The sequence below is a fragment of the Mesorhizobium sp. LNHC221B00 genome, assembly GCF_000502935.1.
GTDB lineage: Bacteria > Pseudomonadota > Alphaproteobacteria > Rhizobiales > Rhizobiaceae > Mesorhizobium > Mesorhizobium opportunistum.
The window spans coordinates 112,759-329,874 of the sequence record NZ_AYWR01000004.1 but is presented as its reverse complement, the minus strand read 5'-3'; the positions used below and the strand labels follow the sequence as shown (position 1 = coordinate 329,874).

Below are 217,116 nucleotides of genomic sequence, written 5' to 3'. Positions count from 1 at the left end.
GGCTCCCGCGGCCGCCACGCCGCCCGCGGCTGCCGCTCCGGCGACGCAAGCCGCGGTGCCGGTTGGCCAAAAGGCGATCTTCTATGAGGAGCGCACCAGCACCGCGCAGGGTTCGGCCGAGCCCGGCAGCATCGTCTGGTCGCTGGTCCAGGAATCGCCCGGCGGCGACCTGCCGCCCGAGCCGGCGATCCGCGCCGAAGCGACCATCCCCGGCAAGGACATCCAGCTGCGCATGACCATCCGCCGCAACACCGACCAGACGCTGCCGGCCAGCCATATCATCGAGATGATCTTCCTGACGCCCGACGGCTTCGAAGGCGGCGGCGTCGACAACATCCTGCGCGTCGCCATGAAAAGCTCCGAACAGGATGCCGGCAGCCCGCTGATCGGCATTCCGGCCAAGATCGCCGACGGCTTCTTCCTTGTCGCGCTCAACGACACCAAGGCCGACGAGGACGCCAACATGACGTTGCTGCGCGGCCAGGACTGGATCGACGTGCCGGTCGTCTACAAGACCGGACGGCGGGCGCTGCTGACCATGGAAAAAGGCATACCCGGCGAGAAGGTGTTCGACGAGGCGATCAAGGCCTGGCAGGCCAAGACGGCGGGTTGAGGGGGCGGCCTAACGATCGCCTTCGTTCAGAAACCCTGGAACAGCATGTCGAGCGCGGCGACGATGTCGTCGTGATGCTTCGTCAGGTTCAGCCGACTTTCACTCAATTCAGTAGCTGGAACGGTGGCAATCAGGTGTGTCGCCATTACCAGCTTCCGGCCGCTGATCTCAAAAATAGGATGAAGCTTTCGCATCGGGGGTGGCACCATTGCAACCGGCAGCAGCGGCACGACTACCCGCGTCTTGAAATTGTCGAGCAGGTCGGATTGAACGTCGAGCAGATAATTGCCCTCGACGCGACTGGCAAAGACGTCGTAACGCGCCATCAGAACTGCCGATATTCTTCCAGCGGAATACCGTTCTTTTCGACATAGTCGTTCCACGCCTCCATTGTGGCGCGGTTCTCAAGTTTCCACAGCCGCGTTTTTTCCGCAGCTACCGCCTCCGCGATGCCCACTTCCGCAGCGCGCGAGACATTGACGTCAAGCCCTTTGGCTTCTCTCATGAGGTTCGAATCGATCGACAGGTTTGCTGGCTGACGGATCGCATTCAAGGCAATCTTTCGCATGGCGACCTCCGCAACATGCGCATAATATATGCGCATACCCGCATCATGGCAAGCAACACCAATCGCGGTTAGCGAGACCTAGCCTTCCATTTCCTCGCGCAGCATCTCCAGTTCCAGCCACTCTTCTTCCAGTGCGGCCAGCGTAGCGCGTTCCTTGTCGAGGGCGGCGATGGTCTTTTGGAACGAGGCTGGATCGCGCTCGTAATAGGCCGGATCGGCGATGTTGTTTTCAAGCCGCGAGATCGAGGCGGTCACCGCCTCGATTTTCTTGGGGAGCGATTCCAGTGCGAATTTCTGCTTGAACGACAGCTTCTTCGCCGGCCCCTTCGGTGCCACGGGCTCGCTCTTGCCCGGTGCCGGCATATCGCCGACCTCCGCCTTGGCGCGCGCCTTGCGGTCGTCGAGCCTCGTGCCGCCGCGTTGGGCCAGCATGTCGGAATAGCCGCCGGCATATTCGACCCAGCGGCGGCCGCCGTCCGGCGCGATGATGCTGGTGACGGTGCGGTCGAGGAAATCGCGGTCGTGGCTGACCAGGATGACGGTTCCGGCGAAACCGGCGACCAGTTCCTGCAGGAGTTCCAGCGTCTCCATGTCGAGATCGTTGGTCGGCTCGTCGAGCACCAGGAGGTTCGCCGGCCGCGCCAGCACGCGCGCCAGGATCAGCCGCGCCCGCTCGCCACCGGACAGTTCGCGCACCGGCGTGCGCGCCTGTTCGGGCTTGAACAGGAAATCCTTCATGTAGGAGACGACATGGCGCTGCTCGCCATTGATGACGAGGTTTTCGCCGCGCCCATCGGTGAGGTATTGCGCCAGGGTTTCCTGCGGGTCGACCGCTTCGCGCTTCTGGTCGAGCGTGGCGATTTCGAGATTGGTGCCGAGCCGGACCGAGCCTGCATCCGGCGTCAGTTCGCCGGTCAGCATCTTCAAAAGCGTCGTCTTGCCGGCGCCGTTCGGCCCGACGAGGCCGACGCGGTCGCCGCGCTGGATGCGGGTCGAGAACCCCTTGACGACGGTGAGATCGCCAAAACTCTTCTCGATGTTCTTGGCTTCGATCACCAGCTTGCCGGATTCGGCGGCGTCGCTGGCCACCATGGTCGCCGAACCCTCGGCGCCGCGATGGCCGCGAAAATTCTTGCGCATGGTCTGCAACTCGCCGAGGCGGCGCATGTTGCGCTTGCGCCGCGCCGTTACGCCATAGCGCAGCCAGTGCTCCTCGCGCACGATCTGGCGGCCGAGCTTGTGCTGCTCGCGCTCTTCCTCTTCCAGCACCTGATCGCGCCATTCCTCGAAATGGCCAAAACCCTTGTCGAGCCTGCGGGTCTGGCCGCGGTCGAGCCAGATGGTGGCGCGCGAGACGCGTTCGAGGAAACGGCGGTCGTGCGAGATGACGACGAGTGCCGACGAGGTGCGGACAAGCTCTTCTTCCAGCCACTCGATGACCGACAGATCGAGATGGTTGGTCGGCTCATCAAGCAGCAGGATGTCCGGTTCCGGCGCCATGACGCGGGCAAGGGCGGCGCGCCTGGCCTCGCCGCCGGACAGATCGTTCGGCCGCTCCTCGCCCGTCAGGCCGAGATGCTCCATCAGATAGCTGGCGCGGTAGGGATCATCGGCGGGGCCGAGGCCTGCCTCGACATAGGCGCGGACCGTCGCGAAGCCTTCCATGTCGGGCATCTGCGGCAGATAGCGCACCGTCGCCGACGGTTGGCGGAACACCTCGCCGTCCTGCGGTTCGATCAGGCCGGCGGCGATCTTGAGCAGCGTCGACTTGCCCGAGCCGTTGCGGCCGACCAGCGCGATCTTGTCGCCGGCCGAAGCGGTCAAGGCGGCGCCATCGAGCAGCGGCGTGCCGCCGAAGGTCAGTTTAATCCCGTCGAGATTGAGAAGAGGCGGGGCCATGTCAGCTTTCGGGCAAGGGATAGGGATGAGCGAGCAGCAGCGCGCGGCCATGGCCGAGCGCGATTTCGAGGCCCCCCCTGACCTCGTTGGAGATGGTCAGCGATGAACCGAAGGCCACCTCGACATGGTTCAGCGGCCATTTGGCGCCGGTGACGGTCAGGCCGGCGAGGTCTGAAAAGCCGAGGATCGAAAACAGCGTGCCGTCGGCATAGTCGAAGCCCGCCTTTCCCAACAGCAAGGGCACGCCTTCCTGGGCGCCGCTGGTCAGCACCACTCCGGTGCCGGTCTCGGCCAGCCGCAGGGCGAGCGACAGATGCAGGAAAGCATGGTCGGCCCGTTTGCCGCCGAAAGCGCCTGCCAGCACCAGCCGGGTCGCGCCGCGCGCGAGCGCGGCGGCGATCGCCAGTTCGCCATCGGTCTTGTCCTTCTCCGGCGGAAAGGTCTGGCGGGGCACGGCGGCCAGATCGTCAGGCAGATTGGCCGGCACCGAATCGAAATCACCCACCCAGAGTTCCGGGACAAGGCCGAGCAGCCGCGCATGGCCGATGCCGGCGTCGGCGGCGATCACGCGGCAGCCTTCGATCTGGCGGTCGAGCCGCGGCGTGCGGATGAGATCGCCGCCAAGCAGGATGGTGAATGTGCTCATATCGTGTGGCCCTTACCAGCCCGACACGCGAAACGGAAGGCGGCAAACTCCCACTTGCGCGGTTCATTGGCCCGGCCTATGTGTCGAAACGCTCTAACGGGGTGCCGGACGCGATCTTCGCGGACCGGCTGAGAGGCAGTCTCGCCAACCCGCTGAACCTGATCCGGTTTGTACCGGCGGAGGGATTAGACGTTTCGGACAGTCCGACGCCTCAATTCCTTTCAACTCGAACGAAGGAGGCGCCGATGCGCACGCTTTTATACTCTCTTGTCTCGGCAGCGGTTCTGGCGCTGTCCGGGCCGGCCTTGGCCAAGGACAAGCTCACCGTCTACACCTATGAAAGCTTCACCGCCGACTGGGGTCCAGGCCCCGTGGTGAAGAAGGAATTCGAGGCCGAATGCGGCTGCGATGTCGAGTTCGTCTCGGTCGCCGACGGCGTGGCGCTGCTCAACCGCGTCAAGCTCGAAGGGGCCTCGACCAAGGCCGATATCGTGCTCGGCCTCGACACCAATCTCACCGCCGACGCCAAGGCGACAGGCCTGTTCGCGCCGCATGGCGCGGTCAGCGACGTCAATGTGCCGGGCGGCTGGAGCGACGATACTTTCGTCCCCTTCGACTATGGCTACTTCGCCGTCGTCTATGACACGCAGAAGCTGAAGACACCGCCCAAAAGCCTTAAGGATCTGGTCGAAGGCAGTGCGGACGACAAGATCGTCATCCAGGATCCGCGCACCTCGACGCCGGGTCTCGGCCTGCTTTTGTGGGTGAAGTCGGTCTATGGCGACAAGGCACCGGAGGCCTGGGCCAAGCTCAAGGCGAAGGTGCTGACGGTGACGCCGGGCTGGAGCGAGGCCTACGGCCTGTTCACCAAGGGCGAGGCGCCGATGGTGCTGTCCTACACCACGTCGCCGGCCTATCACATGATCGCCGAGAAGACCGAGCGCTACCAGGCGGCGTCCTTCGAGGAGGGCGAATACCTGCAGATCGAGGTTGCCGGCATCACCACCACGGGCGCCAAGAACCCGCTGGCGGCAAAGTTCATGGCCTTCATGACCAGCCCGAAGTTCCAGGACGCTATCCCCGAGACCAACTGGATGTTCCCCGCCGGCAAGACCGACAAGCCGCTCAACCCGGCCTTCGACAAACTGGTCAAGCCGACCAAGACCTTGCTGTTCAGCCCGCAGGAGGTCGCCGCCAACCGCAAGGCCTGGGTGGACGAATGGCTTTCGGTGATGAGCAAGTAGGGTTCAAGTCTCGTCGGATGTTTGCGCCAAGCCGCCCCCCTCTGGCCTGCCGGCCATCTCCCCCTCAAGGGGGGAGATTGGCAGTTTTGGCGCCTAGCCAAGTCCAGCAGCATTGGAGAATAGCGAAAGCCTCCGCGTGCGCAATCTCCCCCCTTGAGGGGGAGATGTCCGGCAGGACAGAGGGGGGTGGGCTCGGCCTTCGCCAGGTATTTCCTTCGATCGATACCCACCACAGTGTTGGGTAGCGCGAAATGCATACGCGCCACCCCACCGACCCCCGCGTCAGCGCCGGCATCATCGCGCTTTCCGCGATCGCGCTGCTGATCGGTGGCGCGTTTACCGGGTTGCTCGTCGAAGGCGCTGACGATTTCTCCGGCGCTTGGGCGGCCTTCGATCCCTATCTGCTGCGCGTCGTGCGCTTCACGCTCTGGCAGGCCGCCCTTTCGACACTTCTGTCGGTCATGCCGGCGCTGTTCGTGGCGCGTGCGCTGTCGCGGCACCCGCTCTTCCCGGGCCGCGCCTTCATGCTGCAGCTCTTCGCCGTGCCGCTGGCGTTGCCGGCCATCGTCGCGGCGCTCGGGATCCTGGCGCTTTACGGCCGCGCCGGTTATTTCGCCGGCCTGTTCGGCGCGGTCGGCGGCCAGGGCTGGCCAGGCATTTACGGCCTGTCCGGCATCCTCGTCGCCCATGTCTTCTTCAACCTGCCGCTCAGCACGCGGCTGTTCCTCGAGGCACTGCAGACCATTCCTGCCGACCAGTGGCGGCTGGCGAGCCAGCTTGGCATGGGCGCGGGGCCGGCGTTCCGGCTGATCGAATGGCCGACGCTGCGCGCCGCCTTGCCCGGCGTCGCCGGGCTCGTCTTCATGCTCTGCATTACCTCCTTCACCATCGTGCTGACGCTCGGCGGCGGACCAAGCGCGACGACGCTGGAAGTCGGCATCTATCAGGCGCTGCGCTTCGATTTCGATCCCGCGCGGGCGGTCGCGCTGACGCTGCTGCAGATCGCCTTGACCTTCATCGTGGTGCTGACGCTGACGCGGCTTGGCACCAATATCGTCGGCGACACCAACCTGCCGGTCGCACCGCGCCGTTATCTCTCCGTCAACCGGACCGAGACCTGGCTGAACGCGGCGCTCATCGTGCTGGCGCTGCTGTTCGTTGCCGGACCGATGGCGGCCACGGTGATCGCCGGGCTTGGCGCCGATCTCGGCCGGCTCGCCGGCGAGGCCGCAGTCCGGCAGGCGACGCTGACGAGTGCGGTGCTGGCCTTCCTATCGGCGCTGCTTTCGGTGATGCTGTCGCTGGCCTTGACCATGGCGCGCCGGGCGCTGGCGCTGAACCGCCGCTCTGGGCCAAGGACGCTGCTCGAACACGCCACCGATACCGGCGCGGGGTTCGTCCTGGTCGTGCCGCCGATCGTCATCGGCGCCGGCTGGTTCCTGCTGCTGCGCCATGCCGGCGATGTCTTCGCCATCGCCCCGATCATGGTCGTCACCGTCAATGCGGTGATGGCGATGCCTTTCGCGTTGCGCGCCGTCCGTCCCGCCTATGATGCGGGCAGCGAGCGTCACGAACGGCTCTGCGCGCAGCTCGGCATGGCTGGCTGGGCCAGGCTGCGGCTGGTCGACTGGCCGTCGCTGCGGCGGCCGCTCGCCACCGCCTTCGCCTTCGCCATGGCGCTGTCGCTTGGCGATCTCGGTGTCATCGCGCTGTTCGGCAGTGATTCCGTGCAGACATTGCCCTACCTTCTGCTGGCGCGCATGGGCAGCTACCGCACCGCGGACGCCGCCGGCCTGGCACTGTTGCTCGGCCTGGTTTGCCTGGCGCTGGTCCTGGCAGCGGACCGGCTGGGAAAAGGAATGGCCCGCGATGTCTGACGGGGCGATTGGCAGGAAAGACGGGGCGATTGGCAGGAAAGACGGGGCGATTGGCAGGAAAGGTGTTCCGGTGCGGCTGGATAAGGTTTCGTTCAGCTATGGCGAGGCGCCGCTTGCCTTCGATGTCGCGTTCGCGGCGGCGGAAATCACCGCCATTATGGGGCCGAGCGGCTCGGGCAAATCGACGCTGCTCAACCTGGTCGCCGGGTTCGAGACGCCACGCTCCGGCCGTGTGCTGATCGGTGGGGCCGATGTCGGCGGAGCGCCTCCGGCGGCGCGGCCGGTGTCGATGGTGTTCCAGGAAAACAACCTTTTCGCTCATCTCAGCGTCGAGCAGAATGTCGGGCTCGGCCGCTCGCCGTCGCTGCGGCTGACCGAGGCCGACCGCGCGGCGATTGCCGACGCGCTTGCGCGCACCGGCCTTGCCGGCAAGGAACAACGCTTACCGCGCGAACTCTCTGGCGGTGAGCGCCAGCGCGTCGCCCTGGCCCGCGTGCTGGTGCGCGATCGTCCGGTGCTGCTGCTCGACGAACCCTTCGCCTCGCTCGGGCCCGCTTTGCGCGACGACATGCTCGATCTGGTTGCCCACGTCCATGCCGACCATGGCATGACGGTGCTGTTCGTCACGCACCAGCCGCAGGATGCCTGCCGGATCGGCCAGAATGTAGTGTTTCTGGACAATGGCGCCGTCGCGGCCACCGGCTCCGCCGCCGATTTCTTTGCCGGGGCTGGTCCCGAGGCGTTCCGGCGCTATATCGGTGCCGGTGCTGGGGATGCCGTATCACGAGATATTGCCCGGAAGCGGACATAATTTACGGTCAAACCGGCTTCGGGCGAAGTGGCGCTTGCTTGCCATGGCAGACGTAGTGTGGCTAGGTCCGCCCTATTGGTCCGGCACAGGCCGTGATTTGCCTACAGCATCCGCCGCACGCCCCCGAGGGACGTGTGACGGATGCTGTAGTAGTTTGTTTGCGCATGACAATTCCGAAGATCGCCCCCGATTTTCGCGGTCATGCGCCGGGACCCGAAAGGAAGCCGTTCTGGCGATCGGCGTTGACAGACCAAGATGGAACCCGCTGGCGCGCTTTCTGGCGCTGGCCGGTTTTGCCGTGGCGCTCGCAAGCTGCCAGATGTTCACACCTCCGGCAGTCCAGGAATCCGGCTTCCAGCCGTCCGACAGGCCGATCACGGTCGACAATGTCGGCGCCAACAACAAACTCGCCGAACTGGCCAAGGCGCAGCATCCGCGCATCCTGGCGACCTATGGCGGGGAATATTCCGATCCCAAGCTCGAGCGCATGGTCGCCAAGGTGGTCGGCAGCCTGACCGTGGTGTCGGCCAATCCGACCCAGACCTACCGCATCACCATCTTGAATTCGCCCAACGTCAACGCCTTCGCGCTGCCGGGCGGTTATCTCTACATCACGCGCGGCCTGCTGGCGCTGGCAAACGATTCGTCCGAACTCGCCGCGGTCATCGCGCACGAGATGGGCCACGTCACCGCCAACCACGGCCTGCAACGCCAGCAGCTGGAGGCCGAGGAAGGCCTGGCGACCAAGGTCGTCTCGGACGTGCTCGGCGACAGCCCGACCGCCAAGGCAGCACTGATCCGCGGCAAGCTCAGGCTGGCGCAGTTCTCGCGCAACCAGGAACTGGAAGCGGACGCCATCGGCATCAAGTCGATTGGCGAAGCCGGCTATGATCCATACGCCGCCGGCCGGTTCCTGCAGTCGATGTCGGCCTATACCGATTTCCGCTCGATCAGCGGCGCCACCGATGCCAGCCTCGACTTCCTGGCGACACACCCCAACACGCCGCAGCGCATCGACCTGGCGCAGCGCCATGCCCGCCAGTTCGGCGCGCCCGGCGTCGGCACGCGCGACCGCGATTCCTTCCTCGCCGGCATAGACGGCCTGCTCTACGGAGATACGCCGGAGGAAGGCTATGTGCGCGGCGAGACCTTCCTGCATCCGGGCCTCGGTGTGTCATTCACGGTGCCGGATGGCTTCATCATCGACAATTCCGCGGCAGCGGTGACGGCGACCGGGCCGGGTGACATAGCCATCCGCTTCGACGGCGTTTCGATCGACAAGAACCGCGCCTTGACCGACTACATCCGCAGCGGCTGGGTCGCCGGTCTCGACGACAGCACCGTCAAGCAGGAAACGATCAACGGCAACGAGGCGGCGACCGCGCATGCCGGCGCCGAAGGCTGGCAGTTCGACATCGCGGTGATCCGCGCCGGCGGCCAGGTCTACCGGCTGCTGACCGCGGCCCCCTCGGCCAGCACCTCGCTCGACACGGTGGCACGCTCGGTCAGCGGGTCGTTCCGTATACTGAGCCCTGCTGAAAAAGCGGCCCTGAAGCCGCTGCACATCCGCGTGCTCACCGTGCAGCCGGGACAGACCATGGGCTCGCTCGCCGCGCAGATGGTGGGCGTCGACCGCAAGCTCGACCTGTTCCGCGTGCTCAATGCGCTGTCGCCGGGTGCCGCTGTTTCGGCCGGTGACAAGGTCAAGATCGTTACCGACAAGTAAGAGCCGGCTTCGCGATCAGGCGGCTGTCGCCAGGAACTCCGGATTCTGCTTCACCAGCGCGACCTTGAGCTTTTCCATGGCGCGGGCCTCGATCTGCCGTACGCGTTCCTTGGAAATGCCGAGCGTTTCGCCGAGTGCCTCAAGCGTCGCACCCTCGTCGCTGAGCCGGCGTTCCTCGATGATGCGCAGTTCGCGGGCGTTGAGGGCGGCGAGAGCCGCTTTCAGCCAGACGGAGCGGCGCGCGACATCGATGCGGTCGCTGACGACCTCATCGGGCAGCGGATCGTCCGAGACCAGGAAATCCATCCGCTCGGTGGCGCCCGCATCGTCGGCCAGCGGCACGTTGAGCGAGGAATCCGGAGCCGACAGCCGCGAATCCATCATCGCCACATCGGCTTCGGAAACACCAAGCGCAACCGACACTTCGCGATACAGGGTTTCGTTGGAGAGCGGCTCGGCGCCGTTTGCCAAGCGGGCACGCAAGCGCCTGAGATTGAAGAACAGAGCCTTTTGCGCGGAACTCGTGCCGCCGCGCACGATCGACCAATTGCGCAGGATGTAGTCCTGCATCGAGGCTCGGATCCACCATGTCGCATAGGTCGAGAACCGCACCTCGCGTTCGGGCTCGAAGCGCGCGGCGGCCTCGAGCAGGCCGACATGGCCTTCCTGGATCAGGTCGCCAAGCGGCAGGCCGTAATGGCGGAATTTGGAAGCCATGGAAATGACCAGCCGCATATGGGCGACGGTGATGCTGTGCAAAGCGTTCTGGTCGTTGTCTTCTTTCCAGAGCAGGGCCAGCCGATGCTCCTCGTCACGCTCCAGGTAGGGGGCCTTCATGGCCGCGCGGACCATGGTCCGTCCTGCCGTGTCTTCCATCATGAGGCACTCCCTGGCTCAGGCGATGCGAATAACGAACTGGCAGGGCGTCGGGTTGAAATCGCGGCGTCGTGCCCTAGAACAGCCAAAACTGCCATGCGCGAGAAAAGTTCCGCCCGCGCGGGCAGGCGAGCGGTATCATCCGGGCGATTTCGCAGCGGTTGCCTGGACCATCAGGATGCTGCGAATAAGTCTCCTTCGGAGAATGCGGTTTCAGAAATCCATCATTTTTGAAATCTCGTTCCTTATTTTTTCGACCTGCATCTGTCATTTTCCAGCCCTCACAACATGCCGGGTTGCCGGCCAAGGACGGGATCACAGAAAAATGAAATGGCTCAAGTCGCTCATCATCGCCGGAACGCTGCAAGCCCTGGCTGTCGCATCGGGCCATGCCGGCGCCAATCTCGACCAGATCAAGCAGGCCGGGGTCATCAAGGTGGGCACGGAAGGCACTTACGCACCCTTCACCTATCATGACGCTTCCGGCGCGCTGGTCGGCTTCGATGTCGAAATCGCCAAGGCGATCGGCGACAAGCTCGGGGTGAAGGTCGAGTTCCTCGAGGGCAAGTGGGACGGGCTGATCGCCGGCCTCGACGTCAACCGTTACGATGCCGTCATCAACGAAGTCGGCATCACCGACGCCCGCAAGGCCAAGTATGATTTCTCCGACCCCTACATCGCGTCCAAGGCGGTGCTGATCGTGCGCGGCGACAACACCGACATCAAGACCTTCGCCGATCTCAAGGGCAAGAAGTCGGCGCAGTCACTGACCTCGAATTTCGGCAAGCTGGCCGAGACGAACGGCGCCGAGCTGGTCGGCACCGATGGCTTCGACCAGTCGATCCAGCTGCTTTTGACCGGCCGTGCCGACGCCACCATCAACGACAGCCTGTCGTTCCTCGACTTCAAAAAGCACAAGCCCGACGCCAATGTGAAGATCGCCGCGCAAGAGGAAAACGCCGACTATTCCGGCGTCATCGTGCGCAAGGGCGATCCCGAGCTGGTCGCCGCGATCAACAAGGCGCTGGCCGACATCAAGGCGGACGGCACCTATCAGAAGATCGCCGACACCTATTTCGGCCAGGACGTTTCGAAGTAAGTTTTCCTGGGATGGGCCGGTTGCCGGCCCGTGCGATGCATCCAGCGGCGAGCCGTCTTTGACGGTTTGCCGCTTTTGTCGTGATATGGCTGACGTCTAGCATTCTGGAGGGTCTTTCGTGCCGCACTGGCTGCAACTGATGCTGGAGTCGCTGCCTTCGCTGCTGTGGGCCGCGCTGATCTTCACCGTGCCGTTGACGCTGCTGTCCTTCGTGCTTGGCCTGACGGTCGGCTTGGGCGCGGCGCTCGGCCGGCTGTTCGGACCCAAGCCGCTGGTCGCGCTCGTCCGCTTCTATGTCTGGATCTTTCGCGGCACGCCGCTCCTGGTGCAGCTGTTCCTGATCTTCTACGGCCTGCCGTCGGTCGGCATATTGCTTGATGCCTTCACCGCGGCGCTGATCGGCTTCACGCTCAACATCGGCGCCTACACGTCGGAGATCATCCGCGCCGCCATCGGCTCGGTGCCGAAAGGCCAGTGGGAAGCCGCCTATTCGATCGGCATGACCTGGAGCCAGGCGATGCGGCGCACCATCCTGCCGCAAGCCGGCCGGGTCGCGGTGCCGCCGCTGTCCAATACCTTCATCTCGCTGGTCAAGGACACCTCGCTGGCAGCCGCCATCACCGTGCCGGAGATGTTCCAGGCGGCGCAGCGCATCGTCGCCACCACCTACGAGCCGCTGATCCTCTATGTCGAGGCGGCAATCCTATATCTGGCGATGAGCTCGGTGCTGTCGGCCCTGCAGACGCGGCTGGAGGAACGGCTCAACCGCTATGGCGGCTTCCTGGAGGCACGCTCATGATCGGCCTCACCGACATCGAAAAGCGCTTCGGCGACAATCTGGTGCTGAAGGGTGTGACCGTCGCCATCGACGAAGGCAGCGTCACCGCACTTGTCGGCCCTTCGGGTGGGGGAAAAAGCACGCTGTTGCGCTGCATCAACCTTCTGGAGATCCCGACATCGGGCACGGTGCGCATCGGCGACGAAACGCTGGAATTCCGCCCGGGCATCAAGGTGGCGACCGCCGATATCAGGCGCCTGCGCCTGCAGACCGGCATGGTGTTCCAGAATTTCCAGCTGTTTCCGCACCGCACCGCGATCGAGAATGTCATGGAAGGCCTGGTGACGGTGCTGAAATGGTCGCCGCAGAGGGCGCGCGAGCGGGCGCTGGCGCTGCTGGAGAAGGTCGGCATGGTGCACAAGGCCGATGCGTGGCCGGCGACGCTGTCGGGCGGCCAGCAGCAGCGCGTGGCCATTGCCCGGGCACTGGCGCCGTCGCCGAAAGTGCTGCTCTGCGATGAGCCGACCTCGGCGCTCGATCCGGAATTGGCACAGGAGGTGGTCGACGTGCTTGGCAAGCTCGCCAGCGAGGGCACGACCATGGTGATGGCGACGCATGACCTGCGCCTCGCCTCCAAGATCGCCCAGGAAGTGGTCTTCCTCGATGCCGGAATTATCGTCGAGAAGGGGCCGTCTGCAGTGCTGTTCGGCAATCCGGAGCGCGAACGGACCAAGCGGTTCATCGCGACGCTGAAGCAGGAGGCGGAGAACGAGGCTAAGGGGTGAGTCTTCTACTTCCCCCCTTGTGGGAGGTCGGACCGAAGGTCCGGAGGGTAGGCGCTGCCCCCCACCCCGCTGCTTTGCAGCGACCCTCCCCACAAGGGGGGGTAAGCAAAAACCCGGCGCGAGGCCGGGTTTTTCAGAACTCGAAGATTCAAAGGCTCAGGCAGCTTCTTCCTGCTCGGCTTCCTCGTTGTCGGCCTTGGCGCCGCGCTTAGGGCCCTTGTTGAGATTGACCTCGATCAGGCGCACGGCTTCGGTTTCCGACATGCGGTTGACGGCCGCGATCTCGCGGGCCATGCGGTCGAGCGCCGCCTCATAGAGCTGGCGTTCGGAATAGGACTGCTCCGGCTGATTGTCGGCACGGTAGAGGTCGCGCACGACTTCGGAGATCGAGATCAAGTCGCCCGAATTGATCTTGGCATCATATTCCTGGGCGCGACGCGACCACATGGTGCGCTTGACGCGGGCGCGGCCCTGAACGACCTTCAGCGCGCGCTCGACATAATCCTCTTCCGAGAGCTTGCGCATGCCGATGGAGGTCGCCTTGGCGACCGGCACCTTCAGGCGCATCTTGTCCTTCTGGAAGTCGATGACGAACAGTTCCAGCTTGTGACCGGCCACTTCCTGCTCATCGATCGACACGATCTGGCCGACGCCGTGCGCCGGATAGACAATGTACTCACCGGTCTTGAAACCATGACGCGCGCCGGTGGACTTCTTCTGCGGGGTGATCGTAGCCATTACGCCGTGAACTCCTTGTTGTGGTGCCGGCGTCCTGCCGGCCCGAACTCGTGCGATCGGGGGACCCGATCCTTAGCCGCACAACAGATGAACCCATCGGAAAAGCCGGACCGGCAAACCGCACAGATTGCGACCGCCTGGCCCAGATCGCTCTGGTCCGGAATGGGATTTTCACCTTTCAGTGATTTGGGGCGTCTGCGCCATAAATCGACGTGTGTCACCGGCATGTTTGGCTGATGTAACACAAAAAGTCGGAAGAATCAAGGTTTTGCTGCGTAAGCGAAGGCCACAGGTCCATGCCGCCTGTCAAGACGATCAATGCGGCATGGCTCTTACCTTGGGTAATACCGGCCTTCGCGGCCGGCTTGTCAATCGCCTTCGCCGGGCTCGGCGGAGAAGTATTTCTCGAATTTGCCAGCCTCGCCGTCGAAGGTTTTAGCGTCGGCCGGCGGCTCCTTCTTGGCGGTGATGTTAGGCCATTTCTCGGCGTATTCGGTGTTGATCTGCAGCCATTTGTCGAGGCCCGACTCGGTGTCGGGCTTGATCGCGTCGGCGGGGCATTCCGGCTCGCAGACGCCGCAATCGATGCACTCGTCGGGATGAATGACGAGCATGTTCTCGCCTTCGTAGAAACAGTCGACCGGACAGACCTCGATGCAATCCATGTATTTGCATTTGATGCAGTTGTCGGTCACGACATAGGTCATCGGTCGGCTCCGGGACGTCCCAGCTCTATTGGGCCAGTTTTGTTGGGCTTTTTCCGTGAGGTAACGCCTTTGTCCGTCGCTTGCAAGGGCAGCCATGCCCAGCGGCATCGGCGTTTCCGGAATGAAATTCCAGCACGCCGGGCGCAGAAGGGCATTTGGTCTCCTGTTTGCCGGGTCCGGTTTCCGTCTGGCGTCTGTCGCCGTGCCAAAACGATAGCAGGCGCGCTTGGTCACAACCTCTTGGGCGACAAGCCTCAATCTTCGCCGAGCAAGCGGTCGGTCTGGCGGCGCTCCCGTTTGGTCGGGCGGCCGCTGCCGGCCTCGCGCAGCGCCGGGATGGCATCGGGCACGCTGTCGGCCTTCGGCGTGGGCGGCGGCGACATGTCCTCGTAGAGGGTACGGGCCTCTTCGGCCGGGCCGCGCCGCACACCGGCGCCGAGCACCTTCCAGACGAAAATGCGCCGGTCGAGCGTGATGGTCAGCACGTCGCCCGGCTTGACCAGATCCGAGGCCTGCGCTGCTTTGTCGCGATTGATACGCACGCGGCCGGCGACCACCAGCTTCGCCGCCAGCGAGCGCGATTTCACGGCCCGCGAGAAGAAGAGCCATTTGTCAATGCGCTGGCGGCCTTCAGCAACCATCGAAGCGCTATCTCTTGGTCTAGGGGCCTACTTCTTCAGCTGGTCGCGCAAGGCGGCGAGCTTGGCGAAGGGTGAGTCCGGATCGAAGCGGACCGGGCGTTCCTCGCGCGGCTTTGGTTGGAAGACGGGTTTCGCGCTTCCCTGATCGGGGCGACCGCCCTTGCCTTCGGGCCTGCCGCCCTTCCAGTCGGGCCGGCCGTCGCGGCGTTCTGGACGCTCGCCTTGCGGGCGGCCGTCGCGGCGCTGTTCACCTTCGCCCTGCGGCTTGGGCTTGAACTTCGAGCGGTCGAAGCGCGGTTTGCCGGCGCCGTCGCGGCGGCCTTCATGGGCCGGGCGCTCGCCTGGCGTGCCTGTCGGCTGGGCGCCGACGGCATCGGCCGGTGCATTGCCTCGGCCGCGCGCCTGGCCGTTGCGCTGGCGATTGTTGCGGCCCTCCTGATGACGGGGGCGCTGGTCGAAACGGCCTTGACGCCACAACAGGATCGGCTTGGGTGCCTCGGCTTCGGCGGGCTCGCTGGCCTCACCCTCCCCCTCGTGGGGAGGGTCGGCGCGCAGCGCCGGGGTGGGGGGAGCGCCAGTACCGTCAGCACCGCCTGCAAGGGATTCATCAGCTCTAAATGCGTCGTCGGCGCCATCACCCCCACCCGCGTCGCTTCGCGCCGCGACCTCCCCCATCGAGGGGGAGGTGAGGGCGTCGGCGCTTTCGGTGACAGCGACGTCAGCGATGGCTTCCGCTATTGCAGGAACCTCTTCCGTAACTTCGGCGGGAGCTTCGGTTGGCTCTTCCGCGACAGGTTCTGCGGCTGTTTGCGCAATGGCTTCGGCCGGAGCTTCGACCGCCGCCGGCTTAGAATCTTCGACCGCGGCTTCGGCGGCTGCATTTGTTGCGGCGGCTTCGGCTGCCTTGGCCTGTTCGGCGCGTGCGGCCTCTTCCGCCGCGAGCTTGGCGGCTGCCGCTTCGCGCGCGGCATTGTCCTGCGCCTCCAGCCGTGCCTTGACCTCGGCCGCCGGCTTGGGCTCGGCGCGGTAGCCGAGGCCCTTCAGGATCTCTTCCATGTCGTCGGCGGTCGCGCCGAGGATCGACATCATCGGCGGCGTCACCATGAAGGATTGGCCGTCATAGGCGCCGTCCGGCCGCTGGCCAAGGCCGGGCTTCCAGTTGGTCGCCGGACGGATCAGGTCCGCCAGCCNCCAGCCGCTCCAGAATATCGATGCGCACGGCGCGGCGGCCAAGATTGCGGTAGCCGGCAAGCTTGTAGAAGGCCTTGTCGAAGGCCGGATCGATGACCACCGAGGTGCGGCCCGATGCCAGCGCGTGGACCACGTCGCCAAAGCCGGGCTTGTCCTTGCCGTCGTTCTTCAGCGCCCACAGCAAGGTCACCAGTCCGGCCGGTGCCGGCTTGATCAGCGCCGGCACGAAGACATGGTAGGCGCCGAAGCGCACGCCAAGCCGGCGCAATGCCGCACGGCCTTCCTGGTCGAGCGACTTCATCTCCTCGGCGATGTCGCGGCGGTTGATGAGGCCGAAGTTCTCGACGAGCTGGAAGGCGATGCCACGGCCGATGCCGGAAATCTGGTCGGCATTCTTCAGATCGACCAGTGGCTTCAGCAGCGTTTCGATCTGGAAATTGACGAACCGTTCGGCACGCGCGGCGACCTTGTCGCGCGCCGGGCCGGTCAACTGTTCGTCGGCCAGCAGCACCAGGCGCGGCTTCAGCGCGTCCTCGCCTGAAACCAGCGTGCCGATCGGTGCGCCTATCCAGCGCAGCGTGCCGTCCGAACCAAGCGCAAGGTCGCCGTTGGCGCAGGCGCCGAAGCGTTCGGCGCGCGCCTCGAATTCGGCGGCCAGCGCCTTTTGCGCGGCGGTGCGCACGGCTTTGGCGTCTTCGCCACCGGCCGTCTGGTCGGCGGTGAAGCGGAACCCTTGCAGCTCGCCGACATGATGGCCTTCGACAAGGACGGTTCCGGTAGGACTGATTTCGGCTTCAGGCATGGTATTTTCTCTAAGGCGCCGCATGAGGACGGAAGTCCTGCGGTCTACGAAGCGTTTCGTCAACCGCTCATGCAGCGCATCCGACAATCTGTCTTCGATTTCGCGCGTCTTTTCCTGCCAGTGTGCCTGATCGGCCAGCCAGCCGGGCCGGTTCGACACGAATGTCCAGGTGCGGATCTGGGCAATGCGGTGCGACAGCGTGTCGATGTCGCCCTCGGTGGTGTCGGCGCGGCGTACCTGCTCGGCCATGTAATTCTCGTCGACATGGCCATGCCGGGCGAGGTCCATGTAGATCGAGGCGATGAGGTCGGCATGCTGGGCCGGCGCGATCTTGCGGTAGTCGGGGAGCGCGCAGGCCTCCCACAGCAGCGCCACGCGCCTGGCATCGGTGGCCAGCGCGCGGATGTCGCCGTCGCGCGACAGATATTCGAGCGCCTGTGCGTCGACCGCCGGCAGCGCGCGCGTCAGGCCCTCGACCGGGGCGTTGGTCTCGATCGAGCGCTTCAGCGCGTCGAGGCTGGCGAAGTCGAAACGTGCGGTGCGCCACTGCAGCACCTTCACCGGATCGAATTCATGGCCCTCGATCTTCTTGACCAGTTCTTCGTCGAGCGGATCGACCTGGCCGGTGACGCCAAAGGTGCCGTCGCGCAGATGCCGGCCGGCGCGGCCGGCGATCTGGCCAAGCTCGGCCGCCGTCAAATTGCGGTACTGGTAGCCGTCGAACTTTCGGTTCTGGGCAAAGGCGACATGGTCGAGATCGAGGTTGAGACCCATGCCGATAGCATCGGTGGCGACGAGATAGTCGACATCGCCGGACTGGAACAGCGCCACCTGAGCGTTGCGGGTGCGCGGCGACAGCGCGCCGAGCACGACGGCGGCGCCACCTTGCTGGCGGCGGATCAACTCGGCGATGGCATAGACCTCATCGGCGGAGAAGGCGACGATCGCGGTGCGACGCGGCAGCCGGGTCAGCTTCTTGGAGCCGGCATAGGCGAGATGCGACAGCCGCGGCCGGGTCACCACCGAGACGCCCTTCAGCAGCCGCTGCAGGATGCCATGCATGGTGGCCGCGCCAAGCAGCAACGTCTCCTGGCGGCCGCGCAGATGCAGGATACGATCGGTGAAGATGTGGCCGAGATCGGAAGAGCACACGTCTGNTATGGCGACGAAGGCGGCATCGGTCTCGCGCGGCATGGCCTCGACGGTGCAGACCGAATATTTAGCGCCTTTCGGCTGGATCCTCTCCTCGCCGGTGATCAGCGCCACCTTGTGGGCTCCGACCTTTTCGCAGACGCGGGTGTAGACCTCCCGCGCCAGCAGCCGAAGCGGCAGGCCGATGATGCCGGTCTCATGCGCCACCATGCGCTCGATGGCGAGATGGGTCTTGCCGGTGTTGGTCGGCCCAAGCACGGCGGTCACGTCGCGGCCCGACAGGATCAGCGGCTTGGTGTGTTTCGGCTGGATGTTCATCGGCTCGGAAATAGGGCTTTCTGGCCTCTCATTGTCGGGAGCGTGCCCTGGACGGCGCGTATGACAGGCGACACATAGGGATTTCGGGCGCGAAGCGAAAGCGGAATGTTCCACCGTCGGCTCGAAGGCGCCTTTGTCAAGCTCCCGATCGGTTGCGGATTAAGAGTTGGAACGAGTCTGGAACGAATCGGCGACGAATCGCTGACTCCGTCAGATTCAGCTTTTGTTCACGGCTACATATGGATTTTGTGACGATGAGTCTCACCACATGCTGAATCGTTGAACTGGCCCGTTTTATGCTAGGTGGCCTCCGTCGTTAATCTTTGCCGGCAAATGAGGAGAGCGGCTCGATCCGCCCCACTCAAGGTTATGGGATTGTTAATCTTTCTGAATTGATCGTTAAAGCATTGCGGATGATTTCGGGCCGTTAATGTTAACTTCCGCTCAAAGCCGGAACGAATCGGCGACAAAACAGCGCCGACGGTACTTTCCCCTTTTGTTCTCCCAATATCTTGTGTTGTGAACAGCTTATCCACCGAGAATCCACAGGCCTGGCGACGGGTTTTGCACAGATGCCGCTGCCGCCATTAACCTTTGCGTGCCGGATTGGATCATCGTGCTGGAACGAGGCATTTTGCTGCGACAGCATATCAACGAAAAACGGACCGGTTTCCCGGTCCGCCCGGGTTTTCGTTGTCCCAGCTTGTCTCGCTGAAACCATCGCCTCAGGTGAAATACTGACCGCCATTCGCGGTGAGGGTCGAACCAGTGATGAAGCCGGCATCCTGCGAAGCCAGGAAAACGACACAGCGCGCGATCTCTTCCGGTTCGCCGAGGCGGCCGACGGGGATCTGCGGGATGATGCGCTCGTTGAGCACCTTCTCGTCGATCGCCTTGACCATCTCGGTGGCGATGTAGCCGGGGCAGATGACGTTGACGGTGATGCCCGCGCGAGCCCCCTCCTGAGCGAGGGCCTTGCTGAAACCGATGTCACCGGCCTTGGCTGCCGAATAGTTGACCTGGCCGGCCTGGCCCTTCTGGCCATTGATCGAGGAGATGGTGATGACGCGGCCGAACTTGCGGTCGCGCATGCCGCTCCACAGCGGGTGCGTCATGTTGAAAACACCGGACAGATTGGTGTCGATGACCTCTTTCCACTGCTCGCGCGTCAATTTGTGGAACATGGCGTCGCGGGTGATGCCGGCATTGTTGACCAGCACCGAGACCGGGCCGAGATCGGCCTCGACCTGTCTGATGCCGACGGCACAGGCATCATAGTCGGCGACCGACCATTTGTAGACCGGAATGCCGGTCTCGGCCTTGAACTTCGCCGCCGCCTCGTCGTTGCCGGCGTAGTTCGCGGCAACCGAATAGCCGGCGTTTTTCAATGCGATCGAAATCGCGGCGCCGATGCCGCGCGATCCACCCGTGACGATTGCAACCTTGGTCATGCGCTCCCTCCCTTTGGTCGGGAGAGCGAATAGGGAGTAGCGAATAGCGAGTAGGGATCAAATGTCCCGTCGCGCTGACGCCATTCTTCCCTATTGGCTGCTCCCTATTCGCTAGTCACTTCTCTTTGTTAGAGCGCTTCCACGCACATGGCGACGCCCATGCCGCCGCCGATGCACAGGGTGGCCAGGCCCTTCTTGGCGCCACGGCGGCGCATCTCGAAGACCAGCGTGTTGAAGACGCGGGCGCCGGATGCACCGATCGGGTGGCCGATGGCGATGGCGCCGCCATTGACGTTGACGATCGAAGGATCCCAGCCCATGTCCTTGTTCACGGCGCAGGCCTGCGCGGCAAACGCCTCGTTGGCCTCGACGAGGTCGAGATCGCCGACCGACCAGCCGGCCTTTTCCAAGGCCTTGCGCGAGGCGGGAATGGGTCCAGTGCCCATGATCGCCGGATCGACGCCGGCCGTTGCCCAGGATGCGATGCGCGCCAGCGGAGTGATGCCGCGCCTGGCGGCTTCCGCCTCGCTCATCAGCAGCGCGCCAGCGGCTCCGTCATTGATGCCGGACGCGTTGGCGGCGGTCACCGTGCCGTCCTTGTCGAAGGCCGGCCTCAGCTTGGTCATGGCATCGAGCGTCGCGCCGTGGCGGATATACTCATCCTGGTCGACAATGGTGTCGCCCTTCTTGCCCTTGATGGTGAAAGCGACGATCTCGTCCTTGAACTTGCCGGCCTTCTGGGCGGCCTCGGCCTTGTTCTGCGAGGCGAGCGCGAAATGGTCCTGGTCTTCACGCGTGATCTGGAACTGGCGGGCGACGTTTTCGGCGGTGTTGCCCATGTGATAGCCGTTGAAGGCATCCCATAGCCCGTCCTTGATCATGGTGTCGATCATCTTGTAGTCGCCCATCTTGACGCCGGCGCGCAGGTGCTGGGCGTGCGGCGACATCGACATCGATTCCTGGCCGCCGGCAACGATCACCTTGGCGTCGCCGGTGGCGATCTGCTGCATGCCGAGCGCGATGGCGCGCAGGCCCGAGCCGCAAACCTGGTTGAGGCTCCAGGCTGTGGTTTCCTTCGGCAGGCCGGCCATGATCGAAGCCTGGCGGGCCGGGTTCTGGCCCTGAGCCGCAGTCAGCACCTGACCGAGGATGACCTCGTCGACCTCGGCCGCTTCGACACCGGCGCGGGCCAGCAATTCCCTGACGACAACAGCGCCTAGCTCATGCGCCGGAGTGGCGGCAAAGGCGCCGTTGAAGGAGCCGACCGCGGTACGCGCGGCGCTGGCAATGACTATGGAAGCGGACATTTTCTTCTCCAGACTTCATGAGTTTGTTCTGCCGTTGAGGACTTTTCTTGCCCTTTCCCAATCCCAAGTCAAACCGGAAATGGGCATGGCGCCCATGCGCCGCAAGCAGGCCGCGCATCGGCGTGACGGCAGGGCGGGCGCTGCTGCGCAAAATATTTTGCCTGCTATGCAGCAATATATGATCCCGCACTGCACAAACTGCTTGGAATTATGAGGCTTTTGCGCATATCCTTAAAAAGGGCGCAATCGTTACCGGCCGCTTACTCAGGCGCGCCGGTGTCCGGGGAGGATGCAGATGGCCGCAAAAGACGATCCGATTGTTATCAAGAAATACGCCAATCGCCGCCTCTACAATACGGGGACGAGCACCTATGTGACGCTCGAGGATCTGGCCGAGATGGTCAAGAAGGGCGAGGAGTTCACCGTCCAGGACGCCAAGACCGGCGATGACATCACGCATCCGGTGCTGACCCAGATCATCTTCGAACTGGAGAACAAGGACGGGCAGAACATGCTGCCGATCCCGTTCCTGCGCCAGCTGATCGCCTTTTATGGCGACCAGATGCAGATGATCGTGCCGAGCTTCCTCGAACAGTCGATGATCGCCTTTTCCAAGGAGCAGGAGCGCTTCCGCGAGCAGATGAAAGGCGCCATCGGCAAGTCGCCGCTCGACGTGATGAAGATGGCGACCCCGATCAAGGCGCTGGAAGAACAGACGCGCCGCAACATGGAAATGTTCCAGAACGCGATGCGGCTGTTCACACCATTCCCGCCCGCGGGCTCGGCGCCTGCCGCGGCTCCCGCCGAGCCGGCCAGGAAGGAAGCGCCGGAGAAGCCCGACGACCTGCAGCAGCTCAAGGACCAGATCGCTGCCATGCAGCGCAAGCTCGACACGATGTCGTGAGCGCTGTCATTCACGCAATCTACGGCAGCAATCCCTCATAGCGGCCGCGCGGCCTGATGATGCTGCCGCTCACGATCTGTTCGACCACGTGCGCGGCCCAGCCGACGCTGCGTCCGAGTGCGAACAAATGGAATGGCGCATCGCGGGGCAAGCCAAGACTGCGCGTCAGCACGGCCAGGGCGAAATCGATATTCGCTGAAGCGCCGGTCGCGGCCATGGCGGCGGTTTCCAGCGATCGCAAGGTCTCGTCGGTGTCGTCGATGGCCGCCAATAGTGCCGTGGCGCGAGGATCGCCCTCGGGATAAAGCGGATGGCCGAAGCCCGGCAGCGGCAGGTCGTGGCCGAGCCAGCGCCGGATCGTGGCATCGGCGCCGTGCCGTGCCGCATCGTCGGCAAGTTGCATCACCGCTTCGCTGGCGCCACCGTGCCGGGGGCCGGAAAGCGTTGCCAGGCCCGCCAGCAGGCAAGCGGCAGGCGAGGCTCCGGTCGAGGCCGCGACGCGGGCGGCGAAGGTCGATGCGTTGAGTTCGTGGTCGGCGAGCAGCACAAGGGCGCGCCGGATTGCTTCCGCACCGCCATCATCCACCGACCAGCCCCGGGCCAATCGCCGATGCAACGGGTCGGATCCCGGCGAGGCACCAATGGCGCCGGCCAGCACGCCGATCGCGCGCGCGGCATCGGCGCAGAGCGAGGCGGCGCTGCGTCCAAGCGAGGGCCGCCCCTGGCCGGCAAGCGTGGCAAGGTGCGCGAAGGCCGGGACCCGGCCAAGCTGGCCGGAGGCATCCGACGCCTGCGCTTCGAAACTCACCGGTTCTGGCCGGGCCCAAAGCAGGGCGGCAGTTTCCTCCAGCNCTCCAGCGTGGCATGTTCGCAGAGCGCAACGGCGTCCCGACCCCGATAGACGAGCCTACCATGCCAAACGGTCGAGATCGCCGTTGCGATCGACGGCTCGCCCCAGGCGATGGCGCTTTCGGCGATGGCCGAGGGGCTGCGTCCGCGCGCCCTTCGCGTCGCCAGCGCCGCCACATCGTCGGCGCGGTACTGGCTGCGGCGCGGATCGGCACGGTCGGGCCGCATGCCGATGCGCCCGCGGCTGACATAGGCGTAGAGCGTCTGCGGCCGCACCTTGAGCCGTTCCAGCGCCTCTTCCCGTGACAACCATTCGGACATGTGAGCCTGACATTGATTCTGTTGATCAAGATTGATGCCTGTGTCGCCCACCCTTATCTCCCATGCGCAAAAGCTTCAAGGAGACAGCTATGGCGAATGGGCTCGATGACGTGGTGGCGGCCGAAACAATCCTGTCGGACGTGGATGGCCTGGGCGGCCGCCTGACGATCCGCGGCCATTCCTTGCCGGAATTGGCGGGACGATGGACCTATCCGCAGGTCGTCCGCCTGCTGCTGGACGGTTTCTTCGACGACCTGCCCGGCGATGCCGAACTGGCGGCGAGCTTGGGCGAGGCACGCGTCGAGGTGTTCGATCGGCTCCAGCCTTCGCTGGTGCTGCTGGCGCCGCTCGACGTCTACAGTGCCATGCGCGCCGGCATGGCGCTGCTGCCGGACGGCGAGACACTGAAGGATGCCTTGCGGCTGATCGCGGCGCCCGCGGTGCTGACGCCAGCCCTGTTGCGCCTGCAGCGCGGCGAGCAGCCGGTTGCGCCGGACGGCAAGGCCGACCATGCCGCCGACATGTTGAGGATGCTCAGGGGTTCCGTCCCGCCACCGGCATTGGCAAAGGCGCTGGATACCTATCTGGTGACGGTCTGCGACCACGGCCTCAATGCCTCCACCTTTGCCACCCGCGTCGTTGCCTCGACACTGGCCGGGCTGACCTCATCGGTGCTTGCCGGCCTCGGCGCGCTCAAGGGCCCGCTGCATGGCGGCGCGCCCGGCCCGGTGATCGAGATGCTCGATGCCATCCAGGCGCATGGCGCCGCGGCCGGCTGGCTGCGCGACGAGATCGCACATGGAAGGCGGATCATGGGGTTCGGCCATCGCATCTACCGTGTGCGCGATCCGCGTGCCGACGTGCTGAAGGGCGTCGTGCGGCAGATTGGCGGCGAGGGCGAGACCGGCCGCCGGCTGGCCTTCGCAGAAAAGGTCGAGCAAACGGCACTCGATGTGCTTCGGCTCGCCAAGCCGCAACGCTCGCTGCAGACCAATGTCGAGTTCTACACGGCGCTCGTGCTGGAGGCCGCGGGCTTTCCGCCAAAAGCCTTCAGCAATGTCTTCGCCGCTGGGCGCGTCGCCGGCTGGATCGCCCATGCGCGTGAGCAGCAAACGACCGGCCGGCTGATCAGGCCGCAATCGCGCTATGTAGGGCCGGTGCCGAACCTCGTCGCCTAAGCCTCCTGTCTGTTTTAAAAGACGCCTCTTCTTCGCTTTGCAGCGGAGAGGCTTCTGCGCATGACCGAAATTTCATGTGATCACGCGACCGTGTTCGTGTTCTTGCCTTGGTCCGCCCTTATATGCTGCACTGCAACATAGACCTGCCGTGACCCTGCCGCTCCGATTCCCGGATCGGATGGGTCGGGCACCGAGGTGACAGGAACGCCATGACGAAGAACGGCAAGGCGGAGGAAAAGAAGAAGATCAACATCGCCCTTCAGGGAGGCGGCTCGCATGGCGCGTTTTCCTGGGGCGTGCTCGACCAGCTGCTGGAGGACGGACGGCTGGAGATTTCGGCGGTGTCCGGCACCAGCGCCGGGGCCATGAACGCGGTGGCACTGGCAGATGGATTTGTGCGCGGCGGGGTCGACGGCGCGCGACAAAAGCTCGATGATTTCTGGCATGCGGTGGCGGCAAAGGGCCGGTTCAGTCCGGTGCAGCGCATGCCATGGGACGTCGCTTGGGGCAATTGGTCGATCGAGAACTCGCCGGGCTATGTCTTCTTCGACACCATGTCGCGGGTGTTCTCGCCCTATGTCGCCAACCCGCTTGGCCTCAATCCGCTGCGCGACGTGGTTCAGCAGGAGATCGATTTCAAGAATGTCCACGCCTGCAAATCGATGGAACTGTTCATCTCCGCCACCAATGTCGAGACCGGACAACTGCGGGTGTTCTCCGATGGCGAGATCGATCTCGACACGGTGATGGCCTCGGCCTGCCTGCCGCAACTGTTCCGCGCCGTCGAGATCAAGGGGGTGCCCTATTGGGACGGCGGCTATGGCGGCAACCCGGCGCTCTATCCGTTCTTCAAGACGGCGGCGACCGAGGATGTGCTCCTGGTGCAGATCAATCCGGTGGTGCGGGAGGGAACGCCCAGGAGCGCCAACGAGATCCAGAACCGCATCGACGAGATCACCTTCAACGCCGGGCTGCTGCGCGAATTCCGCTCGATCGCCTTCGTCAAGGAACTGATCGCCGCCGGCCGCCTGCCGCATGGCGAATACCGCGACATCCGCATGCATCGCATCGATGCCGACGAGGCGTTCAAGGATCTGTCGGCGTCATCGAAGGTCAATGCCGAATGGGCATTCCTGACCTATCTGCGCGATCTCGGCCGCACCGCCGCCAGCGACTGGCTGGAGGAAAATTACGACGCCGTCGGCAAACGGGCGACACTCGATCTTTCCGGCGAACTCGATGACGGTTTCAAGCCCGTGCGGGGTCCCGCACCCGGCCGGCGGGTGAAGGAATTCCTGGCGGCGCGCAAGAACCCGGAGGCGGAGCGCCGTCGGGCCTGAGCCCGTCGTTTCCGAAGAGCGATAGCCGATCTGCATTAGCGAGGGATTTCGGTATCCATGAATGTCGGGCAGGCCGACAACCAGTGCGTGTGAATAGCGCATCATCATGCTGACGCCTGCTGCCACCGACCTTCCGGCAATGCCGTGCGCTGTCGCGCGATATTGCCGGAAACCGGCGAGCGGAACGGTTGGCACCGTCGTTGCGCGTCGCATGGACAATGACCGGCGTTGCCGCACCCAAAGGGCATTCGGGGATGCGTCATGAATGGCAGATCCGGCGCCCCTCCGGTGTTGGACGCACAGGCGCTTTCGACGCCAAGCTCGATGCCGACGGACTGGTTTTTGGCAATCTAGACCGGAATGACAGTCCCGGCCATTTCATTATTAATTCCAATGCATTGCTTAGATTTTCCGGTCTCGGGTGTCAGTTGCCTGCCGACAGCCGAAATGATTTGTTCATTCATGAAAATCAGCGTCCGGATCAACGATCCGGCGCGCGACGGCAGCTATGTTTTCGAGAACGCCACGCTGCCCGTCGGCAATGCCAAGCCAGTCGTCCCGGCTGGTCGTGAGGGCAGATCGTGAGCCGGCAGCAGGCGCTCCTCAGGGGCTGGCCAGGACGTCACGGACCGTTTCGCGGCTGCCACACTCTGTCCGGTTCCGCAATGCCGTTGCAACTTTCCGACTATATTGCGGTGCAACTTTGATGTAAAAGCCCGCTCGCCGATCACGGCAATTTGAACACGGTCAGGCGCGCACCCATATCGGCGACGCGCCCGCGTCATGAGGGCGCGGTGCTGGCCGAACCCGCAGTGGAAAAAACGACGATGCCGAGAATCAGGTTTCACAAGCTTGCAGCCATTGTTGTGCTTATTGGTTTCGCGGCCTGGATGGCGACAGGCGAATTCTCGTCGGTGGGCAGCGCCGCTGTTGACCACCAAAAGGCGGGCGAGCCCGCCAAGGGGCAGGACGCTGGCAAACCGAAGGCTGAAGCCGAGCCGAAGGCGCCGTTGCGCACCGTCGCGGTGGTGACGCCGCCGCGCAAGACCTATGCGCGCGCCATCCGCGTTTCCGGGCTGACCGAGGCCGACAAGCGCGCGGTGCTGGCAACCCGCGTCGCCGGCGTCATCGACAAGCTGCCGGTCAAGCAAGGCGATCACGTCAAGACCGGCGACCTGGTGCTGATGCTGGCCGCCGAAGAAAAGATCTCGATGGTCGACAACGCCAAGCAACTCGTTGTTCAGCGTAAGGCCGAGCTCGATGCGGCGGAGCGGCTCGCCAAGACCGGCAATCTGCCCAAGCTGCAGCTCGACACCGCTCGCTCCAATCTGACCCAGGCACAATCGCAGCTGGATACCGCGCAGGCCGAACTGGACCGTAACGAAGTCAAGGCGCCGTTCGACGGCGTCATCGACCGGGTGCCGGTGGAACTTGGCAGTTCCGTCATGCAGGGCGGCGAGGTGGCGACCATCCTCAAGCTCGATCCGGTGATTGCCCGCGGTGAGATCAGCGAGCGCGACCTGGGCTATCTGAAGCTCGGCGACAAGGCCAATGTGCGGCTGGTCAGCGGTCAGACCGTGGAAGGCACCGTGCGCTATATCAGCCGCGACGCGTCGTCGGCGACCCGCACCTTCCGCGTCGAGGTGGCGATCCCCAATGCCGACGGCTCCGTGCCGGCCGGCATGACGGCGGAAATCCAGCTCAGCGCGCTGCCCACCGACGCGGTGCTTTTGCCGCGTTCGGTGGTGACGCTCGGCGACAAGGGCGATCTGGGCATCCGCGCCGTCGGCAAGGACAACAAGGTGGCGTTCTTCCCGATCGACCTGGTTGACGACACGCCGACCGGTCTCGTGCTCGGCGGTATCCCGGCCGATGCGCGCATCATCGTCGCCGGCCAGGAATTGGTGAAGGAAGGCGACGAGGTCAAGCCGGTCGAGGCCGACCAGGCGACCATCAACAAATTGATCGGCGAAGCCACCGCCGGGACGCAGTAGCGTAAGGAGCGCCGGCGCCGGACCTTGCCCGGCGACGTTAGTCCGTTCGCCACTCCCGAAGCAACAGCAGGCAGATGTCATGGATATCGTCAGACTCGCAATCAACAATGCCCGCCTGACCATTTCGGTCCTGGTCTTCCTGCTGATTGCAGGCTGGGTCGCCTATCAGTCGACGCCGAAGGAAGCGGAACCCGACGTTCCGATTCCGATGATGTATGTCAGCCTGATCTATCAAGGCATTTCGCCTGAAGATTCCGAGCGCCTTCTGCTGCGGCCGATGGAAAGCAAGCTGAAAAGCCTGAAGGGGCTCAAGGAAATGCGCTCGGCCGCCTTCCAGGGCGGCGGCTACGTGCTGGTCGAGTTCCAGCCGCAGACCAACCTTGCGACGGCGCTGCAGGATACGCGCTCCAAGGTGCAGGACGGCAAGGCCGACCTGCCGCAGGCAGCCGAGGAGCCCGTCGTCACCGAGGTCAATATTTCCGAATTTCCGGTGCTCGTCGTGACCCTGTCGGGCGATCTGCCCGAACGTGTCCTGACCGCCGCTGCGCGCGAATTGCGTGACCGTATCGAGGAAGTGCCCGGCGTTCTCGAAGGGTCGCTGCAGGGCTCGCGCGACGATCTCGTCGAAGTCGTCATCGATCCGATGAAACTGTCTTCCTATGGCTTGCAGCTCGACCAGCTGATCGGCGCCGTCGGCGCTTCCAACAGCCTGGTCGCCGCCGGCAACATCGAAGGCTCCGAAGGCAAATACGCGGTCAAGGTGCCATCGCTGATCGAGACGCCCGAGGATGTTGCGGCCTTGCCGGTGGTCGCCGGTCCCAATGCCGTGGTGCAGGCCAAGGATATCGCGACGATCCGCTCGACCTTCGCCGATGCAGAGACGATCACCCGCCTCAACGGCAAGCCGGCCATCGCCATCGAAGTCAAGAAGCGCATCGGCGCCAATCTGATCGACACGCTCACCAAGGTGAGGGAGGTGTCCGACGGCTTCGTCAAGACGATGCCCGAGGGCATGCACGTCACCTACACGCAGGACAAGTCGGTCTTCGTCAACCAGTTGCTTGGCGACCTGCAGAACCATGTGATGATCGCGGTGATCCTGGTGTTCATCGTCATCCTCTATGCGCTGTCCGGCCGTGCCTCGCTGCTCATCGGCCTGGCCATCCCGTCGTCCTTCCTGATCGGCATCCTGTTGCTGGCCATGATGGGTTACACGATCAACATGATCGTGCTGTTCAGCCTCATCCTGGCCGTCGGCATGCTGGTCGACGATGCCATCATCGTCACCGAATTCGCCGAACGGCGCATGAGCGAGGGCATGCCGAAGCAGGATGCATTCGCGCTGGCCGCCAAGCGCATGGCCGGTCCGGTCATCGCGGCGACGATGACGCGCATTGCCGCCTTCTCGCCGCTCCTGTTCTGGCCCGGCATCATCGGCGATTTCATGAAGTACATGCCGATCACGCTGATCGTCACGCTGTCGGCGTCGATGCTCTACGCGCTGGTCTTCGCGCCGACGCTGGGCGCGATCTTCGCCAAGGCGCCGCAGCATCACGAGGATGACAATCGCGACGGCTGGTACATGGCCGTCGTCAAGCAAGCGGTGCGCTTCCCCATCACCGTGATGGTGCTCACCGTCGTCCTGCTGGCCGGCATCTTCGTCGGCTATTCGAAATACGGCGCAGGCGTCGAGTTCTTCCCGAGCGTCGAGCCCGACTACGGCCTGCTCTATGTGCACGCCCGTGGCAACCTTTCGCTGGCCGAAATGGACACCGCGACGAAGATCGCGGAAAATCGGATGCTTGGCTGGCCCGGGATCAAATCCGTCTACACCCGCGTCGGCAAGACGCAGGGCGGCGGCCAGGATGTGCCCGAAGACGTGGTCGGCGTCATCCAGTATGAATTCATCGACTGGCGCGAGCGCAAATCGGCGAACCAGATCCTGAACGATCTGCGCGGCGTAATGGCCGGCATTCCGGGCGTCGACGTCGAGGTTCGCGTGCCCGAGGCCGGACCGCCGACTGGCAAGCCGATCCAGATCAGGCTGTCGGCCGTCGATCCCAAGGGGCTCGACGACAAGGCCCGGGCCGTTGCGGCGCGCGTGGCCAAAGTGCCCGGCGTCATCGATATTTCCGATGGCCTGCCGCCACCCGGTGTGGACTGGGCGCTCGAGGTCGACCGCGCCAAGGCGGCGCAATACGGCATCAGTCCGACCGCTGTCGGCACAGTCGTTCAGTTGGTGACCAACGGGCTGAAACTCTCGGAATACCGGCCGGCCGGCGCTGATGATGCCGTCGATATCAGACTGCGCCTGCCCGAAGACCGGCGCACACTGTCGACGCTCGACGAACTTCGTGTGCAGACCTCGCAAGGCTCGGTGCCGATCTCGAACTTCGTCATCCGCAAGCCCGAGCCGACGGTCGGTATCCTCAACCGCATCGACGGCGCGCGTACGGTGGTGGTGCAGGCCAACGTTGCCGCCGGCCAACAGGTCGCGGCTGTCCAGCAGGAGGTCACCAAGGCGGTCGCCGACATGGATCTCGGCAGCGGCATCCGCTGGAAGCTGGCCGGCTCGAATGAGGACAGCGCCGAAGCCAGCGCCTTCCTCAGCAAGGCCTTCGGCGCCGCGATCTTCCTGATCTTCCTGGTGCTCTTGGCGCAGTTCAACAAGTTCACCAGCGTCTGGCTGGTGCTGTCCTGCGTGGTCATGGCGACGATCGGCGTGTTCCTCGGGCTGCTGATAACGGGCGAGACGTTCGGCATCGTCATGTCGGGCATCGGCGTCATCGCTCTGGCCGGCGTGGTGGTGAACAACAACATCGTGCTGATCGACACCTATGACCGGCTGCGCGAAGAGGGCTGGGACAAGATGGAGGCCGTGCTGCAGACCTGCCGCGAGCGCGCGCGCCCGGTGGTGCTGACGGCGGTGTCGGCCATTCTCGGCGTGCTGCCAATCGCCTTTGGTCTTGGCCTGGAAATCTTCCACCACGAGACGACGATCAACGCGCCGTCGACGCAATGGTGGATTTCGCTGTCCTCGGCGATCGTCTTCGGCCTGTCCTTCGCCACGGTGCTGACGCTGGTGGTGACACCCTCGATGCTGATGGTGTTCACCCGCGCCAAGGTCAAGCCCGGCGCCCGGCGCAGCTTGTTCAGCCGGCTGTTCCGGCGCGGCAAGGGCGAGATCTCGTCGGATGCGCCAAAACCGGATGCCGGTTCGGAACCAGCGATCGCCTTCCCGAAAGCCGCCGAATAGGCACGACTTCCCGATTTGAGTGCAAAAGGCCGTCCGGAACAACCGGGCGGCCTTTTGCATTGTCCCTCAGCCTGATGGGTTCAAATGCGGGGAAGTCTCATGCCGATCACCACCATCGTCATTATCATCCTGGTCCTTGTCCTCATCGGCGCGGTGCCGGCATGGCCGCATTCACGCTCCTGGGGTTATGGGCCGTCGGGCATTCTTGGCGTGGTGCTGGTGGTGGTTTTGATACTTGTCCTGATGGGCCGGATCTGAGCTGACGCGCAGCCGTTGGCGGTGCGTTCAGGCGGTCTTGGCCAAAGTTCCGGCCGTCGCGATGCCGATGTCCTCCAGAGCCTCGGCGACAGCTTGGTCAAGCGCCGTATGCGGGATCTCGCCGATGATGCCTTCCAACCGCGTCGAGGCCAACCGGTGCGGCTCGAAGCGCAGATAGGACATCGAGACGATCTCACGCCACATCGCCACGAACGGGCTGCCGGCGCGCAGCACCCACCAAGGCATCGAGGTCATCTTGAGCGGGTGGCCAACAGCCTTCGAGGCCGCCGCCTTGATCTCCAGGTCGGTGACCGCGTGGCCGGGAAAGTTCAGCGCCTCGTAGGAGCCGAGCTTGTCGAGATTCTTGACCAGCGCGACGAAGCCCACGGCGAAGTCAGGCAGATAGGCCCATTCATGCACCAGATCGGCCGGGCCGGGCGCGGTGTAGATGCCCTTGGCGATCTTGGCGGCGACGATCAGGTCGAACCACGAGCCGCTGCCAGTGCCACCGAAGAAGTCGCCGGCCCGCAGAACAATGGTGCGCACGCGGCCGGCGTCGGCCTCGCTGCGAAAAAGCGCCTCCATGGCGCAGCGGATGCGGCCTTTTTCCGTCGTCGGGTGGAAGGGCGTGTCCTCGGTGATCACCGCCGGCATCGGCGAGCCGTAGTTGTAGACGGTGCCGGGGAAGAGATGCAGCGCGCCGTTGGCATGGCAGGCGCCCATGACGTTCTCGGCCATCGGCAGGCACTTGCCCCAGTCGGTGTAGATCGGGTTGAGGCCGTTGAAGATGATGTCGACACCTTGCGTGGCGCGGATGAGGGCCTCGCGGTCAAGCGCGTCGCCGGCAATTGCGGTCGCACCCTTGAGTTCGACCGGCAGCTTGCCGGTGCGGGTGACGGCGCGGACGTCGAAGCCGGCATCAATGAATGCCTTGGCGACGACGCGGCCGAGCCGACCATTGGCGCCGAGAATTGCGATCTTGGTCATTTGAGTTACTCCTGGTTGGTTTGTTGCGGTCGGTATCGTTGTTTGCAGGCCGAATATGATTGCCGCACGGATGAATTGAAATTGACCATGAACGCAGTTCTGTTATTCATTCTTGAATGGTTGATATCGACTGGAACCTGATCAAGAGCTTCGTCACGGTGGCGGAAACCGGCAGCCTGTCGGCCGCGGCGAGAAAGCTGTCGGCAAGCCAGCCGACGCTTGGCCGCCACATCTCGGAATTGGAACAGGCGCTCGGCGTCACGCTGTTCCGGCGCGGGCGAAGCGGCTATGCGCTGACGGAAGCGGGGGCCACGCTGTTCGAGCGTGGCAAGACGGTGAGCGAGCAGGCAAGTGCCTTCTCACGGCTGGCGCTGGGCTCGGTCGAGGCCATCGAAGGCACGGTGCGCATTGCCGCCAGCGAGGTGGTGGCTGCCTATGTGCTGCCGGAGATGATGGGGCGGCTGGGCATCGAGGAGCCCGGCATCGAGGTCGAGATCGTTGCCTCGAACCAGGTCGAGAACCTGCTGCGCCGGGATGCCGACATCGCCATCCGCATGGTCAAGCCGGCGCAGAACGAACTGGTGGCGCGCAAGGTCTGCGATATCAAGCTCTGCGCCTGTGCGGCCATTTCCTATCTCGACAGGCGCGGTCGCCCCCTGGCGCCAGCCGACCTCGTCAATCACGCTCTGATAGGCTTCGACCGCAGCGACGAGATGATCCGAGGCTTTGTGCAGTTTGGCATCCCCGTCACCCGGAACAGTTTCCGCTTCAGGGCCGACAACCAGATGGTCCTGTGGGAGGCTGTGCGGGCAGGAAACGGCATCGGCCTCGGCCAGGAGCCGCTGGCCGAGCGTGACCCGCTGGTGGAGAAGGTGCTGCCCGGCCTGCCACTGCCAGCCTTGCCGGTCTGGCTGGCCATGCATCGCGACGTGCGCAGCAGCGTGCGCCTCCGCCGCGTGGCGAATTTCCTCCAGGAGGAACTGAAATGCTATTCGGCCGGCGCGGCCGCGAATTCGGCGCGGTGAGCAAGGCCCGCCATCAACAGCACGACAATCAGCAGACCAGACATGGCAATGAAGATCGGGCCGAAGCTGGAATGTTCGGCGACGAAGCCGATCGCCGATGGCGCCACGAGGATGCCGGAGTAGCCCATGGTGGTGACGACACTCATGCCGGTGCCCGACGACATGCCTTCCTGGTTGCCGCCGGCCGAAAAGATGATCGGCACCATGTTGGCGATGCCGAAGCCACAAAGGGCAAAGGCCGCGATGGCGAGCCAGGGTGAGGGCGACAGGCCGGCAACCAGCATGCCGGCGGCGGCGACAACTGCGGAGCCACGCAGGGTCGTCACGGCACCGAAACGGTTCCGCACGCCGTCGCCGAAGAAGCGCATGATGGCCATGACGCCGGAAAAGGCGGCATAGGCGAGGCCGGCAATGGCAAGGTCGGCACCGAGTTCCTGCCTGAGGTAAAGTGCTGCCCAGTCGAGCACCGCGCCCTCGGAGACCATCGTCAGCAACGCCATCAGCCCGACCAGATAGACCAGCGGGTTCGCCGGCAGGGCGAACTTGTGATGCTCGGCCGCCTGCGGCTTGCCCTCGGCAATGAGATGGCCGATCGCCAACGCGATCACCACGAAAGCGAGCGCGGTTACCACCCCGGCATGGGCGAGATGGCCATAGTTCTGGATGGCGAAGCCGCCAAGGGCGCCACCGGCGAAACCGCCGAGGCTCCAGAACCCATGCGAGGAAGACATGATCGCACGCGACAATTTTCGCTCCACCACCACGGCATTGGCGTTCATGGCGACATCCATGCCGCCGATCGAGCCGCCGAAGATGAACATGGCGATCGCCGCCAGCGGCACGTTGGGCGCCAGCGCCACGACCAGCAAGCCAAGGCTGCCGCAAAGACCGAACCAGCGCAGCACGGTGCGCGAACCATGTTTCGAGATCAGGTGGCCGCACCAGGTCATGGCCGTGACCGCGCCGGCGCCAAACAGCAGGATCAAAAGGCCGAGCGTGAACTTTGAGATATCCAGCCGGGTCAGGAACACCGGGATCTGCGGCGCCCAACTGCCGGTTAGAAAGCCGTTGGCCAGAAAAATGGCCGCGACGGCCCACCGTCCGCGAATGGCAGTCTGCATGGCGGTTGACGCAATCATACGGCGAATCCGGTCGAGAATTGGACTTTGCGCGGGAAATTAGATCGATTCAATTTGCAGTCAAGCGTCGGTTGCCTGGAAGTGTTTGGACCAAAGACGCAAATAAGGCCGGTATCGTTCGTAGCGGACTTATCCGCGTTGGAGATTAGCGAAAACGCTTCTCTCTTCGTCATCCACGGTCGGAGCAAGGAGCGAAGCGACCCGGCGCAGACCCGAGGATCCATGCCGCGACTTCTGAGCGATGCTACGGTGCAGAACTCGCTCCGGCTGGGCGCGGCGATCATTCTGAACCGCTGTGCTTTTTGGCGACCGTCACGGCATGGATCCTAGGGTCTGCGCCGCGTCGCTTCGCTCCTTGCTTCGCCCTAGGATGACGAAGGCGCGTAGCATTATCGATGAAGAACGTGGATTGCTCTAATGATCCGTGGGCCGCCTTGCCTCGAATTCGGCCTTCTTGGCTTCGGAAGCTTCGGTCTGGTGAAGCGCCTGCCATTGCGCATAGGGCATGCCGTAGACGATCTCGCGCGACTGGTCCTTGTCGAGATCGACGCCTTCGGCGTTTGCCGCCTCGCGATACCAGTTCGACAGGCAGTTGCGGCAGAAGCCGGCGAGGTTCATCAGGTCGATGTTCTGCACGTCGCTGCGTTCCCTGAGATGCTCGACCAGCCGGCGAAAGGCGGCGGCTTCGAAGTCGCGTTTCTGCTCATCGCTGAGTTTGGTCATCGAAACCTCCGTCATAACGGCCCGGTGCGCGAGCCGAACATCTTTACCGCATGTATATCGGGACGGCGGTCGATGGCGTCAACGATCGGCGCCAGGCGTTCGGCCCAGGCGATGGCGCCCTTCTGATCCGATATCAGATCCTGGCGGATTTCGATCAGCGCATGGGCATATCCGTTGACGATGGCATGCTTGAACATGGTGTCGCCGCGCAGCGCGCCGTCATAGGGTTCATTGTCGCCAACCACGAGACCCTCGTCCTCGGCCAGCATGTCGATCAGCGGCCGCGCCACCCGGTCGTCCCGATCCCAGAGGATCCCGACATGCCACGGACGTTGCCTGCCCTGCATGACCGGCGTGAAGGAATGCACGGAGAAAATGAAAGGTGCCTGACCGGACGCTTGCGCAACCGAAGCGATCATGGCGCCGACCGCGTCGTGATAGGGCCGGTAGAAGCGGTCGAGCCGCCTTTCACGCTCCTCAGGCGCGAGCGGATAGTTTCCGGGCACCACCGTGCCGTCGTAGAGCTGGCGGATGAGCGTCGGGTCGTCCTCACCGCGATTGGGATCGATCAGCAGCCGCGAGAAATTGGCGAGCACCGCCGGGACGTCGAGCAAGGCGGCGAGTTCGCGCGTCACCGCTTCGACACCGATATCGTAGGCGATGTGGCGGTCGAACTCCGCCGGGGGCAGGCCGAGGCTGCCATACTCGTCGGGCAGGTCGCGGCGGGCATGATCGGCCAAGAGCACGATGCCTCGCTTGCGATCGCCCTCGACAATGTCGAAAGGCGCGAAAACTGTGGATCGGGTCATTGGCGGGAAATGGTCTGTTCGCTGGCTTCCGGGGAGGGTGCTATCGTCATTCCACGAAGGCGACGCTTGCGCAATGCCGTTGTTTGGCCAAGGTTTCCCGGGAAATCTGGCGGAGGTCGGCGAATTGTGCGCCGGAGCCTTTCTAAATCGATTGGAATTGAACAAAACGGTGCGTTGACATGCGCCCGGACTTTTCCGAAAAGGGGCGCAGAGAGATGCTGATGTGGTTCTTGAGGGGTTTTGGAATGGGTTCCGCCGGCAGGCAGCGCATGCGCTCTGTCTTTGCCATGCCGCTCCTGACCCTGACCGTCGGCATGTCGGCAATGGTCATGGCCTCGCCGGCGCGTGCCGATTTCCGTGTCTGCAACGCCACGCAGAACCTGATCGGAGTTGGCATCGGCTATCGCGCCAAGGCCGGCTGGATCACCGAAGGCTGGTGGCACATCGAAGGATCGAGCTGCAAGACGTTGATCGAAGGGCCGCTGTCATCAAGGTTTTACTATCTTTATGCAGAAGACGCCGAGCGCGGTGGACGCTGGGACGGCCCGATCAACATGTGCGTGGCTGAAAAAGAGTTCAAGATCGCCGGCGTAAACGACTGCGTCGCCCGGGGCTTCCAGCGCGCCGGATTCCAGGAATATGACACGGGCGAACAGGCAAGCTGGATGGTCCAGCTGACCGATGAGCCCGCAACGGGAGGCGCTCCAGCCGCCCCGGGAACAAATAGTCAATGAGACGCAGCCGCAAGGTCAAGATCCTAGCCACCATCGGTCCGGCCTCCTCCTCCGAGGAGATGCTGAAGAAGCTGTTCGAAGCCGGTGCGGATGTCTTCCGCATCAACATGAGCCATACCGATCACGAACTGATGCGCACGCTGGTCGGCCGCATCCGGGCCGTCGAGGAACAGGTCGGCCGGCCGATCGGCATCCTCGCCGACCTGCAAGGGCCGAAGCTGCGCGTCGGCAAGTTCGCCAATGGCAAGGAAGTGCTGACGCTGGGCCAGACCTTCACGCTCGACGACAATCCAGAGCCGGGTACGTCGGCCAGGGTCTATCTGCCGCATCCGGAAATCCTGAGCTCGGTTGAACCAGGCCACCGCCTTCTGATCGACGACGGCAAGCTCGAACTGAAGGCGGTGAAGAGCAACGGCAAGTCGATCGTCTGCACCGTCGTTGCCGGTACCACGATTTCCGACAAGAAGGGCGTCAGCCTGCCCGATACCGACCTGCCGGTCGGCGCGCTGACCGAAAAGGACCGCAAGGATCTCGACGCGGTGCTCGCCACGGGCGTCGACTGGGTCGCGCTGTCCTTCGTGCAGAGGCCCGAGGATCTGGCCGAGGCGCGCAAGATCGCACGCGGCCGGGCGCTGATCATGGCCAAGATCGAAAAGCCGCAAGCCGTTGCCCGGCTGGCCGAGATCATCGAATTGTCCGACGCGCTGATGGTCGCCCGTGGCGATCTCGGCGTCGAGATGCCGCTCGAGGCCGTGCCCGGTATCCAGAAGCAGATCACGCGCGCCGCGCGCCGCGCCGGCAAGCCGGTGGTGGTGGCCACGCAGATGCTGGAATCGATGATCACCGCGCCTGTGCCGACCCGCGCCGAGGTGTCCGACGTCTCGATCGCCGTGTTCGAGGGCGCCGACGCCATCATGCTGTCGGCCGAATCGGCGGCTGGTGCCTATCCCGTCGAAGCGGTGGCAATGATGAACCGCATCGCCGCCAAGGTCGAAACCGATCCGACCTATGCCGGTATCATCAACGCGCAGCGCTCCGAGCCCGAAGCGACCGGCGCCGACGCCATTTCGCTGGCCGCCCGCGAAATCGCCGAAACGCTGAAACTGTCGGCGATCATCACCTACACCGCATCCGGCACCACCGGCCTGCGCGCTGCCCGCGAACGGCCACAGGTACCGATCATCGCGTTGTCGCCGATTCTCAACACGGCCAGGCGGCTGTCGCTGTTGTGGGGCACGCATTGCGTCGTCTCGCCCGATGCCACCGACCTCGACGACATGGTCAACCGTGCCTGCCGCATCGCGCTCGAAGAGGAATTCGGCAAGCCTGGCGACCGCGTCATCATCACGGCCGGCGTGCCGCTGAGGACGCCCGGATCGACCAACATGCTGCGCATCGCCTATGTCGGATCGGAAACTGCCGGCCGGTAAAGCGGGGCTTCAGCCTGTCGCAATTCTGAGTGCTCGTGCCGCGGCTTCAGCGTGATCCCTGCGCTGAAGAAACCGGTGTGCGCGAGGAATAGGGTCGTGCAGGTACTGATCCGGGCCCAGTATCTTTCGCCGGTTGAGTTCGGCCGTGTCGAGCAGATCGAAATCGACCTTCTCGATCGTGCAATGCCATCCCGCACTGTGCGAGGCCCATCCTTTGCTGTGGTGTACCAGGAGCCGCTCACGGCTGGAGTAGCCGTGGTAGTCGAAAGCGACGATGCCGTTCGTCACATACATATGGTTTCCCGAAAAACCTTCGCCTGGAATGATCCGCTCTGCGTAAAATCCCCCTAGAGGGGGATGCTTGAGGAAGGTGCCGGCGAGAATGGCGCATGCGCCATGACCGAAGAAGATGCGATCCGGCAGTGCCCATCGCTTTTCGGGGTTTCTCTTTATGCCGTGCTTCAGGACGTACATGCCGCTCGGGTCCTGATGGCGCCTTGCGATGACCATTTTCGGGAGACGCGCATCAGGTCGGTGCCAGCTCAGCTTCAGGTTCATTGATGTCGGCGCACTTGCCGGCACCGTATGTATCGCCTGCAATCCGTGCTTCCACCACCTTGGCCATAGCCTCCAGATCGACGGTCTTGCCGGCAACCTTCTCGATGGCGCCGACCACGAGGTCGGAGGCGATCCAGTCGGGCTTGTGGCCGAGATTGCGCACCCAGATCAGTTCAGCGCCCGATATGTCACGCGCCAGGCCGACGGAATGGATATGCGCATAGACGACCTTGTCGCGGTCGCCGGAGATGATCACGGTCGGCGCCGTGATGTCATTGTAGCGCGGTGCCGCGCCGAGCGCATAGCGATAGAGCCCGGCGACGTCGGTGGCGTTGGCGCGAAAGGCCGCCGGCCGCAGCACCAGCGGGATCGAGGCCATGCCGGGATAATTGTCCGGCACCTTGTTGGGCGAGAACACGCAGGTGGTGGCATCGGCCATCTGCAGCGTTCCGGCGGGATAGGCCAGCGTTTCGGAGAACAGCCGGCCGATCACCGGGAGGGTGGTCAGATCGTAGTACCAGGCAGTCGCGCCGCCCGGCCAGGGATGGGTCGCGGGCGCGAGGAAGACGAGGCCGAGCGTCTTGTCGGCGTGTTCGCGGCCAAAGGCGGTGGTTATGGCTCCGCCGAAGGAATGGCCGACGATGATCGCCTTGCGGATGCCGAGATGATCCATGAGTGCGGCCAGCGTTCTTGCCTGAGCCGACGGATCTTCATTGTTGCCGGGTCCGCGCCCCGACCAGCCGTGCCCCGGCCGATCGAAGAACAGCATTTCGGCGCGTCCTTCGAGCGGTGGCCGCAGCGGCAGCATCTGATCCCGGAGATTGGCGCTGGCACCATGCATGAAGACGATCGGCGGCAGGTCCGCATTGGCGGGCGCCGGGACGTGGATATAGTGGATGCGCGCGCCGTTGATGTCGGCGAATTCACCGATCGGCGGATTGCGACGCTCGATCAGCCATGAACCGACGCGGGTGACGCCGACGAAGCCAAAGACAAGCGCCATCAGGAAGGCGAGTGCGGCGGAGATCAGGTTCATGGGGAGATATACGGGAGTGGGAAGGGATAAGTTCTGGAACAGGGAATAGGCAGTAGGCAGTAGGCAGTAGGCAGTAGGCAGTAGGCTGCGTTTCACAGTGCAATCTGCAACCCTACTGCCTTACTCCCTATTCCCTACTGCCTCAAATGCCTTCTCCGGCAAGCTCTTCCGAAAGCGTCGCGACCTGGTCCTGGGCGCTGCGCATCATCGGGTAGATGACCAGCACCTTCTGCCAGGCCTCGAGCGCTGACTGCTTGTGGCCGGTCAGCGCCATGATCTGCGCCAGACCGGACAGCGCGCCGAAATGGCGCGGCTCGAGCTGCAGCGCGCGATCGATGTCGGACATCGACTTGCCGTAGTTCTTCATCATGAAATGCACCGTGGCGCGCCGGTTCCAGCCTTCGGCGTAGCTCGGCTGCAAGGTCACCACCTGATCGAGGAAATCGAGCGCGACGTCGAACTTCTGGTTCTCGATCGCCTTTTGCGACCACTGCATCATCAGGTCGATCGAGGCGCTGCCTGACTGGGACCATTCGTTCCAGATGTTGCCGGCGATGCGTTCGGCCGCCTTTTCGTTGCGCTCGCGCTTCAGGTCGGTGAACAGCTTGTCGAGCCGGTCCTGCTTCGTCATCGGCGCGGCCGGTGCATTCGGGGCTGCCGGCGGAGCCGCCTCGTCATCCGCCAAGGCCGGCAGGGCGCCCGAAACGAGCAAAGCTGTCAAGAATGCAAAAAGAATCCGCATCGCCCGATCCTAGTCCCGGGCGGCGGAACATCAAAGTGATTTTAGCGTGAGAGGCCGGCAGGCCGACAAGCATCAATTGGCGGAGGCAAAGCCTCCGGCCGAAAACTCAGCCCTGGCGCGCCTTGTAGCGGGGGGCGGTCTTGTTGATGATGTAGACGCGGCCTTTGCGGCGAACCAGCTGGTTGTCGCGGTGACGCGCCTTCAACGCCTTGAGCGAATTCTTGATCTTCATGGTCTTGCCTGTCGGTGTGGACCCGGTCCCGGGTCGAAATTTTAAGGCGCGCCAGAAGACGCGCCTTTGAACTGTGGGTGGCTCATAAACGAGGAGGCTTGTCCGTGTCAACCGCAAGCGTGCTCCACTCCGCCTTATCATCAAATATACGCCATATCGGCCTTGCGGCATTGCATGGTCGTGGCCCGGCTGGAATGATCCGCCAGCCGTGACGTGATTTGGGGGATGACCATGCGCCGAATTTTCCTGTCCGCCTGCCTTGTCCTGCTGGCCGAAACCTCGATTGTCCGGGCGCAGGAATGCGACCGCTCGGACGACAGTCAGCAAATGATGAACATCTGTGCCGGCGAGGATTACCAGGCCGCCGACGCTAGGCTCAATGCGGCCTACCAGGACCTGATCAGCTCGGACGATGCCGACGGCAAGAGATTGCTGCAGGCGGCACAGCGTGCCTGGATCGCCTTCCGCGACGCCGAGTGCGCGCATTCCACGGCCGCCAGCGCAGGCGGTTCCATTCACGCGATGGCGGTTTCGCAATGCCTCACCAGGCTGACCGATGATCGCACTAGGCAACTCGCCGCCGCGGCCAATTGCGAGGAAGGCGATGTCAGTTGCGCCAGCCCCGATGAGGACAGCGACGAGGTGCAATAGGCCCGTTTCGAAGTTAAGTACGGCGGCCGATGCGGGTGAAATGGCCCATCTTGCGACCGAGCCGCGCCTCGGCCTTGCCGTAGAGATGCAGCATCAGGTCGGGCTCGGCGAGCAGTTCGGGGACACGCAGCACGTCATCGCCGATCAGGTTCTCCATCACGCAATCGGAATGACGCCTCGGGTCTCCCGGCGGCAGGCCGGCGACGGCGCGGATGTGCTGCTCGAACTGCGAGACGGTGCAGGCGGCTTCGGTCCAATGGCCGGAATTGTGGACGCGCGGGGCGATCTCGTTGGCCAGCAGCGAGCCATCGGCCAGCACGAAGAACTCGACGCCGATGACGCCGACATAGTCGAGCGCCGACAGGATCTTTGCCGCCGCCGCTCGTGCCGCCTGCGCTGTTTCAGGCCTGATGGCGGCCGGCAAGGTCGAGGTGTGGAGGATGCCGTTGCGGTGGACGTTTTCGGCCGGATCGTACGCGGCGACCGCGCCGTCCAGGCCACGCGCCGCGATCACCGATATCTCGCGTTCGAACGGCACGAAGCTTTCCAGGATCAGCGGGACATTGCCCATCGCCTCGCAGGTGCCGGCAAAACCGCCGGTTTCCATGTTGCGGAAGACGCGCTGGCCCTTGCCGTCATAGCCCATGCGCCGCGTCTTCAGGATGCCGCTGCCGCCGAATGCTTTCAGCGCCGCTGTCAGTCCGTCGTCAGTGTCGACGGGGCGGAAATCGGCTGTGGCAATGCCGATGCCGTTGAGGAACGTCTTCTCGCCCACCCGATCCTGCGCCACTTCGAGGGCGCGTGGCGGCGGGTAGACCGGCACCTTGGCGGCGAGCGCGCCTGCGGCGGCAACCGGAACGTTCTCGAACTCGTAGGTGACGACGGCACTTGCCGCTGCCAGTTCGGCAAGGGCCGCCGGGTCGTCATAGGCGGCCGTTATCTGCTGGTTGGCGACTTGCGCGGCCGGACAATCCGCTTGCGGCTCCAGCACGATGGTGCGGTAGCCGAGGCGGGCGGCTGACATCGCCAGCATGCGGCCGAGCTGGCCGCCGCCAATGATGCCGATGGTCGATCCGGCGGGCAGGCTCACGGCGTGTCCGTCGGCTCGGTCGCGAGCTTGGCGGTCTGCGAGGCGCGCCAGGCATCGAGCCGCTGGGCGAGCTTGTCGTCGTTCAGCGCCAGCACGGCAGCGGCCAGCAGGGCGGCGTTGGCCGCACCAGCCTTGCCGATGGCCAGCGTCCCGACCGGAATGCCGGCGGGCATCTGGACGATGGAGAGCAGCGAATCCTGTCCAGACAGCGCCTTCGATTCCACCGGCACGCCGAATACCGGCAGCGGCGTCATCGCCGCCGTCATGCCCGGCAGATGAGCGGCCCCCCCGGCGCCGGCGATGATCACTTTGTAGCCGGCAGCCTTGGCGCCCTTGGCGAATTCGTAGAGCCGGTCGGGCGTGCGATGCGCGGAGATGATCAGCCGCGTGTGCGGAACGCCCAGCGCGTCCAGCGTTTCGGCGGCTTGGCGCATGGTCGCCCAGTCGGACTGGCTCCCCATGATGATGGCGACGTCGGCGCGTTGATCGTTCAAGCTAATGCTCCCAGCGACAAAGGCGCGCCTTAGCGGAATTCGGGCGCCACGGCAAGGATACGCAGCCGAAGTGGCCGCGTATTGACTCACACCGCAGCCTTGCGGAAGCGGGCGACGAAGTCGTCAAGCTCCGGCCGCTCCATGTCGGAGATCGCCCAGTAGGAGAAGGCGCCATCGCTCCAGTGGACCATCGAGAAGCCGCCCGACGAAAGGTCGTCCGGCTGGGCGGTCTTGCCGCCTTGCTGCGGCTCGGCGACCAGTGTGATCAGGTGCTCGCGGTGCCGGTAGACCAGTGCCGGCACCGGCCGGCCCGATATCACCTCGACCCGGCCGCCGATCAGCGCAAAGCCGTCCTGGGCAAGATCGGGCGCCGGCGGCGAGACGCCGATCCGGGCATCGAGCCAGGGCTTGACCGTATGGCGGTCGGACGAGACGATGTCGATCGGGCTTGCGGCCAACAGGCTGCGGCGATGGCCGCTGGCGACCGCGGCGGCAAAGCCATCTTCCGCGCCACTGAACATCACCCATTGCGTCGCCCCGCTGGCCAGCACCGCGCTGATCATGATCGACGCGGCCATGGCGCGCCAATCGAACGAGCCGAAGCGGTGCGCCCTTGGTGATGGCCGCGCCTGGGAAGGCCGTGTCCCGGCTTCCCGGCGCTGGCCGCCACCGGCACCTGCGATCAATCCCGGCAGCGCCGACGGCACGTCCCGTTGCGGCTCCGTCGCCCCGGCCTGCTCCTGTTGTTCGGTGCCGGCCATGCCGATCGCCGCGATGCGGGCTCGAAAGGCATTGCTGACATCGGGGCGCGGCAAGCGGCTCACCGCTCCCCGCAAGGCCATGATACGGGCATGCTCGGCGGCAAGCCGCGGGTCGGCGGCGATGCGCCGCTCCACGGCAAGTGCGGCGGCCGCATCGAGCTCACCATCGGCAAGGGCATGAATCATCAGTCTGATACCTTCGGGATCATTGGGCAGTCCGTCGTCGTGTGTCATGACGCTCTCCCCAGTTCAGACGCCAGCAGGCCGCGAGCACGGGCCAGCCTGGACATCACCGTACCGATCGGCACGGCAAGCATAGCCGCTATCTCGCGATAGCTCAGGCCATTGATGTCGCGCAGCACCAGCGTTTCGCGAAACGGCTGCGGCAAGGCGGCGATCGCCGCCTCGAGTGCCTCTGTATCGGCCCTGGCGATCAGGCTTGCCTCCGGGCCATCCTCGTCCGGCAGGCTGGTGCCGTGCGCGGCGGCCATGTCGTCGAGATCGCCGAGGTCGCCGACGGCCGTCATGCCGCGCGGCCGGTTGCGCGCCATCCAGGTGTAGGAGGTGTTGCGCACGATGGTCAGCAGCCAGGCGCGGGAATTGCCGCCGGCATAGCCTGCGATCCCGGCATGCGCCTTGATGCAGGCGTCCTGCACGACGTCCTCGGCATCGGCGGCATTGCCGGTCAGCCAGCGGGCAAGTGCCAGCGCGTCGCCGAGATGCGGCAGAACCACCTCTTTGAAGCGTTCCGCCAGCGCCCTCTCGCTCAAAGCAGCACCATGATCCGATACTCCGGACAAGACCGGGCGTGCCGCCTCAGGACGCGACAGCGAGTTTGCCTTGCTCGCAGGGGTAAAACCCCTGGGAACAGGCAAGGTCGCCTGCCTTGCTGGAAGTGAATTCATCTGCGTCACCGGTGTCAAGAACCACAGAGGAGGGATCGATGGCGATCATGCGCTCCAGCACATGGCGACGGCTGACGCCGCGACCATGTTCGCCGGGCTCGCGATGATAGGGCATGCCGACCTCCTCAACGCCAGCAGTGGCGTATGACAAGGAGACTTGTTGCGGCTGGGGTTTATTCCCGCAGCGCGCAAATCAGGCTGTTCACAGTCGCGTGATCAGCCTGATTTAGCCAGTCGATGCTGGTTCCGCGTTCAATCCGGCCAGCGCAAGACGCCCGACGAATCCTTGCGGGCGGCTTTCATCGCATCGGCAGGCCGGTCCTTCGCGGTTAGTACAGCGCGCAGCCGTTCGGCGACGATCTCGGCCTCGCCGGGGTGAAGGTTGCAGGGGTCGAGGAAGAAATGGCCGCGCTCGACCTCGTGGTTGCGCACGATGATCGGCGGCGATCCTGCCGCGAGCGCCGAGGCGAGGCCGGCGGCACTGAACCGGCTCTCCGGCGAGACGAAGATCTGCAGCCGGTCGAGCGGATTGGCGGTCGGATCGGGGATGATGTTGGCAAAGATGCCCGGCAGTCCCTGCAAAGCGTCCAACCAGAGGTTGAGCGCAGCCTCCTCGCGACGGCGGATGCCGGCGTGGTCGCGCTTCTCCCAGGCTTCCAGCGCCGCCATGGTGCCGGCGATGCTCTCCTTGCCGACCTTCATGGCGCGCGCGACGCCTCGGTTCTGCAGATAGGCGGAGCGTACCAGATCCTTGCGTCCGGTGACGATGCCGCTGGTCGGGCCTGAGAGGAATTTGTGGCCGCTGTAGATAACGATGTCGGCGCCGCGCGCGAGGAAGCCGCGCAGGTCATATTCGGACGCGGCATCGACAATCACCGGCACGCCCTTGGCGTGGCAGATCTCGCAGAACTCCTCCAGCGACAGCATGCCGTATTGAACCGTGTGGTGGGCGACGACGTAGAGGCCGGCGGCCGTGCGCTCGTTGACCGCTTCGCGCACGTGATAGTCCTGCGTGACGCTGACGGTGCCGGCGGGGATCACTTTGGCGCCGGCGACGCGGACCGACTGGTCGATCGGCGCGCCGTAATTGACGATGTGGCCAAGCTGGATGACGACCTCCGACTTGAGGTCGCCCGTGTCGTCAGGCAGGCGCTCGATGGCGAGAAGGCTGGTTCCGGTCATCGCCCCGGCGATCGCCATGGTGATGCCGCTGGCGCAGCAGGCGGTGATGAAGCCGGCCTCGCCGCCGGTGAGGCGCGCGACCACCGTGCTCGCGGCGCGCTGCAGATCGTCCATCTCCACCCATTGCGAGGCCATTTCGGCCATGGCGCTGATCGCTTCGGGAACGATGATCGATGCGCCCAGCGCGGTCATTGTGCCGGAGACATTGATGATCGGCCGCAATCCCAGCCTTTCGCGGATCGTGGTGTTGGAGCCGGTGTCGGAATAGGTTTTCATGTCAGCAGGTCCCGTGAGTGACAAATCAGGCTGCGGCGATCTCGACGACCGCCTCGATTTCGACAGTGATGTTTCCAGGCAGCGAGCCGACGCCGATCGCCGAGCGCGCATGGCCGCCGATCTTGTCGAAGACATCGGCGAACAGGTCCGAGCAGCCGTTGACCACCTTCGGATGGTCGCTGAAGGTCGGCGTCGCATTGACGAAGCCGAGCAGCTTGACGACGCGCACGATGCGGCCGAGATCGCCGGCGGCGGCATGCATGACGGCGAGCAGATTGAGCCCGGTGAGGCGGGCATGCTCATACGCCTGCTCGACCGTGACGTCCTCGCCGACCTTGCCGGTGCAAAGCGTGCCGTCGGCGCGCAGCGGTCCCTGGCCGGAGAGGAAGATCAGCCGGCCGCTCTCTGCATGGGTGACGAAGTTGGCGATGGGCGTCGGCGGCTCGGGCAGCTTCAGGCCGAGTTCGGCGAGCCGGATGTAAGGCGTCATGGAAGAAGGCTCCCTTGGATGGCTTCAGCCATCCGATATTCAAAAAATGGGCGGTGTCGGCCGTCCGATGTCAGAAATGCGAGGCGCGGAAGCGCGCCAGGAAGGTGCGGAGACGCTCATTGGCTGTGTCCGCCGCGAGGATTTCCTTGGGCGGACCAACAGCGCCGACGCCACCATCGGCCATGAAGACGATGCGGCTCGATGCGTCGCGGGCAAAGGCCATTTCATGCGTCACCATCAACATGGTCATGCCGTCCTCGGCGAGGCTGCGCACCACGGCCAGCACCTCGCCGACCAGTTCGGGGTCGAGCGCGGAGGTGATCTCGTCAAGCAGCAGGATTTTGGGCTCCATGGCCACGGCGCGCGCGATGCCGACGCGCTGCTGCTGGCCGCCGGAGAGTTCGGCCGGCAGGCTGTCGGCCTTGTGGGCCAAACCAACGCGGCCGAGCCAGTGTTCGGCCGCCTGGCGCGCCTCGGCCTCGCTCTTTCCCCGCACCTTGGTGAGCCCGAGCATGATGTTGCCGGCCGCTGTCAAATGCGGAAACAGGTTGAAGCTCTGGAATACCATGCCGGTCTCGGCGCGCATACTGGCCAAGTCGCGCTCGCTGCGGCGCTGGCGCGTTGCGGCCTCGCGGTAGCCGACCTCCTTGCCGTCGATGCGGATCGAGCCGCTGTCGTAGCTCTCCAGGAAATTGACGCAGCGCAGCAGCGTGGTCTTGCCGCTGCCGGAGGGGCCGATGACGGTGACCACCTCGCCACGCTTGACCTCAAGGCTGACGGAACGCAGCACCTCGACGGCGCCGAAGGCCTTGGAGACATCGCGCACGTCGAGCAGCGCGGGACTGACAGTTGAGGCTTCGGACATCGTGCTATTCCCGGATGAAGGAGAAGCGCCGCTCGAGCCGCCGGCTGGCGAGCGAGAGCGCGTAGTTGACCGCGAAGTAGATGAGCGCGCCCAGTATATAGAGCGGCATCGCCTCATAGGTGCGGCCGATGACCTGGTTGATGGCCTGCATCAGATCGGTGATGCCGAGCAGCGACACGAGCGCGCTGCCCTTGACCGCATCGGTGACGCCGTTGATCCACGGCGGCAGGAAGCGCCGGAAAGCCTGCGGGAAGATGACGTAGGCCAGTCGCTGGCGGAAGGTCAGCCCGATCGCCATCGCCGCTTCGGACTGGTCCTTCGGGATGGAGCCGACGGCGCCGCGCACATATTCGACCACTTGCGCCGTCTTGAACAAGGTGAGCGCGAACACGGCGGCCCAGAACGATGGCAGATGAAGCCCGATCGCCGGCAGGCCGTAATAGACGAAGAACATCAGCACCAGGATCGGGATGCCGCGGATGGTGTCCGAGAAGATGCGCACCGCCCAGCGCAACGGAGTGGGGCCATAGACCAGGCCGACCCCCAACAGGACACCGGCGAGGAGCGACAGGACGACGACCAGCAGTGACACCCACAAGGTCACGGCGAAGCCTTCGGCGAGGAACGGCAAGGCGTAGAAGATCTGGCCAAGCATGTCAGCGCGCCGCCCTGAACCGGCGCTCGACGAGCCTGAGCGCGAAAAGCAGGGCATAGCCGGTGACCAGATACATGGCCGTGGTGACCAGATAGACCTCGACGATGCGGAAGGTGTTGAAGTTGATCCACTGGGCGCCGTAGGTGAGCTCCGGCACCGAGATGACCGAGGCGATCGAGGTGTCCTTGAACAGCGATATGAAGGTGTTGGACAGCGCCGGCAGCGTGATGCGCAGCATGGTCGGCAGGCGCACATGCAGTAGCCTCTGCCACGGTGTCAGCCCGATCGCCTTGCCTGCATCGAGCTGGCCGCGCGGGACGGCTTCGAGGCCCGAGCGAAACACCTCGACCAGATAGGCGCCGCTATAGACCGACAGCGTCAGGACGAACGATGTCGGCGCGCTGTAGGCGAGGTCGACCACGGTCGGCAAGCCGTAGAAGACGAGATAGACCAGCAGGATCAGCGGTACATTGCGGATGAATTCGACGTAGGCGGCGATCACCGCCCGCACCACGCGTCCGGCCGAGACATACCAGACCGCGAGCACCAGCCCGATGACGACGCCGATGGCGATCGAGATGACGGCAAGCTCGAGGCTGAGCAGCAGTCCGCCCCACAGCTTGTCAAAATGCCGCCAGATCAGGTTGAAATTGAGGGCATAGCCCATGCGTCCGCCTCGGTGTGAAGGGCGTCGGAAGAAAAGCGGAAGGGCGAATGCCGCCCCTCCGCCTGCTGGGTCAGATGACCGGGAAGCCCGGGTGGCGCGCCGGCGGCTCCTGGCCGAAATAGTCCTTGAAGGCAGCGTCGTAGAGCGCTGATTCATGGCCGAACATGGCGATGGTGAAGGTCTGGTCGACGAAGGTCAGCCAATCGAGATCGCCTTGCCGCAGGGCCGCGCCATAGAGCATCGAGTACCAGCTTTTGCCGGCATCGAAATATTTGTCGGGATTGCNCCTTGCCGCAGGGCCGCGCCATAGAGCATCGAGTACCAGCTTTTGCCGGCATCGAAATATTTGTCGGGATTGCGCGAGGCGAGCCAGCGCACGGTGGAGAGATCGACCGCGGCCGCATCGACACGCTTGGACTCCAAGGCTTGCAGCACGTTGGCCTGGGTATCGATCTGCATCACTTGCGCCTGCGGCAAGGCATAATGGACCGAAGGTTCCGCATCGACGTTCTGCAGGATCGAGATGCGCGTCGCCGAACCGCCGGCAAGCAATTTGTCGAAGGTCTTGTTCTCGGCGTTGGGAAGCGTCAGCAAGGCGACGCCTTCGACGTAATACGGCCTGGTGAAGTTGATCAGCTGCGAGCGCTGCGCCGTCATCGTCATGAACTGGATGGTGATGTCGACCTTGTTGGTGGTGACGTTGGGAATGCGCTGCGCCGGATCCTGCATGACGAACTCGACCTTGGTCGGATCGTCGAAAAGGCCCTTGGCCAGGATGCGCCCCATGGTGATATCCATGCCGACCAGTTCGCCGGCATCGTTCTCGAAATGCCAGGGCGCGTTGGTGCTGCCGGTGCCGACGATGAGCTTGCCGCGGTCGAGCACGGTGCGCAGCAAGCTGTCGGACGCTGCCTGGGCGGCGGCCTTCTGGGCATCGACGGTTGCCAAAACGCCGGCCGTCGCCAGTCCCGCCATTCCCAATTTCAGAAAATCACGTCTTCCGGATGTGTCGTTCACGGCGACCTCCTTTCGTGTTGTGTTCCCCTATGCACAGGCAAGACACGTCATTGTTTTCACAGCGATTGTCTCTTACAAGAGACGTATGTATCCTGTACAAGACAGATACTAACATCAGGAACCGACAATGCAAGATGGCAATGCCCTGGCTGTTTCAGCCGGCGAGAAGATTTCCGGCTCTCGGGAAAAGGGTCTCAACCGGGTGCTCGAAATCCTGGAGTTTCTTCATACGACGCAGCGCGCCATCGGCATCGGCGACCTTGCCAAGGGGGTGAACGCACCGCGCTCGACGATCTACACGCTGGTGCGATCGCTGGTCGACGCCGGCCTGCTGGAAATGGAAGGCGACGGCAACCGCGTCTATTTCGGCAAGAAGCTCTACCTCTACGGGATGGATTATGTGCGCGGTAACGACCTGATGCGGCGCGGGCGCCAGGAGGTCGACAATCTGTCGCGCGAGACCGGCGAGACCTCGGAACTGTGCATGTTGCAAAGTGGCCGCTACACCATCGTCCATGCGAGCCCGGGTACCAGGCCGTTCCGCATCAGTTCGGCCACCGGCCTGCAGATACCGCTGCCGTGGACCGCTTCGGGGCGGCTGCTGCTGGCGGGGCTGGACAGGGCCGCGATCGAAGCCATGGTATCGGACGACGATCTCGTGCTGCCCGACGGGCGCAAGCTCAAGCTCGACGATTTCGTCGCCGACATCGCCAAGGCGCGGGTCACCGGCTACTGCGTCACTTCGGGGCTGGTCGATGCCTATACGAAATGCCTTGCCGTGCCGGTCTTTTCAGCGCCGGGCAAGGTCGAGGCGACGATGTGCCTGGTGGTTCCCATCGATACCACCGATGAGCGGACCGCCAGCCTCATCGGCCTGCTGCGCGAGCGCGCCGCCAGGCTATCGATCGCCGGATAGGCGAAGCATGATGGAGGACGCCTGGTGCCCGCGGCTCAAGCGATGATGTCGGGGATGATCTTGTCTTCCAACGCCATCAGCCGATCCTTGAGAACCAGTTTCTTCTTCTTCATGCGCTGGATTTGCAGCGGATCGCAACCCATGGCGATCATCGCGTTGATCGCCGCGTCGAAATCGGCGTGTTCCTGCTTCAGCCGGGAAAATTCGAGGCGAATATCGGCCTGTTCCTGATCGGACATTCTCTACCGTCTGCACGTCTGCGGCGCCCAAAAACTGGGCCTGATTGGGCGGGGGCGGCAATTTCTGCCACCGGCGCGCAGGCCATATCACATTTCACATTGTCGTGGAATGCTACCACGCAGCATTCGACATCCCAGCCGGAAGGTGGCACAGTGTCATTGTGCCGTCACAGAAGCGACCTGCGGTGGACGTGCCTTTGACGGCTGCAATCGAGGAAACCATGAAAGGGAGAACCAATCATGTCTCTTGCATCCCATCTTGATGAGTTGCAGCGGAAACACGGCGACATCGAACGCGAGATCGATGACGCGATGAACCACCCGTCGGTGGACGACCTCGAAATCGTGAATCTCAAGCGACGCAAGCTGGCACTCAAGGACGAGATTGAAAAACTGAGGGCGACCACGCATTGACGCTCACCTGATATAGCCGCTCGCCATTTGCGGTTTTCCTTGCCGGCGGCAAGCGCCGCCGGTGTGAGTTTTGATTTTCACCGCTCCACCATGAGCCGCAGCTAATATCTCTACCGGTCTCACTTTTTGACCCCGGGTCGTGGACCGTTTCAGGTCCCCGGCGGGGATCAATCGCTGCCAGTGGCGACCTGTCGCCATTGACAAGCCATCTTTGCTCATCCACCTCATGCCCGAACTTCAGCGTATCGGCCCCGGGGAGCGTTCGTGCGTCCAAGTGGACGCACGGGCCTTCAGAGACAAAAGGCTGCCGGCATGACCGGATATTTTTCCTTTCCCTTCCCTCGCCGCACCTCGGTCGGCGTCGATGTCGGCGGCGTGGTCGTCGGCGGCGGCGCGCCGGTCGTCGTGCAGTCGATGACCAACACCGATACCGCCGACATCGACCAGACGGTCGCGCAGGTCGCGGCGCTGCACCGCGCCGGCTCCGAGATCGTGCGCATCACCGTCGACCGCGACGAGAGCGCGGCCGCCGTGCCGCGTATTCACGAGCGCTTGCTGCGGCTTGGCATCAACGTGCCGCTGGTCGGCGACTTCCACTATATCGGCCACAAGCTTCTGACCGACCATCCGGCCTGCGCCGAGGCGCTGGCCAAATACCGCATCAATCCCGGCAATGTCGGCTTCAAGGACAAGAAGGACCGGCAGTTCGCGGCGATCGTCGAAATGGCGATCAGGTACGACAAGCCGGTACGCATCGGGGTGAACTGGGGCTCGCTCGATCAGGAGCTTTTGACCCAGCTGATGGACGACAACCAGGACAAGGGTTTCCCGCTGACCGCGCAGGAAGTCACTCGCGAGGCGATCGTGCAGTCGGCGATCCTGTCGGCCGAGATGGCCGAAGAGATCGGCCTTGGTCGGGAGAAGATCATCCTGTCGGCCAAGGTCAGCGGCGTGCAGGACCTGATCGCGGTCTATACCGAACTTGCCACCCGCTCCAACCACGCGCTGCATCTCGGCCTGACCGAAGCCGGCATGGGTTCGAAAGGCATCGTCGCCTCGTCCGCCGCGATGGGCATCCTCTTGCAGCAAGGCATCGGCGATACCATCCGCATCTCGCTGACGCCGGAGCCGAATGGCGACCGCACGCGTGAGGTGCAGGTGTCGCAGGAGCTGCTGCAGACCATGGGTTTCCGGCAGTTCGTGCCGATCGTCGCCGCTTGCCCCGGCTGCGGCCGCACCACCTCCACCGTGTTCCAGGAACTCGCCCAGAACATCCAGGCGGACCTGCGCAAGAACATGCCGGTGTGGCGTGAAAAATACCCCGGTGTCGAGAACCTCAAGGTCGCGGTGATGGGCTGCATCGTCAACGGCCCGGGTGAATCCAAGCATGCCGATATCGGCATTTCGCTGCCCGGCACCGGTGAGACGCCGACGGCTCCCGTCTTCGTCGACGGCAAGAAGGCGGCGACATTGCGAGGGCCGTCGATCGCATCGGATTTCGAGAAAATGGTCGCCGACTATATCGAGCAGAGGTTCGGTCGCGGCGGCAAGGCCGCGGCAGAGTAGGGCAAATGCAGCGTTTCCTCTGGGTGGCGCTGATTTCCCTGTGCGGGCTGGCCTGGTCGACGATGGTTCAGGCGGACCCGCCGCAATCGGCCAAGCAAAGGCTGATCGACAAGGTCTGCAACCTGATCCAGGCCCATGCCGACCAGAACGGGCTGCCCCGGGATTTCTTCGCCCGGCTGATCTGGAAGGAAAGCCGGTTCGATCCCAACGCGGTCAGCCCCGTCGGCGCCGAAGGCATCGCCCAGTTCATGCCGGGCACCGCCAAGATGCGCGGGCTCGCCAATTCCTTCGACATCAACCAGGCGATCCCGGCGTCGGCGAAATACCTGGCCGAAATGAAAGTCAGCTACGGCAATCTCGGCCTGGCGGCGGCCGCCTACAATGCCGGCGAAAGCCGGGTGTCGCGCTGGCTGGGTTCGGGCGGTTTCCTGCCGATGGAGACCGAGAGCTATGTCTTCGACGTCATGGGCGAGCCGGTCGACAAGTTCACCGACCGTGCCTATGCCGGTAAGGTCGAACCCCTCGACGCAAAGAGGGATTTTGCCGCCGCCTGCCGCAAGCTGCCGGTGATCATGTCGAGGACCGTCGCGATGGCTTCGATCAACGTCAAGCCGTGGGGCGTCCAGGTGGCGGGCAATTTCCGCCGCAGCGCGGCGATCGGCCAATGGCTGCGGGTGAGAGGCCGTTTCCCGGCCCTGCTCAGCGGCCATGACCCGGTGGTGAGCCGTGTGCGTACGCCGATCGGCCGGCGCGGCATCTATGCCGTCAGGATCGGGGTGAATGACCGCGCCGACGCCAATCTCATCTGCCAAAAACTGCAGAGCGTCGGCGGAGCCTGCGTGGTGGTGCGCAACCGATAGCCGACCCGTCGCATCCAGCAACAATTTCGACTATCGGCGGCGATCGATTGCCGGGCTTGCCCTGCCTCAAACACGACAAGAGCGGCCATATGTTCGACGCCTATATTATCTGCGGCACGCCGAGAACCGGGAGCACTTTGCTGTGCAAGCTGCTGGCCTCCACCGGGGCATCAGGCGATCCTCACTCCTTCTACCGGCGGCAGGATGTGACGGAGTGGGCGCAGGAGTGGAAACTGCCAGCCCGCGAGACGATGGACGAGCTCGAATTCAGTGTTGCCTATCTCAATGCGGCAATCGCTGCAGGGAAGGGCGGGACAGGCATCTTTGGCCTACGCCTGATGCGCGAAAACCTGGATGAGCTTTCAGGGATCCTCGACCGGATTTTTCCTGGGCTTGCGTCGGACACAGCGCGCTTCGAAATGGCCTTTGGTCGTATCCTCTACATACATCTGTCGCGCGAGGACAAGCTGGCGCAGGCTGTCTCGCTGGTGAAGGCGCAGCAGACCGGCCTTTGGCATGTCGCGCCCGACGGAACCGAGATCGAGAGGGTCGGAATTCCCGGGCAACCTCGGTATGATTTCCAGCGGATCAAGGGCGAGCTCACCGAGCTTGAAGCGTATGACGCGGCCTGGAACACATGGTTCGCAAAACACGGCGTCACCCCGTTGCGGGTAGGCTATGAGCGCCTTTCCGCCGATCCGGCCGCGGCGTTGCTAGCCATCTGCGAAGCCCTGGGCGTTCAAGCGCCTGACGCCGAGGCGGTGCGGCCGGGCGTCGCAAAGCTCTCCGACGAGACGAGCCTGGACTGGATGCACCGCTTTCATGTGGACGCAGCTGTCTGAGGTGTCGATGGAGGGTGCTCAGGCCGTCTTGGCCACCACCGTCTCGCTCAGCCATGTGCCGATCTTGGCGCCGAGGCGATCGGGTGAAACCGGCTTGGGCAGATAGTCGTCCATGCCGGCCTCGATGCATTTGTCCCGGTCGCCCTTCAGCGCATGCGCGGTGACGCCGATGATCGGGATGTGGCCGCCCGAAGAGGTCTCGATCGCCCGGATGGCGAGGGTCGCTTCATAGCCGTTCATCTCGGGCATCGAGACGTCCATCAGGATCAGCCTGGGTCGCAGCGACCGGTACATCTCGACCGCCGTGCGGCCATTGCCGGCGATGCGGTAGCTGAGGCCCAGGCCGTTGAGGATCTGGCCGAACACAAGCTGGTTCACGTCATTATCCTCGGCAATGAGGATGTCGATCGGCCCGTTCGGCGTGGCGGTGGATTCCGGCGCCGGGACCACGGGCAAGGCGGGGCCACGGATGACGGTGAAGGGGAGCGGTGCCGCCTGGGGCTGAGGCTGGACAGGCTCGCGCGTGAATTGCGCCTTGCCGACCTGGGAGCGGGCCTTCTGGATGACCGAGATGACGGTGCCGAGCAGAACCGCGGAGCGCGCCGGCTTGGTCAGATGCGCGGCAATGCCGAAGTCGATGATCATCTTGCCGAAATCGACCTGGTCGACCGAGGTCAGGATGACGATAGGGATGGCCGACAGCCGGCTGTCGGCGGCAATGGCCCGCGCGACGTCGGCACCGTTCATGCCGGGCATCTGGTAGTCGAGGATGATGCAGTCGACGGCGGCACCCAGCTGGTAGGCGCGGTCGAGGAAGGCCAGTCCCACCGCGCCGCTTTCGGCGGCGGCGCAGTCGAAGCTCCAGCTCCTCAGCTGTTCGAGCAGGATCTCGCGGTTGACCGGATTGTCGTCGATGACCAGCACGCGGGCGCCGGTGACGTCCACCGGCACGATCTCGTCGCGCGAGCCGTATTCGACCGCTTCGCCGAAATACATCACCATCACGNGGTTGACCGGATTGTCGTCGATGACCAGCACGCGGGCGCCGGTGACGTCCACCGGCACGATCTCGTCGCGCGCCTGGGCAGTGTGAAGGGGCAGCGGCACTGCGAACCAGAACACCGAGCCGCGGCCGATCTGCTCTCGACGCCGATCTTTCCGGCCATCAGGTCGACGAGACGGGCGGCGATGGCAAGTCCAAGCCCGGTGCCTTCGTGGCGGCGGGTCGACGATCCGTCGACCTGGGCGAACTTCTCGAACACGTTCTGCAGCTTCTCGGCCGGGATGCCGATGCCGGTGTCCTCGACACGCAGCTTGAGCTGGACGACGCCGTTGACGGTCTCGCCGCCGACATCGATCAGCACATGGCCCTTCTCGGTGAACTTCACCGCATTGCCGACCAGGTTGGTGACGATCTGCCGGAACCGGCCGGCGTCGCCGACGACATAGGCCGGCAGGCGCGGGTCGACACGCACGATCAGCTCGAGGTTCTTTTCGGCGACGCGCGCCGATACCAGCGTCGCCACGTCCTCGACCGCTTCGGAAAGGCGGAAGGGTGCGGGGTCCAGCGTCAGCTGGCCGGCATTGATCTTGGAAAAATCGAGAATGTCGTTGATGATGGTGAGCAGCGCGTTGCCCGATTTGACGATCACGTCGGTGAAGGTCTTCTGGCGAGCGGTCAGTTCGGTTTTGGCCAGGAGTTCGGCCATGCCGAGCACGCCGTTCATCGGCGTGCGGATCTCGTGGCTCATATTGGCCAGGAATTCTGACTTGGCACGGTCGGCGGCCTCGGCCTTGAACAGGGATTCGGCCGATTGGGCAAAGGCGCGGCGGATCGCCTGTTCCATCGGCCGGAAGATCCAGAAGGCGACGACGGCCAGGACCGCGAACAAAAGGCCGCTCGCCCAGAGCAGCAGCCGGTCGCTGGCGATATCGGCCAGGTGACGCTCTTCATCCATGGCGGTGCGGACGCGGACCAGCATGGGTTGGACGAACAGATCGTTCTGGTTGCGGATTTCGCGGGAGCTCCATTCGTCGGTCTTTTGCGCCACCGACATCAGGTTGAAGTTGCGCACCATGTCGCGCGGCGACCAGAACAGGTCGCCGTTGACGGAGGCCGCTTCGAGCTCGTTGAGGGTCCCTGCGGACAGGCGCGACCGGATCGCGGCGAGCTGCGCGCTCAGCGTTTCGATCTCGCCGGTCAGGCGCTCCGAATGGCCACGCGCCGCGGTGGTCAGGGCATCGCGCGTTTCTGCCCGCCAGGCGGAGCTGGTTGTCTCGGAGAAGCTGGTTGCGTTGCGCAGGTCGCGGGTGAAGATCACGAGATTGGCGCTCAGCGCATCGACCTCATGGCGGAAGGAATTGACGCGATTGAGCGCGAAAATGATGATGGCCGAAGCCAGCGCGAAGGCCAACAATCCTGAAAGATAACGAATCCGGACCAATCGGATGAAGGAAGAATATTCCGGCATGCGCAACCCCAACACATACGCATTATTTTAGTGGTCGGGATTACGCTTCATTTACATTAAGATTTCGTTCGCGCGGACCGGCGAGTTGCTCGACAACGGAGTAGCGAGATCAGATCGATGCCGTGATGCCGCCATCGACATAGAGGATATGGCCGTTGACAAAGGACGAGGCATCGGAGGCGAGGAAGACACAAGCCCCGACCAGCTCCTCGACCTTGCCCCAGCGGCCGGCCGGCGTGCGCTTTTCAAGCCATTCGGTGAATGCCGGGTCGGCGACCAGTGCGGCATTCAGCGGCGTGTCGAAATAGCCGGGCGCGATGGCGTTGCATTGCAGGCCGAACCTGGCCCAGTCCGTCGCCATGCCTTTGGTCAAATTGCCGACCGCGCCTTTGGTCGCCGTGTAGGGCGCGATGCCGGGGCGGGCAAGCGCCGTCTGGACGCTGGCGATGTTGATGATCTTGCCGCGCCCACGACGGATCATGTGCCGGGCGACGGCCTGGCCGACATGGAAGACGCTGGCGACATTGGTCTGCAGCAGGCGTTCGAACGCGTCGGCGGGAAAGTCCTCGAGCGGCGTGCGGAATTGCATGCCGGCATTGTTCACCAATATGTCGATCGGCCCGCCGGACAGCTCGAAACTGTCGATCGCGGAGCGGACCGCGTCATGGTCGGTGGCGTCGAAGGCGAGCGTTTCCGCCCCGCCGATCTGCGCTGCCGCGGCGTCGAGCTTTTCCGCGTCACGGCCGTTGAGGATCACCGCGGCGCCGGCTTGGCGCAGCCCTTTGGCCAAAGCGAACCCGATGCCTTGCGAGGAGCCGGTTACCAGCGCCCGGCGCCCGGCGAGATCGAACAGATTGGATGACATCTACGCTGATCTCCGTTGGTTCTCGCCATGCGGTCCCGATATCGGCGCCCGCCGTCAGTTGTTCCGCGTCGCGACGAATGTGGCGGCTGCCTTCAGCAACGCCGCCTGTTCGCCATAGGGTTCGAGCAACGTGTGCGCCTGCTCGACAAGCCCGTGCAACTGGCTTCGCGCCCAGTTCGTCCCGTGCAGCGCCACCAGCGTTGCCTTGCCGGCGGCGGCGTCCTTGCCGGTGGCCTTGCCCATCTGGCTGGCGTCGGCCGTCAGGTCGAGCAGGTCGTCGGCAAGCTGGAAGGCAAGGCCGACGGCCGAGCCGNCCGAGCCGTATTCGGCCAGCCGCTCGCGGTCTTCGGCCGGAGCGCCGGCGATGATGGCGCCCGCCTCGCAGGCGAAGCGGATCAGCGCGCCGGTCTTCATCGCCTGCAGCCGGATGATGCCGGCTTCGTCCGGCGACGTGCGCTCGGCCTCGAGGTCGAGCGTCTGGCCGCCGACCATGCCGCCGGCTCCCGCGGCGCGGGCGAGCGCCAGCACAAGGGCAGCCCGCCGCTCGGCCGGCAGCACGGTCGCCTCGCCGGCAATGATGTCGAAGGCCAGCGTCAGCAAGGCATCGCCGGCCAGGATCGCGGTCGCCTCGTCGAAGGCCTTGTGCACTGTCGGCTGGCCACGGCGCAGATCGTCGTCGTCCATCGCCGGCAGGTCGTCATGGATCAGCGAATAGCAGTGCACGCATTCAAGTGCCGCTGCGACGCGCAGCGCCGCCTCGCCATCGGCTGAAAAAAGCGCCGCGCTTTCCATCACCAGGAAAGGACGCAGGCGCTTGCCGCCGTTCAGCACGCCATGGCGCATCGCCGCCATCAGACGGCCGGGCCGCGCGATCTCACCTGTAAGCGGACGGTCGTCGAGCAGCCGCCGCAGCAGTACCTCGACGGCGGCTGCCCGCCTGATGAGCGCCATTTCGAACGCCATTTCGTCGTCATTCGTCATGGCCGGGAGCGGTAGCCGACACTCAGACGTTGCGCAAGAAGGCAAGCGCCATTATGCCGGGGGCAGGGAGAAGCACGGGTTGGGCGGCTTGGCGGAACCGATCGTCGATCATGAAACCGAAAAGCTGGACATGGCGCCGAGATCGCGCGGCGTGAACCGCCGCAGTCTCAGACGCTGGGTCCGGCGTGGCATCGTCGTGGCCGCCGTACTGGCGCTCATCCCGGTGGTATTCACCTTTCTTTACCTGCCACCCTTCGTGCATCCGGTGTCGACGCTGATGCTGAAGGATCTGACGACATTCTCCGGCTATGACCGGCGCTGGGTATCGATCGACGATGTCGCGCCGGTGCTGGCCCATTCGGTCATCATGTCGGAGGACGGACAGTTCTGCTTCCACCGCGGCGTCGATCTCGGCGAACTCAGGGGCGTCGTCGACGACGCGCTGGCCGGCGAGGCGACGCGCGGTGCCTCGACCATCACCATGCAGACGGTGAAGAACCTTTTCCTGTGGTCGCGGCCGCTGGGCTCGGTGCGCAAGGTCGTCGAACTGCCGCTGGCCGTCTACTTCGACGCGGTGATGTCGAAACGGCGCATCATGGAGATCTATCTCAACATCGCCGAATGGGGACCGGGCATCTATGGCATCGAGGCCGCGGCGCAGCACCATTTCGGCGTTTCGGCAAAACAGCTGTCCAGACGGCAGGCGGCACTTCTGGCCGTCACACTGCCAAACCCGATCGCCCGCAACCCGGCGAAACCCGGGCCGGGTCTGAGAAGGCTTGCCAATCTGATCGAACGCAGGGCCGGCCGTTCCGGCGCCTATGTCGGTTGTCTCCGGTAGGCTTGCTCAAAAAAATTCACGGCAGCGCTGGCCAAAACAGCATCAGGCGTGTATAGGCACCCGACTTTCTCAGATTTAGGCCCCGACATGGCCCTTTCACGAGGGCGGGCGGGGCTTTTGACCATGTAGTGGAGCATATCCATGGCCGTTCCGAAACGCAAAACCTCTCCGTCCAAGCGCGGCATGCGCCGCTCGGCCGACGCCCTCAAGGCCCCGACCTATGTCGAGGACAAGAATTCCGGCGAAATGCGCCGCCCGCACCACATCGACCTGAAGACCGGCATGTATCGCGGTCGCCAGGTGCTGACCCCCAAGGAAAGCTGAGACCAGCTTTTCCCACGGTTTTGGTTGCAAAAAAAGACCGGCCAGTGGCCGGTCTTTTTGCGTTTGGAGGGCGTCCGGGCCGGCATGGCCTATGCCAAAGGCAAGGCGGTCGGTGGCGATATTCACCGGAGTGACCTTGCTGTACTGGGGTTTGAACGCTTTCGTCGCCGCCATTTCATGTGGCTGAAACACCCGGGACCCGGCCGCTCGAGCCGCGGATGATGGCGAAGGCGAGGCAACAGAGGAGACCCCATGTCCAAGCTGACCGTCACGCCGCGCACCGTCTTCCAGACATTCCTGGACTTTCCGCTGGTCGAGGATCTCGACCGTTTGAGTGCCGATGTCGCCATCATCGGCATGCCTTACGGCGCGCCCTATACGATCGACGAGACCATCAACGACCAGACCAATGCGCCGACCGCGGTGCGGCGTGCCTCGCAACGTATCAGCCTTGGGCTCGATCGCTATGATTTCGACATTGGCGGCACCCTGTTCGACGGGCAGGACGTCAAGGTGGTCGATGCCGGCGACGTGCCGGGCGAAGCGTCCGATTCCACCGGGCATTACGCCAGAGCCGAGGCGGCGATCCGCAAGATACGTGCCGCCGGCGCGCTGCCGATCACCATCGGCGGCGACCACGGCATTCCGATCCCGATCTTCCGGGCGCTCGATGGGGAGGGGCCGATCACGCTGGTGCAGATCGATGCCCATCTCGACTGGCGCGACAATGTCAACGGCGTCAAGGAAGGGTACTCCAGCCCGATCCGACGGGCATCCGAAATGGCGCATATCGAGGCGATCTTCCAGCTCGGCATTCGCGGCCAGGGCAGCGCCCGCATGGAAGAAGTCGAAGCGGCACGCGCCTACGGCTCCAACATCATCACCGCTGGCCAGTGGCAGGAAATCGGCACGGCGGCCCTGCTCGAGCGCATTCCCGATGGCGGCCGTTACTACCTCACGATCGACGCCGACGGTCTCGATCCGGCCGTGATGCCGGCGGTGGAGGGACCGTCGCCCGGCGGCGTCACCTATCGCCAGACGATCGACCTGATCAAGGGGCTGTTCGCCAAGGGCGAAGTGGTCGGCGTCGACATCGTCGAGATCGCGCCGGCACGCGATATCAACGAGATCACGTCGATGACGGCAGGCAACATCATCCTCAATGTCATCGGTGCCGCCGTTCGCGCCGGTCAATTCAAGCGCCAGAACTGAAAATCAAGCGCTAGAACTGAAACCCTGTCAGCCGGGCAACGGCTGACAGGGTTGTTGCACCCGGTCTTCGACCGTGTTTGCGGCTTTGCACGAAAAATCTTGACGGCGTGCCTGCGGCGCATTCTACAGAAGATGCCCCCATATGGAGACGCCAGATGTTCGGTGCCGTCCCGCTCTTGATCGTGCCTTTCATTCTCTACAATCTTGGACTGCTCGGAATTTTCGGCGGCGGTGACGATCCGTGGGCGAGCGAGGTGTTCTCGTTCCGCATGATGTCGGGCGGGGTGTTCTCGATGACGCTCGGCGACCTGATGATATTGATCGGGCTGATCTTCCTGTTCCTCGAAATGGTGAAGTCGGCGCGCACCACCAGCGCCTCGATCATGGATCATCTCCTGTCGACGCTGGTCTTCGTCGCGTTCCTGGTCGAGTTCCTGCTGGTGAAGGGCGCGGCGCACTCCATCTTCTTCACGCTGATGATCATCGCGCTGTTCGATGTGCTGGCCGGATTCGCGGTGTCGATGCGGTCGGCCAGCCGGGACATCAACGTCAACTAGAACCGATGCCTCAGCCGGGATCGGCGGCAAAGCCGGCGGCCTCGATGCCGGCGATGGCCGCGGCCTCGTCGTTGTCCGACGTATCGCCGGAAATGCCGACGGCACCAATGACGGCACCGGCCTTGTCGCGGATCAGCACGCCGCCGACCACCGGCAGAACGCGTCCGCCCGACACGTCGGAGATGCCGGCGACGAGATGCGGGCGCTCCTTGGCGAAGGCCTCGACCTTGCGCGAACCCATGCCGATGGCCAGCGCGCCATAGGCCTTGCCGGCCGACATTTGCGGGCGCAGGAACGAGGCGCCGTCCTGGCGCTGGAAGGCGACCAGATGTCCGCCGGCATCNCGGCCGACATTTGCGGGCGCAGGAACGAGGCGCCGTCCTGGCGCTGGAAGGCGACCAGATGTCCGCCGGCATCGAGCACCGAGACGCCAAGCGGCTTGAGCTTGAGATCAGCGCCCTTGGCGAAGGCCGCGGCGATGATGTCATTGGCTTCTTCCAGCGGCAGTGCGGTCATTGCAGTCTCCTGTTTGAAATGAGTCAATCTTCGACCGCCAGCCGGATGAAGCAATCCCGCTTTCGGTTGAAATTGCTTCTCGTGAAGCAGTGTGATGGACGGCCGTGGAGCGAGATGGACCCGATATGCGATCGACAATCGTTCGGTTCAGAACCAGGTCGAAGCTGCTGGCGGCGCCGTGCGTTACTTTTTCTTGGCGCGGGCGGGCTTCTTGGCGGGCACTGCCGGCGCGTTGGCAAGGTCTTCGGCTTCCTTGGCGAGCCGCAGCGCGCGCAGCTTGTCGGTCTTGGCCTTGCGGGCGTCGCTCTCGGCCACATATTCCGCCATCGCCTTCTGGCGGACGGTCGCTGCTTCTTCCTGCTTCTTGAAGCGCAGATCGGCGCGCGCGCGGGCCGTATCCCTGGAGTTCTCAACCAACAGCCTGTCCAATCCCGTAAAGTGCGTTTTCCGCCTCTTGTAGCAGAGGCGGCCTCTCAACGGGGAAAATAGTTGGTCACGCGGCCGGGCTCGCGGCGCGCGCCTTGCTGGCGACGACGGCCTCATAGGCCGCTTGCAGGGTCGCCCGCACGGATGGGCCGGCCGTCGGGGCGGCCGGTTCGCCGAGGTGCTCATGGCGCAACTCGTCCATGAATTTTTCCCACATCGGCGGTCCGCCCTTTTCCAGAAGCTCGGCGCGGATCGACAATTCCTCGCTGGTCGGCAGCCAGACGCGACCCCAGGCGCCGAGATGGGCAAGGATCGGCACCAGCGTGATGGCCATCTCGGTCAGGCTGTAGATCGCCTTCTGCTTGTGCGAGGGGTCGTCGGCCTTGGTCAGCATGCCCAATTCCATCAGCCGCTTCAGCCGGTCGGCGAGGATGTTGGAGGCGATGCCTTCCATCGATCCGTTGAGCAGTTCGCGAAAATGGCGCCTGCCGCCGAAAATCATGTCGCGGAGGATGACCAGGCTCCAGCGGTCGCCGAACACTTCCAGCGACAGGTTGATCGGACAGCCGGACCGGCGATCAAGGCTCATTCGATTCTCTCCACAAAACCAGTTGCATTATCGTATCAGTTTTATTATGGTGCAACCGATTGCAAAATGCAATCGGATTGGGAGGCCATACCATGACGACGATCAATCACCCGGAGATCATATCCGAAGCTTTCGGTGATCCTGAAAGTCCCCCGCTGCTGCTGATCATGGGCGCGATGGCCTCGATGCTCTGGTGGCCGGAGGCGCTTTGCCGGAAACTCGCCGATGCCGGCCTCTACGTGATCCGCTACGACAATCGCGATACCGGCCGCTCGACCAAATATCCGCCCGGCGAGCTGCCCTACACATTCGACGACATGGCCGATGATGCGATCGGTGTCCTCGACAGCCATGGCATCGGCAAGGCGCATATCGCCGGCATGTCGATGGGTGGGATGATCGCGCAACGCGTGGCGCTCAAGCATCCCTCCCGTGTCGCGTCGCTGATCGTGATCAGCAGCTCGCCGATGGGCATGGACACCTCGCATCTGCCGCATATGATCGATGCTTACGCCGAGCATTCGGCCGAGGGCGCTGGTGTCGACTGGTCGGATCGCGGCCAGGTGATCGAATTCATGGTACGGGATATCAGGGCGATCGCCAGCACGGCGCATCCCTTCGACGAGGCCGGAATGAGAGACTTTATCGAACGGGATTATGACCGTTCCGGTGGTTTCCTGAGCGCCACCAACCACTTCCTGCTGAAGGGGAGCGACGAATGGAACGGCCGCCTGCACGAGATGACGGCGCCGTTGCTGGTCATCCACGGCACGACCGATCCGATCTTTCCGGTCGAGCATGGCGAGGCACTGGCGAAGGCGGTCGCCGGCGCGAAACTCCTGCGCGTCGAAGGCGGCGGACACGAGATGCATCCGCAAGACTGGCCGGCGATTGCCGCCGCCATTGTCGCGCATATCCGATCCAATTGAGACGTCCCGGGCGAGCCTTGACGGACAAGGCTTGCCGCAATAGTTAAGTAAACGCTTCAGTGTTCAAAGCGCAGGCATCCGGCCTCCGATAAACCAGAAACGGACGAGAAAAGAATGTCCCTGACCCTTCACTTCCATCCTCTGGCCTCCTTCTGCTGGAAGCCGCTGATCGCGCTTTACGAGAACCGCACGCCATTCACGCCAGTCATCGTCAATCTCGGCGATGCCGGTTCCCGCGGCGCCTTCCTGAAGATTTCGCCGACCGGCAAGATGCCGGCGCTGCGTGACGATGCGCGCGACCGCAGTTTGCTGGAATCGACCATCGTCGTCGAATATCTGGCCGCGCACTATCCGGGCCCGGTCGAACTCGTTCCCGCCGATATCGACCAGGCGCTGGCGGTCCGCCAAGCCGATCGCTTCTATGATTTCTATGTGCAGGAGCCGATGCAGAAGATCGTCGGCGACCGGTTGCGGCCGCAGGACAAGACCGATCCATTCGGCGTCGAGCAGGCACGCGACCAGCTGCGCAATTCCTACGCCATCGTCGAGCAGGAGATGCAGTCGAAGGTCTGGGCGATGGGCGATGCCTTCACCATGGCCGATTGCGCGGCCTCTCCGGCGCTCTTCTATGCCAACAAGGTGGAACCGTTCGGCGACAAATACCCGGCCGTGAAAGGCTATCACGACCGCTTGCTGCAGCGCCCCGCCTTCAGCAGGGTGATCGAGGAGGCGCAGCCCTACTTCAAGCTCTTCCCCTACAATAACGGCTGACCGCGATGCTGCACGATGCCGCCCAGCTCGACCTGATGTTCCAGGCGCTCGCCGATCCGGCGCGGCGGCAGATGGTCGACCGGCTGTCGCGCGGCCCTGCCTCGGTCAGCCAGCTGGCCGAGCCGCTGGCGATGTCGCTGTCGGCCGTCGTCCAGCACCTGAACCTCCTGGAGGCAAGCGGGCTGGTGCGCACGCGCAAGGTTGGGCGGGTGCGGACCTGCCAGATCGAGCCGAAAGCCTTGAGAGCGGCCGAACACTGGATCAACGAGCGACGTCTGTCCTGGGAGCGCCGGCTGGATCGGCTCGGCGACTTTCTCGCCGAAAGTTGAAACGAAGCAGGAGACGATCATGCCCGGCAAAACAGATCGGACCACCGCTGCGACGTTTTCATTCCACAGAATCAATCCAGCTGACCAACAAGGACGCATTCCATGACCGAACGATCCGTTGTCCACTCCACCTTCGTCATCGAGCGACTCTATCCGGCGCCGCCGTCGAAAGTCTTCTTCGCGCTCAGCAACCCGGACGCCAAGCGGCGCTGGTTCACCGATCCCGACAACCCGATGCCCGGCCGTTTTGAATTGGACTTTCGCGTCGGCGGCAAGGAGGTCAATGCCGGCGGGCCGAAGGACGGGCCGATCCACGTCTACACCGCCACCTATCAGGACATCGTGCCGGACCAGCGCATCGTCTACAGCTATGACATGCTGTTCGGCGCAACCCGCATCTCGGTATCGTTGGCCACGATCGAACTTCGCGCCGAAGGCAAGGGCACGCGGCTGGTGTTGACCGAGCAGGGTGCTTTCCTCGACGGTCACGACACGTCGGACACACGTGAGCACGGGACCGGGGTGTTGCTCGATTTGCTCGGCGTTTTTTTAAGCTCCGGCAACTGAAGGACGAGAAGCCGGCAAGCACATCAAAAAATCAGGCTTCCCAAAATTGATCGAGCCAGATGTTGAGCCTCAGGAAGCCGGCGTTGCTTACTGTATAGACACGCCGCGTGCCTTCGGCCTTGGCATGGACCAGACCGGCGTCGAGCAAAACTTTCAGATGCTGTGAGACGGCCGGGCGTGAAACCGGCAGCCCGGCTGCCAACTCGTTGACGGTCTTCGGGCCGCGTCGAAGTTCTTCCAGAAGGTGGCGCCGATTAGGGTCGGCGATCGCCATGAAGGCGTCGGAAAACATCATCGCTTATTTGTGGGGCAAAGTCTTTCGAATCTCAACTGCTTGCTTCTGCTTTTCTTCTTGGGTCAAGACGCAGTGCTTCCGGCGTCACGGAGCGGTCGGCCGGCTGGGTCTTGAACGCGTCACGGCCTTCGATCGGCACCGGGGCGCGGCGGCTGATGCGCAGCAGCGTGTAGCCGCCCAGGCAGAGATGCGCGAAGGCGGTTGCCAGGAACAGGCCCTCCGGACGCATCCAGCCCATCAGGGCCGCAGCCAGCAACGGCCCGATCATGGTGCCGAAGCCGTAGAGCAGCAGCAGCCCGCCCGATACCTTGACGAAATCCTCCGACCGGGCGTGGTCGTTGGCATGCGCGACGGCGATCGAATAGAGCGTATAGGCGAAGGCGCCGTAGGCTGCGGTGAAGACGATGACGAAGACACCGGAGCGCGGTTCGAACACGAAGATCATGAGCGCGACGAGCGCCGCGCCGAAGGCGGCACCCGCCAGCACGAAACGACGGTCGGTCTTGTCGGACAGGCGTCCGGCGGGAAGCTGCATGGCGGCGCCGGCAACGACCACGAGGCTCATCATCAAGGCGATTTCCGCCGTGGAGATGCCGATGCGAGCGCCATAGACGGCACCGAGCGTGCCCCAGGCACCATTGGCGATGCCGATCAATAGACAGGCGATCGCGGAGACCGGCGAGTTGGCGTAAAGCCCTTTGACGTCGAGCTTGACGTCCTGCAGCGGCTTGGGGTGCGACGCCGTCGACACCGCGGTCGGGATCAACGACAGGCAGAACAGGATGCCGGTGATCATGAACAGCGACGCCGACTTCACGTCGCCGCCGGCGACGATCATCTGTCCGCCCATGATCGAGGCATAGGTGACCATCATGTAGAGGCCGAAGACGGTGCCGCGGTTCTCGTTGGTGGCTTTCTCGTTCAGCCAGCTCTCGATGACCATGAAGGCGCCGGCCATGGTGAAGCCGGTGAAGGCGCGCAGCAGGATCCAGACATATTCGTCGATGATGAGACCGGTGAGCAGCGCCACGATGGCACCGGAGGCGGCAAAGGCGCCGAAGGCGCGCACATGTCCGGCACGGCGCACGATGCGCGGCGCGAAGAAGCAGCCGGTGACGAAGCCGCCCGCCCAGGCCGTGCCCATCAAGCCGAGCGATGCGGTCGAGAAGCCCTGCACCTGGCCGCGCAGCGGCAGCAGCAGCCCGTGCAGCCCCGATGCCGCCAGCAGGAAGGCGGTGCCGCGAAGCAGGGAAAGGATCGGTCTGTAGGATGCGAGCATTTTTTGATCCGGCTGGACTCTGGAACGGGTGACAGGGTCTGAAGACAGTCGCATTCGGGCTTTTCGGCGGCGGCCCGTGCCACTGACGGATTATCCGCGGCGGAACAGTGCCTCGGCCGCCGACTTGGTGCTGTCCTTGGTTTTGAGTTCCGCCTCCAGCCTGGCGATCTCGTCGCGCAGGATGCCTATCCGCTCCGACAGTTCACCGACGGACAGCAGCGCCAGATCCTGCCCGATTTCGTGCGGGCGCGCCTTCTTCTTGGGTTCGTCGTCGAAGATCGCCATCGTTGCTCCTCCTCCGCCACACCAGATTGGCCATTTGCCTGATTTGGCAATGAGCATACATAGGGCGGGGGTGTCGATGCAAACAGCCGGTAAGAATGCGGCGAGGAAAGACGGGAAACTTCATGGCGAGCGGACAGAAAATTCCGGCAAGGATGACGGCGATCGCAATTTCGGAGCCGGGTGGCCCACGGGTGCTGAAGCCGGAAATGCGCGATGTGCCGCAGCCCGGTCCCGGCGAGATCCTGATCAAGGTGCATGCCGCCGGCGTCAACCGGCCCGACGTGCAGCAGCGCAAGGGCGCCTATCCGCCGCCGCCCGGCGCATCGGACCTGCCGGGCCTGGAGGCGTCGGGTGAAGTCGCCGCCCTTGGCGACGAGATATCGCGCTGGCGCATCGGCGACCGGGTTTGCGCGCTCACCCCTGGCGGCGGCTATGCCGAATACGTCAAAGTCCATGCTGGCAGTGTGCTGCCGCTGCCGGCCGGCTTCACCCACACCGAAGCGGCGGCGGTGCCGGAGAATTACTTCACCGTCTGGCACAATGTGTTCGAACGCGGCGGCCTAAAGAAGGGCGAGACACTGCTTGTGCATGGCGGCTCGTCCGGCATCGGCACCACGGCGATCCAGCTTGCCTCGGCCTTCGGCGCCTATGTCGTCACCACTGCCGGCAGCAAGGAGAAGTGCGACGCCTGCCTGAAGCTCGGTGCCGACCGGGCGATCAATTATCGCGAGGAGGATTTCGTCACGGCGGTCAAGGAGGCGACGGATGGCAAGGGCGCCAATGTCATCCTCGACATGGTCGGCGGCGACTATGTCCAGCGAAACTACGAGGCCGCGGCCGTCGAGGGCCGCATCGTCCAGATCGCCGTGCAGGCCGGTGCTGTCGCCAGCGCCGATTTTTCGAAAATCATGGTCAAGCGGCTGACCCATACGGGTTCGACGCTGAGGCCGCGTACCGTCGAATTCAAGGCGGCGATCGCGGCAGCGCTCGAAGCGCAGGTGTGGCCCCTGCTTGGCACACGCAAGATTGCTCCCGTCATGGACATGATCTTCCCCCTCAGCGAAGCCTGGCGCGCGCACGAGCGGATGGAAGAGGGCGAGCATATCGGCAAGATCGTGCTCGACGTCGGCTAGCAGGCTGTTGAATAGGGCGTATCGACATTCGGTGATGCCTGCCTGGCCGGTATCTCTGCGTCCTGGGTCAGCGCGGCACGCGCCTGCCTACAAGATGAACAGAACCTTAATGGTGCAATGCAGCATTTGCATCATTGCTATGCAAAATCAGCCATTCAAGTCGCCCTCGATGATGACTATTTGAGCATCATCGAAACGAACACCCCATTTGGAGGACTACCATGAACCCGATCCGCGCTTTCCGTAACTGGCGTATGTACAACGAGACCGTGCGTGAACTGAACCGCCTCAACGCACGTCAGCTCAGCGACCTCGGCATCAACCGTGGCGACATCGAACGGATCGCCCGTCAGGCGATCTGACTTCAAGCGTGACCCGGCCACAGGGCCGGGTCCACGCCTGGAAGTAGAGCCGTCGAGACGTTACCCGTCTCCGGTTCCGAACCCGCTGGACACTGTCCGGCGGGTTTTGTCTTTTTGGGCCAAGAAAAAGCGGCCGGTCAACTGTCCCGCGATATCGGCGGCGGCGGGCTTGACCTCAGTTTTCGGCATGGCACTTTTGGCAGGCGGTTGCCGCGGGACGGCGTGGTGGCGCCAAGACCGGAACCCGCCAGCGGAGCCAGATGGTCGCGCTGCTCAACGGCGCCGAGCCGTTCCGTTAGCCACCGGTTCGCGGTTTCCGGCGAGTGCATCCAAAAACGTTGCGAAACGGGCAGGGAACGGTTATACAGGCCGCGAATTTCCCATTTTGGTGGCTCTAAACCACCGCCCGCACGGGAACGCGGGCGAACGAGAAGGATTTTTAAAATGGCCAATACGCTGCTGATGCCCAAGGCGACCGCCGTCTGGCTGGTCGACAACACCGCGCTCTCCTTCGAGCAGATCGCGCAGTTCTGTGGGCTGCATCCGCTCGAGGTCAAGGCGATCGCCGATGGCGAATCGGCGCAAGGCATCAAGGGCATGGACCCGATCATGACCGGCCAGCTGACCCGCGACGAGATCGCGCGCGCCGAGAAGGATGCCAACCATCGGCTGAAGCTCTCGGACCCCAAGGTTCGCGTGCCCGAATCCAAGCGCAAAGGCCCGCGCTATACGCCGCTGTCGAAGCGCCAGGACCGGCCGAATGCCATCCTGTGGCTGGTGCGCAACCACCCCGAACTCAAGGACGCGCAGATTTCGCGCCTCGTCGGCACCACCAAGTCGACGATCGAGCAGATCCGCGAACGCAAGCACTGGAATTCGGCCAACCTGCAGCCGATGGACCCGGTGACGCTGGGCCTTGCCTCGCAGATCGACCTCGACATGGAGGTCAATCGCGCTTCGCGTGGCCGCGAACAGGCGCAGCCGGTCGGCGACACGCTGCTGCCGGCGGCCCTGACCGAGCGGCTGGTGCCGACTGCGGAGAAGCCGAAGGACGAGGACGCCGAACTCGATGCCAACGCCGTGTTCGCCAAGCTCTCGGCACTGAAGTCGAAGGATGAGGATTCCGGCGACGAGGAATGAGCGCCCGCAACATGACGACAAAAAAGCCCGCTTCGAGCGGGCTTTTTTGTCAGTTTCGCGCCGCGCGGTCCGGCGCCATGCCGTAGTCCTCGCTGCGTTCCACCGCGCGGTAGAAGTCGGCGAGCTGCTTGCCGCGCTCTGGCTTGAAGATGCGGCCGGCGATGACCACCGAGGCGATGCGGTCGATGCGGAAGGCGCGGAAGTCGTCGCGCATCTCGCACCAGGCGACCAGCGTCCATACCTTGCCCCAGAACCACAGGCCGAGCGGCCGGATGTCGCGCGCGGTGCCGCGCCCTGCCTCGTCCGAGTAGTCGATGGTCAGCACCTGGCGCTTTTCCACCGCGCGCTCGATCAGGTCGATCGCCTCGCGGGCGGCGTCGCTGACCACCCACATCGGCGTGTGGATCTCGGTGCGGGCAATGCGGTCCTTCTCGGCATCGGGAAGCACGGCGCCGATCTTGACCAGCGCCTCGTCGGCGGCACGCGCCATGGCGGCGCCGCCGAAGGCGCGCACCATGCGCGCGCCGGCAACCAGCGCCACGATCTCGTCACGCGTGAACATCAGCGGCGGAAGGTCGAAACCCTCCCTCATCATGTAGCCAACGCCAGCCTCGCCGTCGATCGGCACCCCGGTCGACTGCAGGTCGGCTATGTCGCGATAGATCGTTCGCTCGGAAACCTCGAGCCACGTGCCGAGCTTCTGGGCGGTGACCAGACGGCCACCACGCAGATGCTGCACGATCTGAAAGAGCCTGTCGGCGCGGCGCATCGTTTGCTTCCCCAGTGTTTTTCCTGGAGCAGTTCACCGTTTTATGGAAACGGCGACCTGCTCCAACTCTTTGTCTTGATGCAATTCCGGACGGAAAACCGTTCCACACCGGAATTGCTCCATGCATGCAGTGGCTCCCGGACAGGATCCACTTCCAAATGACATGCATTAAGGTTTCAGCCCTTCGCGCTTGCGCTGCGCGGCAACGAACTCCGCGCCAAAGGACAGTTTTTTCGTTGTCGGCGTCTTCGCATCGAGCACGCGCCAGAATGGGGCGATGTCGCTCAGCGTCATGCCGCGTTCGAGATCCTCCCTGGCGGCTTCGGCAACGGTGCGCAGATGATAGCCTATGGTGACCGGGCATGTCACTTCGGCGCCATGTTCGACGGCAAGCGCGGTGCGCAACGCGCGCACCTCCATCTCGACGCCTTGGGGAATGGAACGGATGAAATCGTCGACCTGCCGCGCCGTCGGCACCAGTATCGGCTGGCCTTCGACGACGTCTCCCATCGTGCGCGGCGTTGGTTTCACGCCGTTGATGCCCGGCGTGTTCAGCCTGTCGTTCCAGCTTTTCATCGATCGTCCTCTCGGCCGGCCATGCGCATTATCCCACCATCGCACGCAGCTCCTGACAGCATACTGTCAGGAGGCTTCAGCATACTCCCTGGCGAACAGCCCCCGCATCTGCGCGAGATCGCCGCCCTTTTCGGGGTAGAGCGTCTGCAAAAAGGCAAGGGCGAAGGTGCCGGGCGCCGAACCCGGCGCGGAAACGATCCTGCCGTCGGCCACGGCATGCAGGACGTCCTGGTAGTTGATGTCGCCGGCATAACCGGTTTCGTGGCGGTTGATCCAGTCGCGGCCATTGCTGGTATGCCTGGCCTTCGCGAACAGGCCGGCCCGGGCCAGCGCAAGCGTCCCGGCGCAGATGCCGCCAACGACGCCGTCGCGGGACGCGACGGCCGTAAGCAGTCCTGCGACATCCGGCTGTGCCTTGCCCGCCCATTGATCGGAACCGATTACGGCGACGGCATCGAGATCTGCATTCTCATCGACACTCGCGGAGCGGTCGGGCGTTAGCCGAAAACCGCTGATTCCGGTTACCGGCTTGCCTTCAGGCGTCAGCGAGACGGCGCGGGCGCCGAACCATTCCACCGCCGAGGCCGCCAGCAAGCCATATTCCCAGTCGGCGAAGCCTTCGATGAACAGAAAGCCGATTGTCTTCCGATCAGGCATAAGCTCGCTCCATCCCTTTAGCGCCGGACTTTGTTTTCATGCATGTCGCGATATATCTGGGCGTTGACGCGCCCATGTCCAACGCGCTGTCTCGAAATCTTGTCTCAATTGCCGCGATGGCGACGATCGGCATACATGTCCGGCCAGCCGATATCCTTGCGGATGTCCGCCGGCAGCGAATTCATGAAGCGCTGGGTGCGAATTTCGTTGCGCATGGTCCGCACCTTGCCGACATAGTGCTGCACGCCGCGAAGAATGGTAAACCCGTTCATGACTATTCTCCTCTCTCTGACTGGAGGCAGTATCGCATACCCCTCCTGACAGCAGTCTGTCAGGAGGATGGCAGGCGCACGACAATAGCGCGGACGGGCGCGGGTCGCCGGGGTGTGGTTCTTGGGACCACGGCTTCCGACCAGCTTACCGACAGCGGATTGTTCACTGATTAGGGGAAAATCAATCTGCCGTTGTTCAATCAGCGGCGACGGACTGTCGGAGCGCGTGGCCTTCAGCGTCATGGCTGCCGTTCCGATATGGAAGGAGAAAATTCCCCCCAAAACAGGGAGACACCCGATGAGTCTGCAACTGACAGGAATCCACCATCTCACCGCCATCACGGCCAACGCGCCCGGCAATCTTCACTTCTACACGAAGGTGCTCGGCTTGCGGCTGGTCAAGAAGACGGTGAACCAGGACGACACCTCGGCCTACCACCTCTTTTATGCTGACGGCGAGGCTACGCCGGGCACCGACCTCACCTTCTTCGACTGGCCGGTCGGGAACGAGCGGCGCGGGACGCACAGCATCGTGCGGACCAGCCTCAGGGTCGGCAGCCGGGAAAGCCTTGCCTGGTGGAAACGACGCCTGACCGGCGAGACGATCGCGACGGGAGAAATCGCCGAGATTGGCGGCTATGCCAGCCTGGATTTCGAAGACCCCGAGGGCCAGCGCCTGCGGCTGGTCAGCGATGGCGGCAAGGGCGACAGTCATTCCTGGGCGCAAAGTCCGGTTCCGGCCGAGCACCAGATCCGCGGGCTCGGACCGATCGTCATCAGTGTCCCCGACATCACCAACACCGAGGCGGTGGTGAGGGGGGTCATGAACATGCGCAAGGCGCGGGAGTATGCGTCGCCGGAAGGCCAGGTTCACGTCTTTGAAATGAGCGAGGGTGGGCCGGCGGCGGAGCTGCATGTCCTGGTGCAGCCAGGTGTCGCGCCGGCAAGGCAAGGCGCCGGTGCGGTCCATCACGTTGCGTTCAGGGCGCCGGACCAGGAGACGCTGCATCAGTGGACGGCGCGCCTGGCCGAATTCCGCCTGCCGTCGAGCGGCGAGGTCGAGCGCTATTACTTCCGCTCGCTCTATTTCCGCGAGCCGAACGGCATCCTGTTCGAGATCGCCACCGATGGGCCGGGCTTCACCGCTGATGAGCCGCTGGAGACGCTGGGCGAAAGCCTGGCCCTGCCGCCATTCCTCGAAGCAAGGCGCGCTTCGATCGAGGCTGGGCTGAAGCCGCTGAAATAAGCCGCTGCGTGCTCAAGGCGGGCGCCGCGTCCCGGTTCGGGATCGCGGCGCCGGTTCTTTCCCGGAGACCGGACGATCCGCTTTGACAGCCAGCCACGTTGCTGGTCAAAGGCGGCATGACGAAATTCCTCGCCCTTGTCATTATCGGCTTCATGATCATCCAGCTGATCAAGCCGCTCGGCTGGCCCGGGCTCAAGCGACGGGCTGATTTCTGGAAGCTGGCGCTGCTCGCCATGGCCGCGATCTCGCTGGCCGCCGTGCTCGGGCATTTGACATAGGGCGGCCAAGACGAGCCTACCCGGTTGGCGTTCAGCCGGCGATCACTGGGCCGACAAGATGCTCGGCCCAAGCCCGGTAGCCGGCCTCCGAGGCGTGGAAGCCATCAGAGGCAAAGCCGGCCTCGGGATCGGTGATCGGCAGGCGAGGCGCGGGCACCGCGCCGCGCTCGAGGCACAGGCGCTCGCCCATGCGGTTCATCGCTGTAGCGCGGACTTCCAGGATCTTGCCGAGCAGCGACGGCATCGCCGGTGCCCGCGTGAACTCCAACACCGGCGACCACACCACGCGCGCCTCCGGCCATTTGGCGCGCAGGCCGTAGAGCAGGCCGCCGAACTCCTTCTTGAAGCGCGGCACCGAGTGGAAATTCTTGGTGTCGTTGGTGCCGATGGCCAGCACGATGTGCGTCCACGGATCGGCCGACAGATTGGGCAGGACATGATCGCGGACCTGGCCCGATGTCGCCGAATTGAAGCCGGCGGCGCGCCAGCGGACCGTGCGGCCGGTGCGCCGCGAAATCATCACGGCGAGTTGCGCGGCAAGCCCGTCCTCGGAATTGCCGATGCCGACCGAGGCGGCCGAGGAGTCGCCCAGCACCAGCAGCGAGATCGCAGGTGCTTCGCCTGATATTTCATGCATGACCGGTCCCTGCGCCGGCAGCATGCGGGTGGTGCGACGGCGCACGCCCAAGCCCTGCCAGACGTAGACGGGGTAGGCGAGCCAGGTGAGAAGGGCCGGGAAGCGCATGGCGATACCGTGAAATGATCAGGCAGGCTTAGCGCATGTTCGGGCCGAGGTGAACGCCTTCAGTCGCAGCAGTTGGACTTGCCGGCCTGGTTGTCCTGATATTCGTCATGCAGCCGCACCCAGTCCATCAGGCCGTGATAGGGACCGTTCTCGTTGCGGCCCTTCGGCGTCATGTCGAGATAGTCATAGGTGCCGATCTGCGCCTCGCCGCCGCGGGCCCGCGACATGAAAGTGAGGAAGATGTCGCCGGTCTCGTCCTTGTAGAAAACACTGGTGCCGGGAAGTTCCTTCGAGGTGCGGGGGCGGGTCTCGAAATTGTAAGTGGTTTCGCCGGCGGCGATCTGCCTGTCGGTGAAGGAGACCTGCATGTCGAAGTTGAAATCCGACGCATAGGACGACACCCAGTCGAACTTCCAGCCCATGCGCTGCTTGTAGGGCAGAAGCTCGGCCAGCGGCGCGCGCGAGACCACGACCAGCGACACGTCGTGGTGCTTGAGGTGCTGATTGGCGCCGTCGATGTGGTCGGCAAGGAAGGAGCAGCCCTCGCAATGATGCGAGCAGCCCGGACCGAACATGAAATGGTAGACGATCAGCTGGCTGTTGGCGCCAAACAGGTCGGCCAGTTTCTTCGGTCCTTGCCCGGTCTCGAAGACATAGTCCTTCCTGATCTTCAGCCACGGCAGTCCGCGCCGCTCGGCCGCGACGCGCTCACGAAGCCGCGTCAGTTCCTTCTCGCGAGCCAGATGCGCCTTGTGCGCCTGGAACCAGTCTTCGCGTGAAACAACCTTGTTGCGATGCATGTATCTCTCCCTGTCTGCATCCCAAGGACGTTCGGGACGAGCGAAAACCGACATCGCCGCCAAGGAGATAAGGATGGAGACGCGCCGTCCCAAGCCGGCATGCCACAAACAAAAACCCGGGCGCGGCGGCCCGGGTTTGAAGGAAGACGAAAAAGATGTGGTCAGGCGGCCTGTTCCAGGCTCGCTTTCCATTTACCCAGCGCCGCAAGGTGGTTCATGTGGGCGCGGTGGGTAAAGGCGGCCTGGCCGGCGGGGACGTTCGATGCCTTGCCGCTCCAGGCCTTCTGCGGGGCGGCCTGCAGCGCGCGGCCGTAGGAGAAGGTCAGCTTCCACGGGTGCGGACCGATGGCGTTGATCGCGCTGAGGTTTGCGGTCGCCTCCTCGTCCTCCTGGCCGCCGGAAAGGAAGGCGATGCCCGGCACCGCCGCGGGCACCGTCTGGCGGAACAGTTTTATGGTCTTCTCGGCGACTTCGTCAGGGCTGTCCACCGTGCCTGACTTCTTGCCCGACAGGACCATGTTGGGCTTCAGGATGGTGCCTTCGAGCACGACGCGGGCTGCATGGAGTTCGTCATAGAGCTTGATCAGCGTCGCCTTCGATATCTCGTAGCAAGTGTCGATGTCGTGGGCGCCGTCCATCAGCACTTCCGGCTCGACGATCGGCACGATGCCGGCTTCCTGGCAAAGCGCTGCATAGCGGGCGAGCGCGTGGGTGTTCGCAGCGATCGAGGTGGCCGAGGGCACGCCCTTGCCGGTATCGATGTCGATCACCGCGCGCCATTTGGCGAAGCGGGCGCCGAGCTGGTAATAGTCGGCAAGCCGCTCGCGCAGGCCATCGAGGCCTTCGGTGACGGTGTCGCCGGGAAAGCCGGCCAGCGGCTTGGCGCCGGCATCGACCTTGATGCCGGGAATGGCGCCAGAAGCCTTGATGATGTCGACCAGCGGCGTGCCGTCGGCGGCCTTCTGGCGGATCGTCTCGTCGTAGAGGATGACGCCGGAAATATACTTCGTCATCGCGTCCTTGGCGCGGAACATCATCTCGCGGTAGTCGCGGCGGCTATCGGCGGTCGATTCGACGCCGATGACGTCGAAGCGCTTCTTGATCGTGCCCGAGCTTTCATCGGCGGCCAGCAGGCCCTTGCCGCCCGCCACCATCGCGGCGGCAATGTCTTCGAGACGTTCGCTCATACTTGCTTCCTCCTGAAGGGGTTCTTCCGCGCATAACGGAAGTCTACCGCCAAAGGAATGGCATCGGAAAGCTCGAATCGATTGAAAGTCCCGGGCCGCCTCTCCGGCTCTCGCCGAGTTGATCGGACTGCCCGTTTTTCCTGGAATGCCTACCGCTTCAGCACGTCGACGCCGGGCAGCGGCTTGCCTTCCATCCATTCCAGGAACGCGCCGCCGGCGGTCGAGACATAGGTGAAGTCGTCGGCGACACCGGCGTGGTTGAGCGCTGCCACCGTATCGCCGCCCCCGGCAACGGAGACCAGCTTGCCGGCCTTGGTGCGCGCCGCGGCATGCTTGGCCGCGGCCACCGTGGCGTGATCGAAGGGTGCGATCTCGAAGGCGCCGAGCGGGCCGTTCCAGACCAGCGTCGCGGCGCGGTCGATCCATTCGCCGACGGCCGTCACGGTCTTTTCGCCGACATCGAGGATCATGCCGTCGGCCGGCACCTCCGAGATGGCGACGGTTTCGCAGGCAGCGCCCGCCTTGAATTCCTTGGCGACGACGCCGTCGACCGGCAGGATGATGGCGCAGCCGGCCTCGGCCGCCTCGATCATGATCTGCTTGGCGGTCGCGGCCAAATCGTGCTCGCACAACGACTTGCCGACATTGGTGCCGCGCGCGGCGAGGAAGGTGTTGGCCATGCCGCCACCGATGACCAGCGCGTCGACCTTCTTCACCAGATTCATCAACAGGTCGATCTTGGTCGAGACCTTGGCGCCGCCGACGATGGCGACGACCGGACGGACCGGGTTGCCCAGGCCCTTCTCCAATGCTTCGAGTTCGGCCTGCATGGTGCGGCCGGCGAAGGCTGGCAAGAGGTGTGCCAGCCCTTCCGTCGAGGAGTGGGCGCGATGCGCGGCCGAAAAGGCGTCGTTGACGAAGATGTCGCCATTGGCGGCGAGCCGTTCGGTGAAGGCCGGATCGTTCTTCTCCTCGGCCTCGTAGAAGCGGGTGTTTTCGAGCAGCAGCACGTCGCCCTTGTTCATGGCGGCGACCGCGCTTCCCGCCGTGTCGCCGACGCAGTCCGAGGCAAAGCCGACGGGACGGTCGAGCACCTGCGCCGTCGCTTTCGCGATCGGCTCCAGCGAGAACTCGGGTGCCGGGCCATCCTTGGGGCGGCCGAAATGGGCGAGCAGGATGACCTTGGCGCCCTTGCCGGACAGCTCGGCGATGGTCGGCGCGATGCGCTCGATGCGGGTGGCGTCGGTGACCTTGCCGTCGGCGACGGGAACGTTGAGGTCGACGCGCACCAGCACGCGCTTGCCGCTGATGTTGCCGATGTCGTCAAGTGTCCTGAAGGCAGCCATGCCGATCCCTTTCCTGGAAAAATCGCCGGGACCATACCCCGCATCGGCTACGATGCAAGACTTGGGCTGGGTTCGGGACGAAATTTTGAGGCGGGCGGGCACACAGTCCGTGAAGTCAGCGCCGACGTGGATGAGGGAGGCGCAAACGAGCGCCGCGGTCAGCTTCCCGTCGCTGCCTTTTCGACCGGCGGCTCAGGGGCGTCATCTGTCTTTGCCGCCACCTGCGTTACCACCGGTCTGCGCCAATCGCGGATGAAGGCAGCGAGGCGGTCGACGATCTCGCCGGCACTGAGGAAGACCGGCACCCGCGCCACCGGCGCGGTGGGCTCGAAGGAGAGACCCAGCCCGGTGATCCTGCCCTTGTCATCGACATCCCTGACGATCAGCTCGATCGGACCGATCAGCACACGGTCGGCATATTCGGCATGGCCGCCGAGCCGCGCAGTGACCAGCGCTCCGACGGTCTGCTTCTGCTCGGCTTCGGTCAGGCCCGGCGCGTAGGCGGCTTCCAGTTCGGCGGCCGAGCGCGCCGGGTCGACGGCGAAGGCGCCGAAGAAATCAGCATCCTCGGGATCGACGACGGCGCGACTGGCGAACAGTTTGTCGAGCAGGCGCGGATAGCGGTCAGGCACGAAGATGTAGACCTGGTCGCCGGCGGCGAGCCGGCCCATGTCCTGGAAGCGCATCGAGCGCCCGTCGCGCAGCACCAGCGAGGGCCGCGCCCAGCGCGGAATGCGCTCGCCGCGTGCCACCGGGCTGCCTTGTGCGACCCGATAGGCGAGCAGTTCGTGGTGGGCGGAGCCCGGCAATTCCAGCTCGACCTTGTCCAGCGGGCCGAGGCGCGCCGGCACGATGAGGCCAAGGCGACGTGCCAGCGGGCCAACCGTCCAGCCCTGGATGACCAGCGACACAAGCACGATGATGAAGGCGGCATTGAAGATGGTGCGGCCGTTCTCCAGCCCTCCAAGCAGCGGGGTGATGGCCAGCAGGATCGAAACCGCGCCGCGCAGGCCGACCCAGGAGACAAAGGCGACTTCAGGGCGGGGCAAGCGGAACGGGATCAGGCAGAGCCAGACCGCGATCGGCCTTGCGATGAACATCAGGAACAGGCCAAGCGCTATCGCCGGCAGCATGATCGCCGGGAATTGCGAGGGCGTCGCGAACAGGCCGAGGATCAGGAACATGATGATCTGTGCCAGCCACGACATACCATCCTGGAAGCGCTTGAGGATGGTGACGGCGCGGATGTCGGAATTGCCGGCGATGAGCCCGGCAAGATAGACCGCCAGGAAGCCCGAGCCGCCGATCGCGCCTGCGGCGGCGAAAACCATCAGCGATAGCGTCAGCACGAAGATCGGCAGCAGGCCATGATCGAGGTTGAGCCGGTCGACGAGACGCACGATGCCGAGGCCGCCGAGTATGCCGACAACGGCGCCGAGGCCCATGTTGACGAGGAAGCCCAGCACCAGGTTGGCGATCAGGACGTTGGTTTCGGGATTGGCGTGGGCGGCGATGATCTCGACCAGCGTGATGGTGAGGAAGATGGCGATCGGATCATTGGTGCCGGATTCCACCTCAAGCGTCGAACGCACGCGCTCGCGCAAATTGATCTCGCCAGCGCGCAGCAGGAAGAACACCGCAGCCGCGTCGGTGGACGCGACGGCAGCTCCCAACAGGAAGGATTCCAGCCAGCTGAGGTCGAGCAGATAGTAGGCGGCGGCTCCGAACAGGCCGGTGGTGAGCAGCACGCCGAAGGTCGCCAGCGACAGCGCCGGCCCCGCCGCCTGCCGCAAGGCATTGAGCGGCGTGCCGAAACCGGAATCGAACAGAATTACGGCAAGCGCCAGTGAGCCGGCAAAATAGGCGACGCGGGCATTGTCGAATTCGATGCCGAAGCCGTCGGTTCCGGTGGCGAGCCCGATGCAGAGAAACAGAAGCAGGAGGGGGGCGCCGAAGCGGAAGGCGATCAGGCTCGAAAACGCGGCGGCGACGACAAGCGCTGTGCCGACCAGCGTGACGAGATAGATCGCATGCTCCATCCGTGATTTGCCCCTCGAATTCCTGACGCATGACCCCGAAATCGGATCGATTTCGGAAAGGATCATGCGCCAAGTCAAAGTGTTACAGCGTCCTTTGCGCGTCCGAGGACGCGCGGCGCTGTAATGCGTTCCCGATTCAACGGAGAGTGGGGCGAAGGCATGGCCAGTGCAAGGCGGGAGGGTGGTTTTTTGGCCTATGCCGCTGATTTTCGGGCGACTAGCCGTTGCGGCTCCGGCAAATGAAAAACGCCCGGGCGAAGCCGGGCGTTTCAGGACTTGCGAAGACGGGCCTGCGATCAGGCGATGGTCTTGCCGAAGGCGACCGCGGTGTCGCCCATGCGGTTGGAGAAACCCCATTCATTGTCGTACCAGGACAGCACCGAAACGAAGTTGCCGTCCATCACCTTGGTCTGGTCGAGCGCCATGATCGAGGAACGCGGATCGTGGTTGAAGTCGATCGAGACATTCGGGTGATGGGTGACGCCGAGAATGCCCTTGAGCTTGCCGTTGGAGGCGGCGATCACCGCTTCGTTGATTTCCTGCACCGTGGTTGCGCGCTTGGCGATGAACTTTAAGTCGACGACCGAGACGTTCGGGGTCGGCACGCGGATCGAGATGCCGTCGAGCTTGCCCTTGAGGTCGGGCAGCACGAGGCCGATCGCCTTGGCGGCACCGGTCGAGGTCGGTATCTGCGACAGCGCGGCGGCGCGGGCGCGGTAGAGGTCCTTGTGCATGGTGTCCAGCGTCGGCTGGTCGCCGGTGTAGGAATGGATCGTCGTCATCATGCCCTTTTCGATGCCGACCGTCTCGTGCAGCACTGCGGCCAGCGGCGCCAGGCAGTTGGTGGTGCAGGACGCGTTCGAGATGACGATGTGGTCCTTGGTCAGCTTGTCGTGGTTGATGCCGTAGACGACGGTGAGGTCAGCGCCGTCGGCGGGTGCGGACACCAGCACGCGCTTGGCGCCGGCGGTTAGGTGCGCGGCGGCCTTGTCACGGGCGGTGAAGATGCCGGTACATTCGAGGGCGATGTCGACACCGAGTTCCTTCCAGGGCAGCTGCGTCGGATCCTTGATCGCGGTGACCTTGAATTTTTCCTTGCCGACGGTGATCTGGTCGCCATCGACGCTCACCTCGTGCGGGAAGCGGCCGTGCACGCTGTCGTAGCGCAGCAGGTGCGCGTTGGTTTCGACCGGGCCGAGATCGTTGACGGCGACGACGTCGATGTCCTTGCGGCCGGACTCATGGATGGCGCGCAGGATGTTGCGGCCGATGCGGCCGAATCCGTTGATGGCAACTCTGACGGTCATGTTTCTCTCCCTGGGAGTTGGAAGGTAATTTGGTCCGCAGCTTCATAGCGGCGGACGGCCGAAGAATCCAGCCATTCGAGGCATGGATTTAAATCGATTAGGTTAGGCCAGCCCACGAAAGGGCGAACGCAGTTTCGTGGGCCTGGGCACTTCAATCGGTTATTTGCCGTGCAGGCGGGCTTCCGCCGCCTTGGCAGCCGCCTCGGCGGTGATGCCGAAATGCGGATAGAGCTGCTCGATGGTGCCCGAGGCGCCGAAGCCGGTCATGCCGATGAAGATGCCGTCGGAGCCGATGAGATGATCCCAGCCCTGGCGGATGCCGGCTTCGATCGCCATCTTGATCGGCGCGTTGCCGATCGTCTTCTTCCGATAGTCATCGCTCTGCTTGTCGAACAGTTCGAAGCAAGGCACCGACACGACGCGGGTCGGGTGGCCGTGCTTCTCCAGCAAGTCGCGGGCGCCAAGCGCGATCTCGACTTCGGAACCTGTGGCGAAGATCGTCACCGCCGCCTCGCCGCTGGCCGCGGCCAGTTCGTAGGCGCCCTGGCTGCTCAGGTTCTTGTCCGAGTGCTCGGTGCGCACCGTCGGCAGGTTCTGGCGGGTCAGCGCCAGGGTCGACGGGGTCTTCTCCGATTCAAGGGCGATCTGCCAGCATTCGGCGGTTTCCACCGCGTCGGCCGGACGGAAGACATTGTGGTTCGGGATGGCGCGCAGCGCCGCCATATGCTCGACCGGCTGGTGGGTCGGGCCGTCTTCGCCCAGGCCGATGGAATCATGGGTCATGACGAAGATCGAGCGGATGCCCATCAGCGAGGCAAGCCGCATCGAGGGGCGGGCATAGTCGGAGAAACACAGGAAGGTACCGCCATAGGCGATGAGGCCGCCATGCAGCGTCAGGCCGTTGATCGCGGCGGCCATGCCGTGCTCGCGAATGCCGTAGTGGACATAGCGCTGGCCGTAATCGTCCGGCGTGATGTTCTTGGTCTGGCTGGTCTTGGTGTTGTTGGAGCCGGTGAGGTCGGCGGAGCCACCGATGGTTTCGGGCACGGCGCCATTGATGATTTCGAGCGCCATTTCCGAAGACTTGCGGGTGGCGACCTTCGGCTTGTCGGCCGAGAGCTTCTTCTTGTAGTCGGCAATGACGGCGTCGAAATTGGACGGCAGCTTGCCGCTGGTGCGACGCTCGAACTCCGCCTTCAGCTTGGCGTCGGCCTTGGCGAGGCGACCTTCCCAATCGGTGCGTGCCTTGACGCCAGCCTTGCCGGCGGTGCGCCAGGCCTCGAGGATGTCGGCCGGGATTTCGAAGGGGGGCGAGTCCCAGTTGAAGAACTTGCGCGCGCCGGCGATCTCGTCGGCGCCAAGCGGCGAGCCGTGCGCCTTGTTGGTGCCGGCCTTGGTCGGTGCGCCGAATCCGATCGTCGTCTTGCAGGCGATCATCGTCGGCTTGTCGGAATGGCGGGCGGCTTCGATGGCATAGGCGATGGCTTCAGGATCCGTGCCGTCGATGTGGCTGGCGTTCCAGCCGGAGGCCTGGAAGCGGGCGACCTGGTCGGTGTTGTCGGCGAGCGAGACCGGGCCGTCGATCGAGATGTTGTTGTTGTCCCAGAAGACGATCAGCTTGTTGAGCTTGAGGTGGCCGGCCAGCGCGATGGCTTCCTGGGAAACGCCTTCCATCAGGCAGCCGTCGCCGGCCAGCACGTAGGTGTAGTGGTCGACGAGGTCGTTGCCGAAGGCGGCATTCATGATGCGCTCGCCGAGCGCGAAGCCGACCGAATTGGCGAGGCCCTGGCCGAGCGGGCCGGTGGTCGTCTCGATACCGGTGGCATGGCCGTATTCGGGATGGCCAGCCGTCTTCGAGCCCAGCTGACGGAAGTGCTTGATCTGGTCGAGGGTCATGTCCTCGTAGCCGGTCAGGTGAAGCAGCGAATAGAGCAGCATCGAACCATGGCCGGCCGACAGGATGAAACGGTCGCGGTCGGCCCAGTGCGGGGCCTTGGGGTCATATTTCAGGAAGCGCGTGAACAGCACCGTGGCGATATCGGCGCAACCCATGGGCAGGCCGGGATGGCCGGAATTCGCCTTTTCGACGGCGTCCATGGAGAGAAAACGGATCGCATTGGCCATCCGGTCATGTTGTTCACGCGACGTCATGGTTCCTCCAGAAATGGGGGTTTGGGGCTTGGGAGAGCCCTTGAAAAGGGTGCGCGACACATAGCAGGCGCGGGCTTTTAGTCAACAAATCGGGTGCATATTTGCCGGTCTTGTGATGCCGACGGCGGGCCTACATTAGCGTTAGCGGGGGACAGTCGCGAGAGCTTTGTTGACGTCGCCTTCACCCGGTGCCTAATGTTTCCGATATAACGCGTTCTGAACGCGAACGATTCGGTGATGGGCAGGGCACAGGACGAACGCCATGACCGGGGAAACCACGCTCAAGGAAGTGATCGCCAGGCTGGGCAAGGCCATGGAGGGGCTGGAAAACGCCGTCGCGGCCAAGCTCGAGCACGAACGCGACTATTCGGAAGCCGAGGCCGAGGTGCAGCGGATGAATGCCGACCGCTCGCGGCTGGCGCAGGAACTCGACAATTCCGAAGCACGCGCCGAACGGCTGGAAGACGCCAACAAGGAAGTCTCGCGACGGCTGGTAACCGCCATGGAAACCATCCGCGCCGTGTTGGACAGATAGGAGCTGGCCCGATGGCACAGGTCACGGTTTCAATCGACGGCAAGCAGTATCGCATGGCCTGCGACGAGGGCCAGGAAGAGCATCTGATCGACCTTGCCGAACGCTTCGACCGTTATGTTTCACACCTGAAGGACTCGTTCGGCGAGATCGGCGACCAGCGGCTGACCGTGATGGCCGGGATCATGGTGATGGATGAGCTTTCCGAGCTGCAGAAACGCGTCAAGGGCATGGAAAGCGAAGTGCTCACCTTGCGCAAGACGCGCGACGAGGCGCTGACCAAGGCCGACAAGAGCGACAGCGTGCTGACCAACGCGCTCGGCGCGCTGGCGCAGCGCATGGAGGATCTCACGGCGACGCTGGCGGTCAACAAGGCCTGAGCAAGTCGCGGTTGAACGGCATCGCGCGCCGGATCTGTTGTTTCATGCAGACCTGTCTCCGGCGGAGACGGCTTCGACTTCGGCGGACATCCGAAAATCCTGCCGCAATTTCCATCGAGGACAGAATCTTTTTCGCCGCCAGCGCTGCCGCTGGCAGGTTTAAGCATTTTGTCGGCGCTGCCGGGAGTGCTAAAAAGGTGTCGAGCCGCGGCAGCGGGTTTGCGGCATTGTCAGGGGTAGGGATAGATCATGAGCCTTCGTATCAACGATATCGCACCGGACTTCACCGCCGAGACCACCCAAGGGGTGATCCAATTCCATGACTGGATCGGCGACGGCTGGGCGATCCTGTTCAGCCACCCGAAGAACTTCACTCCGGTCTGCACGACCGAGCTCGGCACGATGGCGGGGCTCGAAGGCGAGTTCAAGAAGCGCAACGTCAAGATCATCGGCATTTCGGTCGATCCGGTTGCGAGCCACGACAAATGGCAGGCCGACATCAAGACGGCGACCGGCCATTCCGTGAACTATCCGCTGATTGGCGACAGGGATCTCAAGGTCGCCAAGCTCTATGACATGCTACCAGGCGGCGCCGGCGAGACGTCGGAAGGCCGCACACCCGCCGACAACGCCACGGTGCGCTCCGTCTATGTCATCGGGCCGGACAAGAAGATCAAACTGGTGCTGACCTATCCGATGACCACGGGCCGCAACTTCGATGAAATCCTGCGCGCGGTCGATTCCATGCAGCTGACCGCCAAGCATCAAGTGGCGACGCCGGCGAACTGGAAGCAGGGCGAGGACGTCATTATCACGGCCGCCGTTTCCAACGAGGATGCGATCAAGCGTTTCGGCGCCTACGAAACCATCCTGCCTTATCTCAGGAAGACCAAGCAGCCATCGGCCTGAACAGGCGTCGGAACGTTTTTCGTCTTTTTCACCCCTACGGGCCACGTCATGCTTGACTGGCCAGTAGGGCTGGACAAGCATGCCTCTGTCGGGGTTCGGCGGAGAAAATCATTCCTGCCGCCGCGTTGGGTTGGGAGCTCGGTTTGGACATTGCTTTGGCAAGACCGCAGGTCAGGGGCTTCTATGACAAGCCGACCGGGGCCATCCAGTATATCGTCGCCGATCCGGCCACGAAGCGCTGCGCCATCATCGACCCGATCCTCGACTTCGACGAGAAATCCGGCGCAACGGGTACGAAGAGCGCGGACGCCCTGCTCGATTTCATGGAAGAGAACGGGCTGGAGCTGGAGTGGATCCTCGACACCCACCCGCATGCCGACCATTTCTCCGCCGCGCATTACCTAAGGGAGAAGACCGGGGCGCCGACAGCGATCGGCGACAGGGTCGTCGATGTCCAGAACCTGTGGAAGGCAATCTACAACTGGCCGGATTTTCCTGCTGATGGCTCGCAGTGGGACAGGCTGTTTGGGGAGGGCGAGACCTTCCGGATCGGAACACTTCCGGTCAAGGTGCTGTTTTCGCCCGGACATACGCTGGCGTCGATCACCTATGTGGTCGGCGACGCCGCCTTCATCCACGATACGCTGTTCATGCCCGACAGCGGCACGGCGCGGGCGGATTTTCCCGGCGGCAGCGCCTTGCGGCTCTGGCATTCGATCCAGGCCATCCTGGCTTTGCCAGATGAAACGCGCGTCTTCGTCGGCCATGATTATCAGGCCGGCGGCCGCGAGCCTCTGTGGGAAAGCACGGTGGCCGCGCAGAAGGCCACGAACATCCATCTGGTCGCCGCGCACAGCGAGGCCGAGTTCGTCGCCTTGCGCGAGGCGCGTGACCGGTCCCTGCCGATGCCCAGGCTGATCCTGCACGCGCTGCAGGTCAACATGAACGGCGGACGGCTGCCGGAACCGGAGGCCAATGGCCGGCGATATCTGAAGTTTCCGCTGGATGGGCTTTGAGGGATATTTTTGTGCGTCACCGCCGGTGAAACTGCCGATCTCCCACATGACCTTTCAACCAATTGTAGCTGGCCGTCTAAACTGACGTCCGGCCGGAGATGGCTGAAATCGAAAAGTAGCGTTCCTTCACACCCCCCTCTGTCCTGCCGGACATCTCCCCCGCAAGGGGGGAGATTGGCCATGGTCCCGGTTTTCGCCAACCGCCAGCCGAATATGAAAAAGGCGGCGCCAGTTTCCTGACGCCGCCTTTTGACCTTGTTGCCGAACCCGGCTTTACGCTGCCGGCTGCGCCTCGATGGTGCGCAACGCCTGCATCTGGCGCTTGGCGGCGGCCTTGACCGCATCCTGCACCTTCTCGAAGGCGCGCACCTCGATCTGGCGCACACGTTCGCGGCTGATGTCGAACTCGGCCGACAGCTCTTCCAGGGTCAGCGGCTCCTCGGCGAGGCGACGCGCCTCGAAGATGCGCCGCTCGCGATCGTTGAGCACGGCAAGAGCGCCGGACAGCATGCCGCGCCGGTTTTCCAGCTCGTCCTGCTCGATCAGCATCTCTTCCTGGCTTTCATGGTCGTCGACCAGCCAGTCCTGCCATTCGCCGGACTCACCTTCCGTCGCCCGGATCGGGGCGTTGAGCGAGGCGTCGCCTGACAGGCGGCGGTTCATCGACACCACTTCGGCTTCAGAAACGTTGAGCCGCGTGGCGATCTCGGCGATCTGGTCTGGCTTGAGGTCGCCGTCATCCAGTGCCTGGATCTTGCCCTTCACCTTGCGCAGGTTGAAGAACAGGCGCTTCTGGTTGGCGGTCGTGCCCATCTTGACCAGGCTCCACGAGCGCAGGATGTACTCCTGGATCGAGGCCTTAATCCACCACATGGCGTAGGTCGCGAGGCGGAAGCCGCGCTCGGGTTCGAATTTCTTGACGGCCTGCATCAGGCCGACATTGCCTTCCGAGATCACTTCGCCAATCGGCAGGCCATAGCCGCGATAGCCCATGGCGATCTTGGCGACGAGCCTCAAATGGCTGGTGACGAGCTTGTGCGCGGCGGACGTGTCTTCATGCTCGGCATAACGCTTGGCGAGCATGTACTCTTCCTGCGGCTGAAGCATGGGAAAGCGGCGGATTTCTTCCAGGTAGCGGCTGAGGCCGCCTTCGCCGGAAACGATACTGGGTAGTGACTGGGCCATGATAGCGCCCCCTCTCTATTGGAGTGATGCCCCCGAAACGCGGCGGGCATGTGACGCGAGCACCAAAAGGCTCGCCCGCGACATCGGATCATATACAGGAACAAAACCAGAAAAGACAGCATTTGTTCAACACGAAACGGTGTGTCACGCTGAAGTGAACAATGTCAGTCAGGTTTTTGATGGCTGGCTCAACGCCTGTCGTCGGCAGGTTCAGAACTTGCGAAAGCCGCCGACGAGTTCCTCCATGTCCCTCGGTATCGGCGCCTCGAACCTCATCGTTAGATGGGTATCGGGATGACGAAATGCAAGGAGCCAGGCATGCAAAGCCTGCCGGGAAAATGCCTTGACCTGGCTTTTCAACGGTTCGGGCAGCCGGTTGGTCTTGGTGCGGAAGGCCTGGGCGTAGTCGGGGTCGCCGATCACCGGATGACCGATATGGGCCATGTGGACACGTATCTGGTGGGTGCGGCCGGTTTCCAGCCGGCATTCGACCAGGCTTGCGGTGGCGAACTCCTGCTGTTTCTCGCCAAAACGCTCCTGGACGGCAAAATGGGTGACGGCGTGGCGGGCGTCGTCGCGGCCTTCCGGCACCACGGCGCGGCGCACCCGGTCGGCGGCGCGGCCGAGCGGCGCGTCGACCGTTCCGGTCGGCCTCTGCGGTATGCCCCAGACCAAAGCCAGATAGGCGCGTTCGAGATCGCCGGTCAGGCCATGATCGGCGAAGGCTTCGGACAGGGCCTTGTGGGCGCGGTCGGTCTTGGCCACCACCATGACGCCGCTGGTCTCCTTGTCGAGGCGATGGACGATGCCCGGCCGGCGCACGCCGCCAATGCCGGAAAGGCTCTCGCCGCAGTGATGGATCAGCGCATTGACCAGCGTGCCGGTCCAGTTGCCGGCGCCGGGGTGCACGACAAGCCCGGCCGGCTTGTTGATGACGATCAGGGCGTCATCTTCATAGAGCACATCGAGCGCGATGTTCTCGCCCTGCGGCTCGGCCGGCTCAGGCTCCGGCATGGCGACCGAGACGCTTTCGCCTGGAAGCATCTTGCGCTTGGTTTCATCAACCGGCTTGCCGTTGATGGAGACCGCGCCTTGCCGGATCAGCATCTGCACGCGGCTGCGCGACATGTCCGGGCCAAGGCTGGCAGCCAGCCATTGGTCGAGGCGCTGGCCCGCCGCATCCGCGCCCGCCACCAGCACGGTGGGTGCCTCCATCAATCGGTCCTCTATCAATTGAGGGGCCTCTTCGCTATGAGCGCTCATTGAAAAACCGTTCCGGAATGTTTTGCCATGGCCAGCCCAACCGCCGAGGAAGATCAGGAAAAGCCGCTCGACCCCGAAGTCGAAAAGGTGCGCAAGAAACTCGTCCGTTTCGTCGGCATCAATCTCGGCCTGCTGTTTCTTGCCCTTATGGTGGTGATCGGCGCCCTTGTCTACAAAGCGCGCAACGCGCCAGCGACGAACCCGACGCTGGCCGGCGATATCCAGACCCCGGCCGGCGAGCTTGCCAGCGGCGACATCGTGCTGCCGATCGGGGCCAAGGTGGTGAGCCAGTCGCTGTCCGGCAACCGCGTCTCCATCGATGCCGAGCTCACCGACGGCGGCCGCGCGATCTTCATCTACGATATCGCGGAGCGCCGCCTGATCGGCCGTTTTGCAATTCGCAACAGATGACGGGTTTCGCCGAACATCGTCGCGTCGCGACCGTTGCGCTGGTCGTCGCCAACTATGACGAGGCGATCGCCTGGTATGTCGGGCGGTTGGGTTTTGATCTCGTCGAGGATGTCGATCTCGGCGGTGGCAAGCGCTGGGTCACGGTGGCGCCGGCCAATGGCCAGGGCGCCAAGCTGCTTCTGGCCGAGGCTTCCGACGAGGCACAAAGCAAAAGCATCGGCAACCAGACCGGTGGCCGGGTTCTTCTCTTTCTCGAAACCGACGACTTCGCCCGCGATCACGCGGCGATGCTGGAGAAGGGCGTCGAATTCCGCGAGGCGCCGCGTTTCGAACCCTACGGCACGGTGGCGGTTTTCGCCGATCTGCACGGCAATCTCTGGGACCTGATCGAGCCCAAACGGTAACGCGTTAGCTGCTTTTTGTCCAATGCGTTAAAGCAGCCGAAACCCCAGTTGCTTTTTCCCAGCCGTCAGCCTATATCGCCGGTTCTTGAACGCGCCCATCGTCTAGCGGTCAGGACACCGCCCTCTCACGGCGGGAACAGGGGTTCGATTCCCCTTGGGCGTACCAAGGAAATCAATAGCTTAGCTCACTCTCGCGCTGTTTCGTCGAATATTTGCCGAATAAACGGCTGCGTACGACAGCGAATGATGGCGGCTAGCTGGAGCCGGCTAACCCGCGCCAAGTTCGCATAAAGCCCGCCATCAGGACGTAGCGGGCTGAGAATCCGCTCATCTAACCGCAGCCATGACGCTCAGCTGACGCGCTTGCGAATGCAGTGATGCGGAATTTGTCGTCGGTTTTCTCCGCATGGGCGTGATCACCTTCCATCTTTGGTTAAGAAAGTGGGCGGAGACATTGCCCATCCTCGCCAATGCCCTTGCGAAAGCGAAGTTTTGCGATGCAGAGTGGCTCGGGGGGACGCTTCGATGCACAAGGAATTTCGCGCCCAATGGGTGGCTGCAGGCTATGATCGCCATATGGGTAGTGCGGAGGTAGTACAACCGCCGCGGGACGGATTGCTGCGAGCGTATTACCTAACGACAGCAGAATATGCGATTAGCAATATTGCCCTCGGCAGAATTAAAGTCTCGCGATTTTCCGATCTAAATGATCCGTTTGAGCTCTTGGCACTCCGGTCCAGCGACCCGCACGTCAGAAGTTTCGGCCGCATTCTTCGTGAGCAGTATGACCAATCGACGGGACTGCTCTGTTTCAGCAAAAATTGGATATCACCGACATTGTGGAGCCACTACGCAGCGAAACATCGGGGAATTTGCCTCGGCTTTGACATCGATCGGAATACCTTGCTCGATGTCATTTATGCTGACGATCGAGTGCTTGAGCCCCTCCCGGACATCGCGGGGCCACCTGGCATATCTGACGATCTCTTCGCCAAGCTCTCCCGGACTAAGTTTCGTCATTGGGAGTACGAAGGCGAGACCCGCATGATGTTTCCGCTGACCTCCGCTTTGAGAGAAGGTGGCCTTCATTTCAAAAATTTTGGACCCGATCTCTCTCTGGCGGAGGTTATTCTGGGGCCGCTGTGCGAACTGCCCCTCGATGGAATAAGAGCTCTCGTTTCATCAGTAAGGCCTGGAGCCGTAGCGCTCAGGGCCCGATTGGCTTGGAACAGCTTTTCCGTAGTGCCTTTGGAAAGCTCGGTGGACTGGTAGGCAACACGCTTCAAACTCCTTGGCGTCTTGCCTCATCCCCTTCCTGCTCCTGCCCGCGAGATTCGGTTTGAGATAAGAAACCGTTCAAATGACTCTTACCACTTGCTTCGACAGAACTTTGAAATCATCACTCTTCTAGACGTAAACTGAAATCGCCCTTCCCCTGGTCTAGCTTGAATTGAATCTTCAGATGCAGAATGTCGTACAATCGAAAATCGCTCCAGGCAGCTTCGTCGAGCTTCGTGGTCGTCCATGGCTAGTTGAGGAAATTCAGGGAGAACCCAGCGGTCTTCAAACGCTCAATCTCTCGTGCATTTCGGACGACGCTCAAGGTGAACTCCTTGAGGTGCTTTGGGATGCCGAGATCGGTGCTGTCGAGCTGGATACGGATGGATGGCGCAACGTCGGCGCAGGACTCCCCGACCGGGCAGAGATGCTTGCTGCCCATCTGCGAGCCATTCGGTGGCGATCTGCGACAGCGGCTGACCGGGATCTGTTGCAAGCGCCGTTTCGGGCGGGCATTCGCCTGGATGCCTACCAACTTCTGCCCCTCCGCAAGGCTTTGCGCCTCCCCCGCGTCAACCTTCTGATCGCGGACGATGTGGGCCTGGGCAAAACGGTGGAGGCCGGCCTTGTCGCACGGGAACTCCTGCTGCGCCGCCGGATCGATTTTATAGTTATTGCTGCGCCGCCTGCCATGACGATTCAGTGGAAGGATGAACTCGAAGCCAAATTCGGCCTTTCGTTCGAGATCATCGATCGCGAGCGCATCGGGGAGATGCGGCGCCTCCGTGGCTATTCCGTCAATCCTTGGTCAACCGGTTCGCGTTTCATTGTCTCTCATCGATTGCTCACAGATGAGGTGTACGCAGCCGGCCTGCGCGACGTCCTCGGTGAATTTCGGCCAAGATCGCTTTTCATTCTGGATGAAGCGCATCACGCTGCTCCGGCAGCGGGGGTGAGATACGCAATCTCAAGTCAGCTCACTAAGGCGGTTCGTGAACTTGGGGAACGGTTCGAGCACCGACTGTTCCTGACCGCCACGCCGCACAACGGACATTCCAACAGCTTCTCGGCTTTGCTCGAGATGCTGGACCCGCAGCGGTTCACCCGTGGTGTCGAGGTTCGGCCCAGGGACCTCGAGCCGGTCATGGTTCGGCGCCTGAAGTCAGACCTTCGGCGTCTGGGCGAGGCATTCCCCGAGCGGATTATCGAAGCCGTTCGCATCGACGGCTTGCCCGAGGACACACCGGAACTCGCATTGGCCCGCCAGCTTGCCGCGTACGGTGAGCTGCGCATGAAACGTATCTCCAGCTTGCCCAATCAGAAGGCGGCCCTCGCAAAGCTCGCCTTTGTTGGACTTCAGCAGCGCCTTTTGTCCTCTGTTGCCGCATTTGCGCGGACCTTGAAGGTACATAGAGCGACCTTGCAACGCATGGTGGATGGTGAAGAAGCAAGTTCGGTCGCTGCCGCAGCGTTGGCGTTTGTGGCTCGTCCCACAAACGAGGACAGCAATGAGCTCGGGCTGGAGGATGATCGCGCAGAGAGATCGATCGACGCCGATGAGAAAGCCACCGCTGAGGCAGCTTCAGCTTTGGGTGCTGCCGGCGCTGCGGCAGGGGACTTGCGCGCCGAACTTGCCGCCGTCGATGGCATGTTGGCGATAGCTGAACCAAACGCCGGCCGCACAGATGCCCGCGTGCAATGGCTTGTCACTTGGATCAAAGCCAATCTCTTGACGGGCGAGAACTGGAATCGCCGTCGCCTCATCATCTTCACGGAGTATGAAGACACGCGGCGCTGGTTCGAACGACGGCTTCGCGAGGCCATAGAGGGAACTGACCGGGCGGATGATCGCATCGGCGTGTTCACCGGAGCGACAGGATCGGACCGCCGGGAAGAGGTAAAGCGTGCCTTCAACGCCGATCCCGACACGGAACCATTGCGCATTCTCATTTGCACTGACGCGGCACGAGAGGGCATCAATCTTCAGGCCTACTGCTCGGACCTCATCCACTTCGATTTGCCTTGGAACCCCTCGCGCCTCGAACAGCGCAACGGTCGCATAGATCGCAAGCTCCAACCCGCCAAGCAGGTCTTCTGCCGGTATTTTCGTTACGAGCAGCGCGAGGCCGATATCGTGCTTGAGGCGCTGGTTCGGAAAACGGAAACCATCCGCGAACAGCTCGGCTCCGTCGGTCAGGTGATCGAGGACCGCATCGCAAAGCGGCTCGCCGAAAACGGCATCGCGCGCGGCCAGGCCGTCGCCATCGCGCTTGCGATCCAGGAAGAAAGCGACGCCGAGCGTTTGAAGCGAGCCCGGGCGGAAATGGATGACGACGAACGCATTCGGCACGAGCGACTTTTGAAAGAGCAGACCGATCTTCAAGGAGCGCTCGAACGGTCGCGCGAACGGGTCGGTGTCGATCCCGAGGATCTGCAGCGCGTCGCCTCGGCGGCACTTTCGCGCGCCGGATATGTCCTCGATGACGCGCGCGGTTCGTTGGCGGGCAATGTCGAAACCTTCAAGCTCGATCCAGCCGATCCTGCTTTCACCAAGGATGCTGGCTGGGACGATGCCTTCGACGATCTGCGCGTTAGGCCGCGCAAGCGCGGCGAGCGCCTCGGAGATTGGCGGCGCGACGCGCCCATCCGATCAATTGCCTTTCAGCCGCCGGTTCTCAGCGATGGTCGCGACGCCCCGGACGTGGTGCAAGTCCACCTTGAGCACCGGCTTGTGCGACGGCTGCTTTCCCGGTTCATCAGCCAGGGCTTCCAGTCGAAATTGTCGCGCCTGTCCGTCATTTACGGTCCCGGCGCGCAACCGCGCGTGGTGCTGATGGGACGCCTGGCGGTGTTTGGCGCGGGGGCGGCCCGGCTTCACGAGGAGGTCATCCCCGTCACCGCGGTTTGGTCTGAATCCGAACGTGACCGCAAACCGCTCCGCCCGCTGGGCGAAAGCGGCGAGGAGAAGACACTGGACCAGCTCGAGGAGGCATTGCGCGACGCCCGCGAGGCGCCCGCCACGGCGGTTGCTCGCATTCAGGCGCTGATCGAGACGGATATCGCAAACCTCGTTCCGACTTTGGAGAGGATCGCTGCCGAGCGTTTGACGACAGTCACCGCGCAACTGAGAAAGCGCGGCGAGGAAGAAGCAAGGTCATTGGCGGATCTGCTCGACCAGCAGCGTTCGCGTATCGTCAAGGCGGCGAAGGAATTCGACCCCAATCAGTTCACACTCGATCTCGTCCCCGAGGAACGGCGCGAGCGGGAGGCCGATCGGCGGCATTGGGAAGGGCGTCTGACCCGCCTCGAGCGCGAACAGCGCGACGAGCCGCAGCGCTTACGCAGTTCCTATGAAGTGCGCGCACATCGCCTCGAGCCCGTCGGACTGGTCTATCTCTGGCCGGTTTCGGGGTGAGGGCGATGGCAATCGACATCAACCGCGATCCCGACTTTGAATGGCTCGATCATGTGCCGCCCGTCGGCCTAGTTGTCGCGCCGACACTGCTAAAGGAATTGGGTCTCGTGCCGCCGCCGCAAACGCGACTCGACACAGCCGAAGTCGGCGAGATAATCGGCGACGATCTCGCCAAGCCCTCCCTGTCCGATCCCTGGGCCTTCGTTGAAAAGATACTGGGCTGGGAGGCTTGCAACATTGCGGGTTCGCCCGGGGGCCTGTCCATCCCAGATGAATTGCTGATCGCTTTGCCGGAGCATGGCACCACGCTTGCGCCGACTTGGGCAGTTGCGGAACTGGGCGACGGCGATCGCCGATGGCAGCTGCTCGTGCGCGTCGAGGCGCGCGGCGTCGATCCGGACGGAAGGAATGCGCTCGATGGCTGGGAGGCGACGCCGCATCAGCGCTTCGAGCGGTTGCTGCGTGATACCGGAGTCTTTGCCGGACTGCTGATTTCCGAGCGCGAGGAGTGCAAAGACGGTGAGGTTCGTACCTATCCTGAGTTCCGCCTGATCTATGCGCCGCGCGGCGAAACCTCGGGCCATCAGAGTTTCCCGATCCGTCCGATGGCATTGGTCTCAGGCCGGGCCATGCTCGGTGGGTTGAAGCTGCTGCTCGATCGCTTCCGGCTGTTTTCTGATTCCGACGACCGACGCCTGCCGGCACTCTTGAAGCGTAGCCGCGATGCGCAGGCCCTGGTTTCGACCGCACTCGCCGAGCAGGTGCTTGGCGCACTGCATGAGCTCTTGCGTGGCCTGGATGCTGCCGAACCCGCGCTGGTGCGCGAACTGAGCACCTCCCGACCTGATCATCTCTATGAGGGACTGCTCACGGTCCTTATGCGGCTGGTCTTCGTGCTTTATGCCGAAGACCGAGATTTGCTGCCGTCGCGGTCAGACAACAGGGCGCGTGAGATTTACGAGACCAGTTATTCGGTGCGCGGACTGTACGCGAAGCTCACCGAGGATGCGACGCTCAACCCCGACACGATGGATGAGCGCCGGGGTGGCTGGGGCGGCTTGCTGGCGCTGTTTCGCATGATCCACAAAGGACACCGCACCGGCTTCGTGCAGGCGCGCGGCGGCAAGCTTTTCGATCCTGACGAATTCCCCTTCCTCGAGGGCCGCGCTACGAAGAACGATCCAGCGCGCATCCTCAATGTCTCTGATGGCTGCCTTCTGCGTATCCTTGAAGGGCTGATGACCTTGAAGCAGCGCGGCCAAAATCGCGAGCGCCTGTCCTACCGCGCGCTCGATGTCGAGCAGATCGGTTCAGTGTATGAGACCGTGATGGGCTTCACAGTCGAGGCCGCGACGACGCGCGTGCTCGCCATCAAGGCAGGCAAGAACAACAAGACGCCGGTTTTCGTCGCACTCGATGACTTGCTCTCCAAGAAGGGCAAGGATCGGATCAAAACGCTGAAGGAAGATGCTGGGCGCGCTTTGAGCACGGCACAAGCTAAGCCTGTTGAGGATGCCAAGAGCGTCGAGGACTTGGCAGTGGCGCTCGATGGCATGGTTGATGAGCGCGGCTCGCCCAAGAAGCGCGTCGCCGCCTCCAGTACTCCGATCCTGCAACCGACCGGCGAGCGGCGGCGCACGGGCAGCCACTACACGCCGCGCTCGCTTACCGCGCCAATCGTTAAGTATGCGCTGGAGCCGGCCTTCGCGAGGCTCGGCCGGGACGCGACGCCGGAACAGGTGCTAGACCTGAAGGTGTGCGACCCCGCCATGGGCTCTGGTGCATTTCTGGTGGAAGCCTGCCGCGCTATAGGAGAACGCCTGGTCGCTGCCTGGGCGCATTGGCCTGACAAGCGTCCGAAAATCCCAGCCGACGAGGATGAGGAATTGCATGCGCGCCGCCTTGTAGCGCAGCGCTGCCTCTACGGCGTTGACAAGAATCCACGCGCGGTTGATCTGGCGCGGTTGTCGCTTTGGCTAGCGACGCTGGCGCGCGACCATGAATTCAATTTCCTCGACCATGCGCTCAAATGCGGTGACAGTCTGGTGGGTTTGACAAGCACGCAGATTCGAGCCGCGAATTGGAATGAGGACGAGGATGGCCTGCCGCTGTTCAGATCGCTGGTCAACGAGACGGTGGATGAGGCGATGCGGCTGCGAGCGGGCATCCGCGAGGCGCCGGACGATGTCCGGCGCGCAGAGCAAGAGTCGCGCTATCGCGTCGTCGAAAGCCGAATGGAACCGCTGCGTACGATGGGCGACGCGGTGGTCAGCGCGTTCTTTTCCGCTGATAAGCCCAAGGCGAGGGAAAAGCGGCGCGCCGAGGTCGCGCGGTATATCACTGGTCACATGCAGCCGCGCTGGGATGAGATCGGGACCGCGGCCGAGTCGCTCAGACGTCGCCAACATGGCGTCACGCCCTTCCATTGGCAGATCGAGTTCCCGGAGGTGTTCTCGCGCGACAACGGCGGGTTCGACGCGATTGTCGGCAACCCGCCATTTGCTGGTAAGAACACCATCATCGGCGGCAGCGCCAAAAACTACCTGCCATGGCTACAAACGCTGCATGAGGGCGCGCATGGCAATTCCGATCTCGTGGCGCATTTCTTCCGCCGCGCCTTTGGGCTTCTGCGGCAGGGCGGCGTGTTCGGGCTGATCGCTACCAACACCGTCGGCCAGGGCGATACGCGCACCTCGGGGCTGACAAATATCCTCGCAAATGGCGGCGCGATTTCACGTGCAACGCGAAGGTTGAAATGGCCCGGCGAAGCGACAGTGGTGGTTTCGGTAGTGCACATCGTAAAAGGCGAAGCGACGGCGCCAGTGCTTGACACGCGGCAGGTGCGTCGTATTTCGGCCTATTTGGTCGAAGGCGATCTCGATACCTCGCCAGCGGCACTGGCGGCCAATTCCGGCAAGGCGTTTGTAGGTTCCTACGTACTCGGCGTGGGATTTACGTTCGATGATGTCGCCGCAGCGAAGGGGGAATCCGAGAGCCTCGAGACAATGCGGGCATTGATTGCAAAGGACCCGTGGAATGCTGAGCGCATTTTCCCATTCATTGGCGGGGAAGAGGTTAATACCGATCCTGAGCATCGATATCACCGCTACATTATCGACTTCTTCGATCGACCGTTAAATCGCGATCCAACCCTACGCGCGTGGGCGGAAATGAACGATAGTGAAATCACAAGATGCCGGGTCGAAGGGGTCGTTCCAGGCGACTATGTCGACGAGGTCGCTGAGGATTGGCCAGACCTGATTGAGATCATTGGCCGTAGGGTCAAGCCAGAGCGCGATAAGCAGACACGCCCAGCATTGAAAACACGCTGGTGGCAGTATGCGGAAAAGCGACCTGGTCTCTACCGAAAAATTCAAACTCTCGATTATGTCTTCGTAAATTCGAGCAAGGCAGCTCCACAATATGCCATAGGAAGATTGCCGAAAGGTCTTGTCTACTCACAGAATCTAAATGTTTTTGCTTTCGGAACCTTTGCAGGGTTCTGTGCGATCCAGTCATCCGCGCATGAACTATGGGCTAGGTTTGTGGGTACCACCTTCGAAGACAGGCTCACGTATGTAAAGGATGATTGCTTTGGCAGTTTCCCTTTTCCTGCCAATTTTGAAACGGACCCTCTCCTCGAAGCCGTAGGAGAGCGATACCACGCCTTCCGCGCGCGACTGATGGTTGATCGTAACGAAGGTCTGACCAAGACCTATAACCGTTTCCATGCGCGCGGCGAGAACCCGGCAGACATAATTCGCTTGCGCGCCCTACATGCAGAGATGGATGAAGTCGTTCTGCGTGCCTATGGCTGGAACGATCTGGCGGACCGCGCCGCGCCGGAATTCATCGAACAGGACGCCGACGAGGGCAAGGCGCCCAAGACCCGCCTCGACTGGCCCGTCGAGTTCAAGGACGAAGTCCTAGCCCGCCTCCTCGCCCTCAACGCCACCCGCGCTGCCGAAGAACGCGCCGCCGGGCTGACGGCGGCGGATGAGGAAGAGGACTTTGAGGATGAGGGGGAGGCGGCTTGAGTCTGACTGGTGACAAACGCGAGCATATTGCGAGGATCGACGATCACCTTGCGCAGCTAACTGACGTAGAGGTCGACCGACTCGTTCAGACTGGCGATGTGCTTTCAGACAATTCGTTAGGGATGGTTATAAAACACCCATTCGGGCAGTTCTATGCGCCGTTCGATTGGATCAACGAAGATGCTGATATCGTTCTGATCGGCATTACGCCGGGCAAGCGGCAAGCCAAAGCCGCCTTGAAGGCATTGCAGTCGGCTCTCGCCAGGGGAAAGTCGGTAGATGAGGCCGCCAAGATGGCCAAGCAGGCCGCCTCGTTCGAAGGTGAGATGCGGGACATCGCTGCTCGCCTGATGAACCGTTTCGACCTGCACAAAATTTTCGGACTGTCAGACACCAATGAGCTCTTCGGTGGCGCCAGCCAGCGTGCCCACTACACCTCGCTGCTGCGCTATCCAGTTCTGCATTGGCAGACGAAGAAGAAGCCGGACGGCAAGAAGATTACCGGCTGGTTTGACTATAGTGGCGGTGACGATGCCTTCTCGGCCGAGATGCTCCTTCGCTCAATCCGCGAAAACTTCGAGCCGGAGTTAGCCAAGTTCAGGCACGCCTGGCTCGTTCCATTTGGCCCCATCCCCGCTCGGGCGCTCGAGGGAATGGTCCAGCGAGGGCTGGTTGACCCAGATCGTGTCCTGCCTGGGATCAATCACCCGTCGGGCACCCAAAGGAATCGCCACAACTGCCAGCTCAACATCTCTGCAGACCACTCAATGTGCGCCAGGAACGTCGGTTGTGAGACGATCCGGGGCCGAAGCTCGCGGCTGGAAAAAATTGTTGCGACCCGACTCGCAAGAATCACCGGATAGGACAAAAAGATGGGTGGGATAGCTGACGAACATGTCGAGTGGGCGATTGTGAATAGGCTGAAGGCTATGCTCGACGAGCCGCCACCCACTCCGTTCAATGTGACCCAGACCTTCGCTCTATTCAGCAGCGTCTTGTTGTGGACCAAGAACCGCGCATGGGTCGCGGGCAATCGTGGCGCGCGCGGCAACTGGGAGGACCTTGCAGATCATCGGGCTCATGATGTCCGCGAAGCGATGAGAGGAGCGCTGATTACTGATGCCCCTTGGCGCCTATCACTTGCACCGCCGCAAATCACCCTGGTTGATCGAGAGGACGACCTTCCACCACCTGATCGCCGGATCAATCTCGATTTTGAGAATATGAGCCAGGAAGCATTCTTCAAATGGCTTCGTGATGCTCTTGCGCATGGCGACGGACGGACAATTCGACCGATCCATAAGCGCTCCGCACGCACAAAAAAGACGCTCCTCGCAGGGTTTAGGATCGAGTTCGCTGAAGCTAACGGTTCGCAGCGAAAACTTACGCTCTCCCTTTTCCACGACGATATGCGCCGCATAGGTGGGCAGCTAGCTGACCTGTTTTGCCAAGCATTGAGCAGTAACAACCGGTACTTCGAACAGGATGCGGCAACCCAGGTAGAGGAGCGCGCCGCATGAGCAAGGCAGAGACAATCCGCACCGGGACGCTGGGGAAGAAGGCGCTCCGGCTCGTCAAGAAGGACGGGCGTTTCTTCGGCCTCGCTGACGGCGCCATCTGCTCCGAAGGAGAGAATGCCGACGAGGTGTGGCAGCGCCTCCATGACGATGCCGGCAAGAGCGATCCGAAGTATTTCGGCTTCGATGGCGCGCGCAACAGGTTCCTGAAGTTCTTTCCCAACGGCTTTCATTCCGAGGGCTATGCGTCGCAGGAGCGGGACTACAAGCTCGTGGCGAAAGCGAAGCTCGATGAAACCGTGCCGCTTGAGAAGGCCACCAATGGAAAGGGCTTTGGCGAGGGCGTGCTCGCGGTATTCCGCGCCACCAACATGCTTTCTCTCTTCGAAAAGACGCGCCTGCAGGCCGTGCTGCGGGGTCCACATGCCGATGATTTCATCCGTGCAGCGGCGCGTTTCACGCTTGATGGCGGAAAACCCAATCTTCTCGGAATGGAGCAGGCGCTCAAGCCTCACGAGAGCGCGAAATGGACCGTCGTCACCTATTTGCCATACCTCTGGCGGCCCGACACTCACATGTTCCTGAAGCCCGAAGCGACCAAAGACTTCGCCACACGGGTCGGCCACCGTTTTGCCTCGGACTACGAAGCACGCCTTCACCTGCCAGTTTATGAAAGCCTGCTCGACCTCGCCGCCAAAGCGACGCAGGAACTTGCGGATATGCAACCACGGGACCGGATCGACATTCAGAGCTTCATCTGGGTCGTGGGGGACTATCAGGAGGGACGCGAAGGAACTTACTCGTAAGCGAATCGCAAGAAATTCTTGCAATTGTTCATGTGCAAGATTACATCAGCCGCCGGGGGTTGCCATGTCTACCAATTTCATCGGACCGCGCATCAAAGCACTGCGCGAGGAGCGAAAGCTCAGCCAGGAAGATCTGGCGCATCTATTCGGCTTCAAGGATCGCCAGACCGTTTCGGCCATCGAAACCGGCGATCGCCGTGTCACGGCCGAGGAATTGGTCATCGCTGTCGAGAAGCTGGGCGCGTCGCTCGACTATTTCACCGATCCTTTCCTGCTGGTTGGGGAGGGGCGCTTCTCTTGGCGACAAACCAATGTCGGACCACAGCGGCTAAACGCTTATGAACGCAGCGCCGGGCGCTGGATCGCTGCCTTCCGCGTCATCGCTCCGCAGGTCGGTCGCGCCTCTCCGCTGCTGCGCAGGGCGTTGGGCATGAACAAGTATTCGCGCTTCGAGGACGCCATGGATGCCGGCGAGCGCTTCGCCGCCGAATTCGAACTCGGCAATGTGCCCGCCACGCGGCTCGCCGAGGTGATGGAGCGCAAACTCGGCATTCTCGTGCTGATGGTCGATGCCTTCGACGGTATTTCCGGCGCAGCCTGCCGCCTGCCGGAACTCGATGTGGTGCTAATCAACCGTCACGAGGTGGTGGGTCGCCGCAATTTTGACCTTGCCCATGAGCTGTTCCATATCCTCACATGGGACGCCATGCCGCCGGAGCATTCAGAGGAGGCGCGCGAAACCGGCGGCAATCGAGTCGAGCAGCTCGCCAACAATTTCGCCTCGGCCGTACTGATGCCCGTCTCCGTGCTCGACCGCTTCGGCGATTGGTTGGCGATCCCCGAGGGCGAGCTTCCGGCCCGGTTGAACGCCGCCGCGGAGGCGCTCGCCGTCACTGCCTCGGCGTTGAAATGGCGGCTTGTGGCGCTCGAAAGGCTGAAACCCGCCGCGGCGCGCTCCTTGCCAGACGCCGCCCTGCGCAACAATGGTCGCGACGTCGCTCCTGCGGTTTCGCCGCCCTTGTTTTCGAAACCCTTCATAGAGGTGATCGCTCTCGCCATCGACCAAGGTCGCGTCTCCGCGCGGCGGGCGGCAGCGCTGGTCGATCTTTCAGTGGACGATCTAGGCGATCTCTTCACAACACACGGGGTTTCGTCCCCGCTCGACCTGTGAGGGGATATGACGCGGCATCGCGGCCCCGTTCTGGTCGACACCAACGCCATCCTGGAATGCTTCCGGGTGGGAGCTTGGCGCGCGCTCAGCGGAGGCTATGCTGTGGAAACCGTTGAAGATTGTATCATCGAGACGCAGACCGGCTTCCAGCGGCGAAGCCCTGAAATGCAGATCGATGAGGCCTTGCTTTGGGCGTCGCTCAAGGCAATCCATCCAGTGGTGGATGCCCAACGCGCCGTAGTCGCGGTGCGCGCCCCCGACATTGCCCTCGACGTGGGCGAGCGATCCCTGTGGGCGCATGCGCTGACGCGCCGCGACGCCTGGGTTCTGTGCGGCCCCGACAAAGCCAGCATGCGATTTGCCGTGCGGCTCGGCCTCAAGAACCAGCTCATCGCACTAGAGACCTTGCTCGCCGATGCGGGCCACCGCCCGAAAGAGGCTCTACGTTCCAACTACACAGCCAAGTGGCTCGACAAGGTGCTTGGCGAACTCTTCACCTCGGAAGGATTTGGGCGCTCATGAAAACGTCTGAGGTAGTGCGCGCCCAGATCGTTAATGTATTCCGCCGTGATCTGATCGGTCCCGACCTGCGGGACGCTGATCTGGCCACTGAGCGCCTCAACGAGAGCCCTGCACGTTGGTATCTCGCGGGGTTCTTAGCGCCGGCTGAAGACCCGCTCACCCTTGGTGGCGACGACGAGGAGGTCGATCCCTCCGCCCAGGAAGAGATGGAGATCGATGTCGAGGAGCCGGATGCCGATGGCGCGAATGGCGCTGCGGCCGACAATGAGGAACCCGAGGCTCCTGTCGCCAGGCGGCGGTTCCTGCCCTCGTCGGTTGGCTTGACCGTGCTCCTCGATCCCGATGTCAGCGAGATCGAAGCGCGCGTATCATGGGGCGACTATCGCACTGAACCGAAATTGCCAGAGGAAATCCTGCTTCCCGAGCCGCCGCCGGAGGAAGTCGGCGAAGACGGCAAGAAAAAGCGCATCGAGCGGCCAATGGTCGACTGGGTCCGCAGCGCGAAGGAACGCGTCGTTGTCGTGCCGGTGAAGGAAGGCCGTGGCACCCCGATTGTCGTGCCGGAAAGTGCAGCCGAGCAAAGGCGCGGTGGCGGTCTGGTGCTGGAAACGCATTCTCGGCTGTTCAGCTACACAACGCCCGATGGCCAGACCGAGCGCGTGCGAGCGCTAACCGTTTTCCTCGTCAACCGCCGGGCGACGGTTCATCGGTTCTATTCCGACATCAGCTACGCCTTCCAGGCGCGTCTCGAACTGGTGTGCGAGACCGGTTTCCGCCCAAGACGTGATCTTTCCGGCTATCGCGCCCAGGATTGGGATTTGCGAATCGCCGATCTCCACTATCGCGATCTCAGCGAATGGGCCGTGGGTCGCAATGCGGCTGCGGGCTGGGATCAGACCGGTGACCGCGTCAAGCGGGTCTGGACCGATCCGCTGCCATGTGCCGAAGTCGAGCGCGTTGCGCCTAACGAAGACGCGGATTTGAAAGCACAAGTTCTGTTTGGCATGGAAAGCCTGGCACAATTGGCAGAGGGCGATGGTGCGAGCCTCAAGGCGGCCCTTGCCGATCTGCCGGTTCTCTATGGCGCCTGGATCACCGCCGAGCTAAGCAAACTAACCGGGTTGCCCACACGGAGGCGCGAAACCGCCGAGCGCCTGATTGCCGAAATGGAAAAAGCCTCGGCACGGATTGCGACGGGGATCGAGCTTCTTGCCACCGACGCCAAAGCGCGAACGGCATTCGGATTCATGAATCTAGCAGTCGCGATAGCGGCCCGCCGCCGTGTCGCCGGCGCGACGGGCGATCCACAGGCGCTCGACGAGCCGCAATGGCGGCCATTCCAGCTCGCCTTTGTGCTGCTTAATCTGGCCGGCCTGGTTGATCGCCGCCATGTCGACCGCGAAACCGCTGACCTCCTGTTCTTCCCCACCGGTGGTGGCAAGACCGAGGCCTATCTTGGCCTCGCCGCGCTGGTGATCGCGCATCGGCGGCTTGGCGGGAATGGCGTGCTCGGCGCTGGTGTGGCCGTCATCATGCGCTACACCTTGCGGCTTCTCACGCTGGACCAGCTCGCCCGCGCGGCCGGCGTCGTTTGCGCGCTCGAACTCATGCGCACCGACGCAAAGAATGTCGATGAACAAGGCCGTCGTCTTCTCGGCGACTGGCCGATTGAGATTGGCTTATGGGTCGGGTCCGACGCATCCCCGAACAAGCTAGGTGGAAGAGGCAACACTGACGAAACGACCGCGGTTGGCCGCGTGCGGCGCTACCAAAGCGGGCGCGACAAACGTGCACCCGCGCCGCTGAAAGCCTGTCCGTGGTGCGGGACCGAATTCAAGCCGTCGTCTTTTTCCTGCACACCGAACATGCTTGCGCCAACCAACTTGGAAATCCGATGCGTCAATACAAGCTGCGACTTCAGCCGGAATCGACCATTGCCGGTGCTGACGGTCGATGAGCCCATTTACCGGCGCCTGCCGGCGTTTCTGATTGCCACGGTCGACAAGTTCGCTGCGTTGCCTTGGGTCGGCGAGACCGGGGCATTCTTCGGCCATGTTGATCGGTTCGAGGATGGGGTCGGCTTTTACGGGGCCGCTGAGCCGGGCCCTGGGCGACCGCTGGGAAACGGCTGGTCACTCGATCCGCCCGATCTCATCATTCAAGACGAGCTGCATCTCATCGCAGGGCCGCTTGGAACGGTGGCCGGGCTCTACGAGGCAGCCATCGATCAGCTCGCTTCGCGTGGTTCCGGCGAAACGCGTGTTCGTCCCAAGATCGTGGCGTCAACCGCAACAGTCAGGCGAGCCGCCGACCAGATATCGGCATTGTTTGATCGCAGCAATACGAGCATCTTTCCACCGCCCGGCGTCGACCGTGTCGACAGCTTCTTTGCGCGTACGGTTCCTTCTAGCATCAACGCGGCCAGGCTCTATGTTGGCATCGCTGCCCAAGGGCGCGGCCCCAAACTGGTGTTCCTGCGATCCTTGACGACACTCGTTGCCGCTGCGCAGGCGGCTTACGACGCCAACGTTCCGACTGATCCAAAGGACAGGAACCCGGCCGATCCGTTCATGACAGCGCTATGCTATTTCAACGCGTTGCGCGAGCTGGGAGGCGCCCGCCGGATTGTCGAGGACGAAGTCCGTGACCGGGCGGCCCGCTATGGCGCCCAACGCCGTAGAGTTGACCCCACCGACAGCCCCTTCGCCGATCGCCGCATCAAGGAACCGATGGAGCTTACCTCGCGCGTTTCAACCGACGAGGTGGCGAAGGCGAAGCAGCGCCTTGAGGCCGTATTCGGCCGGGACGCCGAAACAGTTGACGTCGCCCTTGCAACCAACATGATTTCTGTCGGCCTCGATATCACCCGCCTTGGGCTCATGGTAGTTCAAGGCCAGCCAAAGACCGCGGCTGAATATATTCAGGCGACCAGTCGCGTTGGTCGCGACCACGCTCGACCTGGCATCGTGCTTGCGGTGCTGAACCTGCACAAACCACGCGACCGCATGCATTTCGAACAGTTCGGACAATTCCATCGCACTTTCTACCGGGCTGTCGAAGCAACCAGCGTGACACCTTGGGCGGCGCGGGCGCTCGACCGTGCCTTGGCCGCAGTCGTGGTCGCCGCGGCACGGCACATCGATGCAACTCTGACGCCGGAAGGCGCAGTCAATGAACTGAAGAACAGTGTATGGATTCGCGGCCTCGTGCGCGACACGATTGTTAGCCGGGCACCGGAAAAGATGATCGCAGGCGGGCGAGCAGCGCTCGCCAAGTTGATTGACGACATACTGGACTCCTGGATCGATACCGCCGACGATCAAGCCGCCGGCGGAAACGCCTTTGCCTACGCCAAAAAGAAGAGCCCGCATCGCCTTCTTCACATGCCGCTTGAGCCAGAGATTGAAAACCTGGCGCCGCCTCATCGCCGGTTTGTTGCTGGCCGTTCAATGCGCGACGTCGAATCCAACGTCGCTTTAAAGGTCAAAGACCCTCACGGAAACACCATCGCGAACGCGGATGATCTGACATGACCAAAAACGCTCAGCGTTTAAGCCAGTTGGTTTCGACCTTTGGCCCTGGCGCGATGATCGACTTACCGACGCGATCCGTCGTGGTCGGTGGGCTGGAGCAGTGGGACATGCGGGGCAATTCTTTCACCACCCTTCCCGAACCGCGGTTGACGATGCGCCTCGAAAAAATACTAAAGGACCAAGGGCGCCTTGATCCCGCAGCAACTCTGTCGTTGCGCACTCCGCCCACTTCAGCAAATACACGCGACGGAATTCCCAACGGTGTTGCAGCGCCGGTGTTTCCAACATGGTTCATCTGCGAGCAGGTCGAGACGAATGCGTCCGGAGCGACGACAACTCGGCGGCGGCGACTTGTGCGTTGGCAAGACCTGGATAGCAAAGGACGTCGGCGCTTCCAGTTCGATGACGGCCGGAAGAGCGATGTAACGCCAATCCGATTTGTTTGCGCATGTGACAAAGGCCATCTTCAAGACATCGACTGGCGATGGGTGGTCCATGGTCCCACCTCTTGCCACGAACCCATGTGGGTTGAAGAGAAGGGCACAAGCGCCGACCCCGCCGATACAAGTGTCGTCTGCGCCTGCGGCCGCCGCTTGTCGCTACAGGATACCTTCCAACCTGGGCGACTTGGCAAATGCCGTGGCGAGCGGCCATGGCTTCTCGACAGAGATCCTGAAGGATGCGGCGACAACCTCAAGCTTCTAACTCGAACGGCAACAAACACGTATTTTCCGCAGGTTCACACTGTAATTTCGCTTCCCTCTGAGGAAGACGAACTAAGCCAGCTCGTTGAAGAACTGTCCGGCGATCTGTCGGGCGTCCAAACCGTCCAAGACGTCGGGCAAGCGAAACGATTCAATCCAAAAGTCGCGGCTTCGCTTGGCCCTTACTCCGATGCTGACATATTCGAGAGACTTCAACGCATTCGCGACGGCGCAAAGTCCGACGCTAGCCGATCGCCGAAACTCGCTGAGTTTGACACCTTTGCAAGTGGCCGTTCGGAGATAGGCACCAACCATCCATCTGCGAAACTCTACGCACAAACGCTTCAACGCTCGGTTTGGGCCGATCCGGCGGTCGAGATCGATCTTTCTGGTGTCAAAAACCTGGTGGCAGTGCATCGTCTGCGGGAAGTTTCTTGTCTCTACGGATTCACGCGTTTCGAAGCAGCGCCGACCGGCGCCGATGGAGACATTGAAGACGTTCAGCTGACTGTCCACGGTGCGCCAATTTCGCGCCATGCTGACTGGTTGCCTGCGATCGAGCAGTTTGGAGAGGGCATTTTCATTCACTTTGACGAGACTGCGATAAAGCGCTGGCTGCTGGACGCGGCGACTCCTGACAGAAATCAAAAACTCCTGGTTGGCTATAATCATTGGCAGAAGCGATTTGCAGGCAACGCGCCGGCGTATCCAGGGACGCCATACGTCCTGCTTCACAGCATTTCCCATGCTCTCATGGCCGAGATCGCCTTGGATTGCGGCTATCCGGCAAGCTCGCTGAAAGAGCGGGTCTACGCGCTCTCGAGTCAGCGAGGCGGCGAGATCGATCGTTGCGGCATCCTCATCTACACGGCAAGCGCCGGCGCCCAGGGAACGCTGGGTGGCCTCGTCGCGACTGCTCCCCGGCTTGCCCAAATTCTTCGAGGTGCGTTGGATCGCCTTCGAATCTGTTCGAACGATCCCGTTTGCGCGGATCACGAACCGGACGACCGAAGCGGTGATCGCGCAACCCACGGCGCAGCCTGTCACGGATGCCTGCTTATTGCCGAAACCAGCTGTGAAATGAGGAACCTCTTCCTCGATCGGAGTCTGCTCGTTCCAACGATGTCAGGTTTATCGACGTCCTTTTTTCGGTAGAGACCCATGACGATCGTGGCCGTGTTTCCGCGAACCGAATACCGCCATCCCATTTGTCGCCATCGGAATCGATGTTGAATTTTTGCGCAAGTCGTGCCCTCACTCGCAATATGGCAAGTGTGGACATCCCGATGCGCATTGAAGATCAAATGCGATCCTTGCGCGATATAGAGCGACGCATTCGCGCGAGCGAATTTTGGCGCGCCAAAACAGATGGCGTAGAGGCGGCCGTTCGCCGGCTGTATTTAACAGGAGGCACCGACTGCGGCGGTGCCCACTGGCCTTCCGACGACTCAAAGGGCGAGGTCAGTTCACGAATTTCAGTTGAGCGTAAGAAAAAGCGTAAATTCGAGGTGCTGTGGGCGCGTAGCGAGGAGCGAGCAAAATCGATCGATTGGCAACGGCTCAGTCGGGCGGACGTCAGCGCCTTGAATTGGTAAATGCTGGGCGTTCGGCAGTACCCCATTATGCCATGACACGGGCGGGAAACTCGCTCCAAGTCCGACCAGGACCACGCCGAAAATCGCCCCTATTGTAGCCATATCAGTGACTTGAAAGACAAGTCGATGTTTGAAGAGTGTGGAACACCCAGCGAATATCCCGCGGCGGCCTCGTCCTGCCACAACAGGCGTTTGAACGCAGCCACTCTGGCCATTCTCAAGAGTTTGTCACATGTCGGACTGAACTGGCGTCGCGAAGCCCGATGAGCCGACTAGCCTAGTCAATTGGGGACGGCCTATTTGCAAGTCGGCTTAACGTCGATCGCGAGCATCCGGTTGCGGCAATAATCCTGTTCCAGCTTTGCCCAGATCCAAGCATTTCGATGATCGCTGCATTACGTTTCACATCTTCTGGGCGCCCCCGATAGAGGCCGTTGCTCTTTGCTTTTTCAATGCCCTGCGACTGACGGCGGCGGCGATCCTCATAGTCCTTCCGAGCGATGGCCGCCAGCATATCAAGCATCATCCTGTTGATCGCGGCGAACATCCGCCCGGTAAATTCGTCGTCGGCGGCCGTCACCATGCTATGCGACGTCGGCAAGTCGAGGGCGACCACACGCACCTTGCGATCGTCAATCTCCCGTTTGAGGCGGTCCCAATCCGCCGCGTTTAAACGGCTTAAGCGGTCGACCTGTTCGATCAGAAGAATGTCGCCGGGCTGACAGTCAGAAATAAGCCGGAACAACTCCGGCCGTTGGAACGAGGCGCCGCTCTCGTTCTCGACATAGGTTGCGGCGATGGTCAGACCTTTGTCCTTGGCGAATGTCTGGAGGTCGACCTTCGCGCGTTCGGCGTCCTGGTCCTTGGTTGATGCTCGGAGATATGCGCGAACGAACATGAAGCCCCCATGGTTCGATTTAAATGGTTCCCCAATATGCGGTTCGATTTGAGTTGTCAAAAGTCGTTTATCGACCGGGACCAAGGCGGTTCGACAAAGGTACACCCAAAACAGACGTAGTGATCGGGCTTGTTCAAAACAGCGCCACAGCGGGGGCTTAATCGGAGGGTTGTGCCGGAGGAGGATGGGTATGATGAGCGAAGACGAACGGATTTCGATCGTTAAGGAACTCCTCTTTGCTTACGTAAGGAGCCCGTCACTGCGCCACATCCGCGATCCCTATTCTGTGATTAGGTTGGCGCAGGAGATCGTCAGGCGCATTGACCGGAGCAATTCAATCTGGAGGAAGTGGGACGGGCAACGCGAGGTCCTTCTCAAATCCGCCTTGGGCTGTTGGATACCAATCGAGGCTCTGCGCGATTTCATCAACGAGATGCCGGGGCCACCGGTTACGACGACGGATGTTGGCCAGCGCCTCAGAGCATTCGAGGATGACGAATACTTCTCGTACCCAAAAGAGGAGCTCCGCCCAGGGTGCCTCGCCCTCTACGAGAAGGAAAGGGCCGAGGGTACCGAGCTGCCGGCCATCATCGGTCTGCTCAGAGACCACGTAGAACGGGAAGAGGAGCGGCTTCGGGTAGAGCAGGAGGAACGATTTAGGAGATTGCGTGAAGAGGACCGAATGGCTCGCGAACAGCGGCTCCTGTCGGGCGCCGACTGCAAGTGGACGCAGCTCCAGAAATCCTCTCACTGGTTTTGCCGCGTCAATGGCAGGACATATCGTCTCTCACCAATGAAGGACAGAATGTGGAACCTCTACCGCGTCAATTCGGTTTCCGAGGAATACGAGAAGGGCTTGATAGGTAAGTACCAACGGCGCGGAGACGCAACGAAGGTGATCGCTCAAATGGCTTATCAGCCAGAGCCGAGATGGTAGCTGGCCGGAGCCGCACCCAAAGCCCGCCGGAGTTACACCATCATCATTGAGCCGACCGTGCCGACCGTCATTACTGCCCCCGAACAAGAGCTGTTGACGGCCACGGCTAAGCCGAGCGACGAAATCACCGGCAGAACACCATGCAACCAAAATGGCGGCCGTAACGGCAAGATTCGCAATGAGAGGCTGCCACATGGCCACCAGAAAATACCTTTCGGCGCAAGCGGTCCAACGACAACATCGCGGATCACGTGCTTTCGATGGGTTACCGGCCGACTCATTTGTGTTGGTTAATATGCGACGCGCGTGTACGAACGTGCGGCCATGTCCGGCTATTAGGGCGATCGCGATCTGCTGCACCGCGCGTCGATGCACTCCATCAACGGGGCGCCTGCTCTTCATTTTTTGACTGGACCGGCGATCGCCAGGCAGAGCTTGCGCAGATCGCAATCATCAGTGTCCTAGCAGCCGAGCAGGTCGACAAATCGCTTGTTCACCCGAGCCAAGTGGCGCCTGACACGTCGGCGAGGATGTCAGCAAGCTCAAGCATTGCATTCCCCATTAAGTTTCCATCGCTTAGTGGCTCTTCATAGTATATAAGGCTTATCTAACATGAGGGCGCCTCGGGGGAGCAATTTAGGGAGTGTCCAGTTCAAAAAGCAAAAGGGTGCTGTTTCGGAGCGTGGTCGAAATGGGCCTCTTCTCCGCGGTGACGAATACCCTCGTGCTGATCCTGCCTCTCTACATGCTGCAGGTATATGACCGGGTTTTACCTGCCGCGAATTTGGATACTCTCACCTACCTCACCATGCTCGCACTCTTGTGTCTTTTGCTCTTCGGCGTGCTGGAAGTCGTGCGGGGTGTATATGCAAGCCGACTGGCCGCCCGACTGGACGTCTCGTTGGGGGCATCGTCTTTTCTCGCCGCAATGAATGGCCCACGCGCCGGGCTCGGAGATGTCCAAGCCTTGCGTGACTTGGCCACCTTGCGTGGGTTCATCGCTTCACGAACGATATTCTTTCTCTTCGACCTTCCTTTCGGTCCAATATTCGTGGGGCTCCTTTATCTCATTCATCCGTTACTCTTCCTTGTAACGATCGTCGGAGCGGTTCTCATGGTTTCCATCGCCGTGTTGAACCAGGTGGCGAGTTCGCGGCCTGCCAAGGCGGCGGCGGAGAACCTCAGCGCATCGATGAATTCGGCGCAGGCCTTCGCCCGAAACTTCGAAACGGTTCGCGCACTCGGTATGGTGTCCAATGCGATAGAGATTTGGGGAGCCCGTTTTTCCGGCTCTCTACACGCCTCAGACGGGCTCGCTCGCATCAACGCATTCTATGGCGGTGTGTCTCGCACCACGCGATCGACATTGCAGATCGCGATATTGGGGGTCGGCGCTTATCTGGTTCTGCACAACGAGATGACCGCCGGTATGATATTTGCGTCCTCGATGATTTCGGCGCGCGCTCTGCAACCGCTTGATCAGATCATAGGAAGCTGGCGGCAAATCATCGACGTCAAACTGGCATGGAAGCGACTGTCAGGTGTTAAATCGAGGTCTGCACCAAGGCAAAACGTTGCCTTACCTGTGCCTCAAGGAGCGTTAAGCGCGGACCAAATAATCTACTACCTTCCAGGTTCTATCGACGGCGCGTTGCCGCTGATAAAGCGCTTGACCTTTGACGTTGCCGCTGGGGAATCGATCGCGATCATTGGGCCAAGCCAAGCCGGAAAATCGACGCTGGCACGCCTGATAGTTGGTGCCATTGAGCCCCGGTCGGGGGCGATCCGAATAGATGGCGGCGACATCCGGAACTGGGATTCGGAGGAACTCGGCCGCTATATCGGCTATCTTCCGCAAGATGTGGAACTATTTCCAGGAACCATCGCCCAGAACATCGTGCGTTTCGAACCAGATGCTCCTGACGAAAAATTGGTCGAAGCAGCGCAACGGGCCCAGGTGCATGAGCTTATCCTCGGTCAAAGAGACGGATATTCGACGGTAATCGGTCCGACCGGCGTTCGCCTTTCGGGTGGCGAGCGTCAGCGCATTGGACTTGCGCGCGCCTTTTATGGCGATCCCAAGATACTGGTTCTCGACGAGCCCAATGCGAATCTTGACTCCGATGGCGAAGCTGGGCTCGAGCGGGCGATCCTCCAGGCACGGTCTCGAAGAACGACCGTGCTCGTCATCACCCACCGGCCGTCCATCGCCGCCAAATGCGATCGTGTACTCATGCTGCGCAATGGCCAGGTTGAGATCTACGGTTTGACAAAAGACGTGCTTGACAGATTTGCCGAGCAACGAGGGCAAGCACCGTCGCCCGCGGCCTCTCCGTCTCGTGACAACGAAGGGGTGGTGCCTTTCCCGTCATCTGTTCGCGCGGAGATAAAGGTCGCCAATGACGGCTCATAATCAAGCAATCTACGCGGCCGCGAAGACCTATCGCTGGCAAAACAACGTCGAAACTCGCACTGTTCGGATCACGTTGGTTGGAATCCTGAGCGTTGGCATTTTCCTGCTCGTATTCGGATACTGGGCCGCGACAGCTCCAATAGGCGGAGCGACGATCGCGCCAGGCGTAATTGCCGCCGCCGGACAGAACGTAATGATCCAGCACCTCGAAGGTGGCGTGGTCAGCAGCATCAAGGTCCGGGAGGGAGACAGGGTCTCCAGAGGCCAAGCCCTGATCGTGCTCGATCCAACGGTGGCTCAGTCCCAACTCAATCGCGTTCTCAAGCAGTGGATTGCACTGAAAGCTGAAATTTCTCGGCTCGAAGCAGAGCGGGACGGTCTCGAGAAGATCGTCTTGTCCAGCGACGTCGGACCCTATTCAGGCGCGCCCGAATACAATGATGTCTTTGCCGAGCAAAACAAGGAATTTCATGCCCGATTGGCGCGGTATGCCGCAGAACAGGAGATCCTGAAGCAAAGAGTAGCGGCCCTCCAGGACGCGGCAGTTGGGCTGAAGGCTCAAAAGAGATCAACGGAAAACCAACTCGCAATCGTCGATGACGAGACGGAACGAAAAAAAGCTCTTTTAGAAAAAGGTCTCACCAATCGTTCTGAATACACCGATCTTCTGCGCAGCACGGCCGAGCTGGTAGGCCAGGCGGGATCTCTGGAGGCGCAGATTGCGAGTTCTGCGACGCAGACCGTGGAAGCGCGTCAGCAGATCGAACGGCTCACAACCAGCCGGGTGGAGGATGCCGTCACGGAATTGAACAAGGCGCGAGCGCAGGTCGCGGACCTTGAAGAACAAATCATTGCCGCTCGATCGGTCGTCGAACGAACAACGATCCGGGCGCCGGTCGACGGCATCATTGTTCGCGCGCTCTACAATTCCGAAGGCAGTGTCATTCGGGCGGGCGAGCCGGCAATGGAACTCCTGCCAACCACAAATGACCTCATCGTGGAGGCTAAGATCAAGCCCGAAGACATCGACTCTATCCGGGTGGGGCAGGATGCCAACGTGATGTTCACGGCCCTTAACGCCAGAACAACGCCAAAAGTCTCTGCAAAGGTGTTCTATCTTTCGGCGGACCGGCTGGTCACCCCGAGCTCCGGGCAGCCCTACTACACGATCCGACTTAAGATGGCCGACCGGCTGCCCCCGCAGATCAAACCGGAACAGATATATCCAGGCATGCCCGTCGAAACGTTCATCTCAACCGGCGAACGAACGTTTGTGGCGTATCTCACTAGGCCGCTCGTGGATTCATTCCAGCGCGCCTTCCATGAGAGATAGGCCGCGACTTCTGGATATCCGCAATTTGAACGGGCCAAACGATATCGGTGTCAGCCACCAAAAGAAATCGTGCGGCGAATTTCTGGACCTGCTGGACCGAGCGCTGCTGGTTGAATTTTGCCGGCGATCACGGCCACATCGTAAAGTTCCGTAACGACACCCTCGATCGTTAAGGAATGGACGATGTCACCGCTATCGAGGTCGACAACATAGAGGCCACAGCGCGGTTCCATGTTGCGATCACCGAGGAGCTGATCTAGGGCAAGGCCTGAGAAGGTTTTGTTATCTCGGGGCTTGGACATCCCCATGACTGCGAAGTTTCCAATGAAGGACAGCCCGCGCAGGTAACCAGGGCAAAAGCATATTGGATTGAACGTATTTGTGTTTAGGTCGACCCAGCCAAACTCCCCCGTCCCGGAGTTATGAATCCAAAGTCGGTCGCGGTGCCAACGGGGCGAATGCGGCATGCTCAGTCCCGAGCAGACGATCTTTCCGGAATCGACGTCTATCACTATCCCACCGTTAGGGCGCTGATCGCGCCAGCCGTCGAAGGTGTCGCTCATAGCCACGGCAGTGACAAACGCAGGCCTACCGTCGCGTAGGGCAAGGCCGTTGAGGTGACATCTATCCTCTGCCGCCATGCGGCTGATGAACGAAGGCTTCCACAATGGTTTAAAGCTGTAGGAGCTGCTAACCGTGGCCAGACAATTGAACAGGGTGTTTACGAAGACCAGAGTGCCATCCCCCCCGACAGCAAGATCATGGGCATCGAGATCACCCGTGAAATAACCGACCTGAGGCACGAACAGCGCATCGTGGCCTTCGGTACTTTTTTGTCCCTTTTCCATCGCGTCGACAAAGTTGAAGATCTGTGTGTCGCCAGTGACCCATAGCTCATTGCCATTTACTACCAACCCAAGGCAGCGGCCGATATTGCGGTTGAACACCCAAAGCTTGCCATCAGGTTGAACACCAAAGAGAAACAACTTGCCAACCTGATAGGTCGTGACCGCCAGGCTGGCGTTCTGTTGCTTGAGCCAAGTCGTGAAACCGCGCGACGTGTTGACGATAAAAATCGGATCGCCCTTGGTTTCCTTGTTTTCCGCCGTACCATTCTTGACTATCGACTTGGCCAACTCATTCAAGTGCAAATCTCCCTGCGGTTCAAAAGCCATTCCGCCTACTCCGCGCGCCAGCATCGGGCCAAGACCGGCGCCGAAGCGATAGAGCATTGCTGATCCTTCAGAGCATAACTCCTGCAATACTCACGTCGGTATCCACAATCAACTGGGCCTGTCCGTTCTGGTAGATGGTGAAGGTGTCGTCATCGATCGTCGTTGTCCCGACGTTGGCCCAGCCATTGTCTAGCATGCTGATGCTGTCGCCGGCATCGCCATGAATGGTGAGATGCGTGAAACCACCGAATGTGTCGTCGGACAGATGAAACACATCGGTCTTATTCAGGACAATGCTGTTGTTGCCGGCGCCGGTCAGATCGAAAGCTTCGATGCTGCTCACCTTGGTGGGAGGTATTGCGGAAAAATTGAAGATGTCACCGGAGCCATCCAAGCGCAGAGTGTCAAACCCATTCCCACCATCGATATCGGCGAACCCGGTGCTGGAGACGCCGAGTATATCGTTGCCGGCGCCGCCGCGCAGGATGTCGGCGCCGCCGCCGCCAGTGAGCGTGTCGTTGCCCAGACCGCCGAGCAGCATTTCGGCTGCCGCGGTACCGGTGGTCGTCACTGATGTCGAGCCAAGCCCGAAGGCGCCGCCTAACACGACGTAAGCCTCGCCGGCATTGTACCCGCCATTGTCACCCCGGGGCGACCCGACGATCAGGTCGTCGAAGCCGTCGCCATTGACGTCGCCTGACGAGGACACACTCCAGCCAGCCTGGTCACCTGCCACATCGCCCTGGATGATGAAGCCTTGTGCGGCGGTGAGGCTGGTCAGGTCAACGTTGACTGGGGACGCACCGCCAAACACCACATAGGCCTCTCCGGCACCATTGCCGCCGTTGTCGCCCCCTTGGGCCCCGACGATCAGGTCGTCGAATCCATCGCCGTTGACGTCGCCCGCCGATGATACGCTCAGGCCCGCGTTGTCCCCCGCCACATCGCCCTGGATGATGAAGCCTTGGGCGGAGGTAAGGCCGGTAAGGTCGATGTTGGCCGGAGACGTGCTGCCGAACACCACATAGGCCTCGCCGGCATAGGCACCGCCATCGTCGCCACCAGGCGCTCCTAGGATCAGATCGTCAAAGCCGTCGCCATTGACGTCGCCCGCCGAGGACACGCTAAAACCCGCTTGATCCCCTGCCACATCGCCCTGGATGATGAAGCCTTGTGCGGCGGTGAGGCTGGTGAGGTCGATGTTGACCGGGGACGCACCGCCAAACACCACATAGGCCTCGCCGGCTGAGTTGCCGCCATTGTCGCCATACGCGGCCCCAACGATCAGGTCGTTGAAGCCATCACCATTGACATCGCCCGCCGATGATACGCTCAGGCCCGCCGCGTCACCTGCCACATCGCCCTGAATAATGAAACCTTGGGCAGTGGTCATGGTCGTAAGATCGACATTGACCGGTGTGGCCCCGCCGAACACCACATAGCCCTCGCCAGCATTATAGCCACCATTGTCGCCGCCATCTGCCCCGATGATCAGGTCGTCGAAGCCGTCGCCATTTACATCGCCCGCCGTGGATACGCTGATGCCCGCTTCGTCAGACGCAACATCGCCCTGTATGATGAAGCCTTGCGCGGTCGTGAGAGTGGTGAGATCGATGTTGCCTGGGGAGGCACCGCCGAACACCACATAGGCCTCGCCCGCACTGGTGCCCCCATTGTCGCCGTCGCGCGCCCCGACGATCAGATCATCGAAGCCGTCGCCATTCACATCGCCTGCCGAGGACACGCTCCAGCCCGCCACGTCACCCGTTGTATCGCCCTGGATGATGAAGCCCTGGGCGGCGGTGAGAATTGTCAGATCGATGTTGACGGGAGCACTGCCGCCGAACACCACATAGGCTTCGCCGGCATTCCCGCCACCATTGTCGCCGAGAGGCGCCCCGACGATCATGTCGTCGAAGCCGTCGCCATTGACATCGCCCGCCGAGGACACGCTCCTGCCCGCATAGTCGAGTGCAACATCGCCCTGGATGATGATCCCTTGAGCGGTGGTGATGGTCGTGAGGTCGATTGCCCGGGCAAAGTTCGCCGTCACGCCATATTCGACCCGCAACTCCGCATTGCCATTAGTGTAGCGCTCGTAGTCCTCGCTGCCGACAGTGATGCTGCCTTGATAGAACCAGCCTGCATCGGCGACATTGACGACGTCGCCAGCATTGCCGATCACGGTGAGGACGGCCACGCCGTTGGCGCGCTCTTCGGTAAGGTCGAGGACGCTGAGCCGATCCACGGTCAAGGTGTTGTTGCCGCTACCGGTCAAGTCGATCTTCTCGATCGAGGTGATTTCGGCCGGGAGGGCGGTGGCCAGATTAAGCGACAGGCCGCTGCCGTTGAGCTTCAAGGTATCGATGCCGGTGCCGCCGTCGATATCGGCGAATCCGGTGCTGGAGNATCGTTGCCGGCGCCGCCGCGCAGAATGTCCGCTCCGCCGCCACCGGTGAGTGTATCATTGCCAAGGCCGCCGACCAGCATTTCGGCTGCCGCCGTGCCGGTGGTCGTCACAGGCGTCGAGCCGCGCCCGAAGGCGCCGCCGAGCACAACGTAGGCTTCGCCGGCATCAGTGCCGCCATTGTCCCCTAAGTCAGCTCCTACGATCAGATCGTCGAAACCGTCGCCATTGACATCGCCCGCAGAGGCAACGCTTCTGCCCGCCTGATCTCCCGCGACATCGCCCTGGATGATGATCCCTTGAGCGGCGGTAAGTGTGGTAAGATCAACATTGACCGGAGAGGCGCCGCCGAACACCACATAGGCTTCGCCGGCATCAGTCCCTCCATTATCCCCCTGGCGCGCTCCGACGATCAAATCGTCGAAGCCATCGCCATTGACATCGCCCGCCGAAGATACTCTCCAGCTTGCTCGGTCATCGGCAGTATCGCCCTGGATGATGAAGCCCTCGGTGGTGGCGAGGAAGGTGAGGTCGATGTTGACCGGAGAGGCGCTGCCGAACACCACATAGGCCTCACCCGCATTGGTGCCGCCATTGTCGCCGTAAGGTGCCCCGACGATCAGATCGTCGAAACCGTCGCCATTGACGTCGCCCGCCGAGGACACGCTTCGGCCGGCGTTGTCCGTCGTCACATCACCCTGGATGATGAAGCCCTGAGCTGCAGTGAGAGTAGTGAGGTCGATGTTGACCGGGGAGGCTCTTCCGAATACCACATAAGCCTCGCCGGCATTGTAGCCACCATTGTCGCCCAAGGGAGCCCCGACGATCAGATCGTCGAAACCGTCGCCATTAATATCGCCAGCCGAGGAGACACTGAAACCGGCCAAGTCATTAGTTGTATCGCCCTGGATGATGATCCCTTGAGCGGCGGTCATGGTCGTGAGATCGATGTTAACTGGTGCTGCTCCGCCAAACACCACATAGGCCTCGCCAGCGTTGAAACTGTCATTGTCACCAGCCGCTGCTCCCACGATCAGATCGTCGAAGCCGTCGCCATTGACATCGCCAGCAGAGGAAACACTGTAGCCCGCAGTGTCACCCGCTGTATCGCCCTGGATGATGAAGCCCTGGGCAACAGTCATTGTTGTGAGATCGATGTTGGCCGGGGTTGCTCCGCCTAACACAACATAGGCTTCGCCGGCATCGGTACCACCATTGTCACCGTAGGGCGCCCCGACAATCAGATCGTCGAAGCCGTCGCCATTGACATCGCCCGCCGAGGACACGCTCCAACCCGCCCGGTCACCTGCCACATCGCCCTGGATGATGAAGCCCTGGGCCAGCGTTAGAGTGGTGAGATCGATATTGACGGGGGAAGCCCGGCCGAACACCACGTAGGCTTCACCGGCATCGATACCGCCATTGTCGCCCGAGCGTGCGCCAACGATCATGTCATCGAAGCCGTCGCCATTGACATCGCCGGCCGAGGCAACGCTCCAGCCCGCATTGTCTCCCGCCACATCACCCTGAATGATGATCCCTTGAGCGGTGGTGATGGTCGTGAGGTCGATTGCCCGGGCAAAGTTCGCCGTCACGCCGTATTCGACCCGCAACTCCGCATTGCCATTGGTGTAGCGCTCGTAGTTCTCGCTGCCGACCGTGATGCTGCCTTGGTAGAACCAGCCTGCATCGGCGACATTGACGACGTCGCCAGCATTGCCGGTTACGGTGAGGATGGCCTTGCCATTGGCACGCTCCTCCGTAAGGTCGAGGACGCTGAGCCGGTCCATCGTCAAGCTGTTGTTGCCGCTGCCGGTCAGGTCGATCTTTTCGATCGAGGTGATTTCGGCCGGCAGGGCGGTGGCCAGATTAAGTGACAGGCCGCTGCCGTTGAGCTTCAAGGTATCGATGCCGGTGCCGCCGTCGATATCGGCGAATCCGGTGCTGGAGACGCCCAGCACATCGTTGCCGGCGCCGCCGCGCAGAATGTCCGCTCCGCCGCCACCGGTGAGTGTATCATTGCCAAGGCCGCCGATCAGCATTTCGGCTGCCGCCGTGCCGGTGGTCGTCACAGGCGTCGAGCCGCGCCCGAAGGCGCCGCCGAGCACAACGTAGGCTTCGCCGGCATCAGTGCCGCCATTGTCNCACAGGCGTCGAGCCGCGCCCGAAGGCGCCGCCGAGCACAACGTAGGCTTCGCCGGCATCAGTGCCGCCATTGTCGCCGCGGTGTGCTCCTACGATCAGATCGTCGAAGCCGTCGCCGTTGACATCACCGGCCGAGGCGACGCTGAGGCCGGCCTGGTCACCAAGCGCGTCACCCTGAATGATAATCCCCTGGGCAGCGGTGAGGGTGGTGAGGTCGATGTTGGCCGGGGAGGCGCTGCCGAACACGACATAGGCCTCGCCGGCACTGAGACCGCCATTGTCACCGTCTATCGCCCCAACGATCAGATCGTCGAACCCGTCGCCATTGACATCGCCTGCCGAGGACACGCTGAAGCCCGCCTGGTCACCTGCCAAATCGCCCTGGATGATGATCCCTTGAGCGGCGGTCAGGGTGGTAAGATCGACATTGACCGGAGAGCCCCCGCCGAACACCACATAGGCCTCGCCCGCATTGGTGCCGCCATCGTCTCCACTAGGCGCCCCGACGATCAGATCGTCGAAGCCGTCGCCATTGACATCGCCCGCCGAGGAGACGCTGAAGCCCGCCCAGTCATTTGTTGTATCGCCCTGGATGATGAAGCCTTGGACGGCGGTCATCGTCGTGAGATCGATGTTGACCGGCGAGGCTTTGCCGAACACCACATATGCCTCGCCGGCGTCAGTTCCGCCATTGTCGCCGAAGCGTGCGCCGACGATCAGATCGTCGAAGCCGTCGCCATTGACATCGCCTGCGGACGCGACGCTGAAGCCCGCTTGATCGCCCGCCACATCGCCCTGGATGATGATCCCTTGAGCAGCGGTGAGGGTGGTGAGGTCGACATTGACCGGAGAGGCCCCGCCGAACACCACATATGCCTCGCCGGCGTCAGTGCCGCCGTTGTCGCCGTAGAGTGCCCCGACAATCAGATCGTCGAAACCGTCTCCATTGACATCGCCGGCTGACGACACGCTTCGGCCGGCATTGTCTGTCGTCACATCGCCCTGGATGATGAAGCCCTGGGCAACAGGCATGGTGGTGAGATCTATGTTGATTGGGGTTGACCCGCCGAACACTACATAGGCCTCGCCGGCATTATAGCCGCCATTGTCGCCAAAGGGTGCTCCGACGATCAAATCGTCGAAGCCGTCGCCATTGACATCGCCTGCCGAGGCGACGCTCCAGCCCGCCCCGTCGTCTGCCACATCGCCCTGGATGATGAAGCCTTGGGCAGTGGTGAGGCTGGTAAGGTCGATATTGACCGGGGAGACGCTACCGAACAACACATAGGCCTCGCCGGCATTGAGGCCGCCGTTGTCGCCCCCGGGGGCCCCGACGATGAGATCGTCGAAGCCGTCGCCATTGACATCGCCGGCCGAGGCAACGCTCCAGCCCGCTTCATCCCCCGCAATATCACCCTGGATGATGATCCCTTGAGCGGTGGTGATGGTCGTGAGGTCAATCGATCGGGCAAAGTTCGCCGTGACTCCGNCCACGGTCAAGCTGTTGTTGCCGCTGCCGGTCAGGTCGATCTTCTCGATCGAGGTGATCTCGGCCGGCAGGGTGGTGGCCAGATTGAGCGACAGGCCGCTGCCGTTGAGCTTCAAGGTATCGATGCCGGTGCCGCCATCGATGTCGGCGAATCCGGTGCTGGAGACGCCGAGCACGTCGTTGCCCGCCCCGCCGCGCAGAATGTCCGCTCCACCACCACCGGTGAGCGTATCATTGCCGAGGCCGCCGACCAGCATTTCGGCTGCCGCCGTACCAGTGGTGGTCACCGGGGTCGAGCCGAGCCCGAAGGCCCCGCCGAGCACGACATATGCCTCCCCGGCATCAATGCCGCCGTTGTCGCCTAGGCGTGCGCCAACGATCAAATCGTCAAAGCCGTCGCCATTGACATCACCTGCCGAGGAGACACTGAAACCCGCCTGGTCATATGCCGCATCGCCCTGGATGATGATTCCTTGAGCAGCAGTAAGAGTGGTGAGATCGATGTTGACAGGCGAGGCCCCGCCGAACACCACATAGGCCTCGCCGGCATATGAGCCGCCGTTGCCGCCTAGGCGTGCGCCAACGATCAGATCGTCGAAGCCGTCGCCGTTGACATCCCCCGCCGAAGACACGCTGTAGCCCGCGATATCACCTGCGGAATCACCTTGGATGATGAAACCCTGCAGTGCGGTCATGGTCGTGAGATCAACATTTACCGGGGAGGCGCGGCCGAACACCACATAGGCTTCGCCTGCATCAGTACCGCCATTGTCACCGTAGGGTGCCCCCACGATCAAGTCGTCGAAGCCATCCCCGTTGACATCGCCCGCCGAGGAGACACTGAACCCCGCCTCGTCGATCGCCACATCGCCCTGGATGATGATCCCTTGAGCGGGGGTAATGGTCGTAAGATCGACGTTGACTACTGAGGCGCTACCGAACACCACGTAGGCCTCGCCGGCATCAGCACCGCCATTGTAGCCGAAGGGCGCACCTACTATCAGATCGTCGAAGCCGTCACCGTTGACATCACCCGCTGAGGCGACGTCCCAGCCAGCATGGTCATTCGCCACATCCCCCTGGATGATAAAGCCCTGAACGGTGGTTAAGGTGGTGAGATCAATGTTTACAGCGGACGCGCCGCCGAACACCACATAGGCCTCACCGGCACCACTGCCGCCATTGCTGCCGAAGGGCGCACCTACGATCAGATCGTCGAAGCCGTCACCATTGACATCGCCCGCCGAGGACACGCTTCTGCCCGCCAAGTCGTTGGTTGTATCGCCCTGAATGATGAACCCTTGAGCAGCAGTAAGAGTTGTGAGATCAATGTTTACCGAAGTTGCCCCGCCGAACACGACGTAGGCCTCGCCCGCACTGGTGCCGCCATTGTCGCCGTAGGGCGCCCCGACGATCAGATCGTCGAAACCATCGCCATTGACATCGCCCGCCGAGGAAACACTTCTGCCCGCCCAGTCGCTTGCCACGTCACCTTGGATGATGAAGCCCTGGGCGGCGGTCATAGTCGTGAGATCGATGTTGACCGGGGAGGTCCCGCCGAACACCACATAGGCCTCGCCCGCATTGGTGCCGCCATTGTCGCCGTAGGGCGCCCCGACGATCATGTCATCGAAGCCGTCGCCGTTGACATCGCCCGCCGAGGCGACGCTGAGGCCAGCGTTGTCTCCCGCCACATCGCCCTGGATGATGATCCCTTGAGCGGTGGTGATGGTCGTGAGGTCAATCGATCGGGCAAAGTTCGCCGTGACTCCGTATTCGACCCGCAGTTCGGCATTGCCATTGGTGTAGCGCTCGTAATTCTCGCCGCCGACGTTGATGCTGCCTTGATAGAACCAGCCGGCATCGGCGACATTGACGGCGTCGCCAGCGTTGCCGGTCACGGTAAGGATGGCCACGCCGTTGGCGCGCTCCTCTGTAAGATCAAGGACGCTGAGCCGGTCCACGGTCAAGCTGTTGTTGCCGCTGCCGGTCAGGTCGATCTTCTCGATCGAGGTGATCTCGGCCGGCAGGGNCCACGGTCAAGCTGTTGTTGCCGCTGCCGGTCAGGTCGATCTTCTCGATCGAGGTGATCTCGGCCGGCAGGGCGGTGGCCAGATTGAGCGACAGGCCGCTGCCGTTGAGCTTCAAGGTATCGATGCCGGTGCCACCGTCGACATCGGCGAATCCTGTGCTGGAGACGCCGAGCACGTCGTTGCCCGCCCCGCCGCGCAGGATGTCGGCTCCGCCGCCACCGGTGAGGGTATCGTTGCCGAGGCCGCCGATCAGCATTTCGGCTGCCGCCGTGCCAGTGGTGGTCACCGGTGTCGAGCCAAGCCCGAAGGCGCCGCCGAGCACGACATATGCCTCACCGGCATCGGCGCCGCCATTATCGCCGTAAGGTGCCCCCACAAGCAGGTCGTCAAAGCCATCGCCATTGACATCGCCGGCCGAGGCGACGCTTCTGCCCGCCTGATCTCCCGCGACATCGCCCTGGATGATGAAGCCCTGCGCGGCGGTCATGGTTGTGAGATCGATGTTGACAGGGGAGGCGCCGCCGAAAACCACATAAGCCTCGCCCGCATCCGTGCCGCCATTGTCGCCCAGGGGCGCCCCGACGATCAGATCGTCAAAACCGTCGCCGTTGACATCGCCNTGGATGATGAAGCCCTGGGCCAGCGTTAGAGTGGTGAGATCGATATTGACGGGTGAAGCCCTGCCGAACACCACGTAGGCTTCACCGGCATCCGTACCGCCATTGTCGCCGGACAGAGCCCCGACGATCAGGTCGTCAAAGCCGTCGCCATTGACATCGCCCGCGGAGGCGACGCTGACGCCAGCGTTGTCTCCCGCCACATCGCCCTGGATGATGAACCCTTGGNTGACATCGCCCGCGGAGGCGACGCTGACGCCAGCGTTGTCTCCCGCCACATCGCCCTGGATGATGAACCCTTGGGCGGCGGTCATGGTCGTAAGATCGATATTGACCGGAGAGGCCCCGCCGAACACCACGTAGGCCTCGCCGGCACTAATACCGCCATTGTCGCCACCAGCTGCACCGACGATCAGGTCGTCAAAGCCGTCACCATTGACATCGCCCGCGGAGGCAACGCTGAGGCCAGCGTTGTCTCCCGCCACATCGCCTTGGATGATGAAGCCCTGGGCCAGCGTTAGAGTGGTGAGATCGATATTGACGGGTGAAGCCCTGCCGAACACCACGTAGGCTTCNCCCGCCGTATCGCCCTGGATGATGAAGCCCTGGGCCAGCGTTAGAGTGGTGAGATCGATATTGACGGGTGAAGCCCTGCCGAACACCACGTAGGCTTCACCGGCGAATATGCCGCCACTGCTGCCGCCGGGCGCCCCGACGATCAGATCGTCGAAACCGTCGCCATTGACATCGCCCGCCGAGGCGACACTTCTGCCCGCCTGATCTCCCGCGACATCGCCCTGGATGATGAAGCCCTGCGCGGCGGTCATGGTTGTGAGATCGATGTTGACAGGGGAGGCGCCGCCGAAAACTACATAAGCCTCGCCCGCATCCGTGCCGCCATTGTCGCCCAGGGGCGCCCCGACGATCAGATCGTCAAAACCGTCGCCGTTGACATCGCCNGGCTTCACCGGCATCCGTACCGCCATTGTCGCCGGACAGAGCCCCGACGATCAGGTCGTCAAAGCCGTCGCCGTTGACATCGCCCGCGGAGGCGACGCTGACGCCAGCGTTGTCTCCCGCCACATCGCCCTGGATGATGAACCCTTGAATGGTAGTCATAGTTGTCAGATCAATCGTGGCCGCCGGCGCGGTGGTGTCGATCGTGTAGGCCTGGGTGTCGGTGGCCGTGGTCGCATTGCCTGCCGCATCGGACGTGGTGACGCTGGCATCGACGGTGGCGTCGGCATCGGCGGCCAGGTCGGAGCCGGCGACGTTGATNGTGGTGACGCTGGCATCGACGGTGGCGTCGGCATCGGCGGCCAGGTCGGAGCCGGCGACGTTGATGGAGAAGCCGCCGGCCGCAACGGTGCCGGTGTAGGTGACGCCGTTGACGAGCAGCGTGACGGTGTCGCCGTTGTGGACGTCGCCGCCGACCGTGCCGGTCACCGCGACGGTGCCGCCGGCCTCGGAGGCATTGAGGATGTTGTCGGCGGTGATCGCGGCCAGCGTGATGGTGGCCGCCGGCGCGGTGGTGTCGATCGTGTAGGCCTGGGTGTCGGTGGCCGTGGTCGCATTGCCGGCCGCATCGGNATTGAGGATGTTGTCGGCGGTGATCGCGGCCAGCGTGATGGTGGCCGCCGGCGCGGTGGTGTCGATCGCCAATGTGCCCGCGGGATTCGACGCGACGCCGGTCAGGTTGGCATTGTTGCCAGCCGAATCCTTGATCGTTGCTGAATTGAGAATGAGAGAGGAGATCGCGAGATCAGCAGTATTCTGGCCACTTGCGACGGTGTAGCTGAAAGTCAGCGTGGACGATCCGGAGCCGCCAAGAAAGGTCGCTGTGCCGCCACTGTTCAGTGCTAGTGTCGGGGTTCCGCCAGCGACGAGGACGGCCTCGGAGAAGGAAATGGTGAGAGTTACGACGTCTCCTGCCTTGAGGCTTCCGTCGTTTGCTCCATACGCTGTATTGGAAACCACTGGTGCTGTCGTGTCAGTAATGCCTAGACCAAGGAAATCACTGGCGCTCAGCGTTTCGCGCGTATCTATTTTGATGACCATATCGGCAAGACCATCACCGGTCGTGTCAATGTTGACGAGCGTTGTCGAGCCAGATTGCGCATACCATACGCCATTTGCCGAAGCAGCGGTGCCACTCCAAATCAGCGAATGCCCTATTGCTGATACCAGACCAGTGAGATCAATCTTGTCCTGGAGAAGGGGGTTCGAGGTCTCGGATACTGAAGTGAATCCGCTGATGACATCGCCGGAGCTGGTGCTGAAGGCGTGTCCTGCAGTGGCCAGCGAGTCCGTGACCGCATTAAGAGCGTAGCGGTCCGCACCAACGCCACCCGCGAGCTGATCGGCACCAGAGCCGCCGACTAGGACGTCATCGCCATCGCCACCGTCGAGATTGTCTGCGCCGGCTTCACCATAAAGCGCGTCGTTGCCCGCATCGCCACGCAGCTTATCGTTGCCGTCTCCGCCATAGATGGTGTCATTGCCACTGCCGCCCCGTAGATCGTCATTGCCCGAGCCAGTTGAATTCAGGACAGCACTGCCGCCATAGATAACATCGTTGTCATCGCCGCCGTCAATCGTATCATTGCCAGCCTCGCCGAGCAGCGTGTCACTGCCGGCATCGCCGCGGATCGTGTCGCCGCCGTCTCCGCCATAGATCGTGTCGTTGCCGCTTCCGCCCCGGAGGTCATCATTGCCCGAGCCCGTTGAATTCAGGACAGCACTGCCGCCATAGATGACGTCGTTGTCATCGCCGCCGTCGATCGTATCGTCGCCAGCCTCGCCGAGCAGCGTGTCGCTGCCGGCATCGCCGCGGATCGTGTCGTTGCCATCTCCGCCATAGATTGTGTCATTGCCACTTCCCCCCCTGAGGTCGTCATTACCCGAGCCCGTTGAATTCTGGACAGCATTGCCCCCATAGATGACGTCGTTGTCGTTGCCGCCATCGACGGTATCGTCGCCAGCGCCGCCAATCAGCAGGTCGTTCCCCGCCTGGCCGAAGATCGTGTCTTTGCCTCCGCCGCTGTCGACCTCATCATCTCCTGCTCCGGCATTGACAGTGTCAGCAGAAGCGGTTGTGCCGGCCGAATTGACTAGGACCCACGATGTCCCGTCCCAAACGTATCTACCCAACAGGTCGAACTTTTCCCGAAGCGCAGTTCCGTTGATGGTGGCCATGACAATGCCCTTTTTAGTAGTCAACAAAGTCGACGCGCTGAAACGCGCGCCGATTTGGCACGTGACAATCAAGTCTAACGAAATTTTTGCAAACGTGGTCTGCGCAGCGCCCACACACAGCGATAACCGCGTGGTATTTCATGCACTACTGATGAACGGCCGCACAATAAACGTAATCGCGGCGGCTCGGCACTATCCCCAAGCAACCAAGACTTTCTACTCCGGCAATTCGGTTGTCAAGCTTTAGCTAAAATACGCTTTAGTCTCGTGGGCCGCTCGGTCTCAACCTCGTCTCTTACAACTGCGGTTTGAGAGCGCCGTGCCTGCGACGCTGGGCAATGGTCGAAGATGCCGCGCCGCAATGGCCTCCGTTGGAGGTACCATGAATTCACCTTTCAGTCATGGCCACTCTAGTACTTCTAAGGTGGCTCACTGGCACCAAATACGACGTTGTTTGTCTGCAGGAGCTCAAAAGTCGCGCCAGACCCACACGCGTGAACCTTGATCGAACCGAGCGGCGGAATATCCGAGCCCGCAGATCTGGATTTTCTCCAGCGGGTGTTCGACTGACTGCGCAACGAGCACAGTCTAGCCCCGAAACACAAGAATCAGAGAGAGGCGGTCCTCGCCGAGGAACTGGTCGTCGTTTTCCAGAACAGGGCATAAGCAAAGCGGAGCTATGGCATGCGCTTTCGAAGCCTCATCCAAAAGGCTGTATTCAAACAACCCTAGCGAGAGCGATACATTCGCTACTCGGCGCCGTTTCCCTCAAAGCGCCGCCGGCAAAGGCTCGGCGTCCCTCTGGTTTGTTATGTGTCAAAAGCAGGGGCGCCAGCCACATTTTTCAGCACTTGCCACCGGCGGTCACTCGCCGCTGGTGCGGTGGTAACCCCTACTGGGTCAATAGGAATTGACACCAGAATTGCATCTCAGTTTTGGATGGGGTGAGGACCCGTCGCTTCGTAAATGGGCGGGGGGTTTTCTGCCGGCAGAATTGTTGGGTGTAGCGAGGGCACGGGGTTAGCCGGCAGCGGCGCTGTCGCGATATTTCGAAGTTCGTTGATGGTCATCTCTGCGATCAGAGCCGTCGAAGTTCACCTCGTGAATTCATCCCTCGCGCTTGGCGGCTTCTCCACCAAGGGTAGATATCAGTGGAGGAATGAACGACACGATTACGGCACAGAACAAGAGCTGTTGACGCCCACAGCTCAGCCGAGCGACGAAATCCTCTAAAAACCGTGTCGCGGTTAAGGGCTCCCTTCCGGTAGCGTTTAATCGGGGACTCTTCCTCAACTTGATCCAGCGCATGCAGCAAAGAGGTGATCGGAGCCGGAAGCGTCGGTTTCGCAGAGAGAGATTTAGAAGTTTGTGCAGAAAGTGCCGGTTTGCCCCGGAACCTAACAGATTCCGCAAGGCGCCGGTAGCAAGCCTGCATTCTATCGACACACGGGATTGGCCGATCTCCCTCTAGCGCCGTGCATGGTACTCTTGGGTATGCTCCAGCGGTACCAGCTAAACCGAGCGCTGAAGATAATTGTTGACCACCTATAATGAACCGAGTAATGGAAACCATCTTAACTGAACCGGAGGGTTTCCGAGCATGGCATTCATCAGGGCATATCTGCGCGCATCAACTAAGGAGCAGGACGCGGGGCGGGCAAGGGCCGACCTTGAACGGTTCGCCCAGGAACGCGGGTTGGCGGTTGCAGCTTGGTATGAGGAGAACGAGAGCGGGGCGACGTTGAAACGTCCCGAGCTGGACCGGCTCATGCGCGACTGTCACCCCGCCGACGTGCTCCTTGTCGAACAGGTTGATCGGCTGTCGAGGCTCAACGAGGCAGACTGGGAGAAGCTGAGAGCCGATCTGAAGGCGAAGCAGGTGCGCGTTGTGGCATTGGACTTGCCGACTTCGTGGCAGGCTGTCAGCGATGGCGACGAGTTCTCCCGGCGCATGGCTGAGGCCATCAACGGCATGATGCTAGACATGCTCGCTGCTATTGCTCGCAAGGACTACACCGACCGCCGGAGGAGACAGACCCAAGGCATGGCGAAGGCTCAGGCTGAGGGTCGCCTCAAAGGACGGCAAGAGGACATCAAACGGAATGCTGCCATTGCGGCCATGTTGAAGACCGGCGCGAGCTGGAACCAGATTGTCGATGTAATGGGTTGCTCGCGGGCGACCGTAGCGAAGCTGGCAAAAAGGGGTAGAGCAGCATAGGGAAATTTCCAGCGACATCTGGCCTTCTTGTGGTTCATGTGCCCGTCACAGGCTTGAAAGATCAAAGCGCCTTCACCTCTCGAACCCGTGACAAGTTGTTGCGGTCAGACGCGCTTGAGTGAACCAACTGGAGTGTGTACGCACCGCGCTCTCAAGTTCGCAAAAGGGGAGCACCGTGCAGGGCGTAGTGAGTTTCGGCAGATATAGTCCGTTCAACAAATCGAATAGCCTTCGACGAGAACGATCTTACCGTGGTGACGTCAGTCGTGAAGGCGGGTCAAGCCAAGGGCCGCGATCTGATCCTTGGAGCGCCCGGCATCGCAACGAATCTGCAAGAAGTCTTGGATTTGGCAGGCAAAGGGATACTGGTTTTCAGCTCAGAGCATCAGCTGCAAAGCAGCTTTCTTTTCACCAAGAATGACGCCGGCCGCTCGTTTCTTGGCAAGCAAAAAGCGGTCTACACAAGCTACGTTAACGCTTTCAGCGACGATGAATGGGCTGTCGGCTCGGTCTTCAGGATGTGGACTTTCGCGATGACCTCTATCGGGAACGTTTATCGCTACAAGGGTTACAAATAAGATGGCGCTTCCATCCCATCCCCCTATTGGCTAGCGCCGGGCTGGCCCAACCGCGCGGCCGCCGTCGTAGCTCCGACTCGCGCGTCTCTCTGGCGCCGCAAGCCTCGGCCTTTCCTCGCCCGCCAAAAATGCGCCGAACCGCGTGGCGCCCTCAATTAGGGTGATCTACAGCATTTTCCCGCGCGCGCGAGGGCACTGTAGAAACATTCTTTAATTGCAGTCTATTCTGGGATCTCGTTTTTGCGTAACCGCCTGAGATGCCTTGCCAAAAGTGGCTTTTCAGCCGGAGGAATTATTTGCATTAAGAATCTATCGCAGTCGGTCCATATTCGGGCTCGACCGCGTTCCAGAATAGATTCAACTCTCCGTCGATGATTTAGGTGGAGAAGCGTCACGTGCCGCCAATAGCCGTCGCTCAGCGACAATCGTTGCCCTCCGACTTGTCCATGTAATCGACGCCGTCCGGCGGTTTCTCCTCTTTGTCCTTGGGTCAGGAAAGGCGCCGGGGAAACTCCGCATCACGCAATTTCCCGGATAACGCTACGGCTTCACGGTTGAAAGCCGCTCGAAATTATCGAACAGGCGACGCAGACTCTCGTCATCGACAGCTTTCCGGAATGCGGCGATCTGCTGGGCGATTGTGATCTCGTCGACTCCGGCCGCCGCCAATCGCCGCGTTATCTTGTCAGCAGCTCTTTGCAAATAAGGCTCGCCGAAAGTGCGCTCCGCGCATTTAGCGTCAAGCACGTCGACAGTTCTACGGATGAGGCCAATCTGCTTCTCGACCGGGAAGGCAAAGACGGTCGCAGTCGCGGTGATGGATACAGTTGGGCATTTCATGCTGCGGCCTCCAACAAGGTCTGTTCGTCCATGAGTTCAAGAAGCTCTTCGGAAAGGCGATGCGCCCAACCTTTCACCTGATCGCCATCGGTGTAGTCGTCGCCTCCGGCAACGCCTCGAAGCCAGCGGTAGGCTTTGACAGTTTCATCACCGCTGAAGTGGCGCCCGTCTTGACGAGCGGCTTTGAGAGCCAGTTCAGCTTTTCTGAGAAAGGCCGGGGTTTCGTCTCGTTGGTGCGTCGAACTGCTGTTCGATGCCGCGGCAGCGGAAGGATTATTAGTAAGCCGGTTTCCATAAGAAGTGTTCGGGGGCACCGTCGTGCCGGGTTTTGTGTCGTGGTCGTGCCGGGTTTCTGCACCGTCATGCCGGGTTTCCGTTTCTGAAAACCCGGCATTGTTATGCCGCCTTTTTGCTGCGAGCCGAATACGTTCCTTCAGTGGGGCCTCATCGAAGCATTCAAGTCGCGCACGGTATCTGCTAGTTCTGTTGCGGCCGCCTCCGAGTTGTGTTTGGAGGTAGCCGGCATCCTCAAGCCGCCGGATGGACTGTCGCGTGGCGCGCTCCTTCAGCCCGGCCACTTCGGCAATTGTCTCGATTGATGGCCAGCTATAGCCTTGTGCCGGGTTTTGGTACTCGATCAGAACCCCTAGCACCTTGGCGTCTGTGCCGGGGGCGAGTTTGCAATCGACTAGCGCACTTTGCAGCGCAAACAGCTTGTTGATCGTCTTCGGTTGTCCCATCACGCCGCCTCATCGTCATCGGCGGCGGGCGCGCTCGGCAGATGCGCCCACGTCCTGCGTTGCACGACGCTGCCAATCGTATCGCCGCGAACGCCATGCATCTTAGCTAGATCACGGTGGCGCATGGCCTGCGCGAGCGCGCGGATGGACCTTACAGCCTCTGCCGTCAGTTTCTTTCCGTGGGCCGTCGTCCCATGCGCCTCGCGGTCACCCGCGTTACCGGCCGGCGTCTTCCAAGACAGATGCCGTTTGTTGACGCAACCGGCATGTCCATGTCCGCACGAATGCGCAGCGACGTGTTTTGGCGTCGGTCGCTGCCCGCGAGTTCGCTCGCATACGATGACGTGTCCGTATTCAAAGCGATCTCCGCTGACGCCGGAGCCAACGCGGAGGTTCGCGTAGCCGGCACCAGTTCTCCCGTAAGGGAAGATGATGCAGTCGTCCGTCTCTAGCGTGAGCGCCTTTTCGATGAATGCCATCGCCGCGCCTGGCGGTGCGGGCTGTTTCCGAAAGCGATATTGGCTATACGCATCAACTGTTGCCTTGCGCTTTGCCTTCGGCCGCCGATCGTCACTCGCCATCGCGGCCGGCCCTGCGCAACAAACCGTCGTGCCATGCAAGCAAATCTTCCTTCCGGAAGACCGTCTTTCTTCCGATCTTTGTTTGGCGGAGCCGACCGGCCCCGATCTCACTATAAAGCTTGGTCCGGCAGATGCCGGCCCATCGAGCCGCCTCCGGAACGTTCAGCATGGCACGGTCTGCATAGGCTTTGAACAAATCCACAATGTACCCCATCAAGTCCTTAAGTCGGCTGGGTGCGTCGGCCGTTGCCCAAGTGCTTGGCCGTACGCAAATCACCGCTGCAGACTATCAGAGTACAAAAAGGATTGTCGCTGACAAAAAATTTTGTCGGGACCCTCGGTTGCCGATTAGTCAAGTATTGTGGCCTAGATTTAGGCCAATGAAATCAGCAACTCTTTGGGTTTCAACGGGAAATTTTATCCCCAAAAACCTTCAATCGACTTCCATGCCGCCAATCTAAATCGGCGCAGATTGTCCGCGCCGGCTTGCCAGGGTGACGATATTGGCGGCTTCGTCCGGCACCAGTCGCACCACTGCTGCAGCCGCTAGGTCCTCCAGACCATCGGCAATCCACCGGCCATAGTGCCTCTCGATCATCGGCACAGATGTGTCGTGCAGCGCGGCGACCAGCCTTATCGGGAGGTTCGCCCCGATGCCGCGCACGATTGAACTGTGCCGCAGACTGTACGGGATCACGGTAGGCAGCTTTGCCCGACTCCGGATTTCCCTCCAAGGGCGCTGAAGTTCACTGGCAAACTGCCATTGGCTACGACCGGTTCGTTGCCACTCTATCGAGCCCTTCACCTGCTCGCTGCGCCACCGCTCCAGCAAGATTGCATGGTTGTTCCGGCCAGTTGTTGCCGGCAGCAGCGCGTCGAGCACATCCTTGCCCACCGGAACCGGGACGCTGGCGACCTTACCGCCCTTGCCCTTCCGGGAGCTTGGAACCATGAGCCGGCCTTGCGCCCGCTGCACGTCGCCCACCTTCATTCGGGCGATCTGCGAGAACCGCGCTCCAGTTGCGGCAAGCAAGACGACGAAGCGGAACAGATCGCCATCCCAATTTCCTTCTGTGTCCACTTCGCGGGCGGCGGCCAGGATCGCGCCAACTTGGCTCGCGGACATGATCTGGTTGTCCCGGGCCAGCGGCACGGCCTCGTCAGTGTCCAGCTTCTCGGCTTTGAGGCCGTGCTTGATGATGGCCGGCAGTGTCGGGTCCAGTCGCTCCCGGTGCGCAGCATAGGCGGCGTTAAGCGCTGCCTTGAGGTCATTGATGAGCCGTTGTTGGGTCGCGACTTTCAAATCGTCGGGCAACTCGGAGCGCCACGACAATAAGTTCTTTTCCGTTAGGCTGTGCAGCGCCACCGATGCCAGCGGCGAGGCATGAACAGCTTTCTGATTGCCGCGCTTGTCCTGCCCAAGCACATACCGCCGAAGACGCTGTCCGGCGTCAGAGCGCACCTTGCGGCCCTTGCGGCGGCTGTCGCGGGCATCGCGCTCGATGATGTAGGCCTCCACGACGAGACTCACGGTCAGCACCGGACCAGCGGCAGCGGCCTTGGATTCGGCCCGTGCCTTGGCCACGATCTGCCGAGCCCGTGTTTCGGCCTGAAGGTAGGTGAGCAGGCCGTCGGTCGGCTTGTCGTTGATGTCGTTGGCCGATCCGACCGGCGCTTGCTTGTAGTTCGCCCCTTCACCCCAATTCCGCCAGCGAGCAAACCACACCCCGTTGCGGACACCTTTCCGATAGTACAGGTGCGCCTCGGCGTCGAGCCGCCGGGCGTGCTCTCCAATCGGCAATCGCAGTCGAGCCTTCGCCGTCGTCAACTCGGCTTCCTTAAGAACCTTGGCCACTCTCACTTCCCCGAATACGTCGAATATTCGTCGAATATACATATGCGAGCGCCTGCGGACAACGACGAACTTGCGAAGTGCCAAGCCATTGATATCTATGAATTGTCATGAACGACGACGAACAGTCGAGTGTCCAATGATCACGCTCTCTCACGGCGGGAACAGGGGTTCGATTCCCCTTGGGCGTACCAAGGATTTTCTGCCAGATGCGATGCTTGCGCTATACAGCCTGTTGCAGCAAGTTGGCTGCATGAAACAATTGGCTTTGCCGCTCCTCATTTCCGCGTCCCTGATCGCCCAGTGCGGTCCGTCGTTCTCCAAGGACAGGAAGATCACCGGCACCATTCGAGGTTTCGAATGTGGCGATAATTGCTATCTGACTATTGTCGACCGCAAGAAGGAGGAGCAAGTCGGCCTGTGTTCCGCTCCCGAGTGCGGAAGCTGGAACGAGCAAACCGCGATGCCGTCCCGCTACACGGGAAAACGCGTGACCGTTACAGTCGGACAAGGGCAGCAGATCGATGACAGCGGCAACGTGATGGGAGAGATGATGTCCTTCACGAAGATCAGATTTCTCGACTAGCCTTGGCGGTATTCGCGACCACCTCGCGCTCCAAGTGGAAGTGGAGGGCCAGCGCAATGCCGGCCCCTTTTGCACTGCTGTGCAGCGGTCCGTCCGGCGCAACAACGGCTCGGCCGTTCCTTCCCACAGTCTCGGATCACATTCAGACAAAGCACCCGTGTGGGTTGCGTTCACCGAAAGAAGCGGCAAAACCCGCGAAAATCCGGCGGCCGCATGGCCGAATTCACCCAATTTAAGTCAGGCCGCGACGCTTGAAAGCATAACGATCTCTGTTACTTGGCATGCGGGTAGCGTCCGCGGATGGCGGACTTTGGGTCGGGTAGAGTTGGGATGTCCTCAGTCAAGATGATTTGCTCGCGCTGCCATGGCGGCGGCAAGGTTTTCGATTGCTCGAGATGGTCTGCGTCAAAAGGGCATTGCTGCCCGCAGGGGACGCATCAGACAAGCTGCCCGGGGAAGACCATCGCATGCGCCGAATGTGGCGGCGTGGGGATGCTGGCGGCGGCCGAGCTCAGGGCCGTCGCGTAGTCGCGGTTTCGGCCAGGGCGCTACTAGCCCGCCTTTGGCTAGGGCTGATCACCGCAATCCTTAAAAACGTTTCCCTGGCTATTACAACCAGGAACGGTTTCGCCGGCGTGCCAACATTAGGGTATTAGGGTTCGCCGCTTCTGGCGCGGCGGAGCCGATTGCATTAGCATCACCTCCTGGATCTTGAGGCACGGCTCGAGTGGCGCGCAGAACGCCGCGTGCCGGGGAGATCCGCACGGGCAGCTGATGCCTCGGGAGGGGCCAATGCAGAAACTGCAGTCGCAGGGTGTCCACCACATCACGCTGGTTGGCGCCGGCCGCCACACCTCAATCGATTTCTGGGAGGGCGTGCTCGGCATGCCGTTCATCTTCGAGCAGCCCAACCTCGACAAGCCCAAGGAGAGCCATCTCTATTTCGATCCCGGCGACGGCCGGCTGATCACCATCTTCACCGACGAAAGCCGCACGCCGGAGAAGCGACGCACGCCGACCGATACGGGCTGTGTCCACCATATCGCCTTTTCCGTATCGCGCGTCACCTTCCTGCAGGCGGTCGCTCGGCTCGACGAGCGCGGCATCAAGCACAGTGGCGTCAAGGATCGCGGCTTCATGGATTCGATCTATTTCGAGGATCCGCTCGGACTGCTGATCGAACTCGCCTCCTATCGCTTCGAGCCGCCGGCCGGCTTCACCCATGCCGACGTGCTGATGGAAGCGCACAGGCTGCGGGTCGCGCGCGGCGACTACAACATAGCCGAAGTGCATCTCGCTGATGCGATCCAGGCGCTCGTCGAGCGTTCGCGCGCAACCCTGTCGGATGACCGGGCGCCGAAGAACCCATACTGAACGGACACAGAGGGAGGAACAAATGGCCAAGACAGCGACAATAAAGGCGAAGAAACCCGCGGCCAAGGTGGCCGCAAAGACGACCCCAAAGGCGGCGGCCAAAGCAGCGGCGAAACCGACGGCAAAGGCCACCGCAAAACCCGCTGCGAAGGCCAAGGCCAAGCCGGCGAAGAAACCAGGGCTGAAGCTCAGCATGCTGAAGCCGAGCGTCAACAACATGACGGTGCGGGTTTTCGCGCGCGCGGCCGGGTTCGATGCCGCCGAGACCGACGCCTGGGGCCACACGCGCTCGCCCGAATATATGGCGCGCAATCCGGCGCACCTGACGCCGATGATCGAGGACAAGGGGCTGCCCAGAGGCGTGCTTTGGGAAAGCTGCGCCATCATGCAGTATCTCGCCAACAAGCACGGGCTGGAGAAATTCTATCCTACGGCGCCGGCCAAGCGGGCAATGGTCGACAGCGCCATGTTCTACCTGATCGGCACCCTCTACCCCTATGTGGCGCGCGCCACCTATCCGGCGCTTGGCTTCCCGCACTATGCTGGCGAGGTCGGCCACAGCGATGCCCATCCCGACAAGAAATCCGAAGCGCAGAAGGCAGCCATGGCCGCAATCGCCGAGCCGCTGGAGGTCTTCCACAGCTTCTTCAGGGACGGCAAGCCGTTCATCGGAGGCAAGCACCCGTCGATCGCCGACATCCGGCTGGCGGCGACGCTCGAGTTCCTGGCCGTCATCGACTACGCGCTGCCTAAATGGACGAAGGAGTACATGGCGGCGATCGAGAAGAAGCTCGGCAAGGCCTACGCCGAGCCGGCCGGCGACGTGCGCGGCTATATCGCCCATGTGAAGTCGCAGGCCAAGAGTTAGGGATTCGTTAACCAAAGCCCTGTCTACTGCCCGGAATTCACCGCGCGACCACGGATGTACTGGCGCCGAGGTGGAAGGAAAGGTCGGCCCCGCGCCGGCCTTTTGCTTTTTTGGGGTGGTGGTGCCGGCACATCGCGGCACGAAAGTCAGGTAACGCCGAAGCATCAACTTTTGCGTCGAGATATTGTCATTGCCAACGTCGGCTCTAACATCCCTTACAGCCAGTCCAGCCATGAATGCTGGCCGGCAGTGAAATCGAGGGATTGCAATGAAGTGCGTCGCGGCAAGGCTGATGATCGCCGTTGGAATGCTGGCCGGGACCCTTCTCCCGTCACAGGCCGCGACGCTCAATACAATGGCTGATGTCGGCGCCGCGATCCAGGCATGCTGGACGCCCCCGGCGGATGCCGGGAATTCGACCGTAACCCTGAGCTTCAGCTTCAAGCGCGACGGCACGCTGATCGGTCCACCAAGGGCGACTGCCGTCAAAGTGGCCGGCGATGACAAGGCGCGGCAGGCCTTCATCGACGCGGCCACCGCGGCCGTCAAGAATTGCACGCCCCTGACTTTCTCGCCGACGCTGGCGCAGGGCATTGGCGGCAAAGTGTTCACGTTGCAATTGGTTTCCCCGAAGCAGTTGCAATCGGTCTCCCCGAAGTAAGAGCTGCCTTCGCCGACCTTACAGCGAAAAGCTAGGTGACCATACTGACGCCAATGGGGCGTCTCGCGGAAAGCAGGGTGCCCGGCAGGCTTTATGCCTCTGGCCGGTACCCTCCGGGACCAACGGCTCAATAGCCCGGCGCTTTTGGGATAAATGGCTCAATGGCTCAAGCGCCGCGCCTCGGCATGCCGTGCCAGATCCGGGGTCTCGAAGACGTAGTCGCTCCAGGCCGATTCAGGAATTTGCCCGGCCAGATAGCACTCCAGCAACAGGTTCTGCTCGGCATTGAGCGGCCGTGGCGCGCCCTCATGGTCAAGCCCGAGGGAATGAAAAAGGTTTCTTGTCAGTTCCGATACCGTGAAGTGGATCGACATCAGCGTTCTCCTTTGCCTTTCAACGCCGCGGCCCAGGCAAAGGTTTCAGGTCAGGTATCGGATTTAGTCGCGCGCCTGGCGTCCTGCCCTTGCAGCATTGGCGCTCACCGATCGGGCCGCACTGTTTCCGGTTCGTCTCAATGTTGAAATAAAAATGTAATATCGAATTCACAGAGGTGGTCCTATTACACTAAATGAAGGTCTGCTTAGGTCGAAATTATTGAAATATTAGACTAATCTCATTTAGTGAAAGGTTAGATAAGTCTAAAGAACCTGATTCCAGAATATCCGCAAAAAGGATCATGTCGTCCCGATGACCCGTTTCTGGTTTCTCATGATGATGATCGCACTGGCTATGGTGACCGCCTTTGCGCTCGGCACAACATCTTCCTACGCGGACAGTTGCAGCGCGATCAGAGACCAGTTGTTTTCCGCCGGCCGCGGCGGCGGCGTGAGCCCGGAACTGGCGCAGCTGCGCCGCCAGCTCGCGGCGATCCAGGGCCTGGAGAGGCAGCGCAGATGCACCGCGCAAAGTGCGACGAGCGGTTTCTTCAACGCTTGCGCCGACCTTGCCAGGAACCGGTCGGACGTGCAGCGCCAGATCGTGGCCGCGTCCAATTCCGGCCGGGACATTTCGGGCCTGCAGGCACGGTTCGTGGCGCTCGGTTGCACATCCCGGGGCAAGGAGCAGCGCCCGGCGCCGAAGGCGCAGTCCGCGGCGGCAACGGCGGTGCCAACGTACAGCGGCAACACGATGCTGTTTTGCGTGCGCCTTTCGGATGGATATTTCTTCCCGGCGCCCAAGTCGCAATTCGCCGGCAACGACGATCTCAAGGATACGGCCGATCAATGCCGTTACATCTGTGACGATCCGGCGGTCGACCTCTACACGCTGAGCGATGCCAGTCTGGAAACCGAAAAAATGGCCGCGCTTGACACGCGCAAGCCTTACACGGAATTGCCGACGGCTTTCCGCTACCGTGAGGATGCCAATTTCAAGGCCTGTGACGTCAAGCGCTATCACCAGCGGGTAGCCGAACTGAGAGCGAGGACGGTCACGCCCACGAACATGAGCAATGCCATCATCCCCCTGCCGCAGCCAAAGCCGGACCTCGGCAGGGTCGCGGCAATTCCGGGATCCGGCAGCGAGGCTCCGGGCACCGCCCAGTTGCAATCGATCGAGGCTGGCAAGCGGTCGGTGCGCGTGGTTGGCCCTGCCTTCTTCCCCGTGGAATAGCAACGGTTTTTCGAACCCGGCGGCCGACCGCCGCGATGAGCCTGTCGCTTACCTGGCCGCGATCCTGGCCGCCGCGATCCGGCTGGAACAGGTGCCTGCTCCCGGCGTTGTGATCGACATCAGCTGGGAGCAACGCCATGGCCACGTTCAGGGAAATGCGGGTTCTGGAGATCCTCGAAGACGGCTCCTTGACCAAGGACGAGAAGATCGCCGAATTGCGCAAGATCGAATCCGAGGCGCGCGGGCTGCAGCGGGCAGCGTCGGAGAGCCCAATGGGCGACGATGACGGCTGGCAGGACGATCTGCGCCAGGTTCGTCTGGCGCTCGACAAGCTCGGTGCAAAAGAACCCAAGAAGGGCGCGGCAACGCTATAGAGTCCTATCTGCTGTAGGGTTCCGGCAGGCGCTTTCTGAAGAAGTTAGCCTAGTCGCAGACCATGCGAACGCGTTGGCCTGGAGCGCTTACATTCCTGCACGCCAGCTGCTTTTCCGGGCCGGAAGACGACGGAGCCGGGGAGGAAAGCCTCCTTTGATGCCGTTTCTGCAAGGCAGGCTTCACAACTCTGCGCTCGGAAAACCGTTCGGGCGACGGTGGTGGCGCCGGAAACGCGCCATTGTCGACCTGCGACGGTCCGTAGTCGACATTGGGTGGCGGCCGGTCCCAGAAGCGCCTGGCATCGAGCGGCCGCGGGATGATGACCGTGCCGTCATAGCTGCGCGAACAGCCGCTGCCGAAAAGCAGCGCCACGCCCAGCAAAAAAGGCCCTATCCGTCCAGACATAAGCAACACCCCTGCGGGCGCTTATAACGCAGCGTTGGCCGACCCGGCAACCGCACGGAACAACGCGGCAACAACGGTCCGGTTGCTCGTTAAGGTTAGCGGATCGTTAATGCTTCTCGGGCACATTCCGCCGACGAACCGCGGAGGGAGGGTTCGGCCTTGATTTTCGGGGTGGGGACAGCATGGCGGAAGCGGACGAAGCAATCGGCGCGCGCGGCAAGCGCGAGCCCTGCAAGGCAGCAGCGCAAGGCGGCGACGCCTTGCCACATACTGCCGACATGGATCGCGCCGAAGGGCTTCGCCAGCTTATCGAAGCCGGCTCGGACTGGATCTGGGAGACCGATGCGGAGCTGCGCTTCTCCTGGCTTTCGCAGGGCTACCAGGCGGCGACGGGCATCGATCCGGCCGATGTGCTTGGCCGGTTCCGCTTCGATTTCCTCAACCAGGTCCTGAAGGGCAATCGCAGCGCGGCAGCGCATCTGGAGGATATGCAGGCGCGCCGACCGTTCCGCGACTTCGTCTATGAGCTGAAGGGCGGCGGCGCCGACTGCCGCTGGGTGCTGACGTCAGGCTTTCCACGCTTCGACAGCGAAGGAAAATTTGCCGGCTATCGCGGCATCGGCCGCAACGTCACCGCGCTGGCCGCCGCCTTCGAGGAGATGGCGCCGAAACAGGACGAAGACGTTTCCTGGCAAAGCCTCGCCAACCTTCGCACGATGGTCGATTCGATACCGATCGGCGTGCTCGTCCTCGATGCCGATATGCGCGCGGAGGTGATCAACCGCGCCTTCCATGACTTCTGGAGGATCGATCCAAACCGCGCCGGGATCGGCTCCAGCTTCCGCGAGCTGATGGAAGCCAGCCGTGCCATCGATCCTTTCGGTGCCGACGAGACTGCCTGGCAGCGCCATGTCGCCGAGCGCGAAGCCGAGATCAGGGCCGGCGTCGCCGGCTCCAGGCAATTGCCGCACAATGACGGGCGCACGCTGGTCGCCTCACTGGCATCGCTGGCCGGTGGCAAGCGGCTCATTTCCTATGTCGATGTCACAGACATGAAGGGCCGCGAGACGGAAGCCGAGGATGCCCGCAAAAACCTTGCAACCGTTCTGGAATCGCTGCCGGCAGGCGTCATCATCTACGACCGAGATGACAAGTTCGTCTTTGCCAACCGCAAGCTGCAGGATTCGCTGCCGGCACTGAAGCCATACTGGCAGCCTGGGCGCACTTTCCGAGAGGCGCTGGAGTTCGGTCACGAGGTCGGCTATTTCCGCTCGAGCGGCGATGCCGTGGTCGACAGCCTTTATGCGGTCGATACCGAACGCTGGCTCGACGGCATGCTGAGGCGCTACCGTTTGCCAAATTCTTCCTATGAGCGTCTCAATGCGGATGGACGCTGGTACCAGGTCTACGACATGCGCACCGATGACGGCACGTTCATCGGCGTGCGCGTCGACATCAGCGACCTCAAGAGCCGCGAGGCCGCCTTGCGCGACTCGATGCGCCAGATCGATCTGTTCCGGCACGTGATGGACGAGCTGCCGGTGGCCGCCTTCATCAAGGCGCAGGACCTGAACATCGAATTCGTCAACAAGGCCTGGTGCGCGCTGACCGGCTTCGCCAAGGAAGACGTCATCGGCCGAACCGACTGGCAATTGTTCGGCGCCAAGGAAGCGGAAGGCTTCAGCCATGACGACGCCGATGTCGTGGCGACCGGCAATGTGCGCGAGGTCGAGGAGCCGGTCACCCATCGCGACGGCACGGTGCGGCAGTTGATGACGCGCAAGAGCCGCCTGGTGGCCAGCGACGGCTCGGTGCACCTTGTCGGCTCCAGCACCGACATCACCGATGTCAAGGCGCGCGAGCGGGCGCTGGAAGAAAGCATGCGCGAGAACGAGGTGTTCCGCAGCCTGATCGACAACGTGCCGGTGTCGATCTACGCCAAGCGCTCCGACCTCAGGCAGTTCTACGTCAACAAGGGCTGGTGCGACCTTACCGGTCTCGGCAAGGAAGAGGCGATCGGCAAGACCGACGTCGAGATATTCGGGCCAGACGGCGAGGCCTTCGTCGCCGGCGACCTGGCGGTGCTGCGCACCGGCGAAACCCAGGAGATCGAGGAGACGGTGACGCTTGCCGATGGCAGCGTGCGCCACCAGTTCGCCCGAAAGGGCGCGATGATCGCGTCCGACGGTTCGCTCTATCTGATCGGATCAACCACCGACATCACCGAATTGAAGATGCGCGAGGCCGAATTGCGCGAGGCGCGCCAGCGTGCGGTGCTCGCCGACCGCGCCAAGTCGGAATTCCTCGCCAACATGAGCCATGAGATCCGCACGCCAATGAACGGCGTGCTGGGCATGGCAGAACTCCTGGCCAAATCCAATCTCGATCCAAAGCAGAAGACGTTCACCGACATCATCGTCAAATCGGGCAACGCGCTTTTGACAATCATCAACGATATCCTGGATTTCTCCAAGATCGATGCCGGCCAGCTGGTGCTCGATCCGGCGCCCTTCAATCTCGCGGAGGCGATCGAGGACGTCGCGACGCTGGTGTCGACACGCGCCAAGGAAAAGGATCTCGAACTCATCGTGCGCATCGAGCCGAGGCTCGGAAGCCTGTTCATCGGCGATGTCGGCCGCATCAGGCAGATCGTCACCAACCTGCTCGGCAACGCGGTGAAATTCACCGACGAAGGTCATGTGCTGGTCGACGTGACCGGCGAACGGATGCCGACCGGAACCAGGCTGACGATCTCGGTCACCGACACCGGGATCGGCATACCCGAGGAAAAACTGAAGCTGGTGTTCGAGAAATTCAGCCAGGTCGACACCTCCTCGACAAGGCGGCACGAGGGCACCGGGCTTGGTCTCGCCATCACCTCGCGGCTGGTCGAGCTGATGGGCGGCAAAATCGGTGTCGAGAGCGCCGAGGGCAAGGGTTCGACCTTCTGGTTCGAGGTGACGCTGCCCAGCGCCGAACAGCAGAACGGGCAGCGCATCATGCCGGTGGATGTGACCGGCGCTCGCGTGCTGATCGTCGACGACAATGCCGTGAACCGCGCCATCCTGACCGAGCAGATGACGTCGTGGACATTCGATTCCTGCGCGGCCGAAAGCGGCGCCGAGGGGCTCAAGGTGCTGATCGCCGCCGCGGCCTATGGCGTACCGGTCGACTGCGTCGTGCTCGACTACCAGATGCCTGGGATGAGCGGCGCCGAAATGGCGCGCATCGTGCGAAACACCGCGGGACTCGCCAACACGCCGATCATCATGCTGACCTCGGTCGACCAGTCGCTTGCCAACACCAGCTACCGCGATCTCGGCATCGATGCACAGCTGATCAAGCCGGCGCGCTCGTCGGTGCTGCTGGAAACGCTGGTCGCGACCGTCCAGCGCCATCGCCACACCACGGTTGGCCACGCCGCCCAGCCATCGGCAGGCGAGGGGCCCGACGCGCCTCAGCGGCCGCAATTGGCGCTGTCCGAACAGCGCGCGCAATTGCAGCCACCGCCGGTTCGTCCCAGGCTGCCGGCCGTCGGCGGTGACGGACAGAGGCTTGATATCCTCGTGGCCGAAGACAATGAGGTGAACCAGATGGTCTTCACCCAGATCCTTGGCGAGACCGGCTACGGCTTCGAGATCGTCAGCAACGGCCGCAAGGCACTCGACGCCTTCGGCAAGCTCAATCCGTGCATGATCCTGATGGACGTCTCGATGCCGGAGATGAGCGGTCTCGAAGCGACGGCCGCGATCCGCCGGCTGGAGGAAGAAACCGGCACGCATGTGCCGATCGTCGGCGTCACCGCGCATGCGCTCAAGGGCGATCGCGAACGATGCCTGGAAGCGGGCATGGACGACTATCTGCCCAAACCGATCAGCCCCAGGGCCCTCTTGGAGAAGGTCGAGCGCTGGGTCGGCGCCAGCCGCCAGGTGCAGCGCAACGCGGGATAGCACCGCGTCGCGGATTCGCGGCATCTGACGACGCAAGCCGAGGGAATCAGTAGGAGATTCCCTGCTACCCCCGCGTGCAATGGCTATGGTGCGATCGCACCATATCAAAGACTGTGCCTAGCCGGGACAATGGCAACATCGAATTCCGCTCATCCAGTTACGGGCGGGAGCAGCGACCGCCGGCAAGGAACAGCGTCACTCTACCCCAACGGACCTGTTTTCGGCGATGGCCCGGCCACGACACGCTCTGGCCTCGAGCAACGCACTCCCGTCCGGATTTTCTTCATCCTTGAAGGCCCCGTCGAATCCGGCGGTGGCTGCGGCCTACGGACGGCCCAAGCCCATGATTCCGGGGACAAACTCGGATCGGGCCGCGAACCAGCCGCGCTACCGCCTTTGCCGGCTTCGGCAACGCGTTACCGGGCTGACATGAAACTGTCATGCGACTGTTATAATCGAAGGCTATTGGCCTCAGCGGGCGCTGGCAAGAAATGGCGCCGAGAGACCATCTTCCGAACAGGAGCAGGCCACATGAGACATTTCATCCGCTCGGCGGCCGTTGCGATTGCAATGGCTGCGGCGTCCACCATCACCCTTTCCGCGGCAATGGCAGCTGACCTTTCAGGCGCCGGCTCGACCTTCATCTATCCGGTGTTTGCCAAGTGGGCCGACACCTACAAGAAAGACACCGGCATCGGCCTCAACTACCAGTCGATCGGCTCCGGCGGCGGCATCAAGCAGGTCATCGCCAAGACCGTGACCTTCGGCGCCACCGACAAGCCGATGTCCGATGCCGATCTGGAAAAGAACGGCCTCGTGCAGTTCCCGATGGTGATGGGCGGCATCGTGCCGATCGTCAACCTCTCCGGCGTCAAGCCGGGCGAACTCGTCCTCGACGGCAAGACGCTGGCCCAGATCTATCTCGGCGCCATCACCACCTGGGACGATGCCGCGATCAAGGCGCTGAACCCCACCCTAACCCTGCCGTCGACCGCCATCGCCGTCGTGCACCGCTCGGACGGCTCGGGCACCACCTTCAACTTCACCGACTACCTGGTTAAGCTCTCGCCCGACTGGAAGGACAAGGTCGGCTCGGACACGGCCGTCGAATGGCCGACCGGCGTCGGCGCCAAGGGCAGCGAAGGCGTTGCCAACACCGTCAAGCAGACCGACGGCGGCATCGGCTACGTCGAATACGCCTATGCCAAGCAGAACAACCTGTCCTACTCAAAGATGCTGAATGCAGCCGGCAAGGTCGTCGAGCCGTCGCTCGAATCCTTCGGCGCTGCCGCTTCGAACGCCGACTTCAAGACTGCCAAGAACTTCAACGTCATCATCACCAACGAGCCCGGCGACACCACCTGGCCGATCGCTGCTTCGACCTGGGTGCTGATCCACAAGGTTCCCGATGACGCTGCTGCCACCGGCGAAGCGCTGAAATTCTTCGCCTGGGCCTACAAGGACGGCAAGGAAACCGCCAAGGCGCTCGACTATGTGTCGATCCCCGACAGCGTCGTCGACCTGATCAAGGCTTCGTGGAAGACCGACATCCAGGCCGACGGCAAGCCCGTCTACGCCGGCGAGTAACATCTCTGGAGGAGCGCCGCGCCCGCGGCGCTCCTTTTCCTTCAACTCGAAAGAGCCGAGCTTGACATGAGCGCTGTCCAGGAAGCCTTGCCAGCCATCCGAGGTTCGCGCGACGCCATCGTCAGGCGGTTTGCGCTGACAGACGCGATCTTCCACGCAATGACCCGCGCCGCCGCGATATTGGTGCTGGTGCTGCTCGGCGGCGTCGCGATCTCGCTGTTTGCCGGCTCTTGGCAGGCCCTCTCGACCTTCGGCTTCTCGTTCCTGACCAGCGAAAGCTGGAACCCGGTGACGGAGAAATTCGGCGCGCTGGCGCCGATCTACGGCACCATCATCACCTCGGCAATCGCCATCCTGATCGCCGTGCCGCTCGGCATCGGCATCGCCATTTTCCTCACCGAGCTTTGCCCGCGCCCGCTGCGGCGCCCCATCGGCATGGCGGTGGAATTGCTGGCCGGCATTCCCTCGATCATCTACGGCATCTGGGGCCTGTTCGTGCTGGCGCCGTTCCTGCAGACCACGGTGCAGCCGTTCATCATCAGCGTGTTCCACGGTATCCCAGGCCTCAGCAGCCTGTTTGCCGGCCCGCCCTACGGCATCGGCCTGCTGACATCGTCGATGATCCTCGCCATCATGGTGCTGCCTTTCATCACCTCGATCACCAAGGACGTCTTCGACACGGTGCCTCCGGTGCTGAAGGAATCGGCCTACGGCATCGGCTGCACGACCTGGGAAGTGACCCGCCGCGTCGTCATCCCCTACACTCGGATCGGCATCATGGGCGGCGTCATGCTCGGCCTTGGCCGCGCGCTCGGCGAAACCATGGCGGTGACCTTCGTCATCGGCAACGCCCACCGCATCAGTACGTCGCTGTTTGCGCCCGCAACGACGATCTCCGCGACCATCGCCAACGAATTCACCGAGGCGGTCGGCGATCTCTACACGTCTTCGCTGGTGGCGCTCGGCCTGATCCTGTTCGTCATCACTTTCCTGATCCTTGCCATCGCACGCTACATGCTGATGCGCATCGACGCCCGCACCGGAGCCTGAACCGATGTCGACAGCCACGTCGCTTCACCAGAGCCGCAAGCGCAAGAATGGCGTGATGATGACGCTGTGCGTCGCCGCGGCGGGCATCGGCCTTGCCTGGCTGGCGCTCATTCTCGGCGCCCTGCTCTACAAGGGCCTGTCGGGCGTCAATCTTTCGGTCTTCACGCAAATGACCCCGCCGCCCGGCGACGCCGGCGGCCTGCTCAACGCCATCTACGGCAGCATCGTGATGACCGTCATCGGCATCATTGTCGGCACGCCGATCGGTGTGCTGGCCGGCACCTACATGGCCGAATACGGCCGCTTTTCGAAGCTCACCACCATTGTGCGCTTCATCAACGACATCCTTCTGTCGGCGCCGTCGATCATCATCGGCCTGTTCGTCTACGAATTGATGGTTCGGCCGATGGGGCACTTCTCGGCGATCGCTGGCGCCGTCGCGCTGGCCATCCTGGTCATCCCCGTCGTCGTGCGCACCACCGAGGACATGCTCAATCTGGTGCCCAACGCCTTGCGCGAAGCCGGCACCGCGATCGGCGCGCCGCGCTGGGTGGTCATCCGTTCTGTCGCCTACCGCGCCGCGCTTTCGGGCATCGTCACCGGCATATTGCTGGCCATCGCCCGCATCTCCGGCGAAACGGCGCCGCTGCTGTTCACCGCGCTCAACAACCAGTTCTGGTCGAGCAATCTCAACGCGCCGATGGCCAGCCTGCCTGTCACCATCTTCCAGTTCGCTCTCAGCCCCTACGAGGAATGGCAGCAGCTGGCCTGGACCGGCGCACTCATAATTACATTGACGGTTCTCGCGCTCAGCATCTTTGCGCGCAGCCTGACCGGACGCAGAGAGGACAAATGAGCCAGATGTTGTCTCCAGACATGACGATCGCCGCCGAGGCAGCCGCCAAGGCAAAGATCGAGGTCAAGAACCTCAATTTCTACTACGGCCAGTCGAAGGCGCTGAAGGACATCACGCTGTCGCTGCCCGAACGCAGCGTCACCGCCTTCATCGGACCGTCGGGCTGCGGAAAGTCGACGCTGCTGCGCGTCTTCAACCGCATCTACGAGCTCTATCCCAGGCAGACAGCCGAGGGCCAGGTGCTGCTCGACGGCAAGAACGTTCTCGACCGCTCGCAGGATCTCAACCTGTTGCGCACCAAGATCGGCATGGTGTTCCAGAAGCCGACGCCGTTCCCGATGTCGATCTATGAGAACATCGCCTTCGGTGTCAGGCTCTATGAGAAGATCAGCAAGGCCGAGATGGACGGCCGCGTCGAACAGGCGCTGAAGCGCGCAGCACTCTGGACCGAGGTCAAGGACAAGCTCAATGCCAGCGGCCTCAGCCTTTCGGGCGGCCAGCAGCAGCGGCTCTGCATTGCCCGTACCGTGGCGGTGAAGCCGGAAGTCATCCTGCTCGACGAGCCGGCCTCGGCGCTCGATCCGCTGTCGACCGCCAAGATCGAGGAGCTGATCGACGAATTGCAGGCCGACTACACGATCGTCATCGTCACCCACAACATGCAGCAGGCGGCGCGCGTGTCGAAGCAGACGGCCTTCATGTACCTGGGCGAACTGGTCGAGTTCGACAAGACGGAGAAGATATTCACGTCGCCCCGCGAGAAGCGCACGCAGGACTACATCACCGGCCGCTTCGGCTGATCGCACGCATACGAGGACCAGGATCATGGCCGAACACACGGTTGCAGCCTTCGACGAAGATCTCGGACAGATCAGCAGGCTGATCAGCGACATGGGCGACCTCGCCGGCTCGATGGTCGGCGGTGCCACCAAGGCGCTGCTGAACTCCGACAATGCGCTCGCCCAACGCGTCGTCTCCGATGACGCGATCATGGATGCGCGCCAGCGCGAGCTGGACGACCGCGCCATCACGCTGATCGCAAAGCGCCAGCCGATGGCCGACGATCTGCGCCATGTCGTGGGCTCGATCCGCATGGCCGGCGATCTCGAACGCATCGGCGACCTTGCCAAGAACATCGCCAAGCGCGTCGGCACGGTCGGGCTCTCCGCCACGCCGCGCGACCTGTCGCACTCCATCGACGCGATGGCGCAGCTGGTGCTGATCCAGGTTCAGGGTGTCATCGAGGAATATGCGGCGCGCGATGCCGCCGCACTGGCCAAGCTGCGCGCCGACGACGAGCGTATCGACGTCAAATACACTTCGGTGTTTCGCGAACTGCTGACCTACATGATGGAAGATCCGCGCAACATCACCGCCTGCACGCATCTTCTGTTCTGTGCCAAGAACCTCGAACGCATCGGCGACCACGTGACCAACATCGCCGAGAATGCGTATTATGTGCTGACCGGCACGCAGCTGCCCGCCAATCGCCCGAAGCAGGACGAAACCGCGATGTCGGCGCCGGCGGCATAGCAGGGGTGACCAGCCGATGATCGCGCCACGCATCATGGTGGTGGAGGATGAGGAGCCGCTAGGGGTGCTGCTCCGCTACAATCTGGAATCCGAGGGCTACCAAGTCGAGGTGGTGACGCGCGGCGACGAGGCGGAGATCCGCCTGCAGGAGAACGTGCCCGACCTTCTGGTGCTCGACTGGATGGTGCCGGCGGTGTCCGGCATCGAACTCTGCCGGCGCCTGCGGATGCGGCCCGAGACCGAGCGGCTGCCGATCATCATGCTGACCGCGCGGGGCGAGGAGAGCGACCGCGTGCGCGGCCTGTCGACCGGCGCCGACGACTATCTGGTCAAGCCGTTCTCGACGCCGGAGTTCATGGCACGCGTCAAGGCGCTGCTGCGCCGCGCCAAACCTGAAGTGCTGTCCAGCGTGCTCAAGGTCGGCGATATCGTGCTCGACCGCGAATCGCACCGTGTCTACCGCAAGAAGAGCGAGATCCGGCTCGGGCCGACCGAGTTCCGCCTGCTCGAATTCATGATGCGCCATCCCGGCCGGGTGTTCTCGCGCAGCCAGCTGCTCGACAATGTCTGGGGCGAGACGATCTACATAGACGAGCGCACCGTCGACGTGCATGTCGGGCGGCTGCGCAAGGCGGTCAACAATGGCCGCATGCCGGATGTGATCCGCACGATTCGTGGGGCGGGCTACGCGATCCGGGAAGATTAGGGGATATGCTGATATTCAGGTGATGCCGGCCTGCGAATGGCGGCTTCCTGCGCTTCCGGTACTCACGGACCCAAATGTCCGCTCCGTTCCGGTTCTCGGAATCCACCATTCTCGCCTCGGCCTGACCTGAATCTCAACACATCCCGGCGCCTTGCTCAGGCAACATTCTTCCCAGCCGCGCCTGCTCTCGCCTGCACGCCCGGCGCGAAAATTTCCTGGTCGACGAAGGTCAGTGCGCGCATGGCGCAGCCTTCGCGGATCAGCGGCAGTTCGTTAGGCTCGGTGTCGAAGGAGATCGATTTCGAGTGCTGGCCACCGGCGGTCTGGGCAATCGCCTCGCGCAATGCCGGCTCGATCAGGTCGAAGGCGGCGGCGCTGACGCCGACCATGGCGACGGGGGCGGGATCGATCAGCGCGAACAGGCTGCCGAGGCCATAGCCGAGCGCCTCGCCGGCCTTGCGATAGGCCTGGCGCTCCGGCCCGTCCTTGTCGCGCGCCGAGGCCGCCAGCGCCCGCATGTCGGCGTCGCTGACGTCGACCGGTTCGGTGTCCTCGCCAAGCTGTCTCGCGTTGCGCCAGATGGCGTAGTTGCCGGCATAGGCCTCGACGCAGCCGCGCCGTCCGCAGCGGCAGAGTGCGCCGCCCGGCCGGTGGATCATGTGGCCGAATTCGCCACCCGACGAGTGGGTGCCGGTGAACAGTTGGCCCTTCAGCACAAGGCCCATGCCGATGCCGTGAGACAGCAGAATGGCGATGAAGTCGTCGCGGTAGCGCTCGGGATCGCGCCAGCGCAGCGCCACCGCCATCATGTTGCAGTCGTTTTCCATGGTGGCGGGGATGCCGAACTCGGCCTCGAATATGTCGGCGAACGCGATGTCGGTCTGCGGCGTGATCGGCGACCACAGCATGGCGCGCGCCTCGGTATCGGTGATGCCCTGGATGGCTAGTGCGATGCGGGCGACGCTGCGGACATCGATGTCGGGATCGTCGATGCGGCGCCGCACGATGGCGACGCATTCGCCGATCAGCGCCTCGCGCGACATGGTCAGCGTGTCCAGCCGGCGCTGTTCCTCCGATATCACCTGGCCGGCATAGTCGATGACGGCGACCGACAGGAAATTCAGCGACAGCACCACGGTCATCACCGCCGCCGCCTCCGGGTTGAGGGTAAGGCCGACCTGCGGCCTGCCGCGTTTCAGCGACCCGGCCTCGCTCGGCTTGCCCTCGGTCAGGACGCCTTCGCCGATCAGGTCGGAGGAGATCGCCGAGATGGTCGAGTGGCTGAGGCCGGTGGTGGCGGCGATCTCGGTGCGCGAAGGCTGACCGGCACGGCGCACGGCCGAGATCACCATGGCGCGGTTGCGCCGGCGCAGATCGTCGTGGCGGATTCCGACCGACATGTTCACCCACATCCTCCCGGTCGCCGCGGCCTTTCGTGCCTCCCGAAGGCCGCCAGCGAAGCCGCCAAATACTGGCAGAAGCGCCGCACGCCGTCATTATTTATTCCGGAGCTCGAAAAAAGTCCGCGGCACCTCAAAATCCATCAGAATCATTGTTGACAGTGTTCCGGCGATGGACCAGTGTTTTTTCGAGGCTCGAAAAAATAGGGTCTTTGTGCCGGCCTTAGGGTCAGTTTGGTCGCGCTATACGCGGCGCAGGGAGGAATATCATGAAGAAATTCACAGCCGCCATCCTGGCGGGTGTCGCCATGTCGCTGACGCTTGCGTCGGTCGCGCAGGCGAAGGACAAGGTCATCGGCGTTTCCTGGTCCAACTTCCAGGAAGAGCGCTGGAAGACCGACGAGGCCGCGATGAAAAAAGCGATCGAGGCCGCCGGCGACAAGTACATCTCCGCCGACGCGCAGTCCAATCCCGGCAAGCAGCTCACCGATGTCGAAAGCCTGATCTCGCAAGGCGCCAATTCGCTGATCATCCTGGCGCAGGACGCCTCGGCCATAGGCCCGGCGGTGCAGAAGGCATTGGACGAAGGCATTCCGGTCGTCGGTTATGACCGCCTGATCGAGAACAAGGACGTCTTCTACCTGACCTTCGACAACAAGGAAGTCGGCCGCTTGCAGGCCAGCGCGGTGTTCAAGGCCAAGCCGGAAGGCAACTACGTCTTCATCAAGGGCTCGGGTGCCGATCCGAATGCCGACTTCCTGTTCTCGGGCTCGATGGAAGTGCTCAAGGAAGCCATCGACAGCGGCAAGATCAAGAATGTCGGCGAGGCCTATACGGACGGCTGGCTGCCCGCCAACGCCCAGAAGAACATGGAACAGTTCCTGACCGCCAACGACAACAAGGTCGACGCGGTGGTCGCGGCCAATGACGGCACTGCAGGCGGCGTCGTCGCGGCGCTGACGGCGCAAGGCCTTGCCGGCACCGTGCCGGTGTCCGGCCAAGACGGCGACCATGCAGCACTCAACCGCATCGCGCTCGGCACCCAGACCGTGTCGGTGTGGAAGGACGCGCGCGAACTCGGCAAGAACGCGGCCGAGATCGCCTCGCAGCTGGCCGACGGCAAGAAGATGGCCGACATCGCCGGTGCGAAGGACTTCACGACGCCTGGCGGCAACACCGTCAAGTCGCTGTTCCTGACACCGGTTGCGATCACCAAGGACAATCTCAACGTGGTCATCGACGCCGGCTGGATCAAGAAGGACGAGGTCTGCGCGGGCGTCGCCGCCGGCAGCGTCGCGGCCTGCAACTGATCCCGAAGACGTCAGACAATGAAACGCCGCGGCTGTCAGGCCGCGGCGTTTTTTCAAGAAGATTTGTGTTTCCGCCGCGGGCGGGTAACTTCCAGGCTCTATTCCGGCATCCGCGTCAGACGGCAAGCCGGCGGGAGGATTTCATGACCGACACGACCTCAAATGCACCGGCCGACACCGCGCGGGCATCGGAACTTGGCGCGGTCGCCCGGTTTCTGAAGGCAACCGAACTCGACACACGCATGCTTGGCATGGTCGGCGCGCTGCTGGTCATCTGGATCGGCATCCACATCCTGTCGGGCGGGCTTTTCCTGACGCCGCGCAATCTCTGGAACCTGTCGGTGCAGACGTCCTCGGTCGCGATCATGGCGACCGGCATGGTGCTGGTCATCGTCATGCGCAACATCGACCTTTCGGTTGGCTCCGTCGAAGGTGTGATCGGCATGATCATGGGCGTGGCGCAAGCCGAATTCCTCATTCGAGTCATCGGCTTCCAGCTTGGAGATCCCTGGCTCTGGATCATTGCACTGGCCGCCGGCGTGGTGCTCGGTCTCCTGATCGGCGCATTCCAGGGCTTCATCATCGCCTACCTCGAAGTTCCGGCCTTCATCGTGACATTGGGCGGCCTGCTGGTCTGGCGCGGCATGGCATGGCTCATCACCAACGGGCGCACGGTCGCGCCACTCGACGCCACATTCCAGCTGANGGGTCCGAGCAACGCTCTTGTCCAGATCAACCCGCAAGGTGATCTGGGCGGAAACCTTTCTCGGCGTAGTCGCCTGCGCCGCCATCCTTGGCGCGGTGTGGATCGCCAATTCCTATCCGTGGCCAATCGGCATCGTACGCCAGTACGCTCAGCAGAACGGCATCGCCATTCCTGAAAATGGACTTTTCATCGCCCACGGCATCGCCATACCGGTGCTGATGGCGGTCGCGGTCGGCATCGTCATGACGTTCATCACCAAGCGCACCCGTTTCGGCCGCTACGTCTTTGCCATCGGCGGCAATCCGGAGGCCGCCAATCTCGCCGGCATCAACACCCGCTGGGTTACGATGAAAGTGTTCATGATCATGGGTGTGCTGGCCGCGATCAGCGCGGCGATCTCGTCGGCCCGTCTTAACGCGTCGACCAATGCGCTGGGCACGCTGGACGAGCTTTTGGTGATTGCCGCCGCCGTGATCGGCGGCACCTCGCTTGCCGGCGGCTCCGGAACGGTGCTCGGCGCCATGCTCGGTGCGCTGCTGATGCAGTCGTTGCAGTCCGGCATGGTGCTGCTCGGCATTGACTCACCGCTGCAGAGCATCGTCGTCGGCGCCGTGCTCGTCGTCGCGGTCTGGCTCGATACCGTCTACCGCAAGCGGGTCTAGGGAAGGAGAACCATCATGGCCGACAACACCGCTCCCGCATCTGCTCCCGCCGGCACCTCGCTGGTCGACATGCGCAACATCTCGATCGCCTTTGGCGGCATCCGTGCCGTCGACGACGCCTCGATCGATCTTTTCCCCGGCGAGGTCGTGGCGCTGCTCGGCCACAATGGCGCGGGCAAGTCGACCCTGATCAAGATCCTGTCCGGCGCCTACAAGCGCGATGCCGGCCAGATCCTCGTCAATGGCGAGGAAGCGGCGATCTCCAACCCGCGCGACGCCAAGAAATACGGTATCGAGACGATCTACCAGACGCTGGCGCTAGCCGACAATGTCGACGCCGCCGCCAACCTGTTTCTCGGCCGCGAGCTGATGACCGCCTGGGGCACGCTCGACGACGTCGCCATGGAGGCCGAGGCGCGCAAGGTGATGGGGCGGCTCAATCCCCGCTTCCAGCGCTTCAAGGAGCCGGTGATCAAGCTGTCTGGCGGACAGCGGCAATCGGTGGCGATCGCGCGCGCGATCCTGTTCAACGCCCGCATCCTGATCATGGACGAGCCGACCGCCGCACTCGGTCCACAGGAAACGGCGCAGGTCGGCGAACTGGTCAGGCAGCTCAAGTCGGATGGCATCGGCATCTTCCTGATCAGCCACGACATCCATGATGTGTTCGAACTGGCCGACCGGGTCTGCGTGATGAAGAACGGCCAGGTCGTCGGCACCGCGCGTACCACCGAGGTGACGCAGGACGAGGTGCTCGGCATGATCATCCTGGGTAAATGTCCTCCGGGGGCAATTCCTGGGCCGGGTGCGCTGAAGATCGCCGCCTAAGGCCTTTTGGCGGTCCCATCGACCCGTCGGGCACGGTTGCCGCTCACGTGATGTATCAGTGATCACGATGGCATGGCATTGCCATTGTGTTGACCCGGCGATTTGCCCATAAAGGCCTGATATCGCTCATGGACCGCATCATCCGTTGAAGAAGCTTTTTCCAATCGTCGCGTTCATCGTGGTCGCGCTGATCAGCATGACCATGGCGGGGTTTGCCTATTTCGCGACGCAGGAAGCCGCCCGCATCAAGTTCGAAGGGGCGGCCGACGATGCGCTCAACCGAATCGAGAGCCGTATCGACCTGCATCTGTCGCTGCTGCGCTCCACGCAGGCTCTGTTCGACGCCCGCAACGGCGACATATCGCAGAATGAGTTCAAGGCATTCTTCAACGCGCTGGATATCAAGGACAATTTCGCCGGCCTGCGCGGCATAGGGTTCCTCCAACTCGTCAAGACGGGCGACGAGGCGGCGGTCGAACGCGATATCCTCCACGATTTCGGCGCCAGCCATCCGGTCTATCCGGATACGACGCAGCCCTGGCGCGCGCCCATCACTCTGTTCGAACCGCTGGATCCCTCCAATCAGGCGAGTATCGGCTACGACATGTTCAGCGAGCCGGTGCGGCGCGCGGCGATCGAAAAGGCAATGGCGGACGACCAGCAGCACGCGAGCGGGCTGGTGCAACTCGGCCAAGGCACCGGCGCCGCGCAGACCTTCACCGGCTTCCTGGTCTTCGTGCGGCTCAACGTCGAAACCGCGCCCGAGGTCATCAACGCATCGCGATCCTCGACCGCGGGCTTTCTCTACGCAGCCTTCCGGGCCCGCGACCTGTTCCAGATCGCGCTCAGCCGCACGCCGCTGCTGCCGGTCAACACCGAGATCTATGACGGCACGGTGAACGGCGACAATCTGTTGTTCCGGTCGGAGACGCCACCGGCTTCGTCGTTTGGCGACCGGCTGCTGGTCACCCGCAAGATCATGGTGGCCGGCCGCGCATGGACCATATTGTTCAGGCCGACCAGCGCCTTTTCGCAACCGTCGTCGCGCGCCATCCCGGTGATGCTGGGGCTGTTCGGCCTGCTCGCGGCAGGCGCCATCGCGCTGGTGGCGCGCTATCAGGAACGGGCCTACGAGGCAGCGTCGCGCCTGCACGAGACGACCGAAAAGAGCCTGCTCGAAAAGGACCTGATGCTGCAGGAGATGAAGCATCGTATCAAGAATTCGATCACCAGGGTGCTGGCGATCGCGCGGCAGACGGCATCGCGGGCGACCGACGTCAACGAGTTTTCCGCATCCTTCTCGGCCAGGCTGCAGGCGATGGCGGCTTCCCAGGACATGCTGACGCGCTCGCGCTGGCAGAAGGCCGATCTCGCCGATCTGCTGCGCATCGAGCTTGGCCAGGTGTTCGGCAAGGAACTGCCCGAGGGGCTGCTGTCAGGGCCGGAGGTACTGCTCGACGAGACGACGACGCAGTCGCTTGGCCTGACCTTCCACGAACTGGCGACCAACGCGCTGAAATATGGCGACGCCGGCAATTCCGCCAATTCGCTTGGCAGTGACTGGGCGCTCAAGGTGGACTGGTCGCTGGAAGGGCGTGGGCGCGAGCGGACGCTGGCGCTGAACTGGCGGGAGGCCGGAAAAAAGAAAGTCGAGGCGCCGGTCGAAACCGGATTCGGCACCAAGCTGATCGACCTCAACGTCACGCGCGAACTGCGTGGCACGATCAAACGCGATTTCCAGGCCGATGGTCTGAAGGTGGAGATCAGAATTCCGTTGGTCGGCTGAGGTTCAGCCTGTCAGCAGGGACAGCCACAGATTGCCGGTCATAAAAAAAATCCGGAGGCCGGACACGGCCTCCGGATTTGCATTCCATTATCGCGGATTAGTTGCAGCGTGCCGTGTAGATGCGGCCATGGCGGTCGCGATACTGGCAGTAGCCGTTCTGCAGCTTGCGCACCAGCAGGCCGGAACCGGCGCCGACGGCCGCACCAATCAGCGCGCCCTTGCCACCGCCGACCAGGCCGCCGATGCCGGCGCCGATCAAGCCGCCGCCAACCACGTCCTGCTCGGTGGAGGTGCAGCCGCTTAGAGCAGCCACCGCAACCATGGCAATAATCATCTTCCGCATTGAGTCACTCCTCACTTTGTGTCCACACTTTGGTAAGCACCAGCAGCCATTTAGCATGAAATAACGGGCTTTGCTGCTCCAATTTATTGTTGGCTAAGGTCGCCTTTTTCTGGGCGCGCCGCGTTCGATGCCACGACGAGGCTGGATATCGCCAGCGAGGCGTCGAGACTGCCATCGGTATGCACATTCCAGACGATCCGATCATAGTCATCCTCGAGTGCGGGATCGACCGCGAGGCACTTGGCGACGACATGTTGCGCCTGCCCCCGCACATCGCCCACGGCGAAGGGACGCTCGGCGGTGCATTCGTCGGCAGTCGCAAAGACGCTGACCGGAACCTGCAGCTCATGGCAATCGGCCATCGAGTTGGTGCAACCGATGACCAGCAACAGTGCAGCGATGTGTTCCATGGCGAACCCTCTCGCCACAATAACGGTCCAGATCGGCCAAAAGTTCCTGGTTCCTGGGGGGTGGCTAGCGAATAATGGCTGTCGGGAGCAGCTAACATCACGTCTCCGTTGCCGGCGGCTCAGGATGGATGCAGTCAGGTCAGCCGGAACACGGTGACCAGGAGAATCGTCGCGGCCGCGGCCAGGACCACCCCCCACAGCAGACCGTGATGAGGCGGGGAAAGTGGTTCCGCGGATGCTTCGGGATCCTGGAATTCGCCCATCGAAACACGGGCCGCCTGTTCCAGTCTGTTCACGTCGGAGACGGTCAAGCATTCCTCCCAATACCTTGTCGCAACCCAAGCAGGTTGCAGCAGTATCTGGGTAAAACAGCATCCGCCCTCATGGTGAACAGCCGGTTAAGAATCGCTGGCCGCCGCGGGTGTTCCCGGCCACCGCGCTCATTATGTCTCGAAATTGCTGTGCGGAACGACAAGGCGGTATTCGAGGTGGCCATCCACGATATCGAGGTTCGCGGTTCCATTCAGGGACGTGGGCACCACCCGCTCCAGCGCGACGCTGCCGAAACGCTTTTGACTGCCTCGACCGCCATTGGTTCCAATGGCTTCGGCCCAGGTCAGCGACAGGACGACCTCACCGGCGGTTGCGGTGTTGAGATCGGCGCTTACCTCGACGAAACCATCCGGCCGGGACAGGGCACCATAGCTGACCGAGTTGACGGCGAGTTCATGCATCGCCAAGCCAATATGCAGTGCGGCGTTGGGATTGAGGTAGGGATTGGCGCCCCGGAAGTGAAGGCTGTGCGATGTGCTCGTGCCATAGCGACCGACCTGGCTTGCCACCAGTTCATGGAGGGCCGCACCGCGCCAGTTGGAAGAAGTCACCAGGTCCTGGGAGGACGCCAGCGACTGCAGCCGGCCACGAAAACGGGTCAGGAAATCGCTGATGCCGTCGGAATAGCGGCCGGTCTGGGTCGCTATGCTCTGGATGATCGCCAGCAGGTTCTTCGAGCGGTGGCTGACTTCGCGTAACAGCGTCGTCAATGTCTGTTCGCGGCGCTTCTGCTCGGTCGTCTCAACCATTGTGGTGACCACGCCTTGCACATCGCCGCTGTCGCCATGGTCGGCATCGACCCATACCTGGAACCAACGGATGCCATCTTCGCCCGGGACACTGATCTCAAGCCGCTCCGGATTGCCGGTCGCGACCACATCGCCCTTTGCGGCGCGGATGCGGTCGGCCTGCGCTACCGGCAAGATGCCATTGCCCTCGGCGTTGTCGGAGACCCAGGGCGCACGCATGTTGCGGGCCCATACGGTCTTCATCTCGCGATCCTGATAAAGGACGGAAATGCCGGCATTGTGCAGCGCGTGGAGAAGCGCCCGGCCAAGCTGCATGCCGCTTTCCGCCGGATGCAGCGCGATGACTTCGTCACTCCCCGCGCCTTCCGTCCTATCTGAAGTCTTGGAGCGCATCGGTCAATCTGTCCACCCCTGCTAGGCTGAACGGTTCCCCGGCAAATGGGTTCCCAAGGAAAAACCAGCTTCCAAATAGCGGTCCGCCGGACGGCGTCCGTTTGAGGGACACCGCCCGGCGGTGGCTGGAAACCGTTTGAGGGGTGCGGCTTCCAGTGTTCGCCTGAATGAAGGTCGCCTCATGCCCGCCTGAACAGACCGGCAAGAAGCGAGATGATCAGGAAGGCGAGAAAGACGAAGAACAATATCTGCGCGATGCCAGCAGACGTGCCGGCGATGCCGCCGAAACCAAGCGCGCCGGCTATGATGGCCACGACGAGAAATACGAGCGCCCAGTAAAGCATGGTTCATCTCCTTCCGAATGGTGCGAGCAAAACGTGGGTGGTTGCGGTTTGTTCCACCATTTGCTGAAAAAGACGACGCTTGCAAACGGTTCCGGGGAAATCGCTGATGAGGGAACCCCGGCTTGCAAAGGCCCGCCCGATGCAGCATCGGGCGGCCCTTGCCGTGAAGTCCTGCTATCGGTCGGATCTTGCGGCCAGACGGCCGCGGCTATGCGGCGGCCTTGGCCTGACGGTCGAAGAACAGCGCCTGGCTGATCAGCGCCTTGACCATGTCGGGGTTGAATGGCTTGGTCACCAGGAAAGCCGGCTCGGGGCGCTCGCCGGTCAGGAGGCGCTCGGGAAAGGCGGTGATGAAGATGACCGGCACCGACGTTGATGACAGGATCTCGTTGACCGCTTCGATACCCGAACTGCCGTCGGCGAGCTGAATGTCGGCCAGCACCATCTTCGGTCGTGTCTTGCCGAACAGCGTCACCGCTTCGGCATGGGTGCGCGCCGTTCCCACGACGCGATGGCCGAGGCTCTCGACCATCTCCTCTATGTCCATGGCGATCAACGGTTCGTCCTCGATGATCAGCACGTCGGTTGCCACCTGGCGAGAGATCTCATTGCTCGCCTGGGCAAGCAGTTCGGAGAATTCCTGGTCGCCGACGTCGAGGATCTCGGCCGCCTCGTCCTCGCTGAAGCCTTCGACGGCGACCAGCAGGAAGGCCTGCCGGGGAAGCGGCGCGATCGCATTGAGATTGGCGGCTGCGCGCTGCTCCCATGCCGATTGTGCCTGCTCCTGCGGAACACGGATGGCGACCGACGTGAACAGTTTGGCGAAAACCTTGTAGAGGGCGATACGGTCGCTCGATGCTTCGGGAAAAATATCGACATCGGCAATGATGGCCTCGAGCATCGCGGCGACCAGCGCATCTCCGCTCTCCTGGGATCCGGAAACGGCGCGCGAGAAGCGGCGCAGGAACGGCAGGTGCGGGGCGATGGTGGCGGATAAACTCATGGTAGGACGTCTCCCTCAGAATGACGCGATTGCCTGGATTTGCAGGTCGAGCTGATTGCAGGCCCAGCTAACATAACGCGGGCTCTCCGAAAAAGTTCCGGCGCAAATGGAACGAATGGGCGCGAACGGCGTTTGGGGTTGGGATGGGCGACCAGACGAGGATGCCGCTTGCCTTGTGTCGAGTTGAATTCAAGCGGCTTCCGTGCTGGGAATATAAGGGCGAAATGAAGGATATGACCAAAGAAATTTTGACTGGCGCCGCGGGCAGGCGCCGGAACGGTTCGGGCGACCCGCTCGGGCCGAACTCCGAAATCGGACGCAAACTCAAGCAGTATTACGACGAGCTGGTCTCCGACGATGTGCCGGATCGCTTTGCCCAGTTGCTCAGGCAACTGGAACGGACCGAACCCGCGCAGAAGAAGGACTGAGGCATGGCAGCGGTCTCCCAAGGCTTCAAGACCGATCTGCTTGGGGCGATCCCAAGCTTGCGGGCCTTTGCCGTGTCGCTGACGCAGAATGCCGACAAGGCCGACGACCTCGTTCAGGAGACGCTGGTCAAGGCGTGGGACAAGCATGAGAGCTTCCAGCCTGGCACCAATCTCAAGGCATGGCTTTTCACCATCCTGCGCAATGAGTTCTATTCGCAAATGCGCAAGCGGGGCCGCGAGGTGCAGGACAGCGACGGCATCATGACGGCCAGGCTTGCGGTGCATCCGGCCCAGCACGGCCAACTCGACCTCAAGGATTTTCGTGGCGCTCTCGAGCAATTGCCGGAAGACCAGCGTGAGGCCATCATCCTCATCGGTGCTTCGGGCTTCTCCTACGAGGAGGCCGCCGAAATCTGCGGTTGCGCGGTCGGAACGATCAAGAGCCGGGTCAGCAGGGCCCGCACGCGCCTGCAGGAAATCCTGAAGATCTCCGGTGAAGATGAATATGGTCCCGATGCGATCTCGACCCAGGTCACAGGGACGGCAGCGCATTGAAGCGTGCCCTGTAGCGGGAACCCGGATGCCGCCGCGTCGGTCTCAATCAGGCGAGCCACGTCCGTAGGCCAGCGCCACCGCTTCGACCAGATCTTCTCCTGAATAGGGTTTGGTGACCAGCCTCACCCCTGGAAACGTTGCCTTGATCTCGTCCGCATCCGAATAGCCGGAGGCAAACACGAAGGGGACGCCTGTTTCACGCAGACCCGCGGCGAATTCGAGCGTGGAAGTGCCGCCCAGCATCAGATCGACGATGGCCGCGTCGAATTGCGTTGCGACCTTTCGGCCATCGACTTCGGTCAGGTCGCGGGCAATCACCACCTCGCCTGCACCGTGGTCACGGCAAAGCTGCTCGACGTCCATGGCTATGAGGAACTCGTCTTCCAAGACAAGAATGCGCAATCCATCAAGTAACGGGGGCACGGGCAATGGCTCCTTGAAACGGTGGAAGTCATGATGGTTATTTGGGCCGTTGTCATTTAAAAAAGACATGCCGCCGCTCGTCTAACAGAGACATCCCGCCGCTCGTCGGAACTTCGATCCCGTCAAAGCGTTTCAAATCTTGCCTGCCGCCCGGCGGGCGCTCGAGGAGGGGTCGAAATGCCAAACCAGAATGGGCGCTTTTCAGCTGATGGATCGCAAGCTGGTCGTCTGGCGAGACGGCGGTTGCGAGGCGCTGAGGCCGCTCGCCGCCAGGGAGGGCCGCCGAGTTCTGACGCAATGCATCTTGCCAGATCGGGTGCGCGCGGGCAGCTTTCCAGGTAGTTTGGACCGATGCCGGAACGTTAAGCCGCACGGCGCGTTTGAAATCGAGCAATCACAAGGAGTTAAGCAATGGCAGCTGCCGCAGGAAAGACCGCCAACGAGGCGCGGGCGAATTCGGACCTCGAGGCCGATATCAGGCAGTTGAAGGCCGATATCGACAAGCTTACCAAACAGTTGGCCAAGACCGGTGAACACGGCTACGGCACCGCGCGTCGTGCGGCGGCCGAAAGTGTCGAGCAGTTGCGGGCCCAGGGTGAAGCGGCTTTCGACAGCCTGCGCGGCAACGCCAGGGATATCGAGGCGCAGATGGTGGCGAGCGTACGCGAAAAGCCTGTGACGTCACTGGCAATCGCCGCCGGCGTCGGCTTCCTCTTCGCGCTGCTCGCGCGTCGCTAGTCACGCCGCAGATGGGACTGCTGGCATCGCTGCTTTCGGGTTTCGCCTCGGGTGAAACTTTGGCTGCCGTGCGCCGCGCGCGTACGGCGGCCATCGTCTATGCGCTCGCCGCTCTGGCGGCATTGTGCGGTCTCGGCTTTCTGGTGGGGGCCGCCTATATCTGGGCGGCGGCCCGCTATGGATCGCTGGCGGCGGCGCTCGGTTTCGGTGTCGGCTTTCTGGTGGTCGCGGGCCTCGTTCTCCTGATCCATCGGTTGATGTCCGGCGCTCGCGCTCGCCGCGAGGCAAAGCGGCGCAAGACCGACATGAAGGCGATCGGCGTCACGGCCGCACTGGCCCTGCTGCCGACGTTGCTCACGAAAGGTGGGCTCAAGGGAAAAGGCGGCCTCGGGGTCATTCTGGCTCCGGCCGTGGCGCTCGCGGCCTATGCCATTTACCGCGAGAACTCCAAGCCCGGCGCTGACCATCCGGATGATGCCGGCGAGGGGAAATAACGCCGCCGCTTCGGCCCGGAATGGTCCGTCACTTCGACAGGTCTTCCAACGGCATCGAGATTTCGGCGAATACGCCATCCCGACGGAATTCGTGGATCACTTCGCTTGAAAGGACCTTGGCCAGGCTGCGCCGGATGAGGATCGAGCCAAATCCGTGCCGCTGGGGCGGGGCAACCTGCGGGCCGCCGCTTTCGCGCCAGGTCAGTACCAGGCGACGGTCGCTCTTCCTGCCTTGCGCCTTCCAACCGAGATCGACCTTGCCCGACGCAACCGACAGCGATCCATATTGCAATGCGTTGCTGGCCAATTCGTGCAGGATAAGGCCGAGACCGACGGCCTGATCGGGCGACAGCAGCAGGTCGGCGCCGGAAATCGTCATGCGCGGCTGGCCGGCTGTGTCAAAGGGTCCAGTCTCGATCTGGACGAGTTCGCGGATGCCGATGCCGCGCCACTCGCGGTCGGACAAGAGATTGTGCGCGATGCCCAGGGCCTGAAGCCGGGCACCGAAGGCTTCCAGGAATTCGCTCGGCTGGCGGGCATGACGCACGGTCTGCGTCGCCAGCGCCTGGACGGTCGCCAGCGTGTTCTTGACGCGATGGTTGAGTTCGCGCAGCAACAGCCGCTGCCGTTCGTCGCCGAGCTTGCGTTCGGAGATGTCGTAGTTGACGCCGAAGATCAGCGTTGGCTTGCCCTCGCCGTCGCGTTCGATGACACGGCCACGCGTCGCGACCCAACGCGGCGGATGGAAGCCCTTGACGCGATATTCACCGAAGTAGTCGTCGCTGCCGGTCAAGGCGTCGCGAAAGCGCGTCTCGGTCTGGTAGACGTCGCGCGGATCGATGGCGGTAAGGATGTCGCGTGCCCGCAGCCGGGTCGAGCGCGGCAGGTTGAACAGTTCCGACAGCCGGACATCGCATTCGATGATGTCGGTGCGGATGTCCCATGCCCAACTGGCAAGCGAGGCCGCGTCGAGCGCGATGGCGCGGCGTTTTTCCTCGCGCGCCAGTGCGGCCTCGGCGATAGCGCCGCTGCGGGTTGCATCCTTCAGGGTGAACAGGCTGGCGGCGAGGCCGGCGAGCGTCTTCAACTGGTCGAGCGTGGCAGGGGACGGATAGGCGTGCGGCTTGCGGTCGAGGACGCATAGCGTGCCGATCCTTGCGCCGGCCACCAGCATCGGCGCGCCGGCATAGAAGCGCACATGGTGCTTGCCCGTGACCAGCGGGTTGGTTTTGAAGCGTGGATCCGTCGTTGCGTCCGTCACCACCATGGGTTCGTCGCCGGCGGCGATGGCGTAGGCGCAGAAGGAGATGTCGGTCGTCGTTTCGGTCTCGTCCAGGCCAAAGCAGGACTTGAACCATTGCCGCTCGATATCGACGAGTGTGACCAGGGCGATCGGCGCTCGCATGACGGTCGCGGCAAGGCTGCTGATGCGGTCGAAGTCCAGGTCCGCGGCCGTATCCAGCATCCCCAGCCCGTGCAGCACGGCCAGACGGCTTGCGTCCTTTACCGCGCGCGCAACCGCGGCCGGCAGAACCGGCACTGTTTCCACCTTGCTATCCACCCAAGTCCCCAAAGCCCAGCCCCGGTCTTTGCCGCTTCTCCGGCCTGCGGCCGATCGGCTCGTCTCGGAACCATCCTAGCAAGGAACCGTTACCGAGAACGTCAACAGGCGCGGAACGAAACAAGGACCGGCCATGATCAAGATCATTCCCGAAAACAAAGCGCGTCAGGGGCGATGGGGCAGGCATGGCTTGCGTATCCTGATCGCCGCACTGCTTCTCGCCTTCGCGGCCTGGGGCATCGCCGAAATCTATGGCGAGGTCGCCAAGACGCCGGCGACAGAGCAAGGAAGCGCGCCGAGCAACTAGAGCCTTGACCGTCATCGTCCGAGATCGCATCAGGCGGCCTTTGCCTCGGCAATGCTGGCCGGCACCAGGACATTGAGCGCGCCAGGCCGGATTTCGAGCGTCGTCTCGCGGTCGAGCCTGACCAGTTCGCCATCCATCACGGCGTGGAACTTCTTACTGCCCGAGTGGATTTTCAGAACCGCCCGGTCGGCTTGGTGGATCTCGACATGCTCGTTGTCGCGCCATTTGCCACGCGCCACGTCGAAGAAGAATTTGACCAGTTCTGCACGCTGCTGCGCCACCGTGACGTAGATACCGAGCACGCCGCCAGCAGGGTTGTCGGCATAGGGCAGGTGGCCTTCGCCAAACAAATTGTTGGTAATACCGATGCCGGTGATGCGCGCCGCGATCTCGGTTTCGCCGATGCTCAACGTGACGTTCATCGCCGGCGGATTCTTGATCGTCGCCCACGCCGCCTTAGCCGAAGCCCCGATCTTTCCCAGGCGCGAACCGAATTCCATCCTTTGGCGCAACTGCACCATCCTCGCATGCATGCCGATGGAGAACTGATGGATGAAGGGCTGGCCGTTGGCCGTGGCCATGTCGACGGCGATGATTTCGCCGTCGGCGAAGGATTTCAGCGCCGCATCGAGCGACTGGGGAATGCCCAGGCCGCGTGCGAACAGGTTCATCGTGCCAGCCGGCAATATGGCAAGCGCTTTCTCCTTGCCCATCAGCCTGGCGGCCGCGGCGGAAATGGTTCCGTCACCGCCACCGGCCAACACGATATCGACGGCACGGCGCGAGACAGCGCTGTCGAGGGTTTCGACCACGTCCTTGCCGGCAACGACATCGATGCTGAGAGAATGGCCCGCGCTTTCCAGGGTCCGACGCATCCGGTCGGAAAAAGCCGCGAGGTCGGTGGTACGCAGGGTGCCACCGTCCCGGTTCAGCACCGCCGCAAATTTCATGCCCGCTCCGCTGTCTAAGACACAGTTTGGCCGGAACGTGCCCAGCCGAAGGCTGAAACGCAGCGAAGCGGGAAAGGTTCCGGCGGCGCCGGAATCCGCGGTTGCATCCAGTGGGGTTGCCCCGCATTTCGCCTCAGCTTTTCATCACGAACGCCGCGCGCTTTTTGTCGGAACAACAGCATGCTCACGACGTTGTGAATTGTAGAAATGCCGTGCTCGGCGACGGTCAAAACCCGGCGCGGCGTGTACGCAATGATGCACTCAGGCACGCAGGAGAGATGATCATGATCCGCACCCTTTTAGCTTCGACCGCACTCGCAGCGATGGCCGCGACCGGCGCCTTTGCGCAGACCGAGGCAAGCCCGGGACCGGCCACACCTTCCGTCCAGCAGCCCGCCGCTGGTTCGGCGATACGCGCCGAAGGTAGCATCGTCACCAACATCATCGGCGAATCCGTCTATAACGGCCCAGGTGACGACGCCGAAAATATCGGCAAGGTCACCGATGTCGTCTTCGACAAGGATGGCATGACGAAATCCGTCGTCATCGGCGTCGGCGGCTTTCTCGGTGTCGGAACGAAGAATGTCGCCTTCGACTACGACAAGCTGCAATGGGCCGAGAAGAATGGCGACCGCTGGCTGATAGCCAAGACAACCAAGGACGAGTTGAAGGCCCATCCGGAGTTCGACAGCAAGCCTTATGAACCCGCGCCAGCGCCTACGGCTTCCAACGCGGCAGCACCCGCGGCAACCGATACGGCACAGGCACCTGCCGCCGCTCCGGCCGAGCCGGTAAAGCGCGCCGATGGCAATCTTGCCACCAACATCATCGGTGAGACCGTCTACAACGGCACCGGAGATGACGCCCAGAACATCGGCGAGGTCAATGACATCGTGCTGTCCAAGGAAGGCAAGGCCGAGTCCCTGGTCATCGGGGTAGGCGGGTTCCTGGGCCTCGGGGCCAAGAACGTGACCTATGACTTCAGCAAGGCAAAGTGGGCCGAGAAGAACGGTGACCGCTGGCTGGTCGCGCAGACCACCAAGGAAGAGCTGCAGGCGCAACCGGATTTCAACCGCAAGGCCTATGATCCTGTGCCGGCGACGACGGCATCCAATGCGCCGGCTGCAACCGCTCCGGCCACGGCGCCCTCCGCCACCACCGCACCTGCCGCCGCTCCCGCAGACAAGACCGCCGAGGCTCCCGCGGCTACGGCTCCCGATCAGACACAGACCGCAGCCATCGACAAGTCGTCGCTGACCCCCATGCCCATCGGTGAGATCAGGGTCGACGACCTTAAGGGCACAACCGTCTACGGCGCCGATGACGCCAAGGTCGGTGAGATCGGCGATGTGGTGCTGACCCCGGACAAAAAACCGGACGCGGTCATCGTCGACGTCGGCGGCTTCCTTGGCATAGGCTCGAAGGAAGTGGCTGTCGGCATGGATAATTTGAAATTCATGACCGACAAGAACGGCAAGAAGTACCTCTACACGACGTTCACCAAGAAACAGCTGGAGGCGCAAACTGCCTACGACAAGGGCAGCTATGCCGAAAAGCGCGACCAGCAGCGGATGGTTGTACGATAGGCAGTAGGGCGGTAGGGCAGTAGGGCGGTAGGGCGGTAGGGCGGTAGGGTGCCAAGTCGGCGCCGGCCATGTCGCCCTTACTGCCCTACTCCCTTATTGCCCTCACTCACATACCCCACCACACCATTGTCCGTCAGCTCCGCCAGCGCCAGCGACTGGTCGAGATGTTCGGCACGCCAGGCGAGAAGCCGCTCGGCGAATTCCAGACGGGTGGACAGATGTGCAGGGCTGGTGGCGAGATTGGTCAGTTCGCCAGGGTCTGCCTCGACGTTGAAGAGCAAGGGTGGCAAGCCGCCGCCAAAATGCACGTATTTGAATTTTTTGGTGCGGATGACGGCCAGGTTGCATTGGCGCGAGGCAATGCCGAAATGCCGCTCGGCTTCCCCGTCCGCGATCGAGCGGAAATCGAACTCCCAATGCGCGGCGTCGCGCCAGACAGCCGGCGTTCCGCCGCTCAGGAATGGTTTCAGCGAACATCCGTCGAGATGCGGTTCAGGGGCTTCGCCAAGCAGATCCATGAGCGTGGGCAAGATGTCGACCGCTTCGGTGAAGCGATCGACCGAACTGCCGGCGGCCTTGCGATGTCGTGGATCGCGAATGATCAGCGGGATGTGATAGCTGCCGTCGAAGTAGCCGCCCTTGCCCAGCATGAAATGGTCGCCCATCATCTCGGCGTGGTCCGAGGTCAGCACGATGACGGTGTCGTTCCACGCACCCGCGGCCTTGACTGCTTGCCAGACGCGGCCGAGCTGCGCGTCCATCTCCGCGATCATGCCGTAGTAGATCGCGCGGATCTGGCGGAAATCATCCTCGCTCCAGTCGTGCACTTTGCCTACAGCGCCGGGGCGGAACCTCGCGCGTTTCTGCCCGCCAAGATCATAGGCGAGATAGGGATGGCTCTGCGCTTCAGCCCGCCAGCTCTCCGCGCGGTGAAAGGCCGGGCCTTCGGCTGGATCGTATAGCGTGTTGTACGGCTCCGGCACGATGAAGGGTGGGTGCGGGCTGATGAAGGAGAGATGCGCGAACCAGGGCGCAGCCTGCTCCTGCTCGCCGAGCCAGCGGATGAACTCACCGGTAAGGAAAGCCGTCGGCGTATGGTCTTTCGAATAGGCTGGCGGCGCCTCCGTCACTGCGTCGGCGTGGTCTTCCAGGGGACGATGGATGCCGGGCGATCCGGCGCTGACATCGATGCCCTGCTGCTTCAACCAGGAGAGCCATTGCTTCTGATGCTCGGGCAGCAGCTGGCGCACTGTGAAACCCGGCAGCACGCCTTCGTAGCTCTGCAGCCTTGGGTCGCCTGGCGCCAGCAAGCGCGGATCGAGCGAGACGTCGGTGTAGCCGAACAGCGTCGGGTCGTAGCCCAGGCTGCGCGCATGCAGCGCAATGTTGCCGTGGCGAGCGTCGAGCGGCGTGCCGTTGCGGCAGACGCGATTGTTCATCTGGTAGAGGCCGGTGTAGAGGCAGGCGCGGGCCGGCGAGCAAGGTGCGGCGCCGCCATAGTGGCGCTTGAACAGCACGCCTTCGGCGGCCAGCGCATCGGCATTCGGCGTCCTCACCACGGGATGGCCGGCGGCCGAGAGGCTATCGCCGCGCCACTGGTCGCAGGTAATCAGGAGAACGTTGGGGCGCCTGCCTGTTCCAGCCACGTGTTATACCTTTCGCTGCATGTTCGAACGCCGCTCATGGAACCGATTTCCGGTAGCGGCGCAAGACCGCTTCTGTGAGTCGATTGGTGAACAAATATCTTTCGATTGTTCACTTTTGCAGCACAGTCCATTCTGTGTTTGCCGCCTTTGCCACAAACGGTGGTGTCCTCATATTGGCGTGGACAGCGGCGAGGGCCGCACTGATACCAAGGGAAGGAGCAGACAATGCTCGATCAGATCAGGGGCCTGCACCACGTCACCTCGATGGCCAGGGATGCAAGGCAGAACAATGATTTCTTCACCCACAAGCTCGGCCTGCGCCGGGTCAAGAAAACCGTCAATTTCGATGCGCCCGACGTCTACCATCTCTATTATGGCGACGAGGTCGGCACGCCCGGTTCGGTGATGACTTATTTCCCGTTTCCCAACATCGGCAAGGGCCGTCGCGGCGTCGGCGAAGTCGGCACCACGGTTTATTCCGTGCCGCAGGGCACGCTCGCCTATTGGGAAAAGCGCTTTGCCGATGAAGGCGTGACCGACGTCTCGCGCGAGGAGAGCTTCGGTGAGAAGCGGATCAGGTTTGATGGCCCCGACGGCGACGGTTTCGCGCTGGTCGAGGACAAGGCCGACAGCCGTGCGCCCTGGGCCAAGGGCGGCATTCCCGCCGACGAGGCGATCCGTGGCTTTCACTCGGTCGCGCTCAGGCTGAAGGATGGCGGCGCCACCGAGGAGCTCTTGAAGTTCATGGGCTACGAGGAAGTCGAGAAATCGGGCACGATCAGCCGGCTGGCGCTGAAGAACGGCAACGGCGCCGATGTCGTCGACATCGAATCGCTGCCGACGGCGGCCTTCGCCGATCTTGGCGCCGGCTCCGTCCACCATGTCGCCTTCGCCGTCGAGAACCGCGCCAAGCAGCTCGAAGTGCGCAAAGCGTTGATGGACACCGGCTATGGGGTGACGCCGGTGATCGACCGCGACTATTTCTGGGCGATCTATTTCCGCACACCGGGCGGTGTGCTGTTCGAAGTCGCCACCAACGAACCGGGTTTCGACAGGGATGAGGATACCGCTCATCTCGGGGAGGCGCTGAAGCTGCCGGCGCAGCACCAGCACCTCAGACCCTATCTGGAACAGCATCTGCAGAAACTGGAAGGCTGATGCCATGAGCAAGGACGCCTACATCCACAAGGTGCTGCCCGGCTCGCCCGGCGGTCCGCTGCTCTTCGTCTTCCACGGCACGGGAGGCGACGAGAGCCAGCTTGTCTCACTGGGGCGCGATCTCGCGCCTCAGGCCACCATCATCTCGCCGCGTGGCGATGTGTCCGAACAAGGCGCGACGCGCTTCTTCCGCCGTACCGGAGAGGGCGTCTACGACATGGACGATTTGGCGCGGGCGACGGACAAGGTGGCCGGCTTCGTCAAGGCGCATGTCGAGGCTGCGAAGCCATCGGCGGTGTTTGGCCTCGGCTATTCCAACGGCGCCAACATCCTGGCCTCGGTGATGTTTGCCGCACCAGAGCAGTTCGATGCCACCGTGCTGATGCATCCGCTGATCCCGTTCGAACCACAGGTCAACGGCAGCCTCGCCGGCCGTCACATCTTGGTGACCGCCGGCAAGCGCGATCCGATCTGCCCGCCGAACCTGACAACACGGCTCGAAGCCTATTTGCGTGCCGACGGCGCCGATGTCACAGTGGAGTGGCACGATGGCGGGCACGAGGTGCGGCCGAACGAAATCGAGGCGGCCCGGCGGTTTTTTGCCGGCGCCGCGCAAGGAGTCTAGAGATGCCCGACCAACTGCCTGAGATCGAACTGGAGGATCGCGGCTCCAAGGGTCGCTATGTCTTGCGCGGCCCCGGTGGCGCCGAGGCCGAGATGACCTTCACCAAGATCGGCGAGCACCAGATCATCATCGATCACACAGAAGTGCCGGACGTCTTTCGCGGCCAGGGTGCCGGGCTTCGGCTCGTGACCCGCGCCGTCGAGGACGCACGTGCGGCGGGCAAGAAGATCATTCCGCTTTGTCCGTTCGCCAACGCCCAGTTCCGCCGGCATAAGGAATGGGCCGACGTGCTGAAGCAATAGGATCGGACAGGCGGGTGATCAGCTGCGCGGGGACAAAAGGTCAGCCGCCGGCACGGCTTTGTAATTTGCGCGGGTAGCACATCGTGCCTAAGTGGGTATGATAATCGCTCCCGCGCCGACAAACGAACCGAATGATCCCCCAATGACCGCATCCGACCTCGTCCCCGTCTTCGACGGCCATAACGACACGCTGCTCAGGCTGTATCAGTCCAAGGACACGGACGTCGAAAAGCTGTTTAGCGAGGGGAAATCGGGCGGCCACATCGATCTGCCGCGCGCCAAGGCCGGCGGCTTTGCCGGCGGCATGTTCGCCATCTTCCCGCCGCCGGTCGAGAAAGCCAGGCGCAGCGCCGTACCCTCGGCACCGAGCGACAGCGAGCCTTTGCCTCCGGAAGTCCCGCGCACCGATGCGCTCAACTCGACGATCGCGATGGCCTCGATCCTGTTTCGGCTGGAACGGGCCGGAGCGCTTGCCGTTTGCCGCAGCGCCGCCGATGTCCGCGACGCCATGGCGCGCGAGACGATCGCGGCGGTGTTCCACATCGAAGGCGTCGAGGCGATCGATCCCGAACTCACCATGCTCGACGTGCTGCATGCCGCGGGCCTGCGTTCGCTCGGTATCGTCTGGAGCCGGCCGAATGCCTTTGGCCATGGCGTACCATTCCGCTTTCCTTCTTCGCCCGACACCGGGCCCGGGCTGACCGATGCCGGCAAGGCGCTGGTCAAGGCCTGCAACGAGCTGAAGATCATGATCGACCTCTCGCATCTCAACGAGAAAGGCTTTCGCGACGTGGTTGGGCTTAGTGATGCACCGCTGGTTGCCACGCACTCCAACGTGCATGCGATCTGCGGCCATTCGCGCAACCTCACCGACTGGCAGCTCGGCGCGATCCGCGAGTCCGGTGGCATGGTCGGGCTGAACTTTGCCACCGGATTCCTGCGCGAGGACGGCCGCATGAATGCCGACACCAGCCTTGATATCATGGTGCGCCATGTCGATTCCCTGCTGCAGGCCTTGGGCGAGGATGGCGTCGGTCTCGGCTCGGATTTCGATGGCGCCATGATCCCGGCAGTCATCGGAGATGTGGCCGGCCTGCCGAAGCTGATCGATGCGCTGGCCGCGCGCGGCTTCGGGCGGGCGCTGATCGAGAAGATCGCTTACCGCAACTGGCTGAGCATGCTTGAAAAAACGATAGGCTGAACGACCTATTCGAAGCCGATGCGCTTCAGCCAGTCCTTGCCGACGCCACGATCCCTGATGATCGGCAGCGGGTTTTCCGAATCGAGCCTTGCGCAGATGCGATAGACTTCGAGCGTCTCGGCGCTCATCTCGCCGCGTTTGTAGAAGTACATGGCGGCGGCATAGCGCGTGCGGCCCGACCATTTCTCGCCGAGCGGCGTGTTGACCAGCTCCCACTGCTCGGCGGCTTCCGCATCTTCTTGCTCGCCTGTCTCGTCGGCCACGGTCAGAAATCCGCCGGCGGATTGGCAGTGCGGCGGTCGAGTTTTATGAAGGGCCGCGCCACCACCTTGGCCCGCTTCATCAGCTTTTGGTACTGCAGCTCGCGCATGGCGTAGATCTCGACCCACAGGTCCTCCACGACAGTATCACCGTAGGGCCGCGCCAGCGAGGCGACGGCGATGTTGCGCTTGGCCATCGGCGACCACATGGCGGCGCTGACCAGACCGACCTCCTGGCTTTTCTTGTGGTAGACGATGGCGTGTTCGGCCGGGACGTTGCCTTCGATCTCCAGCCCGACCAGCACATGGCGGAGCTTGCGTTTGGCGCGGGCCTCGAGAATGGCGCGGCGGCCGTTGAAATGGCCCTTTTTTGGATCGATCATGAAGCCGAGCCCGATCTCGTCCGGCATGCGCAAGCGGTCGGCGCGAATGGCGTGCTCGGCTGTGGTGAAGTCCGCATTGGCGACGATCAGCCCGGCCTCGAGCCGCGAACGATTGAGTGCGGTGTAGCCGATGGCGCGGATGCCGCGCGGTTCGCCCGCCGCCATCAGCCGGTCCCAGAGGCTCAGCGCTCTGTCGGCCGGCACGAACAGTTCGTAGCCGAGATCGCCGGTGAAGCCGGTGCGCGAAATGCTGACGGTACCGCCGTCATGGGGAAAATCGGCGAGGTCAAAGACCTTCAGTTTCTCGACGCCGACGAACCCGGCATCGCGCAGGACGGCGAAGGAGGTCGGCCCTTGCAGCGCAAGGCCGGCGACGGCCTCGGTTTCTTCCTCGACCGTAACGCTGAAGCCAATGGCGCTGTCGAGAAGCCAGGGCAGATGCCGCTCCTGCGAACAGAGCCGGAAGCGTGTCGGCGAAAGCCGGAACAGCGTGCCGTCATCGAGGACGAAACCCGCGTCGTCGCACCACGCCGTATAGTGGACGCGGCCGGGCTTGAGTTTCGTAACGTCGCGCAAGGTGACGCGGCTGAGGAAAGCTTCGGCGTCCGGCCCTTCGATCCGGTATTTGGTCATCGGCGAAATGTCGAACAGCGCCGCCTGGCTGCGGATGGCGAAATATTCGAGCTCCTCGTCCCACAGTGAATGCGGCGCGCGGTAGCCTGCCCAATTGTACCAGTCCTGGGTCTTGGCCAGCGCGTCGAGGCGCGGCTGGAACGGTGTGCCGAGGCGCAGCGTGCGGAAATGGGATTGCGCGGCGATGCGATCGGCGGATGGGGTGATGGTGGGTTGATGGTTCATGATGGCGATCCTTCGCCGTAGGGCTGGACTTCCGTGAATAGAAAAATCATGCTCACCCCCTCATCGCAATAATACGCCGCGCGGCATTGAGCCCAGGTGCCCCGGAGACACCGCCGCCAGGATGCGAGCCGGCGCCGGCCAGGAACAGACCGTCGACCGGGGTGTCGTAGCCCGACCAGCCGGAGACGGGACGCGAGATCAGCATCTGGTCGGCCTGCAGTTCGCCGTGGTGCCAGTGGCCGCCCGGCATGCGGTAACGCGCCTCGATGTCGGCCGGTGTCAGAAGCTCGGCATGGACAACGCTCTTGCCGATGCGAGGGGCATAGGTATCGAGCTGCGTCATGATAGCCTCAAGGAAGTTCGGCTTGCCGGCAGCCCAGCCTTCCCTCAACGCGTAGGGCGCATATTGCACCACCGCCGACAGCACGCAGCCGCCATCCGGCGCGAGCGACGGATCGGCGAGGCTGGGCAGCGTGATCTCCATCACCGGCTCGGGCGAGAACGCGCCATATTTGGACGGGTTGAAGGCGCGCTCGACATGATCGGGCGAGGGCGCGATGACGAGGCGGCCCTTGTGGCCGGCGGCATCGACGCTGGTGAATTGCGGCGGCCGGTCGAGCGCCAGATTGAGCTTGGCCGCATCGCCCGTCATGCGGATGTTCTTCACCTTGCGCACGAAGCCGGTGTCGATCTGGCGCGGGCCGACAAGATCGAGGAAGGTGGTCGCCGGGTTGATGGCGGAGACGATTGTTCTGGCGCGCAGCTCTTCGCCATTGGCGAGCGCGACACCGACGGCGCGGCCGTTCTCGACAATGATTTTTGCGACCGGAACCGATGTGCGGATTGTCACGCCGGCCTTCTCCGCCGCAGCGCCGATGGCGGCGACGACCGCGCCCATGCCGCCTTGCGGCAGCATCTGCGCGCCGGCCGCCCCGCCGGTCTCGCCGGCCAGGCGATAGTAGAGCCCAAGCAGCGAAGTCGGCGAGCGTGGACCGAGATGGCTGCCGAGCGTCGCGTCGAAGGCAAGCAGGCCTTTCAGCTTGATATCGGTAAGCTGTTCGTCAAGCAGGTCGGCGACGTTCATCAACAGCACGCGCAGGAAATCACGCATGTCTTCCTTGCCGAGCTTCTTCAGCGCCAGCGCGGCCTGGCCGAGGGCAGCGGTCTCCAGCAGCGACATGCCGGCAAGATCGGGCGGTCGGCGGGAGAGGAACGGTTTCAATATGCCGGCATAGCGCAGCAGCTGCGCGCGCAATTCCTTCCAGGCCGATTGCTCGGAGGAACTGGCGCCGGTCAGCACCTCGCCATAGGCGCCATGCAGGACAAGTGGCGGGCCATCCCTGGACAGAGCAACCGAGGGCATGAAGTCGGCGCGCAGGATTCTTAGCCCGTGCTTCTCCAGCTCCAGCGTTGTTATCACGTCGGGATGCAGCCGGTTAAGCAGATGAGCGACTGACGAGACGCGAAAGCCGGGCGCGAATTCCTCGGTGCGCGCGGCGCCGCCGATCTCGGCTCCGGCTTCCAGCACCAGCACGTTGCGGCCGGCCTTCGCCAGCGTGGCGGCGGCGACGAGGCCGTTGTGGCCGCCGCCGATGACGATTGCATCAAATGACGTCATGGGCCGGGCTCATATGCAAGGTCGATTTGGCGAGATCGCGCAGGATTTCCGCCGCCGCGTTGCGGCCGGGCGCACCCATCACGCCGCCGCCCGGATGGGTGGAGGAGCCGCACATGTAGAGGCCACCGAGCGGCGAACGGTATTGCGCGTAGCCGGGCACCGGGCGGTTGAACAGAAGCTGGTCGAAGGTCAGTTCGCCCTGGAAAATGTTGCCTTCGGTGAGGCCGACCTCGGCCTCGATCTCACGCGGCGTGCGCACCTCCATGTGGACGATGCGGTCGCGGAAACCCGGCGAGTACTCGGCGATCTGGGCGATCACGCTTTCGGCGAAGCCGTCGCGATCGGCGTCGGTCCAGTCGCGGCCATTCACCTTCGGCGGCGCATACTGCACGAAACAGCTCATGAAGTGCTTGCCAGGGGGAGCCATGGTCGGGTCAAGCGTTGTCGGGATCACCATGTCGAGGAACGGGTCGGCCGACCAGCGACCGGCCTTCCAATCGTCATAGGCGCGCTCCATACGCTCCATCGAATCGGTGAAATGCATGTCGCCGCGATAGACCGGCGAATCTTTCGGCAAAGCCGGGAATTCCGGCAGCGAATCGAGCGCGATGTTGACCTTGCCGGAGGAGCCGCGGATCTTGAAGTTCTTCACCCGGCGCAGGAAAATGTCGGGCAGCTCCTTTTCCTCGACCAGCTTGAGGAAAGTGCGCTTCACATCGGCGTTGGAGACGACGAGCTTGCCGTAAATCTCCTCGCCTCCGGCCAGTACCACGCCCTTGGCCTTGCCTCGGTTCACCAGCACGTGGTCGACCTCGGCGCCGGTGCGGATGGTGCCGCCCGAGGCCCTGAACGAAGCGGCCAGCGCCTTGGTCACCGCACCCATGCCGCCGCGCGCATAGCCCCAGGCGCCGACCGAGCCGTCGACCTCGCCCATATAGTGGTGCAGCAGCACGTAAGCCGTACCCGGCGACATGGGCCCGAGCGCGGTGCCGATGATGCCGGACAAAGCGAAGTTGGCCTTGATGACATCGGTCTCGAAATATTCGTCCAGGAATTCCGAGATCGACATGGTCCAGAACCGCAGCGTCAGCGCCATTTCTTCCGCCGACAGACCGGCGAATTTCTTGCCGAGATAGAGCAGCTCGCCGAGGTCGCGCGGCTTGAGGCTGGTCGGGTCGGGCGCGGTGCGCATCAACAGCGGCTGGATGAAGCGGCACTGCCGCGTCACATCGCGGGCGTAGCGGTCATAGGCCTCGGCGTCGCGTTTGGAGAAGCGGGCGAATTCGCGCCGATGGGCATCGTGGTCGCGGTAGTTGGCGAGATAGTCGCCGTCACGGGTGAACACCGCGCCACCTTCGTAGGAGATGACCTGCAGGCCGAAGCGCGGCAGTTCCAGGTCCCGCATGATCTCGGGACGGAACAGCGAGCAGACATAGGAGCAGTTGGAATAGAGGAAGCCCGGGGTCAACTCGCGGCTGGTGGCGGCGCCGCCGACCCAGTCGTTCTTCTCGACCAACAACACGTCGAGCCCGGCGCGCTGCAGATAGCAGGCGTTGACCAGCCCGTTGTGTCCGCCGCCGATGATGATCGCATCCCAAGCTTTCATTTTGGCCCAATTCTCACGTGCGACCCGCTGTTCATTTTTGCGTGATCTGTTCCCGATTGCGCGGAATTTGGCATGGCATCCGCCATTCTGTCCAGCCATACTGAATGAATGTTCAACAAATGATGTTGCGTTTTCCTTCGCATGCGCTACGCTTTGCCGACGTTCGAAACGGGCATTCATCGATTGGGGATCGAATGATCGAAACGGCAGATGCCGAGCCGGAGTATGACGACACCGCCATCCGCTTCCTCGAGGCGCTGTGGGGCGATGGCTACCTGTCGCCAGGTGGACCCGAGGAGGTCGACCGGGTGGTCCAAGGTCTTTCGCTTGAGGGCAGGACGATCCTCGATATCGGCTGCGGCTCGGGCGGCATCACGCTGCATCTGGTCGAGCGCCAAGGCGCCGTCCATGCCACCGGTTTCGATGTCGAACAGCCGGTGATCGAGGCGGCCCGACGGCGAGCCGCCGCGCGCGGGCTCACGGAGCGCGCCAGCTTCATCCAGGCGCCACCGGGACCGCTGCCTTTCGCCGATCGCTCCTTCGATGTCGTTTTTTCCAAGGACGCGCTGCTGCATGTGCCGGACAAGGACGCGCTGTTCGCCGAGATATTCCGCGTGCTGAAGCCCGGCGGTGTCTTCGCGGCCTCCAACTGGATGATTGGGCATGACGGCGAACCGTCACCCGAGATGAAGGCGTATGTCGCCACCGAGGGCCTGTCCTTCGCCATGGCATCGCCGGCGCGCTATGCACAGGCGATGCGCCGTGCAGGCTTTGCCGATGTCACCATCAGGGACCGCAATCCCTGGTATCGCGAGGTGGCGCGGGGCGAGCTGGAAAGGCTGAAAGGACCACTCTATGCGCCAGTCGCAGCCGTGGTCGGCGCGGCCTATGTCGACAAGAACATCGCGACCTGGGAAGCCATGCAGAAGGTGCTTGACAGTGGCGAGCACCGTCCCACTCATCTGCGCGGTTGGAAGCCGGCTGGATAGCCGGCAATGCTGGAGACCGTCACACCCATGAAGACTGCAGAGGCGAGCGACGCTCTCTCCGAAACGGCGCGTAAAGGCGATGCCGAAAAGCGCGGCCGCAAGGCCTCGAAAGAGGTCCGGCGGCTGCAGCTGATCGAGGCGACGATCGATTCGCTGGCCAAGCGCGGCTACGCCGAGACGACGATGGCCGATGTCGCCGATGGCGCGGGCCTCTCGCGAGGCATCGTCAACTTCCATTTCGAGAGCAAGGAAAAGCTGCTGATCGCGACGCTGCAGCATATGTATGACGAGTATTCGGCGCATTGGCGCGCCTCCCTGCAGAAGGCAGGCGACGATCCGGCGCGGCAGCTGCAGCAGCTGGTGTGGGCCGATTTCGACCGCTCGATCTGCAACAAGCGCAAGCTCGCAGCCTGGCTGGCCTTTTGGGGCGAGGCCAAGTCGCGGCCGACCTATCAGGCGCTGAGCAGTTCGCGCGACAACTATTACCAGCAGGTCTTCATCGACCTTTGCACGACGCTCAAGCACAGCGGCTCCTATGCCTATGAACCGCAGGCCATGGCGCTGGCGCTGTCGGCCATGCTGGAAGGCCTGTGGCTGCGGCTGATGATGGGAACAGAGGACACTACCCGCGAAACCGCCCTGCTGGCGGCCAACGAATTCCTGTCGGCGGCTTTCCCGAAGCACTACCCGCTGAAAGGCGCGACCAAAGCATAAGAAGACCACAGAGGATGGAACAGCAATGAAGACATTGACGAGACGCCTGACACTGACGCTCGCGCTGGCGGGAACGCTGGCGGCCTCGGCCGCCGCATTGGCGATCGCCGCCGACAAGGATCTGGTCGTGTTCGACTGGTCTGGTTATGAAGACCCCAGCTTCCACCCGAAATATGTCGAGAAGAACGGCGATTCGCCGACCTTCGCCTTCTTCGGCGACGAGGATGAGGCCTTCGAGAAGGTGCGCTCCGGCTTCAAGGCCGACCTCGGCCACCCCTGCTCTCAGAGCGTGACGAAATGGCGTGAGGCCGGCCTGCTGCAGCCGCTCGACACGTCGAAGATCACCGGCTGGAAAGACCTCAATCCCGGCATCATGGCGATGAAGAACCTTGCCACGACCGATGACGGCAAGGCGTGGTTCATGCCCTGGGACTGGGGCAACACGCAGCTGACCTACAATTCCTCCAAGATCGACGAGAAGGACGTCCAGTCGCTGAAGGCGTTTGCCGATCCGAAGTTCAAGGGACGGGTGTCGATCGGTGACAATGTCGACGATGCCTATGCGCTGGCGAGCCTTGCCATCGGTGTCAAGGACTGGACCAAGATGACAGACGACCAGTTCAAGCAGGCGTCCGACTTCCTGCGCCAGGTGCACAAGAACGTGCGCTCCTACTGGACCGACACCACCGACGTCGTTCAACTGCTGAGCGGCGGCGAGGTCGACCTTGCCTGGGCCTGGAACGATGCGACGGTGCAGTCGGTCGCGGCCGGCGTGCCGATCAAGTCGAAGAAGGACACCAGTGAGGGTATCTCGACCTGGGTCTGCGGCTATGTGCTGTTCAAGGATGCGCCCGGCAATATCGACAAGGCCTATGACTATCTGAACGCCGTCAACGATCCTGAGACAGCCAAGGTGCTGGTCAAGGACTGGGGCTACGGCCAGGCCAACGCCAAGGGGATGGCGGGCGTCGATCAGGCGATCCTGAAGGAAAAGGGCTATGACGACGTGCAGAAATTCATCGACAAGACCCTGTTCCAGTCGCCGGTTCCCTCGGATCTCAAGCTCAAGATGATCGCTGAGTTCGAGAAGATCAAAGCCGGCTACTGAGCCGGTTTCGGCTCTCCGTCCACGCGCCGGGATGGCGGGTGGACGGGCTCGCCAAGAGAGCCGAATTCTCCTAACCTCGCAGCAGCAGCTTTTTTCGCGATGGGGGAGTTTGCCATGACGTCAGTGCTACGCCGCCTTGCCCTTGCCACTGTCTGCATGGGCACCGGCGCGGTCCATGCCCTCGCCGAAGGCGGTGGCGATCTCGTGGTGTTCGACTGGTCGGGCTATGAGGATCCGTTGCTGCACCCGGCCTACACGACCAAATATGGCGCCGAGCCTACCTTCGCTTTCTTCGGCGACGAGGACGAGGCCTTCGAGAAGATGCGGGCGGGCTTCAAGGCCGACATCGCCCATCCCTGCTCGCAAAGCGTGGTCAAGTGGCGCGAGGCCGGCATGCTGCAGCCGCTCGACACCTCCCGGATCGCGGGCTGGAAGGATCTCAATCCCGGCATCATGGCGATGAAGGACCTTGCAGTCACCGCCGATGGCAAGGCCTGGTTCATGCCCTTCGACTGGGGCAACACGTCGTTGCTCTACCGCACCGACAAGGTAACGGCCGACGAGGCGCAGTCGCTCAGGATATTCGCCGACCCGAAATATAGGGGCCGTGTCACCATCGGTGACAATGTCGACGACGCCTATGCGCTGGCAAGCCTGGTCATCGGGCTGAAGGACTGGACCAAGATGACCGATGCGCAGTTCCAGGAGGCGTCGGCCTTCCTGCGCGATGTGCACAAGAACATCCGTTTCTACTGGACCGACGACACCGATCTCAACCAGGCCTTCATCGGCAATGAGGTCGATCTCGTCTGGGGCTGGAATGAGACCTATGTGACGCTCAAGGGGCAGGGCCTGCCGATCGCCATGAACCGCGACAGCAAGGAAGGCATTTCCACCTGGGTGTGCGGCTATGTGGTGATGAAGGATGCGCCGGGCAAGCTGGATGAGGCCTATGACTTCCTGAACGCGGTCAACGCTCCCGCTGTTTCGGACTATCTGGTCAAGACCTTCGGCTATGGCCACGGCAACGGCGCCGGCATGGCCGCGATCGACCACAGGGTGCTGACCGACCGCGGCTTCGACAATCTCGACAAGTTTCTCGACAAGACGCTGTTCCAGCAGCCGGTGGCGCCGGAACTGAAGCAACGCATGGTCGCCGAGTTCGAGAAGATCAAGGCCGGCTATTGACGAGCGAATTGGAAAGCACCGATGTCATCATCGTCGGCGCCGGTTTCACCGGCCTGTCGGCAGCGCTCGAGCTGAAGAAGGCCGGCATCGATTTCCTGCTGCTGGAAGCACGCGACCGCGTCGGCGGCAGGGTCGAAGCTGCTCGCAACGGGCTTGGCGAACGGATCGACAGTGGCGGACAGTTTTTCTGCGAAGACATGCCGGAAGTGACGACGCTGGCCGCGGCGCGCGGCAAGGCCTTCGTCGAAACCTATGTGAATGGCGATTTCATCAGCCATCCGTCGATGTCGATCGAAGAGGCCGAGCGAACCTACCATGGTGCGATGGCGATCCGCGAGCGGATGAACAGGATCGATCCCGACGATGCCTCGATTGCCGGACTGACCGTCGCCGACTGGCTTGCCCGCCAGCACGATCCGGCCGATGCCAGGGTGGCCTTCCGTTCGATGATCGAAGGCCTGTGGTGCCTGGCGCTAGACCATGTGCCGCTCTGGCATCTGATCGACAATGACCGGCGCATCACCAACGAGGTGCCGGAGCTGCAGTATTTCCTGCGCGACACCATGCAATCGCTGGCCGACGATCTGGCGGGCGATCTAGGCGGCAAGGTGCGGCTCGGTGAACCGGTCACGCGCGTCGAGCACGGTCCGCAAGGGGTTCGTGTCATCTCGGCCAGCGGCGCCATAGAGGCGCGACAAGTGCTGGTCGCGCTGCCGCCGGCGACGGCCGCGAAGCTCGATTTCGCGCCTGCCTTGCCGGCGGTGCTCAACAAGGCGCTTGGCGTGTGGGAAAGCGGCGCGGTGATCAAGATCCTGGTGCGTTATGCCAGGCCGTTCTGGCGTGATCGCGACTTGTGCGGCATGGTGATGTGGCGCGACCTGCCGGGACTGTTTGCCTGCGACGCCAGCAAGGATGTCGACCACGCCGCGCTCGTCGTGTTCATTGGCGGCCCGCTGGCGCTGCGCTGGCGGGATCTTGGCGAGCCTAGGCTGCGCGCGGAAGTCACCGCCCGCCTGGAGGCAGCCCTCGGCCCGGATGCCGGCGCCGTCATCGATTTCAGTTGGCGAGACTGGACACATGACCGCTGGAGCGGCGGCGCCTATAGCGATCTCGTCGTCGACGTGACGGCGAGGGACGCCGAGCGAACGATCCTTGCCGGTGCACCACCGGTGCATTTCGCCGCGTCGGAACTGTCGCCGTCATTTCCGGGCTATGTCGAGGGCGCGATCGTGGCGGGGCGCATCGCTGCCACGAAGATCGCGGCCGCGCTTCAGTCCGACATCGCCACCAGGGCCTCGGGGTCGTAGGCGAGGCGGATCGGGGTGCCGACCGGAATGTCATCGGCACCGAAATCGTTGGTCTCGGTCACCGACAGCGGCTTTTCCAGGCCCGGTATCTCGACGATCAGATGGGTGATCTCACCGAAATAGTGGCGCTCGACCACCTTGCCGGCGACCTCGAACTTCGCGGTTGCGTTGTCCCACAGCACGCGCAGGCGCTCCGGCCTGATACCCAGCGTGGCGCCGCCGCCATTGCGCACGAAAGCCTTCGGCTTGTCGGTCTTGACGCGGCCGAAGCCCAGCGTGTCGACGACCAGCGAGGCACCGTTCTCCTCGACGATCTCGGCCTTGACGAAGTTCATGCCGCCGAGGAAGTCGGCGACCTGGCGGTTGACCGGCCGCTGGTAGATTTCCTTCGGCGAGGCGACCTGCGCGATCCTGCCGCCGAACATCACGGCGATGCGGTCGGACATGGCGAGCGCCTCATACTGGTCGTGGGTGACCAGCACGAAGGTGATGCCGACCGCCTGCTGCAGGCGGCGCAGTTCGACCTGCATCTGCTCGCGCAGCTTCTTGTCGAGCGCCGACAGCGGCTCGTCAAGCAAGAGCACCTTGGGCCGCATCACCAGCGCGCGGGCGAGCGCCACGCGCTGCCGCTGGCCGCCGGAGAGTTCGGTGGCAAGCCGCTTGCCGAGCCCGGTCAGCGACACCTGCGCCAGCGCTTCCTCGACGCGGCGCTTCTCCTCGCCGCCTTGCAGCCTCAGCCGCTTCAGCCCGTAGGCGACGTTCTGCTCGACATTGAGATGCGGGAAGATCGCGTAGCTCTGGAACACCATGTTGGTCGGCCGGCGGTTGGCCGGGATGCCTTCCATCGGCTGGCCGCCGACCGCGATCGAACCGCTGGTCGGATTGTCGAAGCCGGCGATCATGCGCAGCAGCGTGGTCTTGCCGCAGCCGGACGGGCCGAGCAGCGAGAAGAACTCGCCTTCCCTGATGGTCAGCGAAGCATCGTCCAGCGCCTTGAATGCTCCATAGCTGCGGGTGACGTTGCGGATCTCGATCATGGATCGCTGCGCCTGCTCAGGCATAAAGGCCTCCCTCGTTCTGGGTGCGTCTGGCCGCGCGCCGACGCAGGATTTCGGCGATTGTCATCAGCAGGAAGGAGGCAACCAGAAGCAGCGTGCCCAATGCCAGCACGCCCGGCAGCTTCGCCGCGAAGCGCAACTGGCCCCAGATGTAGATCGGCAGCGTCGCTTCGGTGCCGGTCAGGAAGAAAGCGATGATGAATTCGTCGAGCGAGATGGTGAAGCAGACCAGCAGGCTGGAGATGATGGCCGGCGCCACCATCGGCAGCGTCACCCGCCGGAAGGTGCCGAAGGCGCTTTCGCCGAGATCGGCGGAGGCTTCCTCCAGGCTGCGGTCGAAGCCTTCGAAGCCGGAGGTCAGCACCGTCATCGAATAGGGAATGCAGATCAACACGTGGCCGAGCACCACGGTGAACAGCGAGAGGCTCAAACCGAGTTGCAGCATCACCAGCAGCATCGAGATGGCGACGATCACTTCGGGCAGCACCAGCGGTGCCATGATCAGGCCGTTGATGGTGCGGCGGCCGGGATAGCGGTAGCGGGTGATCGAGCGGGCGGCGAGGATGCCGAGCANATCAGGCCGTTGATGGTGCGGCGGCCGGGATAGCGGTAGCGGGTGATCGAGCGGGCGGCGAGGATGCCGAGCACCGTGGCGAGAACCGAGGCGCAGACGCCGACCTTCAGGCTGTTCCAGGCGGCGTCGAGCAGGGCCGGGGTGTTGGGCAGATCCTCATACCATTTCAGCGTAAAGCCGGAGAGCGGAAACTTCGGCGTCGCTGCCGTGTTGATCGAGAAGATCGGCAGGAAGATTACGGGCAGATAGAGGAAGGCGACATAGAGGAAGGCATAGGCGGACAGCCAGCCGCTGGACAGGAAGCGCCGCACCGCCGTCATCGTGCCAGCCTCTGCAGCGCCCGAATGACCAGCACCGTGGCCCCGGCCATCAGCGTCACGATCACCATGGTGGTAACGGAAAGGGCGGCGCCCAGCGGCCAGTTGGAAGCCTTGCCGAACTGCGCCTGGATGGCGTTGGCGATCATGACGCCGTCCTTGCCGCCGACGAGCTTGGGCGTGACATAGTCGCCGACGGTCGGGATCATGACGATCAGCGCCGCCGAGATGACGCCCGGCGCCGACAGCGGCAAGGTCACGCGCAGGAACGAACGCAGCGGACCGTCGCCGAGGTCGGTCGCCGCCTCGACCAGCGTGCGGTCGACCTTTTCCAGCGAGACGAAGATCGGCAGGATGGCGAAGGCCGCCCAGGCATGGGTCAGCGTGATGATGACGGCGCTCGAATTGTAGAGCAGCGCGGTCGACGGCTCGTCGATGATGCCGAGGCCCATCAAGCCGGAATTCAAGACTCCGTTGTAGCCGAGAATGACCTTCCACGACATCACGCGCAGGAGATAGCTGGTCCAGAACGGGATGGTGATCAGGAACAGCCAGAGGCTCTTGTGACGGCCGCCATGGAAGGAAATGAAATAGGCGATCGGGTAGGCCAGGACGACGGTGAACAGGCTGACCGTCAGCGAGATGTAGAGCGAGCGCCACAACAGATCGCGGTAGATCGGCTCGGTCAGCGCGACGCGGTAGTTCTCCAGCGTGAAGGTGCGGTCGATGGTCAGGTAGTGCTGCGTCCAGAAGGAGTGGGCGATGACCACCAGGATCGGCAGGACCAGCAGGATCAGCGCGTAGAGAAAGGTCGGACTGATCAGCGCAAAGCCCTGTACGGGTTCGGATTGCAGAAGGGCATTTCGTCTGGCTCGCGTCATGCGCAACGGAGGCGCCCCTTCCGCGGCCGCCGTCATTGCCAGACTCCAGGGGGCCAGACTCCGGGGAGCCAGACTCCGGGGAGCCAGACTCCGGGGAACAAGACTCCGGGGAACAAGACTCCGGAGGGCAGGGCTCCGGGTGTGATCTCGGTTGCTGGCCTGGACTGTCCCGCCATGCGGCATCCCATTGTGCTGGCGCCGGCTGTGTTCCCATTTTGGTTTCGGAGCGCGATCGGACGCAAAACCGGTGACCACTTTTGCTGATCGCGTTCCTAGCTTGCCGGCTTTCTTTCATCATGCGCGCATCCGCCGATTGAAATCAAGCGCTATTTCTGAAATATTGATTGAATGGACATTCAAAATCAGGTGAAGAAAGCCGCCATTTCCGGCATTTCCGCCGATTTCAAGTCCGAGAAAAGATTGACAGGCGGTATGGAGGCGACGATGGCGGCGGTGAGAGACCTGAAGGCGACTGAAATGGCGGCGCATGGCGGCGATGATGCGATCGAACTGGGCAAGCGCCACCTCATCCAGCCTTGGCCGTATGCCGGTTCCGTCGGTGCCGAAGCGCGCGCGCTGATCGGCGAGGCCGACGGGATCTACATTACCGACAGCACCGGCAAGCGGCTGATCGATGGGCCTGCCGGCATGTGGTGCGTCAATGTCGGCCACCGCCGCGAGGAACTGGCCCGGACGATGTACGACCAGGCGATGGCGCTGTCCTACAACACGCCGTGGTACACGATGAACGCGCCGTCGGCGGAGCTTGCGATGCGCATCGCCGGCCATGCGCCCGGCGATCTCAGCCACGTCTTCTACACCACCGGCGGCTCTTCGGCCGTCGAGACGGCGCTGCGCTTCATGCAGTTCTACAACAATGTGCGCGGCCGGCCGGAAAAGAAGCTGATCCTGAGCAGGGGCGGCGCCTATCACGGCTCGACCTATCTGTCGGCCTCGCTCAACGGCCGCCCGCGCGACCGCGACTGGATGGACGGCGCCGACGAACTGGTGATCAAGCTGTCGTCGCCCGATGCGTTCCGTCGCCCGCACGGCATGAGCCTTGCCGCTTTCACCGATTTCCTGGTCGACCAGTTCCGCGATACCATCGCCCGCGTCGGCGCCGACAAGATCGGCGCTTTCGTCGGCGAGCCGGTGCAGGCCTCCGGCGGCGTCGTCGTGCCGCCTGACGGCTATCTCAAGCGCATCCGCGAGATCTGCCGCGACAACGATATCCTCTATGTCTCCGACGAGGTGGTGACGGGTTTCGGCCGGCTCGGCCATGTTTTTGCCTCGGGCGACGTGTTCGGCATCGATCCCGACATGATCACCTTCGCCAAGGGCGTCACCTCGGGCTATTTCCCGCTCGGCGGCGTCATCATCTCGGAACGGCTGCTGGAGGAACTGCGCCGCTCGAACCATCCCGACGCCCTGTTCGGCCATGGCCTGACCTACACCAGCCATCCCGTCGGCTGCGCGGTGGCGCTGAAAAACCTCGACCTGCTGGAACAGGGCGTGCTTGCGCACACGCAGGCGGTCGCGCCCTATTTCCAGGCGCAGTTGAAGACACTGGAAGAGCTGCCGCTGGTCGGCGAGGTTCGTGGCGTCGGGCTGATGGGCTGCGTCGAATGCGTCGCCGACCGCGAAAGCAAGGACCCGCTGCAGCTCGACAAGGATGTCGGCAAACGCATCGACGCGCACTGCCACGAGCTCGGCCTGCTGGTGCGGCCGCTGATCAATATGTGCGTGATGTCGCCGCCGCTGATCATTTCGCGAGAGCAGATCGACGACATGGTCGCCATCCTGCGCGAAGGCATTTCGCGCACCATGGACGATCTCAGGAAAGAGGGCGTGTGGCGGGGGTGAGGCTTGTCCCTTCTCCCCGTTTCACGGGGCGAGGGTGCCAGCAGGAGGATGAGAGGCGGCGCCAGCGTTGGCGATTGTTCGCATCCGCATCTCGTTGCCTACCCGATGCAATTCCGCAAAGCTGCCCTTCACCTGCCTGCCGGCATCCCCTTCCCGTAGACCGGGCGAGAGGGACGCTCGCTTCGCGGTCAGCATCTTACGAACGCGACCTGAGCGCGTCGTTCAAGTTCCACATGTCCTTCTCCTCCGGCGCTGTCTCCAGGCCCAGCACCGGCAGCATCTTGCGCAGGTGGTCGTGGTGGGTGCGCACGCCATATTCGAGGTCGGAGAGGTAAAACCCCTCGAAGGCTTCGGACAGCATGGATTCGTTCGACCACACCGAGAGCTGCACGTCTTCCGACATGGTGTCGCGGTCGATGCGGAAGGAGAGGTAGCGGGCGGCGGCCTGCTCGCGGCTCTCGTCGCGGTAGCGGTAGATGGCGCCGCGCAGCAGCGTCTGCCCGGTCGATAGCGGAAACTCCTGGTAGAACTGCACCGATTCCGGCATCACCGAGATGACCGCATTGGGGAAGATGCCGTAATAGACCCAGGCCTTCTTCAGATAGTCGGGCAGATGCGTCGGCTCGGGCGCGATCTTGACGTAGTTCCGGACGCTCCAGCGGCGGCCGGCATGCGGGTTGTAGGTGGCGAAGGAGCGCGACACGCCGTTGATGAACGGCTCGTCGAAATAGGTCGCGCCATAAAGATCCTGCAAGGCAGGATGGGCCATGGCGACATGATAGCCTTCATTGTCGACATCGCGCACCGACTTCCAGTTGACCGGCGTCTTCTGGGCCCAGATGCCCCAGGAGGGCACCATGTCGGCGGCCTTGTAGTGCGCGAATTCGGGCTCGATCGGCTTCATCAGCTCGGCGACCGAAGGCTGCGGCCCGCCATTGCGGAAACGGATGAAGATGAAACCCATCCAGATTTCGAGATCGAGCTGCATCAGTCCGAACTCGGTCTTGTCGAGATCGGGGAAAGAGCGCGGGCGCGCGGCGCCGCGCAGCGTGCCGTCGAGATTGTAGACCCAGCCATGGAACGGGCACACCAGCGCGTTCTTGCAATTGCCCTGGCTGTCGGCGACGACGCGGCTGCCGCGATGGCGGCACATGTTGTTGAAGCCGCGCACCACGCCATCCTTGCCGCGCACGATCAAGGCGCGCTCGCCGACCACGTCCATGGTCAGATAGTCGCCGGCGTCGGGTACGTCGGAGACATGTCCGACGATCTGCCAGTGGTTGCGAAAGACATGCTCCTTCTCAAGCTCGAGAAGGGCATTGGAATGGTAACTCCAGCCCGGTAGTCCCCGCCGGTCCCAATCGTTGGGGATCGCCACGTCACGGAGGTGCGGGTTCATAAAAAGTCTCTTCTTTTTGTTGAATAGCCATTCAATAAAAGCATATTTTGCATTGAAATGCAATGGCTTGCGAAAATCGTCCGGATTTCTCACTGAAATTCGAGCGCCGTTTCCGGTTGAATCCGATCGGGCTGTTGGCGGGGAAAGTCCCGGAGAATCCGGGTGTTAGTGATGGTTTCCAAGGTGCCGTCCCTGCTCGATTCCGCATGGCGTGCCGACGGACGAACAAGGCTTGTCGCGAGGGATCAAAATGGCCTCGGCGCCTCGCCGGCGCTGTCCGCGCTGCAGCGGCACCCGGGGAGGGATCGGGCCCGAAACCGGCGGCGCGAACCTTTGTTCGACGAGCGTGCGGGCTGGGTTGTGACCGTTTTTGCCCGATTTTGCCCGGAACCATGTTTCGTTTCGGTTACATTGCCAGGCTCGCGTCACCTTTGCGCCGTTACAAAGTGCGGCTAGGTTCGTTTCATCACCAAAAAGAAACTCAGCGAAGGGGAAGGCAATGTATGCGAAAGTCGAGACCATCAGCAGCGACCACCGCCTTGAGGCTCCACAGCGCGCTGACCGCCGCCCGAAACTGGCGTTACGCCAACGCGCCAGCGACCACCCGATGGCCATGTTCATGGGGCTGGCTGCTTGCGCCTTCCTCGGCATGGCGCTTACGCCGACGGTCGGGCCGGCTTTCGCTTCGCTGAACCCGCCGGCCAACGCCATCGATGGCGCGCCGACAACCATCAAGACCGCGCGCCTGCCGATGCGCGCAATCGACTTCGCCTGCAAGGGCCAGTCCTGGGGCGCCGAGAGCGTGGATTGCCTGCGCGCCATTGCCCAGCAGTCCGGTACGCACAAGAACCGCGCCATCCGCATGATCGCCAACGCCGCACCGTTGACCGACACGCCGAACGTTTTCTGATTTCCGTCGAGGCATGATCCCGAACCGGTTCCCTCTCGGGATCGTGTCCTGACCTCCCCGAGCGCTCCTCCAGCGCTCCATTCGGCTCCCGCGGCGCAATCCGCCGGGGGCCACTTTTTTATCCTTTGACCGTCGCCTGTTCGGCAATGGCGGACAGCACGCTGCGCACATCGAGCGTGCTGAACGGCTTTTCGAGGATCTGCGGCCGCTGCTGCGCCGGCAAGGCTTCGATCTCCGCTTTCGCACCGATCAGGTCGCCGGTGACCAGCACGAAACGCCGCGCCAGATCAGGCCTTTCGGCCAGCAGTTCGCGATAGATGGCGATGCCGCTGATGCCAGGCATGCGCAGGTCCGAAAACACGATGTCCGGCGGCATGTAGCCGCTCAAGGTGGCGGCGCCCGATTCCCAGACGAGCGCGACCCGCGACTTGATGCCCATCAATTCGAGAATGTCGGACAGCGATCCGGCGACGTCGGGCTCGTCGTCGATGATCAGGGCATGGCGCAGGCCACTCGAGCGCGGCTGGTTCTCGCCGGCGGCAGCGATGCCGGCTTCAATGGCCGGCAGCTGGACGACGAAACGCGCGCCTCTCGGCAACACTTCCTCGAACCAGACATTGCCATTGTGCCGCTCGATGATCGACTTCGAGATCGACAGGCCAATACCGGTGCCGACGCCAACTGGCTTGGTGGTGAAATAAGATTCGAAGATGCGGGAGCGGATGGCTTCTGGCACACCGGGCCCGTTGTCCTCGACCGAAAAGCCGGGTTTGCCCAGGTCGCCGCGGAACGTCCGTACCTTGATCAGCCGGTCGCCGGCGACACCGGCCAGCGCATGCTGGCTGTTGATGAGGAAATTCGCCGCCACCTGCGTCACGTGGTCGGCATCGGCCATGGCCAGCAGCGGGCCAGCGGCAAAATCCGTGTCGATGATGATGCCGCTCGATCGTGCGCCATAGGCGGTGACCTCGAGAGCGGCGCGGATCACCTGGTTGAGGTCGGTTTCGGCCTGTGCCGCCGGATGAAGGCGGACCATCGACAGGAAGCTCTTGACGATGCGCCCGCAGCGCTCGGCGGCGGCGCGGACTTTCTCGGCACGAACCTTGGTCTGGGGGTCGGAAGCGAATTCGTGCAGCAGCGTCGATTGCGCGACCACCACCGCCAGCGGGTTGTTGAGCTCGTGCGAGACGCCGGCCAGCAGCGAGCCCATCGCCGCCATCTTCTCGTTCTGGTGCAGCTTTTCGCGCTGCCGGTTGATTTCCTCCTCGGCGCGCAGCCGGTCGCGCAGGTCGCGGATCGAGCCGAAGATCAGGCGACGGTCGCCGACGCGCATCTCGGTCGCCGTCAGCTCGATCGGAAACACCTCGCCGGCGGCATTCTGCGTCACCGTTTCCAGCCGCTGGCCGACCATCGGCGCGCCGCGCCCCGACATGTAGTCGGCGCCCGAGGCATAGCCCTTGCGGTAGTATTCCGGCACGACGGTGTCGAGCAGATCCTTGCCGAGGATGTCGCTGCGCTGGAAGCCGAACATCTTTTCGGCGGCCGGATTGAATTCGATGATCGATCCGGCCTCGTCGATGACGATGATGGCATCCAGGGAGGCCTGCAGCATCGTGCGGCGGATGACCTCGCTGGCATGGGCGTCGGAGAGCGAATGTTCGATGGCGTCGCCGATGGCGAGCGCGATGATATGCAGCGTCGCCTCTTCCTCGTCGGTCCACTCGCGCTCGTCGACGCAGTCATTGACCGCCAGCGTGCCCCACAGATGGCCATGCGCGAAGACGGACACGGACAGGAACGACTTGATGTTCTGCTTTTCGAAGTCGGTCCTCAGGAAACCCTCGAGATCGCGCGTGTGTCCGGCGAAGATCTTGCCCTGGCGTTCGTCCTCGGCCACCCGCTCCAGCAGCGGATCCGAATTGACGATCGACTGCATGATGACGGTCGGCGCCGCCAGCTCTCCGCCGAAGTCGGGATCGATCCAATAGGCGGCGACCGACTGGGCAAAACCCTGGCCGGGCAGTTCGCGCAAGCGGAACAGGATGCCGCGCTGGCATTCGATGGCGCGGCACAGCGTTTCCAGTATGCCGTCCATTTCGCGCTGCCAGTCGCCGGCCTCGCGCAGCCGGCGAACCACGCGCACGGCCGCCATCGCCGCGCCCTGCCTGAGCCCTTGCATATCCGTGCTTGCTGTTTCAGCGGTCATCGTCAGCCGTTATTCCCAAGTCCTGCCAATTCGCTCGGCCCAATTCGCTCGGCGAGCCACGGCTGAGAACCTGAAACTGTAGGCCTGGCTTTCAGTTGCCGTCGCCGGTCGGCAGCGAGAAGATATAGCCTTCGCCGCGCACCGTCCGCAGGAATTTCGGGTTGGCAGGGTCGGTCTCGATCTTCTTGCGCAGGCGCATGATGCGAATGTCGACCGCGCGCGATGATTCCGGATCCTCGGTGAAGCCGATCGCCTCGGAAATCGCGGCGCGGGTCAGCAGCCGGTTGGCACGCGTCAGGAAAACCTCGAGCACGTCGAATTCGCTCTTTGCCATGTCGATCACCGCGCCGTTGACGCCGGTCACCAACCTGCCGTCGAGATCGGCCTGGAAGGGGCCGAAGGCAACGGAGCGGCGATCCGTCCTGGCTTTCCTGTCCAGCAGTTCCGACGGCTGCGGAACACGGCGCAGCACGCTGCGCACCCGCGCCAGCACTTCGCGCAGCTCGTATGGCTTGACGATATAGTCGTCGGCGCCGAGCTCCAGCCCGACGATACGGTCGAGCGCGGTGCCGGCGGCGGTCGCATAGATGATGCCTATCGGCATTCTCGAGCGCAGCCAGCGGCCGAGCGACAGTCCGTCCTCGCCCGGCATGGCGATGTCGAGGATGGCCAGATGGAAGGGCTGCGTCTCGATCAGAATGCGGGCCGCGGCGGCGGTTTCCGCAGTCGCAACGTCATAGCCGGCGGCGTCGAGATACTCGGCGACCGCGTCCCTCAGGTCGGGCTCGTCCTCGACGATGACAATTCTTGCCCGCACGATGCTCTCGCTCCCACTTTCAGTGGAAAGTAGATTGGGTATAAACATGATGTCCAGCACTCATATCGGGTTGCCAGGGAACGGTTGGAGAATATGGCCCCACGAGCCGTCATTGCGCTTGTTTCCGTCGCCGACGTGATTGCGACGGAACTTGCCGATCATCTCGAGCGGCGTGGCCATGACGTGCGTCAGGCGCGGCAGCCCTGGGAAGCCGAATCGTTGCTGTCGGGGAAGGGCGTCGATGTCGTGGTCGTCGGCGACAGCCTCAGCCAGGCGGATGGCCGGGATCTGCTGCGGCGTTACGGCGGTCAGGGGAATGGCGGCGAGGACGGACCGGATTTCATCCTGATCTGCCGGCCGGCCGACCTCGTCGACAAGGTGCTGGCGCTCGAGCTTGGCGCTGCCGATGTCGTCGAGAGCCCGCTCAATGTCAGGGAACTCGCCGCCCGTGTCGGCGGCCTGCTTTCGCGACGCGGCAGGGGCAACCAGGAACTGATCGTGCTGGAGAACGCGACCGTCGACTTGAGGTCGGCGATGGTCATGCATCGCTCCGGCACCGAAGAGCAGCTGTCGCCCGGCCAGGTGGCGCTGCTCAGGCTGTTCCTGGCCAGTCCGCGCAAGGTGCTGACGCGCGACGACATCATCGCGGCGGCGCCGGCCGAAAACGCCGACGCCTTCGACCGTTCGATCGATTCGCGCATCGTGCGGCTGCGCCGCAAGCTCGACACCGAAACCATCACCACGATCCGTGGCGCCGGCTACCGGTTCGATCCGCCGCGTCAATTCGCCGACTGACTGCTGGGCACTCTCGGTGACGGTTTGGCCGAGCATCGGATTTTCCTACTCGCCAATGCTCCCGGAGTTCAGCGTACCACCAGCAGCGACGGACCCGATGGCATGTCTTTGCTCATGACGAGTTCGTTTGCCTGGGCGCGCTCCTTGAGGAGCACCGTGGCAAGGGCGGCAAAGCCAAGCAGGCCCTGCGCATAAAGCAGTGCGGAAAGCACCGAGGCCGCGAATTTCGTTTTCATCGTCCGACTCCCAGAATGTCAATTCTTCAAAAAATGAATGTTTCGCGGGTCGCCTCGGGAAACTCCCGAAGTGCCCGCGCCGCCCACGGAGCCCCCCGCAGCGGCGCGGGCCTTCGGTCCTCTCGGCAGCAAGTTGCCGGAGGGGCCGCGCAATGCCAGCAGCCGAAGGCCAACCCGCCAGAGGGCCTTCAATCGGGCGATGCGCACGCTGGTGGTAATCCAGACCGAGGCAGAAAACAGAGCGACGTGCAGGGTAGAGATCTCGCTCGAACTCATCGCCAGCCTTGTCACGGGGCGCCGGCAAGAATGCCGACACTACCTATGGCCGCTGCCGTGATGCTGATCCTGAAGAACCAGAACTGCGTGTTCGCTTTCGTTCCCGTGGCCGTTGCCGTCTGCTTTCGTTACGTCAACCTTGCCGGCCAGCTGTATCGGCTTCATGCCGCTTGAAGCCGCGCTTTGTTGCAGACTGGTTTCGGGAAATCGCCTCTATCCTTTCATTAAGGCAAGTTCGAACTTTCGTTTCGGGCTGAATACCTATGTGCGGTATTTGCACGCTCGTTCGGCGACAGCGATCGCGCCACCCCATGACTTGGGCCGTTAACCAGAGGAAACAGATTCGAAACACAAACGAGCATTTCGCGAAATCTCTCCGAAACATGCGGAGCCGATAAGCCCCCCATCGAATTGGGGCCGGCCAGACCGGCAGAGAGAGGGGACATCATGCGCACCACCATCACCGCGAAGCTCATCAACATCACCGCCGCCACGCTCACCGGCGCCGCGCTTCTGTTCGGCGCCAACGCCGCTCACGCCGCCAACAAGATCGTGGCGCGGGTCTCGCTTTCGCAGCAGGTCATGGAGATCTCGGTCGATGGCCGGCCGACTTTCGCCTGGAAGGTCTCCACCGGTGACAGGGCGCATGTGACTCCGACCGGCTCGTTCAAGCCGACCCGCATGCATGAGATGTGGTATTCGAAGAAATACGACAACGCGCCGATGCCGCACTCGGTCTTCTTCAGCGGCGGCTATGCGGTCCACGCCACCTATGCCATCAAGCGCCTCGGGCAGCCGGCCTCGCATGGCTGCGTGCGGCTACACCCGGACAATGCCGCCGATTTCTACCAGCTGGTCGAGACCTTCGGGGCCGCCAACACCAGCATCGTCATCGTCAAGTAGCAGGCTGAAGAAGCGGGCCGGTTTACCGCCGTGCCCGTGTTCAGGCTCCCGCCGGAAATGTCCGCGGTATCGAGCTCGCTCAAACCGGTGGTATCGAGCCCGCTCAAACCGGCGGTTTGAGCACAGCCAAAAAAAGAGGCCGGAGATTTTTCCGGCCTCTTTTTTGTTCTTCGGCTTTTCTATCAGTCCGGCAGGGCCGGCATCAGCTTCGGATCCGGCTTTTCCGCCAGATGCGGCAGGTCCTTGCTGGCGATGAAGGTGTAGAACATGGGCACCACGAAGAGCGTGAACATGGTACCGACCAGGATGCCGGTGAAGATGACGAGGCCCATCGAATAGCGGGCCGCGGCACCGGCACCGCTGGACGTGATCAGCGGCACGACGCCGAGCGCCATCGCCGCCGTCGTCATCAGGATCGGCCGCAGGCGCACCTTGGCCGAGGCGATGATGGCATCACGCCGTCGCATGCCGTGGAGTTCGCGCTGCTGATTGGCGAACTCGACCAGCAGGATGCCGTGCTTGGTGATTAGGCCGATCAGCGTGATCAGGCCGACTTGCGTGTAGATGTTGAGGGTGCCGAGGCCCAGATTGAGCGGCACGATGGCGCCGAAGATCGACAGCGGCACCGCCATCATGATGATCAACGGGTCGCGGAAGCTCTCAAACTGCGCCGCCAGCACCAGATAGATGACGATGACGGCAGCCCCGAAAGCGATCAGGATCGTGTTGCCCTGCTCCTTCTCCTGCCGGGACTGGCCGGAGTAGTCGATGAAGAAGGTGTCGGGCAGGCTCTCCCTGGCGATGTCCTCGAGCACTTTCAAACCATCGCCGGTGGTAACGCCGGGCAATGGCAGCGCGGAAATCGTCGATGAATTCAGCTGGTTGAACTGCTCGATCGCGGCCGGCGAGGCATTGTTCGAAATTTTCACGACAGCCGACAGCGGCACCATCTCGCCCGTCACGCTGCGCACGAAGTATTGCCCGAGTTTTTCGGGGTTGTCGCGGAATTCCTGCGGCACCTGCGGAATGATGTCGTAGCTGTTGGAGTCGCGGTCGAATTGCGCCACTTCGGCGCCGCCGACCAGCAGCGTCAGCGTCCGGCCGATATCGGCGATAGGCAGGTTGAGGGCCGCGGCGCGATCGCGGTCGATGGTGACCGTCACCTGCGGCGAATCATAAGACATCGAGTTCTGCACGACGATGAAGCGGCCCGAGGCCTGTGCCTTGTTCTTGATCTGCTCGGCTTGCTGGTACACTTCCGAGGAATCGCCGGTCGAGCGCACCACCATGGCGATCGGCAGGCCGCCGCCGGAGCCCGGCAGCGTCGGCGGGGCGAAGACGAAGGCCTGGACGCCCGCGACCTTGTTGATACGGGCCGTAATGTCGGCCTGCAGCTCCTTGGAATTGCGCTTGCGCTCGGCCCAATCCTTGAAGGCAAAGCCGACGAAAGCGCTGTTTGTCGTGCCACCGAAGGCCACGGCGGAGAACTGCGCCCGTGTTTCGGGAATGTCCCTCACCAGGCCGAGAATCTGGTTGACGTAGGTCTCGGTGTAATCGGATGTCGCATAGGCTGGCGCGGTCACGAGCGAGAGCAGAAAGCCCTGGTCTTCTTCCGGTGCCAGTTCGCTCGAGGTCTTGGTGAACATGAAGCCGGTCACGCCGACCAGGGCCAGCACGATGAGCAGCGTCAGCGGGCGATAGTTCAGCGACCCGGTGACGGCACGCTCGTAGACATGCTCGACCCGCGAGAAAACGCCGTCGACGATGCGCTGGAAACGGCCGGCGTTGCCGGGCTTCAAGAGACGCGCCGACATCATGGGGGTGATGGTGATGGCGATGACGCCCGACAGCACCACCGAGCCGGCGAGCGTCACCGCGAATTCGCGGAACAGCGCACCGGTCAAGCCACCGGTGAAGGCCAGCGGCGCGAACACCGCGGCCAGCGTCATGGTCATGGCGACGATAGCGGAGGCGATCTCGCGCATGCCGCTGAACGCCGCTTGCATGGGCGTCATGTGGTCTTCTTCCATGTGGCGGTGGATGTTTTCCACCACCACGATGGCGTCGTCCACGACAAGGCCGATTGCCAGCACCATGGCCAGCAGCGACAGAAGATTGATCGAATAGCCGACCGCGAACAGAAGGAAACAGACGCCGACCAGCGACAGCGGGATGGTGATGATCGGCATCATCACCGAACGGAAAGAGCCAAGGAACAGAAGGATGACGACGACGACGATGGCGACCGCCTCGGCGATGGTCTTGAACACCTCGTCGATCGAGGCGCTGATCTGCCCGGTGGCGTCGTAGACGACCTCGATCGTCATGCCTTTCGGCAGCGTTTCCTGGATCTGCGGCACAAGCTTGGTGAGCGCGGCCGCTGTGGTCAGCGGGTTGGCCGCCGGGGTCGGGAAGATGGCGAGGAAGGTGCCGGGCTTGCCGTTGAAGGAGACCCTGGTGTCGGTGTTCTCGGCGCCGAGTTCGACGCGGGCCACGTCGCGCAATCGCACCACATTGCCGTCGGTCGAGCGCAACGGCAGTTCGGCGAAGGCTTCCGGCGTCTGCAGCGTCGAACGCACCGTAATGGAGGAAACGACATATTCGTTCTGGGTGTTTCCGGGCGCAGACAGGAAGTTGGAGTTGTTGATCGCTGCCAGCACTTCCGCTGCCGTCACCCCGCGCGCGGCAAGCCGGACCGGGTCGATCCAAACGCGCATCGAATATTCCTGGGCGCCGAAGATCTGCACGTCGGCGACACCTTCGACCGTCGACATGCGGGGCCTGATGACGCGCTCGATATACTCGGTCAGTTGCTCCTTCGTCATGTTCGGATTCTGCATCGAGATGTACATCATCGCGAACTGCTGGCCGGTGCCCTTGACGATGACCGGGTCCTTGGACGCGTCCGGCAAGGTGCCACGCACGCCCTGGACCTTGGACAGCACTTCGGTCAGCGCCACGTCGGGGTTGGAACCGAGCTTCATCTGCACCGTCACGGTGCTGGACGACGGACGGCTGGACGAGGTGACGTAGTCGATGTTTTCGGTCGAGGCGACGGCGCGTGCGATCGGGGCGGAAATGAAGCCCTGGATCAGGTCGGCGCTGGCACCCGGATAGGCGGTCGTGATGGTGATCGCCGTTTCGTCAACCTTCGGATACTGCCGGATCGACAGGTTGAAGATGCCCTGGAACCCGAGCAGCAGGATCATGCAGGCAAGGACCGTCGAAAGGACGGGCCGGCGAATAAAGAGATCGGAAAAGCTCATTGCTGGCCGGCCTGCTTGTTCGCCGATTTGGTCGGGTCGATGGTGTTGTCGACGTTGACGGACATGCCGTTGAAGAGCCGGTTCTGGCCCGCGGTGACGACCTCGTCGCCTGCCTTCAGCCCTTCGACGATCTCGACCATGCCTTGGTTGCGGCGACCGGGCTTGACGAAGACCTGCGACAACACCAGCGCTGGCTTGTCGCCTTCCGCCGCCGGCTTGGCCGCATCGGTAGCGGGCTGGTCGGCAGGTTTAGCCGCATCGGCCGCGGGCTTGGCCGCTTCAGCGGCCGGCTTCATGGCATCGGTTGCCGGCTTCATCGCGTCCGCTGGCTTGGCATCCGCTGGCTTGGCATCCGCTGGCTTGGCATCCGCTGGCTTGGCATCCGCCGCCTTGTCGGTAGCCGCAGCGGGTTTTTCTTCCGGCTTGGCCGGCGCCGCCGCAGCCGGTTTGGCCGGTTGCACGACGAAGACGTAGTCGCCGTAGAGGCTGGTGGTCAGCGCCGTCTGTGGCAGTATCAGCACGTTCTGCTCCTCGGGCAGTTCGACACGCACCTGCACGAACTGGCCGGGGGTCAGCTTGCCGTCGGGGTTGGCGACCTCCGCCCGGATGTTCACCAGTCGGCTGGACGGGTCGATCTTGGGGTCGATGCCGCGAATGGCGCCGGCAAACGGCTTGTCGTCGCCACCAAGTCCCAAGCGAACCGTCTGGCCGATCTTGAGCAGCGGGAGCTCCTGTTCGGGAACCGTGAAGTCGGCCCGCATCGTGTCGAGATCCTGCAGTGTCACAACGGAAGTGCCGGGCGACAGATACTGGCCGAGGTCGATCTTCGGGATGCCGACCGTACCGGCGAAGGGAGCCGTCAGTTGCTTCTGCTCGAGCACGGCCTGGAGCCTGGTGACCTGGGACGCCGAAGCGGACGCCGCCGCCCGCGCGCTGTCCAGTGTCGAGTCGGAGCCGACGCCGCGTTTTGTCAGTTCGAGGGCGCGGTTCAGCGACACCTGATCGAGCGCGGCCTGCGCTTTCTGCGCGTCGAGATCGGCGCGCTCGACGGCGTCGTCGAGTTGCAGCAGCACCGCGTTGGCCGCGACTTTCTCGTTGGCATGAAAGGGGATTTCCTTGACGATGCCGGCGGTCTCGACCGTTAGGTCGACACCACGCACGGCTCGCACGGTGCCGATCGCCTCGACGCCGGGCGTCCAGCTCGATGGCTTGACGATGGTCGTCGACACGGTCGCCGCGGGCGGCTTCATGGTGGCGAAATACTGCTTGATGCCGTTGTCGCGCAGGAAGTTGAAGCCGACGATCCCGCCGACCACGATGACGAGCACGGCCAGGACCGCAATGATGATAATGATACGGAGTAAGCGCTTGAACAAGGAAGTCCCCTCAGTCGAAATCCGGCGCAAAGCGCGGACATCGGGACACATATCGACTGCAGGCCCCGATTTCAAATAGCGGCGGTCTTACTGTACCGTCTGGACGGTCTTGTCAATTGGGCCTAAGCTTGCCAAGGGAGGCGCCATGAGACCCCAACGACCGAATTCGCGCGAGAAGATTCTCGCCGCGGCGGCAGATGTTGCCCGGGAAACCGGGCCCGGCAGCCTCTCGCTGGAGGCCGTCGCCAGCCGCGCCGGCGTGTCGAAAGGCGGGCTGCTCTACAACTTTCCGACCAAGGCCAAATTGATGCAGGGGCTGGTCGAGGACTATCTGCGCGAATTCGAGCGGGCGTTGGAAGCCGCCAACGGCAATGGCGACGGAAAAAACCCCCTTGCCGTCTACATCACGCTGTCGGCCAATGACTGCGAGGAAAAGCAGCCCTCGGCCTCCTGGATCTTTTCGGCGATCGCCGAGGATCCCGATTTCATGACGCCGATCAAGACGTTCAAGCGCCAGCTTTTCGAACGGCTGAAGGGCGAAACATCAGACCTCAAATCGCTGCTGGTCTGCTATCTCGCCATCGAGGGGTTGCGCAGCATGAACCTCTTCGATTCCGATGTGCTGTCGAAAGACGAGCGGGAGCTGTTGGTCTCCTCCCTGCTGGAGATCGCCAAATAGTCGGGGCGGTGCGAGCCGACAGCGCTGCCCCGTGCGCGGCTTGTCTCAGGCCGTTGGCAGGGCCTTGCCTGTCGAAGGGTCGAATAGGCGAAGCGCAGCTTCGTCGAAGGTGAGGCTGTGGTTTTCGCCCTTGGCGACCCGGGCTCGCGGCGGCAGGCAAGCGGTTAGCCTTTGCGTGCCGATCCGTGCCGTCGTGACCAGTTCGGGGCCGGTCAATTCGACAACCTCGATCTCCACGGGCAATGACAGTTCCGTTGCTGCGTCGCTCGCCACGCGAAGCGCTTCGGGCCTGATACCGACGATCACCGGAGCGGCTTCGCGAGCCGCGTTCGCATAGCGCGCGGGCAGAGGCATCCGCACATCGGACTCGGCAACGGCGAGCTTGCCGCCGGTGACGATGGCCTGAAGCATGTTCATCGACGGCGCGCCGACAAAGCCCGCGACGTAGAGCGTTGCCGGCTCGTTGTAGATCTCTTCCGGCGTGCCGAGCTGTTCGATCCTGCCGTCGCGCATGACCGCGATGCGCGTCGCCAGCGTCATCGCCTCGATCTGGTCATGGGTGACGTAGACGACGGTGGTCTGCAGCATCTGGTGCAACCGCTTCAGCTCGGTGCGCATTTCCAGGCGCAGCTTGGCGTCGAGGTTGGACAGCGGCTCGTCGAACAGGAAGACCTGCGGCTTGCGCACCAGCGCCCTGCCGATGGCGACGCGCTGGCGCTGGCCGCCGGAAAGCTGGCTCGGCTTGCGGTCGAGCAACGTCTCGATCTGCAGGAGTTTCGCCGTCTCGTTCACGGCCGTCTCGCGCTCATCGGCCGCAACCCGGCGCATCTCGAGCCCGAAGCCGATGTTGCGGCGCACGGTCAGGTTCGGATAGAGCGCATAGGACTGGAAGACCATGGCAATGTCGCGGTTCTTGGGGTGAACGCCGAGGATCGAGCGGCCGCCGATCAGCACATCGCCGCTGGTCGCTTCGGCGAGCCCGGCGATGATGTTGAGCAGCGTCGACTTTCCGCAGCCGGACGAGCCGAGCAGCACCAGAAATTCGCCGCTCTGCAGCGCGATGTCGATGCCCTTCAACGTCTCGACGCTGCCATAGCTCTTGCGGATGCCGCGGATTTCAAGCGCGCTCATGCATGGGCTCCTCGAGATGCATCGGCCCGCCATAGTTGCGGGGCAGAGTGGAAATGGCGCGCGAAGCGACATGCGTCGCGGCGCGAAGGCAGGCGGACAGCGGCCGTTCCTGGGCGAGGGCCGCCAGGAAGGCGGCGTTGAAGACGTCGCCGGCGCCAATCGTGTCGACAACGCGGACATCGGGTGCCGTGGCTTCGACGAGGTTCCCGTCGGGACCGATGGCGATGGCGCCTTGCGGCCCGCGCTTGACGACGAAGGTCGCACCCTGCCGCATGCTGGAGCGGATTTCGCGCGCGGCTTCCACCGGGCTTGGGGTTGCCGCCAGCGTCACCGTCTCGACTTCGTTGAAAAGGGCTAGGTGGCAGCGCGAGAGCCATGCCCTTGTCGCGGCGCAGTTGGCTTCGGTCCAGCCGTCGATCGGCCAACCGGTGTCAAGCGCGACGGCAATGCCGTGGCCGTCCGCCCAGTCGAAAAACGCCTCGTAGTCACGCGTCAGGTCTTCGGTCAGGAAGGAGCCGCAGAGCAGCGCGTAGCCGCCGGAAAGCGCGTTGCCATCCAAAACGGACAGCACGTCGGCAAGGCTGAAGCGCGGCAGGTGGCCGCGCGTGGTGAAGAAGGTCCGTTCGCCATCCGGATGGGTCATGCCGACCGACAGCGTCGTGCCTTCGGGACGCACCGGCCATCTTTCGGCGCGGCTTGCGAAAGCCTCGCGAAGCCAGCGGCCGAACTGATCGTCGCCGACATTGGCGGCAATAGCGAAGTCGACGCCCAGCGCCTGCCACGCCAGTGCGCTGTTGCCGGCCTGGCCGCCGACGCGCAATTCGTCATGGTCGACCACGGTCTCGGTTCCCGCCTTCGGCCATGGCGCGACCGGGCCGACGATCAGGTCGACATTGACGTTGCCGATCACCGAAAGCGGTCGCATCACTCGCTCCTGGTGATCTTGGTGGTGCGGACAGGCGTGCCGGCATTGTCGACACGGGCATCGGCGAAAGCGATCATCAGGCGCTGGGCGACCGGCAGCATGGCAAAGATGGCGGCCATGCCGGAGGCCGGCTTGAACGGAAGCGTGACGGCACCTGCCACGGGTGGTTGCCCCGACGCGTCGAAGATGACGAGTGGCGCGCCGGCCTCGACCACGGAGGTGGCCATGGCGGTCACCAGTTCCGCCGTCGGGTCGTTGTCGCGGAACAGGATGACGCCGATCCGCGGGCCGAGCATCTCCATCGGCCCATGCCGCAACTGGCCGCCTTCGAGTGAAAAGCACGGCAACCGCGACAGTTCGGTGAGGCCGAGCGCCAGGGCCTCGGCGACGCCCTGCAGACGGCGACCGGAGGTGACGATGGTCGTCACCTTCTCCAGTGCCGCGAGCGCCTGCTTGATGTCCGTGTCGTGCGGCTGGTCGAGCGCGCCGAGCGCGGCATTCGGGTCGTCGCCGAGGGCTGCAAGGATGGCCAGGTGCAAGGCGAAGCTCACGGTCAGGCTGCGGGTCGCGGCAAAGGCCAATTCGGTGCCGCCGGCGCCCACCAGGCAAGGCACCGTGCGCGCCAGGAAGGAGGTGCTTTCCAGCGTCAGGCCGAAAACATCGACAGTACTGCCGGCCTCTGCAAACCACCTGACGACCTCAGCGCTCTCGCCCGATTGCGAGGTGACAAGCACCGTCCGTCCCGCCAGCGGCAGGGGCTGGCCGAGCTGTTCGGAAAGCGGCAGCGCCAGGGCATCTATGCCGAGCGCGCGATAGAGCGGCTCGACAGCGCGTCCAACCGCATGCGAACCACCCATGCCGAGCAGAAGCAGGCGTCCGGTCTTCCCGATCGCGGCGGCGACCTGTTGCGCCACCGCGGCGTTCTGTTCGAACGAAGTGCGCGCGTCGGCATGCTGTCGCGCCATTTCGCGGTCGATCGCGGCCAGTCCGGCCGGCCGGGTTTTTGTCGCAGTCATCATCGTCCTTTCACACCGCCGCTGGTCAGGCCCGAAATCAGCGCCCGCTGCATGACCAGGCCGATCAGCACCGGCGGCAGAGCGGCGAGTACGCCGGCGGTGGCGATCAGCCCATAATCGGAAACACGGCCGCCGGCCAAATCGGCGATGGCGACGGTCAGGGTCTTGGCGCGCTGGTCGGAGGTGAACAGCAGCGCATAGAAGAATTCATCCCAGGCGAGCAGCACGGCAAACAGCGCCGAGGTCGCCATCACCGGTGCGGCGAGCGGCAGCGTGATGATGCGCAGGGTCTGGAACAGGCCGGCGCCGTCGATCATCGCCGCCGCCTCGATTTCGCGCGGGATGGAGTCGAAGCCGGATTTCATCAGCCAGGTGGTGAAGGGCGCCAGTATGGTCAGGTAAACCAACGCCAGGCCGAAGACATTGTTGAGCAGGCCGAGATGCGACAGGCCCATATAGAGCGGCACGGCCAAAGCCACCGGCGGCAGCATGTAGGTGGCGATGACCATCGACAGCGACCAGCCGATCGTGGGCGTGCGCGAGACCGCCCAGCCGGCGGGGATGGCGAGGGCCAATGCCGCCAGCGTCGCCATGCCGGCGATCTCCAGGCTGTTGCGCAGCGACGAGGTGAAGGCGGCGCCAGCGCTGTTTTCAGCGGTCGACAGCAATTGCCGGTAGCGCGAGAAGTCGGCGGCCTGCGGCCACCAGCGCAGCGGCTTGGCGGCAAGGTCGGCGGCCGGCGATATGCTCATGATGAACAGCCAGGCGATGGGCGCCAGGATGATTGCGGCGAGCAGCAATGCGCAGGCGTGGATGAAGATGGTGAAGCCGAGGCTCTTGCGTTCCATCAGGCGGCACTCCCGGCGGTCTTTCGCACCAGCGTCGCATAGGCGACGGCGAGCACCGTCACGAGCAGCGTGACGATCAGCGCCAGCGACGCGCCGGAGCCGGCGCGCTGGAAGGAGAAGGCCTCCTGGTAGACGAGGATCGACAGCGTGCGCGTGCTGTTCGCCGGGCCGCCGCGGGTCATCACCCAGATAATGTCGAAGACCTTGAACGCCTCTATGGTGCGCAGCACCAGCGCCACCATCAGCGGGCCGGCGAGATAGGGCAGGATGACGAAGCGGAAGCGGTTGAAGGGTCCGGCGCCGTCGACCAGCGAGGCTGCGGTGATGTCGCGCGGCACCGCCTGCAGGGCGGCCAGCGCGATCAGCGCCACCAGCGGAAAATTCTTCCAGCAGTCGGCGACGATCAGGGCCGCCAGCGCCGTACCGGGTTCACCGAGCCAGGAGCGATAGGCGTCGATCAGATGGAGTTGTGTGAGAGCCGCGTTCAGCGCGCCATATTCAGGATTGTAGATCAGCCGCCACAGGGTGGCGTTGACCACCGTCGGCAGCGCCCAGGGCAGGATCATCAGGGCACGCAGGACGGCGCGGCCGTGGAACTCCTGATTGAGCAAAAGGGCCGTGAGAACGCCGATCACCATCTCGGCGGCAACCGAAATCACCGCGAACAGCGCCGTGGTGACCAGCGTGCGCGAGAAATTCGTGCTCGACAGCATCTTCGTGTAATTGTCGAAGCCGACGAAATCGCCACCCGTGCCGACCAGCTTGGCATCGGTGAAGGAAAGGCTGACCGTATCGACCAGCGGCCAGCCGATGACGGCGATCATGACCACGAGCAGCGGCAGCATCAGCAACCACGCACGGGTGGTCATCCAGGTGCCCGACATCAGAGCAGCCTCTCTTCATTCATGGTGATTTCAGACATAGCACGGGCGGCACTAGGCCGCCCGCAACCGGAGAAAGGTGCTCAGAGACCGCTGTTCTGCGCGGCGGTCTTCAGGGCGTCTTCCGGCGAGGACTGGCCGAGCAGCGATTCCTGGATCGCCTGCTGCAGCGCGGTCGACAGCTCCTGGTATTTCGGTGTGGTCGGACGCGGATACATCGCGGCCAGGCCGAGCTTGGCGGCGGCGATCAGCTCTTCCTGGCCCTTGGTGACGGCCGGGTCGTCATAGGATGAGGCCCAGATCGGCAGCGAGAGCTTGGCATACTGGTTCTGCGTCGCCTGCGAGGTCATGAACTCGATGTATTTCCAGGCCTCGTCCGGATGCTTCGAGACAGCGGTGACGCCAAGGCCCATCGAGCCATTGACGGCCGAAACCTCGCTGGTGCCGGCAACGCCCGGCGCCGGCACAACGCCGACCTTGCCGACGACCTTCGAATCCTTCGGATCGTTGGCCATGTTGTACATGTAGGTCCAGTTCAAGGCGAAAGCGGCATCGCCGTTTTCGAAAACCTTGCGCACGTCCTCCTCCAGGAACTCCTTGGAGTTCGGGTTGGTGAGGCCGGACTTGTAGCTGTCGACCATGTATCTCAGCGCCTCGAGGCCGCCGCCGTTCTGGAAGTCCGGCTTGCCGTCCTTGAGGAAGTCGCCGCCATAGGCGCTGACCAGCGTGGTGTAGTCGCAGATCGCGGCTTCGGCTTGCGACCAGCTCCAGGCGATCGGCGTCTTCAGCAGGCCTTTGTCCTTGATGATCTTTGCCTGTTCGCCAAGCTCTTCCCAGGTCTTCGGCGGCGTCTTGATGCCGGCTTTTTCTAGGATTTCCTTGTTGTAGAACAGGTATTTGGTGTCGAGGATCCAGGGCATGCCATAATATTTGCCGTCGTAGCGGACGGTGGTCCAGGCGCCGGGCAGCACGCCTTTCTTCATGTCGTCGGTGATCTTGGACGACACATCGACCAGCACCTTGTTGGTGGCGTATTCGGCTGGCCAGATGACGTCGAACAGCACGACGTCGTAGCCGCCGCCCGAGCCTTGGGCGAGCACGGTCTTGTCGTGCAGGCCTTCATAGGGGACGAATTCGAGATTGACCTTGAGGTCCGGATTGGCCTTGGTGAAGGCATCCGTCATGGCGCGCACATCGGCCTCGCTGTAGGCGGCCTGGGCCATGAAAAGCGCGTTGAGCGTGGTTTCGGCGAAAGCGTGCGGAACGAACAGTCCGCCAGCGAAGACCGCGCCGACCAGTGTTTTGGTGATTGTCTTAAGCATCTTCTTCTCCCATTTCCGGCGTTGACGGGCCGGCGGTGCGGATGTTTCGCATCGTCTTCCCGGATCGATGTCGCGTGACCTGATGATCACCCGGCTGCCCAGTGGCGACGGGCCGAGGCCCTGGCCATCTTGTTTTGCGGCATTCGGTTCGCATTAAGTCAACTCGCTTGACTTAATTAGTCGATCAATATTCTAATGGAGTCAAGAGGGGAAACGCCGATGGATGACATCAGCCCGATCCGCGCCAAAAGCGGCACCAATCAGGAAGGCACCAGCGCGCACAACCGCCGTGTGATGATCGAGGCATTGCGCCTCAATGGTGCCCTGTCGCGCGCCGACCTGGCGCGGGCGACGCAGCTCACCAAGCAGGCGGTTTCCAACATCATCGAAGATCTCGAAAGCGACGGCCTTGTCGTGGCGCTCGATGCGGTGCGCAAGGGCAGGGGGCAGCCCTCGACACCCTACAGGCTGGTTCCCGAAGGCGCCTTCGCCATCGGCCTGCAGATCGACCGCTACCTGACGCGGGCGGTCGCGGTCGATCTGATGGGCAGTGTGCTGGCGCGCGCCGAGGCGAACCTGCCGTTCGATGAGCCGTCGAAGGGCGTCGAGGTGATACTCGGCCTGATCAACGGCGTCCGGCGTGACCTGGCCGGGATTTCCTCGCAGTCGGAGAAACGGCTGGTCGGTCTCGGCGTGGCCATGCCCGGCCCTTTCGGACTGAAGGATTCGGACGACAAATGGATGATGCCGGCCTGGCAGAAGTTTCCGCTGCTGGAGACGCTGGCCAAAGGCACGGGGCTGAATGTAGGCCTGCAGAACGACGCCGCCGCTTGTGCGACGGCGGAGCGCATCGTCGGCGCGGCGCATGGCGTCGATCACGCGGTCTGCCTCTATGTCGGCTACGGCATCGGCACCGGACTGATCCTCAATGGCGAGCTCTACAGCGGCGGCCACGGCAATGCCGGCGAAATCGGCATGGCCTTGCTGTCGCCGGCCGGCCCCGGCTCGACACCGCTCGAACATCGCGCATCGCTGGCCTCGCTCTACCAGCATCTCGGCCTCAACCCGGCGGACAGCGATATCTACGAGCAGATGAACGCCCTGGTCCTGGCCGGGAATCCCGGGATGATGGCCTGGATCGACGGCGCGGCGCATGATCTGCGCTGGAGCGTGCATCTGATCGAGACGATCTTCGATCCGCAGACCGTCATCCTGACCAGCGGCGCGCCGGAAGCACTGGCCCGCCGGCTGGTCGAGGCGATGCATCCGCTGTTGCCATCAATCGCCGACCGGCCGGGCCGGACCTTGCCGCGCCTGCAGCTTGGCACCACCGACCCTTGGTCGATCGCGCTCGGCGCGGCGGCGGCGCCGATCAGCCGCGCCTTCGATCCGCTGTTCTCGGCAATCCTGAAGACAAGCTCCGGCCCGGCCTAGGAGCTTCAGGGGTCTACCCGGCGTCACACAGGGTTCATCGTCCGGACATAGCGTCTTTCCCAGTTCTTTGCTGCAATGCAATAGGAGTGGGACATGGTGGACATAGTTTCTAGTGAGGCGGGCATTCCGAGACCGGAGCATCCGCTGGATCATTCAGGTGGCGCGAAGTGGTTCCTGCCCGCCTTCGGTGTGCTGGTGCTGGTTGGCATCGTCTATGTCGCCTACGCGCTCAGCCAGGATCTGGCGGTGGCCAAGACCGTGCCGTGGATCCTGCTCGGCATTGCCTTGCTGATCGCGCTCGGCTTCGAATTCGTCAACGGCTTCCACGACACCGCCAATGCGGTGGCGACCGTCATCTACACGCGCTCCCTGCCGGCCGAATTCGCCGTCATGTGGTCGGGCGTCTTCAATTTCCTCGGGGTCCTCACCTCCAGCGGCGCGGTCGCCTTCGGCATCCTGTCGCTGCTGCCGGTCGAGCTGATCCTGCAGGTCGGTTCCTCCTCGGGCTTTGCCATGGTGTTCGCGCTGCTGGTCGCCGCCATCCTGTGGAACCTCGGCACCTGGTTCCTCGGCCTGCCGGCCTCGAGTTCGCACACCATGGTCGGCTCGATCATCGGCGTCGGCCTTGCCAACCAATTCATGGCGCCGGCCGGCAGCGCCACCAGCGGTGTCGACTGGTCGCAGGCGACCAACGTCGGCACCACCTTGCTGGTGTCGCCGATCGTCGGCTTCTTCGCCGCCGCCATCCTGCTCTATGCGATGAAGCTTCTGGTGCGCAATCCGGCGCTCTACGAGGCGCCGAAGGGCAATGCCCCGCCGCCCTGGTGGATCCGTGCTCTGCTGATCTTCACCTGCACCGGCGTCAGCTTCGCGCACGGCTCCAATGACGGCCAGAAGGGCATGGGCCTGATCATGCTGATCCTGATCGGTGTGGTGCCGACGGCCTATGCGCTGAACAGGACGCCCGACATCAACTACCTCGAAGCCTACAAGTCGGCCTCGGTCAATGTCGAGACGGCGCTCGGCAAATATGCAAAGCCCGGCATCACCGTCGCCGACGCCAAGGCCGCTGTCCAGGATGCCGTTCGCACCCGGACGTGGAGCGACCAGACCACCGTGGCGCTGCAGACCTATATCCACAACACGACCGCCGGGCTGCAGCCCTATGCCTCGGTCGACAACGTGCCGACCAATCTGGTGAGCAATGCCCGTAACGACATCTATCTGATCGGCGAGGCGCTCAAGCTGATCGACAAGAAAAAGCTGCTGCCGATGGAAGCGGCCGACCTCAAGGCGGTTACCGACTACCACAAGGCGGTCGACAACGCGACGAAGTTCATCCCGTTGTGGGTGAAGATCGCCGTCGCCCTGGCGCTTGGCCTCGGCACGATGGTCGGCTGGAAGCGCATCGTCGTCACCGTCGGCGAGAAGATCGGCAAGAGCCACCTGACCTACGGCCAGGGTGCGGCCGCCGAACTGGTGGCGATGGTGACCATCGGCATGGCCGACAGGCTCGGCCTGCCGGTTTCGACAACCCATGTGCTGTCGTCGGGCGTCGCCGGAACGATGGCCGCCAACGGCTCGGGCCTGCAGTGGTCGACGGTGCGCAACCTGCTGCTGGCCTGGGTGCTGACCCTGCCGTGCTCGATCGCGCTCGCCTTCGTGCTGTTCATCATCTTCCGCCAGGTGTTCTGAAGAGGCGTATGGAGCTTCCAAGCAAAGGCAGCGCCGGTCGCCGGCGCTGCCTTTGCTTGTTCATTCCGATGTGTCGGCGGGACAGCACCCCCCTCTGGCCTGCCGGCCATCTCCCCCGCAAGGAGGGAGATTAGCAGTTCATGCGCCCCGCCAGTTTTGAGAGCTATTGGAGATTGGCGAAGGCGCAGCCCTCATCGATCTCCCCCATGCGGGGGAGATGTCCGGCAGGACAGAGGGGGTGTGAAGGAACTCGACGGCGGGATTGTTGCGGGGTGCCGCCTCTGCCCGACTCTAAGTCGGATCCTCGCGGTGCAGGTCGTGGATGGCAACGCCATCGACATTGGTCGGCAGGGTCAGCCATTTGCGATGGCGCAAGGTGCGCTGGGTGTCCTCAAGGCCTGTCTCCCAATGCTCGCGCATCGAGGTGCCGGAGAACTCATAGTCCTTGGCGTGACCTTCATAGCCCTTGTGCTGGTAGATCAGGTGCACGATGTTGACGATGCCGGCGTCGGAATAGTCCGCGATCAGCACTTCCTCATCCGGCGTCAGCTGCTCCTTGGGCACCCGCTTCAGCGCGTCGAGCAGGCGCATCTTCAGGCCGTGGATGCGCTTGAAATTGTCGGTGTTCTGGCGCGTGCGGCTGGAATACATGATGTCCTTGTGACGCGACAGCACGTCGGGCATGCTGCGCGGCAGGACACCGCGGGCGCTGAACAGGTCGACCTGGAAGACGAGCGAAGAACGGTCCTCTTCCTGGTCGAGCAGATATTGCAGCGGCGTGTTGGAGACGATGCCGCCGTCCCAGTAATACTCGCCCTCGATGCGGATCGCTGGGAAAGCAGGCGGCAGCGCGCCGCTGGCCATGATGTGCTCCGGTCCGATGCGGACCTTGTCAGTGTCGAAATAGACGAAGTTGCCGGTGCGGACATTGACCGCGCCGACGCTCAGCCGCTTCTTGCCGTCGTTCAGCACGTCGAAGTCGATCAGGCTCTCCAGCGTGTCCTTCAACTCGGCGGTGTCGTAGAAGCTGGTGGCGCCCTCGGCGCCCTGCTGCTCGAACCAGGGATTAGGGCTGCGCGGCTTGAAAAAGCCGGGCTGGCCCATGGTCATCGTCATCCAAGAGGAGGTGCGGTTGCGGATATCGCGATAGATATCGCCCTCGGGCGTATAGGACCAGATCTTGCGGCCCGAGATCGTGTGCCAGAACTGCTCCAGACGCTGGAGACGGCGGCTTGACTCATTGCCGGCGATGATCGCCGCATTGATGGCGCCGATCGATACGCCGGACAGCCATGTCGGCTCGCAACCGGCGTCGGCCAGCGCCTGGTAGACCCCGGCCTGGTAGGCGCCGAGCGCGCCGCCTCCCTGAAACACCAGCGCGATACGGTCGTATTGCGCCGAGATTTCCTCGATGGTGGCGGTGGCCTCCTTCTTGCGGTAGCGTTTAAGCATGGGCTTTCTCCAACTGGTTGGCGGCGCACAGGCCGTGATCGCCGAGATAGTCGTGGACCACCTCGCCCAGTCCCAGCGTCAGGTCGGCTTTGAAATGAACGGCGGATACGATGTCGAGCACCGGCAGCTTCGCCACGTCGGCCATGACGTGTGGCCTGAGATCGAGCGCCGCCGGCGCAGTCCAGGCCTCCTTCAGCGTGATATCGGTGAGGTAGTAGCGCACCAGCTCGCAGATGCGCGGGCTTCCGTCGACATGCGGGATGATCTTGATCAGGAAATTGGGCGCGGCGAGCGCTGCGAGCACGGAATCGTGGTCGGCCTCGCGGTGCTTGTAGCCCATGGTGCCGGTGGCGCACAGAACGCTGCCATAGTGCAGCGTGCCGACGATCACCTCGCCCTCATGGACGATCTTGGGGTTGGCCAGCTTCTTCGGGAAACCCCACAGCTCGCGGCCGCCGGCGATCGGCGCGTCGTCGTCGAGATACATCGAATGGACGTAGCCGCCATGCTGGCCCTTGTAGCGCACGGGGATGACCTGGCCGGTCTCGGTATAGTCGCCGAAGCCGGTCGAGTCGGGCATGCGGATGAACTCGTACTTGACCAGCGGCTCGTCGATCTCCAGCGGCGCCGGCACGACCGCCTCGAGCGCTTCGCGCGTCGTGCGGTAGGTGATGATGATGTATTCGCGGTCGAAGAAACGGTAGGGGCCGGGCGGGAAGGACGGGTTGGTCAGCGGCATCGCATAGGCGCGCCTCACGACATCGGCGATTTCCAAGCTGCACCCCCAAGGTTTGTCAGACGAAGTTCTTTTCGGGCAATATTTTCGTCAGGAATGACCGCGCGAATGCGCAAGCGATTATGTTGCACGGCACCATGACAGGGCCGTGTCAGGCTCACGACCATGGTTCCGAACGGGGTGAGGGGCCGTGCCGACGCTGTCGTCTGGCTGTAATTGCACCGACACATGGCTCTGTCATTGTCATGTTGCGACGCACAATTATATCGTCATGTTCCCTCCTACTTCGCGCGAGATCACCATGGGTTCCCTGTCTTCGAAGAACGCCCTCGTCACCGGCTCGACCAGCGGTATCGGCCTGGCCATCGCCCGCGCCTTTGCCGCCGAAGGCGCCAACGTCACCATCAATGGCCTTGGCGATGCCGCCGCGATCGAGCAGGAACGCGCCGGCATCGAGAAGGATTTCGGCGTCAAGTGCCGTTACTCCGACGCCAACATGATGGATGGGGCTGCGGTGAGCGCCATGGTGCATGACGCCGAGGCGGCGTTCGGCAGTCTCGACATCCTGGTCAACAATGCCGGCATCCAGCATGTCGCCCCGATCGAGGACTTTCCCGACGACAAGTGGGAAGCCATCATCCGCATCAATCTTCTGGCCGCCTTCTATGCCATCAAGGCGGTGGTGCCCGGCATGAAGACGCGCAAATGGGGCCGCATCATCAACACGGCGTCGGCGCATGCGCTGGTCGCCTCGCCGTTCAAGTCAGCTTATGTCTCGGCCAAGCACGGCATTGCAGGCCTGACCAAGACGGTGGCGCTGGAAACCGCGCAGGACGGCATCACCGTCAACGCGATCGCGCCGGGCTATGTCTGGACGCCGCTGGTCGAAAAGCAGATCCCCGACACGATGAAGGCGCGCGGCATGACCGAGGAGCAGGTCAAGCACGACGTGCTGCTCGCCGCACAGCCGACGAAGGAATTCGTCACCGTCGAGGAGCTTGCGGCGCTGACGCTGTTCCTGTGCTCGGACGCGGCCAGGCAGATCACCGGCACGACCTTGCCGATGGACGGCGGTTGGACGGCGCAGTAGAGGGTAGCCAGCGCGCTCCGTTTGCCGGCTGATGCCCACGGCGTCGGCAGGCAAGCCTACGGTCAGGACCATGAAAGTCATCCAGCTCTCCGATCCGCATCTGATGGCACCTGGTGGTCGCCTTTACGGCAGCGATCCGCTGGCGCGGCTGGATGCCTGCCTTGCCGATATCGTCAAGAACCACGCCGACGCCGAACTCGTGGTGATTTCGGGCGATCTCACCAATGACGGCGAGCGCGCCGCCTATGCGGCGTTGAAGGAAAGACTGGCGGCATTCGCCCCGCCTTGCCGGCTGATGCTCGGCAATCATGACGACCGAGCGCTGTTTTTCGAGATGTTTCCGCAGGCGGCCGCCGAAGGGGGCTTCGTCCAGAGCGTTTTCGATGGCAGCCAAGGCCGCCTGATCCTGCTCGACACGCTGGACAGCGGACATGTCGAGGGCAGGCTATGTCAAGCGCGTCTCGACTGGCTGGACCAACGGCTGCAAGAGGCGCGAGACCGGTCGGTCCTCCTGTTCATGCATCACCCGCCGTTCCGGATACACATTCCGGTACTCGACGAGGCCAGGCTCGCCGGCGCCGATATCTTCCATGACGTCCTGTCGCGCCACGGCAATGTCCGCCACATCTTCGCCGGCCACGTTCACCGGCTGATCGCCGGCAGCTGGCGCGGCATCCCGGTCAGCACGCTGCGCAGCACCAACCACCAGACGGCGCTCGATTTTTCGGAAAGCTGGAGCCTGGGTCACGAACCGCCCGCCTATGCCGTGGTCTTCATCGATGTCGATGGGGTGGTCGTGCATTTCCACGATTTTCCCCTTGCCGGTGGCATCTGATCGATCCGTAGGGCTCTCCACACTGGAGACGGTCCGCTTTCATAGCGGTCGTTATGGCCATGGACCGGCCTGCTTGTTCCCGGCGTCAGGAGGCCCCGCCGCCGCGCCCGCCTGTCGATATGTGTCCGGCGTGCGGCCGCCATTGCCTGGGGTCGACGCGGCCTCCGCGAAGGCGCGTCAAAAAGCACCGGATTTGGACATTAGTCTTGACAGGAATACAGATGTTCAATACCCGTCAAGCACTTGAACATAGCCTGCACTACGGGAGGAATGAGCGGTATGGCTTCCAATGTTTCATTGACGGGCCTTGCCCGCGATCTCGAGGAACGCGGCAAGTCGGGCAAGCCCATTCGCATCGGCCTGATCGGCTCCGGCGAGATGGGAACCGATATCGTTACCCGCGTCGCGCATATGTCCGGCATCGAGATCGGCGCGATTTCCGAACTGAACCTGCCCGCCGCCAGCAAGGCGGTGGACATCGCCTTCCAGGAAACCGGTCACGCGCGCGAGGTGTCGAACGCGTCGGCGATGACGGCCGCCATGGAGGCCGGCAAGGTGGCGGTCACCAACGACGCCGACCTAGTCATCAACAATGACCTCATCGACGTCGTCATCGACGCCACCGGCGTTCCCGCCGTCGGCGCCGAGATTGGGCTGCGGGCCATGGAGCACGGCAAGCACCTGGTGATGATGAATGTCGAGGCCGACGTCACCATCGGCGCCTATCTGAAGAGCGAGGCCGACCGGCTTGGCGTCACCTATTCGCTTGGCGCCGGTGACGAGCCGTCCTCCTGCATGGAGCTGATCGAGTTCGTCTCGGCGATGGGCCATCCGATCGTCGCCGCCGGCAAGGGCAAGAACAACCCGCTCAACATCGACGCCACGCCGCCCGCCTATGAAGAAGAGGCCATGCGCCGGCACATGAATGTGCGTATGCTGGTCGAATTCGTCGACGGCTCCAAGACCATGGTCGAGATGGCGGCGATCGCCAATGCCACCGGGCTGGTGCCCGACAAGGCCGGCATGCATGGCCCGGCCGCGACGCTCGGCGAACTCTCGAAAGTGCTGGTGCCGCAGAAGGATGGCGGCGTGCTGTCCAGGGTCGGCGTCGTCGACTACTCGATCGGCAAGGGTGTCGCACCCGGCGTCTTCGTCGTCGCCGACATGTCGCATCCTCGCATTTCGGAGCGCATGGAAGATCTGAAGATGGGCAAGGGCCCGTACTTCACCTTCCACCGCCCCTATCACCTCACCTCGCTCGAAGTGCCGCTGACCTGCGCCCGCGTCGTGCTCTACGGCAAGGCCGATATGGTGCCGCTGGCCAAGCCCGTGGCGGAAGTCGCCGCCGTGGCCAAAAAGGACATGCAGCCGGGCGAAAAACTCGATGCGATCGGCGAATATTGCTACCGCGCCTGGATCATGACGGCGCCGGAAGCGCATGCCGCCAAGGCGATTCCCTGCGGCCTGCTGCAGGGCGGTTCGGTGACGGCGCCGATCAAGAAGGGCGAGCTCATCACCTATGCCAATGCGACCCCGGCTCCGGGCTCCAAGATCGCCGAACTGCGCGCCCGCCAGGACAAGCTCGTCTATGGAACCGTTGGAGCCTGACCATGGCTGGATTGAGCAAAGCCGTGGCGGACAGCCGCGCCAACCTGCCCTTCGTCTATCGCCAGTACAGCGCCGAGCAGCTCAAGCAGGTGCTCTACAAAATGTACCTCATCCGCCGCTTCGAAGAGGGCGCGGAGGAGTGCTACACGCGCGGCCTCATCCACGGCACGATGCATTTGTCGATCGGCCAGGAGGCCAGCGCCATGGGCATCTGCATGCCGCTTGGCGAGGATGACCAGATCACCTCGACCCATCGCGGCCACGGCCACTGCATCGCCAAGGGCGCCGAGGTCAAGCGCATGTTCGCCGAGTTCTTCGGCAAGACCACGGGCTACTGCAAGGGGCGTGGCGGCTCGATGCACATCGCCGATGTCGGGAAGGGCAATCTCGGCGCCAACGGCATCGTCGGCGGCGGCATTCCGATCGCGGTGGGGGCAGCGCTCTCCTCCAAGAGGATGAAAACCGGCAAGGTTGTCGTGTCCTTCTTCGGCGATGGCGCCAACAATGAAGGCGCCTTCCACGAGGCGCTGAACATGGCCGCGATCTGGAAGCTGCCTGTCATTTTCGTCTGCGAGAACAATGGCTACGGCATGTCGACGTCGACGGCCCGTTCCACCGCGGTGAAGAACATCGCTGAGCGCGCCGCCGCCTATTCGATGCCGGGCGTCATCGTCAACGGCAACATCTTCTCCGAGGTTGCCGAGGCGTCCTACAAGGCCATCGAGCGTGCCCGTGCAGGCGAGGGGCCGACGCTGATCGAATCCAAGACGTACCGTCATCGCGGCCACTCCAAGAGCGACCGCAACCGCTATCGCACCAAGGAGGAGATCGAGGACTGGATGTCGAACCGCGACCCGATCACGCTGTTCGAAAACGAGCTGCGCGAATTCGGCTTCATCGACGACAAGGGCATCGAGGCCATCCGCGATGCGGTGGCGCGGGAAATCGCCGACGGCATCGAATTCGCCAAGGCAAGTCCGTCGCCGGACATCAGCGAGACTGGAAATTATGTCTATACGGAGCAGGCGTGATGGACGCGATGGTGCGTGAACTGAGCTACGCCCAGGCGATCCAGGAAGCCATGGCGATCGCCATGGACATGGACGAACGCGTCTTCCTGATGGGCGAGGATATCGGCGTCTATGGCGGCGCCTTCCAGGTGACCGGCGATCTGGTCGAGCGCTATGGCGCGGACCGCGTGATGGACACACCGATTTCGGAACTTGGCGGGGCGGGCGTCGCGGTCGGTGCGGCCCTCACCGGCATGCGGCCGATCTTCGAGTTCCAGTTTTCCGACTTCGCGACGCTCGCCATGGAGCAGATCGTCAACCAGGCGGCCAAGATGCGCTTCATGCTGGGCGGCGAGGTTTCGGTTCCCGTGGTGATGCGCTTTCCCGCCGGCTCCGGCACCGGCGCCGCCGCGCAGCACAGCCAGAGCCTGGAAGCCTGGCTCGGACACGTGCCTGGCCTCAAGGTCATCCAGCCGGCAACGCCCTACGATGCCAAGGGCATGCTTTTGGCGGCGGTCGCCGATCCCGATCCGGTGATGATCTTCGAGCACAAGCTGCTCTACAAGATGAAGGGCCCGGTGCCCGAAGGCTACTACACGGTGCCGATCGGCAAGGCGGATATTCGCCGCGAGGGCCGCGACCTCACCATTGTCGCCACCTCGATCATGGTGCAGAAGGCGCTCGACGCCGCGGCCACCCTGGAAGCCGAAGGCATCGATGTCGAGGTCGTCGACCTTAGGACCATCCGACCGATGGACAAGCAGACCGTCATCGACAGCGTCAAGAAGACGTCGCGGCTGATGTGCGTCTACGAAGCGGTCAAGACGCTGGGCATCGGCGCCGAGGTCAGCGCCATGATCGCCGAGAGCGAGGCGTTCGACTATCTCGACGCGCCGATCGTGCGGCTGGGCGGCGCCGAGACGCCGATCCCCTACAATCCGGAGCTGGAAAAGGCCACCGTGCCGCAGGTTCCCGACATCATCAGCGCCGCGCGCGACCTCGTGAAAGGGGTTCGCTGAGAGATGCCGACCGAAGTCATTCTTCCCAAGGTCGACATGGACATGGCGACCGGACAGATTTCGCGCTGGTTCGCCGAGGAAGGTGCCCACGTCAAGAAGGGCGACGTGCTGTTCGAGATCGAGACCGACAAGGCGGCGATGGAGATCGACGCACCGGCCAGCGGCGTCCTGCGCGACGTCACTGGCAAGGAAGGCGTCGATATCGCGGTGGGTGCGGCTGTTGCCTGGATCTACGCTGATGGGGAGGCGTATGGGGACAAGGCGCCAATCTCCCCCCTCGAGGGGGAGATGTCGGCGAAGCCGACAGAGGGGGTCGTCTCAGGAGGCACCGCTCCTGCGTTGAGCCTGGTCGAACCGACCCCACCCGACCGGCCTTTGGCTGGCCACCCTCCCCTCGACGGGGAGGGGAAAACCCGCGCGACGCCTTTGGCTCGGCGCTTGGCTCGTGAAGCAGGCATTGCACTTTCCAATATCGCAGGCACGGGTCCATACGGCCGTGTTGTAAAAGCCGACATAGACGCCGCGCTTTCCTCCCCCCTTGAGGGGGAGGTGTCCGCGAAGCGGACGGAGGGGGTCGCCTCAGAAGGCACCTCCTTCGCGCCGACCCCAGTCGAGCCGACCCCACCCGACCGGCCTGCGGCCGGCTACCCTCCCCTCAAGGGGGAGGGGGACGTGCTGCGGCTGTTCGAGCAAGGCTCCTACGAACTCGTCCCGCA

The 217,116-nt window shown here is 63.0% G+C and carries 197 protein-coding genes, 1 tRNA gene, 8 pseudogenes and 1 riboswitch (1 of these 207 only partly in view); of the genes and pseudogenes, 107 read left to right on the top strand and 99 right to left on the bottom strand.

Annotation, left to right across the window (positions count from 1 at the left end; genetic code table 11):
• Window positions 1-613, top strand: a pseudogene (locus X741_RS158460) (hypothetical protein); the annotation flags it as partial.
• A gap of 26 nt (window positions 614-639) precedes the next feature.
• Here X741_RS158460 and X741_RS158465 read toward each other — a convergent pair.
• From X741_RS158465 to X741_RS158480, 4 genes are all read right to left on the bottom strand, one after another.
• Entirely contained in the window at window positions 640-939 is a 300-nt protein-coding gene (locus X741_RS158465; RefSeq protein WP_023776983.1) for a CcdB family protein, read from the bottom strand.
• Window positions 939-1,181 carry a type II toxin-antitoxin system CcdA family antitoxin gene (locus X741_RS158470; RefSeq protein WP_023776982.1) on the bottom strand — a complete coding sequence of 81 codons (243 nt, stop codon included), beginning with the start codon at window positions 1,179-1,181 and terminating at the stop codon, window positions 939-941. The genes X741_RS158465 and X741_RS158470 overlap by 1 nt, the downstream gene beginning before the upstream one ends.
• 78 nt (window positions 1,182-1,259) lie before the next feature.
• Window positions 1,260-3,080, bottom strand: coding sequence for an ABC-F family ATP-binding cassette domain-containing protein (locus X741_RS158475; RefSeq protein ID WP_023776981.1), 1,821 nt, complete (start codon window positions 3,078-3,080; stop codon window positions 1,260-1,262).
• A 1-nt stretch (window position 3,081) separates the two neighbouring features.
• Window positions 3,082-3,726 (bottom strand): thiamine diphosphokinase, encoded by a 645-nt coding sequence (locus X741_RS158480; protein ID WP_023776980.1) that lies wholly within the window; start codon window positions 3,724-3,726, stop codon window positions 3,082-3,084.
• 87 nt (window positions 3,727-3,813) lie between these two features.
• Window positions 3,814-3,928: riboswitch (TPP riboswitch) on the top strand.
• Window positions 3,929-3,971: 43 nt separating this feature from the next.
• On the opposite strand from X741_RS158480, the gene thiB reads away from it, so the two are divergent.
• From thiB to X741_RS158500, 4 genes are all read left to right on the top strand, one after another.
• Entirely contained in the window at window positions 3,972-4,970 is a 999-nt protein-coding gene (gene thiB, locus X741_RS158485) for a thiamine ABC transporter substrate binding subunit (RefSeq protein ID WP_023776979.1), read from the top strand.
• A 251-nt stretch (window positions 4,971-5,221) separates the two neighbouring features.
• Entirely contained in the window at window positions 5,222-6,847 is a 1,626-nt protein-coding gene (gene thiP / locus X741_RS158490) for a thiamine/thiamine pyrophosphate ABC transporter permease (RefSeq protein WP_023776978.1), read from the top strand.
• Complete coding sequence (gene thiQ / locus X741_RS158495) at window positions 6,840-7,658, top strand: thiamine ABC transporter ATP-binding protein (RefSeq protein WP_051410425.1); 819 nt, start codon at window positions 6,840-6,842, stop codon at window positions 7,656-7,658. The genes thiP and thiQ overlap by 8 nt, the downstream gene beginning before the upstream one ends.
• A gap of 319 nt (window positions 7,659-7,977) precedes the next feature.
• Window positions 7,978-9,384, top strand: a complete 1,407-nt coding sequence (locus X741_RS158500; protein ID WP_224686885.1) for a M48 family metalloprotease — start codon at window positions 7,978-7,980, stop codon at window positions 9,382-9,384.
• Between the two features lie 15 nt (window positions 9,385-9,399).
• Here the strand turns inward: X741_RS158500 and X741_RS158505 are convergent, their stop codons facing one another.
• Window positions 9,400-10,263 (bottom strand): RNA polymerase factor sigma-32, encoded by an 864-nt coding sequence (locus X741_RS158505; RefSeq protein ID WP_023769392.1) that lies wholly within the window; start codon window positions 10,261-10,263, stop codon window positions 9,400-9,402.
• 322 nt (window positions 10,264-10,585) lie between these two features.
• On the opposite strand from X741_RS158505, the gene X741_RS158510 reads away from it, so the two are divergent.
• The 3 genes from X741_RS158510 to X741_RS158520 all read left to right on the top strand — a co-directional run bounded on the left by X741_RS158510 (window position 10,586) and on the right by X741_RS158520 (window position 12,922).
• Window positions 10,586-11,359 carry an amino acid ABC transporter substrate-binding protein gene (locus X741_RS158510; RefSeq protein WP_013892561.1) on the top strand — a complete coding sequence of 258 codons (774 nt, stop codon included), beginning with the start codon at window positions 10,586-10,588 and terminating at the stop codon, window positions 11,357-11,359.
• 118 nt (window positions 11,360-11,477) lie between these two features.
• A complete protein-coding gene (locus tag X741_RS158515) occupies window positions 11,478-12,158 on the top strand; it encodes an amino acid ABC transporter permease (protein WP_013892562.1) in 681 nt (226 codons plus the stop codon).
• A complete protein-coding gene (locus X741_RS158520; RefSeq protein ID WP_023776975.1) occupies window positions 12,155-12,922 on the top strand; it encodes an amino acid ABC transporter ATP-binding protein in 768 nt (255 codons plus the stop codon). Before X741_RS158515 ends, X741_RS158520 begins: the two co-directional genes overlap by 4 nt.
• A 156-nt stretch (window positions 12,923-13,078) precedes the next feature.
• On the opposite strand, the gene X741_RS158525 is transcribed toward X741_RS158520, so the two are convergent.
• The 6 genes and pseudogenes from X741_RS158525 to X741_RS158545 form a co-directional block, all read right to left on the bottom strand.
• Window positions 13,079-13,660: a CarD family transcriptional regulator gene (locus tag X741_RS158525; RefSeq protein ID WP_010911999.1), complete on the bottom strand. Its 582-nt coding sequence runs from the start codon at window positions 13,658-13,660 to the stop codon at window positions 13,079-13,081.
• Window positions 13,661-14,028: 368 nt separating this feature from the next.
• Entirely contained in the window at window positions 14,029-14,367 is a 339-nt protein-coding gene (fdxA, locus tag X741_RS158530) for a ferredoxin FdxA (RefSeq protein ID WP_013892564.1), read from the bottom strand.
• 254 nt (window positions 14,368-14,621) lie between these two features.
• The gene (locus X741_RS158535; protein ID WP_023776973.1) at window positions 14,622-15,008 is read right to left on the bottom strand and encodes an RNA-binding S4 domain-containing protein; all 387 of its coding nucleotides are present in this window, start codon (window positions 15,006-15,008) and stop codon (window positions 14,622-14,624) included.
• Between the two features lie 27 nt (window positions 15,009-15,035).
• Window positions 15,036-18,471: pseudogene (locus tag X741_RS01000000166405) on the bottom strand (helicase-related protein).
• A 725-nt stretch (window positions 18,472-19,196) separates the two neighbouring features.
• Window positions 19,197-19,922, bottom strand: coding sequence for an acetoacetyl-CoA reductase (phbB, locus tag X741_RS158540; protein WP_023776972.1), 726 nt, complete (start codon window positions 19,920-19,922; stop codon window positions 19,197-19,199).
• Between the two features lie 128 nt (window positions 19,923-20,050).
• Entirely contained in the window at window positions 20,051-21,229 is a 1,179-nt protein-coding gene (locus tag X741_RS158545) for an acetyl-CoA C-acetyltransferase (RefSeq protein WP_023776971.1), read from the bottom strand.
• Here X741_RS158545 and X741_RS1000000169645 point away from each other — a divergent pair.
• Window positions 21,216-21,443 (top strand): hypothetical protein, encoded by a 228-nt coding sequence (locus tag X741_RS1000000169645; protein ID WP_156937858.1) that lies wholly within the window; start codon window positions 21,216-21,218, stop codon window positions 21,441-21,443. The two genes, X741_RS158545 and X741_RS1000000169645, sit on opposite strands and share 14 nt — an antisense overlap.
• Window positions 21,444-21,524: 81 nt before the next feature.
• The gene (gene phaR, locus X741_RS158550; RefSeq protein WP_013892569.1) at window positions 21,525-22,133 is read left to right on the top strand and encodes a polyhydroxyalkanoate synthesis repressor PhaR; all 609 of its coding nucleotides are present in this window, start codon (window positions 21,525-21,527) and stop codon (window positions 22,131-22,133) included.
• A 19-nt stretch (window positions 22,134-22,152) separates the two neighbouring features.
• Here the strand turns inward: phaR and X741_RS01000000166400 are convergent.
• Window positions 22,153-23,303, bottom strand: a pseudogene (locus X741_RS01000000166400) (citrate synthase).
• 89 nt (window positions 23,304-23,392) lie between these two features.
• On the opposite strand from X741_RS01000000166400, the gene X741_RS158555 reads away from it, so the two are divergent.
• The 6 genes from X741_RS158555 (at window position 23,393) to X741_RS1000000168075 (ending at window position 31,329) form a co-directional block, all read left to right on the top strand.
• Entirely contained in the window at window positions 23,393-24,481 is a 1,089-nt protein-coding gene (locus X741_RS158555) for a citrate synthase/methylcitrate synthase (protein ID WP_023776970.1), read from the top strand.
• A gap of 209 nt (window positions 24,482-24,690) precedes the next feature.
• Window positions 24,691-25,821, top strand: coding sequence for a patatin-like phospholipase family protein (locus X741_RS158560; RefSeq protein WP_023763675.1), 1,131 nt, complete (start codon window positions 24,691-24,693; stop codon window positions 25,819-25,821).
• A gap of 462 nt (window positions 25,822-26,283) precedes the next feature.
• Window positions 26,284-26,406, top strand: a complete 123-nt coding sequence (locus X741_RS1000000171435) for a hypothetical protein (RefSeq protein ID WP_023776969.1) — start codon at window positions 26,284-26,286, stop codon at window positions 26,404-26,406.
• Window positions 26,407-26,648: 242 nt separating this feature from the next.
• Window positions 26,649-27,815 carry an efflux RND transporter periplasmic adaptor subunit gene (locus X741_RS158565; protein WP_023776968.1) on the top strand — a complete coding sequence of 389 codons (1,167 nt, stop codon included), beginning with the start codon at window positions 26,649-26,651 and terminating at the stop codon, window positions 27,813-27,815.
• A 79-nt stretch (window positions 27,816-27,894) separates the two neighbouring features.
• Entirely contained in the window at window positions 27,895-31,071 is a 3,177-nt protein-coding gene (locus tag X741_RS158570; RefSeq protein ID WP_023776967.1) for an efflux RND transporter permease subunit, read from the top strand.
• A gap of 99 nt (window positions 31,072-31,170) precedes the next feature.
• On the top strand, window positions 31,171-31,329 hold the full coding sequence (locus X741_RS1000000168075; protein WP_023763678.1) for a DUF3309 family protein: 159 nt from the start codon (window positions 31,171-31,173) through the stop codon (window positions 31,327-31,329).
• 27 nt (window positions 31,330-31,356) lie between these two features.
• On the opposite strand, the gene X741_RS158575 is transcribed toward X741_RS1000000168075, so the two are convergent.
• Window positions 31,357-32,316, bottom strand: coding sequence for an SDR family oxidoreductase (locus tag X741_RS158575; protein WP_023776966.1), 960 nt, complete (start codon window positions 32,314-32,316; stop codon window positions 31,357-31,359).
• A gap of 116 nt (window positions 32,317-32,432) precedes the next feature.
• On the opposite strand from X741_RS158575, the gene X741_RS158580 reads away from it, so the two are divergent.
• On the top strand, window positions 32,433-33,341 hold the full coding sequence (locus tag X741_RS158580; RefSeq protein WP_023776965.1) for a LysR family transcriptional regulator: 909 nt from the start codon (window positions 32,433-32,435) through the stop codon (window positions 33,339-33,341).
• Here the strand turns inward: X741_RS158580 and X741_RS158585 are convergent.
• From X741_RS158585 to X741_RS158595, 3 genes are all read right to left on the bottom strand, one after another.
• Window positions 33,305-34,480 carry an MFS transporter gene (locus X741_RS158585; protein ID WP_023776964.1) on the bottom strand — a complete coding sequence of 392 codons (1,176 nt, stop codon included), beginning with the start codon at window positions 34,478-34,480 and terminating at the stop codon, window positions 33,305-33,307. The two genes, X741_RS158580 and X741_RS158585, sit on opposite strands and share 37 nt — an antisense overlap.
• Window positions 34,481-34,894: 414 nt before the next feature.
• Entirely contained in the window at window positions 34,895-35,203 is a 309-nt protein-coding gene (locus X741_RS158590; protein WP_013892578.1) for a DUF1244 domain-containing protein, read from the bottom strand.
• Between the two features lie 11 nt (window positions 35,204-35,214).
• The gene (locus X741_RS158595; protein WP_023776963.1) at window positions 35,215-36,012 is read right to left on the bottom strand and encodes an N-formylglutamate amidohydrolase; all 798 of its coding nucleotides are present in this window, start codon (window positions 36,010-36,012) and stop codon (window positions 35,215-35,217) included.
• 269 nt (window positions 36,013-36,281) lie between these two features.
• Here X741_RS158595 and X741_RS158600 point away from each other — a divergent pair, with 269 nt between their 5' ends.
• Window positions 36,282-36,746, top strand: coding sequence for a DUF1036 domain-containing protein (locus X741_RS158600; protein WP_245272669.1), 465 nt, complete (start codon window positions 36,282-36,284; stop codon window positions 36,744-36,746).
• A complete protein-coding gene (pyk, locus tag X741_RS158605) occupies window positions 36,743-38,176 on the top strand; it encodes a pyruvate kinase (protein WP_013892581.1) in 1,434 nt (477 codons plus the stop codon). Before X741_RS158600 ends, pyk begins: the two co-directional genes overlap by 4 nt.
• Window positions 38,177-38,185: 9 nt before the next feature.
• On the opposite strand, the gene X741_RS158610 is transcribed toward pyk, so the two are convergent.
• The 4 genes from X741_RS158610 to ykgO form a co-directional block, all read right to left on the bottom strand.
• Complete coding sequence (locus tag X741_RS158610; RefSeq protein ID WP_023776962.1) at window positions 38,186-38,650, bottom strand: hypothetical protein; 465 nt, start codon at window positions 38,648-38,650, stop codon at window positions 38,186-38,188.
• Between the two features lie 52 nt (window positions 38,651-38,702).
• Entirely contained in the window at window positions 38,703-39,770 is a 1,068-nt protein-coding gene (locus X741_RS158615) for an alpha/beta hydrolase (RefSeq protein ID WP_023776961.1), read from the bottom strand.
• Window positions 39,771-39,912: 142 nt separating this feature from the next.
• Window positions 39,913-40,512: a hypothetical protein gene (locus tag X741_RS158620; protein ID WP_023776960.1), complete on the bottom strand. Its 600-nt coding sequence runs from the start codon at window positions 40,510-40,512 to the stop codon at window positions 39,913-39,915.
• A 106-nt stretch (window positions 40,513-40,618) separates the two neighbouring features.
• Entirely contained in the window at window positions 40,619-40,744 is a 126-nt protein-coding gene (gene ykgO, locus X741_RS158625; protein WP_006327841.1) for a type B 50S ribosomal protein L36, read from the bottom strand.
• 231 nt (window positions 40,745-40,975) lie between these two features.
• Here ykgO and X741_RS158630 point away from each other — a divergent pair, with 231 nt between their 5' ends.
• Entirely contained in the window at window positions 40,976-41,395 is a 420-nt protein-coding gene (locus X741_RS158630) for a lysozyme inhibitor LprI family protein (RefSeq protein WP_023776959.1), read from the top strand.
• A gap of 13 nt (window positions 41,396-41,408) precedes the next feature.
• On the opposite strand, the gene X741_RS158635 is transcribed toward X741_RS158630, so the two are convergent.
• The 11 genes and pseudogenes from X741_RS158635 to X741_RS01000000166395 all read right to left on the bottom strand — a co-directional run bounded on the left by X741_RS158635 (window position 41,409) and on the right by X741_RS01000000166395 (window position 49,755).
• Window positions 41,409-42,485 (bottom strand): 5-(carboxyamino)imidazole ribonucleotide synthase, encoded by a 1,077-nt coding sequence (locus X741_RS158635; protein WP_023776958.1) that lies wholly within the window; start codon window positions 42,483-42,485, stop codon window positions 41,409-41,411.
• A complete protein-coding gene (gene purE / locus X741_RS158640) occupies window positions 42,482-42,979 on the bottom strand; it encodes a 5-(carboxyamino)imidazole ribonucleotide mutase (protein WP_023776957.1) in 498 nt (165 codons plus the stop codon). The genes X741_RS158635 and purE overlap by 4 nt, the downstream gene beginning before the upstream one ends.
• Window positions 42,980-43,065: 86 nt before the next feature.
• Window positions 43,066-43,974, bottom strand: coding sequence for an anti-sigma factor (locus X741_RS158645; protein WP_023776956.1), 909 nt, complete (start codon window positions 43,972-43,974; stop codon window positions 43,066-43,068).
• Window positions 43,971-44,510: a sigma-70 family RNA polymerase sigma factor gene (locus X741_RS158650; RefSeq protein ID WP_023776955.1), complete on the bottom strand. Its 540-nt coding sequence runs from the start codon at window positions 44,508-44,510 to the stop codon at window positions 43,971-43,973. Before X741_RS158650 ends, X741_RS158645 begins: the two co-directional genes overlap by 4 nt.
• Window positions 44,511-44,556: 46 nt before the next feature.
• Window positions 44,557-44,760: a hypothetical protein gene (locus tag X741_RS0134320; RefSeq protein WP_031249899.1), complete on the bottom strand. Its 204-nt coding sequence runs from the start codon at window positions 44,758-44,760 to the stop codon at window positions 44,557-44,559.
• Between the two features lie 137 nt (window positions 44,761-44,897).
• On the bottom strand, window positions 44,898-46,103 hold the full coding sequence (locus X741_RS158655; RefSeq protein WP_031249898.1) for an aminotransferase class V-fold PLP-dependent enzyme: 1,206 nt from the start codon (window positions 46,101-46,103) through the stop codon (window positions 44,898-44,900).
• A 25-nt stretch (window positions 46,104-46,128) separates the two neighbouring features.
• Window positions 46,129-46,593 (bottom strand): RidA family protein, encoded by a 465-nt coding sequence (locus tag X741_RS158660; protein ID WP_013892592.1) that lies wholly within the window; start codon window positions 46,591-46,593, stop codon window positions 46,129-46,131.
• A gap of 70 nt (window positions 46,594-46,663) precedes the next feature.
• Window positions 46,664-47,458: an amino acid ABC transporter ATP-binding protein gene (locus X741_RS158665; protein WP_023776952.1), complete on the bottom strand. Its 795-nt coding sequence runs from the start codon at window positions 47,456-47,458 to the stop codon at window positions 46,664-46,666.
• A gap of 4 nt (window positions 47,459-47,462) precedes the next feature.
• Window positions 47,463-48,113, bottom strand: coding sequence for an amino acid ABC transporter permease (locus tag X741_RS158670; RefSeq protein ID WP_023776951.1), 651 nt, complete (start codon window positions 48,111-48,113; stop codon window positions 47,463-47,465).
• A gap of 1 nt (window position 48,114) precedes the next feature.
• Window positions 48,115-48,780: an amino acid ABC transporter permease gene (locus tag X741_RS158675; protein ID WP_013892595.1), complete on the bottom strand. Its 666-nt coding sequence runs from the start codon at window positions 48,778-48,780 to the stop codon at window positions 48,115-48,117.
• A 70-nt stretch (window positions 48,781-48,850) separates the two neighbouring features.
• A pseudogene (locus tag X741_RS01000000166395) lies at window positions 48,851-49,755 on the bottom strand (transporter substrate-binding domain-containing protein).
• Between the two features lie 169 nt (window positions 49,756-49,924).
• Here X741_RS01000000166395 and X741_RS158680 point away from each other — a divergent pair.
• Window positions 49,925-50,713: an IclR family transcriptional regulator gene (locus X741_RS158680; protein WP_023776950.1), complete on the top strand. Its 789-nt coding sequence runs from the start codon at window positions 49,925-49,927 to the stop codon at window positions 50,711-50,713.
• A 35-nt stretch (window positions 50,714-50,748) separates the two neighbouring features.
• On the opposite strand, the gene X741_RS158685 is transcribed toward X741_RS158680, so the two are convergent.
• On the bottom strand, window positions 50,749-50,952 hold the full coding sequence (locus X741_RS158685) for a YdcH family protein (RefSeq protein ID WP_013892598.1): 204 nt from the start codon (window positions 50,950-50,952) through the stop codon (window positions 50,749-50,751).
• A gap of 240 nt (window positions 50,953-51,192) precedes the next feature.
• On the opposite strand from X741_RS158685, the gene X741_RS1000000168070 reads away from it, so the two are divergent.
• From X741_RS1000000168070 to X741_RS158700, 4 genes are all read left to right on the top strand, one after another.
• Window positions 51,193-51,366 carry a YdcH family protein gene (locus tag X741_RS1000000168070; protein ID WP_013892599.1) on the top strand — a complete coding sequence of 58 codons (174 nt, stop codon included), beginning with the start codon at window positions 51,193-51,195 and terminating at the stop codon, window positions 51,364-51,366.
• Between the two features lie 312 nt (window positions 51,367-51,678).
• On the top strand, window positions 51,679-52,932 hold the full coding sequence (gene ispG, locus X741_RS158690) for a flavodoxin-dependent (E)-4-hydroxy-3-methylbut-2-enyl-diphosphate synthase (RefSeq protein ID WP_023763698.1): 1,254 nt from the start codon (window positions 51,679-51,681) through the stop codon (window positions 52,930-52,932).
• A 5-nt stretch (window positions 52,933-52,937) separates the two neighbouring features.
• Window positions 52,938-53,792: a lytic transglycosylase domain-containing protein gene (locus X741_RS158695; protein ID WP_023776949.1), complete on the top strand. Its 855-nt coding sequence runs from the start codon at window positions 52,938-52,940 to the stop codon at window positions 53,790-53,792.
• 89 nt (window positions 53,793-53,881) lie between these two features.
• Entirely contained in the window at window positions 53,882-54,634 is a 753-nt protein-coding gene (locus X741_RS158700) for a Stf0 family sulfotransferase (RefSeq protein WP_023776948.1), read from the top strand.
• Window positions 54,635-54,652: 18 nt separating this feature from the next.
• Here the strand turns inward: X741_RS158700 and X741_RS1000000170310 are convergent.
• The 3 genes and pseudogenes from X741_RS1000000170310 to X741_RS158710 all read right to left on the bottom strand — a co-directional run bounded on the left by X741_RS1000000170310 (window position 54,653) and on the right by X741_RS158710 (window position 58,933).
• Window positions 54,653-57,105, bottom strand: a pseudogene (locus tag X741_RS1000000170310) (response regulator).
• A gap of 109 nt (window positions 57,106-57,214) precedes the next feature.
• Window positions 57,215-57,970: an SDR family oxidoreductase gene (locus X741_RS158705; RefSeq protein WP_023763702.1), complete on the bottom strand. Its 756-nt coding sequence runs from the start codon at window positions 57,968-57,970 to the stop codon at window positions 57,215-57,217.
• 54 nt (window positions 57,971-58,024) lie between these two features.
• Window positions 58,025-58,933: a polyprenyl synthetase family protein gene (locus X741_RS158710; RefSeq protein ID WP_031249897.1), complete on the bottom strand. Its 909-nt coding sequence runs from the start codon at window positions 58,931-58,933 to the stop codon at window positions 58,025-58,027.
• A gap of 97 nt (window positions 58,934-59,030) precedes the next feature.
• Here X741_RS158710 and X741_RS158715 point away from each other — a divergent pair, with 97 nt between their 5' ends.
• From X741_RS158715 to X741_RS158735, 4 genes are all read left to right on the top strand, one after another.
• A complete protein-coding gene (locus tag X741_RS158715; protein ID WP_031249896.1) occupies window positions 59,031-59,792 on the top strand; it encodes a transglycosylase domain-containing protein in 762 nt (253 codons plus the stop codon).
• A gap of 141 nt (window positions 59,793-59,933) precedes the next feature.
• Window positions 59,934-60,116, top strand: a complete 183-nt coding sequence (gene rpmF, locus X741_RS158720; RefSeq protein WP_008834724.1) for a 50S ribosomal protein L32 — start codon at window positions 59,934-59,936, stop codon at window positions 60,114-60,116.
• Window positions 60,117-60,368: 252 nt separating this feature from the next.
• Window positions 60,369-61,328, top strand: coding sequence for an agmatinase (locus X741_RS158730; protein ID WP_023776945.1), 960 nt, complete (start codon window positions 60,369-60,371; stop codon window positions 61,326-61,328).
• A 155-nt stretch (window positions 61,329-61,483) separates the two neighbouring features.
• On the top strand, window positions 61,484-61,885 hold the full coding sequence (locus X741_RS158735) for a hypothetical protein (RefSeq protein ID WP_023776944.1): 402 nt from the start codon (window positions 61,484-61,486) through the stop codon (window positions 61,883-61,885).
• Window positions 61,886-61,895: 10 nt separating this feature from the next.
• On the opposite strand, the pseudogene X741_RS01000000166385 reads toward X741_RS158735, so the two are convergent.
• The 3 genes and pseudogenes from X741_RS01000000166385 to X741_RS158745 all read right to left on the bottom strand — a co-directional run bounded on the left by X741_RS01000000166385 (window position 61,896) and on the right by X741_RS158745 (window position 63,416).
• Window positions 61,896-62,401 (bottom strand): annotated as a pseudogene (locus tag X741_RS01000000166385) (heme-binding protein).
• Between the two features lie 183 nt (window positions 62,402-62,584).
• On the bottom strand, window positions 62,585-62,818 hold the full coding sequence (locus tag X741_RS158740) for a hypothetical protein (RefSeq protein WP_013892611.1): 234 nt from the start codon (window positions 62,816-62,818) through the stop codon (window positions 62,585-62,587).
• A gap of 76 nt (window positions 62,819-62,894) precedes the next feature.
• Window positions 62,895-63,416 (bottom strand): helix-turn-helix domain-containing protein, encoded by a 522-nt coding sequence (locus X741_RS158745; protein WP_023776943.1) that lies wholly within the window; start codon window positions 63,414-63,416, stop codon window positions 62,895-62,897.
• A gap of 92 nt (window positions 63,417-63,508) precedes the next feature.
• On the opposite strand from X741_RS158745, the gene X741_RS158750 reads away from it, so the two are divergent.
• The 4 genes from X741_RS158750 (at window position 63,509) to X741_RS158760 (ending at window position 66,012) form a co-directional block, all read left to right on the top strand.
• Window positions 63,509-64,345, top strand: a complete 837-nt coding sequence (locus tag X741_RS158750; RefSeq protein ID WP_023776942.1) for an alpha/beta hydrolase — start codon at window positions 63,509-63,511, stop codon at window positions 64,343-64,345.
• A gap of 114 nt (window positions 64,346-64,459) precedes the next feature.
• Complete coding sequence (locus X741_RS158755; RefSeq protein WP_023776941.1) at window positions 64,460-65,116, top strand: glutathione S-transferase family protein; 657 nt, start codon at window positions 64,460-64,462, stop codon at window positions 65,114-65,116.
• A gap of 5 nt (window positions 65,117-65,121) precedes the next feature.
• Window positions 65,122-65,445, top strand: coding sequence for a metalloregulator ArsR/SmtB family transcription factor (locus X741_RS0134300; protein ID WP_031249895.1), 324 nt, complete (start codon window positions 65,122-65,124; stop codon window positions 65,443-65,445).
• A gap of 102 nt (window positions 65,446-65,547) precedes the next feature.
• Entirely contained in the window at window positions 65,548-66,012 is a 465-nt protein-coding gene (locus X741_RS158760) for an SRPBCC family protein (RefSeq protein WP_023776940.1), read from the top strand.
• Window positions 66,013-66,043: 31 nt separating this feature from the next.
• Here X741_RS158760 and X741_RS158765 read toward each other — a convergent pair whose 3' ends face one another.
• The 3 genes from X741_RS158765 to X741_RS158775 form a co-directional block, all read right to left on the bottom strand.
• Entirely contained in the window at window positions 66,044-66,307 is a 264-nt protein-coding gene (locus X741_RS158765) for a metalloregulator ArsR/SmtB family transcription factor (protein WP_023763711.1), read from the bottom strand.
• 31 nt (window positions 66,308-66,338) lie between these two features.
• A complete protein-coding gene (locus X741_RS158770; RefSeq protein WP_023776939.1) occupies window positions 66,339-67,586 on the bottom strand; it encodes an MFS transporter in 1,248 nt (415 codons plus the stop codon).
• Between the two features lie 90 nt (window positions 67,587-67,676).
• On the bottom strand, window positions 67,677-67,871 hold the full coding sequence (locus X741_RS158775) for a DUF1192 domain-containing protein (protein WP_023763713.1): 195 nt from the start codon (window positions 67,869-67,871) through the stop codon (window positions 67,677-67,679).
• Between the two features lie 122 nt (window positions 67,872-67,993).
• On the opposite strand from X741_RS158775, the gene X741_RS158780 reads away from it, so the two are divergent.
• The 3 genes from X741_RS158780 to X741_RS158785 all read left to right on the top strand — a co-directional run bounded on the left by X741_RS158780 (window position 67,994) and on the right by X741_RS158785 (window position 70,506).
• Window positions 67,994-69,004, top strand: a complete 1,011-nt coding sequence (locus X741_RS158780; protein WP_031249894.1) for an NAD(P)H-quinone oxidoreductase — start codon at window positions 67,994-67,996, stop codon at window positions 69,002-69,004.
• A gap of 221 nt (window positions 69,005-69,225) precedes the next feature.
• The gene (locus X741_RS1000000168055; RefSeq protein WP_013892619.1) at window positions 69,226-69,366 is read left to right on the top strand and encodes a DUF1127 domain-containing protein; all 141 of its coding nucleotides are present in this window, start codon (window positions 69,226-69,228) and stop codon (window positions 69,364-69,366) included.
• 444 nt (window positions 69,367-69,810) lie between these two features.
• Window positions 69,811-70,506: a DUF1013 domain-containing protein gene (locus X741_RS158785; RefSeq protein ID WP_023776937.1), complete on the top strand. Its 696-nt coding sequence runs from the start codon at window positions 69,811-69,813 to the stop codon at window positions 70,504-70,506.
• A gap of 49 nt (window positions 70,507-70,555) precedes the next feature.
• Here X741_RS158785 and X741_RS158790 read toward each other — a convergent pair whose 3' ends face one another.
• From X741_RS158790 to X741_RS1000000170305, 4 genes are all read right to left on the bottom strand, one after another.
• Window positions 70,556-71,275 carry a YafY family protein gene (locus tag X741_RS158790; protein WP_013892621.1) on the bottom strand — a complete coding sequence of 240 codons (720 nt, stop codon included), beginning with the start codon at window positions 71,273-71,275 and terminating at the stop codon, window positions 70,556-70,558.
• 168 nt (window positions 71,276-71,443) lie between these two features.
• A complete protein-coding gene (locus X741_RS158795) occupies window positions 71,444-71,851 on the bottom strand; it encodes a hypothetical protein (RefSeq protein WP_023776936.1) in 408 nt (135 codons plus the stop codon).
• Between the two features lie 66 nt (window positions 71,852-71,917).
• Entirely contained in the window at window positions 71,918-72,508 is a 591-nt protein-coding gene (locus X741_RS158800; protein ID WP_023763716.1) for a DJ-1/PfpI family protein, read from the bottom strand.
• A gap of 104 nt (window positions 72,509-72,612) precedes the next feature.
• The gene (locus X741_RS1000000170305) at window positions 72,613-73,023 is read right to left on the bottom strand and encodes a hypothetical protein (RefSeq protein ID WP_198023942.1); all 411 of its coding nucleotides are present in this window, start codon (window positions 73,021-73,023) and stop codon (window positions 72,613-72,615) included.
• 55 nt (window positions 73,024-73,078) lie between these two features.
• Here X741_RS1000000170305 and X741_RS158805 point away from each other — a divergent pair, with 55 nt between their 5' ends.
• Together X741_RS158805 and X741_RS22575 are read left to right on the top strand one after the other, a co-directional pair.
• A complete protein-coding gene (locus X741_RS158805) occupies window positions 73,079-74,026 on the top strand; it encodes a ring-cleaving dioxygenase (RefSeq protein WP_023776935.1) in 948 nt (315 codons plus the stop codon).
• 116 nt (window positions 74,027-74,142) lie between these two features.
• Window positions 74,143-74,304, top strand: a complete 162-nt coding sequence (locus tag X741_RS22575) for a hypothetical protein (protein WP_023776934.1) — start codon at window positions 74,143-74,145, stop codon at window positions 74,302-74,304.
• Window positions 74,305-74,335: 31 nt separating this feature from the next.
• Here X741_RS22575 and X741_RS158810 read toward each other — a convergent pair whose 3' ends face one another.
• The 7 genes from X741_RS158810 to tkt all read right to left on the bottom strand — a co-directional run bounded on the left by X741_RS158810 (window position 74,336) and on the right by tkt (window position 83,879).
• Window positions 74,336-75,049 carry an SGNH/GDSL hydrolase family protein gene (locus X741_RS158810; RefSeq protein ID WP_023763719.1) on the bottom strand — a complete coding sequence of 238 codons (714 nt, stop codon included), beginning with the start codon at window positions 75,047-75,049 and terminating at the stop codon, window positions 74,336-74,338.
• A 59-nt stretch (window positions 75,050-75,108) separates the two neighbouring features.
• Window positions 75,109-75,849, bottom strand: coding sequence for a thioredoxin family protein (locus X741_RS158815; protein ID WP_023776933.1), 741 nt, complete (start codon window positions 75,847-75,849; stop codon window positions 75,109-75,111).
• A gap of 161 nt (window positions 75,850-76,010) precedes the next feature.
• The gene (locus X741_RS158820; RefSeq protein ID WP_023776932.1) at window positions 76,011-77,036 is read right to left on the bottom strand and encodes a class I fructose-bisphosphate aldolase; all 1,026 of its coding nucleotides are present in this window, start codon (window positions 77,034-77,036) and stop codon (window positions 76,011-76,013) included.
• 149 nt (window positions 77,037-77,185) lie between these two features.
• Window positions 77,186-78,382 carry a phosphoglycerate kinase gene (locus X741_RS158825; protein ID WP_023776931.1) on the bottom strand — a complete coding sequence of 399 codons (1,197 nt, stop codon included), beginning with the start codon at window positions 78,380-78,382 and terminating at the stop codon, window positions 77,186-77,188.
• 158 nt (window positions 78,383-78,540) lie between these two features.
• A complete protein-coding gene (locus tag X741_RS158830; protein WP_023776930.1) occupies window positions 78,541-80,421 on the bottom strand; it encodes a potassium/proton antiporter in 1,881 nt (626 codons plus the stop codon).
• Between the two features lie 296 nt (window positions 80,422-80,717).
• Window positions 80,718-81,728 carry a type I glyceraldehyde-3-phosphate dehydrogenase gene (gene gap, locus X741_RS158835; RefSeq protein ID WP_023776929.1) on the bottom strand — a complete coding sequence of 337 codons (1,011 nt, stop codon included), beginning with the start codon at window positions 81,726-81,728 and terminating at the stop codon, window positions 80,718-80,720.
• Between the two features lie 159 nt (window positions 81,729-81,887).
• Window positions 81,888-83,879 (bottom strand): transketolase, encoded by a 1,992-nt coding sequence (gene tkt, locus X741_RS158840; RefSeq protein ID WP_023776928.1) that lies wholly within the window; start codon window positions 83,877-83,879, stop codon window positions 81,888-81,890.
• 262 nt (window positions 83,880-84,141) lie between these two features.
• Between tkt and X741_RS158845 the strand changes: the two genes are divergently transcribed.
• The 4 genes from X741_RS158845 to X741_RS158860 all read left to right on the top strand — a co-directional run bounded on the left by X741_RS158845 (window position 84,142) and on the right by X741_RS158860 (window position 86,716).
• Window positions 84,142-84,414 carry a DUF4164 domain-containing protein gene (locus X741_RS158845; RefSeq protein WP_023763725.1) on the top strand — a complete coding sequence of 91 codons (273 nt, stop codon included), beginning with the start codon at window positions 84,142-84,144 and terminating at the stop codon, window positions 84,412-84,414.
• Window positions 84,415-84,425: 11 nt separating this feature from the next.
• The gene (locus tag X741_RS158850; RefSeq protein ID WP_013892635.1) at window positions 84,426-84,791 is read left to right on the top strand and encodes a cell division protein ZapA; all 366 of its coding nucleotides are present in this window, start codon (window positions 84,426-84,428) and stop codon (window positions 84,789-84,791) included.
• Between the two features lie 249 nt (window positions 84,792-85,040).
• Window positions 85,041-85,700, top strand: coding sequence for a peroxiredoxin (locus tag X741_RS158855; protein ID WP_023776927.1), 660 nt, complete (start codon window positions 85,041-85,043; stop codon window positions 85,698-85,700).
• A 143-nt stretch (window positions 85,701-85,843) separates the two neighbouring features.
• Complete coding sequence (locus X741_RS158860; RefSeq protein WP_031249892.1) at window positions 85,844-86,716, top strand: MBL fold metallo-hydrolase; 873 nt, start codon at window positions 85,844-85,846, stop codon at window positions 86,714-86,716.
• A gap of 273 nt (window positions 86,717-86,989) precedes the next feature.
• On the opposite strand, the gene rpoH is transcribed toward X741_RS158860, so the two are convergent.
• Window positions 86,990-87,901 (bottom strand): RNA polymerase sigma factor RpoH, encoded by a 912-nt coding sequence (rpoH, locus tag X741_RS158865; protein ID WP_013892638.1) that lies wholly within the window; start codon window positions 87,899-87,901, stop codon window positions 86,990-86,992.
• A gap of 210 nt (window positions 87,902-88,111) precedes the next feature.
• The gene (locus X741_RS158870) at window positions 88,112-89,164 is read right to left on the bottom strand and encodes an RluA family pseudouridine synthase (RefSeq protein WP_023776925.1); all 1,053 of its coding nucleotides are present in this window, start codon (window positions 89,162-89,164) and stop codon (window positions 88,112-88,114) included.
• 27 nt (window positions 89,165-89,191) lie between these two features.
• Here X741_RS158870 and X741_RS158875 point away from each other — a divergent pair, with 27 nt between their 5' ends.
• The 14 genes from X741_RS158875 to X741_RS1000000169625 all read left to right on the top strand — a co-directional run bounded on the left by X741_RS158875 (window position 89,192) and on the right by X741_RS1000000169625 (window position 108,557).
• On the top strand, window positions 89,192-89,575 hold the full coding sequence (locus X741_RS158875; RefSeq protein ID WP_023776924.1) for a hypothetical protein: 384 nt from the start codon (window positions 89,192-89,194) through the stop codon (window positions 89,573-89,575).
• Entirely contained in the window at window positions 89,572-89,979 is a 408-nt protein-coding gene (locus X741_RS158880) for a VOC family protein (protein WP_023776923.1), read from the top strand. Before X741_RS158875 ends, X741_RS158880 begins: the two co-directional genes overlap by 4 nt.
• Before the next feature lie 91 nt (window positions 89,980-90,070).
• A tRNA-Glu gene (locus X741_RS158885) sits at window positions 90,071-90,145 on the top strand.
• Window positions 90,146-90,504: 359 nt separating this feature from the next.
• Window positions 90,505-91,251: a DUF2971 domain-containing protein gene (locus X741_RS1000000169630; RefSeq protein ID WP_156937857.1), complete on the top strand. Its 747-nt coding sequence runs from the start codon at window positions 90,505-90,507 to the stop codon at window positions 91,249-91,251.
• A 190-nt stretch (window positions 91,252-91,441) separates the two neighbouring features.
• A complete protein-coding gene (drmD, locus tag X741_RS158890; protein WP_023776920.1) occupies window positions 91,442-94,672 on the top strand; it encodes a DISARM system SNF2-like helicase DrmD in 3,231 nt (1,076 codons plus the stop codon).
• A 5-nt stretch (window positions 94,673-94,677) separates the two neighbouring features.
• Window positions 94,678-98,709, top strand: a complete 4,032-nt coding sequence (locus X741_RS158895; protein WP_023776919.1) for a DNA methyltransferase — start codon at window positions 94,678-94,680, stop codon at window positions 98,707-98,709.
• Entirely contained in the window at window positions 98,706-99,572 is an 867-nt protein-coding gene (locus tag X741_RS1000000167435) for a hypothetical protein (protein WP_023776918.1), read from the top strand. Before X741_RS158895 ends, X741_RS1000000167435 begins: the two co-directional genes overlap by 4 nt.
• A gap of 9 nt (window positions 99,573-99,581) precedes the next feature.
• The gene (locus X741_RS158900; RefSeq protein WP_023776917.1) at window positions 99,582-100,229 is read left to right on the top strand and encodes a hypothetical protein; all 648 of its coding nucleotides are present in this window, start codon (window positions 99,582-99,584) and stop codon (window positions 100,227-100,229) included.
• Window positions 100,226-101,032 (top strand): hypothetical protein, encoded by an 807-nt coding sequence (locus X741_RS1000000170300; RefSeq protein WP_023776916.1) that lies wholly within the window; start codon window positions 100,226-100,228, stop codon window positions 101,030-101,032. Before X741_RS158900 ends, X741_RS1000000170300 begins: the two co-directional genes overlap by 4 nt.
• Before the next feature lie 64 nt (window positions 101,033-101,096).
• Window positions 101,097-102,203 (top strand): XRE family transcriptional regulator, encoded by a 1,107-nt coding sequence (locus tag X741_RS158910; protein WP_023776915.1) that lies wholly within the window; start codon window positions 101,097-101,099, stop codon window positions 102,201-102,203.
• Between the two features lie 6 nt (window positions 102,204-102,209).
• Complete coding sequence (locus X741_RS158915; protein ID WP_023776914.1) at window positions 102,210-102,725, top strand: hypothetical protein; 516 nt, start codon at window positions 102,210-102,212, stop codon at window positions 102,723-102,725.
• Window positions 102,722-106,258, top strand: coding sequence for a DISARM system helicase DrmA (gene drmA / locus X741_RS158920; protein ID WP_031249887.1), 3,537 nt, complete (start codon window positions 102,722-102,724; stop codon window positions 106,256-106,258). Before X741_RS158915 ends, drmA begins: the two co-directional genes overlap by 4 nt.
• Window positions 106,255-108,117: a DUF1998 domain-containing protein gene (locus X741_RS1000000168045; RefSeq protein ID WP_084018384.1), complete on the top strand. Its 1,863-nt coding sequence runs from the start codon at window positions 106,255-106,257 to the stop codon at window positions 108,115-108,117. The genes drmA and X741_RS1000000168045 overlap by 4 nt, the downstream gene beginning before the upstream one ends.
• 131 nt (window positions 108,118-108,248) lie before the next feature.
• Entirely contained in the window at window positions 108,249-108,557 is a 309-nt protein-coding gene (locus X741_RS1000000169625) for a hypothetical protein (RefSeq protein WP_156937856.1), read from the top strand.
• Between the two features lie 277 nt (window positions 108,558-108,834).
• Here X741_RS1000000169625 and X741_RS158930 read toward each other — a convergent pair whose 3' ends face one another.
• Window positions 108,835-109,455 carry a recombinase family protein gene (locus tag X741_RS158930; protein ID WP_023776910.1) on the bottom strand — a complete coding sequence of 207 codons (621 nt, stop codon included), beginning with the start codon at window positions 109,453-109,455 and terminating at the stop codon, window positions 108,835-108,837.
• 193 nt (window positions 109,456-109,648) lie between these two features.
• Here X741_RS158930 and X741_RS158935 point away from each other — a divergent pair, with 193 nt between their 5' ends.
• The 3 genes from X741_RS158935 to X741_RS158945 all read left to right on the top strand — a co-directional run bounded on the left by X741_RS158935 (window position 109,649) and on the right by X741_RS158945 (window position 114,138).
• The gene (locus X741_RS158935) at window positions 109,649-110,392 is read left to right on the top strand and encodes a hypothetical protein (protein ID WP_031249885.1); all 744 of its coding nucleotides are present in this window, start codon (window positions 109,649-109,651) and stop codon (window positions 110,390-110,392) included.
• A gap of 643 nt (window positions 110,393-111,035) precedes the next feature.
• Complete coding sequence (locus X741_RS158940; RefSeq protein ID WP_156937855.1) at window positions 111,036-112,805, top strand: type I secretion system permease/ATPase; 1,770 nt, start codon at window positions 111,036-111,038, stop codon at window positions 112,803-112,805.
• Entirely contained in the window at window positions 112,792-114,138 is a 1,347-nt protein-coding gene (locus tag X741_RS158945; protein WP_023776907.1) for an HlyD family type I secretion periplasmic adaptor subunit, read from the top strand. Before X741_RS158940 ends, X741_RS158945 begins: the two co-directional genes overlap by 14 nt.
• A 50-nt stretch (window positions 114,139-114,188) precedes the next feature.
• Here X741_RS158945 and X741_RS158950 read toward each other — a convergent pair whose 3' ends face one another.
• The 6 genes from X741_RS158950 to X741_RS1000000170295 form a co-directional block, all read right to left on the bottom strand.
• Window positions 114,189-115,370, bottom strand: a complete 1,182-nt coding sequence (locus tag X741_RS158950) for a TIGR03032 family protein (RefSeq protein ID WP_023776906.1) — start codon at window positions 115,368-115,370, stop codon at window positions 114,189-114,191.
• Window positions 115,371-115,380: 10 nt separating this feature from the next.
• Window positions 115,381-117,672 (bottom strand): integrin alpha, encoded by a 2,292-nt coding sequence (locus X741_RS01000000166380; RefSeq protein WP_051410422.1) that lies wholly within the window; start codon window positions 117,670-117,672, stop codon window positions 115,381-115,383.
• Entirely contained in the window at window positions 117,669-119,924 is a 2,256-nt protein-coding gene (locus X741_RS01000000166375) for an integrin alpha (protein WP_198023940.1), read from the bottom strand. Before X741_RS01000000166375 ends, X741_RS01000000166380 begins: the two co-directional genes overlap by 4 nt.
• Window positions 119,848-123,318, bottom strand: coding sequence for an integrin alpha (locus X741_RS1000000167430; RefSeq protein ID WP_245272670.1), 3,471 nt, complete (start codon window positions 123,316-123,318; stop codon window positions 119,848-119,850). The genes X741_RS01000000166375 and X741_RS1000000167430 overlap by 77 nt, the downstream gene beginning before the upstream one ends.
• On the bottom strand, window positions 123,296-124,978 hold the full coding sequence (locus X741_RS0134270) for an integrin alpha (RefSeq protein ID WP_031249876.1): 1,683 nt from the start codon (window positions 124,976-124,978) through the stop codon (window positions 123,296-123,298). The genes X741_RS1000000167430 and X741_RS0134270 overlap by 23 nt, the downstream gene beginning before the upstream one ends.
• Window positions 124,938-127,199, bottom strand: coding sequence for an Ig-like domain-containing protein (locus X741_RS1000000170295; protein ID WP_051410421.1), 2,262 nt, complete (start codon window positions 127,197-127,199; stop codon window positions 124,938-124,940). Before X741_RS1000000170295 ends, X741_RS0134270 begins: the two co-directional genes overlap by 41 nt.
• Before the next feature lie 1,600 nt (window positions 127,200-128,799).
• Between X741_RS1000000170295 and X741_RS158960 the strand changes: the two genes are divergently transcribed.
• Together X741_RS158960 and X741_RS158965 are read left to right on the top strand one after the other, a co-directional pair.
• Window positions 128,800-129,417 carry a recombinase family protein gene (locus X741_RS158960; RefSeq protein WP_031249874.1) on the top strand — a complete coding sequence of 206 codons (618 nt, stop codon included), beginning with the start codon at window positions 128,800-128,802 and terminating at the stop codon, window positions 129,415-129,417.
• 251 nt (window positions 129,418-129,668) lie between these two features.
• Entirely contained in the window at window positions 129,669-129,995 is a 327-nt protein-coding gene (locus X741_RS158965) for a hypothetical protein (protein ID WP_156937854.1), read from the top strand.
• Between the two features lie 540 nt (window positions 129,996-130,535).
• On the opposite strand, the gene X741_RS158970 is transcribed toward X741_RS158965, so the two are convergent.
• From X741_RS158970 to X741_RS158990, 4 genes are all read right to left on the bottom strand, one after another.
• Entirely contained in the window at window positions 130,536-130,835 is a 300-nt protein-coding gene (locus tag X741_RS158970; RefSeq protein ID WP_023776900.1) for a DUF6074 family protein, read from the bottom strand.
• Entirely contained in the window at window positions 130,832-131,575 is a 744-nt protein-coding gene (locus X741_RS158975) for a helix-turn-helix domain-containing protein (RefSeq protein WP_023776899.1), read from the bottom strand. Before X741_RS158975 ends, X741_RS158970 begins: the two co-directional genes overlap by 4 nt.
• Window positions 131,575-132,195 carry a hypothetical protein gene (locus tag X741_RS158980; protein ID WP_198023941.1) on the bottom strand — a complete coding sequence of 207 codons (621 nt, stop codon included), beginning with the start codon at window positions 132,193-132,195 and terminating at the stop codon, window positions 131,575-131,577. The genes X741_RS158975 and X741_RS158980 overlap by 1 nt, the downstream gene beginning before the upstream one ends.
• 418 nt (window positions 132,196-132,613) lie before the next feature.
• Window positions 132,614-134,011 (bottom strand): tyrosine-type recombinase/integrase, encoded by a 1,398-nt coding sequence (locus X741_RS158990; RefSeq protein WP_023776896.1) that lies wholly within the window; start codon window positions 134,009-134,011, stop codon window positions 132,614-132,616.
• A 136-nt stretch (window positions 134,012-134,147) separates the two neighbouring features.
• On the opposite strand from X741_RS158990, the gene X741_RS158995 reads away from it, so the two are divergent.
• The 4 genes from X741_RS158995 (at window position 134,148) to X741_RS159010 (ending at window position 137,497) form a co-directional block, all read left to right on the top strand.
• Window positions 134,148-134,594, top strand: coding sequence for a hypothetical protein (locus tag X741_RS158995; RefSeq protein ID WP_023776895.1), 447 nt, complete (start codon window positions 134,148-134,150; stop codon window positions 134,592-134,594).
• Between the two features lie 792 nt (window positions 134,595-135,386).
• A complete protein-coding gene (locus X741_RS159000; RefSeq protein ID WP_023776894.1) occupies window positions 135,387-135,968 on the top strand; it encodes a VOC family protein in 582 nt (193 codons plus the stop codon).
• Between the two features lie 22 nt (window positions 135,969-135,990).
• Window positions 135,991-136,836: a glutathione S-transferase family protein gene (locus X741_RS159005; RefSeq protein WP_023776893.1), complete on the top strand. Its 846-nt coding sequence runs from the start codon at window positions 135,991-135,993 to the stop codon at window positions 136,834-136,836.
• 268 nt (window positions 136,837-137,104) lie between these two features.
• Window positions 137,105-137,497 (top strand): hypothetical protein, encoded by a 393-nt coding sequence (locus tag X741_RS159010; RefSeq protein WP_023776892.1) that lies wholly within the window; start codon window positions 137,105-137,107, stop codon window positions 137,495-137,497.
• Window positions 137,498-137,655: 158 nt separating this feature from the next.
• Here X741_RS159010 and X741_RS159015 read toward each other — a convergent pair whose 3' ends face one another.
• Entirely contained in the window at window positions 137,656-137,871 is a 216-nt protein-coding gene (locus X741_RS159015; RefSeq protein ID WP_023776891.1) for a hypothetical protein, read from the bottom strand.
• A gap of 313 nt (window positions 137,872-138,184) precedes the next feature.
• Here X741_RS159015 and X741_RS159020 point away from each other — a divergent pair, with 313 nt between their 5' ends.
• Together X741_RS159020 and X741_RS159025 are read left to right on the top strand one after the other, a co-directional pair.
• Entirely contained in the window at window positions 138,185-139,108 is a 924-nt protein-coding gene (locus tag X741_RS159020; protein ID WP_023776890.1) for a DUF2865 domain-containing protein, read from the top strand.
• A 137-nt stretch (window positions 139,109-139,245) separates the two neighbouring features.
• Entirely contained in the window at window positions 139,246-139,482 is a 237-nt protein-coding gene (locus X741_RS159025) for a hypothetical protein (protein ID WP_023776889.1), read from the top strand.
• Between the two features lie 49 nt (window positions 139,483-139,531).
• On the opposite strand, the gene X741_RS159030 is transcribed toward X741_RS159025, so the two are convergent.
• Window positions 139,532-139,888 carry a hypothetical protein gene (locus tag X741_RS159030; protein ID WP_245272668.1) on the bottom strand — a complete coding sequence of 119 codons (357 nt, stop codon included), beginning with the start codon at window positions 139,886-139,888 and terminating at the stop codon, window positions 139,532-139,534.
• Between the two features lie 182 nt (window positions 139,889-140,070).
• On the opposite strand from X741_RS159030, the gene X741_RS159035 reads away from it, so the two are divergent.
• The 7 genes from X741_RS159035 to phoB all read left to right on the top strand — a co-directional run bounded on the left by X741_RS159035 (window position 140,071) and on the right by phoB (window position 149,570).
• On the top strand, window positions 140,071-143,838 hold the full coding sequence (locus X741_RS159035; protein ID WP_023776887.1) for a PAS domain-containing protein: 3,768 nt from the start codon (window positions 140,071-140,073) through the stop codon (window positions 143,836-143,838).
• 531 nt (window positions 143,839-144,369) lie between these two features.
• Window positions 144,370-145,425 carry a phosphate ABC transporter substrate-binding protein PstS gene (gene pstS / locus X741_RS159040; protein ID WP_023776886.1) on the top strand — a complete coding sequence of 352 codons (1,056 nt, stop codon included), beginning with the start codon at window positions 144,370-144,372 and terminating at the stop codon, window positions 145,423-145,425.
• 66 nt (window positions 145,426-145,491) lie between these two features.
• Window positions 145,492-146,475, top strand: a complete 984-nt coding sequence (pstC, locus tag X741_RS159045; protein WP_023776885.1) for a phosphate ABC transporter permease subunit PstC — start codon at window positions 145,492-145,494, stop codon at window positions 146,473-146,475.
• A gap of 4 nt (window positions 146,476-146,479) precedes the next feature.
• Window positions 146,480-147,331 carry a phosphate ABC transporter permease PstA gene (gene pstA / locus X741_RS159050; protein WP_023776884.1) on the top strand — a complete coding sequence of 284 codons (852 nt, stop codon included), beginning with the start codon at window positions 146,480-146,482 and terminating at the stop codon, window positions 147,329-147,331.
• The gene (pstB, locus tag X741_RS159055; RefSeq protein ID WP_013892654.1) at window positions 147,328-148,131 is read left to right on the top strand and encodes a phosphate ABC transporter ATP-binding protein PstB; all 804 of its coding nucleotides are present in this window, start codon (window positions 147,328-147,330) and stop codon (window positions 148,129-148,131) included. The genes pstA and pstB overlap by 4 nt, the downstream gene beginning before the upstream one ends.
• Window positions 148,132-148,156: 25 nt before the next feature.
• Window positions 148,157-148,864 (top strand): phosphate signaling complex protein PhoU, encoded by a 708-nt coding sequence (phoU, locus tag X741_RS159060; protein WP_010911897.1) that lies wholly within the window; start codon window positions 148,157-148,159, stop codon window positions 148,862-148,864.
• Between the two features lie 16 nt (window positions 148,865-148,880).
• Window positions 148,881-149,570, top strand: coding sequence for a phosphate regulon transcriptional regulator PhoB (gene phoB / locus X741_RS159065; RefSeq protein ID WP_010911896.1), 690 nt, complete (start codon window positions 148,881-148,883; stop codon window positions 149,568-149,570).
• Between the two features lie 155 nt (window positions 149,571-149,725).
• On the opposite strand, the gene X741_RS159070 is transcribed toward phoB, so the two are convergent.
• A complete protein-coding gene (locus tag X741_RS159070) occupies window positions 149,726-150,970 on the bottom strand; it encodes an ROK family protein (protein WP_023776883.1) in 1,245 nt (414 codons plus the stop codon).
• A 269-nt stretch (window positions 150,971-151,239) separates the two neighbouring features.
• Between X741_RS159070 and xylF the strand changes: the two genes are divergently transcribed.
• From xylF to X741_RS159085, 4 genes and pseudogenes are all read left to right on the top strand, one after another.
• Window positions 151,240-152,280 (top strand): D-xylose ABC transporter substrate-binding protein, encoded by a 1,041-nt coding sequence (gene xylF, locus X741_RS159075; protein WP_013892657.1) that lies wholly within the window; start codon window positions 151,240-151,242, stop codon window positions 152,278-152,280.
• 143 nt (window positions 152,281-152,423) lie between these two features.
• A pseudogene (locus X741_RS01000000166365) lies at window positions 152,424-153,648 on the top strand (sugar ABC transporter permease).
• A 15-nt stretch (window positions 153,649-153,663) separates the two neighbouring features.
• Window positions 153,664-154,476 (top strand): ATP-binding cassette domain-containing protein, encoded by an 813-nt coding sequence (locus tag X741_RS159080; RefSeq protein ID WP_023776882.1) that lies wholly within the window; start codon window positions 153,664-153,666, stop codon window positions 154,474-154,476.
• A 145-nt stretch (window positions 154,477-154,621) separates the two neighbouring features.
• Window positions 154,622-156,262 (top strand): CHASE domain-containing protein, encoded by a 1,641-nt coding sequence (locus X741_RS159085; protein ID WP_023776881.1) that lies wholly within the window; start codon window positions 154,622-154,624, stop codon window positions 156,260-156,262.
• A gap of 97 nt (window positions 156,263-156,359) precedes the next feature.
• Here the strand turns inward: X741_RS159085 and X741_RS159090 are convergent, their stop codons facing one another.
• The 6 genes from X741_RS159090 to X741_RS159110 all read right to left on the bottom strand — a co-directional run bounded on the left by X741_RS159090 (window position 156,360) and on the right by X741_RS159110 (window position 159,837).
• On the bottom strand, window positions 156,360-156,605 hold the full coding sequence (locus X741_RS159090) for a YMGG-like glycine zipper-containing protein (protein ID WP_023763747.1): 246 nt from the start codon (window positions 156,603-156,605) through the stop codon (window positions 156,360-156,362).
• An 83-nt stretch (window positions 156,606-156,688) separates the two neighbouring features.
• On the bottom strand, window positions 156,689-157,015 hold the full coding sequence (locus tag X741_RS159095) for a hypothetical protein (RefSeq protein WP_023776880.1): 327 nt from the start codon (window positions 157,013-157,015) through the stop codon (window positions 156,689-156,691).
• A 134-nt stretch (window positions 157,016-157,149) separates the two neighbouring features.
• Entirely contained in the window at window positions 157,150-157,326 is a 177-nt protein-coding gene (locus X741_RS1000000170290) for a hypothetical protein (protein WP_023776879.1), read from the bottom strand.
• 132 nt (window positions 157,327-157,458) lie between these two features.
• The gene (locus X741_RS159100; RefSeq protein ID WP_023776878.1) at window positions 157,459-158,490 is read right to left on the bottom strand and encodes a sensor histidine kinase; all 1,032 of its coding nucleotides are present in this window, start codon (window positions 158,488-158,490) and stop codon (window positions 157,459-157,461) included.
• 179 nt (window positions 158,491-158,669) lie between these two features.
• Window positions 158,670-158,834 carry a DUF1328 domain-containing protein gene (locus tag X741_RS1000000168035; RefSeq protein WP_013892665.1) on the bottom strand — a complete coding sequence of 55 codons (165 nt, stop codon included), beginning with the start codon at window positions 158,832-158,834 and terminating at the stop codon, window positions 158,670-158,672.
• Between the two features lie 208 nt (window positions 158,835-159,042).
• Window positions 159,043-159,837 carry a response regulator gene (locus X741_RS159110; protein WP_023763751.1) on the bottom strand — a complete coding sequence of 265 codons (795 nt, stop codon included), beginning with the start codon at window positions 159,835-159,837 and terminating at the stop codon, window positions 159,043-159,045.
• 224 nt (window positions 159,838-160,061) lie between these two features.
• On the opposite strand from X741_RS159110, the gene X741_RS159115 reads away from it, so the two are divergent.
• Window positions 160,062-160,265 carry a NepR family anti-sigma factor gene (locus tag X741_RS159115; RefSeq protein WP_013892667.1) on the top strand — a complete coding sequence of 68 codons (204 nt, stop codon included), beginning with the start codon at window positions 160,062-160,064 and terminating at the stop codon, window positions 160,263-160,265.
• A gap of 3 nt (window positions 160,266-160,268) precedes the next feature.
• Entirely contained in the window at window positions 160,269-160,820 is a 552-nt protein-coding gene (locus X741_RS159120; RefSeq protein WP_013892668.1) for a sigma-70 family RNA polymerase sigma factor, read from the top strand.
• A gap of 42 nt (window positions 160,821-160,862) precedes the next feature.
• Here X741_RS159120 and X741_RS22895 read toward each other — a convergent pair whose 3' ends face one another.
• Entirely contained in the window at window positions 160,863-161,312 is a 450-nt protein-coding gene (locus tag X741_RS22895; RefSeq protein ID WP_031249869.1) for a response regulator, read from the bottom strand.
• 342 nt (window positions 161,313-161,654) lie between these two features.
• Between X741_RS22895 and X741_RS159125 the strand changes: the two genes are divergently transcribed.
• Window positions 161,655-161,981 carry a DUF883 family protein gene (locus X741_RS159125; RefSeq protein WP_023763754.1) on the top strand — a complete coding sequence of 109 codons (327 nt, stop codon included), beginning with the start codon at window positions 161,655-161,657 and terminating at the stop codon, window positions 161,979-161,981.
• Between the two features lie 11 nt (window positions 161,982-161,992).
• Complete coding sequence (locus tag X741_RS159130) at window positions 161,993-162,475, top strand: hypothetical protein (protein ID WP_023776875.1); 483 nt, start codon at window positions 161,993-161,995, stop codon at window positions 162,473-162,475.
• Window positions 162,476-162,503: 28 nt separating this feature from the next.
• Here the strand turns inward: X741_RS159130 and X741_RS159135 are convergent, their stop codons facing one another.
• Complete coding sequence (locus X741_RS159135; RefSeq protein WP_023776874.1) at window positions 162,504-164,036, bottom strand: HWE histidine kinase domain-containing protein; 1,533 nt, start codon at window positions 164,034-164,036, stop codon at window positions 162,504-162,506.
• Between the two features lie 133 nt (window positions 164,037-164,169).
• Between X741_RS159135 and X741_RS1000000168030 the strand changes: the two genes are divergently transcribed.
• Window positions 164,170-164,343 (top strand): hypothetical protein, encoded by a 174-nt coding sequence (locus X741_RS1000000168030; RefSeq protein WP_013892673.1) that lies wholly within the window; start codon window positions 164,170-164,172, stop codon window positions 164,341-164,343.
• A 29-nt stretch (window positions 164,344-164,372) separates the two neighbouring features.
• Here the strand turns inward: X741_RS1000000168030 and X741_RS159140 are convergent, their stop codons facing one another.
• Window positions 164,373-165,293, bottom strand: a complete 921-nt coding sequence (locus X741_RS159140) for a diacylglycerol kinase family protein (RefSeq protein ID WP_023776873.1) — start codon at window positions 165,291-165,293, stop codon at window positions 164,373-164,375.
• A 284-nt stretch (window positions 165,294-165,577) separates the two neighbouring features.
• On the opposite strand from X741_RS159140, the gene X741_RS159145 reads away from it, so the two are divergent.
• Window positions 165,578-166,879, top strand: a complete 1,302-nt coding sequence (locus X741_RS159145) for a PRC-barrel domain-containing protein (protein ID WP_023776872.1) — start codon at window positions 165,578-165,580, stop codon at window positions 166,877-166,879.
• A gap of 77 nt (window positions 166,880-166,956) precedes the next feature.
• Here the strand turns inward: X741_RS159145 and X741_RS159150 are convergent, their stop codons facing one another.
• A complete protein-coding gene (locus X741_RS159150) occupies window positions 166,957-168,525 on the bottom strand; it encodes an alkaline phosphatase family protein (protein ID WP_023776871.1) in 1,569 nt (522 codons plus the stop codon).
• Window positions 168,526-168,750: 225 nt separating this feature from the next.
• On the opposite strand from X741_RS159150, the gene X741_RS159155 reads away from it, so the two are divergent.
• The 4 genes from X741_RS159155 to X741_RS159170 all read left to right on the top strand — a co-directional run bounded on the left by X741_RS159155 (window position 168,751) and on the right by X741_RS159170 (window position 171,811).
• Window positions 168,751-169,683, top strand: coding sequence for a VOC family protein (locus X741_RS159155; RefSeq protein WP_023776870.1), 933 nt, complete (start codon window positions 168,751-168,753; stop codon window positions 169,681-169,683).
• Between the two features lie 4 nt (window positions 169,684-169,687).
• Complete coding sequence (locus X741_RS159160) at window positions 169,688-170,308, top strand: alpha/beta hydrolase (RefSeq protein ID WP_023776869.1); 621 nt, start codon at window positions 169,688-169,690, stop codon at window positions 170,306-170,308.
• A 2-nt stretch (window positions 170,309-170,310) separates the two neighbouring features.
• Window positions 170,311-170,610 (top strand): GNAT family N-acetyltransferase, encoded by a 300-nt coding sequence (locus tag X741_RS159165; RefSeq protein WP_013892679.1) that lies wholly within the window; start codon window positions 170,311-170,313, stop codon window positions 170,608-170,610.
• Between the two features lie 142 nt (window positions 170,611-170,752).
• A complete protein-coding gene (locus X741_RS159170; protein WP_023776868.1) occupies window positions 170,753-171,811 on the top strand; it encodes a dipeptidase in 1,059 nt (352 codons plus the stop codon).
• 5 nt (window positions 171,812-171,816) lie between these two features.
• Here X741_RS159170 and X741_RS159175 read toward each other — a convergent pair whose 3' ends face one another.
• From X741_RS159175 to X741_RS159190, 4 genes are read right to left on the bottom strand one after another with little or no spacing between them, the layout of a single operon-like run.
• Window positions 171,817-172,074, bottom strand: coding sequence for a hypothetical protein (locus tag X741_RS159175; RefSeq protein ID WP_023776867.1), 258 nt, complete (start codon window positions 172,072-172,074; stop codon window positions 171,817-171,819).
• A 2-nt stretch (window positions 172,075-172,076) separates the two neighbouring features.
• Window positions 172,077-173,312 carry an aminomethyltransferase family protein gene (locus tag X741_RS159180; protein WP_023776866.1) on the bottom strand — a complete coding sequence of 412 codons (1,236 nt, stop codon included), beginning with the start codon at window positions 173,310-173,312 and terminating at the stop codon, window positions 172,077-172,079.
• A gap of 52 nt (window positions 173,313-173,364) precedes the next feature.
• The gene (locus X741_RS159185) at window positions 173,365-174,930 is read right to left on the bottom strand and encodes an NAD(P)/FAD-dependent oxidoreductase (protein WP_023776865.1); all 1,566 of its coding nucleotides are present in this window, start codon (window positions 174,928-174,930) and stop codon (window positions 173,365-173,367) included.
• Window positions 174,917-176,536 (bottom strand): NAD(P)/FAD-dependent oxidoreductase, encoded by a 1,620-nt coding sequence (locus X741_RS159190; RefSeq protein WP_023776864.1) that lies wholly within the window; start codon window positions 176,534-176,536, stop codon window positions 174,917-174,919. Before X741_RS159190 ends, X741_RS159185 begins: the two co-directional genes overlap by 14 nt.
• A 194-nt stretch (window positions 176,537-176,730) precedes the next feature.
• On the opposite strand from X741_RS159190, the gene X741_RS159195 reads away from it, so the two are divergent.
• The 5 genes from X741_RS159195 to X741_RS159215 all read left to right on the top strand — a co-directional run bounded on the left by X741_RS159195 (window position 176,731) and on the right by X741_RS159215 (window position 181,842).
• Entirely contained in the window at window positions 176,731-177,525 is a 795-nt protein-coding gene (locus tag X741_RS159195; protein WP_023776863.1) for a methyltransferase domain-containing protein, read from the top strand.
• A gap of 27 nt (window positions 177,526-177,552) precedes the next feature.
• The gene (gene betI / locus X741_RS159200) at window positions 177,553-178,239 is read left to right on the top strand and encodes a transcriptional regulator BetI (protein ID WP_023776862.1); all 687 of its coding nucleotides are present in this window, start codon (window positions 177,553-177,555) and stop codon (window positions 178,237-178,239) included.
• Between the two features lie 25 nt (window positions 178,240-178,264).
• Window positions 178,265-179,347, top strand: coding sequence for an ABC transporter substrate-binding protein (locus tag X741_RS159205; RefSeq protein ID WP_023776861.1), 1,083 nt, complete (start codon window positions 178,265-178,267; stop codon window positions 179,345-179,347).
• 114 nt (window positions 179,348-179,461) lie between these two features.
• Window positions 179,462-180,535: an extracellular solute-binding protein gene (locus X741_RS159210; protein WP_023776860.1), complete on the top strand. Its 1,074-nt coding sequence runs from the start codon at window positions 179,462-179,464 to the stop codon at window positions 180,533-180,535.
• Complete coding sequence (locus X741_RS159215; RefSeq protein WP_023776859.1) at window positions 180,532-181,842, top strand: flavin monoamine oxidase family protein; 1,311 nt, start codon at window positions 180,532-180,534, stop codon at window positions 181,840-181,842. The genes X741_RS159210 and X741_RS159215 overlap by 4 nt, the downstream gene beginning before the upstream one ends.
• Here X741_RS159215 and X741_RS159220 read toward each other — a convergent pair.
• The 3 genes and pseudogenes from X741_RS159220 to X741_RS159225 all read right to left on the bottom strand — a co-directional run bounded on the left by X741_RS159220 (window position 181,806) and on the right by X741_RS159225 (window position 184,708).
• A complete protein-coding gene (locus X741_RS159220; protein ID WP_023776858.1) occupies window positions 181,806-182,879 on the bottom strand; it encodes an ABC transporter ATP-binding protein in 1,074 nt (357 codons plus the stop codon). The genes X741_RS159215 and X741_RS159220 overlap by 37 nt on opposite strands.
• Window positions 182,880-182,895: 16 nt before the next feature.
• Window positions 182,896-183,794: pseudogene (locus tag X741_RS01000000166355) on the bottom strand (ABC transporter permease).
• Window positions 183,791-184,708: an ABC transporter permease gene (locus tag X741_RS159225; RefSeq protein WP_031249866.1), complete on the bottom strand. Its 918-nt coding sequence runs from the start codon at window positions 184,706-184,708 to the stop codon at window positions 183,791-183,793. Before X741_RS159225 ends, X741_RS01000000166355 begins: the two are co-directional and overlap by 4 nt.
• Before the next feature lie 408 nt (window positions 184,709-185,116).
• Between X741_RS159225 and X741_RS159230 the strand changes: the two genes are divergently transcribed.
• Complete coding sequence (locus X741_RS159230) at window positions 185,117-186,535, top strand: aminotransferase (protein WP_023776857.1); 1,419 nt, start codon at window positions 185,117-185,119, stop codon at window positions 186,533-186,535.
• Window positions 186,536-186,731: 196 nt separating this feature from the next.
• Here X741_RS159230 and X741_RS159235 read toward each other — a convergent pair whose 3' ends face one another.
• Window positions 186,732-187,934 (bottom strand): aromatic ring-hydroxylating dioxygenase subunit alpha, encoded by a 1,203-nt coding sequence (locus tag X741_RS159235; protein WP_023776856.1) that lies wholly within the window; start codon window positions 187,932-187,934, stop codon window positions 186,732-186,734.
• 499 nt (window positions 187,935-188,433) lie between these two features.
• Between X741_RS159235 and X741_RS159240 the strand changes: the two genes are divergently transcribed.
• Window positions 188,434-188,844 carry a hypothetical protein gene (locus X741_RS159240; RefSeq protein WP_023776855.1) on the top strand — a complete coding sequence of 137 codons (411 nt, stop codon included), beginning with the start codon at window positions 188,434-188,436 and terminating at the stop codon, window positions 188,842-188,844.
• Between the two features lie 118 nt (window positions 188,845-188,962).
• On the opposite strand, the gene X741_RS159245 is transcribed toward X741_RS159240, so the two are convergent.
• Window positions 188,963-191,050, bottom strand: coding sequence for a PAS domain S-box protein (locus X741_RS159245; protein WP_031249865.1), 2,088 nt, complete (start codon window positions 191,048-191,050; stop codon window positions 188,963-188,965).
• A 91-nt stretch (window positions 191,051-191,141) separates the two neighbouring features.
• Window positions 191,142-191,915, bottom strand: a complete 774-nt coding sequence (locus tag X741_RS159250; RefSeq protein WP_198023938.1) for a response regulator transcription factor — start codon at window positions 191,913-191,915, stop codon at window positions 191,142-191,144.
• A 45-nt stretch (window positions 191,916-191,960) separates the two neighbouring features.
• Between X741_RS159250 and X741_RS159255 the strand changes: the two genes are divergently transcribed.
• Window positions 191,961-192,662 carry a response regulator transcription factor gene (locus X741_RS159255; protein ID WP_023763781.1) on the top strand — a complete coding sequence of 234 codons (702 nt, stop codon included), beginning with the start codon at window positions 191,961-191,963 and terminating at the stop codon, window positions 192,660-192,662.
• Between the two features lie 68 nt (window positions 192,663-192,730).
• Here the strand turns inward: X741_RS159255 and X741_RS1000000168020 are convergent, their stop codons facing one another.
• Window positions 192,731-192,898: a hypothetical protein gene (locus tag X741_RS1000000168020; RefSeq protein ID WP_023763782.1), complete on the bottom strand. Its 168-nt coding sequence runs from the start codon at window positions 192,896-192,898 to the stop codon at window positions 192,731-192,733.
• Between the two features lie 306 nt (window positions 192,899-193,204).
• Here X741_RS1000000168020 and X741_RS1000000169600 point away from each other — a divergent pair, with 306 nt between their 5' ends.
• Together X741_RS1000000169600 and X741_RS159260 are read left to right on the top strand one after the other, a co-directional pair.
• Window positions 193,205-193,348: a hypothetical protein gene (locus X741_RS1000000169600; protein ID WP_156937852.1), complete on the top strand. Its 144-nt coding sequence runs from the start codon at window positions 193,205-193,207 to the stop codon at window positions 193,346-193,348.
• Window positions 193,349-193,621: 273 nt separating this feature from the next.
• Complete coding sequence (locus X741_RS159260) at window positions 193,622-194,077, top strand: L,D-transpeptidase (protein ID WP_023776851.1); 456 nt, start codon at window positions 193,622-193,624, stop codon at window positions 194,075-194,077.
• A 182-nt stretch (window positions 194,078-194,259) separates the two neighbouring features.
• Here X741_RS159260 and X741_RS159265 read toward each other — a convergent pair whose 3' ends face one another.
• Window positions 194,260-197,343: an efflux RND transporter permease subunit gene (locus tag X741_RS159265; RefSeq protein WP_023763785.1), complete on the bottom strand. Its 3,084-nt coding sequence runs from the start codon at window positions 197,341-197,343 to the stop codon at window positions 194,260-194,262.
• A complete protein-coding gene (locus X741_RS159270) occupies window positions 197,340-198,719 on the bottom strand; it encodes an efflux RND transporter periplasmic adaptor subunit (protein ID WP_023776850.1) in 1,380 nt (459 codons plus the stop codon). The genes X741_RS159265 and X741_RS159270 overlap by 4 nt, the downstream gene beginning before the upstream one ends.
• A gap of 145 nt (window positions 198,720-198,864) precedes the next feature.
• Here X741_RS159270 and X741_RS159275 point away from each other — a divergent pair, with 145 nt between their 5' ends.
• Window positions 198,865-199,398 carry a TetR/AcrR family transcriptional regulator gene (locus X741_RS159275; RefSeq protein WP_023776849.1) on the top strand — a complete coding sequence of 178 codons (534 nt, stop codon included), beginning with the start codon at window positions 198,865-198,867 and terminating at the stop codon, window positions 199,396-199,398.
• 45 nt (window positions 199,399-199,443) lie between these two features.
• Here the strand turns inward: X741_RS159275 and X741_RS159280 are convergent, their stop codons facing one another.
• From X741_RS159280 to X741_RS159305, 6 genes are all read right to left on the bottom strand, one after another.
• Window positions 199,444-200,529: an ABC transporter ATP-binding protein gene (locus X741_RS159280; protein WP_023776848.1), complete on the bottom strand. Its 1,086-nt coding sequence runs from the start codon at window positions 200,527-200,529 to the stop codon at window positions 199,444-199,446.
• Window positions 200,516-201,454: a PfkB family carbohydrate kinase gene (locus X741_RS159285; RefSeq protein ID WP_023776847.1), complete on the bottom strand. Its 939-nt coding sequence runs from the start codon at window positions 201,452-201,454 to the stop codon at window positions 200,516-200,518. The genes X741_RS159280 and X741_RS159285 overlap by 14 nt, the downstream gene beginning before the upstream one ends.
• Complete coding sequence (locus X741_RS159290; protein WP_023776846.1) at window positions 201,454-202,470, bottom strand: SIS domain-containing protein; 1,017 nt, start codon at window positions 202,468-202,470, stop codon at window positions 201,454-201,456. The genes X741_RS159285 and X741_RS159290 overlap by 1 nt, the downstream gene beginning before the upstream one ends.
• Window positions 202,470-203,318: a carbohydrate ABC transporter permease gene (locus X741_RS159295; protein ID WP_023776845.1), complete on the bottom strand. Its 849-nt coding sequence runs from the start codon at window positions 203,316-203,318 to the stop codon at window positions 202,470-202,472. The genes X741_RS159290 and X741_RS159295 overlap by 1 nt, the downstream gene beginning before the upstream one ends.
• Complete coding sequence (locus X741_RS159300) at window positions 203,318-204,202, bottom strand: sugar ABC transporter permease (protein ID WP_023776844.1); 885 nt, start codon at window positions 204,200-204,202, stop codon at window positions 203,318-203,320. The genes X741_RS159295 and X741_RS159300 overlap by 1 nt, the downstream gene beginning before the upstream one ends.
• 80 nt (window positions 204,203-204,282) lie before the next feature.
• Window positions 204,283-205,521 carry an extracellular solute-binding protein gene (locus X741_RS159305; RefSeq protein WP_023763793.1) on the bottom strand — a complete coding sequence of 413 codons (1,239 nt, stop codon included), beginning with the start codon at window positions 205,519-205,521 and terminating at the stop codon, window positions 204,283-204,285.
• A gap of 219 nt (window positions 205,522-205,740) precedes the next feature.
• On the opposite strand from X741_RS159305, the gene X741_RS159310 reads away from it, so the two are divergent.
• Window positions 205,741-206,955 (top strand): ROK family transcriptional regulator, encoded by a 1,215-nt coding sequence (locus tag X741_RS159310; protein ID WP_023776843.1) that lies wholly within the window; start codon window positions 205,741-205,743, stop codon window positions 206,953-206,955.
• A gap of 93 nt (window positions 206,956-207,048) precedes the next feature.
• Window positions 207,049-208,650, top strand: a complete 1,602-nt coding sequence (locus X741_RS159315) for an inorganic phosphate transporter (RefSeq protein ID WP_023776842.1) — start codon at window positions 207,049-207,051, stop codon at window positions 208,648-208,650.
• A gap of 291 nt (window positions 208,651-208,941) precedes the next feature.
• Here the strand turns inward: X741_RS159315 and X741_RS159320 are convergent, their stop codons facing one another.
• Complete coding sequence (locus tag X741_RS159320; RefSeq protein ID WP_023776841.1) at window positions 208,942-210,102, bottom strand: patatin-like phospholipase family protein; 1,161 nt, start codon at window positions 210,100-210,102, stop codon at window positions 208,942-208,944.
• Window positions 210,095-210,877: an acetoacetate decarboxylase gene (locus tag X741_RS159325; RefSeq protein WP_023763796.1), complete on the bottom strand. Its 783-nt coding sequence runs from the start codon at window positions 210,875-210,877 to the stop codon at window positions 210,095-210,097. The genes X741_RS159320 and X741_RS159325 overlap by 8 nt, the downstream gene beginning before the upstream one ends.
• 262 nt (window positions 210,878-211,139) lie before the next feature.
• Between X741_RS159325 and X741_RS159330 the strand changes: the two genes are divergently transcribed.
• From X741_RS159330 to X741_RS159355, 6 genes are all read left to right on the top strand, one after another.
• Entirely contained in the window at window positions 211,140-211,928 is a 789-nt protein-coding gene (locus tag X741_RS159330) for a 3-hydroxybutyrate dehydrogenase (protein ID WP_023776840.1), read from the top strand.
• 70 nt (window positions 211,929-211,998) lie between these two features.
• Window positions 211,999-212,763, top strand: a complete 765-nt coding sequence (locus tag X741_RS159335; RefSeq protein ID WP_023776839.1) for a phosphodiesterase — start codon at window positions 211,999-212,001, stop codon at window positions 212,761-212,763.
• Between the two features lie 279 nt (window positions 212,764-213,042).
• Window positions 213,043-214,371 (top strand): NAD(P)H-dependent oxidoreductase, encoded by a 1,329-nt coding sequence (locus X741_RS159340; protein WP_023776838.1) that lies wholly within the window; start codon window positions 213,043-213,045, stop codon window positions 214,369-214,371.
• Window positions 214,372-214,373: 2 nt separating this feature from the next.
• The gene (locus X741_RS159345; protein ID WP_023776837.1) at window positions 214,374-215,402 is read left to right on the top strand and encodes a thiamine pyrophosphate-dependent dehydrogenase E1 component subunit alpha; all 1,029 of its coding nucleotides are present in this window, start codon (window positions 214,374-214,376) and stop codon (window positions 215,400-215,402) included.
• The gene (locus tag X741_RS159350) at window positions 215,402-216,400 is read left to right on the top strand and encodes an alpha-ketoacid dehydrogenase subunit beta (protein ID WP_023776836.1); all 999 of its coding nucleotides are present in this window, start codon (window positions 215,402-215,404) and stop codon (window positions 216,398-216,400) included. Before X741_RS159345 ends, X741_RS159350 begins: the two co-directional genes overlap by 1 nt.
• A gap of 3 nt (window positions 216,401-216,403) precedes the next feature.
• Window positions 216,404-217,116: the 5' portion of a pyruvate dehydrogenase complex dihydrolipoamide acetyltransferase gene (locus tag X741_RS159355; protein WP_023776835.1), read on the top strand. The gene runs 691 nt beyond the window's last position; the window shows 713 of its 1,404 coding nt (coding positions 1-713); the start codon lies at window positions 216,404-216,406; its stop codon lies off the right edge, out of view.

What these genes read in the sequence shown, in the direction of transcription:
- X741_RS158465 (WP_023776983.1), bottom strand. Translation starts at nt 939, where the DNA reads ATGGCGCGTTACGACGTCTTTGCCAGTCGCGTCGAGGGCAATTATCTG.
- X741_RS158470 (WP_023776982.1), bottom strand. Translation starts at nt 1,181, where the DNA reads ATGCGAAAGATTGCCTTGAATGCGATCCGTCAGCCAGCAAACCTGTCG.
- X741_RS158475 (WP_023776981.1), bottom strand. Translation starts at nt 3,080, where the DNA reads ATGGCCCCGCCTCTTCTCAATCTCGACGGGATTAAACTGACCTTCGGC.
- X741_RS158480 (WP_023776980.1), bottom strand. Translation starts at nt 3,726, where the DNA reads ATGAGCACATTCACCATCCTGCTTGGCGGCGATCTCATCCGCACGCCG.
- thiB (WP_023776979.1), top strand. Translation starts at nt 3,972, where the DNA reads ATGCGCACGCTTTTATACTCTCTTGTCTCGGCAGCGGTTCTGGCGCTG.
- thiP (WP_023776978.1), top strand. Translation starts at nt 5,222, where the DNA reads ATGCATACGCGCCACCCCACCGACCCCCGCGTCAGCGCCGGCATCATC.
- thiQ (WP_051410425.1), top strand. Translation starts at nt 6,840, where the DNA reads ATGTCTGACGGGGCGATTGGCAGGAAAGACGGGGCGATTGGCAGGAAA.
- X741_RS158500 (WP_224686885.1), top strand. Translation starts at nt 7,978, where the DNA reads ATGTTCACACCTCCGGCAGTCCAGGAATCCGGCTTCCAGCCGTCCGAC.
- X741_RS158505 (WP_023769392.1), bottom strand. Translation starts at nt 10,263, where the DNA reads ATGATGGAAGACACGGCAGGACGGACCATGGTCCGCGCGGCCATGAAG.
- X741_RS158510 (WP_013892561.1), top strand. Translation starts at nt 10,586, where the DNA reads ATGAAATGGCTCAAGTCGCTCATCATCGCCGGAACGCTGCAAGCCCTG.
- X741_RS158520 (WP_023776975.1), top strand. Translation starts at nt 12,155, where the DNA reads ATGATCGGCCTCACCGACATCGAAAAGCGCTTCGGCGACAATCTGGTG.
- X741_RS158525 (WP_010911999.1), bottom strand. Translation starts at nt 13,660, where the DNA reads ATGGCTACGATCACCCCGCAGAAGAAGTCCACCGGCGCGCGTCATGGT.
- fdxA (WP_013892564.1), bottom strand. Translation starts at nt 14,367, where the DNA reads ATGACCTATGTCGTGACCGACAACTGCATCAAATGCAAATACATGGAT.
- X741_RS158535 (WP_023776973.1), bottom strand. Translation starts at nt 15,008, where the DNA reads ATGGTTGCTGAAGGCCGCCAGCGCATTGACAAATGGCTCTTCTTCTCG.
- phbB (WP_023776972.1), bottom strand. Translation starts at nt 19,922, where the DNA reads ATGACCAAGGTTGCAATCGTCACGGGTGGATCGCGCGGCATCGGCGCC.
- X741_RS1000000169645 (WP_156937858.1), top strand. Translation starts at nt 21,216, where the DNA reads ATGGAAGCGGACATTTTCTTCTCCAGACTTCATGAGTTTGTTCTGCCG.
- X741_RS158545 (WP_023776971.1), bottom strand. Translation starts at nt 21,229, where the DNA reads ATGTCCGCTTCCATAGTCATTGCCAGCGCCGCGCGTACCGCGGTCGGC.
- phaR (WP_013892569.1), top strand. Translation starts at nt 21,525, where the DNA reads ATGGCCGCAAAAGACGATCCGATTGTTATCAAGAAATACGCCAATCGC.
- X741_RS158555 (WP_023776970.1), top strand. Translation starts at nt 23,393, where the DNA reads ATGGCGAATGGGCTCGATGACGTGGTGGCGGCCGAAACAATCCTGTCG.
- X741_RS158560 (WP_023763675.1), top strand. Translation starts at nt 24,691, where the DNA reads ATGACGAAGAACGGCAAGGCGGAGGAAAAGAAGAAGATCAACATCGCC.
- X741_RS1000000171435 (WP_023776969.1), top strand. Translation starts at nt 26,284, where the DNA reads ATGAAAATCAGCGTCCGGATCAACGATCCGGCGCGCGACGGCAGCTAT.
- X741_RS158565 (WP_023776968.1), top strand. Translation starts at nt 26,649, where the DNA reads ATGCCGAGAATCAGGTTTCACAAGCTTGCAGCCATTGTTGTGCTTATT.
- X741_RS158570 (WP_023776967.1), top strand. Translation starts at nt 27,895, where the DNA reads ATGGATATCGTCAGACTCGCAATCAACAATGCCCGCCTGACCATTTCG.
- X741_RS1000000168075 (WP_023763678.1), top strand. Translation starts at nt 31,171, where the DNA reads ATGCCGATCACCACCATCGTCATTATCATCCTGGTCCTTGTCCTCATC.
- X741_RS158575 (WP_023776966.1), bottom strand. Translation starts at nt 32,316, where the DNA reads ATGACCAAGATCGCAATTCTCGGCGCCAATGGTCGGCTCGGCCGCGTC.
- X741_RS158580 (WP_023776965.1), top strand. Translation starts at nt 32,433, where the DNA reads ATGGTTGATATCGACTGGAACCTGATCAAGAGCTTCGTCACGGTGGCG.
- X741_RS158585 (WP_023776964.1), bottom strand. Translation starts at nt 34,480, where the DNA reads ATGATTGCGTCAACCGCCATGCAGACTGCCATTCGCGGACGGTGGGCC.
- X741_RS158590 (WP_013892578.1), bottom strand. Translation starts at nt 35,203, where the DNA reads ATGACCAAACTCAGCGATGAGCAGAAACGCGACTTCGAAGCCGCCGCC.
- X741_RS158595 (WP_023776963.1), bottom strand. Translation starts at nt 36,012, where the DNA reads ATGACCCGATCCACAGTTTTCGCGCCTTTCGACATTGTCGAGGGCGAT.
- X741_RS158600 (WP_245272669.1), top strand. Translation starts at nt 36,282, where the DNA reads ATGCGCTCTGTCTTTGCCATGCCGCTCCTGACCCTGACCGTCGGCATG.
- pyk (WP_013892581.1), top strand. Translation starts at nt 36,743, where the DNA reads ATGAGACGCAGCCGCAAGGTCAAGATCCTAGCCACCATCGGTCCGGCC.
- X741_RS158610 (WP_023776962.1), bottom strand. Translation starts at nt 38,650, where the DNA reads ATGTACGTCCTGAAGCACGGCATAAAGAGAAACCCCGAAAAGCGATGG.
- X741_RS158615 (WP_023776961.1), bottom strand. Translation starts at nt 39,770, where the DNA reads ATGAACCTGATCTCCGCCGCACTCGCCTTCCTGATGGCGCTTGTCTTT.
- X741_RS158620 (WP_023776960.1), bottom strand. Translation starts at nt 40,512, where the DNA reads ATGCGGATTCTTTTTGCATTCTTGACAGCTTTGCTCGTTTCGGGCGCC.
- ykgO (WP_006327841.1), bottom strand. Translation starts at nt 40,744, where the DNA reads ATGAAGATCAAGAATTCGCTCAAGGCGTTGAAGGCGCGTCACCGCGAC.
- X741_RS158630 (WP_023776959.1), top strand. Translation starts at nt 40,976, where the DNA reads ATGCGCCGAATTTTCCTGTCCGCCTGCCTTGTCCTGCTGGCCGAAACC.
- X741_RS158645 (WP_023776956.1), bottom strand. Translation starts at nt 43,974, where the DNA reads ATGACACACGACGACGGACTGCCCAATGATCCCGAAGGTATCAGACTG.
- X741_RS0134320 (WP_031249899.1), bottom strand. Translation starts at nt 44,760, where the DNA reads ATGCCCTATCATCGCGAGCCCGGCGAACATGGTCGCGGCGTCAGCCGT.
- X741_RS158655 (WP_031249898.1), bottom strand. Translation starts at nt 46,103, where the DNA reads ATGAAAACCTATTCCGACACCGGCTCCAACACCACGATCCGCGAAAGG.
- X741_RS158660 (WP_013892592.1), bottom strand. Translation starts at nt 46,593, where the DNA reads ATGACGCCTTACATCCGGCTCGCCGAACTCGGCCTGAAGCTGCCCGAG.
- X741_RS158665 (WP_023776952.1), bottom strand. Translation starts at nt 47,458, where the DNA reads ATGTCCGAAGCCTCAACTGTCAGTCCCGCGCTGCTCGACGTGCGCGAT.
- X741_RS158670 (WP_023776951.1), bottom strand. Translation starts at nt 48,113, where the DNA reads ATGCTTGGCCAGATCTTCTACGCCTTGCCGTTCCTCGCCGAAGGCTTC.
- X741_RS158675 (WP_013892595.1), bottom strand. Translation starts at nt 48,780, where the DNA reads ATGGGCTATGCCCTCAATTTCAACCTGATCTGGCGGCATTTTGACAAG.
- X741_RS158680 (WP_023776950.1), top strand. Translation starts at nt 49,925, where the DNA reads ATGCAAGATGGCAATGCCCTGGCTGTTTCAGCCGGCGAGAAGATTTCC.
- X741_RS158685 (WP_013892598.1), bottom strand. Translation starts at nt 50,952, where the DNA reads ATGTCCGATCAGGAACAGGCCGATATTCGCCTCGAATTTTCCCGGCTG.
- X741_RS1000000168070 (WP_013892599.1), top strand. Translation starts at nt 51,193, where the DNA reads ATGTCTCTTGCATCCCATCTTGATGAGTTGCAGCGGAAACACGGCGAC.
- ispG (WP_023763698.1), top strand. Translation starts at nt 51,679, where the DNA reads ATGACCGGATATTTTTCCTTTCCCTTCCCTCGCCGCACCTCGGTCGGC.
- X741_RS158695 (WP_023776949.1), top strand. Translation starts at nt 52,938, where the DNA reads ATGCAGCGTTTCCTCTGGGTGGCGCTGATTTCCCTGTGCGGGCTGGCC.
- X741_RS158700 (WP_023776948.1), top strand. Translation starts at nt 53,882, where the DNA reads ATGTTCGACGCCTATATTATCTGCGGCACGCCGAGAACCGGGAGCACT.
- X741_RS158705 (WP_023763702.1), bottom strand. Translation starts at nt 57,970, where the DNA reads ATGTCATCCAATCTGTTCGATCTCGCCGGGCGCCGGGCGCTGGTAACC.
- rpmF (WP_008834724.1), top strand. Translation starts at nt 59,934, where the DNA reads ATGGCCGTTCCGAAACGCAAAACCTCTCCGTCCAAGCGCGGCATGCGC.
- X741_RS158730 (WP_023776945.1), top strand. Translation starts at nt 60,369, where the DNA reads ATGTCCAAGCTGACCGTCACGCCGCGCACCGTCTTCCAGACATTCCTG.
- X741_RS158735 (WP_023776944.1), top strand. Translation starts at nt 61,484, where the DNA reads ATGTTCGGTGCCGTCCCGCTCTTGATCGTGCCTTTCATTCTCTACAAT.
- X741_RS158745 (WP_023776943.1), bottom strand. Translation starts at nt 63,416, where the DNA reads ATGAGCCTTGATCGCCGGTCCGGCTGTCCGATCAACCTGTCGCTGGAA.
- X741_RS158750 (WP_023776942.1), top strand. Translation starts at nt 63,509, where the DNA reads ATGACGACGATCAATCACCCGGAGATCATATCCGAAGCTTTCGGTGAT.
- X741_RS158755 (WP_023776941.1), top strand. Translation starts at nt 64,460, where the DNA reads ATGTCCCTGACCCTTCACTTCCATCCTCTGGCCTCCTTCTGCTGGAAG.
- X741_RS0134300 (WP_031249895.1), top strand. Translation starts at nt 65,122, where the DNA reads ATGCTGCACGATGCCGCCCAGCTCGACCTGATGTTCCAGGCGCTCGCC.
- X741_RS158760 (WP_023776940.1), top strand. Translation starts at nt 65,548, where the DNA reads ATGACCGAACGATCCGTTGTCCACTCCACCTTCGTCATCGAGCGACTC.
- X741_RS158765 (WP_023763711.1), bottom strand. Translation starts at nt 66,307, where the DNA reads ATGATGTTTTCCGACGCCTTCATGGCGATCGCCGACCCTAATCGGCGC.
- X741_RS158770 (WP_023776939.1), bottom strand. Translation starts at nt 67,586, where the DNA reads ATGCTCGCATCCTACAGACCGATCCTTTCCCTGCTTCGCGGCACCGCC.
- X741_RS158775 (WP_023763713.1), bottom strand. Translation starts at nt 67,871, where the DNA reads ATGGCGATCTTCGACGACGAACCCAAGAAGAAGGCGCGCCCGCACGAA.
- X741_RS158780 (WP_031249894.1), top strand. Translation starts at nt 67,994, where the DNA reads ATGGCGAGCGGACAGAAAATTCCGGCAAGGATGACGGCGATCGCAATT.
- X741_RS1000000168055 (WP_013892619.1), top strand. Translation starts at nt 69,226, where the DNA reads ATGAACCCGATCCGCGCTTTCCGTAACTGGCGTATGTACAACGAGACC.
- X741_RS158785 (WP_023776937.1), top strand. Translation starts at nt 69,811, where the DNA reads ATGGCCAATACGCTGCTGATGCCCAAGGCGACCGCCGTCTGGCTGGTC.
- X741_RS158790 (WP_013892621.1), bottom strand. Translation starts at nt 71,275, where the DNA reads ATGCGCCGCGCCGACAGGCTCTTTCAGATCGTGCAGCATCTGCGTGGT.
- X741_RS158795 (WP_023776936.1), bottom strand. Translation starts at nt 71,851, where the DNA reads ATGAAAAGCTGGAACGACAGGCTGAACACGCCGGGCATCAACGGCGTG.
- X741_RS158800 (WP_023763716.1), bottom strand. Translation starts at nt 72,508, where the DNA reads ATGCCTGATCGGAAGACAATCGGCTTTCTGTTCATCGAAGGCTTCGCC.
- X741_RS1000000170305 (WP_198023942.1), bottom strand. Translation starts at nt 73,023, where the DNA reads ATGACGCTGAAGGCCACGCGCTCCGACAGTCCGTCGCCGCTGATTGAA.
- X741_RS158805 (WP_023776935.1), top strand. Translation starts at nt 73,079, where the DNA reads ATGAGTCTGCAACTGACAGGAATCCACCATCTCACCGCCATCACGGCC.
- X741_RS22575 (WP_023776934.1), top strand. Translation starts at nt 74,143, where the DNA reads ATGACGAAATTCCTCGCCCTTGTCATTATCGGCTTCATGATCATCCAG.
- X741_RS158810 (WP_023763719.1), bottom strand. Translation starts at nt 75,049, where the DNA reads ATGCGCTTCCCGGCCCTTCTCACCTGGCTCGCCTACCCCGTCTACGTC.
- X741_RS158815 (WP_023776933.1), bottom strand. Translation starts at nt 75,849, where the DNA reads ATGCATCGCAACAAGGTTGTTTCACGCGAAGACTGGTTCCAGGCGCAC.
- X741_RS158820 (WP_023776932.1), bottom strand. Translation starts at nt 77,036, where the DNA reads ATGAGCGAACGTCTCGAAGACATTGCCGCCGCGATGGTGGCGGGCGGC.
- X741_RS158825 (WP_023776931.1), bottom strand. Translation starts at nt 78,382, where the DNA reads ATGGCTGCCTTCAGGACACTTGACGACATCGGCAACATCAGCGGCAAG.
- X741_RS158830 (WP_023776930.1), bottom strand. Translation starts at nt 80,421, where the DNA reads ATGGAGCATGCGATCTATCTCGTCACGCTGGTCGGCACAGCGCTTGTC.
- gap (WP_023776929.1), bottom strand. Translation starts at nt 81,728, where the DNA reads ATGACCGTCAGAGTTGCCATCAACGGATTCGGCCGCATCGGCCGCAAC.
- tkt (WP_023776928.1), bottom strand. Translation starts at nt 83,879, where the DNA reads ATGACGTCGCGTGAACAACATGACCGGATGGCCAATGCGATCCGTTTT.
- X741_RS158845 (WP_023763725.1), top strand. Translation starts at nt 84,142, where the DNA reads ATGACCGGGGAAACCACGCTCAAGGAAGTGATCGCCAGGCTGGGCAAG.
- X741_RS158850 (WP_013892635.1), top strand. Translation starts at nt 84,426, where the DNA reads ATGGCACAGGTCACGGTTTCAATCGACGGCAAGCAGTATCGCATGGCC.
- X741_RS158855 (WP_023776927.1), top strand. Translation starts at nt 85,041, where the DNA reads ATGAGCCTTCGTATCAACGATATCGCACCGGACTTCACCGCCGAGACC.
- rpoH (WP_013892638.1), bottom strand. Translation starts at nt 87,901, where the DNA reads ATGGCCCAGTCACTACCCAGTATCGTTTCCGGCGAAGGCGGCCTCAGC.
- X741_RS158870 (WP_023776925.1), bottom strand. Translation starts at nt 89,164, where the DNA reads ATGAGCGCTCATAGCGAAGAGGCCCCTCAATTGATAGAGGACCGATTG.
- X741_RS158875 (WP_023776924.1), top strand. Translation starts at nt 89,192, where the DNA reads ATGGCCAGCCCAACCGCCGAGGAAGATCAGGAAAAGCCGCTCGACCCC.
- X741_RS158880 (WP_023776923.1), top strand. Translation starts at nt 89,572, where the DNA reads ATGACGGGTTTCGCCGAACATCGTCGCGTCGCGACCGTTGCGCTGGTC.
- X741_RS1000000169630 (WP_156937857.1), top strand. Translation starts at nt 90,505, where the DNA reads ATGCACAAGGAATTTCGCGCCCAATGGGTGGCTGCAGGCTATGATCGC.
- drmD (WP_023776920.1), top strand. Translation starts at nt 91,442, where the DNA reads ATGCAGAATGTCGTACAATCGAAAATCGCTCCAGGCAGCTTCGTCGAG.
- X741_RS158895 (WP_023776919.1), top strand. Translation starts at nt 94,678, where the DNA reads ATGGCAATCGACATCAACCGCGATCCCGACTTTGAATGGCTCGATCAT.
- X741_RS158900 (WP_023776917.1), top strand. Translation starts at nt 99,582, where the DNA reads ATGGGTGGGATAGCTGACGAACATGTCGAGTGGGCGATTGTGAATAGG.
- X741_RS1000000170300 (WP_023776916.1), top strand. Translation starts at nt 100,226, where the DNA reads ATGAGCAAGGCAGAGACAATCCGCACCGGGACGCTGGGGAAGAAGGCG.
- X741_RS158910 (WP_023776915.1), top strand. Translation starts at nt 101,097, where the DNA reads ATGTCTACCAATTTCATCGGACCGCGCATCAAAGCACTGCGCGAGGAG.
- X741_RS158915 (WP_023776914.1), top strand. Translation starts at nt 102,210, where the DNA reads ATGACGCGGCATCGCGGCCCCGTTCTGGTCGACACCAACGCCATCCTG.
- drmA (WP_031249887.1), top strand. Translation starts at nt 102,722, where the DNA reads ATGAAAACGTCTGAGGTAGTGCGCGCCCAGATCGTTAATGTATTCCGC.
- X741_RS1000000168045 (WP_084018384.1), top strand. Translation starts at nt 106,255, where the DNA reads ATGACCAAAAACGCTCAGCGTTTAAGCCAGTTGGTTTCGACCTTTGGC.
- X741_RS1000000169625 (WP_156937856.1), top strand. Translation starts at nt 108,249, where the DNA reads ATGCGCATTGAAGATCAAATGCGATCCTTGCGCGATATAGAGCGACGC.
- X741_RS158930 (WP_023776910.1), bottom strand. Translation starts at nt 109,455, where the DNA reads ATGTTCGTTCGCGCATATCTCCGAGCATCAACCAAGGACCAGGACGCC.
- X741_RS158935 (WP_031249885.1), top strand. Translation starts at nt 109,649, where the DNA reads ATGAGCGAAGACGAACGGATTTCGATCGTTAAGGAACTCCTCTTTGCT.
- X741_RS158945 (WP_023776907.1), top strand. Translation starts at nt 112,792, where the DNA reads ATGACGGCTCATAATCAAGCAATCTACGCGGCCGCGAAGACCTATCGC.
- X741_RS158950 (WP_023776906.1), bottom strand. Translation starts at nt 115,370, where the DNA reads ATGCTCTATCGCTTCGGCGCCGGTCTTGGCCCGATGCTGGCGCGCGGA.
- X741_RS158960 (WP_031249874.1), top strand. Translation starts at nt 128,800, where the DNA reads ATGGCATTCATCAGGGCATATCTGCGCGCATCAACTAAGGAGCAGGAC.
- X741_RS158970 (WP_023776900.1), bottom strand. Translation starts at nt 130,835, where the DNA reads ATGAAATGCCCAACTGTATCCATCACCGCGACTGCGACCGTCTTTGCC.
- X741_RS158975 (WP_023776899.1), bottom strand. Translation starts at nt 131,575, where the DNA reads ATGGGACAACCGAAGACGATCAACAAGCTGTTTGCGCTGCAAAGTGCG.
- X741_RS158995 (WP_023776895.1), top strand. Translation starts at nt 134,148, where the DNA reads ATGATCACGCTCTCTCACGGCGGGAACAGGGGTTCGATTCCCCTTGGG.
- X741_RS159000 (WP_023776894.1), top strand. Translation starts at nt 135,387, where the DNA reads ATGCAGAAACTGCAGTCGCAGGGTGTCCACCACATCACGCTGGTTGGC.
- X741_RS159005 (WP_023776893.1), top strand. Translation starts at nt 135,991, where the DNA reads ATGGCCAAGACAGCGACAATAAAGGCGAAGAAACCCGCGGCCAAGGTG.
- X741_RS159010 (WP_023776892.1), top strand. Translation starts at nt 137,105, where the DNA reads ATGAAGTGCGTCGCGGCAAGGCTGATGATCGCCGTTGGAATGCTGGCC.
- X741_RS159015 (WP_023776891.1), bottom strand. Translation starts at nt 137,871, where the DNA reads ATGTCGATCCACTTCACGGTATCGGAACTGACAAGAAACCTTTTTCAT.
- X741_RS159020 (WP_023776890.1), top strand. Translation starts at nt 138,185, where the DNA reads ATGACCCGTTTCTGGTTTCTCATGATGATGATCGCACTGGCTATGGTG.
- X741_RS159025 (WP_023776889.1), top strand. Translation starts at nt 139,246, where the DNA reads ATGGCCACGTTCAGGGAAATGCGGGTTCTGGAGATCCTCGAAGACGGC.
- X741_RS159030 (WP_245272668.1), bottom strand. Translation starts at nt 139,888, where the DNA reads ATGTCTGGACGGATAGGGCCTTTTTTGCTGGGCGTGGCGCTGCTTTTC.
- X741_RS159035 (WP_023776887.1), top strand. Translation starts at nt 140,071, where the DNA reads ATGGCGGAAGCGGACGAAGCAATCGGCGCGCGCGGCAAGCGCGAGCCC.
- pstS (WP_023776886.1), top strand. Translation starts at nt 144,370, where the DNA reads ATGAGACATTTCATCCGCTCGGCGGCCGTTGCGATTGCAATGGCTGCG.
- pstC (WP_023776885.1), top strand. Translation starts at nt 145,492, where the DNA reads ATGAGCGCTGTCCAGGAAGCCTTGCCAGCCATCCGAGGTTCGCGCGAC.
- pstA (WP_023776884.1), top strand. Translation starts at nt 146,480, where the DNA reads ATGTCGACAGCCACGTCGCTTCACCAGAGCCGCAAGCGCAAGAATGGC.
- pstB (WP_013892654.1), top strand. Translation starts at nt 147,328, where the DNA reads ATGAGCCAGATGTTGTCTCCAGACATGACGATCGCCGCCGAGGCAGCC.
- phoU (WP_010911897.1), top strand. Translation starts at nt 148,157, where the DNA reads ATGGCCGAACACACGGTTGCAGCCTTCGACGAAGATCTCGGACAGATC.
- phoB (WP_010911896.1), top strand. Translation starts at nt 148,881, where the DNA reads ATGATCGCGCCACGCATCATGGTGGTGGAGGATGAGGAGCCGCTAGGG.
- X741_RS159070 (WP_023776883.1), bottom strand. Translation starts at nt 150,970, where the DNA reads ATGTCGGTCGGAATCCGCCACGACGATCTGCGCCGGCGCAACCGCGCC.
- xylF (WP_013892657.1), top strand. Translation starts at nt 151,240, where the DNA reads ATGAAGAAATTCACAGCCGCCATCCTGGCGGGTGTCGCCATGTCGCTG.
- X741_RS159080 (WP_023776882.1), top strand. Translation starts at nt 153,664, where the DNA reads ATGGCCGACAACACCGCTCCCGCATCTGCTCCCGCCGGCACCTCGCTG.
- X741_RS159090 (WP_023763747.1), bottom strand. Translation starts at nt 156,605, where the DNA reads ATGCGGAAGATGATTATTGCCATGGTTGCGGTGGCTGCTCTAAGCGGC.
- X741_RS159095 (WP_023776880.1), bottom strand. Translation starts at nt 157,015, where the DNA reads ATGGAACACATCGCTGCACTGTTGCTGGTCATCGGTTGCACCAACTCG.
- X741_RS159100 (WP_023776878.1), bottom strand. Translation starts at nt 158,490, where the DNA reads ATGCGCTCCAAGACTTCAGATAGGACGGAAGGCGCGGGGAGTGACGAA.
- X741_RS1000000168035 (WP_013892665.1), bottom strand. Translation starts at nt 158,834, where the DNA reads ATGCTTTACTGGGCGCTCGTATTTCTCGTCGTGGCCATCATAGCCGGC.
- X741_RS159110 (WP_023763751.1), bottom strand. Translation starts at nt 159,837, where the DNA reads ATGAGTTTATCCGCCACCATCGCCCCGCACCTGCCGTTCCTGCGCCGC.
- X741_RS159115 (WP_013892667.1), top strand. Translation starts at nt 160,062, where the DNA reads ATGAAGGATATGACCAAAGAAATTTTGACTGGCGCCGCGGGCAGGCGC.
- X741_RS159120 (WP_013892668.1), top strand. Translation starts at nt 160,269, where the DNA reads ATGGCAGCGGTCTCCCAAGGCTTCAAGACCGATCTGCTTGGGGCGATC.
- X741_RS22895 (WP_031249869.1), bottom strand. Translation starts at nt 161,312, where the DNA reads ATGTCTTTTTTAAATGACAACGGCCCAAATAACCATCATGACTTCCAC.
- X741_RS159125 (WP_023763754.1), top strand. Translation starts at nt 161,655, where the DNA reads ATGGCAGCTGCCGCAGGAAAGACCGCCAACGAGGCGCGGGCGAATTCG.
- X741_RS159130 (WP_023776875.1), top strand. Translation starts at nt 161,993, where the DNA reads ATGGGACTGCTGGCATCGCTGCTTTCGGGTTTCGCCTCGGGTGAAACT.
- X741_RS1000000168030 (WP_013892673.1), top strand. Translation starts at nt 164,170, where the DNA reads ATGATCAAGATCATTCCCGAAAACAAAGCGCGTCAGGGGCGATGGGGC.
- X741_RS159140 (WP_023776873.1), bottom strand. Translation starts at nt 165,293, where the DNA reads ATGAAATTTGCGGCGGTGCTGAACCGGGACGGTGGCACCCTGCGTACC.
- X741_RS159145 (WP_023776872.1), top strand. Translation starts at nt 165,578, where the DNA reads ATGATCCGCACCCTTTTAGCTTCGACCGCACTCGCAGCGATGGCCGCG.
- X741_RS159155 (WP_023776870.1), top strand. Translation starts at nt 168,751, where the DNA reads ATGCTCGATCAGATCAGGGGCCTGCACCACGTCACCTCGATGGCCAGG.
- X741_RS159160 (WP_023776869.1), top strand. Translation starts at nt 169,688, where the DNA reads ATGAGCAAGGACGCCTACATCCACAAGGTGCTGCCCGGCTCGCCCGGC.
- X741_RS159165 (WP_013892679.1), top strand. Translation starts at nt 170,311, where the DNA reads ATGCCCGACCAACTGCCTGAGATCGAACTGGAGGATCGCGGCTCCAAG.
- X741_RS159170 (WP_023776868.1), top strand. Translation starts at nt 170,753, where the DNA reads ATGACCGCATCCGACCTCGTCCCCGTCTTCGACGGCCATAACGACACG.
- X741_RS159180 (WP_023776866.1), bottom strand. Translation starts at nt 173,312, where the DNA reads ATGAACCATCAACCCACCATCACCCCATCCGCCGATCGCATCGCCGCG.
- X741_RS159185 (WP_023776865.1), bottom strand. Translation starts at nt 174,930, where the DNA reads ATGACGTCATTTGATGCAATCGTCATCGGCGGCGGCCACAACGGCCTC.
- X741_RS159190 (WP_023776864.1), bottom strand. Translation starts at nt 176,536, where the DNA reads ATGAAAGCTTGGGATGCGATCATCATCGGCGGCGGACACAACGGGCTG.
- X741_RS159195 (WP_023776863.1), top strand. Translation starts at nt 176,731, where the DNA reads ATGATCGAAACGGCAGATGCCGAGCCGGAGTATGACGACACCGCCATC.
- betI (WP_023776862.1), top strand. Translation starts at nt 177,553, where the DNA reads ATGAAGACTGCAGAGGCGAGCGACGCTCTCTCCGAAACGGCGCGTAAA.
- X741_RS159205 (WP_023776861.1), top strand. Translation starts at nt 178,265, where the DNA reads ATGAAGACATTGACGAGACGCCTGACACTGACGCTCGCGCTGGCGGGA.
- X741_RS159210 (WP_023776860.1), top strand. Translation starts at nt 179,462, where the DNA reads ATGACGTCAGTGCTACGCCGCCTTGCCCTTGCCACTGTCTGCATGGGC.
- X741_RS159220 (WP_023776858.1), bottom strand. Translation starts at nt 182,879, where the DNA reads ATGATCGAGATCCGCAACGTCACCCGCAGCTATGGAGCATTCAAGGCG.
- X741_RS159225 (WP_031249866.1), bottom strand. Translation starts at nt 184,708, where the DNA reads ATGACGGCGGCCGCGGAAGGGGCGCCTCCGTTGCGCATGACGCGAGCC.
- X741_RS159230 (WP_023776857.1), top strand. Translation starts at nt 185,117, where the DNA reads ATGGCGGCGGTGAGAGACCTGAAGGCGACTGAAATGGCGGCGCATGGC.
- X741_RS159235 (WP_023776856.1), bottom strand. Translation starts at nt 187,934, where the DNA reads ATGAACCCGCACCTCCGTGACGTGGCGATCCCCAACGATTGGGACCGG.
- X741_RS159240 (WP_023776855.1), top strand. Translation starts at nt 188,434, where the DNA reads ATGTATGCGAAAGTCGAGACCATCAGCAGCGACCACCGCCTTGAGGCT.
- X741_RS159245 (WP_031249865.1), bottom strand. Translation starts at nt 191,050, where the DNA reads ATGACCGCTGAAACAGCAAGCACGGATATGCAAGGGCTCAGGCAGGGC.
- X741_RS159250 (WP_198023938.1), bottom strand. Translation starts at nt 191,915, where the DNA reads ATGTTTATACCCAATCTACTTTCCACTGAAAGTGGGAGCGAGAGCATC.
- X741_RS159255 (WP_023763781.1), top strand. Translation starts at nt 191,961, where the DNA reads ATGGCCCCACGAGCCGTCATTGCGCTTGTTTCCGTCGCCGACGTGATT.
- X741_RS1000000168020 (WP_023763782.1), bottom strand. Translation starts at nt 192,898, where the DNA reads ATGAAAACGAAATTCGCGGCCTCGGTGCTTTCCGCACTGCTTTATGCG.
- X741_RS1000000169600 (WP_156937852.1), top strand. Translation starts at nt 193,205, where the DNA reads ATGCCGACACTACCTATGGCCGCTGCCGTGATGCTGATCCTGAAGAAC.
- X741_RS159260 (WP_023776851.1), top strand. Translation starts at nt 193,622, where the DNA reads ATGCGCACCACCATCACCGCGAAGCTCATCAACATCACCGCCGCCACG.
- X741_RS159265 (WP_023763785.1), bottom strand. Translation starts at nt 197,343, where the DNA reads ATGAGCTTTTCCGATCTCTTTATTCGCCGGCCCGTCCTTTCGACGGTC.
- X741_RS159275 (WP_023776849.1), top strand. Translation starts at nt 198,865, where the DNA reads ATGAGACCCCAACGACCGAATTCGCGCGAGAAGATTCTCGCCGCGGCG.
- X741_RS159280 (WP_023776848.1), bottom strand. Translation starts at nt 200,529, where the DNA reads ATGAGCGCGCTTGAAATCCGCGGCATCCGCAAGAGCTATGGCAGCGTC.
- X741_RS159285 (WP_023776847.1), bottom strand. Translation starts at nt 201,454, where the DNA reads ATGCGACCGCTTTCGGTGATCGGCAACGTCAATGTCGACCTGATCGTC.
- X741_RS159290 (WP_023776846.1), bottom strand. Translation starts at nt 202,470, where the DNA reads ATGACTGCGACAAAAACCCGGCCGGCCGGACTGGCCGCGATCGACCGC.
- X741_RS159295 (WP_023776845.1), bottom strand. Translation starts at nt 203,318, where the DNA reads ATGGAACGCAAGAGCCTCGGCTTCACCATCTTCATCCACGCCTGCGCA.
- X741_RS159300 (WP_023776844.1), bottom strand. Translation starts at nt 204,202, where the DNA reads ATGTCGGGCACCTGGATGACCACCCGTGCGTGGTTGCTGATGCTGCCG.
- X741_RS159305 (WP_023763793.1), bottom strand. Translation starts at nt 205,521, where the DNA reads ATGCTTAAGACAATCACCAAAACACTGGTCGGCGCGGTCTTCGCTGGC.
- X741_RS159310 (WP_023776843.1), top strand. Translation starts at nt 205,741, where the DNA reads ATGGATGACATCAGCCCGATCCGCGCCAAAAGCGGCACCAATCAGGAA.
- X741_RS159315 (WP_023776842.1), top strand. Translation starts at nt 207,049, where the DNA reads ATGGTGGACATAGTTTCTAGTGAGGCGGGCATTCCGAGACCGGAGCAT.
- X741_RS159320 (WP_023776841.1), bottom strand. Translation starts at nt 210,102, where the DNA reads ATGCTTAAACGCTACCGCAAGAAGGAGGCCACCGCCACCATCGAGGAA.
- X741_RS159330 (WP_023776840.1), top strand. Translation starts at nt 211,140, where the DNA reads ATGGGTTCCCTGTCTTCGAAGAACGCCCTCGTCACCGGCTCGACCAGC.
- X741_RS159335 (WP_023776839.1), top strand. Translation starts at nt 211,999, where the DNA reads ATGAAAGTCATCCAGCTCTCCGATCCGCATCTGATGGCACCTGGTGGT.
- X741_RS159340 (WP_023776838.1), top strand. Translation starts at nt 213,043, where the DNA reads ATGGCTTCCAATGTTTCATTGACGGGCCTTGCCCGCGATCTCGAGGAA.
- X741_RS159345 (WP_023776837.1), top strand. Translation starts at nt 214,374, where the DNA reads ATGGCTGGATTGAGCAAAGCCGTGGCGGACAGCCGCGCCAACCTGCCC.
- X741_RS159350 (WP_023776836.1), top strand. Translation starts at nt 215,402, where the DNA reads ATGGACGCGATGGTGCGTGAACTGAGCTACGCCCAGGCGATCCAGGAA.